The organism is uncultured Psychroserpens sp., from assembly GCF_947500255.1.
Classification (GTDB): domain Bacteria; phylum Bacteroidota; class Bacteroidia; order Flavobacteriales; family Flavobacteriaceae; genus Psychroserpens.
This window is the reverse complement of sequence record NZ_CANMRL010000006.1, coordinates 1-230,686: the sequence shown is the minus strand read 5'-3', so window position 1 is coordinate 230,686 and position 230,686 is coordinate 1. Positions and strand designations below refer to the sequence as shown.

Here is a 230,686-nt window from a genome sequence, read left to right as displayed (position 1 = left end):
AGTTTTAATGATATCTAATGGAAGTACTAATTGATAATCATCACCATAAGTGATTTCAGTCTTTAGTGTATCGGAGTAGTGCTTTTTTTCGAAAAAAGGAAGACGAATTTGAGGTGTGAAATGTTTAGGAATCATAAGCTTTAATTCTCTAAAAACAATTGCTAAAACTAGATCTAAAAGATGTCTCCTCATTTTTTTATGCTTTACAGAGCTTTCAAGTTGAAGTATGAAGTGGTTTTGATCTTTGATAACTGTAGCTGTTACTAAAGGGAATTTGGTTTTTAAAAATTGCTGAAGAATATAAACCCCTTGTTCAATACTAGACGTATTTAATGAGATTTCTAAAACTAGCCCTAGAGCTCCTAAATTGAGATAAGACCCAAAATTTAAACCAAAATAATCACTATTGGTAACTTCAATGGCCTTATTAAAAACGGATAAATACGTTTTTGCTTCAATCATTTCATTTGGATCACAAAGATCAATGTTGTGTTTAGGTAGGATATCTATCAATGTATTGCTATCTAAATTATGATATTCGGCATACTCTAATAAACTGGCTAAGTAAGGTGCAAAAATTCTCATATTGTAAAGTTAAAAAAATGGCGTAAAATATCAATACAAGCTTATTTCCTTGTTATAATTTTGGATAAAATAAATTGATACAATGAATACATTACAAAAGTCATTAACCGCTAACGCAGTATTTTCTTCAACCTGTGGTATTATATCCATACTATTTAAAAATGATTTAGAACGTTTGTTTGGTATAGCGTCAAATAACACATTTCTAATTTTAGGAATTCTACTTCTCATATTTGCCTTAACACTTGTGATAGAAGTAAAGAAACAAAGGGCGCTTTCGGTTTTATGGATTATTATTCAAGATTTACTATGGGTAATTGGTAGTGTGATGTTATTACTATTTAACCCTTTTGATATTACTACAGAAGGACATGTAATTATTGCTATAGTTGCGTTTGTAGTTTTACAGTTAGCGTTTGTTCAAGTAAGAGGGTTAGCTAGAATTGACGAAGAACACACACGAGGATTAAAAGTCATTAGGTTTAGTAGAACAGTAAAAGGGACTAGGCAACATGTGTGGGACATTATTTCAGATGTAGGTAATTACCATCAAGTGGCTCCAAATATTGATAATTCAAAAATTATTTCAGGAGATAAAAAAGGGATGGTTCGATCTTGCTCACATGGTAAGGATAGTTGGACCGAAACATGCACACTGTGGGAAGATGAAAGGCAATATTCTTTTGAGGTCAACACCAAGGCTCCAGATTATCCATATCCTTTAAAATTTCTAAAAGGAACTTGGATTGTAAATGAACTAACGTCTAGTGAGTCTGAAATTGTTATGACTTTTGAGTTTGAATATAAAAAAACATTACAAAATAGTCTTGTACATCCTTTAATGAAATACAAATTCACAAAAGTATGCAAAGAACTTTTAGATAATTGGCAACATATGATTGAGAAATAGCATGTGTTCATAAACGCAGGATTGGCCACTTATAACACTTCGTCGTAGTTAAATGTTAAAGAAGGTTTAGTGGCTTTTTCTGTGATTAGAACTACCCTAAAGCACGCTTAGTCACATAAACTCTCCAGCCAATAATAGCTAATTGGAGTTTTGTGGCTTTGCTTAGATCTAACTGTTGTTTGGAGTAACTAGGTAAGAGTAATTTGTTGAGTTTGGCAAGTCCCTTAAAGAAATTCTGCTTCATATACTTAGGTTTAGAAGATTAAACCGGTAAGTAAATTTAAGAGATTTGTAATTGTTGCCAAAGAACTTCTTTTTATTTTTTAAAAATGATGTAAAACCTATTCTAGACTAAGTTTTACAATCATGGGTTGGATTTAGTTAACCGAAAAAAGAATATCGATTAATAGTTTTGCAAGTGTCATCATAATGTTTTGGTTTTAAGGTTAATATTTATGTCATTTTCTTGATTGAGTTTTCAATATATAATTTTGGAAATCTTGTTTCCAAATGTTTATAGTAAAATCTATGAAATTGAATATAAAAATATAACTAAAAAGATGATTTTAATTTCAATAATCATGTGACTCTCTTGAGTAAAGTTTCAAATTGTTATTTAAAAGTGTTGTTTTAGTTGTTTTTTGTAATAATTCAAGGGGTGTTTTGATGCTTTTTTTTGAAACCAAGGGGGTTTTCATTATAAAAATGCCCAAAAACGGGTGTTTCATCTTTTTTAGTTTTTAATTTTTGAGATTTAAGCAATATCAAATGGGCTGAAAAAAAGCTGTCTTTTTCATAAATTTTATTATTTATTAAGATGATAATGGAGAATAGCTTCGATAGATGATTACATTTGTAAAAAACATACAATGAAAACACCGCTATTATATTTCATTTCCATATGTTTTATGCAACTCACATTTTCACAAGTCGTTATTAACGAATTAGATTGTGACACTCCTGGAGTTGATAATATGGAATTTCTAGAACTTTTAAGTGATACACCAAACTTTGCATTAGACGGCTATGTTGTTGTCTTCTTTAATGGTTCTAGCTCAGGAATGAATTCCAGCTACTTTACCATTGATCTTGATGGCTATGAGACCGATATTAATGGATTATTACTAATTGGTAGTAACTCTGTAAGTCCAGTCCCTCAATTGCTCATTTCAGAAAATGTATTTCAAAATGGTGCTGATGCTGTTGCTATTTATCAGGCAGATGATACTGACTTTCCCGAACAAACAGTTGCAACCATTGATAATTTGGTTGATGTATTAATCTATGGAACAGCAGATGCTGATGATGCAGATATGATTGCAATTTTTAATCAGGATCCTAGATTTGCTAGTATTCAACAAATTAATGAAGGGCCTGGAAATAATACAAATTCAATTCAACGATTTGTTGATATGGGCAATAATGTTTCTTATACAGCGACAACGCCCACACCAAGACAACTTAATGATGGAAGCGGTGTAGTACTCAATGGTGTTAGTATTAGTGTCGCTCAAACTCAATACAATGAAGATGATAGTTTCGATATTACATTTACTACTGAAACACCAGTTACTGAAGCCTTAAACTTTAATATCCTTCTTGATAATTTGGGTTTTAATACCTCTGATTTTACTGGAAATACTATGATTTCAATTCCTGTAAGTCAAAGTATGGCATCCACAACAATTACTTTAGTTGATGATATGGATGATGAAGGTGATGAAGTGACACGTATTCGATTTGAGAGTTTGCCTGCAGAGTATTTAGAGCTTAATAGTAATCTAGAAATTCGTATAGTAGACAACGATTTTACTATGGCTAATTTTGGAACACCTTTAAATCCTACCTTCGGAAATGTAACAAGCACACAACCTACTGGTTATTACAATTCACTAGATGGGTTGGCAGATACTGATTTACGTCAGGCTTTACAAGACATTATAGCTGATCCAAATGTGGTGAGAGCTCAGACCTATGCTGATGTGCTAGATATATTGGTAAATGCCGATCAAAATCCGCTAAATAGTAATCAAGTCTGGTTATTGTATACAGAGCAAGGTCGCGCTAAGTTAGACTTACAAACAGGATCTGATAATAACGGAAAATGGAATCGAGAACATACGTATCCACGTTCTAGAGGCGGTTTTTTTGATATTGAAGAAGATGAAATTGCTGATGGGATTGATGTGTTTTGGACTACCAAAGCTGATTCCCTACGTCATGGAAATTCGGATGCACATGCACTTCGTGCTGCTGATGGACCAGAAAATAGCGCAAGAGGAAATCAACATTATGGCCAATATACTGGACCAGTAGCAACCCAAGGAAGCTTCTACGGAGATGTTGCTAGAAGTGTTTTGTATATGGAAATTAGATATAATGGCTTGCAAGTAGTTAATGGTTTCCCAGAAAACGGACCAGGGGAATTAGGTGATCTCGCAACACTATTGGATTGGCATAGAAATGATCCTCCAGATGATTTTGAAATGAATCGTAATAATATTGTTTATAATTGGCAATTTAACCGAAATCCGTTTATTGATCAACCCGATCTAGTAGAGTATATTTGGGGAACTAACGTAGGTGATACATGGGATCAACAATTAAGTGTGTCAGAGTTAGATGAAAATGCAATTAAAATTTTTCCTAACCCAAGTAAAGGGACTATTTCAATTAAAGGATTAGAAAATGAAGCAGTGTTAAGTGTATTTTCAATAGAAGGAAGGCAAATTAAAACAGTAGTACTTAACGAAGATCGCTTATTGAATCTTAATTTAGCAAGTGGTATATATGTACTTCAAATAGCCTCAAAAAATAAAACAACGACTAAAAAACTCATTATAGAATAAAAAAAAGCCCAAACTTTAGTTTGGGCTTTTTTTTTAATTACCTATGGCTCTTATAAATAAACTTTCCCCCTGAGATTTCCCCATGACAATATCAGGAATAGCTTGATCTTTTTCTTTCCAACTCGATGTTGATTTACTACCTTTCTTGTCGTTAAGTGTAATTTTTATACTGGTTATTTCGCCAGCTTTATTACGTCGAACTTTAGAGAATTTTGCATCTATACCATGCTTTTTTAATTCATTTTTCTGTTGTTTTAAAAAGGCGTCAGAAGAGTTTTTGGAGATAATGAATTCTGCTGTGCTATAATCATCTCCTATAACATATGCATATGACCCTTTGGTTTCAACAACTATAGGACTTATATGTCCTTTTACAACAGTTCCAGTTCTATATCCAGTAACTACTTTAGGCGATTTCGTATTGATAACTACAACACCATTCTTTCCTTCTTCTCCATAGACCTTAACAGCTCTTTTGTCTTTTATAACATCAATACTATTAATAACATTAGGGTCGATATCACTTATTTTTCCAGAAGTAATAGCTTTCCCATCAACAATAATAAGTGGTTGTTCGCCATCAGATTGGATAAATTCGTAAGTACCAATAGTATTACTTTTACCAACTTCTCTTACTACAAATTTATTTGCTCCTCCTTTTTTGGTCATTACCACAACCCCATTCTTAGCTTTGCCACCATAAGATTGCACAGCTGTTGTACCTTTTAATACATTTATGGATTGGATTTGTTCAGAATCGACATCTTCAAAGTCAGCTTTCTCTACAACCTTACCATCTATAATAAATAGTGGGTCATCTGATTCAGAAATAAAAATATTACGCTTTCCATTTTCCGAAGCATTAATCCTTATTTTTTTTCCATTTTCTTTAACCCAAAAATTTTGTCCTGCTTTTTGTTCTATAATTATTGGTTCGTCTCCACTAGAGGTTTTGATTCTTACTTTAGAAGTCTTTTTTTGTCCATCCTCATCATCACTTTCAAAAACATATACATTACTACTACCAGTCGATTGTGTTTTTACTTCTCCGTCTTTGGTTTCATAAACAAATACATTTTGCCCTTTGTCTAAAGAGCCAATATTAAATGAATCTTTAGTGCTTTTAAAACGGAATGCTTTAATCCCATCATCACCATTGATGTTGTAATTAGAAGAACGTTCTGCACTTTTAAAATCGGTTTTAATACTAGTGATTTGACCGTCTTTATTTCGTTTGAGATTAGAGTAAGTGAACGTAATACCTTTGTCTTCTAATCGTTCTTTAAGCTTTTTTAATTGTTCGTCGGTCGTGTCTTTAGTGATGACTATCTCTATATCACCAGTTTGAGGAATGAGATATTCGGCTTCAGTTTTTTCTTCTGAAGGCACTTCAATATATATAGTTTCTGTATTGAAACTCATCATAAAAAGAGCTAATAAAGGAAGTACCAGACAGAACTTAAGTTGGTTAATTTTGTTTGATTTTGATTTGTGTAACATAACAATTCGTTTTTTAATTAATGATGTGTAAAAATTATTTGTAAATGCTAGTTGATGGTTTTTCACGCTAGCTTTTAATAAAACTGTTTGATAGCTTATATCGCATTCGGATATGTATTGTGCTTTTTGGTCGGCTATAAATTCTAAATTTTGCTGTAATGCTTTCTTATAGAGCCAAATAATTGGATTAAACCAAAATAGAATGCATGAGATTTGAGCAACAATAGTATCTATAGAGTGTAACTCTTTAGTGTGTACTTTTTCATGATTGATCACATGTGCTAGCTCATCGTCTTTGAATAGGCTAGGATTATACACGATGCGATTAAAAAATGAAAACGGAGCAACTTGAGCTTTCGTTTCTAGAAGTTTGTATGAGCTCGAGAATCGTATCTGACTAGTTTTTAGAATTTTTCGGAGCGATAAAAATTCGATAGCTAATTTTCCGAAGAAAAATAAAATACCGATAAGATAGGTCCAAATAATCAATTGTGTGTAATCAAATGGTTCAGTTTCTATTGCAACATTGTTAACCGCTACGGGAATAGTCGTATCTGTGGCGAAGGTAAAACCTGAAAGATTCGTCGCTGTGTACTCGACGTAATTAGGAATAACAACAAGTGGAATACAACTTGCAAATACCAATCCTGATAATAAAAACCAACGATTAGCTTGGAAAAAAGTTTCCCGTTGCAAAAACAATTGATAGCATAAATAGAATATTAATAGTACAGCAGATGCTTTAAGTAAATAGTCCATAATTATTTCTTTTTTTCTATTAAAGCGATAATCTCTTTAAGTTCATCAACACTTATTTTTTCTTCCTTAGCAAAAAATGACACAACGTTCTTATACGAATTGTTAAAGTAATTCTCAATAGCTGTATTCATAAACCGTTCTTTATAGGCTTCTTTACTTACAATAGGGAAGTATTGATGTGTTTTACCATAAGCATTATAACTTACATAGCCTTTTTCTTCCAAGTTTCTAATAATGGTAGATAAGGTATTGTAATGTGGTTTATCTTCGTTTATCTCTGCAAGTACATCTTTAACAAAGCCTTTTTCAAGCTTCCATAAGATGTGCATAATCTCTTCTTCTTTGTTTGTAAGTTTTTGCACGATTACTGATTTTTTGATTGCTCTACAAACCTATAACTATTTTTATAGTTATACAACTATTTATTTAGTTATTTAACTAAAATTTAAGTTTTATTTACATTGAATTAGCATGAATTAAAGTAATTGACACTCTATAAATTATGCTATCTTCGCAAAAATTTAAATTGAATGAGCTTAGTCTGGATAATTCTAGGATTGATGTTATTGGTAATAGGAGGTGAGTTTTTAGTGCGCTCATCTGTCGCATTGTCATTTAAATTGAGTATTTCAAAAATGGTTATTGGAATGACAGTGGTGAGTTTTGCAACATCAGCTCCAGAGTTATTGGTGAGTTTAAATGCGGCATTAAATGAGTCTCCAGCAATCGCTATAAATAATGTTATTGGTTCTAATATTGCTAACATTGGTCTCGTTCTAGGAATTACAGCTCTTGTGAGTTCTATAGCTGTAGACAAGTCATTTTATAAGCTTAACTGGCCAGTTATGATGATGTTTTCAATAGCATTATATTATTTTTTGAGTAATGACAATCAGTTATCTCCAATTGAAGGTGGTACACTATTTATAGCATTAATTATTTTTTTAATTGTACTTATACGATCTGCAAAAAAAGATACCTCTACCGAAGCTATTGATGAGAACTTAGCTATAGTTTCAAACTTTAAAATTGCGATGTGGTTGCTTATTGGAGCAGCTGCTCTCTATTTTGGATCTGAATGGTTGGTAGATGGAGCAAAAGATCTAGCGAGAGCTTTAGAAGTTAGTGAAGCCGTAATTGCGGCAACTGTTATAGCAATTGGTACGAGTGTTCCAGAGTTAGCGGCATCTGTTATTGCTGCTGTAAAAAAAGAAAAAGCGTTGTCCTTAGGAAATTTAATCGGTTCAAACATCTTTAATATTGGTTCTGTGCTTGGCTTAACTTCTATTGTGAAAACAATTCCAGTGACAGATGTCTCTATTTTAGAGCATGATATTTTTTGGATGCTCGCTTTCGCTGCAGTATTGATTTTATTAATTTTTATTCCGAAGCGATTTCAAATATCAAGATATAAAGGTTTGCTATTGGTGGCGGCATATGGTACATTTATCTTTTTGGCTTTTAAATCTCAAGCATAAAAAAAACGCCTTCTCAATAAAAGAAGACGCTTTTATGAACAAAATAGTTATTAATCTAGCTGATATTAGCAGATTTTACAGTTTTAATAATACGACCAGCAATTTTATAAGGATCACCGTTTGATGCAGGACGACGATCTTCTAACCAACCTTTCCAGCCTTTTTCAACAGTAATAATAGGAATACGTATAGAAGCTCCTCGATCTGAAATTCCATATGAAAAATCAGATACATGGGCAGTTTCATGTAAGCCTGTTAAACGCTCATCATTAAAGGCACCATAAACATCCATGTGCTCATCTGTAACTGGTCTGAAAGCTTCACAGATTTTTCTGTAAGTGTCCTCACTACCACAAGTTCTTAAAGTTGTATTGGAGAAATTAGCATGCATTCCTGAACCATTCCAATCACCTTTAATTGGTTTTGGATGATATTCAATGTAGTAACCATACTTTTCAGTTAAACGATCCAATAAATAGCGGGCTACCCAAATTTCATCACCAGCTTTCTTTGCGCCTTTAGCAAATAATTGAAATTCCCATTGGCCTGGAGCTACCTCTTGGTTAATACCTTCGAAGTTCAATCCAGCAGCAATACATAGGTCTGCATGTTCTTCAACAAAATCTCTTCCCCAAGTATAACGACCACCAACTGAGCAGTAGTACTTTCCTTGTGGTCCTGGGAATCCACCTCTTGGAAAACCTAAAGGTAGATCAGTTTTAGTATCCATTAAGAAGTATTCTTGCTCAAAACCAAACCAGAAATCATTGTCATTGTCATCAATTGTGGCTCTAGCATTTGAAGGATGAGGTGTACCATCAGAGTTTAATACTTCAGACATTACCAAATAACCATTCTTTCGTGTTGGATCAGGGTAAATAGCAACAGGTTTTAAAAGACAATCAGAAGATCCGCCTTCTGCTTGTTCGGTTGATGATCCATCAAAAGACCATACAGAACAGTCTTCTAGTTTTCCGCTAAAGTCATCTTCTACTTTAGTCTTACTTCTCATGTTTTGTGTTGGTTCATGTCCGTCTAACCAAATGTATTCTAATTTCGATTTGCTCATGCTGTTTTAATTTTTTAAAAATTGAAAGCACAAATATTATAATTTTTATGTTTTGGTCAAAAAAAAGAGGGGTATTTTAGATAAAATGTTATTAACAATTGTTTATACCCTATTTTTTTAGGGGTTAATCGTGTATTTTTTTAAATATTGATTATTTTTGCCCTGTTAAATTTGATAAACAATATATTTTATGTCTACTCTAAGATTTCATGCGTTAAAAGAAGTATTTAACCATCGACCTATTCATATTGAAGAAAACACAAGACGTTCTGAAATCTTTGGAGCTAATGTTTTTAATGAGTCAACAATGCGACAGTACTTGACTAAAGAAGCATTTGAAAGTGTAATGGATGCTATTAGCGATGGCTCTAAAATAGATAGAACTGTAGCCGATCACATTTCAACAGGTATGAAAGAGTGGGCTATCTCAAAAGGCGCTACACATTACACACATTGGTTTCAACCATTGACAGGAGCAACTGCAGAAAAACATGATGCTTTTTTCGAAACAATTGGTAACGGGCTTTCAATAGAAAAGTTTGGAGGAGGTCAACTCGTTCAGCAAGAACCAGATGCGTCAAGTTTTCCAAATGGAGGTATAAGAAATACTTTTGAAGCTCGAGGTTATACAGCTTGGGATCCGACGTCTCCAGCATTTATTTATGGAACTACATTATGTATACCAACTGTTTTTGTAGCGTATACAGGAGAAGCTTTAGATTATAAAACGCCTTTGTTGCGTGCACTTCAAGCTGTAGATTCAGCAGCAGTAGCCGTTTGTAAATATTTTGATAAAAACGTAAAGAAGGTAAATGCATCACTTGGTTGGGAACAAGAATACTTTTTAATAGATAGTGGTTTGGCAATGTCCAGACCAGATATTGTATTAACTGGTCGTACACTTTTAGGACATTCTCCTGCTAAAGGACAACAGTTGGATGATCATTATTTTGGTACTATACCTAATAGAGCCATGGCTTACATGCGTGATTTGGAGACCGAATGTATGTTGTTAGGAATTCCTGTAAAGACCAGGCATAATGAGGTTGCACCTAACCAGTTCGAATTGGCGCCAATCTATGATGAAGCTAATTTGGCTGTCGATCACAATTCATTATTAATGGATGTGATGGATAAAGTTGCGGAGCGTCACAATTTTAAAGTGTTATTCCATGAGAAACCTTTTGCAGGTGTTAATGGTTCTGGGAAGCATAATAATTGGAGTTTGGGAACAAACACAGGTGTTAACTTATTGAGCCCAGGAAAAACACCAATGAGTAATTTACAATTCCTTACATTTTTTGTAAATACGATTAAAGCCGTACATGATAATGAAGAATTATTGAGAGCAGCTATTGCCTCGGCAAGTAATGATCATCGCTTAGGTGCTAATGAAGCGCCACCTGCTATTATTTCGGTGTTTATTGGAGCGCAATTAACAAAAGTGCTTGATGAGTTGGAAAATGTAACTAATGGAAAGTTGTCGCCTCAAGAAAAAACAGACCTTAAATTAAATGTGGTTGGTAAAATTCCGGATGTATTACTAGATAATACAGACCGAAATAGAACATCACCTTTTGCATTTACAGGAAACAAATTTGAGTTTAGAGCTGTAGGATCTACTGCAAATTGTGCAAACCCTATGACCATTTTAAACACCATTGTGGCGAAGCAATTAATTGATTTTAAGGATGAGGTGGAGCAATTGATTTCTAAAAGTAACATGAAGAAGGATGATGCTATTTTTAATGTATTAAGAGAATACATAAAGATGTCAAAACCTATTCTTTTTGAAGGAAATGGCTATGGCGAAGCTTGGGAGAAAGAGGCTAAAAAGCGCGGGTTAAGTAATAACAAAACAACACCAGAAGCATTGAAAGCTAAAGTATCTCAAAAAGCAATTCGTCTTTTTGATGATTTAGGCGTTATGAATAAGATTGAGAGTGAAGCGAGATATGAGATTGAAATGGAAGAGTATGTGTTGCGAATTCAGATTGAAGGACGTGTGCTAGGTGATATTGCACGAAATCATGTTGTACCAACCGCAGTTCGTTATCAAAACATTTTAATAGATAATGTCAAAGGACTTAAAGAAATATATGGTAGCTCTTTCAAGACATTGGCTAAGGAACAACTTAATCTCATCGAAGAGATCTCAAGTCATATTGAAGGCATTAATTCTAATGTTACTAAAATGACGGAAGAGCGAAAAAAAGCTAATGCTATTGAGAATTTAGAAAAAAAGGCAGACGCCTATTGTTTTAATGTTAAGCCTCTTTTTGACGATATTAGATACCACTGTGATAAATTAGAATTATTAGTAGACGACGAACTTTGGCCTTTAACTAAGTACAGAGAGTTATTATTTACTAAATAAACTACACATCTAAAAGCCTCATTTATTGAGGCTTCTATGTTTCTGTAAGGGTTAATAAGTGTCATAATCTACGTAGTTTTACGTAGATGTTCTTTCTAATTAATGTATTTCAACGCATAATTTTATCAAATAGTCGAAAATATGGTTAAAGCAAGCACAACACTGACATAATTAGTTAAGTTTGTAATGCTATTAATCAATTTTTTGTAAAATGAAAAAGTTACTACTAAGCGTAGCAGCTCTCATGTTTGCTACCTTGTTGTTTTCTCAAGACGATTCTAAGGACGTAAAAGATGGCCTTACTCAGGACAACGTTGTTAAAACCGAAACGAGATTTCAAGCAGAATCGTAAATGATTTCTGATGCTTACAAAAATTAGTTGGCATTGCTTTCATTGCCAGTTAAAAAGACAAATGAATTTTTTTAAATCCATTTGTCTTTTTTTTATGCCTTGTAGTTAATTTTTGAAAAAATGTAACTCATTGATAATTAATTTTTTATATTGCCAGCCGCATTGCCAAATCTTTTGAACCTAAAATGACTTTGTTATTGGTTTCGTTTAACCAAAACAAAATTTGATGATAGCACAACAAATTCGTTTCAATTTGCTAGCAATGGCAATCTGTCTAATTGGTTTTCAAGGCTTTACTCAAGAGCAAATCGAAACACCAAAAGTACCTAAGACTAAGTTTTATGACCTAAGAGGAACTAATGCCTTTGATGTGGCTTTAGGAACTTCAGTTATCAATGGGGATTTTATAGATCCAATGTTTGAGATCTATAGTCATTTTGGCTACAAAAGACATTTGACCCCACACTTAGCAATAGATTTTGGATATCATAAGTTCAATTTAGCATATATAGACCTTTTTAATGAAGGTTTTATGTCTTTTGATCTAAATATGGAACTATTGTTAATACCACATGAGCGATTCTCTCCTTTTATTTTTGGAGGAGCTGGATACAATGCTTCAAATCATTTCAAACAAACAGCTCCAAAAGTACAAGGAGGTATCGGTTTAGAATGTATTGTATCAAATCAATTTGCACTCAAATTATATACTGATTATAATTATGTTTCGAGTGATACACTCGATGGTCTAGAAGCTGGAGCATCAGATGATACGTACTTTAGAATAGCTTTTGGTCTCAACTTCTATTTTGGTGGCGACCAAAAGAAAGCAAAAATCCTTAAAGATTATTCTACCGAAATTGAAGCTAATTCAATAACTGATGATAAAAATAGACCTAAATTGTAATTAACAATTCTTATTTTTGTGGCTCAAAATAAACCCATGAGCCAAGATATCAGCAAACGTTATGCGCAAAGAGGAGTGTCTGCTTCCAAAGAAGATGTGCACAATGCTATAAAAAACATAGATAAAGGTATATTTCCTAAAGCATTTTGTAAAATCGTTCCAGACTATTTAACTAATGATGATGATTACTGCTTGATTATGCATGCTGATGGTGCTGGTACAAAGAGTTCATTAGCCTATATGTATTGGAAAGAGACAGGAGATCTTTCGGTTTGGAAAGGTATAGCCCAAGATGCCCTTATCATGAATATTGACGATTTGCTATGTGTTGGGGCAACAGATAATATTATGTTGTCTTCTACCATTGGCCGTAATAAAAACTTGATTCCTGGAGCTGTTATTTCTGCTATAATTAATGGTACAGAAGAACTTATTGAAGATCTAAAATCATTTGGAGTTACGATTCACTCTACAGGAGGTGAAACTGCCGATGTTGGAGATTTAGTACGAACTATAATTGTTGATTCAACTGTTACTGCTCGTATGAAGCGTAGTGCTGTAATTGACAATGCCAATATTAAAGCAGGAGATGTGATTGTTGGGCTCGAGAGTTTTGGTCAGGCAACTTATGAGAAAGAGTATAATGGTGGGATGGGAAGTAATGGATTAACATCTGCACGTCACGACGTGTTTAATAAGTACTTAGCAGAAAAATATCCAGAGAGTTTTGATGCATCTGTACCCGAAGATCTTGTCTACTCTGGGCAAACAAAACTAACTGATAATGTTGAAAATTCTCCAATAGATGCAGGTAAATTAGTGCTGTCACCTACACGTACCTATGCGCCAATTATAAAAGCAATTCTATCTCAGTTCTCTTCGGAAACCCTACATGGTATGGTACATTGTTCAGGTGGTGCTCAAACTAAAATTCTACATTTTATAGATAATTTGCATATTGTAAAAGATAATATGTTTGATATTCCGCCGCTATTTAAATTGATTCAGGAGCAATCAAAAACAGATTGGAAAGAGATGTATCAGGTATTTAATTGTGGACATCGAATGGAATTATATGTCTCTCCAGATATTGCAGATGCAATCATCGAGATTTCAAAATCATTTAATGTCAATGCCCAAATTATTGGGCGTGTTGAGGCTTCCGAAGAAAAAAAGCTTACGATTAAAAGTAAATATGGTGTTTTCGAGTACTAGATAAAACCTTTAATTAAAAGTAGAAAGGACGTCGTTAACAAACCATCAAACAAGAATATAACGGTAAAAAATTTCATATTAGAAACACCTCTAATTCTATAAAAACGCAAACGTTGTCTCACCTTTCTGTCGCTAATTAAAAACCAAAGTACAAAGACTAAAAAGAGTTTTGTTGATAACGCCAAAATAAGCTCAGGGTTGATAATTGTTATTCCCAGAGTGACAATAAATGACCATAAAGCCATTGATTTGTAGTAGTTTAGTATGGATTTCACTTGCTTTCGCATGTAGATATAACGTTAAAACTTATCAGATTATTTTTCATTATAGTAACAAGTTTTTCACTATGGTGAATCCATAAATTATCGTATTTTTGAATCACAATTTTAGAAGATAAATGTTAGAGAAATTACAAATAGTCAAGCAGCGTTTTGATGAGGTGAGTGATTTAATCATTCAACCAGATATAATAACAGATCAAAAGCGTTATGTACAGCTTAACAAAGAATATAAAGATTTGCGCATACTTATGGATAAGCGTGAATTGTATATAGAACTGACGAATAATTTAAATGAAGCTGAAGAAATAATTGCTGATGGCAGCGACGCTGAAATGGTAGAAATGGCCAAAATGCAATATGATGAAGCTAAGGAAGGTATCCCAAAACTTGAAGAAGATATTCGTTTCTTACTAATTCCTAAAGATCCTGATGATGCTAAAAATGTAGTTGTCGAAGTAAGAGCAGGAACTGGAGGAGATGAAGCTAGTATTTTTGCAGGAGATTTATACAGGATGTATACTAAATATTGTGAAGGTAAGGGGTGGAATGTAAGCGTTGTGGACTTAAATGAAGGAACAGCAGGAGGCTTTAAAGAAATTATTTTTGAAGTTTCTGGAGATGATGTTTATGGTACTATGAAGTTTGAAGCTGGTGTTCATCGAGTGCAGCGTGTGCCACAAACGGAAACTCAAGGACGTGTGCATACAAGTGCCGCTACTGTAATGGTGTTACCTGAAGCTGAAGAGTTTGATGTCGAACTCGATATGACAGAAGTAAGGATTGAACGAACAACATCGACGGGTCCAGGAGGGCAATCGGTAAATACAACCTATTCAGCTATAAAACTTCATCATGAACCTACCGGAATGATTGTAAGTTGTCAAGATCAGAAATCATCACACAAAAATTTAGAAAAAGCTCTAAAAGTATTACGTTCACGACTATACGAAATGGAACTAGCTAAAAAACAAGCAGCAGATTCTGAAAAACGTAAGAGTATGGTGAGTTCTGGAGACAGAAGCGCTAAGATTAGAACTTATAATTATCCGCAAGGACGTGTTACAGATCATAGAATTGGATTAACATTATATGATTTGCAGAATATTATAAATGGTGATATTCAAAAATTGATAGACGAATTAATGCTAGCCGAAAACACTGAGAAGTTAAAAGCTAGTGATGAACATATATAAATGTAGAGCCTCTTTTTTGGAGGCTTTTTTAATATGACAACACAACAACTTACAGCACAAATTAAAAAAAAGAACTCCTTTCTTTGTATTGGATTGGATGTCGATTTAGATAAAATTCCTAAGCATTTATTAAGTGAAGAAGACCCAATTTTTGCATTTAATAAAGCAATCATAGATGCGACACATCACTTGTGCGTAGCATATAAACCCAACACAGCATTTTATGAAGCTTATGGGTTAAAAGGTTGGAAAGCACTAGAGAAAACAATTCTATATCTCAATGAAAAACACCCTGAATTGTTCACTGTTGCCGATGCGAAACGCGGTGATATTGGTAATACCAGTACAATGTATGCCAAAGCCTTTTTTGATGACCTAGCATTTGATAGTGTGACCGTAGCACCTTATATGGGAAAGGATTCTGTAGAACCATTTTTAGTATTTGATAATAAACATACCATTCTTTTGGCATTAACATCTAATCAAGGCGCTTTTGATTTTCAAACAAAAACTGTTGATGGTCAGGAATTGTATAAACAAGTTCTTGAAACCTCTAAAACTTGGAAAAACGCTCAAAACCTCATGTATGTAGTTGGCGCCACTAAAGCAGAATATTTAAGAGATATAAGACAAATTATTCCAGATAGCTTTTTGTTGGTTCCAGGAGTTGGTGCTCAGGGTGGTAATTTACAAGATGTTTGTAAATATGGGATGAACGATTCAGTAGGTTTGTTGATTAATTCATCACGCGGAATTATCTATGCCTCACAAGGTGATGATTTTGCTCAAGCTGCTGCTCAAAAAGCTGAAGACTTGCAACAACAAATGAAAGCGATTTTGTCGTAAGTTATCTTACGAAGCACATCAGGTATTAAATATGACTTATAAAGACCAACTAAACAGATTATTGGATTTTGATGATACACCAAAGCGAATCATCTCGTTGGTGCCATCTCAAACAGAACTGTTGGTCGATCTTGGTTTAGAATCATTAATTGTGGGCATAACAAAATTTTGCGTACATCCTCAAAACTTGAGGCAAAAGAAAACAATTGTTGGTGGCACAAAACAAGTCAATTTGGATAAAATTAAAGATCTAAATCCAGATGTTATTCTTTGTAATAAAGAAGAAAATACTAAGGAGATGATTTTAGAATTAGAACATATCGCACCTGTTCATATTAGCGATATTTTTAATTTAGAAGATGCTCTAGAGCTCATCAATATGTATGGTGATTTGTTTTCTACAGAAGAAAAAGCAATCGAAATAATTCAAAATATTAAGGCTGCTAGATATGATTTTTCAGAATATATTACAGATGAATCTAAGCTTAAGGTTGCCTATTTTATCTGGAAAAGCCCATGGATGGTAGCGGCTAAAAACACATTTATAGATACCATGCTCAAATTAAATAATTTTCAAAATTATTTTGAGCATTTAGAGCGTTATCCTGAGGTTGAACTTAATGAGATGAATAAAAACATTGATGTTATAATGTTATCAAGCGAACCTTATCCTTTTAAGGAAGATCACGTCAAACAACTCGAATTTGAATTTCCAAAGGCAAAAATTGTATTAGTTGATGGTGAATATTTTTCTTGGTATGGATCTAGGCTAAAACATGCTTTTGCATATTTTAAAACGCTGCATCAAGACCTTTAGCTTCGATTTTTTTTAAACTGAGAATACGCTGTTTTAGCTTTTGAGCTTCATATAATAAAATGTCACTTAAGCTCATATCTGTTTGTTCAACATTGTATGCCTCTTCTATAACACGTGTGTACTTATCCTCTAGCTCTTTAATGCTAAAAACTTTACGTATTGAGGGACGTCTTTTTCCAACTTTGCAAAAATGTGAATTCATAATAACTTGCTTTTATACCTTATATACGGTTAAAAAACTAAGTTTAGTTGAAAGAGGTACGTAAAAAAACGTGAAATTAATTCTGCTGAGCCAACATGAGATCTCTATTTAAATATTTAAGCTTGTTGATCTTATGAAGTAGCTTGATTGCTTTATATTCTGAAATATCACTTAAAGCAGAATCCGTTTGCCTAAAATTATAAGCTTGCTCAATAAGCGTTTTATAGCGAGCTAATAATAGGTTGTGATTGTCGATGATTCGTTTTGTGTATTTCATCACAGAAATTATTTGTAATTAAATTTAGATAAAATATTGTAATTCAGCACTATAATTTTTGAAAATGTTGATAAAAAAATCGACCTAAAGGAATAGACCGATTTTTTTTACTAACTTTTTCGAAGTAAAAATGAAAAAGACTTACTAACTATGACAAATATGAGATGTATTTTCCTTTTTAATGTTATGTTAATATTAGCTTTATATTAATTATGAATAAATACATCTATAGTAAATATTAGAAAATGAAGCATACGTTACTTTTAATTACACTTGTTTTTTCTTCCTTGAGTTTTGCGCAGAATACTAACTGTAATTGCTGTACTGAAAATCATAAAGCCTTTGATTTTTGGGTAGGTGAGTGGACGGTTACAAATCCAGATGGAACTGCTGCTGGTGAGAATTCTATCCAAAAGATTCAGGACGGCTGTATTTTATTAGAAAAATGGACTAGCGCTAAAGGCGGTTACACAGGCACAAGTCAAAATTTCTATAACCTAAAAACCAAACAATGGGAACAACTTTGGATTGATAATCGCGGTGCTCATTTAAAGCTTAAAGGCAACAGAAAAGGAAACCAAATGATTATGCGAACCGATGATGAAACCAATACAGATGGAAAATCATTTTATCATCGTATTACATGGACATCAAATGCCGATGGATCTGTTAGACAATTGTGGGAAACGATAACTGAAGGCAAAGACACTACAATTGCTTTCGATGGACTTTACAAAAAGAAAAGTAACTAGTAAAACGTTTAGTCTTGAAGCGCAAATACTTTCTTTAATAAGTCTGTAGTTCTTGACGATACTTTATTTCGTATTTCTTTTTCTTCAACAGCAATCATGGTATAAACACCTTTTAACGCTTCACCAGTAACATAATCTGTAAGGTCAGGATTTACATTGTTTGTAAAAGGAATCGCATTGTATTTATTGATGAGGTTTTCCCAAATCTGATCTGCACCAACTTTAGAAAATGAATTTTGTATCACAGGTTTAAACTTATTGTAAAGTGCTGTTTGCGTTTTTGAAGTCAAATATTGAGTAGCTGCGTCATCGTTACCTAGCAAAATACTTTTTGCGTCGTTGAAAGTAATGTCTTTAACAGCATTAATAAATATAGGAGTTGCCTCACTAACAGCATCTTCAGCAGCTCTATTTAATACTTTTAAGCCTTCATCAGCTAAATTCCCTAAACCAATATCACGTAATCCTTTGTCGACTTTTTGTAATTCTTCAGGGAGTAAGATCTTTACTAACTCATTCTTGAAAAAACCATCTTTTTGAGTAAGCTTATTTACTTGTTTGTCTATTCCTAGGTCAAGAGCTTGGCGAAGTCCTGATGCAATATCGGCATTGCTTAAAACACCTCCACCTTGAGGAAGATTATTAACAACATCTTGTAATTCTGCACAGGCAGTCAAGTTGAAAACTAAAACAAAAGCTAAAAATTTACGAATCATGATTTTGGGATTTTATATATTTAACAAATATAGATATTTTACTAATGAAGGTCATTCAATTTTTGTGCCTAATACTGATAGTTCTTTTTTTTAATTGTAATGAGACAAAAAAAGATGAAGTTAGTATAAAAAGTTTTAAGCAATATATAACAGTTTTGGGTATTGCTCAAGATGCAGGTTTTCCACAGATTAATTGTGAGAAGTCATGTTGTTTGTCCTTTTATAAAGGTGAAGAATCCAAAAAATTAGTATCGTGTTTAGGTTTGGTAGATATAGAGTCTAATCAAAAATGGTTATTTGATGCTACTCCAGATATGTCTGAGCAAATTCAAAATTTGAAATCTAAACATTTAGATAACAATAAAGTTATTGATGGTGTTTTTTTAACACACGCTCATATTGGTCACTATACAGGGTTGATGTATTTAGGATTTGAAGCTTTAGGGGGAGATTATATTCCAGTGTATGTGATGCCAAGAATGAAACACTACCTTGAAACAAATGGACCTTGGAGTCAGTTGGTGAGTTTTAGAAATATTCAATTAGAAGAACTCCAAAGAGACTCTATCATGAGGATTAGCACTGCATTAAAGGTTACGCCTATACAAGTGCCTCATAGAGATGAGTTTTCAGAAACCGTTGGATATAAGATAGAAGGACAAAATAAATCAGCATTATTTATTCCTGATATTGATAAATGGCATATTTGGGAAAAAGATATTGTGCAGGAGGTGAAACAAGTAGATTACGCCTTTCTTGATGCTTCATTCTTTAGAGATGGAGAATTAAAGCGAGATATGAGTAAAATACCACATCCTTTTACTACTGAAACCACTACGTTATTTGAAAATGAATCAATGGCAACAAAAAATAAAATCTATTTCATACATTTTAATCATACCAATCCAACCATAAGGGATGCACATCCGCTAAAAGATAGTATTCAAAATTTAGGTTTTAATTTTGCCAAAGAAGGTCATGTATTTGATTTGTAATTGAGAAAATCAGAATTAATTACTTTAAAATACTATTTTAGCACAATAGTTGTTAATATAAAGGGAGTTATAAAAACAAATGAAATGAATTGTAAAAAAATTCTTGTACTCTTACTCTGTATTAGCTTTCCGCTTATTGGCAGTAGTCAAGTTCGTTTTTCTGAAACGATACAAGCTTCTAAATCTGCTAATGATACTAAAGCATCGCTTTTCTTTATTGATTTTTGGGCAACTTGGTGCGGACCATGTGTCTATGCATCTGAATACTTAGGTGTTTTGCAAAAGCAATATCCTGATCGCTTTTATGTGGTCTCTTTGTCTGAAGAAAATCCTGAAGTTGTCAAGAGATTTCTTAAAAAACACCCAACAGATTTGGCTGTTTCAATTGATTATAAAGGCGAAACATTTAAAGCAAACAATACTAGGGCACTTCCATACGGACTTCTTTTAAACGCTAAAGGAACTGTATTATGGAAAGGAAGTCCTACCGATTTTAAACAAGCAGACCTTGAGCGCTATTTAAGGCAGCATACCAAACAAAGCGATATTAGTAATGTATTTAAAGTGCAAAAAATAAAGGCCGAAACATTCAAAGCCGATTACAAGCCTAAATCAGATTTTGAAATGAAACCGCTCAAGAATCAAACCTATGAAACACTTGTTAGTAATGTTAAAGGGAATTATATTCATTACAAAGGCGATTTAAAAAGCATTATTGCTAGAGAACAAAAACTTCTCATTAATCAAGTATTAATAAGCTCAGAACTAAATAAAACATATGAGGTCTATATAAAAAAAGGAACTAATGCAACCTTCCAGATTTTAGACGAACTCAAATTAGATCTATTTCATACTGAAACAAAAGGGGATGTATTAATGTTAGACATATCCAATATCCGTTATTGGGATACACAGCAAATTGATTGGGGAAAGAACACTGCCCAATACCTAATTGATGACACACAAATTCAAGCAGATAATGTTACCTTTAATGATGTTATGTATCAGTTAGCTTCTGTTTTAAATTTACCTGTTGTTATTAAAAAAGGTGAAGCAGATGAGGTGAAGCATGATTGGCAAATCCACCATAGATTCTATAATCTCATGGAAACAGATTTACAAGACACCTATGGTATTAAAGTGAGTAAAGAAAAAGGCAGCTTTAAAGTTTATAGTATAAGAAAAAAGACACCTTGAAAGGTGTCTTTTTTTATAATCTAATTTAGAAGTACTATTAGTTGTTTAATACTCTAAACTCTGTACGTCTGTTTCTTCTGTGTTCTGTATCTGAACAATCAACACCATTAGAACAACGGTTTGTTAATCTAGACTCTCCGTATCCTTTAGCAGATAAACGACTTCTAGAAATGCCTTTAGATACTAAGTAGTTTACAACAGAATTAGCACGTTGCTGTGATAAAGACATGTTGTAATCATCATTACCTCTAGCATCTGTATGCGCCATAATCTCAATACTTACAGGCTTATCATTTAGGATAGGTAATAACGTTTCATCAATCGTTCTTTTAGATGCAGCAGTTAAACGAGCGCTAGCAGTTTCATAAAAAATAGGAATAACTGTTGGGTTCAATAATTCACATTCAACTTCTTCCCAAGTAGTAATACCACCTTTTTGATCAAGAATAGTTCTTGTTACAGTTTCAGTTCTAGCAGGAATAGTATTGCTTCTTGTGCTAGCAGGAACATCTACAACTTGACGTGTTATTGTTTTGTACTCTGCTGGAATTTCAATTTTATCCATACGTGCAGGAGTTTTGATAACACGCTTTTTATAAGAAGTCATCTGTTCAGAAACAGGCACAGCATTTGTACTAGCATCTGTTGCTAAAGTTGTAAACGGAACATCTCTATTAGTTGCTGGGTATTCAACAAAACAAGCAGCAACACAGTCGTCTTTGTTTACAGAAGGACAGTCTTCAAGAATCTTATATTCCCAACCTGAAGTTGCAGGATATGTTTGAAAAGATCTAGAATCTCTACCAAATGTAGCAGGAACGACTTTTAAATCTGTACGTCCTTCTTTTTTTACATAAGATACATCTACAGTTTCATAAGTTGCTGGAGTATATACATATTTCTCACTAGCTTCTTTAACCAATACTGTTTCTTCTACAGTTTTATATGTTGCAGGTACAATTTCTAAAGTTGTATATGCAGGATATACTTGTAAGGTTTCTGTAACTTCTTTAAATGTATCTTTAGTGATACACTTTACATAGCATTTTCCAGGTTCTGGATTTGTCGGTAGCCCTTGAGCTTGAACGTAACCTACACTTGCCATGAAGCATAGGAATAAAAATAATTTTTGTTTCATAAAATTAAAAATTAGTTAATGGTTATAGATAATTGTTTATACCTTCACTCGTTGTGAGGCAATAATTAGACACATAACTTTTTAAAGCGTCACTTTATAGTGATTTTTATCAAAAGTAGATTTTCTTAAAATTTTGATTATAATTTAATTCAGAAGAGTAAGGAATGTAAATTTAATAAAAAATTAACATAATATTAAAAAATATCATATTTTTTTAATATAAAAAATCCTACAAAAATTTTATTAATAAAACCATAAAGCCCTGTTTTCTCTTTTATTAAAGAATTCTAAATAATTGAATGCTTCTTTTGAAAATTCCGTAAATTTGTGTCTTTAAAACATCATAATATTACGAATGAAGCAAGTCGCACCATATCACCCAAAGTATAAAGTAAGAATTGTAACTGCAGCCTCCCTTTTTGATGGTCATGATGCATCTATCAACATCATGCGTCGAATTATTCAAGCCACAGGTGTTGAGGTTATTCATCTCGGCCATGACAGAAGTGTTGAAGAAGTTGTCAATACAGCCATTCAAGAAGATGTAAATGCTATCTGTTTGACATCATATCAAGGTGGTCATAACGAATATTTTAAATACATGTATGACTTGCTAAATGAAAAAGGAGCTGGACATATTAAAATCTTCGGCGGCGGCGGCGGTGTTATTCTACCATCAGAGATTAAGGAACTTATGGACTATGGGATTTCTAGAATTTATTCTCCTGATGATGGTCGTGAAATGGGATTGCAAGGTATGATTAATGATTTAGTCGAAAAATCAGATTTTGCAATTGGTGATGCGTTAAATGGAGAGTTAGATAATCTTCCGAAGAAAAACCCTAAAGCAATCGCTCGTGTGATTTCTTCCGCAGAAAATTTTCCTGATATAGCTAAAGAGACCTTAGATAAAATACATACTAAAAATAAAAATTCAAAAACACCTGTTCTTGGAATTACTGGTACTGGTGGTGCTGGTAAATCGAGTTTGGTGGATGAATTGGTGAGACGTTTTCTAATAGATTTTCCAGAAAAAACAATCGGAATTGTTTCAGTTGACCCTTCAAAACGAAAAACAGGAGGCGCTTTATTAGGAGATAGGATTCGTATGAATGCTATTAACTCACCTCGAGTGTATATGCGCAGTTTGGCAACACGTCAATCTAATTTAGCCTTATCAAAGTATGTCAATGAAGCAGTAGAAGTATTAAAAGCTGCAGAATATGACTTGATCATTTTAGAAACGTCAGGAATTGGGCAATCTGATACCGAAATTATAGAGCACAGTGATGTGTCATTGTATGTTATGACTCCAGAATTTGGAGCAGCTACACAGCTTGAAAAAATCGATATGCTTGATTTTGCAGACTTGGTAGCGATTAACAAATTTGACAAACGTGGTTCGTTAGATGCTTTAAGAGATGTGAAAAAACAATACATGCGTAACAATAATCTTTGGGATACACCACAAGAGGAGTTGCCAGTATTTGGAACTATAGCTTCACAATTTAACGATCCTGGAATGAATACACTCTACAAAGCCATTATGGATAAGATTGTAGAGAAAACAGATACAGATTTAAAATCGACATTTCATATTTCAAATGAAATGAGCGAAAAGATCTTTGTGATTCCGCCATCTAGAACGCGCTACCTCTCTGAAATTGCTGAAAATAATCGTGCGTATGACAAAACCGCAAACGATCAGGTTGAAGTAGCTCAAAAACTTTATGGTATTTATAAAACTATAGAATCTGTGAGTGATAAAACACCACAATTAGATAAAGCTGGAATTGATTCAGGGTCTGTGACTTCAGATGAAAATAAAGATTTCATCAAATTATTGGTTGGAGAATTTGATCGCGTAAAACTAAACTTAGATCCTTACAATTGGGAAGTGATTACAGGTTGGGATGAGAAAGTAAATAAGTATAAAAATCCGATATATTCATTCAAAGTTCGCGATAAAGAAATAAAAATTGAAACACATACAGAGTCTTTATCACACACCCAGATTCCGAAAGTAGCTTTACCTAAATATCAAGCTTGGGGAGATATTTTACGCTGGACCTTACAAGAAAATGTGCCAGGAGAGTTTCCTTATACTTCGGGATTGTATCCGTTTAAGAGAACAGGTGAAGATCCTGCACGTATGTTTGCTGGTGAAGGTGGTCCTGAGCGAACTAACCGTCGTTTTCATTATGTGAGTATGGGGTTACCAGCTAAGCGTTTATCTACTGCATTTGATAGTGTGACGCTTTACGGAAATGATCCAGATCACAGACCAGATATCTACGGAAAAATTGGAAATGCCGGTGTGTCGATTTGCTGTTTAGATGATGCTAAAAAATTGTATTCAGGATTTAATTTGGCAGATGTGATGACGTCGGTAAGTATGACTATTAATGGTCCTGCACCAATGTTATTGGGCTTTTTTATGAATGCAGCAATTGATCAGCAATGTGAAATCTATATAAAAGAGAACAATCTTGAAAAAGACGTTGAAGCTAAAATAGCTAAAATCTATAAAGACAAAGAGCGTCCAACATATAATGGTGAACTTCCAGAAGGAAATAATGGTTTAGGGTTAATGCTTTTAGGTGTTACAGGAGATCAAGTGTTGTCAACTGATGTTTACCAAAATATCAAAGCGCAAACCATTGCGCAAGTAAGAGGAACAGTTCAAGCTGATATTTTAAAAGAAGATCAGGCTCAGAATACCTGTATTTTCTCTACAGAATTTGCATTGCGCTTAATGGGTGATGTTCAAGAGTATTTTATTGAAAATAATGTACGTAACTTCTATTCGGTTTCAATTTCAGGATATCATATCGCAGAAGCAGGTGCTAATCCAATTTCTCAGTTAGCATTTACACTAGCTAACGGATTTACTTATGTGGAGTATTACTTATCAAGAGGAATGGATATTAATAAGTTTGGACCAAATCTTTCATTCTTTTTCTCCAACGGAATCGATCCTGAATATGCCGTAATTGGTCGCGTTGCTAGAAAAATCTGGTCTAAAGCCATGAAGGATAAGTATGGTGCAAATGCTAGAGCACAAATGCTGAAATATCATATTCAAACTTCAGGACGTAGTTTGCATGCTCAGGAAATTGATTTTAATGATATTCGTACAACACTTCAAGCGTTATATGCTATATATGACAATTGTAATTCATTACATACGAACGCCTATGATGAAGCTATTACAACACCTACAGAAGAATCTGTACGTCGAGCGATGGCCATTCAGTTAATAATTAATAAAGAATTAGGACTAGCCAAAAATGAGAACCCTATTCAAGGGTCATTTATTATAGAAGAATTGACAGACTTGGTTGAAGAGGCTGTCTTACTAGAGTTTGATCGAATCACAGAACGAGGTGGTGTGCTTGGTGCTATGGAAACGATGTATCAGCGAAGTAAAATTCAAGAAGAGAGTTTGTACTATGAAACATTAAAGCATAATGGTAAGTTCCCTATTATTGGTGTGAATACGTTCTTGAGCTCTAAGGGATCGCCAACTGTTATTCCTGCGGAGGTTATTAGAGCGACAGAGGAAGAAAAACAATTTCAGATCAAAACGTTGGAGAACCTTCATAAGGCTAATGACACGAAAACCTTATTAAAAGATTTACAACATAAGGCCATTAACAATGAAAATATCTTTGAAGCACTAATGGATGTTTGTAAAGTGTGCTCCTTAGGAGAGATTACTTCTGCCTTATTTGAGGTAGGCGGACAGTATAGGAGAAATATGTAAAATATATATAACTTACGTTTATCAAATACAATAAAATCCCTTTTCATCGAGGGATTTTTCTATATTTAATATTTCAAACCAAAGAGTAATGCTTTCAACTATAGAATATACGGTTACCTCTATTGTATGTATTATTACTGCAATTATTATTCAGCGTATCTTTATAAAAGAACATAAACGTGGTACAAGTAAGGCTGCTATCAATGGAATTAAATGGTTTGGACTAGCTATTTTTGTTTGGGGTATAGGTGCAGTGCTTAATATCGTTTTTACTCATATATTAGGCTGGTCATCAAGTCATAAATTGATCATTTATGTAGGTGTTGTCATTTCATTGGCCAATTCATTATTCATCTTATTGTCATTACCTTCCATAGAGCATAATGATACAAGAGGAATCATAGTAAGGCTAATTGAACGCTTTTCCACCAAAGAATTCATTGGTTTATATTCTGGAGTATTAGGAATGATTGCGTTTGTATTTATTGCTACATCATATAATAATGAAGACATAAGTAACAATTTCATTTGGCTTATCGATATTCCAATCTCAATTTTTGTTGCATTATCCTTATTGTATGAACTCAATAAGGCATTTAAAAGTCGGCAGATGAAGTTTATGTATCTGCCAACATTTGCATTATTTGTACTTATCATTATTGCTGTATCACATAGAATTATTCCTCAAGATCAAGTCATTCAAGTTATCGATCAGCAATTTTGGAGTGTTGTAGGAAGTATCACGGCTATTTCTTTTAAATTTCTTTTTATTTTATTGTTTTCAATTTTGTTGTACAGTTGGAAGTTTCTTTCTGAAAAAGAACAACAACAATCAATGGTAAAGCAATTGTCAGAAGACAAAACAAATCTAGAGCACAAATTAGAGCAGATGACCTTAGCCAATGAAAGTCATCTAGATACCATTAAGACGATGAAAGGAGAACTAGTTGGTCTTCGTGAATTACATAATATAGAACTTTCTGATCGACAAAAAGAAGTTTTAGCCAACCTAGCACTATTAGGTCAACAAAAATCTTATACCGAAATTGCCGAGGCGATGCATATTAGTGTTGACGGATTTCAAACACATATTCATCAAATAAAAAAAATGCTTAATATAAAAGGTAATGAAGGCAAGGAACAATTAATCGCTTATGCGAAAGAGCATAATCTACTTAAATACGCAACGGTAAAACCTAATGCTTAAGTACGTGGTTAACTAGTTCAAGCTAAAAATTTCAACACTACGTAACCTTTCGGTTTTTGAAGTTTCAGTGCAATTTGCCAAAAACTTCATTCATGATACTTCTACTTCAAAATCAATCATTAGACGAGCAAATCAATGAAAAATTTAGCGCAGCAACACAATGGTTTGTTGATGCTATTTTTGCTGAAATTCCAATTACTGAAACGGTCGGTATTCCCTGGGTGTTGATTGTCTTAATTTTTGGAGCGGGATATTTTACGTTCTATTATAGATTTATCAATATTAGGGCGTTTTTGACAGCTATTAAAGTTGTTAGAGGAACTTATGACGACCTAGAAGAATCTGGTACTGTGTCAGTATCAGATGTCGTATCATCAGTTGATGGCGATAATCCCGATACTATACGAGTAGAAGGTCATGGTGATGGAGAGGTAAGCCACTTTCAAGCATTAACTGCTGCAGTTTCAGCTACGGTAGGTTTAGGAAATATTGCAGGCGTGGCTATTGCTTTATCAATTGGTGGAGCAGGAGCTACTTTTTGGATGGTCCTAGTGGGATTGTTGGGTATGTCTTCAAAATTTGTAGAGTGTACACTTGGTGTAAAATACAGAGAAGTAGATGCTAATGGTACTGTATATGGTGGTCCCATGTATTATTTAAAGAAAGGATTATCTGAAAAAGGACTAGCCAAACTCGGGAAAGTTTTGGCAGTCGCTTTCGCCATTATGTGCATTGGTGGCTCTTTTGGTGGAGGAAATATGTTCCAAGTGAATCAAGCATTTAAACTCTTCGAATATGTTACAGGAGGCGACTCTAGTTTTTTATCTGGTCATGGTTGGGTTTTCGGATTGATAATGGCAATCTTTGTTGGTATCGTTATTATTGGAGGAATAAAGAAAATTGCTAAGGTTACTGATAAGGTTGTTCCAGTAATGGTGGTCGTTTATTTACTGGCTGTTTTAATAATTTTGGGCCTAAATTTCTCTAAAATTCCAGATGCTTTTGCTGCAATTTGGGATGGAGCTTTTAGTCCGAAGGGTGTTGGAGGCGGATTTGTAGGTGTGCTTATTCAAGGGTTTAAGCGAGCAGCTTTTAGTAATGAAGCAGGAATTGGAAGTAGTTCTATTGCTCATAGTGCTGTAAAAACAAAGCATCCAGCTAGTGAAGGATTAGTAGCCTTACTAGAGCCATTCATAGATACAGTTTTGGTGTGTACAATGACTGCTTTAGTTTTAATTATTACAGGTCAAGTAGATACTAGTACAGAAATTAGTTTTGAGCAAGGTGTTATTTTAACAGCAACAGCTTTAGAAAGTGGTATATCATGGTTTCCTTATGTGCTTACCGTCGCTGTAATATTGTTTGCTTTCTCTTCAATGATATCATGGTCTTATTATGGCTATCAATCTTGGAGTTTTCTCTTCGGAAGAGGAAAGAAAACAGAATATACCTATAAATTACTTTTTTGTGTATTTACAGTTATAGGAGCAGCGGCAACATTAACAGCAGTTGTAGACTTTAGTGATGCTATGGTGTTTTCAATGCTAGTACCTAATATGATTGGCCTATTTTTACTTCGAAAGAAAGTGGCTCATGAATTATCAAAATATCAATTACTAATTAAGAAGACCTTAAAGCGAAAAGTTTAAAGCGTCATCATCCATGAACGTTGCAAGCGCTTGAATTTTTTGAGCTCACTTTGAAGAATAGGTAAGAAATCTTTTCCATTACTATTACAGTGCTGTAGACGAGTACAGTTGAGATGTAAACGATGAGTTAAGCGTTCTATAGAATCTAGATGTTTATGTTTTTTGTCTGAAAAACGCTCAGCCTGAGCCTTTTCTATTTCTGGTGCTAAAGATTCAGATTGTTGGATAATATCTCCAGAAAAATAAATATCTGCATCTTCTGAACCGTCAGGTCTTAAATATGATAAATCTTGGTTGATATATGTAGAAATACTTCTTGATAGTACAAGAATATCCATAGCCTTTTGATATATAGGCAGTTCTGATAGGTTCGATGGTAGGTTATAATTCATTTTTTCAATAGCAATGGTAACAAAATTAGTGACAAGTAACGACATGTCACTTTACTATTTAAAGTAAAAACGTATATTTGATTTAATTATTAACGTATATTTTAAAATTACTTTAAATGTATATTGACTCTTTAAATTGGAACATTTTAAAATGTCTACAACTCAGTGCAAGACAATCTAATGCCGAAATTGGTCGTCAGGTTGGTATTAGTTCTCCAGCTGTTTCAGAACGTATAAAGAAAATGGAAGATGCTGGTATTATTGAAAGCTATAATGCTTTAGTATCTCCTTTTGAAGTTGGATATCAACTTAAAGCTTTAATTACTTTAAGAGCATTTATGGGCATGCTTAAACCTTTTTTGGAAAAAGTGAAAACTTATGATGAAGTGATTAATTGTTATCGAATTACTGGCAATGAAAATATAGTAATGGAGGTGGTTTTAAAAAATCAAAAACATCTAGAGTCTTTTATTGATCAATTGATTGTTTATGGTGAAACCAAAACACAGATTGTATTATCTCATGTTATTAAGCATAATGAGGTTAAACCTTTAAAATAAGACTATTCTTCAATTATTAGATGCGGTACGTTGTCTAGTTTCCAATCAATAACCAAACCTCCTGCCAGACTTTTAGCTATATCCTTTCCATAGAGATATTCACATAGGTATAGTGCTGCTTCAAATGATTTTGCACCACCTGCTGAGGTAATGTATTTTCCGTCGTGAACAAATAGCACTTCTTTTCTTATATCTAATTGTGGAAAACGCTTTCTCATCGTATCAATGTCACTTGGAAATGTTGTCGATACGACATCGTTTAATAGTCCAGCTTGTGCTAAAACAAAAGCACCATCACAATGTGAGGTGATAAATTGCGCCTCTTTATCAATACGTTTGACAAAATCAATCATGACTTGGTCATCTAGATCTGTATCTAAATGGTGTTCAGCACTTGGTACAACAAGAATATCAATTTTTGGTAGTTTATCTTCGGTATAATTAAAATCTGGTAAGATGCGCATACCTTCAAAAGTGACAATTGGTTCATCAGTTTTAGCCACAGTAAATACATTCATAGCTTTGATACTATCTCTAAATATAGTATGCTGAAAAATGTCAAAAGGCGCAGTTAATTCTGTATTATATACACCATCCATAATTAAAAAAGCAACATTATAACGGTTAGCTTCTAATTTAGGATAGGCTTGTTCTTCGTATTGAACGTCTTTTAATACGACATTGGTTTTTACTTCTTTTTTATTTTCAGAAGTATTGCAACTCGTAAAAAATGATAGTATTAGGATGTAATATAAATATTTCATTATAAGTGTTTTAATTAATACGCCAGGGCGGATTTTTTCTATTGCTACCTGCTTTAAATAGTATGATATGATTGTTATCCAAATCATATAAATGGGCTTCACGCCATAACCAATCTTTATCTTCAGGTTCTGAAGTAAATATAATCCCTTTTTGCTGAAGTTCCTTTACTAATTTATCGAGATTATCATCTTCAAAATAAATTGTAATACCCTTACCACTGGGTAATGTGTTTACTTTATGGATGGAAAATGTCGCATTGCCATCTGTACATTCAAAGCGCACATAGCGAGGCAAGGCATCAACAATGAGTTTAAGCCCCAAAGTTTGATAAAACACTGAGGCTTTTTTGACATCTATTGATGGTATTGTAATTTGGTTTAAATTCATACGTTGAGTTTTTTAGTTTTCAATCTATTGTTGAGTGTAAACAAAATCAAAGCACATACAAAGGCAATGGCAGTTATGATATACCAAGTGCTATCGTATCCCAATTTGCCTGTCATCTGTAATCCAGCATTATGTCCGAAGATATGAGCGATAGAAAATGACATAGAATATAAAGCCATATATTCTCCTTGATTTCCTTTTTTAGCTCTTTCTACAGCAAAAGCATTTGAGAAAGGAAAGGCTACCATCTCACCAAATGTCATTAACAGCATTCCAACTACCAAAACACCAGTCCAACTTGTTAGATTTAAAACGAGTAGACTTAAACCAGTTAAAACGGCTCCGGCAAACATAAGACCCAACTTCGTGTGTCTAGAATCTTCTAACCACTTAATCAATGGCATTTCAAAGATGAATATGATGAATCCATTGAGACCTAAAAGTAATCCAATTTCTAATTCACTTAGGATATGTACATCTTTATAATAGATCGTAATGGTAGAAAAATATTGTAAGAACACAATTCCAAACAAAGCCATGGCGATTAAGAATACTAAAAATGCTTTATCGTTGTATGCCGAATCAGGATTATCATTTTCAATGGTATCTAATACTTTTGCCTTTTTTGGGTTTAATACTTTAATCATAACAAAAGTTGCTACAATACAAGTGATACCATCTACCCAGAACAAGCCACTATAGCTCAGACCAGTAATAATTAAGCCGCCAATAGCTGGTCCAGCTGAAAATCCCAGATTTATAGCTAGACGAATTAATGTCAATGACCGTATTTTATTCTCAGGTTTACTGTAGGCATTGAGTGCAACAAACATTGCAGGTCTAAATGTATCTGCTACTAACATTACTAAGAATATTCCAATACATATTGATGTAAATGTGTTGAGGAATTGCATAGCAATAAACAAGACACCTGTTGATAGAAGGCTTCGTACCATAACTTTATAATAACCAATTTGGTCTGTTAATTTACCACCAAGCCATGAGCCAGCTACAGAACCTAAACCATAGGCGCTCATAATCCATCCAACATCACCAACGGTAAAGTGTAAATCTTCTTTTAGGTATAATGACAAAAACGGAATAACCATCGTACCAGCTCTATTAATCAAAGTAATTAATGCTAGCCACCATATCTCAATGGAGAGACCTTTAAATGTGTTGAGGTAATTGTTGAATAAAGTTTTCATTTTGATTGTTGTATAAAAGTAAAAAGTCCGACGATATCGTCGGACTTTTTATGATTGATTGGTTATATAATTATATTATCATAGCATATAGGAAGTCCGACTCTTTAGAAAAGAGGTCTGTCTTTTTGTATATGTTACGACGCAGTTTTGCATTATTCTCGATTATTGTTCCCCAAAACTATGAAAAATTTGTTTATGTTGTATTTTTGAAATGAAAAATATAATTATGAGATATTATTTATTGGGTATTCTAGTTGTCATCTCGGCATTGAGTTGTGCACAGGATAAAAGACCTATTGCAGGCGAAACTGAATTTCAGAAAGAGATAAACGCAGAATATAAAGATGCCACGACTTCACCATTAAAAGAAAAGGACAGGAAGAACTTTAGGAGTTTAGATTTTTTTAAGTTTGATTCTACGTTTGTTGTAAAGGCAAGCTTAAAACGAACTCCAAATTCAAAATGGTTTAAAATGCCAACGACCACGAGTCGAGTTTCAGATGAACGTGTATATGGTATTTTGTCTTTTGAGTTAAACGGCAAACAATATAACTTAAATGTATATCAAGGAAAAGATCTTATGAAAGAAGCAGAATATGAAGATTATCTATTCCTACCGTTTTTAGACAATACTAATGGTGAGGATAGTTATGGTGGCGGACGCTATATTGATTTAAGAATTCCTGAAGGGAATGAGATAACGATTGATTTTAACTCGGCTTATAATCCGTATTGTGCTTATAATGAAAAATATTCTTGTCCGATTGTTCCTCGAGAAAATTATTTAGACCTAGAAGTTAAAGCAGGAGTAAAGGTGTTTAAAAAGTATTAGAACAGTAAGTCTGTTGCCATATAGCCTAACCACACGCAGAAAAAACCTATAAATATACTTGAGAGGACATAGGTGAGAAAAAGTTGAGTTTGTCCGGCTTTAAGTAGCGATATACTTTCATGTGCAAATGCGGAATAGGTTGTAAATCCACCACAAAAGCCTGCTACCAAAAATACAAATAGGTCATTTGCTATTTTACCTTTAACGAGCATATAGCCAAAAACGATTCCTATAATAAAACTACCTATAAGGTTAACAATAAAAGTCGCCCAAGGAAAATGGAAACTGTCAAATGTAAATTGTTTTCCAATCAAAAACCGAATTGCACTACCAATGCCACCACCAAGAAAGACTAATAAAAGTTGTTTCATTTGTTATTCAACTTCTAAGTAAACCTCGGTAATCCATTCGGCAGGATTAGGAGTCGTCATTGGATCTGTTAAATAGGATTCAATAGCCATACCATTTTCAGGTTGTACCAAATTGTTTTTGGCAATATAAGCCATAGCTTTTTCCCAAGTTTCTTTAAGGTTTTCATAGTCACCTGTAAGTACAGTTTTTAACGCTTTAAAAGGCTCTATCTGACCTGTGAGTACATCAGGATCATTGGTCATGATCTTAGATGTTGTTGGAATACAACATGAAAACATTACCGTATTATTTTCTTCATCCCATGTATGATAAATCACAAACGGCTTTCCAGCCATAGTAATGTTGTTTAACATGGCATAGCCACCTATTTTAGGCATCATTTCCTGCATTTTATCTTTAAAATCTTCCATTTTGCAAGAGGTAGTGTTGTACAAGTAAAAACCACCACTATGTTGAGTGATACCATCCACATTAACACTGTATTTTTTCATATCTACAACCAGAATACTATCTAATTTCTCTAGACTTCTTTCGTAATTTGGACCAATTTGTTTTTCCATTCCACCCATAAGCGCTGAAAAAGCTTTAAAACCAAATGGTAGGTCTTTTCCAGAAATAGACCAAGTGACCTCTGTTGTACCATCCTTGTTGTCTTTTAAATCCCATCTTACATCAGATTTAGGAAAATCGGCAAATTGCATTTCTTGAATAATCGTTTCATTGGTTTTTGCATCAATAGTTTTCATGGTACCTACACCATCTTTATCTTCCCATTGATACGAACCATCAATGCCTTTAGTTTGTTCAGGTAAAGTAATGATCATATCAGGATCTGCTTCAGCCCAAGACGACCATGCTTCCCAGTTTTTGTAGTCGATAACATTATTGTATACAACACTTGTAGGTGCATTGATTGTTTTTGTTCGTGTGACCTCAAAAGAGTTAGGTTGAACGGCAATGTAAATCGATATACCTATAAAAAAGATAACCAATAAAAACAGTACATATTTAAGTGCTTTCATTTTTTGATTTTTGATTAGAAGTTAATTAGGTACTCAAAGATAATCAATTTTAGGAGATGTTATTAAATGTTTACATTTGCGAAACAACAATTAAATATTTAGCAATGAAATTAAAATTTATCCTAGTATTCTTTATTACAGCAGGTATGTTGTTTTCTTGTGGAGACGATAAAAAAGCTGATGGTACAGATGTTAATAAGGTAACAAAAAGCGAAGCGTTTAGCTTTAATGTAGAACAATTTGCAGACATTAAAATTTTACGATATCAAATTCCTGGTTGGGAGAACTTGTCGTTAAAAGAACAAAAATTAGTGTATTATTTAACACAAGCGGGTTTATCTGGTCGTGACATTATGTGGGATCAAAACTATAGACATAATCTAAAAATTAGAAATGCATTAGAAAATGTATACGCTAACTATAAAGGTGATAAAACGTCTAACGATTGGAAAGCTTTTGAGATCTATTTGAAACGAGTTTGGTTCTCTAACGGAATACATCACCATTATTCAAACGATAAACTGAAGCCTGAATTTTCTTCAGACTATTTAAAAGGACTTCTTACGGATACCAATACAAAACTAGAAGGCGAAGCCTTTGATGTTATTTTTAATGATAATGATGCTAAGAAAGTTAATCTAACTAAAGATGTTGATAATGTATTATTATCGGCAGTTAATTTCTACGGGCCTGATGTAACTACTGCAGACGTAGAAAGCTTTTATAAAGCTAAGACGTCTCCAAATCCAGAGCAACCTTTATCGTTTGGTCTAAATTCACAATTAGTGAAAGAAAACGGTGTTTTAAAAGAACGCGTTTATAAGTCTGGTGGATTATATGGCTCTGCTATTGATGAAATTATCAAATGGCTAGAATTAGCTCAAGGTGTAGCAGAAAACAAAGCGCAAGGAGATGCCATAGGGATTTTAATTAACTATTACAAAACAGGTGATTTACAAACTTGGGATGATTATAATGTGGCTTGGACTGCTGCAACAGATGGTAATATAGATTACATTAACAGTTTTATTGAAGTTTATAATGATCCTGCAGGATATAGAGGATCGTATGAGACGATTGTCCAGATTAAAGATTTTGATATGTCTCAAAAAATGGCTGTGCTCTCTGAAAATGCGCAATGGTTTGAAGACAATTCACCTTTAATGGATGAGCATAAAAAAGATACTGTTGTTGGTGTGACGTATAAAGTAGTTACTGTGGCAGGTGAAGCTGGAGATGCATCGCCAAGTACACCTATTGGTGTGAATTTACCAAACGCTAATTGGATTAGAAAAGAAGTAGGAAGTAAGTCGGTGTCTTTAGGTAATATCATTAATGCATATAATAATGCTGGGAGTACAGGTCGTTTAAAAGAGTTTGTTCATGATGATGAAGAGTATGAATTAGAAAAGAAATATGGACAATTAGGCGATAAATTACATACAGCACTTCACGAAGTTATAGGTCATGCTTCAGGGCAATTAAATCCTGGTGTTGGAGAAACCAAAGAGACACTTAAAAAATATGCATCCACTTTAGAAGAAGGGCGTGCAGATTTAGTAGGATTATACTATTTATACAATCCGAAATTGCAAGAATTAGGATTAGTTGACGATTGGAAATCGGTTGGAAAGGCAGCTTACGATGGTTACATCAGAAACGGATTAATGACACAATTAATACGCTTGAAATTAGGAGACGATGTTGAAGAAGCTCATATGGTTAACAGACAATGGGTGTCTGCTTGGGCATTCGAAAAAGGAAAAGCTGACAATGTGATCGAGAAAGTAACTAGAGATGGAAAAACGTATTTCAATATCAATGACTATGAGAAGTTACATGAGTTATTTGGTCAATTGCTAAGAGAAACACAGCGTATCAAGTCTGAAGGCGACTATGAAGCTGTAGAAGCTTTAGTTGAAGGTTACGGTGTTAAGGTGGATCAAACGATACATGCTGAGGTTTTAGAACGTAATAAGCAATTTACGTCTGCACCTTATAGCGGATTTGTAAATCCAGTATTAGTTGCCGAAACTGATGATAATGGCGAGATTACAGCAATCAAAGTAACACAACCAGATACGTTTGATGGACAGATGTTAAACTATAGTAAGATTTATGGTTTCCTTCCAGAGGAAAACTAGATGATATATAGCATATAATGTAAAAAGGATGTAGTAACTGACATCCTTTTTTTGTTGATAAATAATTGTGTTCTCCCTATTGTTTTTATCAACTTATTTAAAGTCTATAATTTGATATTATCGAAGATGAAAGATTGAATTTTATCCTTATTTTCTGTGTATAATTCTAACCACTTGTCTAAATCTTTTTTTCTTGAATTCACCTCAGTGACCTTTATTTGAACAGAGGTCACAATTTTCATGTTAGGCAAAATTTGTTTTTTATCTGTTATTGTATTCTGGGAACCATTGGCACTTATTTTAGAAATATTGTAAGGTTCTGTTTTAAAAGCTCTTAATTCTCCATATGAGTCATAATAATTAAAAAGAACTTCTACAATAAGGTTGATTTCTTTTTTGTTATTTTTAATTTTTGCACCAGAATAATTTAGTTCCGCTTTGGCTAAACTTAAAAGATTAATTGTTTGGTCTGATTGAGCATTATTTGCTGCTGTTTTTTCGATTTTAAAAGATAACTCAATAGCTTTAATAGGGTTTATTGGGGCGTTGTTGTTATCTTTAAAGTCAAATATGTATTGCTGGAAATAGATTAGATCTTGATTATTAAAGTCAGATTTTAATCTAGGACTACCATGGTCGTATTCAATAAAGGAGTGAAATCCAGCTTGCTCATAAATGAATTTTTTTGGATTGTAGAATAACTTTGAAATATTGTCTCTTACTAAAGGGAATAAAAGATTATTGAATAGAAATGTTGTAAATGCGTCCTTATTATTGTCATCCTCATTATCTACAAATTGGATGATACTTGTACTCTCGTTTTTTTTTATGCTTTTTACTTTGTTATTCTCTAAAGAATAAAATGTACTTTGACTATGAGAATTAAAGAATAATAGTAAGGAGGTGATTGTTAAGAATAATAATTGTTTTTTCATGATTTAGAATATTTATTGATTAAAGTTTGAGTTTTCAGATTGCCGAAAATTAGCTACTGTAAATGATGAATTGTTCAAAACAGAAGTGTTGTTGCTTGTACAACTTCCATTAGCTTCACCCATCGGATGATTATTGTATTTAATATTAGGGTTTGACCAAAAAGGAATGCGCGTATTACCACATTTATTATAAGACATTATGGTCCTCCACTTATTACCAGAGCCACAATAGGCATAGCCATGACTATAGGGATATGGAGTTGAATTATTATCTGCTGCACAATTATGTCTACAGCCCATTAAATGACCAATCTCATGAGCTAAAGAATAGTAACCTAATGCACAGCTACGTTTAACGACTCCATAGGCGTTAGACTGAAACGAAGGTGTTATAGAACTTTGGATGGCATAAACAATTCCGCAACTATCTAAATCTTCAACAAAAAGCATTACTATATCAGCCTTTACCTGATCTCTTAAATTTTTGACATTAGAATTGTTTTTGAGGAGGTCTACTTCTTTTTCGGCTATTCCTGTTTCATCTTTTGTTAATTCATGAGTTCCGACTAGCCTTATTTTATGTGAGACATTACTATTAGTGTAAGATAAATTTGTAACAACTACAGTGTTCTTTATAAAGCTTTCAATTTGGTCCTTTCCTCCGGCAGCTTGTTTTGCTTTGGAAGAATAACAAATTAGTATATCAATGGTATTCCCATCATCATTAAATGATTGATCATTTAAATCTTGATTGATGGTGTCATTATCGAAAATTAACAATGGTTCTGATTCATCGATAAATTGAGTTTGGTCGATTTTTAATAATAAATAGTTATCCCCATTATTTTTTATTTGATATTGCTCATTGTCATAAAAAAACCAACCAGAGTAAGTTTCATTTACTTTATAAATTGTAAAAATTGAGTTTTGTTGTGATAAATTTCCTTTCCAAAATTTTTCCGTCTCAGACGTTTCTTTTATAGACTCTATGTTAAGCGTTATTAATTGGTTGAATAAAAAAGCATTAAGCTCTTCTGACGTATCTAATAATTCTTCATTAAAATTTACAATCTCTATAGAACTCGCATTATCTAAATCAGATGCGTTTATTTTATAATTATCATTTTCTAAAGTAGTATCAAGTAAAATGTCATTTTTGTTTTTCCATTGTGAATCATTATCTGATTGTTGTTTTACAAATACATGATTACTGCTTTTTCTAGAAAATAGAATAAGGCTATCAACGTTGTCATTTTCAGCATCTTTACCGTAATGTTTTGCCTCCTCTTTACATGCTGAAAGAAATAATAGTAGTACTAGAGCACAATAGTTTTTCTTTTTCATAATGGATATTAATTGATTAGATTCAAATCTAAGTATCCATCTTAAGTCAAAACATACCCAATAACGGGTAAATCTAGAATTTGTATTTCTTTTCTATAGCATAGCGCATCAATTCACCTTTGCCTTGAAGTCCTAGGATGCGCGCCATATTTTTGCGATGTGTATCTACGGTATGCACGCCTATAAAAAGCTCATCAGCAATTTCTCGTGAGGTTTTACCTAAAGCGATCAATTCTAAAATTTCTATTTGACGTTTGGTGAGTACACCTTTAGTTTTTGTCTTGTTTTCCGAAGCCAATGCATTGGTATTGATATTGGCATCAAAATAGGTCTCGCCTTTAGCAACTGTTCGTATGGCTTTTAAAACTTCATTTAGTGAAGAGTTTTTCAAAATATAACCTGTCGCGCCAGCATCTAGCATTTGTTTGATAGCATCAATTTGATCAAACATGGTAAAGGACAATACTTTAATTTCTGGGTTTGATTTTTTTATGCGTTTGGTTGCTGCAATACCATCAAGTTTAGGCATACGTATATCTGTCAGCACAACATTAGGGCGTTTCTTTTCTACAACCTCCAAAAGCGCTTCACCATCATTAGCAGTGCCGACAATAGAAATATCGTCCTCATACTCCAACAGCAGTTTTATGCCATCAATAAGGGATTGGTGATCTTCGGCTATGGCTAATCGTATCATAATGGAATGTCAATAATTATAGTAGTGCCTTTGTTTTGTTCAGATTCTATAGTCATCGAGCCGTCTAAATGCGCAACGCGTTTATCAATGCTACTAATGCCCATGCCTTTCTTGGTTTTTGTCACCTGACTTGGATTAAAACCTTTGCCATTGTCCTCAACCATAATATTTAAGCTATCATCATGATTGGTAATATGTATAGTAGCTTCAGTGGCATTAGCATGTTTAATGATGTTGGTAACGAGCTCTTGTATGATTCTAAAAATGGTTAGCTCCAAACTGTTTTCCAGTCGATTTTCTAATCCGTGATCAATCACATCAATTGTAATCTTGTTAGCTGTTGAAATTTTTTCAGCCATTTCACTAATCGCTTTTAGTAAGCCTTGTTTGGCAATCACACCTGAGTTTTTAGCATGAGCGACGGTTCTTACTTTTTCATAGGCTTCGTCTATGAGTTCATTGGTTTTAGCATAAAGTTCAGGTGTTTGCTTGTCTTTAAGCGCATTGAAGTGGAGTTTAACTGTAGCCATGAGTCCGCCCAGATCATCATGCAAATCATTAGCTATACGTTGGCGCTCTTTTTCTTGACCTTCGATCATGGCGTCAATAGCTGTGAGTTCTTGTTCTTTTAAAACGGTGGTTAGTTTTTGAGTTTCGAGTTCTTTCTCTTGCTCGGCTAGTTTTTGTTTGCGTTTGGTGTTTTTGTATAGGAGCAAGGCGATGATACTACCTAAGGCTAATGTACCACCTAGACCTATAGCAATATTTTCGTTTTGCTTTCTTTTGGATTCGCTCTTTAAATTGTTTGCTTTTAATTGGAAATTCTCCTTTTCTTTTTTTTCTGTTTTATATTGAATTTGATACTCAGAAATTTTTATTTGGTGTTCGTTAGTCTTTAAGCTGTCTAAAAATTGTTCTTTTTTGAGAAGTATTTCTGAGGATTTTTTGAATTGATTTGTTTTAAAATATACATCATATAACAATTGGTAAGCACTTCGTTTGATTTGATTATTAGTTGTATGAAGATTGTTTTCAAGTAAATCTATGGTTTCATTATACCTGTTTAGATCGTGTAATAATTTTGCTCTATTAATATTTATTTCGGAATTCTTCTCTTTATATTTATAATAGTTTTTTGACGAGTAAATAGATTCTGCTAAGTCATAGTAATAAAATGAACTGTCAATTTTTATATTGAAATTCCAATAGTACGCTCCTAAAAGTTGATAGGCTTCAGCTCTATTGTAGTCACTCGAACTGTTGTTTGCATATTTATTCAAAATTAAATAATCCGATAGTTTTGGTTTTTCTGACTTGTTGCCTGAATAGTATTTTTGCATTTTACTTCCTAGAGCATAAAATTCAACTTTATATTCTTCAAAAGAGTCATAGCTGTAATCTTTATGAATTTCGTTGTAAAAATCTAATTTCTCGTTGAGCAGATAAAACTTAAATAGGTACTTTTTTATTTTTTTTAGAGCCTCACAAGCAAAAATATTATTGTCGTATTTTTCGGCAAGATTTAAAGCTTTTTTGAAATTTTTGAAAGCAAGAGAATCTGATGATATAGACTTTTTTAAGATATATTCTCCTTTATTTAGGTAATGGAGAAATTTATAATAGTAGCTTATTTCCGGATGCAATTCAGGATTGTATTTTGACAATATATTAGGATTGTATTCATTATCTTTAAATGCAGCTATTTGCCAGTCAATGTAATATTTTAAAGTATCTTCGACATTAACTGATGATTCTATTTTTTCTAAGTTATGTCGTTTGAAATTTATAAGAAATTTCTCAACTTGACCTATTTTGTTATCATGTTGGGAAAATCCCATATTGACTGTCAAAAATAACATTATGGAGATAATTTTGTAATATCTCATATAACTACTTAGAAATAAATTATTGATTTACAGATTACAGGATGGCAACAATAATCAATAGAAACTTCGTCAATAGTAAACTTATTTTTCGTCCCGCTATAACTGATGGTCATATCGATAATTTTTTGTCTTTTCACAATTATTGGATTAGGAAGAGTTACATTGGCGTTATTTGGTGTAGCTCCTGGAGCGGAACTGTCCTTAATTATTTTTGCACTTATTTTTAGACCGTCTTTACCATCACTGCTTATGGTTGGAGTACCGTCAAATTTGTAATTTTTTATAATAGCACCACTAGCACCTGTCGGAATAACTTCTAGTTTTAAGGCAGTTACTTTGCAATTATCTTTATCTACTACTTCAGAGGTAAAAGTTCCTGTAATCAAAAATGGATTTCTAATGCTACCTTCTATGTGTAAATGTTGTGGTATGTTATTTGTCTTTTTTCCTAAAAAAACGGGAAGCTTTATTTCACTAAAGGGTTTAAGGTATTCATCTAAACCTTTTTCAATTTTTTTTGTAATTTGTATCTGCTCATCTTTGGATAGTTTTTCGCAATCTTCACATTTTTCACAATCTTCACCACAGGCAAAGAGAAAAAATGAAAAGATGGATAAACACAAAGCTTTTAAAAAATTTGTTTTCATAACGGTTGGATTAATTAGTTAACAATACAAAGATGAGAAGCAGGAACACATCAAAACATACCCAATACAGGGTATCTTGCTAAAAATTATAGGGAGAGAATGTAATTGAGTCTATAAAGTACTAAAATATAAGGAAATAGCCAAAGAATTTTCGTACAAAGAGCGTCACTGTGTTTAAACAAACACAAATTTAATGGCCGCAATCATCAAAATAAATGCAATAAAAGCAATGAGCACCCAAACGCTTCCTTTGTAGTATTTTCTGTGAAGCTTTACATCTTTTCGGTACGCTGCAAATATGATAATAGCAAACACTGCTGCAAATAAAATTCCGAAAATCAATTGACCATTACTAAACATATAGCTATTTTTATGGCTAAATTAATACAATTAAAATGAAAGATAAAATAGAAGCTGTTAAAGCATTTCATACCGCCTTTAAAATTGGTCATAGAGAAACTCCCAAAGCCGATTTAGGGATTGATAAAAACATGTTGCGTTATAAGTTGATGCGTGAAGAAAATGAGGAATATCTCGAAGCCGCTAATGCTAATGACCTTGTTGAAGTAGCCGATGCACTTGGCGATATGTTGTATATTTTATGCGGAACTATTATAGAACACGGACTCCAACATAAAATAGAAGAAGTGTTTGACGAAATTCAACGTAGTAATATGAGTAAGCTGGGTGAGAATGGTGAGCCTATTTATAGAGAAGATGGAAAAGTACTAAAAGGACCAAACTATTTCAAACCACATATAAAGACCATTTTAGAGTCATAAAAAAAAAGAGCCAATCGGCTCTTTTTTTTATGCTTATTATTTAACTGGATATCTCCAGTTGTGTTTATCTTCAGATAAATTATGCTGTATGTGCAACATCTTTTGTTTTAATTGTGCCGCGTAACCATTTTGACCAAGATCGGCAATTTCATGAACTTTATCTCTATATTCAAAAGCAGAGATTTCACTGATCACAGCAGCCGTTCCTGCACCAAATATTTCCTTTAAAGTACCATTTTCTGAGGCTTCAACAATTTCATGAACTTTAATAGGTCTTACTTCTACATCAATACCATTGTCTTGCGCTAACTGGATCACACTTTTTCTAGTCACACCATCTAAAATTCGATCACTAGTAGGTGCAGTTATGAGAGTATCATTAATTCTAAAAAACACATTCATCGTACCTGCTTCTTCCAATAGCGTATGTGTATTAGAATCGGTCCAGATAATTTGCTGATATCCTTTTTCCTGAGCTAATTGCGTCGGATAGAATTGTGCCGCATAGTTTCCGGCTGCTTTCGCATAACCAACACCACCATCGGCAGATCGACTAAAATGCTCAGCAATTAAAACTCTTACTTTTCCTTTATAATAAGGAGATACTGGAGAACAAATAATCATAAAACGATAGCTTTGTGATGGCGCAGCAGCAATAACAGGCTCTATCGCAATAGCAAATGGTCTAACATATAATGAGTTACCAACACCAGATTGTATCCAATCTTTATCAAGATTCACAAGAGTTTCCAATCCTTCAAAGAAAAATTCTCTTGGGAATTCTGGCATGGCCAAACGTGCACATGATTTATTGATACGCTCGAAGTTCTCTTCAGGTCTAAATAAAAACACATCACCATGTTCATCTTTATAGGCTTTCATTCCTTCAAAAACCGCTTGTCCATAATGAAATACACGAGCAGAGGGTTCCATAGGCATTGGTCCATAAGGAACAATCTTAGGTTGCTGCCATTCACCATCGACAAAATCACACATAAACATGTGATCTGTAAAGGTTTTTCCGAAGGCTAGATTTTCAAAATTAACGTCTTTCAGTTTTGAAGATGCTGCTTTCTCTACGTGTAAATTACTAGTATGTATATTTGACATTTTTGGTTGTTTTATGTTTTGCAAAAATAGACATTTATCACGGGTTAAAAAACATAATATTTTCACAAAATATTCGTATATTTAATGCCTTAAAATCTAACATAAATCACAATAAAAATGAAACATATTTTATCACTAGTATTAATCCTTTCAGTATTAGTATCATGTAAAGAAGAAGCAAAAAAAACTGAAGATGTTGCAGAAGTAAAAACTGAAACTCAAGACATCGCTTATGCGTCTTTTGGAAAAGAAATTTCAGCATCTGATGCACTTTCAGCAGATCGAATGGCTGTACATTATGCAAAGATGACAGTAGGTGATACAGTTGATGCAAAAATGACGGCTAAGGTTGATGAAGTGTGCCAAGCTAAAGGATGCTGGATGAAACTAGACTTGCCAGATGGAGAGCAGGTTATGGTTAAATTTAAAGATTACGGTTTTTTTATGCCGAAAGATATTTCAGGAAAAGAAGTTATTATTAATGGTAAAGCATTTGTAAATGAAGTTCCTGTTGATGAGCAACGTCACTATGCCGAAGATGGAGGTGCTACTCCAGAGGAAATCGCTAAGATCACAGAGCCTAAAAAAACATTGTCATTTTTAGCTGATGGTGTCCTGCTAAAAGAAGAGTAATGAAAGCTTATTTTTCGTGTGTCTTTGTACTCTTATTGCTTAGCTGTAATTCGAAGGAAAAGGTTGAAAAGAAAGTGGTCATTACTGATGGCACAAAAACGTATGATGTTTATCAGGCTTCGGAAATGTCAACGCTCATGAAAGGTATGTATGCATACAACATGCAGCTTAAAACAGATATCGAAGCAGGAAATGAAGTGTCTGATGAGTTTCCTGAGGAATTCTTAAGAATACATTCGGCTCAGCTGTCTGAGACTAAGCTTCGTAACGAAACCTTTCAACATTTTTCCGGTAAATTTATTGATGCACAACGCGAGGTTTTTATAGATAGTTCATTGCTATCAGTTAAAGATCGCTACAATAATTCAATTAATATGTGTTTATCGTGTCATAAAACCGAATGTACTGGTCCTATACCTAAGATTCAGAAATTACTGATTAAATAAAATAGTTTGCAACGCAAAATAATTACTACAGCAGATGGCTCTACAACCATTCAAATAGAAGATTGGAATGAGCAATACCATTCTGTTCATGGTGCCATACAAGAAGCAAATCATGTCTATATAGAACAAGGTTTGCTTTTTTTCTATTCGGAAAATGAACCTGTGTCAACTAAGGATATCTCCATTTTAGAAATTGGCTTTGGGACTGGTCTTAATGCATTATTAACTTTTTTGAAAGGTAAAGAATTGAACCAGCATATTAATTATGTTGGAGTTGAGGGGTATCCGATAAGTTCAGAAGAATTGAAGCAGCTCAATTATGTTTCAGAATTGCGTATAGATGACAATAACTTCAATGCGCTCCACCAGTGTTCTTGGGAAAGTGAATATCAAATTTCAGAATTATTTAAGCTCACTAAACAGCAAAAAATGTTTAAAGATATTTCCGAGGAGAATGCCTATGATATTATCTATTTTGATGCCTTTGGTGCTCGTGTACAACCCGAACTTTGGACAGAATCTATATTCAAAATCATGTATAAAGCTCTAAAACCAAATGGTGTTTTGACGACCTATGCTTCTATAGGTCATGTACGTCGTACTATGCAATCTTTAGGTTTTGAAGTAGAACGACTTCAAGGGCCACCAGGTAAACGACACATGATTCGAGCAGTAAAACGTTAAACCCTTATTAAAACGCTCTAGCTTGGGTTGTGATTTCAGTAAATTTGTAGTGCTATGCTAAAGATATTAATTACAGGTGCTACAGGTTTAATTGGTCAAGAAATTGTCAAAGTATGTCATGACCAGAATTTTGATGTACACTATTTGACCACATCAAAAAAGAAACTTAGTACTCAAGAGAATTATAAAGGGTTTTATTGGAATCCTAGTAACAATGAAATTGATGAACGTTGCTTTGAAGGCGTAGAAGCTATCATTAATTTAGTTGGTGCTACGATTTCAAAACGTTGGACTGATAGCTACAAAAAAGAAATCATCTCAAGCAGAACTCAAACGGCACGATTACTTAAAGCGACTATTGAGACACATGATTTTCCTATTAAACAAATAGTGTCTGCAAGTGCGATTGGGATTTACCCAGATTCTTTAATCAATTATTACGAAGAAGATGAAAAGGAAAAGTCGAGCTCATTTTTAGGCGAAGTCGTAGACCAGTGGGAAGACGCAGTTGACGAGTTTTCAACCTTAAATATCAAAGTGGCTAAGATCAGAATAGGTTTAGTACTCTCTAAAAAAGGAGGAGCCTTACCAGAAATTGCAAAGCCAGTTCGTTTTGGAGCTGGAGCGGCTTTTGGTAATGGCGAGCAATGGCAGTCATGGATTCATTTAGAGGATTTGGCGCGATTATTTGTATTTGCTGTAACTAATAATTTGGAAGGCGTCTACAATGGTGTTTCACCAAACCCTGTGTCAAACACAGAATTAACAAAAGCCGTTGCTAAGGTTCTGCATAAACCCTTAGTGTTACCAAATATTCCAAAATTTGCTATGAAATTGGTCTTAGGCGAAATGCATACATTATTATTTGAAAGTCAGCGTGTAAGTGCGTCTAAAATTGAAGATGCTGGTTTTTTATTTGAGTATCACCATCTTGAGCCTGCACTGTTGGAAATTTTTAGTTGAGCTGTAAAATCCGAAAATTTTCAGATCTACATTCGGATTTTAAAGAAGTGAGTTGTTTTATATATAAAATTCATACGTAGCTTTACGTATATTTTTACGAATTCTTATATTTATAAAAAATCCAACACGTGAACCAAACAATACTCTTTTCACTACTTAGAAATTGCTTAAATTTTGTAGTTCTATTACTATCAATAACCCTTACTGCTCAGCAGTTTGAAGAAACTCAAGTAATTTCTGGCTTAGGAAGTCTAGCCAATAACAATGGTGTAGCCGTTGCCGATTATGATAATGATCTCGATCTTGATATCTATGTCGTAACCTTGACAAAAGATATTTTGGGTGACGATACTACGATAAGCAAACTATTTAGAAATAATAATGACGGCACATTTACTGATGTGACTGGTCAAGCTGGTTTGAGCAATTTACTATCCTTAGATGAAGATGTTGAGGAGTTTTTTGGTCTAAAGGGATTTAAACATGGTGCCTCATGGGGTGATTATAATAATGATGGATATCCTGATTTATTGTTAACGCATTCTGAACGATTACAACTAATCATTAATCAAGAGGGAGATTTTACCGACGTGACTGAAGGCGCAGGGCTTGAGGCGATTAGCGAGTGCAGACATACTGGAGCAACTTGGTTTGATTATGATAACGATGGCTTTTTAGACATTTATGTAAACGATTGGGATGCTTGTGGTACGAATTCTTTATATCGTAATAATGGAAACGGAACATTTACTAATGTGACTGTCGCAACAAATATGGAAGATAATGGAGTGTATGCTAGCTATACTGCAGTGCCTTTTGATATTGATAAAGATGGCTGGATGGACTTATATGTCACCAACGATTTTAATGAGCCTAATAGTTTGTTCATGAATCAAAACGGAACATCGTTTGTTGAAGATGCTGAAAGTTATGGTGTAAATAACATGATTGATGACATGGGTGTTACATTTGGAGATTTTAACCTCGATGGCGCATTTGATATTTTTATTACTGGAATAGATGAAAACACCTTATTAGAAAATGACGGTTCAAATAATTTCACAGATGTTACTGCTGCTAATAATATTACAGGTACTGGTTGGGCTTGGGGAACTCGTTTTGCAGACTTTGACTTAGATGGTGACGAAGACCTTGTTATTGTTAATGGCTATGAGTTCGAAGATCGTACAACAGAAGTTAATGTATATTATATGAACTTAGCATCAGAAGGTATTTCTGGTTTTGAAGATGCTTCTGATAATGTCAACTTTAATGCTGCTACTGTTAGCGTCGAAGCTGTTGATTTTGATTATGATAACGATGGTGATCTGGATATATATGTAACCAATGCTGACCAACAGTCTATACTATATGAGAATAAACTGTTGAATTTTGATGAAGAAAACACCTTACATTGGTTTAAGGTTATGCTGCAAGGAACGGTTTCTAATCGTGATGCTATAGGAACAACACTAAAGCTTACGACAAGTTCAGGTATTTATAGTAGATATTATACTGGAGTTGGTTTTTTATCTCAGAGCTTGCAAGCGGTTCATTTTGGTTTAGCTGAAGAAACTGAGATTTTGGAACTTGAAATTAAATGGCCTTCTGGTCTCGAGGAAACTTTTCAAAATCTTAATGCCGATACAACAGTTCGAGTAATCGAAGGAGAAGGTTTAACAGTGTTAGATATCCAACCAAGCCAAAAAATTTATGGATGTACAGATCCATTTTCTTGTAACTATAACCCAGATGCCACACTAGATGACGGAACATGTGTGTATTTGAGTGCGAATACAATTTCAGGAAATACAACATCAGGTTATTTGTCTGAAGAGCAATATACGTATCCAATTGCTCCAGGGTCAACAGCTAATTGGACTATTGTGGGTGGTGAAATTATTGATGGACAAAATACAGATACAGTTACTGTAAAATGGCATTTAAATGAAACAGGAATGCTGAGTGTACGAGAGAATGATGGAAATTGCTCAAGTGAACAACAACAAATTGTCGTGACCTTAAATGCTAACAATCTTCCTGAAGATGTATCTATTGCACGATTATGGAATGAAGTGTTATTGGAAGCTATTAGAAATGATTTTGCTCGACCAACGATTCATGCGCGTAATTTATTTCACTCCAGTGTTGCCATGTATGATATTTGGGCTATTTACGATGAAGAAGCGCGACCTTATCTTATAGGTAACACGGTTAATAATTTTACTACTGAATTACTTGAATTCACACCGTTAGAATCTATAGAAGAATCACAAAAAAAAGCGATTAGTTATGCTATGTACCGCTTATTAACATACCGATTTCAAAATGCTCCAAATCCTTCCGAATTACAAAATCTGTTTGATCGTATTATGGAACAGTTGGGTTATGAAACGACCTTTACTGTGTCGACACTTTACCAATTTGGTAATGCTGCCGCTTTAGGGAATTATGTTGCTGAGACCATTATAAATTATGGAAATGGTGACGGTTCTAGAGAATTAAACTTTTTTAATAATCAATATTATTTTTCTATAAATCAACCATTAGCTCCAAATGTTCCAACAACTGAGTTGATGTTTGATCCAAATAGATGGCAACCTTTAAGTTTGAACACGTTTATAGATCAAAGCGGAAATCTTATTGAAGGGTCTACTGTGGAGTTTTTAAGTCCCGAATGGGGAAATGTATATCCATTTGCTATGTCTGAAGAAGATAGTAATGTATATGAGCGTGAAGGTGATTCATATAAAGTCTATAATGATCCAAGTGATCCACCTTACTTAAATTTAACAACAACAGGACCTAGTAGTAATGCTTATAAATTAGGTTTTTCAATGGTGTCAATTTGGGGTTCACATCTTGATCCTAATGATGGTGTCCTTTGGGATATTTCTCCTGGGGCTATTGGGAATACTGATATTTCCACGTTTCCAACCAACTATGCTGATTATCCCGATTTCTATAATATTGTTGAAGGAGGCGACATTGGAGAAGGTCATTCGATAAACCCAATTACTGGACAACCCTATGAACCACAACTAGTTCCAAGAGGTGATTATGCTAGAGTATTAGCCGAATTTTGGGCCGATGGTCCTGATTCTGAAACGCCTCCAGGACATTGGTTTACCATTTTAAATTATGTGAATGAACATCCTCTTCTAGAGAAAAAATTTGAAGGCGAAGGCGAAGTGTTAGATGATTTAGAATGGGACGTTAAAGCGTATTTTATTTTAGGAGGCGCCATGCACGACTCAGCAATTTCTGCATGGAGCATCAAGGGTTGGTATGATTATGTGAGACCAATTTCTGCGCTTCGAAATATGGCATTACTAGGACAAAGTTCAGATCAATCTCAAGATAATTATAATATTGCTGGAATTCCATTACGCCAAGGTTATGTTGAAGTGGTTGGACCTAGCGATCCATTGCGAGGTGAAGATAATGAGCATGTTGGTAAAATAAAACTATACTCATGGAAGGGACCAGATTTTATAGATGACGAAGCTACAGATATTGCCGGTGTTGATTGGATTCTTGCAGAAAACTGGTGGCCATATCAACGACCAACATTTGTAACACCACCCTTTGCAGGTTATGTGTCTGGGCATTCTACGTATTCTAGAGCAGCTTCTGAAGTATTGACTAAGATTACTGGAAGCCCATTTTTCCCTGGAGGTTTAGGAGAGTTTACTGCAAAACAAAATGACTTTTTAGTATTTGAACAAGGACCTTCAGTAGATATAAAACTACAATGGGCAACCTATAGAGATGCATCAGACCAAACTAGTTTATCTAGAATTTGGGGAGGCATTCATCCACCAGCCGATGATATTCCTGGTCGATTGATTGGTGAAAAAGTGGGTAATGATGCTTTCGATTTTGCAGTACCATACTTTAGTAGTGATGTTATTATTAATGAGCCTCAGGCAGAACAAATTATATACCCTAATCCAGTGACCTCAAGTGAGTTTTTTATTACTAATACGTCGTTGAATGATGTGATTAGTATATTTGATATAAGAGGGCGACAGGTTAATATTCTTAAAACTGAGTTTAATGAATTTGGCAGTGTTACCAGATTAGTAATTCCTGAAGGAACATCGGCTGGATTGTATTTTCTTAATATAAACGAGGTGTCTAAAATGCTGATTATTAAGGAGTAAGAAATTCATGCAAAACACTCTTAAATCGTACATTCCTGAACAGGCGATTCCTAAAATTATTGACCTTTTAGATCATGATAACCTCACAGTTAAAATAAAACGTGAACGTAAAACAAGGCATGGTGATTACAAACGTTTGCCAAACGGAAAGCATCAAATTACTGTAAACTCAAATCTGAATACGTATCGATTTTTAATCACATTAATTCATGAAATTGCGCATTTTGAAGCGTATAATAATTTTGGTAGATTAATTAAGCCTCACGGAAAGGAATGGAAACATACATTTCAACATTTAATGTTACCTTTTTTAAACCCTAAAATTTTTCCTTCAGAATTGTTGCCTTTATTAGCTAAACATTTTAAAAATCCTAAAGCAAGTAGCGATACAGATGAAAAGCTAGCCTTTGCATTAAAACAATTTGATGAACCTAACGATAAAACTTATATTTTTGAAGTACCTTTTGGGAATACTTTTAAATTGTACAATGGAAGAGTATTTAAAAAAGGACATAAGCGTGTAAAACGTTTTGAATGTATTGAGATTAAGACAGGTAGAGTGTATTTGTTTAATCCCAATGCTGAGGTTGAATTATTAAATGATGTCAATGAATAAAAATTATTATGCCATATTAATGGCTGGAGGAGTAGGATCGCGATTTTGGCCTGTAAGTACACAGGGTTTTCCAAAGCAATTTCACGATATGTTAGGGACAGGGGATACCTTGATACAAAAAACCTTTAATAGGCTTTCAAAATTAATTCCGAAAGAAAATATATTTATCCTCACAAATGAGCGATATAATGATTTGGTGTTCGAACAGTTGCCAGGAGTTACTAAGCGACAAGTGGTTTTAGAACCTGCAATGCGAAATACAGCACCTTGTATTTTATATGCTGCATTAAAAATTCAAAAAGAAAATGAGAATGCACTTATGATAGTTGCACCAAGTGACCATTGGATTGAAGACGAGCAAGCTTTTACTCAAAATGTACAAGAAGCCTTTGATTTCTGTTCACAAAATAATGCATTGATGACTTTAGGTATAGAGCCAACATTCCCAAATACAGGTTATGGTTATATCGAATATGATAAAGGATCTGAAGGCAACATTAAAAAAGTAGATCAGTTTAGAGAAAAACCTGATTACGAAACTGCTAAAGAGTTTATTGCACAAGGCAACTTTCTTTGGAATGCAGGAATCTTTATGTGGAGTGTTAAAAGTGTCGTGGAAGCATTTAAAAATAATCAACCTGCACTGTATAGTCTTTTCGAATCTGGATATGACGTCTATAATACCGATTTTGAAGATGATTTTGTAAGAGATAATTATGGTAAAGCCGAAAATATTTCGGTCGATTATGCCATTATGGAACATTCTAAAAATGTGTTTGTTATACCAGCAACTTTTGATTGGAACGATCTAGGAACTTGGGGAAGCTTATATGATAAATTAGATAAGGATACGAGTAAGAATGCTGTAGTTAATGCAAAAACATTAACAGAAGATGCTTCAGGCAATATGATTCGTACGAAAGCAGATAAGGTTGTTGTGGTTGACGGATTGAAAGATTATATCATCGTTGATAAAGACGAAGTTTTGCTTATCTTTCCTAAAACTAAAGAACAAGATATTAAAAAAGTACTTCAAAAGGTGAAAGATACATTTGGAGAGCATTACGGATAATTATGAGTGACGAAAATAAATTTAATTTTTCCGAAGAGGAATCTAAAATCAATAAGGAGCAAGCCGTAGAAGAATCAAAAGAAGCGGTTAGAAAAGATGCCGAAGGTCTTTGGCAAAGTATTAAACGGTTTTTAAATGAGTTATTAGATTTTAGAGACGATACCGATAGAGACACAACTATTGAAGCCATCAAAAATGATATTCCTTTTAAAGGAGCAACGGCATGGATTTTAGTGTGTTCTATAGTAGTTGCTTCAGTTGGTCTTAATGCAGATTCAACAGCTGTGGTTATCGGAGCGATGTTAATTTCTCCGCTTATGGGACCTATTCTAGGCGTTGGATTTTCCATTGCGGTAAACGATATTGATACTTTAAAAAAATCTCTTATAAACTTGGCAACCATGATTGTGTTGAGTTTACTAACAGCGTATTTGTTTTTTAAGTTTTTTCCAACAGCAGACATTATGACCAATGAGTTATCTGGTCGTACAAAACCTGATGTAAGAGATGTGCTAATAGCCTTTTTTGGTGGAGCAGCCTTAATTATTGCGCGAACCAAAAAAGGAACAATTGCTTCAGTAATCTTTGGTGTTGCTATTGCTACTGCTTTAATGCCACCTTTGTGTACTGCAGGTTATGGCCTAGCACATGATTGGGGGATTTTTGTTGGAGCAATGTATTTGTTTACTATTAATACCATATTTATTGCTTTGGCAACATTTATTGTATTGAAAGTGCTGCGTTTTCCAATGCTCAAATATGCCAATTCTAAAAAGCGTAAACGTATTGCACAATTAGCGTCTTTAGTAGCAGTATTAGTTATGGCACCAGCCATTTGGACTTTTGTCAATTTTATAAGACAAACTGGTTTTGAGAGTGATTACAAAAAGTTTTTAAAAGAAGAAATTACATCTAATAATGAACTTTGGTTGCAAAACCAAGATAGGATGCCTGTTTGGGAAGACAAGGAAATCACGCTCTATTTCAATGGTGAAGTTTCTGATCAAATAATTAGAAACTTGGAAAATAAAATAAAGAACTATGATAAAATAAAAGACTTTAAATTAATCATAGAAGGTAATGAGAATAGAAGTTTTGATAAAATTGTAGATGCCTATGATAGAGCTATTGATGAGCTTGATGAAAAGAAAATTATTATTAAAGGTCTTAATGAGAAAATCAAGAGTTTAGAAGAGAGTGTCACCAATTTGAATAAACAGATTGAATCAAAGAATACACAAAAAGCTATTTCATTTACAGATTTAACTCGCGATGCAAAAGTACGTTTCAATGATTTAGAATATTTTGGTTATTCTGAAATGTTAGAATCCAAAGATTTCATCAATATTGATACGGTTACTATGGCAAATGTAAGATGGAAAGTGTCACTGACCGATAGTTTGGTGGTCGTTCAAGAAAAAGCATTGCAAGAATGGTTGCAAAAAGAATTAAAAGCAGATACAGTTGTGATTAGAAGAAATTAACTTATTCATTTTCGTCTAGATACATGCGACGAACTTTTTTAAATAAGTTGGATGAGTATACAAAATCTGTAACAACTTCATTATCGGTTTTAAAAATGGTTTCTTTTGAGCCTTCCCAAGCTTTTAGCCCATCTTTTAAGAATACGATTTTTTCACCTATCTCCATTACAGAGTTCATATCATGAGAGTTAATTACTGTTGTGATATTATATTCATCGGTAATTTCTTGAATCAGGTTATCAATCACTATAGCGGTTTTTGGATCGAGACCTGAGTTGGGTTCATCACAAAACAAATACATTGGGTTATTCACAATAGCTCTAGCGATTGCAACACGTTTTTGCATTCCACCAGAAGCTTCACTAGGCATTTTATGATGTGCGCCTTCAAGATTCACACGTTTAAGCACGAAGTCTGCGCGATCTTCCATTTCGCTTTTACTTTGTTTGGTAAACATACGTAACGGAAACATGACATTCTCTTGAATGGTCATCGAATCAAAAAGAGCACTCCCTTGAAATACCATTCCCATTTTGGCTCTGAGGTCACGTCTTTCATCATCTGAAAGGTCAGCGTATATTTTTCCGTCGTACACAATGCTTCCTTGCTCAGGCGAAAATAAACCTAATAAACATTTTAAAAACACTGTTTTTCCAGAACCACTTTGTCCAATAACTAGACTCGTTTTTCCTTTTTCAAAAGTAGCAGATATACCTTTTAAAATGTGAGCATCTCCAAATGATTTGTGTATGTCTTTAACTTCTATCATTAGCTAAGGAGTAATTGAGTTAGTATATAATTTAATAGAATGATCACAACACTAGTCCAAACAAAAGACGTAGTACTTGCTTTACCAACTTCAAGTGCTCCACCTTTCATATAATAACCATAAAAAGACGGAATGGTTGCTAATATAAAAGCAAAAACAAACGTTTTAATAAAGGCGTAGATGATATGGAAGGGAATAAAATCTGTTTGTATACCTTGTACAAAATCTTCTAATGTACCAAAGCCACCATAAACAGCAGCTGTCATTCCTCCTAAAACACCCAAAAACATTGCAATAGAGATTACAAAAGGATATAGCATCAAAGCAATAAACTTAGGAAACACTAAGTAATTTAAAGAGTTTATTCCCATTACTTCAAGCGCATCGATTTGCTCAGTAACTCTCATGGTTCCTATACTCGAGGTAATAAAAGAACCTACTTTACCTGCCATGATTATGGATATAAATGTAGGTGCAAATTCAAGAATTACAGATTGTCTAGTAGCAAACCCTACCAAATACTTCGGAATTAAAGGGTTGCTAATATTGAGAGCAGTTTGGATGGTTACAACACCTCCAACAAAGAAAGAGATAAAGGCTACAATTCCTAGAGAGCCAATAATCAAATCGTCAATGTCTTTTAAGATAAGTGTACGCATTACCGACCATTTAGTTGGTTTGCGAAACATTTCAGCAATCATTAAAAAATAAGCACCAATATTATGAAGGTATTGCATAGTGAAATTTGTTACCGCTAAAGTAAAAAATTACGCAGACTTATTTAACCTTAAGTTTAAAAGATGATGAACTAAAATCTGTATTTTTGCAGCTCAAAACTCTAATAGCATGATAAAACGTATTTTTTTATTAGGTCTTGTTCTTGTTTTTACTGCCTCATGTGCAGGTCAAAAACAAACAGAAGTTGCCTATAAAGAAAAAAGAGAAATTCAAAATAACGTCAATAGTTATGATGATGTTAAGCCAAAATTAGTGGTGGGCTTGGTAGTAGATCAAATGCGCTATGATTATCTAACACGCTTTTATAATAAATTTAGTGAAGGCGGATTTAAGCGTATGATCAACGAAGGGTTTAGTTGTAAGAATAACCATTTTAATTATGTGCCTACATATACAGGGCCTGGTCATGCATCGGTTTACACAGGTACAACGCCTAAGTATCATGGTGTTATTGCCAATTATTGGTATGATAAAGAGGAGAAAAAAATGGTATACTGTGCTGGTGATGATAGTGTTGAATCTGTTGGTACAAAACACAATGCTGGTAAAATGTCACCATACAGAATGCAGACTACAACATTTGCTGATGAAAATAGATTATTTAGTCAGATGCAAGGGAAGACCATTGGTATATCCTTAAAAGACCGAGGTGCTATTTTACCAGCTGGTCATACTGCAAATGCGGCCTATTGGTTTCACGGGCAAGATGAAGGTGCTTGGATCTCTAGTACATTTTATATGAAAACTTTACCAAAATGGGTAACCGATTTTAATACTTCGGATGTAGCAGAATCATATTTTAAAGAGTGGAATACACTATATGATATTTCAACTTATACCGAAAGTGGAAGTGATTATAACACATTTGAAGGCGGATTTAAAGGAAAAGACAGAGCCACATTTCCATATGATTTAGCAGAACTGAAAGATCAAAATAAAGGATTCGATCTATTAAAAGCAACACCATATGGTAATAGTTTAACCACAGATTTTGCAATGGCAGCTATAGAAGGTGAACAACTAGGAAAAGATGATATCACAGATGTTCTAGCTGTTAGTTTTTCAAGTACAGATTACGTAGGTCATAACTTCGGAGTGAATTCAAAAGAAATAGAAGATACCTATATTAGATTAGATAAAGATCTAGAGCGTTTATTTACTTACTTAGATGCTCAAGTTGGAGTAGGAGAATACACTGTATTTTTAACAGCCGATCATGGTGCAGTGGATGTACCTTCATATTTGAGTTCTGTTCGCATTCCCGCAGGTTATGTTAATAACAACGACAGGAAAGAGAAATTTGCTACATTTTTAATGGAGACTTATGATACAAAAGATATTTTGGAAGATATTAGTAACAACCAAATCTTCTTAGATAGAGCTAAGATCAAACAAATGGGATTGGATTTAAATGATGTGCAACAAGCTATTGTTAATGAACAAATAAGCTATAATCATATTGCTAAAGCCTATACAGCTAGTACGATGAGTTCTACCAATTTCACTACTGGTATTGAATCTTTACTTCAAAATGGATTTAACCAAAAACGATCAGGTGATGTTGTCCTAGTAAATGATGCTGCTTTTATTTCTTATGGAAAAACAGGCTCTACTCATGGTAGTGGGTTAAACTACGATACGCATGTGCCTTTATTATTCTTCGGAAAAGGGATACGACAAGGACAAACCTTGAAAAAAACAGAAATTTCAGATATTGCTCCAACAATATCGGCACTTTTAGGAATTAGCTTCCCAAATGGGGCCACAGGGAAACCTTTAGAATTTGTGATGAAATAAAAAAGTAAAGCTGCCTTAAATAGGCAGCTTTACCAAAAGAATTATTCCTGATAATTAATTAACTCCACCAGTACAAACTTTTTCTTTTACCCAACATCCACTATCAAGTACAGAACCTGGAGTAGGACATGGTGTTACATGTGTTTGAACATAATGACAGCATTGATCACCCATTACATTATCACAAACATGAGTGAATGGTGTACCACCAAAAATAGCTTTCTGTTGTGCTTTGTTTAAAGCTTTTCCTAGATTTAATAAATTTTTCATAATTAAAATATTTAAAATTAAATTAACCTTGGTCATTTAAAGACACCCAAGGGTTGTGTCTATTCCTCGCGAGAGAATATTTTAATTGTTGAATACATTTTTTAATTGATAAAAAAAACGTTCAATCAATCTTAAATCTTCAGTAATGATTTTAGCTGAGCCGCGCATTTCATATCGAAACGGAATCTCTTTATCATAAGATGTGATGAGTTTGGATGGCAGGGATACAGTAATTAAATAAAAGCCATCTTCGTCAGCCAAAAGTGAAATAGATTTTATTTGACCTTTGATGTCACCATACTCAGCTTCGGGATAATTTTCAAGTTTAATTTGTACCGTCTGTCCTATTTTTATTTTTCCAGAGTTCTGCGCTGGTGTTTTTAGTTTTGCTATATAGGATGAATTTTGCTCTGGAATAATTGTAAATAATAATTCGCCTTGATTAACAGTTTGATGTTTTGTCCAGAGTTCAGAGAATGCTACTTTTCCATTAATATCAGATGTAATTGTATAGGTCTTTTCCCAATCTATAAGTGCTCTTTTTAGTTGATTAAAGGATTGAATTACATTTTTAAGTAGACTTATTTCTTCTTTAGTTTTTTTGATTGACGTACTAACTTCATTGGTGTTGGCATTTGCAATGGCTTCTTTTATTTGAGATATGGAAGCATCCATATTAGCAAAATTACGTTCGGCTTGAAGATATTTTAACTCTTCAGACTCTAAAGTTTGTCTAGAAATAACTCCATTTTCAAAAAGACGTTGTTGTCGTTCTAAATATTTTTTCTGATACACTAGCTCAGTTTCGTTTGTACGCTTTTGAGATTGAAGAGTTCTTAATCTTGTGTATAATTGACCTTTTGAAAATTGATTTCCATTTTGCTCATTTGCAAAAGGTTTGAGTTTTTGGTTCAATTGATATAAAATGTAATTATTTTCAAATAAAGCATATTCAGAATCTATGTCTCCTAAAAATAGAATGGGTAATTCGTCTATAGGATATTTGAAGTTTTTGTTATTGGGTTTTATAGTGTCAATAACAGATTTAAGTAGTTGTATATGCTCAAAGTTTGCTGTATTTTCAATAACTGCTATTGTATTGTTTTCTTTTAAAGTTTCATTATCACTAATAAGTATAGAGTCTATTTTACCTGTGATTTGAGCATATTTTTTTTGAGGAGGTAGTTTTGTTGTTATTTGTGCTTCAGATGCAATAATATCAGGGTATTTAATAAACCATGACAGCATTAAGAACATTATAATGAATACTAATATTAGCAAATTACCATATCTAATCATCCAATTGGGAACTCCTTCTAAGAGTTCTTGAATATGTTCACTTCTGAGTTCAATATATTTCTCGTTCTCTTTCATTTTTTAGTATGCTATTTACCTAATTCAAGTTGATTTTTTACCAAGTTGTAATAGTAAGCTCTATTTTTTATTAGTTGGTTATGATTTCCTATTTCAACAATCTTACCTTGATCTAGAACTACAATTTGATGTGCATTTTTTACTGTGCTTAGGCGATGTGCTATGACAACAGCTGTTTTATCTTTGAAAAAAGTATTTAATTTTCCCATAATTACTTTTTCATTATTGGCATCTAATGCAGAAGTTGCTTCATCAAAGAATAGAAATTTTGGGTTTTTATATACGGCTCTAGCAATAAGTAATCGCTGTTTTTGACCTGTACTTAATCCAGTACCTTCGCTTCCAATTTTTGTATTATAACTTAAAGGCAATTGGTCTATATAATCAGAAATATTGGCAACATCCATTGCATGTTTTAAGTGGTCAACATCAATATAGTCTTCTCCCACTGCTATATTATTTGCGATCGTATCATTGAATATGTAACCTTCTTGCATGACTACACCACAATTAGCTCTCCAAGTGCGCTGAGAGATATTGTTTAGGTTAAAGTTTCCAAGAGTTATATCGCCTTTATCAATTTCATAAAAACGGAGTAGTAATTTCATTAAGGTGGTTTTGCCACTACCACTAGCACCAACAATAGCGGTTGTTTTATTAGCTGGGATTGTTACCGATAAATCTTTTATAACGGGTTCTAATCCCCCTGTATATCTAAATGAAATATTGTTAAGTTGTAAATCTACCCGATTAGGTATTGTCGTTAATTTATTGTCCTCTGGTTTTTCTTCATCTTCCATATTATGGATTTCTCCCAAACGCTCAATAGATATTTTAGCATCTTGTACTTCTCGCATAAAGTTGATGAGTTGTACAATTGGTCCATTGAGTTGGCCAACCATGTAACTTATTGCCATCATCATTCCTAAGGTGATCTCACCTTCAACAACCAAGGTTGCAGATAGAATAGTAATGAACATATTTTTTAACTCATTAATCAAACTGGAACCAACACTTTGTGTTTGTTCTAGCGCCAAATTTTTTGAAGCAATTTTGAATAGTTTGGCCTGTACATATTCCCAATTCCAACGCATTCGTCGTTCTGCATTATGCAGTTTAATTTCCTGCATCCCGCTAATGAGCTCTATCACTTTGCTTTGCTCATTACTCACTTGTGCAAACCTCTTGTAATCCAATTCTTTACGTTTTTTAAAAAAGAATAAGACCCAACCAATATATAGAAGACTTCCAAGAATAAATACACCAAATATTTGTAGGCTATAGTAGGCGAGTACAAAACTAAAAATGATCAAATTAAAAAAAGAGAATATTATGGTTAACGATGACGTTGTTAGGATGCGTTCTATACGTTTATGGTCATTGATACGTTGTAATAAATCTCCGGTCATTCTTACATCAAAGTAGGAAATAGGAAGCTTCATTAATTTGATAAAGAAATCTGATATGAGTGAGATATTGATTCGTGTGCTCAAATGCAATAAAATCCAACTTCTAATAATCTCTAGAGATGCTTTGCCAAGAAATAGTGCTAATTGTGCAAAAAGAATGAGGTAAATGAAGTTAAGATCTTGATTTTGGATTCCTATATCGACTATACTTTGCGTTAAAAAGGGCAATACCAGTTGTAATAGACTACCAGCGATTAATCCAATAATTAATTGAACTACAAATTTTTTATACTTTAATAAATATTTGAAGATAAAACTGAAGCCAAATTTCTCATCGTTATCAAATTCAGATTGATAAAATTTTGGAGTAGGATCTATCATCAAGGCAATACCTTCTTCAGTATGCTCATCTGCATTTTCTCCAATCCAATATTTAATGAACTCTTTTGTAGTATAAGTTATTAATCCGTGAGCTGGGTCAGAAATATATATAGTGTCATTCTTTATTTTATAAAGAACAACATAGTGAATTTTATTCCAGTGAATAATACAAGGTAAAGGAGCCTCTTTGAGTTTTACAAAAGCTAGTTTAATACCTAGGGTTCGAAAGCCAATTGATTCAGCTGCATCACTTATACCTAGCAAGCTACTGCCTTGACGTGTTGTTTCGCTTATGCGTCTTAGCTCTTGTGTGTTAATTGTTTTGCCATAATATTTGGCAACAATTTTTATACATGTTGGACCACAATCTTTGGCTTCTGTTTGTTGATATGTAGGAAATCGACTTTTCAATTATGATTATTTTATTTAAACTTTTTAAGACTATATTAGCGATGAATATTTATGATGCTACATGTGTTGTGTCTATTCTTCGCGAGAGAATAAAGTGTTCATTCAAAGCCCTTTTTAGGGCTTTGTTGTTATGTTTTTAGTGTCTCACGAAAGGAATGTTGTAGCTATCTGATTCAAACTGTTCTGCTAAATCATCTATAAAGTAAATAAGGTCTTTTCGATCATAAATTTTAGGATAAGATTGTCCGTTTATTAGAATTTCTGGTGTAAAGTTGATGTTGTTGTTGCTGCACCAAGAATCTTCTTTTTGCAAAACAGTTAAATATTTTTCTGGATGAAAACAGTTTTGCCATTTTTTTAACCACTGTTCACCAGAATAATCTCCATAGATATCGTTCATGGCATTTAAGCAATTTTCTGGCCCATCTGTTTGATATAGTTCTAAAAGTCTAGTGCTCACTTTAACAGCAGGACTATCTGCATTTTTTGTATCGATATTAAATCTGATAGTAAGTGTGATTGCATCTAAATAGCGATTTAAAATTTGAGTTACTAAGTCATGAACAGTACGACAATGACCACACATTGGATTGGTAATTATAGTAATATTAAAATGACTATTTCTGTTGCCGTAGACGATTTCTTTTGTGTTATCTATATGAGTATTAATAATTTTAGATTTGTTAAGTTGATTACTAAATAACTCAAAGTTTCTTTTGAACTTGAAGTATTTTAATTTTGTTTGATTGAGTGTTTTATTTGCTTTTTGAGCTTCGGAAATTATAAACCATAAAGTTCCTATGCTTGTAAAAGAAAGCGCAGAAATAAGAATACTGGTAAATTTATAATTTGGATTGAAATCTAAAAGAGAAAGACCAACTTGAAACCACATTAATCCTACGATAGATAAGCAAAGAAAGCACCATTTTTTTATGACTGCATATTGGTAATATATAGAATAGATAGTTATTGGTAATGCGGCAACAGTAATGAGTTTTGGAATAAAAATAGTGTTATTACTTATTGCTAGGAGAAAAGTTGTTAAACTCAATCCTGAAAAAAAGATAAAGCTCAAATCGGTTAATTTGAAACCTTTGAAAATCGTTGCGCCTTTAGATGATAATACAGCATCACAGCTCTTTTTTTCGGTAGGATTAGAACAAAAAGCGTTACCCAACATTGTACTTTCACCTTGTTCTTGCTTTATAATGGTCGTCGTTATGTAGATACCAAAAACAGAGGTAAGGAAAAACACTAAATTTAACCATCCTAGATTTGAATTTATTAATATAAAGCCAAAAAGGAGAAACGTACAAATAGAAAGAGTTTTAACAATAGCTGATTTTGAATTAGAGGTATTACTTCGATTAGATTCATTTTCATCAACAGCTAATACTATACCTGTAAACTGATCTAAAAAATCATATTGATCCATCGTTTTCTGATTTTTTGGACCAAATACAATGCGGTAATTATTTTTTGATTTGGTAACGACAACAAATTGTTTTTGCTGTTCAATGTCAACTTGAGCTAAGAACGTATCTGGTAATTGATTTAATGTTTCAATAGTTTTAGGCACATCTAAAGCTATGTTTTCAATATTGAAATGATCTAAAACTCCAGTTATTGCATGTAAGCTTGGATACGTTGGATGACTTTGAATTTGAAAATTCAACTCATTGAAATCAATGTTAAGATTATTCTCTTTTAGTAATTGTTGTACTTGGTAACTTAATGCGTCTTTCACAGTAGTAAGGTATTGTATTTACCTACTGTTCCAAAGACATTTAATATGTTACCCTAATTAGTTGTGCTTTTTTTTCTTCGGAAGAATAAAGTGATGATTATCAATGAAATAATAGCAAAAATAAAATAGTACATAGTATCTAAACCATTATTAAATTCGATGTCGCCAGCATCACCAATTAGAATAAACGAAGACCAATAGTATGGTGAAGCTTGACTTAAAGAATTATTCTCTAGGTACTTCAATTTTGCATTATGAAGTGCTAAAGATTTATTTTGACCCTCTTTTAAGTTTTCATAAAATGAATTTAGCAATTGGGTAGATGCCTTATCGTTAACCTCCCAAAGTGTTGGTAGCACGCTATGCGATCCTGTATTAAAGAAACCACGAGATAAACTCATAACACCTTCACCTTTATATAACTCACCTAAAGAAGTGTTACAAGCACTTAATACAACTAAGTCTGGAGTATTATTTAAATGATAAAGATCATTTAAATCTACTTTTGAGTCATAAAAAGAAATCCATGGGCTGATACTATCATTAGCATTAGCATGAGAGGCAATATGTATGATTTTAGAATTATGATTTTTATTTAAAAAAGTTTCTTTTAATGCATTTTTTCTAAGATATAGCTTAGAAGAAATTATGCGATCAATAGATTTTAATTCTTCCTCAGAATAGGAAAGAGTTGAAAGGTTAGATGTAAATTCAACTGGAGCAAAACCTGTGAGGTTGTATTTGTTTGCTCTGTTAATTTTATCATTTTCACTCAAAAATGTGAGCGAATACGCATAGTTTATTTCATTTTGAAATATAAGATAACTGTTTTTATCTGTTGAGGTAAGAAGTGATTCAAAAGGAATATTTTGTAAATAATAATCAGGAACAATAGTTAGTTTTTTATCAATTATAAATGGATGAATTTCCTTAGGGAATAATGTGGAATAAATGGTATGTGAGACCGTTTTAAATGAATCAATGGCTTCTTGATTATCGAATGGTGTTTCTATTAAACTTCTATACGTAACAGCTAAATCTTTTAATACATCAAAATCTTCAATTTTGAATAGTTTAGTGTCGGTTTTCGATATTAGTAAGCCATAACCTTCTTCATCATCTAGAATGTATTCTAGATATGCATTATTGTCGTCTATATATTCCGATTTGAATACTTCTAAATTTATAACATTGGCTGCTTTATGAGTTTTGAAATAAAATTTGGTTTCCGAATCAAGAGAATTTATAAACTCATTATAGTCATTTTTAGTTAATAGTAAAAGACTTTGAACAGAATCTGTTTTTTTAGAAACTGAAAGCTCTTCTAGCTTAGCAATTTCATTTTTAAAAGCCATTTCTTGATTGATTATTTTTTTAGAAATATTAGAGTTATTTCTCGACACCTTTAACATTACATCTTCTAATAATAAAAAGGACTTATTTTTTTCAATAAAATAGAAGGCTCTTTCATAATCTTTTGATAAATAGCTAGCTTTTACAGCAGACATATAAATTTCAGTAGCCGTTTTTCTCCAAAATAATTTTGACTTATATTCTTGACTTTCTAACCTGGCTTGTTCTACCAAATAATGTGCTAACTCTAAAGTTTTTAAAGCTTCTTTTAGATAGTCAGTCTTACTAGATTCTTTTTTAGCTAATTTTAACCAAACATTTGCCTTATCGCTAAGTCCAGCAATCAACTGAAATTTCATTTTCGAATTTGACAAATCTTGTTTAGTTGGAAGATCTTTAATGTTAGACGTGTCTAAGTCAACTAATTTAGAGATAGCTGTTTGAGCATTTGTCAGAGCTTTACTATAATTTTCAAAAAATAGATAATGAATACTAAGGTTTCTATGAATCATAACTTCAGTGGCGGTATCCAAATAATAACTCAAAGCTTTATTAAAATAAAACTCAGCATCTTCACTTTCAGACTTTAAATATAGAACACCAATATCATTGTAAGTTTTTCCTAATAGATAATCATTTTCTAATTCCATTGCTATAGATAAAGCTTTATCTAAATTGATTTTTCCATTAGAAAAATCATAATCAAACCTATCTATATAAATATTACCTAATTGATTATATAATGTATGTATATATTTTTTACTTACATCGTTGGAAGATTCTTCGTCTGTATTGGTAATATTTACAAATTCTGTTGCACTGGATAATACATCTACACCATACTTTAAGCTATTAGGTGTATTTATTCGTTTACATGCTTGACCTATCCCTATAGCACTTCTTACGTAATAATCATTAAAGTTTAGTCGTTTAGCGATAGTTTTACTGAGTTCGTAATGATCTTTAGAATTATGATATTGCCCTATTGTAAAATAAATTTCAGCCATTTGAAATGCTCCTTGAATTGCATATTTATCTGGAGTTTCATATTGAAGTAGTCTATTGTATGTTTTTAGAGCATTTTCTAAATCATATGTTTTTCTTTCATAAAACCCAAGACTGTATAAGTTTCTTCTGTATAATGTAGCTTTAGCGTAATTTACAGAATCCATTTGATGTAAATTCTTTTTATTGAGCTCAATAGCTTTTGGGAGATTACCTTGTTTTCGATACCATTTTGCTAATTCGTATGTTTCTAAAAATAACAGGTCTAAATTCTCATTTTTTTTATGAGCATTAAGTAGAGAGTCAAACTTTTGTTCTTTTTCAAGTTTGTCAACTTTACTTGAAGAGATATCTTTAAAAGTTTGCGAAATATCCTGTGAAAAAATTCTAATGGATGAGATTAGAAATAATCCGATTAATATTGAGTTTTTCAATTTGTGGTAATAATTATTAGGTTAATAAAAGGCAAAAGGGTAGCTTTTACACTACCCTTTGAATTTTTAATCTATAATTTCGGTTGAAAAGCAATAAGCATAATCTACACTAATGTCTGGATCATCTGGATCAATAACTGTATTATCTGGGTCTGGTGGTGGAGGGTCTTTTTTCTTACCGTTAACATCAGTGACACCAGCTCCAGTTGAGTTACTAGTACTTCCTCCTTCAGAATTACCTGTATGGTCGTGTCCTGGTATAACACCGTCTTGGTGCCCTATACTAGATATATAAGCATTAAACTCATGTACATCTACTACCCATCGTTCAATATTTCCACAATCTGGGTTTGACGCATATTCAACTGAAAAAATTGTAAAATTGTTCATCATTTCATTTCTGTAATGAATATTAAATGGACCAATAAAACTACCTACATAATTTGCCTCTAACAAGGTCATATCTAAATACATTGTATAGGTGTGAGTGCCAAAAGGAATTTCATTTAATACAATCAAGTTTGGGTTGTTCAAAGGAATTGGATCAGATGTCCGTTCTTGATTTGAGTTTTCGTTTTGAGATTTTTTTGAATAGGTTTCTGTCTTTAACTTTTCTTCAAGAACTGATTCTTCATAATCTGTTTGAAGTTGGTCAACAGAACAACTCATCGATAGCATTAAAGCTAAAACGGTGAGTAATTTAAATGTGTTTGTTTTCATAATATTTGTTGTTTTCCCCATCTGTTCATAAATATATATATTTGTTACCCATTAAAAAATAAAAATATTCAGGCGACAATAAAAACAGATGAAAGACCCTCATTATTTCTTAAATGGACTCGTTAATAATAATGAGCGTATTGTTAGAGAAATTTATAAAAATTCGTTTCGTCAAGTCTTGAGTTTTATTTCAAACAATAAGGGTCAACGTACTGACGCAGATGACATTTTTCAAAAAGCTTTAATGCAAATCATGGTTCGCGCAAAAACCAGACCCTTTTCTATAAATTCGTCTTTTGAAGCTTTTTTATTTGTGTCTTGTAAAAACCTATGGCGTAGAGAATTAAATAAAAAGAAAAGAGAGGTAACAAATGATCAGGTTATTGAACATATAACTGAAGAACGAGACTTAGCCATAAGTGTTCTTGAACAAGAGCGTTGGGAATTTTTTCAAGAAAAGCTTAAATTGATCTCTGATAATTGTCAGCTAGTATTAAAACAAGTTTTTAGTAAAATGTCTTATAAAGATATAGCTGAACGACTTGGATATAGTTCTGAGAATGTTGTAAGGCAAAGGGTTTTTAAATGTAAAGCCAAGCTAGTAGAATTAATTAAATCTGATATGAAGTATCTACAGCTAAAAGAAATATGAGTCTAACTGAGAATCAAATACAGCAAATTGAAGACTATCTTAAGGGCAAGCTTTCTAAAGAAGAATTGCAAGTTTTTGAGAAAGAGTTAGAGACTAATTCTGAATTACAAGAATATCTAGACATTGCCAAACAAATGGAGGTCGTTTATGATGATGTCAACTGGTTATTTGCTCAAAATAAAGATTCTGAAGATCTAAAAACTATGGAGGATTATCTCAATAGTGAAGAAGGGCAACAAACGAAATTTTTTTTTGAAAAAATGAAAGCTTCTAATTCTCCAGTAAGACGTTTGAAGAAGTCATATACTTATATTGCAATTGCAGCGTCTTTATTACTACTTCTAGCTATTCCTTTTGTCTTAAGTTCAAATTTAAGTCACGATGAATTGTATACTAACTATTCAGATTACTCTAATTTACCTTCGTTTGTTACTAGAAATAATACGACAGAAGATAGATTAACTGAAGCTGAAAAACTATTTAAAAATAAAGAGTACAAAGAAGCGTTAGTTATCTTTCAATCGCAAATAGATACTGCTTCCAATAAAGGAATAGTATATATGTATCAAGGCTTATCCCAGATTGAATTAAAACAATATGAACAAGCCAAACAAACTTTTGATGCACTTATTAATAGTGATTTAGTTGACGCTCCAAAGGGACATTGGTATAAAGCGTTATTGTATTTAAAACAAGACAATATAAAAGAGGCTAAGTTGATATTAAACACTATTGTGACTAATTTTTACTACAATCATACTAAGGCCAAAGACTTACTAAACGAGTTGTAAATGAATAAAAAAAAGGTCTATTCAATTATAGCAGTTTTAATAATTGTTGGTATTTATAGCTACGAACACTTTTTAAAAGAAGAAGCCTCTGCCGAAATAATTAAGCAAGGTCAAACAGTTAAAACTGATACCAACGAATACTTTTTACCAACAAGCACCACAGGACAAATTGTACATCATGATGGTTATTCTTTATCATACAGTGAACCTCATGAACAAGCCGAATGGGTAGCTTACGAACTAAAAAAATCACATTTATCTAATACCAATTTTAAACGCCCTTATTTTGAAATTGATAAGACTGTAAAAACTGGTGCAGCTCATTGGCGAAATTATAAGAAATCTGGTTACGATCGCGGACATTTATGTCCTGCAGGAGATAGAAAGTACAGTAAGGTAGCACATGATGAGACGTTTCTAACTAGTAATATTAGTCCGCAAGAGCATAGTTTCAATTCAGGAATATGGAATACGCTTGAGCAAAAAGTACGTTATTGGGCAGGTAAATATGACGGTGTATTTGTAGTTACTGGAGGTGTTTTAAATGGGAATATGAAAACGATAGGAGAAGAGGAAGTGAGTGTACCCAACCAATTTTACAAAGTGCTAATCGATAATAATACTGGGAATACGAAGATTATTGCATTTTTGATGCCTCATAAAAACTCTAATGAACCGCTTTATAAGTTTGTAGTATCTGTAGATGAAGTAGAAGAGCTTACCGGAATTGATTTCTTTCCTGAATTGGATGATGCTACTGAAAATAAGCTAGAAGCATCAAGTAGTTATAAAGATTGGAGTTTTAATTGACTATTTACCTTGGATTTTGTGCATAAGAGGTTCGGAATTTCATCCTAATAAAATATAATATTTTTATAATCAAAGTGTTAGATGCCTAACATTTTGATATGCTTTTATAATTTAATTTGGTCTGATTAATTAAAATCCAATAAGATTATGAATGCAAACCAACAATTCATTCATTCAAAAAAGAAGTCTATATTTCTTAAAAGGATAGGCATTTTATTTTGTTTGATGTTTTTTATTTGTGCCAATATTGAAGCACAAGAATCTCGTTTTTTTTATGTAAATGGAGGTAATATAGTTACCTATGATGACACAACTATTTGCGTAGATGATGAACCCGATCCTATAAATGTGAACGTATATGGAGCCTTTGGGTTTCATAAGAAATGGATTATTACCGATAGTGATAATAATATTTTAGCTTTACCTCAAGCTCCCCCTTTTAATCTTAATGATGCAGGTCCGGGTCTCTGTAAAATATGGCACATTTCGTATCTTTTTGTTATAAATTTAGATGTGGGAATTAACTTAAATCAGTTGTTTGGTTGGTATGATTTATCAAACCCAATAGAAGTATATCGTAACCAACCAGAAGGTGGTGTGCTTGAAGGCGGCCCATTTGAGTTTTGCGTAGGCGATGGTATTGCAGATAATATAGATGAAGGAGCGATTACCTTATCTGGTAATTCAGGAGGCAATTCACAATGGGTTATCACTGATAGTGAGGGTAATATTCTAGGTTTACCACCAAGTCCATATGTAGTTGATTTTGATGGCGCAGGCGATGGCACATGTCTAGTATGGCATTTAAGTTTTGAAGATGGACTAGAAGGTGCAGTGGTAGGCAATAATGCAAGTGAGTTAAAAGGTTGTTATAGTCTGTCAAATCCAATAGAAGTATATCGCAACCAACCAGAAGGTGGTGTGCTTGAAGGCGGCCCATTTGAGTTTTGTGTAGGCGATGGTGTAGCAGATAATATAGAAGAAGGAGCTATTAGCTTGTCAGGCAACTCAGGAGGTAACTCACAATGGGTTATCACTGATAGCGAAGGTAATATTCTAGGTTTACCACCAAGTCCATATGTAGTTGATTTTGATGGCGCAGGCGATGGTATATGTTTAGTATGGCATTTAAGTTTTGAAGATGGACTAGAAGGTGCAGAGGTAGGTAATAATGCCAATGAATTACAAGGCTGTTACAGTCTGTCAAATCCAATAGAAGTATATCGCAACCAACCAGAAGGTGGTGTGCTTGAAGGCGGCCCATTTGAGTTTTGTGTAGGCGATGGTGTTGCAGATAATATAGAAGAAGGAGCTATTAACTTGTCAGGCAACTCAGGAGGTAACTCACAATGGGTTATTACTGATAGCGAAGGTAATATTCTAGGTTTACCACCAAGTCCATATGTAGTTGATTTTGATGGCGCAGGCGATGGTACATGTTTAGTATGGCATTTAAGTTTTGAAGATGGATTAGAAGGCGCAGTGGTAGGCAATAACGCCAATGAATTACAAGGCTGTTACAGTCTGTCAAATCCAATAGAAGTCTATCGCAATCAACCAGAAGGTGGTGTACTTGAAGGCGGCCCATTTGAATTTACAGTGGGTGATGGTGTTGCAGATAATATAGATGAAGGAGCTATTAGTTTATCTGGTAATTCAGGAGGTAACTCACAATGGGTTATTACTGATAGCGAAGGTAATATTCTAGGTTTACCACCAAGTCCATATGTAGTTGATTTTGATGGCGCAGGCGATGGTATATGTTTAGTATGGCATTTAAGTTTTGAAGATGGACTAGTAGGCGCAGTGGTAGGTAATAATGCCAATGAATTACAAGGCTGTTATAGTTTGTCAAATCCTTTAGAAGTTATAAGAAAAGAAATAGATGTTTGTAGCGTTGAGGGAGGCAAATTAGCAGGCGGCCCATTTGAGTTTTGCGTAGGTGATGGTGTTGCAGATAATATAGAAGAAGGAGCTATTAGCTTATCAGAAAATTCAGGAGGCAATTCACAATGGGTTATTACTGATAGTGAGGGTAATATTCTAGGTTTACCGCCAAGTCCATATGTAGTTGATTTTGATGGCGCAGGCGATGGCACATGTTTAGTATGGCATTTAAGTTTTGAAGATGGACTAGTAGGTGCAGAGGTAGGCAATAACGCCAATGAATTAAAAGGTTGTTACAGCTTATCAAACCCAATAGAAGTATATCGTAACCAACCAGAAGGAGGTGTGCTTGAAGGCGGCCCATTTGAGTTTTGTGTAGGTGATGGTATTGCAGATAATATAGATGAAGGGGCGATTAGCTTATCAGGTAATTCAGGAGGCAATTCACAATGGGTTATTACTGATAGTGAGGGTAATATTCTAGGTTTACCGCCAAGTCCATATGTAGTTGATTTTGATGGCGCAGGCGATGGTACATGTTTAGTATGGCATTTAAGTTTTGAAGATGGACTAGAAGGTGCAGTGGTAGGCAATAATGCAAGTGAGTTAAAAGGCTGTTACAGTCTGTCAAATCCAATAGAAGTCTATCGTAACCAACCAGAAGGTGGTGTACTTGAAGGTGGCCCATTTGAATTTACTGTGGGCGATGGTGTTGCAGATAATATAGAAGAAGGGGCGATTACCTTATCTGGTAATTCAGGAGGTAACTCACAATGGGTTATCACTGATAGCGAAGGTAATATTCTAGGTTTACCACCAAGTCCATATGTAGTTGATTTTGATGGCGCAGGCGATGGTACATGTTTAGTATGGCATTTAAGTTTTGAAGATGGATTAGTAGGCGCAGTGGTAGGTAATAATGCCAATGAATTACAAGGCTGTTATAGTTTGTCAAATCCTTTAGAAGTTATAAGAAAAGAAATAGATGTTTGTAATGTTGAGGGAGGCAAATTGTCTTCTAAAAATTACTTTGTATTCTGTGTGGGAGATGATGAGCCAGATTATGTTGATGGTATAGAATTGGTAAGTAATTCAGGAGAAAACTCACAATGGGTAATAACAGATTTACAAGGAGAAATCTTAGGATTACCAGAATCACCTGAAGATGTAGATTTTAATGGTGCTGGAGAAGGTATTTGTTTAATTTGGCATTTGAGCTATAGTGATAGTTTTGCAGGTGCTGATATAGGTAATAATGCGTTCACTGATTTAGAGGGTTGTTATAATCTATCTAATCCATTACCTGTATTTAGATTTCCTGCAGATGGATTTTTATGCGAATTATTTTCCTATACTTTTAATAGAAATTCTGTAGAAATTAAAATGTATCCAAATCCAGCTTCAACTAAAATTAATTTAGATTTATCTAATATTTCAGAAGATGTTAATGTTAAGATATTTAGCTATTCAAGTATTGAAGTATTTAATAGAGATATTCAAATTGATGTTTTGCGAAATAAGGAGTTAAATATAGATGTAAGTAAATTTAATAGTGGATTCTACTTGGTAAGTATTACTGATACCAAGGGTAGCGTAAAAGCTGTTAAAAGATTAATTATTGAATAACTTATATAGGTTTAAAAAAAGAGGTTGTTTGCGCAACCTCTTTTTTATTTTAACATACCTTTCCAACGTAATTGTCTAATAAACTGCCCTTGTTCTTTGGTTACTAGTTGTTCTAAATTGTTTCGTTTTCCTCTAAAATATCCTGAGATATAGTTTCTAAAAAGGATAAAACTTTTCTTCTTATAAGCTAACTTTAGTGCAGAGATTAATGTGATTATAAATCCATAACGCATTTTATACATGGCTTCTCCCTGAAGATATTTAGATCCTTTGTTATAGCTTATACCAGTTGGTTTGAGATGCTTAACGTGCAAAGAATCATCTGTCAATAATTCCCAATTGTAATATTTAGCTAGGAGTTCATCAACCGTGTCCCAACCCATAGACGGCTTAAGTTTACCAATATCTAGGAAACATTGCTTTCTATATGCTTTAAGCGCTCCGCGAATATGATCTTTTCGTGTTAGATTTTCTAGAATCCATTCATTTTTTTTCTTTATATAACAGAAGCCAGCTGCCATTCCTAAAGTTTCTTTTTGATTGAAATGTACTGCTAATTGCTCCAAATAATTCTCAGGGAAAATAAGATCGGCATCAAACTTACAAATCACGTCATATTGTTCATCTAGTGTGTTATAACCTTTGTAAAAAGCATTAATGATCTTAGAACCTGGTAAATGCTCATCTGTAGAAACCGTATTGATTAGAGATATATTAGAATGTACTTCAGCATAAGCTTCGATAATTTGTTGTGTGCGATCTGTAGAATTGTCATTAACAACTACAATACGTTTTGCAGAAAGTGTTTGAGAAGTTAGAGATTCTAAAGTTTGAGCTATAGAATCTTCTTCATTATGAGCTGGAATGACAATATAGAAGTCCATTATTTTATTCGTTCGGCATATACAATATAATATCTTGGTGTAAACCAACGTAATAATGGACGTATTCCAATCTTTTTTGTTGGATTTGTCCATTTTTCAGTAGCAATAATCTTCCAACCTGTTTTTTCTAGTAACCAATCAAATTGCCAATCTTCAAACTCGTGGTAATGTCGATCTCGCATATCTGTTTTACTTCTATATGCTGAAGCAAACCATAATTTTAGCGGAATACTAGCTACCAGTTTGTCTGCTTTGATTGATCTTAAAACAGTGAAAGGAGAGAGGAGGTGCTCAAAAATTTCAAAAGCGGTAACGACATTTGCTTTTGAATTTTCTATTTCCGAAGTGTCTAAGTCTAAATCTATTCCTGAAGTATTTTCAACAGAAAAACCGTTTAATTTTAAAATTTCAGACAATGGATTTTCAACACCTAGATCTAAAATAGATTCGGAATTGTCAATATGACTTTTTAAAAACTCAACTGTATGTTTAAACCGCTTGTTGGGAAACGTTTTTTCGTACATTATTAATATTTGTAAACAATAGCATTAATGTGCATTCCTGCACCAACGCTAGCAAATATAATAACATCACCTTTATTAAGGGATTGATTTTTAATTTTATTGTTACGAATTAAATCAAAAAGTGTAGGTACTGTAGCAACAGAGCTATTACCAAGCTTATGAATACTCATTGGCATCACACCTTCTGGTGCTTGTGTTTTGTATAACCTATAAAAGCGTTTGATAATGGCTTCATCCATTTTTTCATTGGCTTGATGTATCAATATCTTTTTAACATCTTTTATATCTACACCACTTTGGTCAAGACAAGATTTCATGGCATTAGGAACATTATTCAATGCAAATTCATAGATTTTACGACCATGCATTTTAATATATCTTGTATCACGACATAGGTCTTGATTGTTAGAATTTCCGAAGTACAAATAATAGGCTTCATCGTAGGTGTATGACGCTGTCTCATGTGCTAAAATTCCACCTTCTTCGTCATCAGAGGCTTCTACAATTGTAGCTCCAGCTCCATCACTGTAAATCATTGAATCCCTATCGTGTTTATCTACAACACGTGATAGTGTTTCACTACCGATAACGAGACATTTTTTAGCCATACCAGCTTTAATAAACGCTTGTGCCTGAATTACGCCTTCTACCCAACCTGGGCAACCAAAAAGAATATCATAAGCAACACATTTTGGGTTTTTAATCCGTAAGCTGTGTTTTACTCTGGAAGCTAAACAAGGTAAAATATCAGATTGAACTGTATTTGATTTTACGTCACCAAAGTTGTGAGCGCAAATGATATAATCTAATTCTTCTGCGTCAATATTTGCATCTTCTATGGCTTTTTGTGCCGCCAAGAATCCTAAATCTGATGAGGTGAGTTGCGGATCGGCATAACGACGTTCAACAATACCAGTAATAGCTTTGAACTTGTCTACAATGATTTCATTTGGATGATCGATATGACTTCCATCGATATTTAAAAATTTATGTTGATGAAAATCTTCATTCTTTTCTACTTCATTTGGGATGTAACTTCCACTTCCTGTTATTTTTATTGACATACGTTGTAATTTTTAAACATAACGATTTACTAATGTAGTTAATTCTAAATGTCTTAGGACAATGTTAGTTAAATAAGTTAAGATTTTTATCAAATTCTTAAAAAATCGAGTGTTAATTGCCTATAATTAAAAAAAGCGCACCTTTTTTTGGCACGCTTTTAAATTAAAATTAAGTTTTGACTAGACTTCCATATATTCTTCAATAGGAGCACAAGTACAAATTAAATTTCGGTCTCCGTAAGCATCATCAACACGACGTACACTTGGCCAAAACTTATTATCTCTAACATAGTCTAAAGGAAATGCAGCTTGTTGACGTGTATATGGTAAAAGCCACTCATCACTGGTGATCATATCCATGGTGTGAGGTGCATTCTTTAATACATTATTATCATTTTCTTTTGTAATGTTATCAATTTCATGTTTGATTGAAATCATTGCATCACAGAAGCGATCCATTTCTTGTTTACTTTCGCTTTCAGTAGGTTCTATCATCATTGTGCCAGCTACAGGAAAAGATACTGTTGGCGCATGAAAACCATAATCCATCAAACGCTTAGCAATATCAACCACTTCGATACCATGTGCTTTAAACGGTCGACAATCGATAATCATTTCATGTGCTGCGCGTCCACGTTCTCCAGAATATAAGGTTTCATAAGCACCTTCAAGACGCTTTTTAATGTAGTTGGCATTTAGAATAGCCATTTCTGTTGATCTTTTTAATCCAGAAGCCCCTAACATTTTAATGTAACCATATGAGATGAGACATGCTAAAGATGATCCAAAAGGAGCACTCGAAATTGCAGTAATCGCTTTTTCTCCTCCTGTTTTTATTAATGGATTTCCAGGAAGGAATGGTACCAACTGTTTTGCTACGCATATTGGCCCAACACCTGGTCCGCCACCTCCGTGAGGAATGGCAAACGTTTTATGTAAATTAAGATGACAAACATCGGCACCTATGTTTCCAGGATTGGTTAATCCTACTTGCGCATTCATATTTGCACCATCCATATAAACTTGACCACCATTATCATGAATAATTTGTGTGATTTCTTTTATTGCAGATTCATACACGCCGTGTGTTGAAGGGTAAGTTACCATTAATGCAGATAGATTGTCTTTATGTAACTCTGCTTTCTCACGTAAATCTTCGACATCAATATTTCCTTCCTCAGTAGATTTTGTGACAACAACTTTCATTCCAGCCATAACTGCACTTGCAGGATTTGTTCCGTGAGCAGATGATGGAATAATACAAATATTTCTATGGTGATCACCACGAGATTCATGGTAAGCTTTAATCACCATAAGTCCGGCAAACTCTCCTTGAGCTCCAGAGTTTGGTTGAAGAGATGTACCTGCAAAACCTGTAATTTCGGTCAATTGGTCTTCAAGTTCTTTTAGAACTGTATGATAACCACTAGCTTGTTCTACTGGAACAAATGGGTGGATTTTACCCCATTTAAACCAACTTAAGGGTAGCATTTCTGAGGCAGCGTTAAGTTTCATTGTACATGAACCCAATGAAATCATAGAGTGATTTAATGCTAAATCTTTACGTTCTAAAGATTTAATATAACGCATCAATTCAGTTTCAGAATGATGCGTATTAAAAACAGGTTCCTGTAAAAATTCTGTTTGACGTTTTAGAGCGTCATTAATTTCATTTCCTTCAGTAATACTGCTAATATCGATAGCATCTTTATTGACACTTTTTGCAAACACAGAAACGATAGCATTTAATTCGGCTAAGGTTGTTGGTTCATTTATAGATAATACAACTTCATCGTCGTTAGGATAGTAGAAGTTAATATGATTGCTTTCTGCTTCAGCCTTGATCTTTTTAGCATCTGCTTTTAGATGTAATGTATCAAAAAAGTTAGTGTTGATTTGTTCAAAACCTAATGCTTTTAAAGTATTGGATAGGGTTACCGCTTTGTTATGAATATCGTTAGCGATGAATTCTAATCCTTTCGGCCCATGATATACGGTGTACATTCCTGCCATAACTGCTAGTAAAACCTGAGCAGTACAAATATTTGATGTGGCTTTAGCACGTTTTATATGTTGTTCACGAGTTTGAAGCGCCATACGTAGGGCTCTGTTACCATTAGCATCTTTAGTTACACCAATGATACGACCAGGAATATCACGTTTATATGCTTCTTTTGTTGCAAAGTAGGCAGCATGAGGACCACCATAGCCCATTGGAATTCCGAAACGTTGTGTGGTACCAACCACAACATCTGCACCAAATTTTCCAGGAGCTTCTAATTTAATCAAACTCATAATGTCTGCAGCAACAGCGACCTTAATTCGTGCTGCATTTGCATTTTTAATGAATGACTTAATATCTGTTACTTGTCCGTGTTTTCCTGGGTATTGTAAAATAGCACCAAAGAAATCTTCGGAAAAATCAAACGTATCTTCGTTGCCTATTACTAATTCAATTTCGATAGGATTTGCTCTTGTTTGCAACAACGAAAGTGTTTGAGGTAGTATGTTTTCAGAAACAAAAAACTTATTGACACCAGCTTTTTTCTGATCGCGTTCACGAACAGCAAATAATAAGCTCATCGCTTCGGCTGCTGCAGTGCTTTCATCTAAAAGAGATGCATTAGCGATTTCCATGCCAGTAAGGTCTGTAACCATGGTTTGGAAATTTAATAACGCTTCTAAACGACCTTGAGCAATTTCAGCTTGATAAGGCGTATAAGCAGTATACCAGCCTGGGTTTTCTAAAATATTTCTCTGAATTACGGCAGGTAAAATTGTTGGGTGATACCCTAAACCTATATATGTTTTGAATACTTTATTCTTCTTTGAAAGTTCGTAGATATGCAATAAATACTCTTGTTCGCTCATTGGAGCATCAAGATCTAAATCTGACTTTAAACGAATACCATCAGGAATAGTTTCATAGATCAATTGTTCTGTAGAATCTACACCAATGGTTTGTAACATTTGCTTTTGATCCTCATCTCTCGGACCAATATGACGTAGTGAAAAATCTGTTGTATTCATTAATGACGTTTGAGTTGTGTTTTTATTTTTGCAAAATTAAGCAAATAATACCCTTTAATTGTTAACGAAAATGAAACTTTTCAACCATTTGAATTGGTTATTAACAGTTTGACTATTTTTGTAGTATGCGTGTTTTGAAAACCATATTGGATTTTTATATTAATAGTAGTATTCATGTGGCTTTAGCAGTATATGCACTGTCGTGGCTAACCTTGATGCAGTTTGATATTACCTATGATGAAAATATACTTTATTTTATATTTTTTTCGACCATTACAGGATATAACTTTATTAAGTATTTTGGACTAGCAAAATTTCATCATCGTAGTCTGGCAGGTTGGTTAAAAGCCATACAAGTTTTTTCATTATTTAGCTTTATAGCATTAGTATATTATGTCTTTAAACTTGAAAAGCAAACATTGGTATATGTAAGTCTATTTGGAGTTATGACATTTTTATATGCTATCCCTTTAGTTCCAAAGAAGATTTTTTTAGATAAACAGCAAAATTTGCGAAGTATAAGCGGGTTAAAAATTTATATTATCGCTTTAGTATGGGCAGGCGTGACAGTTTTTTTACCACTACTAAACAATGAATACCCTATATCATATGATGTGATTTTAACTGCCATACAGCGTTTTTTGTTTGTAATAGCCTTGATGTTGCCTTTTGAAATTCGAGATCTAGTATATGATAGCTTAAAACTGTCTACAATACCACAACGTATAGGAATTTTAATGACAAAATTACTAGGGTCTGTATTGTTAGTTTTATTTTTTATTCTAGAATTTTTTAAAGATGAAATGAATGAAGACTTACTTTTAATTCATATCATAATTACCATTGTTACTTTAGTGATGGTACTCTTTGCTAGAGAAAATCAGAATAAATATTATAGTGCATTTTGGGTAGAGAGTTTACCCATCTGGTGGTTAGTGTTACTATTGATGCTTCGCTAATTCCTTTTCAAAAGCAGATTTAAGGCCCTCTTTTGAGGATGCATCTAAGGTTACTGGCTTCTTTGTAACCAGCTTTGTTAATTTAGTATTGTTTTTTGTGTATTTTCGACACGCTTTACAATACAGTAAATGTATATTTAATTTTATTTTTTCCCACAATGTAGCCTCTTTGTATTGTGTTTTATCACATACATGATTAGCTTCTTCACAAGGGATTATAATTTTGTTACTCATAATTTAAAACCAATTTTTTTCTAGGCAAGCAGCCATGGCTGTTCTAGCTCTATGGATGATTACCCATAGGTTAGACGCAGTAATATCTAATTCATTACAAATGGCTTCAGTTTCATAATTTAAAATCGTTTTCATCTCGAAAACTTGAGCTTGTTTTTCAGGTAATTTTCCTAAACAGTTATCAATAGCTAGACCTAACTCTGTGTTTTCGATCGTATCTTCGGCTGTTTTATCAAAAGGATCTGCAACGCGTTCTTCTAACCAATCACCTTCACTTTCATCACCACTGTAGCTCATTCTAACTTCAGCTTTACCTTTATTAGAATTAATTTTACGGTAGTAATCAATAATCTTTCGTTTCAAAATAGAAATGAGCCAAGTTCTCTCACTTGCTTCTCCTTTAAAATTCTTCATAGATTTTAAACCAGCTACAAAGGTATCTTGCACTAAATCTTTTGCAATCTCTCTATCATTTACACGTGTGATGGTGTAATTAAAGAGATAATCGGAATATAGATTTATCCACTGATTTGGATCTATAACGTGTTTTGGCATTTCTTCTTCTGAAAATTTGTTCCAAAAATAATGTAAAAAAATGATTTTATCTAAAGTTTTAGCGATGTATGGTTTTTTTGTTTTTTACGCTAACATCAGAACCTTCTGCAAGAATCACAGAAGTTGGTTTGACCTGATCAATAAATTTAAAAGATGCACCATAATTAGACTCAAAATTCACATCAATTTTAAAGTTGGTCACCTTTAGTTGACGCCATGATGGATGTACTACTTCATATTCATAAGTTGTATTACCATATTTAGTGTAACCAAAATAGTGTTCTGTTATGAATTGTTCTTCCGAGCCATCTATAATATCTGTATACTCTTTTTCAGTTTCTACCAAAATAGATTGCCAATTGTTCTTGAGTTTCCATTGGTATTCAAATTGTTTACAATTGTTATCCTCTATCCATCGGTGTTTCATTTTATGAGTTTCATAATGTTCATGATAGATAGAATTTGCAACCCAAGTAATTAGTGGTTTTGGAACAATTTCTTTAATAAATACCACGCCTCTTTTATCATTGTGTTTAACATAAAATCGTAGGTTTACCTCTTCAAAGTTTACATGACCAGGAAGTTTTATTCCTAAAACTTTTGTATTCATGAACATAAACCCAACGACGCTAACATAACATTTACCATTAAAAAAGTCTAATTCGGTTCCTTTAGGTACATAGGGAAGTAATACACTAGGGTCAATCTCGTAGTTAATAAGTACTAGGTTTTTCCAATACGCGTTTAAGAAAGTCATAACTATTAGTTTAAAAGGTCATCAAGTGCAATTTCTATATCTGAATGTATGAATTTAAATCCGTTATCTAATAATCGTTTGGGCACTACATTTCTACTTTTTAATACTAATTCTGGTTCTGTACCAATAAGTTTTGCTCCAAATCTAATAAGCCATTCTGGATGAGAGATACCAACTGGTATACGCATAACTTTTCTAAAGCCTTTCATAAGTGTTTTATTGGTTGTTGGTTTAGGAACAGATAGATTAAATTGCCCTTCAAGCTTTTTGTTTTCAATTAAGAACTCTATAGCTCTAGCAAAATCCAGTTCATGAATCCAACTTACTTTCTGATTTCCAGAGGCCTGTTTTCCACCTAGACCAAATCGCACTAAGTACTTTAAAGGTCTAATAGCTCCTCCTTTTTCCCCCATTACGATAGACGTACGTAAAGCGATCTTTCTAGTTTTAGGATTAGTGATTTCGTAGAAAGTTTGTTCCCAAGATTTTGCAATATTCATTGAAAAATCATTACCAATATCTCCATTTTGTTCTGTCATCTCCTTCTCAAGTGAATGCTCATATATGGTTGCTGTAGAGGAGTTTAACCAAACTTCAGGTGGTTGATCACATAAATTGATGGCTAAACCCAGAGCATGAGTAGAATCCATTCGAGAATCATAAATTAGTTTTTTGTTAACCTCATTATACCTGCAATCAACTGACTTTCCTGTAAGGTTTATCAGTATATCTGTTTGTTCTAAAATAGTAGTCCATTGATCTAGATCTTTAGCATTCCAATAGATATCATTATCCCGTTTTGGATCTCGAGTTAATATATAGACTTCGTTTCCTTTTTTTGAGAAGTAGCGTTCTAGGATTTGCCCTAGAAACCCGCTACCTCCTGCTATGGTTATTGTTTTCATTGTTTCTGAATTAAATAGGTTATTGCTTTAGTCCAGCATCATAAATAGGTGTTTTTGTCACTGTTTTATGACCTTGTCTAGACTTACGTCGTCCTCTAAAAAAGAAGAATAGATTAATAAACAACATCACACCTAAATAGATAGAGAAGCCACCAATTTTCCGACTTAAAATTTCTATGAGTGTTTGATAGCTCATCCCTTTGGTGCTGTAGTATGTGATTTTCAGAATTAATAAAGCCCAACCAATATTGATAAGATAAAATCCTATCTCAAAAAGTTTGTTGGTCGCTAAAGCAATGTCTTCTTTGCCTTTAAAGATGTCTAGCATAAAGTATTTACCATTTTTAAATAACATTTTTGATACATAAATAGTAAGTACGATGACTATTGGTAAATAGATAAGATACCCGATAATGATTTTTGAATTGTCCATGATTTATTGTTTTAAGGTTTTTGATTTTACGAGATAATTGAGCCAGAGCACGTTGTTATAATGTAATAGAGCAAGGCCTATGATAATAATACCGAGATGCTCGCTTAATGTATTGAGCATTTGTGGTACGGAAGTGATTGTTTCCCAATATGCTAGTGTAATAACCGCATAGCCAAGATTAACTAGATAGTAACCAATGAGCAGCAGGTTATTAATAGATTTTACTAGTGATGTATTTTGCTGAAATAGGTATAATAAGAACACTTCACCATGTGTATAAAACATCCAACCTACTTTTACCATAATCACTGCAATGATTGGTAGATAAATACAATATGTAAGGATGTTGTAGTTCATGATTTTTATATTAAACTTTCAGAAAATATTGAAAGTGTGTTTTAAATTTTTTTGCTGTGTATAATGTAACTTAAATGAATTAAGAGATATGGCGGGATAATTAATACCCAACTAAGTCTAGCAATAGTTCCATCCCAAAGTAAAAAGAAGACACCTACAAGAATAAAATAGAGATAGATCAACTTATCTTTAGGACAAACGATTAGAAATAGAATAGCTGCTATAACCTGTAAGAAGCCAGTGACTATAAGTCCGTAAGCGCCAAAGATTAAGAAACATAGTGCTATGATATTGGTGATTTTCGATATTTTGAGTACAGTTTTCATAATTCACATATTTATTAAACTTTCAGAAAAAATTGAAAGAATGTTTTAAATTTTTTTTATTTAATGAGTTTTAGTAACGACTTAGTAATCCAGTTTTGTTTTTGACTAACCAATTTGTTAATCATATCATCTGCTGTTTCAGTTAGGTCATGTAAGGCTTTGGTTTGTTTAATGAGTTCTTTTGTTTTTTCGGTGCCATCATCTTTAATGGAGGAAACCTCTTTTAATACTTTAATTACAGGTTGAATTTCCCTACGACTACGCTCTTTTGCTATGGTTCGCGCGAGTTCTTGAACATCTTTTTCTGTAGTGAAATATTCTTTGCGTTCTCCTGGAATGATCTCTTTGGTCACAATACCCCAATCCATTAGCTGTCGTAAATTCATACTAGTGTTTCCGCGAGAAATTTTAAGGTCTTCCATAATGTCTTCCATAGACAAAGGTTTTGTTGAAATAAACAATAAGGCTTGAATTTGGGCCATCGCTTTATTAATTCCCCAAAGTGATCCTAGGCTTCCCCAAGTACTTACAAATTTTATTTTAGCGTCTTCGTAATTCATTAGTATTGTTTTACAGGACAAATATATAAAACATTTTAAACTTTCAAAAATAATTGAAAGTTTATTTTTAATTTATTTTTTTATTACATTTAGATTACTAACTACTCTTACTATGAAAGGAACATTACTCTCTTTATTCTTTTGCTTAATTACTGCCTTTGGCTTCTCTCAAATTGAACTGCAACCAAATCCTAGTAATATTAACTCAGGAACATTTACTTTTAAATATGGTGAATTAGGAGATTATTCCATTTTTGATCCACTGGGTAATCCTAACTTATACCTCTATACAGGTTTACAAACTGATGCTGATCCTATAACTTGGGATTATAACGATGGTGAGTTTACATTAGCTAATCTTGGGCAAATGATTCCGTTAACTTATGATAATGGATTGGGATATTATGTGGCAACGTTCAACCCTAAAACACGCCAATATATAGAAGAAATTTCTCAAAATCTTGTAACCGTACCCAATGGAACTCAAGTTAATGATTGGTATTTTTTAATAACGACCAATGATCTGTCACGACAATCTATCGATTTAAAAGGTACAGATTATGGTTTCAATGCGTCTACTTTATCGGTCAACGACTTTTCAGTAGGAGATGATGTTGTGGTCCTAAATGGCAGCCTTAAGTTTTCAAAGCAAGGCACCTATAAAATTAAAGTTTATGATATTCTAGGTAAACTTATTCGGGATGAAAATCTTGTGATTACCAATAGCTTAACACACGATTTAAAGTTAGAAAAGCATGGGATTTATATTGTAAAGATAACTTCTGGACAAACCACTAAAACAGTAAAACTAATACGACATTAATTACCTTATCTGTAAATGAATATGGTCATCATGACGTACAGCTTGACACCCATGAAAGCGTATGTTTGAATACTGACTTAAACCTAAGTCACTCTTGAGATAAGGTTCAATAAATAGTTTTTGTGATTTTGGGTGTTCAAGCAACTTTTGTATTAAAATAGCTGTTTTGTTTTTATCGAGTTCTAAATTATTAATGGTTCCAAATGTGAGGTACTTCGGAAAATTATATTGCCAATAGCCTTGATCTCTACATTTAGTTGAGTAGGTTCCGTTCTCTTTTACATAAACACCATAACCAGAAACAGAAGGCTTTTTGTTAGTGGGTTTCCCATCATTATCTAAATACTGAAATGAAATATCAATTTTTTTTCCATCATTATGACTTAAATGTGGGAGTAAAGGGAATCCATCAAAAAATGGAAAGTTAGCATCTAAATAGGTTATAACCATCGGATGGTATTTCAAATCTTCAGCTGCATGTTCTATAAGTTGTTTTAACTCAGGATCAACATAATTTCTGAAGAGTAGAGGATATATATAGTTTTTAGGTTTTAAATGACTAGAAATTATAGGAAGTTGTTCTCTGCCAAAATACTTGGCTATAGGCGGAACAATCAAAAGATTAAAAGCCAAATATATTACTGGAAATACGTAACGCTTCTTCTTTTTATATCGAATAGCAGTGATGCTGGATAAAATCCATATGATACCGCCAACTTGTGTGACAATAGTAAGACATACAACAACGATAATATGGGCAAGCCCTTTTATAAGTGACATTTATATCTAACGAGAAACAAGTACTATTATTTGGCAATCAATCCAGCACGTTTTAGTAAAGCGTCTGGTTGTGGTTCCTTTCCTCTAAAACGTTTGTATAATATCATTGGATCTTCAATACCACCTTGAGAAAGGACATGGTCTTTAAATTTTTTAGCGACCTCTTTATTGAATACACCTTCTTCTAAGAAATATTCAAACGCATCTGCATCCAAAACTTCTGCCCATTTATAACTGTAATAGCCAGAACTATAACCACCTTGAAAGATATGAGAAAAAGCAGTGCTCATACAATTTTCTGCAACGTCAGGATAGAGTTTAGTATGCTCAAAAGCTTGTTTTTCGTGGTTCTTTACCGACGTTATTGATGAAGGATCTTGGCCATGCCAAGACATATCCAATAAACCAAAGCTAATCTGTCTTAAGGTTTGCATACCTTCATGAAATGTAGCTGATGCCTTGATCTTTTCAATAAGTTCCATAGGAATCATTTCGCCTGTGTTATAGTGTGTGGCAAACAACTCTAAGGCTTCCTTCTCATAACACCAATTTTCTAAGACTTGACTAGGCAACTCTACAAAATCCCAAAACACACTTGTACCTGATAAACTAGGATAGGTAGTATTGGCTAACATACCGTGTAAAGCATGGCCAAATTCATGAAATAAGGTTGTGACTTCATTGAATGTTAAAAGTGAAGGCTTACTTTTAGTAGGTTTTGTGAAATTACAAACGATGGAAATATGAGGTCTATCATTTACATCATGTTTAATGTACTGAGGTTTATAAACCGTCATCCATGCACCATTGCGTTTTCCTGCCCTTGGGAAGAAATCGGCATAAAAAATAGAGACCAAATTTCCTTTGGTATCAGTTACTTTATAGGTTAAAACATCATCATGGTATTTATCTATATTATTAATCTCCTCAAATTTTAAATCGTATAAACGTTCTGCAATAGTAAACGCTCCATCAATAACATTTTCGAGTTTGAAATAAGGTTTCAACTGTTCATCATCTAAGCTGAATAATTTTTGTTTTAACTTTTCAGAATAATAAGACCCATCCCATTTTTGAAGTTGATCTATACCGTCTAAATCTTTGGCAAATTCTTGTAAGTTATTGAATTCGCGTATAGCAGCTGGTTTTGCTTTATCTAAAAGTTCATTTAAGAATGTTTCAACAGTCTCTGGTGTTTTTGCCATTCGTTCTTCTAAAACAAAATGTGCATGTGTTTGATACCCTAAAAGATTTGCTCGTTCATGGCGAAGTCTTACAATTTGTAGTACATTATCTTGATTGTCTAAATCATTTCCTTTAAAAGCTTTTGCTCCAGCTGAAATTGCTAATTTTTTACGTAGTTCACGATTATCAGCATAGGTCATGAACGGAATGTAGCTCGGGTAATCTAATGTGATTAACCAACCTTTTTTACCTTTTGACTCTGCCAATTGTTGAGCGGCCTCTTTAGCGCCATCAGGTAATCCAGAAAGATCAGCTTCGTTAGTGAGGTGCATTTCGAAGTTATTGGTTTCGGCTAAGACATTCTCGCCAAATTTGAGTTTGAGTTTACTCAATTCTTTATCAATGGCTCTGAGTCGTGTTTTTTTATCTTCGGAAAGATTCGCACCATTTCGAGAAAAGCTTTTATATTTCTTATCTAACAACGTCTGTTCTTCAACAGTTAAATCTAATGAAGCCTTTTGTTTATAAATAGTTTTTACACGCTTAAATAAATCTTCGTTTAGGGTAATGTCATTACCAAATTCTGAAAGGAGGGGAGAGACCTCTTGTGCAATTTTTTGGATCTGGTCGTTGGTTTCGGCACTGTTGAGATTAAAAAACAGACTAGATAATCGATCTAATTCTTCTCCTGAAAAATCCAAAGCTGCAATAGTGTTTTCGAAGTTTGGAGCTTCGATATTTGCAGTAATGGCATCAATTTCTGCACGTGCCTTTTCTATTGCTTTTAAAAATGCAGGTAAATAATCTTCATTTTTAATTTTTGAAAAAGGGGCTGTATGGTATGGTGTGTTGAAGGTCGAATTTAAAATACTCATTGTCTCTTAGTTGTATGCGTTGTAATCAATTAATGTTGTGCCTTTATCGTCTAATAAGCTTAAGTTACCATTAGAAAGTTTATAGGTCCATCCAAAAGGTTCATTCTCAATTTTGTAGTTCTGGTATGTATCGGTTGTTTCTATAGGAATTAGTTTTTGAAGTCGATGTTTACGCTTTAGGTATAACGAATTATCAGACATTTTTACAAACTCAAAAAAGCCTTTCTCCACAATGTTATTCATACGTTCGATATTCCATTTGCCAACCACGTCTTTAACTTCCAGCTGTGCTAATTTTTTTTGTTCTTCTTGAATTTCAAAAAGTGTTTCGCTTACAGTAGTATTGTAACTTTTATTATTTAATTTTTCCAATAATGCGTTGTACTTGTTATCTTGTCGAAATAGCGAAAAATCATAAAAAGTTATAGATATACCTTCTAATTGATAGGCTGGAAATTTACCTCCAAAAGACTCTATGACTCCTCCTGTTTTTTTACATTTTTGGATAATTGGCCAAAATGCGAGATTAGCATCTCCAATATAATTATGGGTAAAATTCAAAATAGGAACGACATTATCTGGAGTATACACGTCATCACCGTGAATTTCAAACATTAGAGCAGTTCTTATCATATTTGTTATTGAGATCGAATCGCCCTGTAAATGGCCTTTAGTCTCTTTTAAATAGGTAATTTGATCTAAGTCATGGAGTTCTTTCCAGTAATTTTTTAGCTCTTGCTCGGTTTTCAATGCTGAAATTTCAGTAGTATATTGATCTAATAGTTCGTTTTTAGAACAATTGAAAATCAAACATAGGCCAAGCAATACAAGTGTTTTCTTCATTTAAAATAGAGTCATTTATTTTATTATATCATTAACTAATCGTTAAGAGCGATATATCAAATTAATTATTACTTTTGCACTATTATTAAAACTTATTTTTTGTAAGATTTAGTAAGAATTGATTAATAGCTCTAAAACCTCGTGTAAAAGCGAGGTTTTTTTATGTTAAGCTTATTATAGGTTCTTTGAAGATTCTATAACTTTAGTCTTTAAGCTTTCCTTGTAATTTATTATTGTAGTTAATACCTTTCCATTAGACGACCCTATAATTTGAGCAGCTAAAATACCAGCATTTTTTGCACCATTTAAGGCTACTGTAGCAACAGGAACACCAACTGGCATTTGAAGTATTGACAACACCGAATCCCATCCATCAATAGAATTACTACTTTTTACAGGAACACCAATTACTGGTAATGGTGATAATGATGCAACCATTCCTGGTAGATGTGCAGCACCACCAGCTCCAGCAATTATTACACTTATTCCTCTAGTGTGGGCCGTCTTGCTAAAATCGAATAATTTTTCAGGTGTTCGATGTGCAGATACAATATCGACTTCAACGTCAATATGAAATTCTTTTAAGATGTCTATTGCATCTTGCATGACAGGAAGGTCACTTTTACTTCCCATAATTACAGCTACTTTACTCATAATTATTTACTTATAACTTTTATCGTTTGCTTTACAGTTTCGGCTATACGCCTAGCTTCATTTATGTCTTTGTTAACAATAGTCACATGTCCCATTTTACGAAAGGGTCGTGTTTGTTTTTTTCCGTAAATATGCGGTGTAACTCCATCGAGCTCCATAATATCAGTAATATTCTCATAAACTACACTTCCAGTATGTCCTTCAGCTCCAACCAAATTAACCATGATACCACCAACTTTACTCTCTGTTTTTCCTAAAGGGAGATTTAAAATTGCTCTTATGTGTTGTTCAAATTGAGAGGTATAGCTGGCTTCAATCGTTTGGTGTCCAGAATTATGTGGTCTAGGCGCAACCTCATTTACAAGAATGTCATCGGTTTCAGTTTGAAACATTTCAACAGCTAATAAACCAACATGATCAAATGCTTTTGACACCTTCATGGCAACATCTATTGCTTTATTTGCAACAGCCTCATCAATTCTTGCAGGACAGATTACATACTCTACTTGGTTTGCTTCTGGGTGGAATTCCATCTCAACTACTGGGTAGGATTTAATGGCTCCATTTTTGTTTCTAGCCACAATCACTGCCAATTCATTTTTGAATGGAATTAAATCTTCAATAATACATTCACCATGAGGAAGGTCTTTCAAGTCTGATAATTGCCGTACTATTTTAACACCATTGCCATCGTAACCAAATTGTGCTGCTTTCCATACAAAAGGAAAATCAAGAACTTCATTCTCAAGTGCGTCTTCAACTTCAGAAAGGTAAGCGAATCTAGTAAAATCTGATGTTGGTATATCATGGTCTCGATAAAACAACTTTTGAGTGGCTTTATTTTGAATCGTTCTCAACGTTTTAGATGATGGATAAACACTAACGCCTTCTTTTTCTAATACTTCAAGAGCATCAACGTTCACGTTTTCAATCTCAAAAGTGAGCAGGTCTACTTGCTTTCCGAAGTTATAAACCGCATCAAAATCCATTAAATTGCCTAAAGTAAATTGATTACACGCTAGTTTACAAGGCGCCTCATCGCTTGCGTCCATAACATGTGTGGTAATGTCAAATTTACGTGTTGAATACAACATCATTTTGCCTAATTGACCACCACCAAGAATACCGAGTTTGAAATCTGAAGAAAAATAATTCATATGTGTTTCCTCTAAAAGGAAAATCTAAAAGTTAAACCTATCGCTTTTGTTTCACAAAAATACATTATAAAATAGAAAGGATTAACAAAAATGGAATTCAAAAATCGGTAATCGACAATCTATTGATTATCTTTGCTTTTTTAAAATCAAAATCTAGTGATTAAACTACACGATTTATACTTCAAACCTTTTATTTCTGAACAGGAAGTTGATGCTATTGTTCAAAATATGGTAGATGACATTGCTAAGGATATGCAAGACGATATACCTGTATTTGTTGGGATTTTAAATGGGTCATTTATGTTTGTGAGTGACTTTGTGAAAAAGTATCCAAAACCTTGTGAAGTCACATTTATTAAACTAGCGTCATATGAAGGCTTAAAATCTACCGAAGATATTCATCGCCTAATTGGTTTAACTCAAGATTTATCAGGACGAAAAGTAGTCATCTTAGAAGATATTATCGATTCTGGAAAGACGCTTGAAGAAGTTCATCGTATTTTTCTAAATGAAGGTGTAGCCGAACTTAAGATCGCCACACTTTTTTACAAACCTGAAGCCTACAAAAAAGATTATAAACTACATTATGTTGGTAAAGAAATCCCAGACAAATTTATTGTTGGTTATGGATTAGATTACGACGGTCTTGGCCGTGATATACCAGCTATATATCAATTAAAAACAACACAACACATGACTAACTTAGTGCTATTTGGACCTCCAGGCGCAGGAAAAGGAACACAAGCTAACTTTTTAAAAGAAACGTATAATCTCATACATATTTCAACAGGAGATGTGTTTAGATTCAATATAAAAAATGAAACAGCCTTAGGGATGTTAGCTAAGTCTTATATGGATAAAGGTGAACTGGTTCCAGATCAAGTGACTATAGATATGCTAAATGCCGAGGTTGAGAAAAATGCTGATGCCAATGGATTCATATTTGACGGGTTTCCAAGAACGAATGCACAAGCCGAAGCACTAGATAAACTCATGAATAGTAAAGACTCTCAAATTAATGCTATGATTGCCTTAGAGGTTGATGATGAGGTATTGGTTGAACGTTTGTTAGAACGTGGAAAAACTAGTGGACGAAAAGATGATGCCGATGAGTCTATTATTAGAAACCGTATTACAGAGTATTACAACAAAACGGCAATATTAAAAGACTATTACACTGCTCAAGATAAGTACTTTGGTGTTGATGGTGTTGGCAGTATTAGCGAAATTACAGAGCGATTAAATACTGTAATTGATAAACTTTAATTTTTTAATCGGTAAACGATTTTACATAATATAAGACTATGACTGAGGGTAACTTCGTTGACTATGTTAAAGTGCACGTCTCTTCTGGAAAAGGAGGGCAAGGTTCTGCACACTTACATCGAGAAAAATTTATAGAGAAAGGCGGTCCAGATGGAGGTGATGGTGGTCGTGGTGGTCATATCATTGTTCGTGGAAATTCTAATCTATGGACATTATTACACTTAAAATTTAAGCGCCATGCTCGTGCTGGTCATGGCGGACATGGAAGTAAGAGTAGAAGTACAGGTGCCGATGGAGAGGACGTTTATCTAGATGTACCCTTAGGAACCGTAATCAAAGATACTGAAACTGATGAAGTATTATTTGAAATTACAGAAGATCAAGAAGAACAAATCGTTGCTAGAGGCGGAAAAGGAGGCCTAGGAAACTGGCACTTTAAAAACTCACGTAATCAAACACCACGTTACGCGCAACCTGGTCAGCCTCTTGAAGAAAGGGACATCACCATAGAACTAAAAATCTTAGCAGATGTTGGTTTGGTCGGATTTCCAAATGCCGGAAAATCAACGTTATTATCTGTTATTACTGCTGCTAAACCTAAAATTGCAGATTACGAGTTTACCACGTTAAAACCTAACTTAGGTATTGTGGAGTATCGCGACTTTCAAACCTTTGTCATGGCAGATATTCCCGGAATTATAGAAGGTGCAGCTGAAGGTAAAGGCCTTGGTCATTACTTTTTACGTCATATAGAGCGTAATTCAATCCTACTATTTTTAATTCCTGCCGACGCCGATGATATTAGAAAGCAATACGATATTCTATTAGATGAACTCAAGCGTTACAATCCTGAAATGTTGGATAAAGAACGTATGATTGCTATTTCAAAAAGCGATATGCTAGACGCCGAACTTAAAGCTGAGCTTAAGGCAGAATTAGATAAAACATTGCCAATCGATTACCTGTTTATTTCATCTGTAGCACAACAAGGCATCACACAATTAAAGGATAAGCTCTGGAAAATTCTTAACGATTAATAGTTGGGCGTTGCCCTTTTTCGTAATACTACAAAGGGCCAGGCTCTCATCAGTCGCTTCCCGATACCTATCGAGAGAGCTCCAACAATGACTCCATCCTTAACGCAGCGTATAAAGTTAAAGTTGTCAATACCAATCATTTTTTGATTATCTTTAAAATAAAAAGCAATGAAATATCTCTCCATTATATTGATGTTAGTATTGGTAACATCGTGCAGTACTATTAGAGTTAATTATGACTACGAAAAAACAACTGATTTTTCGGCTTATAAAACCTATAACTATTTTACAGATATAAAAAGTGGAATGAGCGAATTGGATACCAAACGCTTATTTAGAGCTCTTGATCAAGCCATGCAGAGTAGAGGGTATACCTTATCTGAAAATCCAGATTTCCTAATTGATATCGGTAGTAGTGAGTTCCAACAACAACGAAATAATAATGTTGGTGTCGGTGTAGGAGGTACAGGTCGTAATGTAGGTGGTGGTATTTCTATAGGTTTACCACTTGGACAAACTCAAATGGCTAGGGAAATTGTGTTTGAGTTTGTAGATGAAACTAAAAAAGGACTCTTTTGGCAGGCAGTTTCTGAGTCTAATTATAAACCAAATGCCTCACCTGAAAAACGCGAAGCACAGTTCAAAGCACTTGTAGAAAAAGTGCTGGAAGGATTTCCTCCAAAAGCTAACTAGCTTGATATCAGCGTTAAGTTCCTGTTAATGGCAATAATTTTGATTATGGATTGTTTTATTTTTAAATAAACTTAAAACAACAACCATGAAAACAAAATCACTATTATTTATATGTCTTATTGCAAGTATGTCTCTTTTTGCACAGAGACGTTCAGTTATAGAAGTACCAAAAGGCTATTCTAATGACATAGGTCAAATGGTATCAATGTTAGATAACTTAAAAGCACGTGTCGAACGAAATGTCATTAATTTAGACCAAGAAGGTACCGACTTCCTTTTGGATGATAAGGCTAATAGTCCTGGCGCTATAATTTATCACCTAGCAGCAACAGAAGCATATTACCAAGTTTATACGTTTGAAAATAGAGGCTTTAATGCCGAAGAACGGGAAAAATGGAATACCGCTTTAAACTTAGGCGATAAGGCAAGGCAAGAATTTAAAGATAAGCCTATATCTTATTATTTAGAGATTTATGATAAAGTAAGAGCTAAGACAAAAGAGTTGCTAAAAACAAAAGATGATGAGTGGTTTAAGAAAAAAAACGGAACCATGAGTAATCATTGGGCTTGGTTTCATGTTATGGAGCATCAAGCCAATCATATGGGACAATTAGCACTCATTGCAAAACGTATTTAATAAAAAAGAGGCTTATATAAGCCTCTTTTTTATTAAAGATTATCAACCTTAGTTGAGTAATGCTTTGTATTTGTCTTTATAACCTATTAATACAGCTATATTTAGCACTAATAGAGCCAATGCGCCTCCAATTCCTCCAGGATCTAATACGGCATGAAATAACACGGCATTTACAGATACACTCATTAAAATAAGTGCTAGAAGTGCTCCAAATTTATTAAAGATTAATGCCAATCCTGCAACCACTTCAACTATAGCAACAAGAAGTAATGTTTTAGAACTAGCTAGAGCTCCAAAATATGCTCCAGCATCACCTGATAATTCAGGCATAGGTAAGAAACCATCTGGTACTAGTTTATTGGCTCCGAAGACCAATACGAATAGTCCGAGCAATATTCTCAAGACCAAAAATACTTTTGAATTCATAATGTTAGTTATTTGTTAGAGTATCTAATATAGTGAATTTGGTCGATACTTTTTAGAATACCTAACAACTATTCACTGTCTACACTAACCCTAACACCTTCACTATGACTACTAAATTCAGGAGCATACATACTTTGAATGGTCGTAATACCATTGCTCATATGTCCTGCATTATTAACTCTTAGATCATACTCAAAAACGTAAATCCCTTTCGGTAAATAATCAAAAAAGAAATTAGTTGACGCATCTTTCGTGCTTTCATAATACCCTAATCCGTCTTGATATTTGTATTGCGATAATACATTTACTGGCTCAAATCCTGCAGCACGCATATCTTTCATATGAACAAACTCCATAGCACGATCACTACGTAACTCAATGCGAACTCTCACCAAATCACCAACTTTTAAGTCGGTGTCAGGCGTAATTTCGGTAATTTCCTCACCAGTATCAGTATTGGTCTTTTTAAATAGTTTTTTCTTTAATTTTAGAGGTGTTTCGGCAGAAGTAATCTTATCTAGATCTTCAAAATATTGCCAGTACAATCCTCCCCAAGCGATACCATCTCCTTTCTTAGTAAGCTTAACGGTTCCCATGTTTGATGTAATATCGGATGAAGACCAAGAGGTTTTGTAATAGCCAGTACCAGCTTCAACTTTCACATCTTCTAATGTTGAAGGCTCTATTGTTTTTCCACCAATAACCACATCTACCATTTCAGTAACACTAAGCCAATCACTACCTTGAAGCAATAAAGCATAGATAGCATCTGTCGTCGCTTTTGTCGTTTGCCAACGATTAGTTTGCTTATTCTTTAATAACCAGATCTTTAAATTATCTACGATAGTTATATCATTTTCAATTTCAGAAAACACCTCAATCATCAATGATTGTGTTTCTATAGGTGCTTGATACCAATACCATGAGCTCGTATTTGCTTTCCAGTACATTCCTAATTCTTCCGAAGTAATACTAGTTTCACGAAGTGATTTTAAGATTTTTCTAGAAGTTGCTTTATCGTCCATTCGATCAACTACTAATGCCATTAAACCTTTGGCATATAGCGAACGACTTAGCCAATACTTTTGTATTTGTGACTGGTAGTAATCAACAATAGATTGTACTTCATTAGATACTTTATATTCTGGATAAAAACTACGCATATACAAGTAATGTAATTGTGTATAGCTTAAATGATCTTTTGACAGATCTATATCTGGATTATATTTTTTTAGGTTTTTATATTCCTGAACAAATTCGGCATCTAAGTAGGCAATGGCATTAGTGATCATTTTTGATTCTGTATCAGTAGTTACACCTAACTTGTTAAGATGTCCAAAACCTGTGATGATGTGTTGTGTGATATAACGGCTTGGTCGTCCTCCATTAAACCAAGGCCAAGCACCATTATTCATTTGACCATTTTTAAGTTTACGTCGGGCAGACTGTAACTCATTATTCATTTTGTTTAAATCGAATAATAAAGCTATGCGCTTTTTTTGCTCGGCTTCACTTTGTGCATCACGCAGCCATGGTGTTTCTTGAATGAGAATAGATTTCAGTTCTTGGTTCTTCTCAAGATTACTCAATAAAGCATCTGTATTTCGCCACTGATTGAAAACGTCTTGAATTCTTGGATTACTGTTCGCAATATGACTCGCCAATGCATTAGCATAATAACGACTAAAGGTTTGCTCATTACAGTCGTAAGGATACTCCATTAAGTATGGTAAGGCTTGTACAGCATACCATGCTGGATTAGAAGTAATCTCAAAAGTAAGTTTGTGATTCTTAAGTGTTGTTGAGGTCGTTGTCTTTAGTTTATCTAAAGTAAATGTTTTTGTTTCATTGCTCTTAATCCACATAGGCAATGTTTCTGTAACTAACATTCGGTTACTTAATACAGGTAATGCATTTTGTTCACCATCGCTAAAATCATCAGCTTTTGCAATAATCTTATATTGAACAGCACTAACATCGTATGGAATGTCGAGATTCCATGATACATTTGTATTTCCTTTTGCTGAAACCGTAAAACCAAGTTCATTATATGCGTTTGATAATTTTTGATCTATAGACTCGCCAGTGAGAGCATCAAACAATTGTAATACCGCAATACCTTTTAATTCTTTATCTGTTAGATTTGCAATTTTTGTACTAACTCTAATTTGATCACCTTCACGTAAAAAACGAGGAGCGTTTGGAATGACCATCAATTCTTTTTGGGTGACAGTTTCCAATGTTGACGTAGTGCTTTCTAATGATTTTGTATGTGCCAATAACTGCAATTTCCATTTGGTTAAGGCTTCTGGTGTGGTAAAACTAAAACTGACATTACCTTCTTTATCGGTTTCTAAATGTGGAAAGAAAAAGGCCGTCTCTTGAAGATTTTTACGAATTTTTACATCGCCAAAATCTTGTTCTTTTTCTTGCTCAACGCTACCATTTTTTGGAGCCCATTCACCTTTATCTATGCCTCGTTCTTTTTCTTCTGGTGCTCCTCCTACATAATTAAAATCGTTGTATTCGTCGTCAAGGTAACCACTAACAGTATCGTATCTTATGCTAGCTTCGGCTAGAACTTCACTATCTTCTAAGGCAAGCACTCCTGCCAAGAATTTTTTGTTTCGTCTTAAATAGTTTCCACGTCCAAAACTCAAACCAAAAAGGTTTAAACGATCATACTGTTGTATAGGATAGCTGCTATAATTATTTTTTAACTGTCTTATGGTGAATCCGTTGGCAGAAAAGCTTTGTCCTGCATTTACTCTAAAGCGTGAGTAATATGTTGGTTGCTGTGTAGGATTAAAGCTCCAACTATGCGGCAAAAATTGGTCTAACGACGAATCATACATACTCGCGAGTAACTCTGCAGTAACCTGTTCGCCTTTAGGTCCTTTAATCTTAAAACGCCAAGTTTCATCAGTTCCTGGTTGCAACTTATCTCTAAACGTCATGGTTTCAATCTCCAAATCGGTTTTAGGATATGGAACCAAGATATTAAGTCGTCCTGTTTTAACACTGTTTTGGTAGACATAACTATAATGAATCACAAAACCACCTAAGTCATTTTCAGAAATTGGAATTGAAATGGATGCCTTATTGTTGCTTAAGCTTACAATTTGCTTGGTTAATATTTTTTCGTCTTTTTCAACTTCAACTGTAACAAACAATTGTTTAGCGGCAGAACCTAATGTCACTTCTACCGTTTCATAAGTTTTGTAACTTGGTTTGTTCGAAGTGATACTAAATAGCTCATTATCTGCTAAGGTTTTATCATCATCACTATACAAGGTGACCTGTGTTTCATCCTTCACGTTTTGATTAAATCTATCTTTACTTTCTAGAATAATATGGTACTTACCCGATTCCCATCGTTTAATTTTACCAAGATCTATCGCTTTAGATATATTGGTGTCGAATGCTTTAGAAAATACGAGTTCGCCTTTGTCCCAATTTTTGCTATCATCTTCATTGTTATAAGCATCATAAGGGAATAAATCTTTAAATGCCGCTTCAGTGAATACTTGGTAATCTGGAGCCTCCCAAGGTCGCTCTCTTAATACTTGCTGAGGTGCAATTAATTTATAGATCTTGATCATACCAGTCGCTGGTACAAATTCGCCGTTTAGATTTCGTGTGTCAATGGTAATTTTGTGATCTTTTTTTGCTTTGTCTAATCGATTGTCAACTTTTATTGAAGCTGTTAATGCATGATAACCAACATTTACAACAGTTGTCGTACTTCGGTTTTCACCATTAAGGTCTGTAACATCAGCGATGACTTCATATCTAAATGTTGGTAAAGAAGATGTATCAACACTTTCATCAGGAATGGCTTTGAATTTTATTTCAAAATCTCCCGAAGCGTCAGTCATAGTTTCTCCATGAGTGATTTCTTGAGGTTCACTATTAAAATAAGGCCTGTACCAATAATACCATGATGGGTATTGTACTTGTCTATGAACGCGATATACAACTTTTGCATCTGTAATATTGCTGCCAGCATAGGCCAAAGCATTTCCATTTACAGTAATGGTATCATTAACTTTATAAGTTTCAGAAACTGGTTTGAATGTTGCTTCAAACTTCGGACGTTTATATTCTTCTACTGAAATAGAGTGGTAGATATTTAAATCATGACTACCAGCTACTCTTAAATAATAATTTCCAGTTAACCCAGAATTTGGAATTACAAACTCACCAGATACAGAACCATAGTCATTAGTTACCAAGTCTAAATTGGAAACCTCTTCATTGTTTGTATTATAAAGTGTTGCTGTAACCTTTTTATTGGAGACGATTTCAGATTTGTCATTTTTGTTTGAGATTACAATACCTTTAAAATATAAGGTTTGGCCAGGTCTGTAAATACTTCTATCAGAAAACAGAAAACCTGTATGTCGTGTTTTATTGTTTCTGTTATTTCTATAATTATTATATCTGTAGATATTTAGATACTCAAAATGTGCCGTGTCCTTATTTTTACTAACTTCAATTTTGATTTGGTTACGATTAAACTTCCCTTTTTTAATCAAAAACTCTCCATTGTCATCCGTTGTATAAGATTCACGTTTATAATTACCTTGATAATTTTTTACAAAAGAAAACTTAACATTAGCATCAGAAATAGGCTGTCCATTTGATCTGTTAACTATTTGATAAATTACATCTTGATCGCTTTCCTTTTCTAAGTAGGCAAGATTTGTGACTTGAAACACCTTAAAAGCATAAGTATTACTGTCGTTTTTCACTTTAGCAAAAATGACATATCGACCATTATTCAGTTTAGGAATAGCAATTTCTGTGCGATGAGGTTGGTAATCATGCTCATCTTTTAGTGTTGAAGTCCAGTTTTTTAATGGTTTTAACTTGTTCAGTAGTTTGAGTTCCTCTTGTTCATTACCTCTGTAAGCTCTAAGTGTGCTTATTTGGTAATTATCGACCTTAGAAATACTAAATTCAATCTCACCGAGATTTTTGTAATTTATTAATGCACGAAAGTCTGAGTTTATAGGTACATTGTTTTCGGTAATAATCTGTAGTGATTGCGTTAAAATTTGAGTTTTAAGTGTACGGCATTTTTCAGCACCTTTACTCTTAGGATAATTTTTAATCGCACTGTCGCAAAGATCCATAGCTTCTTTCAGTTTCCATCTATGGTCTTCATCCGTTTTAGCTTGGTATTGAGAACCTTGTCGCGAATATTGTTTAGCAATTTCAAAATCATACAATGCAGCAAACTCCATTTTACTGGAATGCCAGCGCTTGCTTTCTTTTAAAAATGTTTCTAAAATTAATTCTTCTTTATTGTCAATAGTTGCATTCTGGTATATGTAGTTCAAACGTGCAATATCTGCATCAACCATGGCATTTGGAGTAGCGTCTTTCGAATGAAACTTAATCAGGTTTTGATAAATCTTAAGCGCTTGTAACCGTAACGAACTCGAATCTTTGGATTCTAACTTAAGAGATTTAAACGTGTAAGCATCCCCTAAAAATTTCGGATTATCAATTTCAAATTTATAAGCAGGTTTCGTGATGTTGTTCTCATCAGTTTTGTAAAAGTCTAATGCATTATGACTTAACACATCGTATAGTGTTGGCCTATAAATTCTTGAGTCCTTCTCGTTGGTTATAATTGCTTCAAAATCTTTTAAATTGGTTTGCTGAAGTATGAGTCCATTTTGTAACGATTGTTCATAATTTAAATGAATTTCATTGAAAAGTGTTTGCAGATCCCAAGTTCTAAAATCGATGTCATCTACTTTTTCGCTGGTTTTAGTGCGATCGTAAAATATCCATCTATTTTGATTGAAATATTGCCAATATAAGGTTGCCAAAATGTTTTGAAGCACATTTTTACTCGGTGATTCACTTTTATCAATAAGTGTTTTAAACTCATTGACAATGCTTAACTGTGCATCTTCTTCGAGGGTTAATGCGTATTTACTTCGGAAAAGTAAAGCCTTAATCTCTTGAGGAGTATTATTGGTTGCTTTAGCTTTTTCTTCAATAGATTTAACAACTTCCAATGCAGATTTTGGTAAACCTTCATTTTCGAGAGTATTAACTTCTTTCCAAAGTTTGGAATAATCTTCTGGTGTTTGAGCATTTGAGAAATTGGCAAAGCAAAGTATCATTAATAGACTTATAAATGGTTTCATTTGTTTATTTTATTTTGGTACAAACTAAAGTTTAAAAACTTACTGTAAAACAACAAATTAGGTATTACCTCGTTTGGATGAGTGAAGTTATGAATTTTAGCCGTAAACGCACTATATTTACAATTTGAAAATCAAAAACAATACCATTTATAATTTTGAAAACTAATGGTACGAGTTTTGCGTAAGTAGTCATATGAAATACATATATATTTTTCTATTAGTTCCGTTTTTAAGTATAGCGCAACCCTCTACTTTAAAAGAGGCTAGAACACTGCTTGATGATAAAAAATTTGTGAAAGCCGAACAGATTCTTTCAGAATATGTTAAGACAAATCAAAACGACAAAGAAGGGTTAGAACTTTTAGGTGATGCCTTAGGTCACCAAAAAAAGTGGGATAAAGCAGCAACACGATATAAGAAACTAACCAGATTAGAACCAAAAAACGCGAATTTTCATTATAAGTATGGTGGTGCATTAGGAATGAAAGCTCTTAGTGTTAGTAAGTTAAAAGCTCTTGGTATTATTGGTGATGTTAAAGGCGCTTTTTTAAAAGCTGCCGAATTAGATCCAACTCACATAGATACACGATGGGCATTAGTGGAACTCTATATGCAACTCCCAGGAATTATTGGTGGAAGTAAAAGTAAATCGTTTAAGTATGCTAACGAGCTTCAAGTACTTTCTAAAGTAGATGGCTATTTGGCCAAAGGTTATATATATGAGTATGACGACGAACCAGAGCAAGCAGAAAAGTATTATAAAATGGCTATAAATGAAGGCGGTTCATTAACATGTTATGATAAACTCACTAAGCTTTATGAAAAAGAAAAATTACCTGAAAAGGCGATTTCTAATTTGGAAGCTTCAGGAAAAAAACATCAGCGTAATGCAATGCATTATCAAATAGGAAAAGTGTGTGCAGAATATAATGTACAACTAGAAAAAGGCGAGAAATGCTTGTTGACCTATATCGAGAATTATTCGGCTAAGGATGGTGTCCCTAAAGCTTGGGCTTATTATAGATTAGCTCAAATAAATAAGAATAAAAAGAACAAGAAAGAGGCTCTGAAATGGATCGATAAAGCTATTGCCAGCTTACCAAAGATCAAAGTTTTCAAAACGGAGAAATCTAAAATTCAAAAACTATAAATAAGACTATAGCTTTCTAGCTATAGTCTTATTAGATATACAACTTAAGCTCTTGTACAAACAAAAGCCGTATCGTTATAGGCTGCAATAAGATCAGAATTGTTAGCTACTTTTAGTTTTGGTCCAACATAGTATCCGCTTAATTCAACTTCCCAAGGTGCACTTCCACCAGCTTCAAAACTGTGAAATGTATTGGTTAAAATTGGTTTAGCGTTGTAGTTGGTTACAATACCGTCGGCACTAGTGGCTTTAACTAAAAGAATTGAATTAGGTTCTGAATCGTTCATTGTGAATGAAATTTGCATAATAAATTTGATTTGGGTTAATAATGGGTCAATATTACGATGTTGAAAAATCTCTGATTAGCGTAGAAATACCTGAATATTTTTACGCGAATAAATACTATCTTTACTTTTTTAAATTTTATGAACGTACATTTTATTGCTATTGGTGGTAGTGCCATGCACAATCTTGCATTAGCTTTACACAATAAAGGTTATCAAGTCACAGGAAGTGATGATACTATTTTCGAACCTTCAAAATCACGATTGGAAGCTAAAGGGTTATTACCAGAATATTTTGGATGGTTCCCCGAAAAAATTACCTCCAGCTTAGATGCTATTGTTTTAGGTATGCATGCCAAGGCAGACAACCCTGAACTTTTAAAAGCCCAAGAGCTCAATTTAAAAATATATAGTTACCCTGAATTTTTATACGAACAGTCCAAACACAAAACACGAGTTGTTATTGGAGGAAGTCATGGTAAAACGACTATTACCTCAATGATTTTACATGTTATGCATTATCATGATAGAGATGTGGATTATATGGTTGGAGCGCAATTAGAGGGTTTTGATGTGATGGTAAAACTTACCGAAGGCAATGATTTTATTGTGCTTGAAGGTGATGAGTATTTAAGTTCTCCAATAGATAGACGACCTAAATTCCACTTGTACCAACCTAATATTGCATTACTGAGCGGAATTGCCTGGGATCATATTAATGTATTTCCTACATATGAAAACTATGTTGAGCAATTCTCTATTTTTATTGATAGTATTGTTCAAGGCGGAAGCATCAATTATAATGAAGAAGATGCTGAGGTAAAGCGTGTGGTTGAAGCTAGTGAAAATACAATACGGAAATTAGCCTACAACACACCAGAGTATCGTGTTGAAAACGGACAAACATTACTCGCAACTCCTGAAGGAGATTTACCAATAGAAGTATTTGGAAAGCACAATCTCAATAATCTTGCTGGAGCCAAATGGATTTGTCAACATATGGGAATTGACGAGGACGATTTTTATGAAGCTATAGCTACATTTAAAGGTGCTAGTAAACGCTTAGAGAAAATTGCCGAAAGTTCTAAAAGTGTTGCTTATAAAGATTTTGCACACTCGCCAAGTAAAGTTGAAGCTACAACTAAAGCGGTAAAAGAACAGTACAACGATAGAACTTTAGTTGCTTGTCTGGAACTACATACCTATAGTAGTTTAAATGCTGAATTTTTAAAAGAGTATAAGGGTGCTTTGGATGCCGCAGATGTAGCAGTTGTATTTTACTCACCGCATGCTGTTGAAATTAAAAAATTAGATGAAGTCACTCATGAACAAATAGCTAACGCTTTTGAACGTGATGATTTGATTATTTACACCAATCCAGACGATTTTAAATCCTACCTCTTTTCTCAAGGTTTTGAGAATAAAGCATTGTTATTGATGAGTTCTGGTAATTATGGCGGACTAGATTTTGATGAGGTTAAAGGGCTTATTGCATAAAGTTAAACTAAAAAAGCCTCCATTTTGGAGGCTTTTTTAGTTTGTTTCTAACTGCGTCTAGTTAACAGTAAGATCAATCTCTCTAATAGTTGAGGCGTTATCTTCGTTAACATTAAATATATCTGTTCTAACAAGAACTTCATCGATATAAATATTTAAAACGGCAGTGTAATCTGTCCAACTCGACCCTTCAGGAGTGACATTGTAAACTCCATTTTCAAGGAAAGTCAATTGAAAATAAGTACCACTTTCTATTTCAACTTGCGCATATGTTAAGCTAAATGGTAAATTTTCAACTTCATCAGTTTGCGTATCGTTATTAATAGTGGTTGTTATTATAGCTGCTGTATTTCTTGTTGTTGTTACTTCAAATCTGATATTTGAAATTATTGGTCCATCTGGATCTGCTCCAGAGTCGCTATCATCAGGAAGACACGAATAGTTGATACTGCATATCAATACTACTAGTAATAAAATCTTTTTCATTTTGTTCAATTTTTATTTAAGATGGGACGAAGGTCGCTATTTTTTTTGATTACTCAAAGCTAACAAGCCAAAGAGTGGACCAATGGCTAAAACCATATATATGAATAACGAATTTGTAGATTCAATTAGTATATTAAACAGTAGAATGCTAACAACGGTTATAGAAAAGCCAATACAGTTAACAATTGTCAATGCGGTACCTTTAATTTCTGCTGAAGCATTCTGCGCCACAAGTGTTGAGAATAACGGTGAGTCGGTAATTACTACTATTCCCCAAAAGATAAGAAAGCCAACAAAGACGATTTCAGAATTAATAGTAAATATAAACGGACAAATGATACAGCATATACAAGACAATAATAATGCTAAAAATGCAATTTTTTTGGTTCCATACCCTTGAGAAAGGTAACCACCAATGACACATCCTAAACCACCAATTCCTATAATTATAAATGACAATAGTGGGATATTTAAATTGATATGAGGATACAGGTCATTATACGTTTTTAGTAAAATGGGAACAAATGCCCAAAAGGTATATAATTCCCACATATGCCCAAAATAGCCAAATGCAGCTGCTCGAAATTTAGTGTTTTTAAAAACTTTGGAAAACGCAGATAGGTCCAGATGTTTAGCAGACACTCTGTATGGACCATTGGGTACGAACAGGAACACAAGTAATCCACCTAAAATGGCAATAATTGAAGTGAATAGTAACACAGATCTCCACATATTAGGCTCTAGAAGACCTTTTAGAAGGTGAGGAAAAGCAGTGCCAAGCACTAAGGCTCCAACTAGAAATCCTAATGAAATCCCTAATCCCTTTTCAAAATAATCTGCTGCGATTTTCATTCCAACAGGATATATACCCGCTAAGAAGAAACCTGTCAAAAATCGAAGCGAAAGGAGACTATATAAGTTATGCTCATCCCAAATGATAATGCTATTAAACAAAGCTCCAAACAAAGCGCAAACAAAAAATACTTTTGAAGGCGAAAAGCGATCTGCTATCGTAAGAACAGCAAATACTAATGTGCCAACTATAAAACCAAATTGAATCACTGATGTTAAATGGCCAATAGCTGAGTTACTAAGACCAAATGTATTGACAAGATCATTCATAACACCATTACTTGCAAACCATAGTGAGGTACAGCAAAATTGTGCAATAATTATAATGAAAAGAATACTATTTTTACGAGTCATTTACACCAAAGATCTTAGTCACTAATTTGAAACCGTAATTCTGTTTTCGATTTTTCTAAAATATGTATGCATATGTTATCTTTTTGTCAGAAAACAATAAGTGTCCAAAGTAAATAGATTAAAATTATAGATCTGGCTGTCCAACTCAATGTTCTAATCCAATTCGTTCTAATAACTTTAGTTATCAATTTCGATGAGCCTTCATTCATTAGTTTTAAATGAATTGGAACCTGAAAAATCATAGTGCTTAACCAAATCATAGCTAGCAACACTATATTTAGTATATATAGATTTTTTGGATAGTTATATATCAGAATAAGTCCAGTAATGAGTTCAATCGTCATCACTGGGACTGTAATTATGCCAGTAATTGCATTTTTTCTTTCATACTTTGGAAACACATCGGTATCGATTGCTCTAAAAAGCGGATAATGAACAATTTGTACAAACCAACACAAACCAGTCATGAATACTGTTGTGAAGATATGAATTAGGAATATAGTTTTCATTAAAAAACGGTATCTAAAAACTGTTTGATGCTATCTTGATTTGCTCGTATCAATTCTTCACGAGCAAATTTTGTATCACTTGGTTTTTTATCCTGTGAGAGTTTAAACTTTCCTTCCCAACCGGTTATGGTAACTTCAAACATTTTAATGTAATCAAGGTTGCGATCTAATCTAGGATTATCAGGTTCTAGAATATATTTATGATCTGGCGCCTCTAAAAACTCAGTCATCGTAATTAACGACTGTTTTAAAGCTGCTTTGCTCTCTATAGCTTCCACAGTTCCTTTGAGATGCACTTTTATATAATTCCAAGTTGGTAATTGTGTAGTTCCATAGACACTTGGTGAGATGTAACATTCTGGTCCAGAAAACAATAAGGTCACAGCATTACCCTCTTTTAATAAATTGACTTGAGGATTATAAATATCAATATGTCCAATAAGCTTTCCGTTTTCAAAGATTAAAGGCAAATGTGTAATCAATGGTTGATTGTTTTCAACTGAAATCACAGTGGCTAGAGGATAGGTTTTTATAACCTCGATCATATGATCTTTATTATTATCCTGATGATGTTTTGGAGGGTAGTTCAATTGTTTACTCTTTTAGTTTATACACCAAACTGTTTTAAATGATGGTCTAAGTGTTTGTATTGCATTTGTCCCCATTGGTCGGCTGTGAAATACCCAAATGCAGGATGAGGATTCCATTCTGATTTATCACGCTGAGTATGTAGTTCATTTATAAGCTCTACAAGTGTTGCTTTTTCTGCATTAAAGTTTTTATCTTCTTTAGTTTTTAAGAATTTTGCGGTTGGTAAACCTTTACGCCATGGTTTATCATTGTATAAAGATTTTTTAAAAAACAATTTAACAAACCAACTAGGTTTCATTCCATAATCATTTTTTTCAAGGATGATATTTAAAGGGCCTTGACAATGCCAAGCCATTTGTCCAACATTCATTTCTCCCCATTTTGCTTGCGCTTGGTCATCTAGTTGTTCAATTCTGTTAATGATTTCAGTGTGTGCTTCTGTTGTGAATATAGATTTCATAAGCATGTAGTATTTTTTCTATATAATGCATTATATTTACATCTAGAAAGTTACAATATATCTTTATAAGATGACTAAAAAAACGACTTCATTTTCAATAAAAAATTGGTCACAAGATGATCAACCAAGAGAAAAACTTCGTAACAAAGGGAAGTCTGTATTGAGTGATGCCGAATTACTAGCCATTTTAATTGGCTCTGGAAATAAAGATGAGAGTGCTGTTAGCCTTAGTAAACGCATATTGTCCAGTGCAAATCATAATTTAAATACACTCGGAAAACTGAATTTAAAGCAATTAATGGCCTTTAAAGGTATTGGTGAGGCCAAAGCTATTTCAATTGTTGCAGCACTAGAGTTAGCTCGCCGTAGGATAGGAACCGAAATCATTGAAAAAAAGAAGATCAAGTCCAGTGCTTCTGTCTTTGATCTTATGCAGCCTATTGTTGGTGAGTTACCTCATGAAGAGTTTTGGATTATCTATCTCAATAACTCTAATAAGATTATCCAAAAACAGCAACTAAGTAAGGGAGGAATTACTGGGACTTTAGTAGATGTACGCCTCGTTCTGAAGACGGCTTTAGAAGTTGGAGCAGTAGCTTTGTTATTAGTTCATAATCACCCGTCGGGAAGTTTAAAACCAAGCGAAGCTGACAAAAAATTAACTCAAAAATTAAAAAATGCAGCACAAAGTTTAGATATAAAAGTTCTAGATCATCTCATTATCACAGAAAAAGCATATTTTAGTTTCGCAGATGAAACCCTTTTGTAAAAACTAGATATATTTTTGCTACTCGTTTATACACATAAAATAACACCTCGACTTCGATATGCGTTCAAGCACTTATGTACGAGAGTTTTGGGGATTCCTGTGTCATTCACTACAACCATAGAGGAGTTTATTGCTCATGATAGCTTAAAGATGTCCTATACACGACAGCCTTTGAGTCATGAGATTTTTATAAGAAACCATGAGTTGTTATTTGAACAAGGTTTATCAGATATTGATATCAATGTTCAAGATTGGGACGACACCAAATGCTTTTTTGCTACAGGAGAAAAAAGTGCGCTACCATTTGATATTTTTGCAGCATCCTTTTATCTATTGAGTCGTTATGAAGAATATTTGCCGCATGTTAAAGATGATTATGGCCGATTCACAGCGACCGAAAGCCTAGCGTATAAACATGGTTTTTTGCAACAACCTGTAGTTGATATGTGGGCCTACAAATTAAAAACTTTACTTGAGCAAAAATTTGATGGTTTTACTTTTCCGAAGAAAACATATTCTATTCAACCAGTTATAGATGTGCCAATGGCCTATTACTTCAAACAAAAAGGTTTGATGCGAACAGTTGGAGGTGCGCTAAACGATTTATACCGATTCAAATTAAGACGACTTTACCAACGTTTTATGGTGTTATTTGGTTTTAAACGTGACCCATATGACACCTTCAAATGGATTATAAATAAACAAAAACAGTACGATTTTAAGTTTATTGTGTTTTTCTTAATTGGTGATTATTCAACCTATGACAAAAATATCAGTATCAATAAAAAGAAATTTGTGTCACTCATTAAATCTATTGCAGACTATTGTAAAGTAGGATTGAAGGCTTCTTATTTTTCTTTAGATGATATTTCTATTTTGAAAAAGGAAAAGAAGAAAATGGAATTTGTCACTAATTATGAGTTGGAAGCTACGAGAAACTCATTTTCCAAGATTAATTTACCGACATCATATCGTAACCTTATTGAATTAGAGATTAAGAATGATTTCACTATGGGCTATCTTAATCATTTAGGGTTTAGAGCGGGAACATGTACACCATTTTTATTTTATGATCTTGATTACGAAATGCCAACACCATTGCTTATCAATTCATTCCACTGCTTAGATCATGCACTATTAAAGCATCAATCACAATTGGATAAAGCACAAGAATTACAGCGATTGATAGACGCCGTAAAACAAGTGAATGGTACATTCACTCCTGTATTTCATAATTATTGTTTTGGAAGTGATATCAGATGGAAAGGCTTTAGAAAATTATTTACTCAAATATTAAAATCTAGACATGAAAATTAAGGGAATTAAACATATATTTTTTGATTTAGATCATACACTTTGGGATTTTGATAAGAATTCTGCATTGACATTCGAGAAAATTTTTGAGATACATCAGCTTGACCTAGACACCAAAGACTTCTTAGACCTTTATGAACCTATAAATCTTAATTATTGGAAATTATATAGAGAAGAAAAAATAGATAAATCGAGTTTGAGATATAGACGTTTAAAAGATGCATTTGATGCTGTTCGTTTCGATGTTTCAGATCAGATCATTAACCAATTATCTGAGGACTACATTACCTATCTCACCACATTTAATCATCTCTTTGATGGTACTGTAGATATTTTAGAGCACTTACAGAGTGATTACCATTTGCATATCATTACAAACGGATTTGAGGAAGCACAACAGCGAAAAATGGATAATGCCAATATATCTCAGTATTTTAAGACCATAACCAATTCTGAAAGAGCAGGTGTTAAAAAACCAAATCCCATCATTTTTAATCATGCGCTAGATCTCGCCGAAGCCAAACCTAACGAAAGCTTAATGATTGGTGATAACTATGAAGCAGATATTTTAGGAGCCATGGATGTTGGTTTGGATGTAATTTTATTTAATTATCACGACTATAATGCTGAAGATCATATTAAACAGGTAAAACGACTTGAGGATCTAAAAAAGTATTTATGATATACTTATTTGATGATATTGTCGTTTTAGTACTAAGCCTAAGCCTTTATGAAACGATCAAGATTAGTCGTATTATTTGTCATAACCGTTGGTGTTCTCTTTAGTTCATCATGTGTAAATGATGTCGATTTTGATCAGGCGGAAAATATTTTGCCTACACCAGTTTTCGAAGCAAGTTTAATTTTTTCAAATTTAGAAGCTACTAATTTTATTGATGAAAACACACAGCAGGAAGTTCTCGTTTTAACAGATACAACACGACTTGAATATATTAATTCCGATTTTTTTGTCGATCAATTAGCAAAGACAAACTTAACCTTTCAATTCACAAATAGTTTAGACAGAAACTTTAATGTCGATTTTATTTTTGTTAATGATAATGATGAACAACGTTATTTGGCTCAAGTAGAAGTACTACCAGGTCTTCCAGATACTCCTGTTTTTGTAGAGTCAAACTTTTTAATTGAAGAGCCAGAGTTAAGTACATTCGAAGAGGCGACAAAACTAATTTATCGCATTACATTACCACCAAATACAAACCCAATAGATATATCTGTTTTAGGACAACTAAAATTAGAATCTAAAGCCACCTTTTATTTCGAATTATAAATGAATGCGTCTAAAAATCACATACATAGCAGTATTAATCTCTGTTTTTGGTATGAGCCAAAATAAAGAACTCTTGTATGATTTTAATGATCTGCCGCAAACATTACATCAAAATCCGGGCGCTTTAGTAGCGTTTGATAAACATTTTGGAATTCCGCTGTTATCACAGTTTCATCTTAATGTTGGTAGTTCGGGTGTTTCAGCCTATGATATTTTTAAAGATGATGGCATTGATATCAACACAAAAATTAGAAATGCTATTTTTTCATTATCAAATCGAGATTATTTTACGTTTAATCAACAGTTAGAGATTATTAATGGAGGCTGGCGTAAAGATGAGACCACTTATTTTTCATATGGGATGTATGAAGAAGCTGATGTTATATTCTATTTTCCTAAAGAATTAGCTGTCTTGCTTTGGGATGGGAATGCAGATTATATCGGACAATCATTTTCACTAGGTGATGTAAACCTTAAAGGAGAGGTTATATCTGTGCTTCACTTCGGAATCAATAAACAACTCAATAAGAAACTTACTATAGGTGCTAGAGCAAAATTGTATTCTAGCATTGCTAATGTGAACAGTAGAAATAATTCGGGAACCTTTACAACTCGAGAAAGTACAACAGGCGATAATGTCTATGAACACGTATTTCAATCACTAGATGGAAAGGTGCAAACCTCTGGTCTCGCCTCACTTTTAGGAGATGATAATTCAGATTTTAGTGAAGATATTAAAACACTTAGAAAACGTGTGCTTTTTGGTGGTAATTTAGGTTTGGGCTTTGATGTGGGATTTACTTATCAGCCTAAAGAACAGCATGTCATTACTGGTAGTTTATTAGATGTTGGAGCTATTTTTCATAGTAAAGATGTAGAAACCTATCATCTTAATGGTAGTTATACAACTGAAGGTTTAGAGCTTGTATTTCCGCCTTTGTTAAATGAAGATGGGACTACACCTTATTGGCAAAACTTAGAAGACGAGTTCGACGAAAGTATTCAAATTGATACACTCAAAAGTAATTATGTAAGTTGGCGTTCTACAAAATTTAATGCGTCGTATCGTTATAATTTTGGGAAAAAGAATGATGAAGACTGTGATTGCTATGCAGGTCGTAAACCCTATCAAAATGGTATTGGTTTACAATTGTTTTCAATATTTAGACCAAGACAACCTCAGTTTGCTGTTACGGCATTTTATTACAGACGATTATTCGATTTTTTACGATTAAAATTCACCTACACTGTTGATGATTTTTCTTATCATAATATAGGTTTAGGTGCCTCCATGCATATTGGAAGCTTTAATATGTATCTTATGGGAAATAATTTATCCGAATTGCAAAATATTTCTAGAGCACAAAGTGTATCTTTACAATTCGGAATTAACCTAATTTTTGATTCAAATGAATAGATTACTTTTTCTAATTGCTTTTAGCTTTTTATTTCAATTTAATAGTAACGCTCAGGAAGCGATAAATAATTATAAATATATCATTATTGATAATCAGTATGATTTTCAAAAATCTGAAGATCAATACCAATTAAATTCATTAACTAAATTCTTATTTAATAAATATGGATATGAAGCGTATTTGCAAAATGATGAATTCCCCACTGACCTTGGTGCTAATAATTGTTTAGGACTTAAAGCTGTTTTAAAAGATGTAAAAGGTGGGTTTCTAGTCACCAAAGTTCAAATTGATTTAGTCGATTGTAAAAATAATGTAATTGCATCTTCTGTTATTGGACGTACAAAGATCAAAGAGTACAAAAAGGCATATAATAGAGCATTAAGAGATGCATTTGCGACATATCAAAACTTCGATTATAAGTACAATGGTAATGCAGGAAAAGAAACAAGTATGACAAGTCAACCTGTTGTTGAGGTTAAGGAAACCGAGAAAGTACCTGAAGAAGCGATTGATGTTCGTAAAAAAGAAGAAGCGAAAGAGGTTGTGAAAGACACTGTTGAACCTGAAGTAGAAACGGTAGAAGAGCAAGCAGTAGTAACGCCTAGTGCTGCTAATAAAAAGGAAATACTATATGCTCAACCAATTGATAACGGATTTCAAATTGTAGATACCGAACCAAAAAAGGTGATGATATTATTGTATTCTGGATCACCTGATATGTATATCGTTCAAGGAAAAGATGCTGTAGTATACAGAAGTAATGGAGCTTGGGTCTATGCCGAAAATAATGGAGAAGGTCTGAAGGTCAAGAAAATAAACCTTAAGTTCTAATAGCCGTACTTATCTTTCCATCGCAATTTTAAAAATTCACGCTGCGCTTTTTCTCGTGCATTATTTCCTGGGTTGTAAAGTGTAGTATTCTTTATGTCTTCAGGCAGAAATTCATGTGTTGCAAAGTTGTTCTCATACTTATGAGCATATTGGTAGTTGTCTCCATAGCCTAATTCTTTCATTAATTTTGTAGGCGCATTTCTTATAGATAGTGGTACAGATAAGTCTCCCGTTTCTTTAACCAATTGTTGTGCTTTGCCAATGGCTTCGTATGACGCATTGCTTTTTGGAGAAGTAGCAAGATAAGTAGTACACTGACTTAGTATAATTCGAGATTCTGGATACCCAATAACAGATACAGCCTGAAATGCATTATTAGCAATAACTAAAGCTGTAGGATTAGCATTGCCTATATCTTCACTGGCCAGAATTAATAAACGACGCGCTATGAATTTTACATCTTCACCACCTTCTATCATTCGTGCCAACCAATATACAGCTGCATTAGGGTCGCTACCTCGTATAGATTTTATGAATGCCGAAATAATATCGTAATGCTGATCTCCAGTTTTATCATAACGAACCGTGTTGCTTTGTACGCGTTTAGAAACAATATCGTTGGTAATAACAATCGTCTCGTTTTCATCAAATGAGGTGACAATAAGTTCAAAGATGTTTAAAAGCTTTCTCGCATCACCACCAGATAGTCTAATTAAAGCTTCGGTTTCTTTGAGTTTTATTTTGCGATTAGATAATAATTGATCCTCTTTAATTGCACGATGTAACAAGGCTTCAAGGTCGCTTTTTTCAAAGGAGTTTAAAATATAAACCTGGCAACGCGATAGGAGCGCAGGAATCACTTCAAAACTTGGGTTTTCAGTCGTTGCACCAATAAGCGTGACCCATCCTTTTTCAACAGCTTGTAATAAAGAATCTTGCTGAGATTTACTAAATCGATGAATTTCATCAATGAATAAAATAGGATTTTTAGTTGTAAATAAACCTCCACTTTGTTTTGCTTTATCTATAACCTCTCTGATATCTTTAACACCAGAATTTATGGCACTTAGTGTATAGAAAGGACGTTTAGATTCATTAGCTATAATATTTGCCAATGTTGTTTTTCCAGTGCCTGGTGGTCCCCAAAAAATCATTGAGGCAATTACGCCTTGATTTAATTGTTGGGTCAAAACGCCAGTTTTGCCAACCAAATGCGACTGACTTAAATAATCGTCAAGCTTTTGTGGCCGTAATCGTTCTGCAAGAGGTTCATTCATACTGTAAAATTACAAAAAACGAATGTGACAATATTTCATAGTTTTAATAAATGGATAGCAATTTGCTATTAAAGTTTTAAATTAGACCATACATGAGCAATAATCAACAACATTTTAAGTATTCTACTGGAGTAATTGCCTATCCTATATTTTTTGTGCTTTCTATTTGGATTGTGTTTTGGTTACAAGTACGCTTTTTTCCATCGATAAAGCGCTTAGGTGTATATCCATTAGAGTTGGAAGGCCTAACAGGGATTTTTACGAGTCCGTTCATTCATTCAGATATAGAACACTTATATCACAATAGTATTCCGTTGTTTATTCTATCTGTTGCCTTATTTTATTTCTATCGAAAAATTTCGTGGAAAGTGCTGTTTTTTGGAATCCTGCTTTCTGGACTTTTTACTTGGATTATAGGTAGACCAGCAAATCATATTGGAGCGAGTGGATTGGTTTACGTCTTAGTGAGTTTTATTTTCTTTAAAGGTATATTTGCCAAACATTTTAGATTAGTAGCTCTATCCTTAATTATTGTTTTTCTCTACGGAAGTATGATCTGGTATGCATTTCCTGTTAAAGACGGTATGTCATGGGAAGGGCATCTTGGTGGTCTCATTACTGGTTTTATTTTTGCTATTATTTTTAGAAAAGCCATAGCAAAGCCTGAACGTTATGTTTGGCAGCAACCAGATTATAATGAAGATGATGATCCGTTTTTAAAACACTTTGATGAAAATGGGAACTTTATTGAAAACCTAGAGCCTGAGATCGAGGAAGAACCACTTTCCGAAGCAGATAAAGGCCCAACTATTAATTATACATACAAAGAGAATAAAGATTAGAGACGTTGTCTAACAGCTTCATATAGAAACGCACCGCAAGCCACAGATACATTCAACGATTCTATCTCACCCAATAGCGGAAGTTTTGCTTTTTCATCTGAAACTTTCAAAACAGACGGATTTATACCCTTTCCTTCTGAACCCATAATAATAGCGCAAGGTTCTTTAAAAGAAACATCATAGATGGTATTGTCTGTTTTCTCGGTGGCTGCAATAACTTTGATTCCACTGGCTTGCATATAAAAAACAGCATCTTTAATATGATCTACTTTGCAAATAGGCATTTTAAAAAGAGCACCAGCACTTGTTTTAATGGCATCACCATTTACTGGAGCACCGCCTTTTTTTTGGATGATAATACCTGAAACCCCTGTACACTCGGCTGTACGTACTATAGCACCAAAGTTTCGTACATCACTTAGTTGATCTAGTAACAAAAATAATGGTGTTTTACCAGACTCAATAACATTCATTACAAGGTCTTCAATATCATAAAATGAAATAGGAGCAATTTGAGCAACCACGCCTTGATGGTTCTTTTTTGATAGACGGTTGAGTTTTTCAACAGGTACATAAGAACTGTTTAAACGCTCTTTCTTTAAAAGCTGTTCAAGCTCAGAAAACAATTCGCCACGTAAGCCTTTTTGTAAAAATATCTTATCAATATTCTCACCAGCCTTTATCGCTTCAATGACAGCACGTATACCAAAAATGGTAGTTTCTTTTTCCATGGCGCAAAGGTATAAAAAAACCATTCTAAAAATAGAATGGTTACAATGTATTGTCTTTAGTAATTATTGCTTTATTATTTTTTTACTGATACTGGCATTACCAGAATATAATTGAACGAAATAAACTCCAGAATCAAAGTGAGATAGATCTAAAGAATTTGTTTGCTTTACTTCATGTACTTTTTTACCTAAAACAGAATACAATTCAATTTTATCAATGTTGCTTGTTGATGTTACGGTGATATAATCTGAAGTTGGATTAGGGTGTACTGAAATTTCGGAAATTTCAAAATCATCGATGCTTAAATTAAAGCATGCTGTAAGGTCTGGGTTTTGTTCTAAAGGAGCGCCAGGGGTAAGGTCTCTACCAAAAAAAGCAGGATAGTCTGGAGCATATTTTAGAGCTCTAAAAACTAGTCCGTTTACTGGTGGCTCTTCACCTTGAACATAAGTTGTTCCGTCTGCATTACTAATTGGGTTTTGGTATTCCCATACGATATTATCACTAGCGTCAATTTCAAAGAATTCACCTGTTCGTCCTTCACAAATCATTGTATTGCCATTTGGTAAACGTTGTGCACTGCTCACGATAGCAGAATAGAAATCTGAATCCTCCAAAGGATCAGCAGGAAGATCTGCATAGGTATAATCTGCTGCTAATGGTCCATAAGCTGTTCCGGGAGTGTAACTATAGTCACCAGTATTAGAAACAGGTGGGTCTATAATTAACACCTCTGAGAAGTTTGGTGCTCGACCATTACCGTTATTAAACAAAATAATTTTTCCTGCATCTGTCAAACCATCTTCTATATAGTGAGGGTAATGCTGTCCGTATAAAATTCGGTCAGCTTCTGTTCCTTGACCATATGCTTGCGGATTTCCCCAGCGGTATAAAAAATCACCCCCTTTGCCTGAATTTCCACCTGAACTTGTTGCGGCTTCAGCAGTTGTGGTCGAGTGATCAATAACTAATACTTCACTGAGATTTCTTGAACTAATTACTATTTGGTCAAAGTTCTCATAGTATTGTATCGAATTAAAATGTAGCCAGTTTTCTGCTCCAGTACCGCCATTTAAGAAGTTAATATCCATCTTACCTGGATTATCAGCAATACTACCAAAGTTAGCTTTTGTATTATCGAAATCTTGTATTAAATGATCTTTGATATTCCACTCCCAAACAACATTGGCCTGGTTAGTGCCAACAGGTTCTACTTCAAAGATTTCTTCCATGTAAAGACGTGGATCTGTCAATAAGGCTGGGTTTCTTCCTTCATCTATGGCTTCAGTATCGGTAATTGTTTTTACAGCAAGAATTAATACGTTTCCATTTGGCATAGGAAAGATATCATGGTGCTGTCTAAATGTATTAGAACTATAAACATACGACCATATCAAATCACCGTCCCAGTTAAATAGTTCTACAATTCCTCCTTGTCCGCCTAGTGAGATATCACTAGAGCCATCTACTAATCTACCTGCTCTGAGTAGATTTCCGTTAGGAAGTAAATACACGGCATTTCCAGGTAAATATGCACTTGTCCATTCGTTTATAACTTCACCACAATTGTTTAATACATAAGACTTGGTATTTACCGTAAAAAGTGTAAAAGCTTCAAATGCATCTTCAGTAATAAAGGTAGTTCCAAGAGTGTTTTGAGCTGAAGAATTAAAATATATGAGAAGCGTAAGAGAGACGAGTAGTTTTCTTATCATAGCAATTTTTTGATAAATTATTAGTGCAACTTTTTTTGTAAACCTAACATATTAATGCCAAAAATAATTAAGATAGTTCATATTTAACAAAAAAAGCCACCTAATTTTAGGTGGCTTTTGATTATTCATATGTCATGCAATCAATTACTTGTTTTTTAATGCTTTCTTTTCTTTGAGTGACATTCTATGGTCTGCAAATCTACCTTGAGCAATTTGTGTGTTATTACTGTCGGTGATTGTGTAGGTGTTTCCTGTTTTTTCAACAGTAAATGACGTAATAGCATTACCATTACCGTCGTTAAGTCCACCATCATTTAATGGAAATAAAGAGGACAGGTCAACAGACTCTACAAATACACCAGCCTTCATAAAATCGAGAGAGGCAGGTACATTGCTATTGTCTGAAGATGAGTTACCATTGGCAGTCCAAAAACTAGCATCAATAATATAAGTACCATCAGCATCTGAACCTAAAATGGTAAGTTCTTCGGGACAGTCGTTATAGCTTGTTTGTATGTAAGCACCTCCGAAGATAAGTTCAAGATCTAAATCTAGTCCATTGTCAATATCACAAGGATCTGCACTACTTTCTAAATAGTCACCAGCCCAATTTAGTCTTGCAACTAAATCATTTCCTACGAAATCGTTAATGGTTACACTAATATCTTCAGATATGGTAGCAGCCATTAGAGATGTAGACGTCAATCTTAGATTAACTGTTTTTGTATTCTCAGGAATAAAATCTTGAATCGTTTCAATATTTAATTCAATTGATTCAGTAAAAGGAGGGAAGGATGCTACGTATCCTGTACCACCAAGATATCCATACTCAAACCAACCAGACTCAAACCAAGTTGGGTAAGGTACTTCAACGTCTTCAAATTGTATTCTATCATAAAAACCATTACCAGTTGTAGCATCACCATCTGTTGGATTAGCAGTTACTACTGGATTGCCTTCATCATCTAGAATGTCGACTCTAATGTCTATTTTTTCTGAAACAGCGAATTCAACATCAATATTGAACACAGCTGTTTCGCCTTCAGTTACTGTAACCGAATTACTCATTACTGTTAACTCAGGTTTTCCTCTTCTTGGAATAGAATCGTCATCTTCACATGAAAAGGTAACAAGACCTAACAGGAAAACGAAAACTAAAGAATAACTTATTTTTTTATGTATATTTTTCATGTTTTTCTAGTATTAAAGTGGTGTGTAAACTGAAACTCCATTTTCGCCATAACCTTCGCAAAACCATGAGATGGTTACTACTCCAGTATCAGGATCTACGGCATTAACGCCTCCATCCAGAGGAATGACTAATCCCCAAGGGTCATTTTGATTTACCCAAGATATCTCACCACAATTTTCTGTGAATTCTACATCAAAGCTAGTTGGGCCAGTTCCATATGCAGCTGCATACGGTCCAGAACTATATAACCCACTTGACATATCAAATACTCTGTAAAGACCATCACCTAGGGCTTCAATTTCAATATCTGTAGTTTGAGGATTATAATCTGGTAAGAAATCATGGTATCCATATGTTGTTGTCACACTATACATTCCACCAATATCTGAAAAACAAATACCATTAATAGTAATTGTCAATGTTCTAAAGGAAGCTGCAACTTCACCATTACTAGCAGAAGTTATATTTAAAACAAGTGTCTTTGGATTATCTACATCTATAACATCAGAGTAAAAATTGATATCCAATTTCGCAAAGTCTCTGTCTTCCTCAATGGTAACAGATTGCGATCCACTTACAAAGTCATAATCTGTTCCAGCAACTGCTGTTGAACTTTGATCCACTTCGAAGTTAACCGTTATACTAGGTGTGCTAGCAAATTCTTCTCCACCAAATAAAACAATATTCTCACTATACAAGTTCACCTGTCCATCTGTTAAAAAAGCAGGAGCTGCCGAACTGTTATTAAAGCCAACCACAAAAGGTGTATTAGCTAGGTCTGCTTCTAACTGTTGTTGATCGTCGTCTACACTACAAGAGACTACCAACTGAGCAGCTAGAATTGTCAAAACAATAAATTTAATTTTTTTCATAATCTTTTTTTTTAGTTAACGTCCCAAAATACAGGTGTATCAAAAGCTGTATCTACCGTTTGATTGTAAACACTAACATTTGCTGAATTTCCTGTATATTCTGAGGTTGGATATAATAATCGTAATGGTCTATTAGGTCTGTTTGTAATATCTGGAAGTGGCATGTTACTTGGGAAACCAGTTCTTGTGAATTCTATCCAAGTTTCAATACCATTGGTTCCACCTAAATCAATCCATTTTTGAGTAATAATAGCTTCAAGTTTATCTGCGCTGCCATCCCAACCAATTCCGTTGATATTATTAGCATCGTTTAAATAACTTCCAATAGAAGCACCAAGTCTATCAAATGAAGACTGAATAGCACTTTCGAAAAGACCTTTAGCGTTTCCAGAATTTAATACACCTCTAAATACAGCCTCAGACTGAAGGAATAGTGATTCGGAAGCTGTCATAATATAACCATCTTGTTGTGGCGATATTAATAATCCAGGTCCAATTCTAGACGGTTGATCTTCTCCACCTTGAGTATTTCCTTGGATTGTTGCTTGACCACCTCTTGGAGCGTAAAGTCTTTGAAGTCTGGCATCTGAAACACCAGTTGTTGTTCCGTCTAAAAACTCAACCAAAAAGGTAGTTGGTCCTGCTCTTAAGTTAGAGAAAGTTTGGTTAGAAGCATTTCCAAATTGTCCAGGATCGTAACCAAACGTTTCAGCAAATGGATTCATACGATCTTCCTCATCTGAATATCCTGGATTGATTGTCACATTTTCTCCTGCACCTAAGAAGTTGGCATTATTTAGAGCTGCAAGCTCACCATTTACAATAGACTGTAAATCTGGTGTTCCTTGAGCAGCATCATACATACGTAATAACATTCTCAGTTTTACAGTATTTCCAAATTTTATCCACATGTCCATGTTTCCTCCCATGATAACATCATTAGAACCCATTCCAATTGCAGTACTTGTGTCTGTATTTTGGATTTGAGCAATGGCATCGTTTATATCGGCAATCAAAGCAACATAAACATCTGTTTGATTATCATATTCTGGGAATAATAAATCACCACGTTGATGAATATCTGTAAAAGGAATGTCACCATAAAGGTCTACTAAATACTGAAAATAGAATGCTCTATAAATCTTAGAGGCACCTTTGAAGTAATCATAATTATCTGCATACTCATTCTCAATAATTTGAGTTAAGTTTCCAGTTCTTGCCATTAAGTTATCCCATATACCACTATAAAAATCTGTAGTTAATTGATATTGGAACTCTACAAAGTAAGGAGCTTGCACCTGCTGTGCATTACCTGACCATGTGGCTATCATAGTATTTCCTAATCCGTTCATAGTTGTCATTAACGTCTCTGCAGGTACAGTCAATGCTCCTGGAAGAATTACTTCAGGAGGTAATTGATCAATGACAACTCCGTTAGGATCTTCATTCACTAGCACATCGTTACAAGAAAATGTAAGAAATAATAGTGCCAATGACATTATCGTATATTTTATTTTATTTATGTTTTTCATTTTCTTAAAAGTTAAGTTTTACGTTCATTGAATAAAATTTAGTTGGAGGCGTTTGACCATATCCACCTATTCCAGAACCTATTTCAGGATCATTATATCGTCTGTTCTCTTTTGGTAAAACAATCAATAAATTTCTTCCACTAACACCAACTGATAAACCTTGAATAAATGTGTTTTCAAGTGCTTTGCTCGGTAAGGTATAGCTTAGGGCAACTTCTCTAAGTTTAAATGCTGTTGCATCTAAAACAAAGTTCTCATCTACACCTGTGAAATCTCCACTTTGAACAAACGATTGGTATTGTGCATAAGCAGATGGTCCTCCGTAAGATGGTCCTGTTAACACATCTGTGTTAGTTGTTCCAGAACCTTGAACTGTTGAATTTGGGAAAATGAAATACCCTCTTCCGTTTTCAGCAGTAATGAAACTACGGCCTTGACCAGTAAGGTTATTGTAGATATTTGAATAGAATACATGTCCTGTTCTAAAATCGGCAACGGCACTTAATCTAAATCCTTTATAAGTGATGTCTGTTCCGAAATTTAAAATATAATCAGGAGTAGTTCTTCCTAGAACTTTCAACCCAGAAGCTGTTCTAGGTGATCCATCAGGATTTAAAACCACTCGACCTTGATCATCTCTTTCATAAGCTGTACCTTGAATCAAAGGATATTCTTGACCTTGAATGGCGTAAATACCAGGAGCACCACTACCTAATTGGTCTGAATCCTCAGTAATCTTAGTAGCGATTGTGCGCTGAGAGGCATAACCAAAGTTTAGATTCCATCTTAGGTCATCTGTTTTAATAGGAGTAAGACCTAAATCTACTTCGTAAGCATTAGTTTCGGTTTCACCTACGTTGATACCAGCGCTAAAAACACTAGTTGATGAAGATACCGAAGCACTTAGTATTTGATTGTCGTTCGTATAGAACGAATAACTACCATCTAGAGTAATTCTTGGAATACCACCACGCTTTAAAAGTTCTAGATTAAGATTTGCTTCGAAAGTACTAATGAATTCAGGCTCAATAGCATTATCAAAAGTAGAAGAAGGGATTATAAACGAGTTTACACCACCTGGGAAAGGGAATGCGGCTGGTCTAAATCCTGTATCAAATAAATCATGTGATCCTAAAGCCGAAATATTTGCAGTTTTTACATAACCTCCAGATACTTTTACTTTATGTAAAAAGTCTGTTTTAATTTCTGGAAATGCTTTTGTTGGAATGAAAGACGCACCAGCAGAATAGTAGAAGAAGCCAATGTCTCCAATATCTCTTCCTGGAGACTGCAATCTAGAATCCCATTCTTGTCGTCCTGTTAAGTTTAAAAATAAATAATCTTTATAACTTAAATCAACATTTGCAAAAATGGCTTGTTGTCTTCTTTTCGAACTGAAATCTGTAACAGTAATACCGCTTGAGATATTTTCTACAGTATACAAACCTGGAAGCGTTAAAATGTCTCCAGCTGTAGTTTGAGAGAAACCTCTGCTTTCAGTTGAGTTAAAACCAACTAGTGATTTTAATCCAATATCTTCTGTTAAATCGTAATTGAAGTTTGCAATTAAGTCGGTATATAATGTTCTTGAATTATTACTGTTCACACTTAAAGATGATTGAATATCTCTACCATCTCCTGTAATCGTAAATTCGGAAACATAATCATTAACATAGGTAAAACCTTTACCGCTATTAGTCACAACATTACTCCTTAATACTGCACTGATATTATCATTGAATTGGTAAGATAATTCTGCGGATAAATCAGATCTTGTATTTTCTGAAATAGATCGTTGGTTATTCTTTACCCAGTAAGGACTATCGCCAAAAGCAGTCCAGTGATCACTGTTACTTCCAGAATCAAAGTCTAAAATATTAACGTCACTTGGTAACTGAGCAAGTTGTCCATAAACACCATTTGAAACCGATTGGTCTTCACTAGTAAATCTCACATTAGCCGACATTGAGAATTTTCCAAACGTTTTACCAGCACTAAGTGCTAAAAAGTCTTTTGTATACTCATCATCAGGAATGATACCGTCAGTTTTTCTTCTGTTTGCAGTTAATGAATAAAATCCATCACTGTTTCCTCCAGATAATGTAATTGTGTTTTGTAAGGCAACACCAGTATCAAAAAAGTCTTTCATATTGTCTTTTCTGAATTCGTAAGTACCATATCTAAAATCTGAAACGGTTGGATAAGGTAATCCCACAGGTTGAAGAGAGCCATCGTATTCTGGTCCCCATGACCCTTGGTCAAAGGCATCGATTTCGCCCCAATACCCTTTACCATATCTGTCTTGTAATTGCGGTAAAAAAGCAATTTCTTCTAGAGTAAGCGTTGACGTGTAGCTTATGTTTAATTTCCCTGTGTCTCTTGCTCCTTTTTTAGTGGTTACAATAATAACTCCGTTACCACCTCTAGATCCATAAAGCGCAGCTCCATTTGGACCTTTAATGATGTTTATGGATTCTATAATTTCAGGATCCAAATCTGATAAAATGGTCGCCGAGGAAATAACATTGTCGATCACAATCAAAGCAGAGTTTGATCCAGATAAAGAACGTGTTCCTCTTAGTCTAATTGTTGTAGATGGATTAACACCTGTGTTAGTCGTGTTAATCTGTAAACCAGAAACTTTACCTGCAAGAGATTGCACAGCATCAGGGTTGTTAGCAGATGTGATCTCTTCAGCTTTTAAATTTTCATAAGCTGTTGTGATTTCATCAGGCTTTCTTTTGATACCTACTGCAGTAACAATAACTTCGTCTAAAGATTCAGCATCCTCTAACATGGTAACATTAATTACATTAGATTCTCCAACAGTAATTTCTTGAGTTTTTAAACCTACATACGAAAAAACCAAAACATCGCCTACATTGGCATTTACATTGTAATTTCCGTCAAAATCTGTTTGAGTTCCGGTTGTAGTTCCCTTAATTAAGATATTAACTCCGGGAATTGGTAAACCGGTATTGTCTGAGACAGTTCCGGAAATGGTTTTTTCTTGTGCCAACGTAAGTTGCACAGCTAACAGCAATAAAAGTGTTAGCACTTTACTAAGTGTTATTTTCATATTGTTGATTGATTTAAATTGGTCTAGTCCAAATTTCACAATAAAAAGCTTACAAAACAATGATTAAGTGAGAAAATTTTGAATTTTATTACTAAATATTGAAAATCAGAATGTGGTTGTTAAACTTAAATGAATTTTGGAGTCAGATAATTTAAATTTTCTGTCTTCAGTTTTTCCACTGGTGTAGTTAAATCGAAATAACCCTGCTTTGGTCAATAGTCCAAATCCAAAACCAAATCCGAATAGCTTTTCTTTTTGATCAGATATTTGGTTTTCAAAATAGGCGGCATCTATCACAGAGTGCACATAAATGGTGTTATTGAGTTTGTATCTGTATTCAGTATTGAGAACGGCATATAAATTGGCAATGAGGCTATTTTCTTCAAATCCGCGAATTGAATTGATGCCTCCAAAACGAGGAAGTTCATTTTCTAAATAAGTGTCTGAAACTAAATAGTTAGCGTTAAGCCTTCCGTAGAAACTATTTTTATCATTGAGATTAAAAATTTTATATGTATTGATGTAAAAATTAGATTGCTTTTCGTCTAATGTTTCATAAGACCGATTTCCAAAACTAGAAGACAGATCAAATAAGAAGTTCACAGGAAATAAGCGATCATAATTTTGTCGTTTTATGTAGGTATAGTTTATTAGGTATTTATTAGAGTCGTAATCTGTAATTAAAGCTGTTGGTACGTCTAAGAGATCAGTAGATTTGACCGAATGTATTCCAGCCGAAATAACATGCCTGCTATTGATTTGATAATTAATTTTGGCTGTTTGACTCACCGTTACAAAAGAGGAGTCACGTTTAAAAATGTTTAAGTTCAAATCTAAGCCAATAGGAGAACTAAATATATATGGAGTGACCAATTTCAAATCAAAGGTTTGTTGATCATTCTCATCACTCTTGTACAAGAGTTTTAATGACTCTCCATAATTAAGGTTATTGATGAGGTTTAAATCCAAATAACCATCAAACTCAATCTTATTGGTTGACTCATTTGTACCAAAACCTAAAAAACCATCAAAGGTATTGCTGCGTGCCTTTTCTATATACATATATAATATGGTAGAATCTTTAGTAAACAAAACCTCGGGATCTCTAATTTGATTAGCAAACACCAAGTCATTCAAAGCAGCTGTTTGTTCTTTTATTTTAGCAAGGTTGAAAACTTCTTCTGTTTTTATTTTTAAATAGCGGTTGATGTAAGACTTTGGAAATTTTTCATATCCTTTTATAATAATCTTGTCTGTTGTTCTTGATTTTGGTTCTGAAACCGATAGAGATCCTGTTAGTGTTTTGTCGTCTAACCTTTGAATGTTCTTAACAATTAGCGTGCTAAATGGATTGCCACGATTGGCTATTTCAGAATTGATAAATTGTAGAGTGTTTTCAACATTAGCTATAGGTATAATTAAGCGGTTCTTTTGATCTAAAAAATCTGTAAGTTTTAAAATAGAGACATCTACCAATCCATTGTGTTCAATAATAATGTGGTCATATTTATTCTTTAAACTGAAAGAGGCGAGGTAAGTAGTATCATTCTGCTTTTTCAAATAAAGTAATTCATTTTCTATATATCCAATTTGAGTTATTTTTTTTTGAAGGGTAGTAATTTCTTTTTCTAAAGACTCATAGTCATTGAAGGTTTTTTTATAACCAATAGAATCGATAGTCTTAGTTTCTTTTTCAGTGGCTCCTATAGAAGTTAAATATAGATTTTGGGCAGACGATTCTGTAGACCATACTATAGATAGGAGAAGTAAAAAAGGACTAATTTTTTTGAGCATCAATAGAATTATTGTTCAAATCTAACGGAAATTAATCAGTAAAAATATGTACTTGTAAAAATAAATTAAGAAACTTTCTAAAATTAATCGTTATGGGTTTGAATTATTCATATTTATTTCTACCTTTGCAGCCCTCTAAGGAGAGGGTTTAATAAAAATTTATATAGTAATATATGCCAACAATTTCACAATTAGTACGAAAAGGAAGAGCCAAAATAACTAAGAAGAGTAAATCGGCTGCTCTAGATTCGTGTCCACAAAGACGTGGTGTATGTACTCGTGTTTACACGACGACACCTAAAAAACCAAACTCAGCAATGCGTAAGGTAGCAAGGGTTCGTTTAACAAACGGAAACGAGGTTAATGCATACATCGGTGGAGAAGGACACAACTTACAAGAGCACTCGATAGTATTAGTTAGAGGTGGAAGGGTAAAAGATTTGCCAGGAGTTAGATATCACATCGTTCGTGGTGCCTTAGACACAGCAGGTGTTGCAGGTAGAACACAACGTAGATCTAAGTATGGTGCAAAACGCCCTAAGAAGTAATTTAAAACTTTAAGAAGAAGACATGAGAAAAAGAGCAGCAAAAAAGAGACCGCTTTTACCAGATCCAAGATTTAACGATCAGTTAGTAACTCGTTTCGTTAATATGATGATGTGGGATGGAAAGAAGTCTATCGCTTTTAAAGTATTCTATGATGCAATTGATATTGTAGAGTCAAAGAAAACTGACGACGAGAAAACGGCGTTAGAAATTTGGAAAGATGCATTATCTAACGTTATGCCTCACGTAGAAGTACGTAGCCGTAGAGTTGGTGGAGCAACATTCCAAATTCCAATGCAAATTCGTCCAGATCGTAAAGTTTCAACTGCAATGAAGTGGTTGATTGGATACGCAAGAAAAAGAAATGAAAAATCTATGCCTCAAAAATTAGCAGCTGAAATCTTAGCAGCAGCTAAAGAAGAAGGAGCAGCTGTTAAAAAGAGAGTTGATACTCATAAAATGGCAGAAGCAAATAAGGCATTCTCTCACTTTAGATTTTAATTAACGACATGGCAAGAGATTTAAAATTTACAAGAAATATAGGTATTGCTGCACACATTGATGCAGGAAAAACTACAACTACAGAACGTATTCTTTATTATACAGGTGTTTCTCACAAAATTGGTGAAGTACATGATGGTGCTGCAACAATGGATTGGATGGAACAAGAGCAAGAAAGAGGTATTACAATTACTTCTGCTGCTACAACTTGTACTTGGAATTTCCCAATGGAGAATGGGCAACCTACTCCAGACACAAAAGGATACCACTTCAATATTATTGATACTCCTGGTCACGTTGATTTTACGGTAGAAGTAAACCGCTCATTACGTGTATTAGATGGTTTAGTATTCTTATTTAGTGCAGTTGATGGTGTTGAACCACAATCTGAGACTAACTGGAGATTAGCAGACAACTATAAAGTTCCAAGAATAGGTTTCGTTAACAAAATGGACCGTCAAGGATCTAATTTCCTTGCTGTTTGTCAGCAGGTAAAAGATATGTTGAAATCTAACGCTGTGCCAATTGTATTAAACATTGGTGATGAAGCTGATTTTAAAGGTATCATTGATTTAGTAAAAAACAGAGCTATCGTATGGCATGATGAAACTCAAGGGGCAACTTTTGATGTGATCGACATTCCAGAAGAAATGAAAGAAGAAGCTCGTAAGTATCGTGCGCTTTTAATAGAAGAAGTTGCAACTTACGATGAGAACTTACTTGAGAAATTCATGGAAGATGAAGACTCTATTACAGAAGAAGAAGTGCATGCTGCACTTAGAGCTGCTGTAATGGATATGGCTATCATCCCGATGATTTGTGGTTCTGCATTTAAAAATAAAGGTGTACAGTTCTTATTAGATGCTGTATGTCGTTACTTACCTTCTCCAACAGATAAAGAAGGTATCGTAGGTACAGATCCTAATTCAGGAGAAGAGATCTTACGTAAACCAGATGTAAAAGAGCCGTTTTCAGCTTTAGCATTTAAGATTGCTACAGATCCTTATGTAGGTCGTTTAGCATTCTTTAGAGCATATTCGGGTCGTTTAGATGCTGGATCGTATATCTTGAATAACCGTTCAGGTAAAAAAGAACGTATCTCTCGTATCTATCAAATGCACTCTAACAAGCAAAACGCTATCGATTTTATCGAAGCAGGAGATATTGGAGCTGCAGTAGGATTTAAAGATATTAAGACTGGTGATACTATGTCTGATGAGAAAAATCCTATCGTTTTAGAATCTATGGACTTCCCAGATCCAGTAATTGGTATAGCTGTGGAGCCTAAGACTAAAGCAGATGTTGATAAATTAGGTATGGCTTTAGCTAAATTATCTGAAGAAGATCCAACATTTACAGCGAGAACAGACGAAGCTTCAGGACAGACTATTATTTCTGGAATGGGTGAGCTTCACTTAGATATTATTGTAGACCGTTTGAAGCGTGAGTTTAAGGTTGAAGTAAACCAAGGACAACCTCAAGTAGAATACAAAGAAGCTATTACGCAACGTGCAGAGCACAGAGAAGTTTATAAGAAACAATCTGGTGGACGTGGTAAATTTGCTGATATCGTATTTACACTTGAGCCTGCTGAAGAAGGAAAAACAGGATTGGAATTTGTTTCTGAAATTAAAGGTGGTAACGTTCCTAAAGAATTTATCCCTTCAGTTGAAAAAGGATTCAAAATGGCTATGGTTAATGGACCGCTAGCAGGTTATGAAGTTGATGCTATGAAAGTGACGTTAACAGATGGTTCTTACCATGATGTCGATTCAGATCAATTATCATTCGAATTAGCAGCTAAACTTGGATTTAAGAATTCAGCAAAAGCAGCTAAAGCAGTAATCATGGAGCCAATTATGAAACTTGAAGTTATTACTCCTGAAGAGAATATGGGTGATATCGTAGGTGACTTAAACCGTCGTCGAGGTCAAGTAAGTGATATGGGAGACAGAGCAGGTGCAAAAACTGTGAAAGCTACTGTTCCATTATCTGAAATGTTCGGTTATGTGACAACATTAAGAACATTATCTTCAGGTCGTGCAACGTCAACAATGGAATTTTCACACTATGCTGAAACTCCTAAAAATATTTCAGATGAAGTAATCGCAGCAGCAAAAGGTGTAGAAGCTTAAAACTAAAAGAAAATGAGTCAAAAAATTAGAATAAAATTAAAGTCTTACGATCACAATTTAGTTGATAAGTCTGCTGATAAGATTGTAAAAACAGTAAAAAGTACTGGTGCTGTTGTAACTGGACCAATTCCATTACCAACACACAAAAAGATTTTCACTGTATTACGTTCACCACACGTAAACAAGAAGTCTAGAGAACAATTTCAATTAAGCTCTTACAAGCGCTTATTAGATATTTACTCTTCATCTTCTAAAACAATTGATGCCTTAATGAAGCTTGAATTACCAAGTGGAGTTGAAGTAGAGATTAAAGTGTAATGACGATAATTCTGCTATAGCAGAAAAGAACATGTCCGGAGCTGCGTGCGAAGGAAAAACGGTAAAAATACAATTCAAGGTCGAATGTATTTTCGGCCTTGAATTTTAATAAATAAGTAATAATAAATAAATTAATAATTATGTCTGGGTTAATAGGAAGAAAAATCGGTATGACCAGCATTTTCGATGAAAATGGAAAGAATATTCCATGTACAGTAATCGAAGCTGGACCATGTATCGTTACCCAAGTCAGAACCGAAGAGGTAGACGGGTACAATGCCCTTCAACTTGGTTTCGATGACAAGACAGAGAAAAGTGCTACAAAAGCTGAAATTGGTCATGCCAAGAAAGCTGGTACTTCTGTTAAAGTAAAAGTCGCGGAATTTCAAGGATTTGAAGGAGATTACAAATTAGGAGACGCAATAACAGTAGAGCACTTTATCGAAGGTGAATATGTTGATATTGCTGGAACTTCAAAAGGTAAAGGTTTCCAAGGTGTTGTAAAGCGTCATGGATTTGCTGGAGTTGGTCAAGCAACGCATGGTCAACATAACCGTTTAAGAGCTCCTGGTTCTATTGGTGCTGCTTCATATCCTGCGAGAGTATTCAAAGGAATGAAAATGGCCGGAAGAATGGGTGGCGAAAGAGTGAATGTTGAAAATTTAAGAGTATACAAAGTAGTTCCAGAAAAGAATCTACTTGTAGTTAAAGGATGTGTTCCAGGACACAAAAACTCTTATGTAATTATTCAAAAGTAATGAAAGTAGCAGTTTTAGATATAAACGGAAAAGACACAGGTAGAAAGGTAGACCTTTCTAAAGAGGTGTTTGCTATTGAGCCTAATAATCATGCAGTATACTTAGATGTTAAGCAATATCTTGCTAACCAACGTCAAGGAACTCATAAGGCTAAAGAAAGAGCAGAAATTGCAGGAAGTACACGTAAGATTAAAAAACAAAAAGGTACTGGTACAGCGAGAGCAGGTAGTATCAAGTCTGGTGTATTTAAAGGTGGTGGACGTATGTTCGGACCAAGACCTAGAAATTACAGTTTTAAACTGAATAAAAACCTGAAGCGTTTAGCACGTAAATCAGCGTTAACAATGAAAGCTAATGATAAAGATATCGTTGTTTTGGAAGACTTCAATTTTGATGCACCAAAGACGAAAAACTTTACAGCAGTATTGAAAGCGCTAGACATACAAGACAAAAAATCTTTGTTTGTGTTGGGTGCGTCAAATAATAATGTATATTTGTCATCACGAAATTTTAAAGGCTCTGAAGTTGTAATGAACTCAGAATTAAGTACTTATAAAATTTTAAATGCAAATAAATTAGTTCTTTTAGAGAGTTCTTTAGAAGGAATTGAATCGAATTTAAGTAAATAAGAAGACAATGAGTATCTTAATTAAACCTATCATCACTGAAAAAGCGACAACTAATAGTGAGTTGAATAACTGCTTTACGTTTCAAGTGAACACCAAGGCGAACAAGGTAGAAATCAAAAAAGCAGTAGAAGCTGCTTATGGTGTCTCTGTTGAAAAAGTTCGTACTATAAATGTCCGTCCAGATCGTAGTACCCGTTATACAAAAACAGGTATTCAACATGGTAAAACAAATGCTGTTAAAAAAGCAATTGTACAACTGGCGGAAGGTGAAGTAATTGATTTATACACTAACATGTAATTAGACAACAATGTCAGTAAGAAAATTAAAACCAATCACATCAGCTCAGCGTTTTAGAGTAGTAAATGGATTTGACGCCATAACTACTGATAAGCCGGAAAAGAGTTTACTCGTTCCGAACAAAAGATCTGGTGGTAGAAACAGTCAAGGAAAAATGACCATGCGCCAAATAGGTGGAGGTCATAAGAGAAAGTATCGTATTATCGATTTTAAACGTGACAAAACCGGAGTTCCTGGTGAAGTTAAGTCTATCGAATACGATCCAAACAGAACAGCGTTTATCGCATTATTGAATTATCAAGATGGTGAAAAACGTTACATCATTGCTCAAAATGGTTTACAAGTTGGGCAAAATGTAGTGTCTGGTAAAGAAGCAATAGCACCAGAAATTGGTAATGCTATGCCATTAAGTCAAATCCCATTAGGTACAATTATTTCTTGTATTGAGTTACGTCCTGGACAAGGAGCTGTAATGGCAAGAAGTGCTGGAGCGTTTGCTCAATTAATGGCAAGAGATGGTAAGTTTGCGACAGTAAAATTACCTTCAGGTGAGACTAGAATGATTCTTTCAGAATGTATGGCTACAATTGGAGTAATTTCTAACTCTGATCATCAATTAACAGTATCTGGTAAAGCAGGTAGATCAAGATGGTTAGGTAGAAGACCAAGAGTAAGACCAGTAGTAATGAATCCAGTTGATCATCCAATGGGTGGTGGTGAAGGTAAATCTTCAGGAGGACACCCTAGATCAAGAAATGGTATTCCAGCTAAAGGTTATAGAACACGTTCTAAGACGAAAGCGAGTAATAAGTATATTGTAGAACGTAGAAAGAAATAATTGAAATAATATGGCACGTTCATTAAAAAAAGGACCTTACATCCACTATAAATTGGCTAAAAAAGTTGAAGCAAATGTAGCCGCTAACAAGAAGACAGTAATCAAAACGTGGTCTAGAGCCTCTATGATTTCTCCAGATTTTGTTGGACAAACAATTGCAGTTCACAATGGTCGTCAATTCGTACCAGTTTACGTAACTGAAAATATGGTAGGTCATAAATTAGGAGAATTTTCACCAACACGATCGTTTAGAGGTCATGCAGGTGCAAAAAATAAAGGAAAAAAATAGTAAGCTATGGGAAGTCGTAAAAAACAAATGGCAGACGCTATTAAGGAAGGCAGAAAAAACGTTGCATTTGCAAAGTTGAATAACTGCCCAACTTCACCAAGAAAAATGCGTTTAGTTGCAGACTTGGTAAGAGGAAAAGAAGCAGAGAAGGCATTACAAATCTTGAGATTTAGCCAAAAAGAAGCATCTCGTCGCTTAGAAAAATTGTTGTTATCAGCAATATCTAACTGGCAAGCTAAAAACGAAGATGCTGATATGGAAGAAGCAGATTTGTTTGTACAAGAGATTAGAGTAGATGGAGGATCTATGTTAAAGAGATTACGTCCAGCACCTCAAGGTCGTGCTCACAGAATTAGAAAAAGATCAAATCACGTAACTGTTGTGATTGGAGCTAAAAATAACACACAAGCTTAAATAGAGATATGGGACAAAAGACAAATCCAATCGGAAATCGTTTAGGAATTATCAGAGGATGGGAATCTAACTGGTATGGTGGAAATGATTATGGTGATAAACTTGCTGAAGACGATAAAATCAGAAAGTATATCCATGCTCGTTTATCAAAAGCTAGTGTATCTAGAGTTATCATTGAGCGTACGCTTAAACTTGTAACCGTTACTATCACTACTGCTAGACCTGGTATTATTATCGGAAAAGGTGGTCAAGAGGTAGACAAGTTAAAAGAAGAGCTTAAGAAAATTACTGGAAAAGAAGTTCAGTTAAACATCTTTGAAATTAAAAGACCTGAACTTGACGCTTATTTAGTAGCATCTAGTGTTGCTCGTCAAATTGAGAATCGTATTTCTTACAGACGTGCAATTAAAATGGCAATTGCTGCTGCTATGCGTATGAATGCAGAAGGAATAAAAATTCAAATTAGTGGTCGTTTGAATGGTGCTGAAATGGCACGTTCTGAACACTATAAAGAAGGACGTATTCCTTTATCTACATTTAGAGCCGATATTGACTATGCTTTAGTTGAAGCACATACTACTTATGGTAGATTAGGTGTTAAAGTATGGATCATGAAAGGTGAAGTGTACGGAAAAAGAGAACTTTCTCCATTAGTTGGCTTGTCTAAGAAGCAAGGTGGCAAGTCTGGAGGACGCGGTGGGAACAATAAATCTCGTCGTAGAAAGTAATTTTTAAAGAAAAGTAATAATATGTTACAACCGAAAAGAACAAAATTTCGTAAGGTCCAAAAAGGACGTATGAAAGGAAATACCGGAAGAGGTCATACACTTTCTAATGGTATGTTTGGAATAAAATCTTTAGATGCTAATTTCTTGACATCTCGTCAAATTGAAGCTGCGCGTATTGCTGCAACTCGTTACATGAAGAGAGAAGGACAATTATGGATTAAAGTGTTTCCAGATAAACCAATTACCAAAAAACCATTAGAAGTACGTATGGGTAAAGGTAAAGGTGCTGTAGAATACTGGGTAGCTGTAGTAAAACCAGGAAGAATTATCTTCGAAGTTGGTGGAGTACCAATGGAAGTTGCTAAAGAAGCCTTACGTTTAGCTGCACAAAAATTACCAGTTAAAACTAAGTTTTTAATCGCTAGAGATTACGAAGCATAATTTATTTGATATTATGAAACAATCAGAAATTAAAGAATTATCAGTAGCTGAGTTACAAGAGAAACTTGGTGAAACTAAAAAGAGTTATGCAGACCTTAAAATGGCACATGCAATCTCTCCATTAGATAACCCAATTCAGTTACGTAACGTTAGACGTTCAGTAGCAAGAATTGCAACAGAATTAACTAAAAGAGAAATACAATAATTGTATTCTGGCTGAAAGATGGAAAAAAGAAATTTAAGAAAAGAGCGTATAGGAGTTGTTACTAGTAACAAAATGCAGAAATCAATTGTGGTTTCTGAAGTTAAAAAAGTGAAACACCCTATGTACGGAAAGTTCGTTTTGAAAACAAAAAAATATGTTGCTCACGACGAAACAAACGATTGTAACATTGGAGATACTGTAAAGATCATGGAAACACGACCTATGAGTAAATCTAAATGTTGGAGATTAGTAGAAATAATTGAAAGAGCGAAGTAATTATGGTACAACAAGAATCAAGATTAAAAGTAGCTGATAACACTGGAGCTAAGGAAGTATTAACTATCCGTGTTCTAGGTGGTACAAAAAGAAGATACGCTTCTATTGGAGATAAAATTGTTGTCTCAGTAAAAGATGCTACTCCTAATGGAAACATTAAAAAAGGAGCAGTATCAACAGCAGTAGTTGTTCGTACTAAAAAAGAAGTGAGACGTCCAGATGGATCTTATATTAGATTTGATGATAACGCTTGTGTACTTTTAAATCCAACAGGAGAAATGAGAGGAACACGTGTTTTTGGACCAGTAGCTAGAGAACTTCGTGATAGACAATTCATGAAAATTGTTTCATTAGCACCAGAAGTGCTTTAATGACTAATAAAATGACAAAGTTTAAAATTAAATCAGGAGATACTGTAAAAGTAATAGCTGGAGACCATAAAGGTACAGAAGGTAATGTGCTTAAAGTATTAAAGGATAAAAACAAAGCCATCGTAGAAGGCGTGAACATGGTTAAGAAACATACAAAACCAAGTGCACAAAACCCTCAAGGTGGAATTGTAGAGAAAGAAGCACCAATCCATATGTCTAACTTATCATTGTTAACTTCAAAAGGAGAAACAACTAGAGTAGGTTATAAAATGGAAGGTGACAAGAAAGTAAGATTTTCAACAAAATCAAATGAAGTAATATAGTTATGGCTTATATTCCAAGATTAAAACAAGAGTACAAGGACAAAGTAGTTTCTGCTCTTACAGAAGAATTCGGATATAAAAACGTAATGCAAGTTCCTAAACTTGAAAAGATTGTAATATCTAAAGGAGTTGGAGCTGCCGTTGCCGATAAAAAATTAATTGATCATGCTATTGATGAGTTAACAATGATATCTGGTCAAAAAGCTGTTGCTACACTATCTAAAAAAGATGTTGCATCTTTTAAATTACGTAAGGGAATGCCAATTGGTGTGAGAGTTACGTTAAGAGGAGAGCAAATGTATGAGTTTTTAGATCGTTTAGTAACTTCGGCGTTACCACGAGTTAGAGATTTCAACGGTATCAAAGCTACAGGTTTTGATGGTAGAGGAAATTATAACTTAGGTGTTGTTGAACAAATAATCTTCCCAGAAATCAACATTGACAAAATCAACAAGATCTCTGGTATGGATATTACTTTCGTAACATCTGCAGACACAGATAAAGAAGCAAAATCGTTATTAACTGAAATGGGATTACCTTTTCAAAAGAACTAAGATATGGCTAAAGAATCAATGAAAGCCCGTGAGGTAAAAAGAGCAAAAACAGTAGCTAAATATGCTGAGAAACGTAAAGCTTTAAAAGAAGCTGGAGATTACGAAGCATTACAAAAGTTACCTAAAAATGCTTCACCTATTAGAATGCACAACAGATGTAAACTAACAGGAAGACCAAAAGGGTACATGAGAACTTTCGGTATTTCACGTGTAACATTTCGTGAAATGGCAAACCAAGGTTTGATTCCAGGTGTTAAAAAAGCATCTTGGTAGACCAAATCGTTTTATTGCGATTACAGACAAGAATTATAAATTGGTTTTAGGTTCGGCATGAGGTCGAAAACCACTACCGCAAATTAATACAAATGAATACAGATCCAATTGCTGATTACTTAACAAGAATCAGAAATGCAGTGAAAGCAAACCACAGAGTGGTTGAAATTCCTGCGTCAAACTTAAAGAAAGAGATGACTAAAATATTATTCGATCAAGGATATATTTTAAGTTACAAATTTGATGACTCTTCTGTACAAGGAACAATTAAAATTGCCCTTAAGTACAACAAGGAAACTAAAGAGTCGGTTATCAAAAAAATTCAGAGAATCAGTACACCAGGTTTACGTCAGTATGCTGGCGCAAATGAAATGCCTAGAATCCTTAACGGTTTAGGTATTGCTATCGTTTCTACATCTAAAGGTGTAATTACAGGTAAGCAAGCGCAACGTGAAAACGTTGGTGGTGAATTATTGTGTTACGTTTACTAATTTAAAGCAGAAAGAACAATGTCAAGAATAGGAAATAACCCAGTAGCAATTCCGGAAGGAGTTACAGTTGAAGTTAAAGACAACGTAATTACTGTAAAAGGTAAATTAGGAGAATTAACACAACCATATGATGCTGTTGAAGTGAAAGTTGAAGACGGAAACGTACTTGTAAGACGTTCAGCAGATAATAAAGAACAAAAATCTAAACACGGTTTATACCGATCTTTAGTAAGCAACATGATTGAAGGTGTTTCTAAAGGATGGACTAAAGAATTAGAACTAGTTGGTGTAGGTTATAGAGCATCTAACCAAGGTCAAAAATTAGACTTGGCTTTAGGATTCTCTCACAACATTGTATTAAATGTTGCATCAGAAGTGAAAATTGAGACCATTTCAGAAAAAGGTAAAAACCCAATAGTTAAATTAACATCTCACGATAAACAATTAGTTGGACAAGTAGCTGCGAAGATTCGTGGTTTTAGAAAACCAGAACCTTACAAAGGAAAAGGTGTTAAGTTTGTTGGTGAAGAATTAAGAAGAAAAGCAGGTAAATCAGCTTAAAAAATTAGTTATGGCATTAACAAAGAACGAAAGAAGACTAAGAATAAAAAGCAGAATACGTAAGGTAGTTTCTGGTACAGAAGCAAGACCACGTTTAGCTGTTTATAGAAGTAATAAAGAAATTTATGCTCAAGTTGTAGATGATGTTACAGGTAAAACTTTAGCAGCTGCATCTTCAAGAGATAAAGCAATTGCTTCTGAGAAAGGAACAAAATCAGAAATAGCTGCCTTAGTAGGTAAAGCTGTAGCTGAGAAAGCAATAAAAGCAGGTATCAATACTATTTCTTTTGATAGAGGTGGATACCAATATCACGGAAGAGTAAAATCATTAGCTGAAGGCGCAAGAGAAGGCGGACTTAAATTCTAAGACACTATGTATCAAAAATATAAAAACGCAGAATTAGTAAAACCAAGTGGAATTGATCTTAAAGATCGTTTAGTTGGTGTGCAAAGAGTTACTAAAGTAACAAAAGGTGGTAGAGCTTTCGGTTTTTCAGCGATCGTAGTGGTTGGTGATGAAGCTGGAGTTGTAGGTCACGGTTTAGGAAAATCTAAAGATGTTGCAACTGCAATTGCTAAAGCAGTTGAAGATGCGAAGAAAAACTTAGTTAGAATTCCTATTATCAAAGGAACCTTACCTCACGAACAAAAAGGTAAATATGGTGGAGCAAGAGTAAATATTATTCCTGCTGCTCCTGGTACAGGAGTAATTGCTGGTGGAGCTGTAAGAACAGTTTTAGAAGCAGTTGGAGTACACGATGTATTATCTAAATCTCAAGGATCTTCTAACCCTCATAATGTAGTTAAAGCAACTTTTGATGCTTTATTACAATTAAGAGATGCAAGAACAATTGCTAAGGATAGAGGAGTTTCTCTTGAAAAAGTATTTAACGGTTAATCAATAGGACGATGGCAAAGATTAAAGTAACAAAAGTAAAAAGTGCAATCAATCGTACACAAAATCAAAAGAGAATTTTAGAATCTCTTGGATTAAATAAAATTGGTCAAACCAAAGTACATGATGCGTCTCCAAGTATTCTTGGAATGGTAAATAAAGTTTCACATTTAGTTTCTGTTGAAGAGACGAAATAACAATATAAGATGAACTTAAGTAATTTAAAACCAGCAGAAGGTTCTACAAAGAATCAAGGTAAAAGAGTAGGTCGTGGACAAGGTTCTGGAAAAGGTGGTACTGCAACACGTGGTCACAAAGGAGCAAAGTCTCGTTCTGGTTACTCTAAGAAATTAGGTTTCGAAGGTGGTCAAATGCCACTTCAAAGACGAGTTCCTAAATTTGGATTTACAAATATTAACCGTGTAGAATATCAAGGTGTAAACTTAGATACATTACAAGAGTTAGTAGATAACAAGAAAATAAAAGATGCAGTTGATTTTCAAACTCTAGTTGAACTAGGTTTGGCGGGAAAGAATGAATTAGTTAAAATTCTTGGTCGTGGTGAATTAAAATCAAAATTAACAGTAACTGCTCATAAATTTACTGCTTCAGCAAAAGCTGCAATTGAAGCTGCAGGCGGAGAAGCGGTAACTTTATAAGAACACTTTAGTATGAAAATTATAGATACATTAAAAAATGTTTGGAAAATAACTGAGTTAAAAGACAGAATCATTTTGACACTTGGTCTGCTTTTAGTTTACCGTTTCGGTGCTCAAGTTGTTTTACCAGGTATTGATGCAAGTCAACTTGGAGGTTTACAAGACGGAGCAGATGGTGGGATATTAGGAATTCTTAATATGTTTACTGGTGGTGCCTTTGCAAATGCTTCAGTTTTTGCTCTTGGTATTATGCCTTACATTTCGGCTTCTATTGTTGTTCAGTTAATGGGAATTGCTATTCCTTATTTGCAAAAACTTCAAAAAGAAGGCGCTAGTGGACAAAAGAAGATTACACAAATCACACGTTGGCTAACAATTATCATTTGCTTATTCCAAGCACCTGGTTACTTAGCAAGTTTACAACCTGCATTTGGTATTCCTTCAACAGCATTTTTATTAGGTACTGGTCCAACATTCTATATATCTTCAGTTATCATATTAGTAACTGGGTGTATATTTGCTATGTGGTTAGGAGAAAAGATTACAGATAAAGGTATTGGTAATGGTATATCATTATTAATTATGGTAGGTATTATTGCTACTTTACCTCAATCGTTCTTACAAAATGCATCAGCTAGATTAGATGGTGGTGGAAATGGTGGTTTAATGATGATCTTGATCGAATTAGTAGTTTGGTTTGTAATCATTTTAGCATCTATAATGTTAGTTATGGCAGTACGTAAAATTGCTGTTCAATATGCTAGAAGAACTGCTTCTGGAGGATACGAGAAAAACGTATTTGGTAACAGACAGTTTTTACCATTAAAGTTAAATGCATCAGGAGTAATGCCAATTATCTTTGCTCAGGCAATTATGTTTGTACCAAGTTTAATTGGAAAATCTTTTGGTTCATCTAGTGAAGTTGGTCAATGGATGCAAGCACAGTTTAACGATCCTTTCGGATTGTGGTATAATGTTGTGTTCGCATTACTAATTATCATCTTTACGTATTTCTATACTGCGATTACTGTTCCAACAAACAAAATGGCAGATGATTTAAAAAGAAGTGGTGGTTTTATTCCAGGAATTCGTCCAGGAACAGAAACATCAGAGTATTTAGATAAAATAATGTCACAAATCACATTACCTGGATCTATATTCTTAGCATTAATCGCTGTGTTCCCAGCAGTTATTGTAAAGCTTATGAATGTTCAAGGTGGATGGGCATTATTCTTTGGTGGCACATCGCTACTAATTATGGTTGGAGTTGCAATAGATACAATGCAGCAAGTCAATTCATACTTGTTAAATAAACATTATGATGGCTTGATGAAGACAGGTAAAAACAGAAAAGCAGTAGCTTAAATGTAATACTAATTTAGAGGATAATCTTCGGAAATTTTTTAGGCAAGGTATTTGCTAATCCAAGATTAAATACTAAAACATATAATATGGCAAAACAAGCAGCAATAGAACAAGACGGATCAATCATCGAAGCATTATCAAATGCGATGTTCCGAGTTGAACTAGAAAATGGTCACATAGTGACTGCACACATTTCAGGTAAGATGCGTATGCATTATATTAAGTTGTTACCTGGAGACAAAGTAAAATTAGAAATGAGTCCTTACGATTTAACAAAGGCTCGAATAACTTATAGATACTAAAACCATGAAGGTAAGAGCATCCATTAAAAAAAGAAGCGCAGACTGTAAATTAGTCCGCAGAAAAGGTAGACTTTACGTCATTAACAAAAAGAATCCTAGATTCAAACAAAGACAAGGGTAATTATGGCAAGAATTGCAGGTGTAGACATACCAAAACAGAAAAGAGGAGTAATCTCTTTAACTTATATCTACGGAGTAGGTAGAAGTAGAGCACAAGAAATTTTAGCAACAGCTAAAGTAGACGAAAGCATCAAAGTACAAGATTGGACAGATGAGCAAATTGGAGCAATCCGTGACGCTGTAGGATCTTATACTATTGAAGGTGAATTACGTTCTGAAACACAATTAAACATTAAGCGATTAATGGATATTGGATGTTACAGAGGTATTCGTCATAGAGCTGGACTTCCATTAAGAGGTCAGAGAACTAAAAACAACTCTAGAACAAGAAAAGGTAGAAGAAAAACTGTTGCTAACAAGAAAAAAGCAACTAAATAATAATAGACATTAGTCATTAGTTTTAACCGTTAGAGGAATCTGTCTGAAATAGCAATGTTTAGGATTCTAAAAACTAGAAAAAACTAACAACTAGAAACTGAAAAATATGGCAAAGTCAAGTACTAAAAAACGTAAAGTAATAGTAGACGCTGTTGGAGAAGCACACGTAGCTGCCTCTTTTAACAACATTATCATCTCTTTAACAAACAAAAAAGGTGATGTGATTTCATGGTCATCAGCTGGTAAAATGGGATTCAGAGGTTCTAAAAAGAACACGCCTTACGCTGCTCAATTAGCTGCAGAAGATGCTGCTGGAGTTGCAAAAGAAGCTGGACTAAAGAAAGTGAAAGTTTACGTGAAAGGTCCTGGAAATGGTAGAGAATCTGCTATTCGTTCAATCCACAATGCAGGTATAGAAGTAACAGAAATTATCGATGTTACACCATTACCACACAATGGATGTAGACCTCCAAAAAGAAGAAGAGTTTAATTTATTGCTCTATAGAATTAATATCAACTATTTTAATGGTTGATATTAATTTTTTATGCGTAAATTTGCAAACTGAAAAATAACAATTAACAAGTATCAACGAGAGATCAACGGTTGTCGAAGGATAAGATTAAGACCTTAATTCACAAACACTCTCAAAACAAATTTAAAAATGGCAAGATATACTGGTCCTAAAACTAAAATAGCCCGAAAATTCGGTGAAGCTATCTTTGGAGATGATAAAGCTTTTGAAAAAAGAAACTATCCTCCAGGTCAACACGGAGCTAACAAGCGTCGTGGAAAAAAATCTGAATATGCTATCCAGTTAATGGAAAAGCAAAAAGCTAAATATACTTATGGTATATTAGAAAAGCAATTCAGAAACATGTTCAAAAAAGCAACAGCTGCTCAAGGTATTACAGGTGAAGTTTTACTTCAACTATGTGAGTCTCGTTTAGACAACGTTGCTTTCAGAATGGGATTGTCTCCATCTAGAAGTGGAGCTAGACAATTAGTCTCTCATAGACATATCACTGTAAACGGAGGTATCGTAAACATTCCTTCTTACCAATTAAAAGCAGGAGATGTAGTTGCTGTTAGAGAAAAATCTAAATCATTAGAGTCTATTCAAAATTCATTAGCTAACTCTAGTAGTGTATATGAGTGGATTACATGGAATAACGATAAAAAGGAAGGAACTTATGTTTCTATTCCAGAACGTATTCAAATTCCAGAAAATATCAACGAACAATACATCGTCGAATTATATTCTAAATAATAAATTAATCATATTGGTATTTGGCCAAAGGATTTATTAGTGGTCTTCAAACTTATAAATCGCGCAACTAAATAACAATTAAAACGAAGACAATAATATGGCAATTTTAAACTTCCAGAAGCCCGACAAAGTAATCATGATTGATTCAACTGAGTTTGAAGGTAAATTTGAATTTAGACCTTTAGAACCAGGTTACGGATTAACAGTAGGTAATGCTCTAAGACGAGTATTATTATCATCTTTAGAAGGTTTCGCAATCACATCGGTGAGAATTGAAGGTGTAGATCACGAGTTCTCAACAATTGCTGGTGTAGTTGAAGACGTTACTGAAATGATTTTGAACTTAAAGCAAGTTAACTTTAAGCGTCAAATAGATGAAGTTGATAACGAATCTGTTTCAATTTCTATCTCTGGACAAAATCAAATTACAGCTGGAGATTTCCAAAAGTTCATCTCAGGATTTCAAGTATTAAACAAAGACTTAGTGATTTGTAACTTAGATCCAAAGGTGAATATCAATATGGAAATCACGATTGAAAAAGGTCGAGGTTATGTTCCTGCTGAAGAAAATAAAAAGGCTTCTGCGCCAATTGGAACAATCTTTACAGATTCGATTTATACGCCAATAAAAAATGTTAAGTATAGCATTGAAAACTTCCGTGTTGAACAAAAAACCGATTACGAAAAATTAGTTTTTGAAATCATCACAGACGGTTCAATCGCTCCTAAAGATGCTTTGACTGAAGCAGCTAAAATATTAATTCACCACTTCATGCTATTCTCTGATGAGCGTATCACTCTTGAAGCTGATGAAATTGCACAAACTGAAACTTATGATGAAGAATCACTTCACATGAGACAACTATTGAAAACTAAATTAGTTGATATGGATCTTTCTGTACGTGCACTTAACTGTTTAAAAGCAGCAGAAGTAGATACATTAGGAGACTTAGTATCATTCAATAAAAATGACTTAATGAAGTTCCGTAACTTTGGTAAGAAATCTTTAACTGAGCTTGAAGAGCTTGTAAATGTTAAAGGTCTTAACTTCGGAATGGACTTAGCAAAATACAAATTAGATAAAGATTAATACGTCATATTTTGCTCCTCAAAGAGAGTTGAAGCAAGATGATGATTAAAACAAAATGTCATGAGACACGGAAAAAAATTCAACCATTTAGGAAGACAGACTGCTCATAGAAAAGCAATGTTAGCTAATATGGCATGTTCGTTAATCGAACACAAACGTATCAACACTACTGTTGCTAAAGCAAAAGCTTTAAAACAATTTGTTGAGCCTATGATCACAAAATCAAAGGAAGATACAACACATAACAGGCGTATCGTAATGTCTAGGTTAAGACAAAAGGATGCAGTTACTGAATTATTCAGAGATGTTGCAGTAAAAGTTGGAGATCGTCCAGGTGGTTATACAAGAATCATCAAATTAGGAAACAGACTTGGTGATAACGCTGATATGGCAATGATCGAGTTAGTAGATTATAACGATATCTACAACGCTGGTAAAAAAGAGAAGAAGACTACTAGAAGAAGTAGAAGAGGTGGATCTAAGCCAGCAACTCCTCCAGTTGAAACGAAAGCAACTAACGAAGAAGAATAAATGTTAATAAGCATTTAATATATAAAGGATAATCTATTTTAGATTATCCTTTTTTTTGTGCAATTTTGTAAAACTTTTCTATAAAAATGATATATCAAAAACGTAAAAAAGCCTTAATCTTACTCGCAGACGGAACAATTTTTCACGGAAAATCAATTGGCAAAGAAGGTACTGCCTTTGGTGAAGTTTGTTTCAATACAGGAACAACAGGATACCAAGAGATTTTTACTGACCCTTCATACTATGGGCAGTTAATGGTAACTACCAATGCGCACATTGGGAATTATGGAACCAAATCTGATGAAGTAGAATCTGATTCGATTAAAATTTCTGGGTTAATCTGTAAAAATTTCAGCTTTGAATATTCTCGTCCAGCTGGAGACAAATCACTTGAAGAATTTTTAAATGACAATAACCTACTTGCTATTTCTGATGTAGATACTCGAGCGTTAGTGAGTCATATTAGAGATCATGGTGCAATGAACGCCGTTATATCTACTGAAGTAGATAACGTTGACGAACTTAAAAAACAATTAGCTAAAGTGCCAAGTATGGAAGGCTTAGAGTTAGCCTCTCAGGTATCTACCAAAGAACCTTATTATTATGGTGATGAAAAAGCCACTTATAAAATAGCTGCTTTAGATATCGGAATTAAAAAGAATATCCTTCGCAATTTGGCTAAGCGAGATGCCTATATTAAAGTGTTTCCATATAATTCTAAATTTGAAGATCTAGAAGCATTTCAACCAGATGGCTATTTTTTATCTAATGGTCCAGGAGATCCAGAGCCTTTAGTAGAAGCACAAACTGTCGCTAAAGAAATTATTAAAAGAGACTTGCCATTATTTGGGATTTGTTTAGGCCACCAAGTTATAGCATTAGCTAATGGTATTTCGACATATAAGATGCATAATGGGCATCGCGGAATTAACCACCCTGTAAAGAACTTAGTGACAACAAAAGGTGAGATCACTTCTCAAAATCACGGATTTGCTATTAATAGAGAAGAAACAGAAAATCATCCAGATGTAGAAATCACACATGTACATTTAAATGATCATACGGTTGCAGGAATGAAAATGAAGAATAAAAACTGTTTTTCGGTGCAATACCATCCAGAAGCAAGTCCAGGACCAAACGATTCAACCTATTTATTTGATGAGTTTATTCAAAATATCAAAAATAATTAATGATGAAATGTCAAGGAAATGAAAGTTTCTTTGACATTTTTCTTTTACGAAAACATTATAGTTGAGATATAATGTAAAACTGCGTTCTGCAGATACCTTTTAGACTAACTATTTTGTAAATTTGAAACTTAAATTAGAAATAACTTAAATACAATATAATGAGCATTATAATTAATATTCATGCAAGACAAATTTTAGATTCTAGAGGAAATCCAACAATTGAAGTCGATGTCACTACAGAAAATGGAATGATTGGAAGAGCTGCAGTACCTTCTGGAGCTTCAACTGGCGAACACGAAGCTGTAGAGCTAAGAGATGGAGGAAGCGCTTATATGGGAAAAGGTGTGACAAAAGCAGTCAACAATGTAAATTCTATAATCGCTCAAGAACTTCTTGGAGAGTCAGTATTTAATCAAAATAGATTAGACAAATTAATGATAGATTTAGATGGGACAGCTAACAAATCTAAATTAGGAGCTAATGCTATTTTAGGTGTGTCGTTAGCAGCTGCGAAAGCGGCAGCTGGTGAATTGGGAATGCCATTATATAGATATGTTGGAGGTGTGTCTGCCAATACTTTGCCAGTGCCAATGATGAATATTATTAATGGTGGTTCTCATAGTGATGCGCCAATCGCGTTTCAGGAGTTTATGGTAATGCCAGTTAAGGCAAAAAACTTTACACATGCAATGCAAATGGGAACTGAAATCTTTCATCACCTTAAAAAAGTATTACACGATAGAGGGTTAAGTACTGCTGTAGGAGATGAAGGAGGATTTGCACCAAATTTAGAAGGCGGAACAGAAGACGCTTTAGAAACCATTGCAAAAGCTGTAGCGAATGCTGGTTATAAATTGGGAGATGATGTGATGATCGCTTTAGATTGTGCTGCTGCTGAATTCTATAAAGATGGAACATATGATTACACCATCTTTGAAGGTGATTCTGGACAAGTTCGTACAAGTAAAGAGCAAGCAGATTATTTAGCAGAATTGGCGTCTAAATATCCTATTATTTCTATTGAAGATGGTATGGATGAAAATGATTGGGAAGGTTGGAAATACCTTACCGAACAAATTGGTGATAAAGTACAATTAGTAGGTGACGATTTATTCGTAACCAATGTAGAACGTTTATCTCGTGGTATCGAAAACGGAATCGCTAATTCTATCTTAATTAAAGTGAATCAAATCGGAACACTTACCGAGACGATTTCAGCCGTAAATATGGCACACAACGCTGGTTATACATCTGTAATGTCACATCGTTCAGGAGAAACTGAAGATAATACTATTGCAGATTTAGCTGTGGCCTTAAATACAGGTCAAATTAAAACAGGTTCTGCATCTCGTAGTGATCGTATGGCAAAATACAATCAGTTATTACGTATCGAAGAAGAATTAGAAGACGTTGCTTACTTTCCGCAAATGAATGCATTTAAAGTGAAATAATACAGTTTATGAAATCATATCAAAGCCTATTCGTTAGTTCGAATAGGTTTTTTACTTTTAAAATGTATATAATAACCCGTTGGTTAATTCGAACTGGGTCTTTGGAATATTTGAACTCACAGGAACAGCATCGTAGAAATAATTGAAATTAGTCTTAAAGGCCAAATCCTTAAAGATTTTAAAAAGTAATGAGGTATTGCTAGAAATGCGATAATCACTAAAGGCATCAATTTTTGGCTGATAATAACTTGTACTTATAATACTTATCGTTTCAGTTGGATACATACTAAACGATAAATAAGCACTTCCTCTCACATCGTTTTGCTCGCGATCTGTAATAACATTATCGGCTTTTTCATATTCGTACATAATCAATGTTCCTAAGTAAAACATGTAATTTTCTTTCTCACTAAGCTTAAATCGAGGCCCAGTTCCTAATAATCCTCTAAAATCAATTTGAGAAATCGCATCATATTGGGCTTGTGCAAAAGCTTCCCATTTGATGCGTTCAGAAACTTTTCGATTGTATCTCAAATGTTGAGTGCCACGATTTACTAACGAATTGCCCTCTACTTTCTGAAAGTTTAAATCGTTTACAAATAACCAAAGATTTGTCTTATCGTTATACTGAATATGAGCTTTGTTCGCAATTCTAAAAATATCATTGGTATTCTTAATGAGCGAGACATCCAAACTAACAGATCCTGTCCATTTTGCCGAATCGGTTGCTTTTCGCAAGGTTTCGATATTAACCACTTGAGAAAAAGATGTCATGGATATGAATAAAAAGAAAATCTTAATGTATCGCATAGCTATTGGTTGGGAGGACAAAATTAATAATTACGAACTGTAATTCAAGCTTTATTTTAATTTTGGTGTAATGATAATATCGTAAAAACGACTGCTTTTTTAGTATCGATTTTATGAATATCAAAATTGTTAAAAGCATTGTAATAAGACTTCATAAATCCTTAGATATTTCGTAAATTCGTAAACTCGATTTCGATAAACATTCAAAATAAAATATTCAAGATATATGTCAGATAAAGCTACACTAGAAATTAATGGACAAAAACATGAGTTTCCGTTAGTTACAGGTACAGAAAATGAAGTAGCCATTAATATCAAAACACTTAGAGGTGTTACTGGTGGTGTGACTACAATTGATCCAGGGTATAAAAATACAGGGTCTTGTGAAAGCGCCATAACATTTTTAGATGGTGAGAAAGGAATTTTAAGATATAGAGGGTATTCTATCGAAGAATTAGCAGAAAAAGCTGATTTCCTTGAAGTCGCTTATCTTTTAATTTTTGGAGAATTACCAAACTCAGAAAAATTAGAACAATTTCATTCAGATATCAAAAAACATGCTGTTGTTGATGATGATGTCAAAAAAATATTAGACGCCTTTCCAAAGGCTGCGCATCCAATGGGTGTGTTAGCATCTTTAACTAGTGCTCTTACAGCATTTAATCCTACTTCAGTTAATGTTGATTCTGAAGAGGAAATGTACAATGCTATTGTAAGGATCTTAGGTAAGTTCCCGATTTTAGTAGCTTGGACGATGCGTAAAAAGCATGGTATGCCTCTAGATTATGGAAGTTCATCGCTTGGATACGTTGAGAACATTCTTCAAATGATGTTTAAACGCCCAGATGAAGATTATGTTCAAAATCCTATTTTGGTAAATGCTTTAGATAAGTTATTAATTCTACATGCCGATCATGAGCAAAATTGCTCAACATCTACAGTAAGAATTGTAGGTTCATCTCACGCAGGATTATTTGCATCCTTGTCATCTGGTATTTCAGCGCTTTGGGGACCATTACATGGAGGAGCCAATCAAGCAGTTTTAGAAATGTTGGAAGGTATTAAAGAAGATGGAGGTGATACTAAGAAATATATGGCTAAGGCAAAAGATAAAAATGATCCTTTCCGTTTAATGGGATTCGGACACCGTGTATACAAAAACTTTGATCCTAGAGCCAAGATTATTAAAGTTGCAGCCGATGAAGTATTGGCTGATTTAGGTGTTGAAGATCCAATTTTAGATATTGCCAAAGGTCTAGAAAAAGAAGCTTTAGAAGATTCATACTTTGTAGACCGAAAATTATATCCAAATGTAGATTTTTACTCTGGTATTATTTATCGTGCTATGGGTATTCCAACTGAAATGTTTACTGTAATGTTCGCCTTAGGACGCTTACCAGGATGGATTTCACAATGGAGAGAAATGCGTTTGCGTAAAGAGCCAATTGGTCGTCCAAGACAAATCTATATTGGAGAAACGCACAGACCATTTAAAGATATTAATAATAGATAGGGATTAGTACATGCCCAATAAAAGCTTCATAAATTAATATGAAGCTTTTTTTATATTTGTAATTTATGATAAAACCTAATATAAAAAACGAAACTGCTCGTTTGAGAGCTGTTGTTTTAGGGACTGCCGAAAGTGTTGGTCCTGTACCAACTTTAGAAGAAGCCTACGATCCAAAATCTATTGAACACATCAAGGCAGGGACTTATCCTGTTGAAAAGGATATGGTCAAGGAAATGGAAGCCGTTGCTCAGGTGTTTGAAAAATATGACGTTGTTGTATACAGGCCAAAAGTGATTAAGGATTACAATCAAATTTTCTCTAGAGATATTGCTTTTGTCATAGAAAATAAATTTATAAGAGCTAATATTTTACCTGATCGTGATCGTGAGATTGAAGCTATCGAACATGTTTGGAGCCAAATTCCTGAAGAACAACGTATAACTTTACCAGAAGAATGTCATGTAGAAGGCGGTGATGTTATGCCTTGGAATGACTATATTTTTATTGGAACCTATTCTGGTGATGATTATCCAGATTTTATCACAGCACGTACCAATATGGATGCCGTAATTGCCATTCAAGAGTTATTTCCAAATAAAACAGTTAAGGCATTTGAATTACGAAAATCTAATACAGATCCTAAGGAAAATGCTTTGCATTTGGATTGTTGTTTTCAGCCTATAGGGAAAGACAAAGCCATACTTCACAAAAACGGATTTCTAATAGAAAGTGAATACCAATGGTTGTTAGATTTCTTCGGAAAAGAGAACGTCTTCGAAATCACTAAAGACGAGATGTACAATATGAACAGCAATGTATTTTCTATTGCTGAAGATGTGATTATTTCTGAACGTAACTTTACGAGATTAAATACTTGGCTTCGTGAACAAGGATTTACAGTTGAAGAAGTCCCTTATGCCGAAATTGCTAAACAAGAAGGTTTATTGCGTTGTAGCACCTTGCCTTTGGTTAGGGATTAAAGATTGTTTCTTGTTTTTCTGTATACATGTTATTGGTTTCAACTTTTTAATATAGTATTAGTATAGGTTCCTGCAAAAACTCCAAGGAATTCGGCAATTCTGGTAACATCTATTTTATGATTATCTAAAGATTTAATCAATCGCTTAATTCTTGAATTAAAACTCTTGAATTCGTTGATTAAGAATTCTTGGTTATCAAGTAAAATGGGTTCGACGTCACCCCTAAATTTAGTTGGAAAACTTGCATATAAGTGATTTCTTCCTTCAGTGATTACCGGAAAAACAGATACCTCAGGCGTGAAAATTTGAATTTGCCCAGCGGCCAATAAAGGTAAGTCATTTGTATACTTACCTTTATTAATAACACCATTAACACAAGCCCCTTTTTTTAATGCTTGTTTAGCAAAAGCTTTGTCAAATGGAAGCCTCATATTTATAAATTGATCTAAAAGTTTATAAGGACTAGTATCTGGGTGAATTAAGTTTGAGCTTAATGATTTCATTGCTTTTTCAATATTATCAGAATCAAGAAGTACTATACATTGATCTTTGTGTTGTACAACAAACCAAACAGTACTGTATATATGACTTTTATTTTCCAATGATATCTTTAATCTCGTGTACAGGTTACTAGTAACCATATGAGAACCTTTGACTACTTTTCTGATTTTTTGAAAGAGCCAACTGTAACTTGTTTCAAAAATGGTTTTAATTATTTCTGATACACCTTCAATATCAATACTCATTGATTCAGGAGTGATAAGAGTAAATTGTTTATACTTACCTATGCCATCAATTTTTATCGTTCTTGTTTTTGGATTGTTGATTTTTCTGTCAAAAGCATATAATTTTACATAGGCTACAATAATTGAATCTGGACTGTCCCACGGTTCTTGTACTCTAATAGAATATGCAACACTGCCTAGTAATATCTTTTTATCTAGACGATCTTCGACAGATCTAGAATTTGGTATAAGTTGATTTGTAAACCCATGTAGAATGTCTTCTATGAGAAGAAACGTTTTTTTTTCAATAGCTTCAGCCACAGCTGAAATATCGATAGTTACCATTTTATCAAATGCCGCGTCATATTCATCATTGATTAATTTTTTAAGAGAACCTTTATTTATCATAAATTATACGTTTTGATATTGATGAATGTGTATATGAAAATAAGAATATAAAATTAGTCGCTTTTAATTTAATACATATCTTCATTTCATGCTATCTAGCCTTAGAAATTAATAACTCTTTTTAAGATAACAAGTTTTAAAAATACATTGAAAATTAACAGCATGTATGGGTGTATTTACGGGTTTTGAATATAATTCTCCACACATTAATGTCTTAGTACATTTATTTTTTGATGCTTATTCTGCTTTCAATTTCGAAATAATTTTACTCACTTGTGTCGTTTCAAATTTCTGAATAAGCTTGAGAAAAAATCGAATAACTCGTGACTTAGGTGTTTTAATATATTCACTAAGCTTAAAAACAACTTGATCTATATTGGTTTTGGTGCTTTCAGTATGATCTTCTCCTAATGACCATAGTAGATTTGCTGAATTCCAAGATTGCTCCCGAGCTTTGCGCATACTAAAGTCAATAATTTGTTCATCCTTGTTTTTTCCCAACCAATCTAGAATAAATAGTAAAGGAGAAACTCGACTTAGTCTGTCTTGTAACTCATTGGTTATTTGAAACAGAATATCGTTCACTTTATTAAAGTCGTTTTCTATATTCTTAATGTCTTGATTAAACATCGTAGATGCTGTTGCTATGGCAAGATCTAGATTGATATGGGCATTCATTCCTAACATAATATGTTGTAAAATGGTTAAGGATTCATCTGCATGATCAAAAGCAAAGGCCCATGACATGCTTATTGCTTGTTCATTTTTATAGGCTTTATAAGCATCTAAATATAAATTGGCAAATGCTACATCTAAGATCTCTAAACGTTCATTATTCTCAAAATTACCTAAGGCAATTTCAGATGCGATCTCAGCAGTAGTACGTCGATAGATGTATGCAAATAAGCCTACACGACTGTTAGTTAGGATACTGTCATTAATGATCATATCTAGCTCTTCAAGAACATGCTGTATAGTAGTTGGACGAGGCATATTATAATTGCTTTACAGAGTATTCGTGTATTATTCTATAACAAATGTCTACGTAAGGGTTAATTTTATGATTCAGAAGCCGTACTCATCGCCATGTACTCTGGATCATCACCAAACATTGCCTCTCCTTTAATCAACCACGCAAAACCAAAACTTTCAACTGCTACAGTTTCCATCCAAAAGGTGAGTTGGTTGTTATCATAAAAGTCTCTAGGAATAACATTGATCCCATCTAACCCTAAGACAATTACTAGCAGCGCAAAAATGATTAAAACGCCAGAACAACGAAAAATTCTATTTCTTATGCGTTTTTTTCGTCCGCGTTTTTCTTTAGGTTTGTTCGAAATTGTAAAGATAAACAGCGACATGTAAGCTAGTAAGGCTATAAAGATACCTGCAGAAACTAAATGAAAGGTTTCTCTAAAACCAGCACTAGCATTCCCTTTAATAAAGGTTACAGAGTACTCTCTTAAGGTGTCACAACAGACCTCACTTAAATTTCCCGTAGGAAAGAACACCACAAAAAGGGCAAATATGCCTGCGAATGTTGAGATATAAAAATCCTTGGGTTCTTTACCACTGTAGACAATTAAGAAAATAGCGATGACACTTAGAATTACTGTAAATACGGTTCCAGCTCTTGTATAGTAATAGTGACTTATAGACTCTATAGGCCTAGCGAGATCAAAAAATAAAAATGTAATGATGATGAGTATAAATGGCAGAGCCATACCTAATACGCCAATGAGTTTACGTAGCGTTTTACTTTTTTGTAACCAAATATCATCTTCTTTGCTGTAATCAAGATTAAACATGGCGTTAACCTTTTTTGTAAGCTGATTTTGCATAATTCTCCCTTTTTAACAATACCATTTTTAGATATTTATAAATGATTATAAACGAAGATACGTTTTTTGTAAATGCAAAATCTACGTAGTTCTACGTAGATTTTGATTGTATTATATTGTAATTTACAAGTAAGCTATTCTAAAAACTGTTTAATTGTTTTGCAACCATTGGTCAAAAGCATCTAAAGCATCTGTATTTGAGTCTAACCATGTTTGAGAGTTTTTATTTACAGATTGCATTACATAATAACAGTAAGCAGGCATATGGTCACTTTTGGCTAATTTATAGAAGAAGTTTACATAAACATCCCAATAGATACCTTTACTCTTTTTATCTTTTAATTCACCCAAAATAGTAAAAAAGGAATCTGTATTTTCAATAAACAATTCATCTTCAGATTTACCTTCATTTTCTTCTAAGCTTTTAGAAGCTTCAAGCATGGATATCATAAGTTCGGCGGCGCTAAATTCGTCATCTTCGTCTGGTAATGAAAGCGAAATATTTATGGTGTTGGGTTTTTCATCATCTTTATTTACATTGCTACTCATCATCGTTTGAATTAAACCGGCAGCTTGTTGAGATCTAGCAGTAGCAGGCTCTAGAAGTAGAAAATAGTGTAAATTTAATAGGCTTTGAGCTCTTTTGTTTTTATCATAATTAAGATACCCTAACATTAAATGACTACTTGCATGACTTTGATCTTGAGTGATGCCTTGTGTTATAACCTCTTCGGCTTCATCAAAATCTTTTAATTTATAATAATTTAAAGCAAGATTGTAATAGAGAAGACCTTCAGTTTTAAATTTTTTAATACCTTTTTTGAATAGCTTTATTGATTCTTTTATTTTTCCTAGGTTATCTAAAGATGAGCCTTTTGTAATATAGGCTGCTTTAACATGCTCTTTATCATTATCAATAACAACATCACTATGCTTTATTGCGTTTTTAAAATCTTTGTTATAAAAATAACTGAGTGATAATTCATAGTTCACTAATGAAGACTTAGAGTCTATTTTTAACGCTTCTTTATAGGTCGCTATAGCTTTATCATAGTCTCCAGCATCATGATAAGTTATACCTTGTTTGACTAAATCGTTGATGTCATCTTGACTAAAACTGAAATTGAAACATAAAAGGCAGAGAAGTAGCGTGATGATTTTCATTAGTATAAGTGTTTGTTATTTTTAAAGATGCGAAAACTTTAAGCAGTAACAAAAAAGAAATTTAAGAAATGGTAACTTATAATTAATTATATAGAGACTTTACTCTTTTAAAAATCCGTTCCAACGCTTCATATAAGAGATGAAGTCCTTACCAAGGCCTTCACGTTCCAAATAACTTTTTGAAACAGGTAATGAGGTGGGCACGAAGTTAGAATTATTAATCACTTGCATAGGAAAGTCATGGTGTAAAATAGCAGAACGACCAATAGACACAAAGTCTACATTGGCATCTAAGACCTTATGTACATCTTGAGCTGAATTAATTTTACCAGCAACGGTCCATTTCACAGTTTTAAAATCAATTTCGGTAAAATGCTCTAGTAATGATTTGTTTTGATACATATCGTCTTCGGGATACTTAAACACATCCCAAAGTGATATATCAAGGAAGTCGATGTTGTGCAGGTCAACCAATTGCTGCGTGATAGTTTTTATATCTTGGAGCTGCATTCCAAAACGTTCTGGAGATAAGCGTACTCCTAACAAGAATTTTAATCCACATGCTTTTCTAATGCCGTCCACAATTTCAAATAATAATCGCGCTCGATTTTCTAAAGGTCCACCATATTCATCATTGCGTTTATTGATTTTGCTACTCAAAAACTGGGTTAGAATGTAACCATGAGCACCATGAACTTCAACGCCATCATAACCTGCTTTTTGAGCGCGAACAGCTGCAGCAATAAAATCATCTCGCAATTGATAAACTTCATCTAAAGATAAGGCACGAGCATTATGTTTTTCACTATCCGAAGGACACACCGATTTTTCTTTAATCACCTCATAAGGCGAACGCATACCAGCATGATGTAATTGAATAACTGCTAAGCTGTCATAGGCTTTAATCCCATTAACTAACCTTTGGTGGCCTTCGATATGCACATCGGAGAATATACCTAGTTGTCCAGGAAAACCTTTGCCTATTTTTTGAACATGAGAAGCACAAGTCATGGTGAGTCCAAACCCGCCTTTGGCTCGCATTGTCAGCCAATGATATTCGTCATCAGATAAGATGCCATCCTCATGACTTTGGGTATTTGTCATTGGCGCTAGCATGAATCGATTTTTCATTTCGAGACCACAATTAAATCCAACAGGAGTATGAGGTTTATTTTTCATGCCTTAGATATGACTTTAATCGATTACTACGGTTTTCACAAAACGTTTATTATTGATTTTAAACACGGCTAAATATTGTGCAGAGGCCATACTATCTATAGCTACAGTTTGTGTTTGCTTTGTGAGCCGATTTTTATAGACATCTTTACCAGACATATCAACAAGTTTAAAATCTATAGCACGATGTACAGGGTTTTTAAATTCAATTTTGAAGTAGTTCTTAGATGGGTTAGGAGAGACAGTCACTAAATTGTCAAAATCATTCTGCTCTTCTATACTTAATGATTCAAAAGCCATAGCAAACTCCATTACTGTTCCCAAAGCACCTTTTGTTACTTCGTAAGCATAATAGGGATCCATATTAGCTAAGTTATCATTAGCAGTATGGTTTACTGGAGATATATTTTTTTCATAGATACCTGTAATAATTTCTCCATTATTCTCAAAAGGGATGTAATCTGAAGCGTAGGCATTTGATATTTCAGTTTCTAAATTAGAGTATAACTCCATGCAGATAGCCAAGCTATTGGTTGCTGTATTAGAAGCAGCATTATTAGATGGTGGATTTGCTTCATCTCGTTCACATACAATAGTGTCATTATTCATACCATTAACACCTCCAACTTCATCAATGTTGAAGACGAGTTTAATATCTAAATCTTGAGGAATCACAGTATTATTGACATAATAGTTACTGCCAATTAAGCCATCTTCTTCTCCAGAAAAATGAATAAACTTGATTGAATACTCAGTATCAACATCTTTAAGAAGTCGTGCTAATTCGAGTAGTAAAACAGTACCAGTTCCATTATCGTTTGTACCTGGGCCATTAATGGTATCGTAATGTGCATCGATAATCAAGTAAGTATTTGGATATACTGTCCCAGTTTTTGTTACTATAATATTGTTACTGGTACCAGCTGCATACGTAAATGATTGTAACTCTACATCAGTATAACCATAACTTTGATAACGGGCTGTGATCCAATTTTGAGTGTTAGTGAGTGCAGTAGATCCAACAGTTTTGATACCAAAATTTTCGAAGGCTGTTAAATCGTTTAAGATGTTAGTTTCTGAAACATCTGAGACCACATCAGCATAATATTGATTAAATGTTTGTGCATGGTTTAGGTGACATGCGAAAGCAATTAGTAGTAGGGTTAAGGTTAATTTTTTCATTAGTATTTGGGGTTTAGTAGTTAGGCTATTTTCGGTATAGGAAGTAGTTATTTACAAGGTCTATATAAATACGTTTTGCTTCATCCTCACTAACGTCTTGTACTTGGAATAACGCATTTGTTTTAAAGGCATTAATAATGGGTTTACTACTGCTTGGCCTACCGTAATCATTACTGGCCTTTTTATAGTAAGCATATAGGCGCAATAAAAAATCTGCAGGAAAAGGTTCAGTATGCGCATTAATACGTTCTACTGCTTCTCTAAACGCTATGTCTAATTCTTCTGAGGTCATACTTTTTCAGCAATAACACTTTCGCCTCCTCTTACCTTTTGGTTAAGTTCAACTTTTATATCAGCATCCAATGGCAAAAATAAATCTACGCGAGATCCAAATTTAATAAATCCAGAATCAGATCCTTGAACAGCTTTATCCTCTACCTTTGCATAATTAACGATACGTTTTGCGAGAGCTCCAGCGATTTGTCTATAGAGGACCTTTCCAAAGTTATCGTTTTCAACTACAACAGTTGTTCGTTCATTTTCCTCACTAGCTTTAGGATGCCAAGCCACAAGGTATTTACCAGGATGATACTTACTGTAGGTTACATTTCCACCAATGGGATAACGTGTTACGTGCACATTTAGTGGTGACATAAATACTGATACTTGGATACGTTTATCATTGAAGACTTCTTTCTCAAAAACTTCTTCAATAACAACAACTTTCCCATCAACAGGAGATACAGCTGTATGGTTTTCTTTTTTTGTGTGTCGCTTAGGGTTTCTAAAAAATTGTAATATCAATACCAATACAACCAATAGCCCAATCATAAGGACTAATCGTAACCATTGGATATCTATGAATTTATCAATAGCTAAAATTGATATAATAACTACAACAAGTGTAATAAATATGATCTTATAACCTTCTTTATGAAACATAAGTGACAAGTCTTAAAAATAAAAATATAAACGGAGCAGCAAAAATAATACTGTCTAAGCGATCAAGTAAACCACCATGGCCAGGCATTATGACTCCGCTGTCTTTAACATCGGCTTGACGTTTAAATTTGGATTCTATTAAATCACCAAGCGTTCCAAAAACACTTATAATAATACTTAATATCAGCCAATTTGTAAAGCTTAACGTATCTGTAAAGTTAGCAATAAAATAGCTAGCAATACATGAAAAAAAGAGTCCGCCTAAAAAACCTTCAACGGTTTTTTTTGGTGAAATTCGAGGAAACAATTTTTGTTTTCCAAAGTTTTTCCCAACGAGATATGCAAATGTATCATTCACCCAAACTAATATAAATGAGCCTAATAGGAGTAGTGGGGTAAAGGTTTGATTGAAATTAGCTATACATAGTAAAAATACAAAACCGCTTGATAGGTAGAATGTAGTTATGATAAAACGCTTAGAGCTAAATAATGGAATTGTTTTTTCAGAAAACAGATCCTTAATTAGTATTAATTGTACAAATATGGTTATCACTAATAGAATTTGTGCTGCCTCATCAATACCTTTAGCAGAATCTACAATAATCTTCCAATAGGCAAAACCAAAATATAAAACCGAAAAAACAACGTAAGGAAAAAAGCTTTGTAACTGAATCAGTTTTTTGAATTCAGCCATACAGATTAGTCCAAATACGTAAAAGAGGGCAATTAAAGCATTTTGCCAATATAAGGAAGCAATAAGAAGAGACACATATAGTAGTCCTGAGAGTGCTCTTGTACCAATTTCTTTCATTTATAAGTCTTCTAGGAGCAACAAATATAAGTTTTTTGAGCTGCTTCCGTAAGTCAAAAAGTCTTTATCTTCGACTGTTTTAAAATGTTTGATTGTGGTGATATTTGTTGGGATTTTTTCTCTATTCTTACCTTTAATTCCTCTTAAGCCTTCTCCTATATTTTGAACAAACTGGCTAGTTGTGGCGTATATGACAAAATTATCTGGTAATTCTTTTAACTTCTTTTCTGCAATTTGGTTTGAAGAGATAAGTAGAGACCCATCATCAGAGATAAGGTATTCACAGGTAGAAAAAAAGAAGGTGCTTTCTGAAATACGTTTTGTGGTATTAAACTTGAAATCTTTAAAGAGTTCATTGAGACGTTCATCAAATAATAATACTTTACCGTCTCCCCAATTATTTTCCTTTAAAATAGAATGTAAGCTATCTTGAACTTCTTGCATATTTTCGCAATAGAGGAATTTTCCGCCATTAGCTTTGAAGTTTATTGTGAATTGTTCATCTACGGGCAGCTTTATTTCGGGCATGTACTTGCCTCTCTCTTCGCTTTTTATGTTGTCTTCAGGAGTGTTTTTTAAACCGAAGATTTTACGAAATAGACTCATGTATAGGAATTGCTATTAACCTAATAGAATTAATGTATTCATCAAATATAAAAAAACTTAAATTAATGGGAGTCAATTTAAGTTTTTTATAAGATTATTTAAGGATTGGAACTTTATTCCTCTTCTTCAGAATTTGCCTTTAATTTTCGCTCCTCTATTTCTTTATGAAACGGACGTTCGCCAAATATTTTCTCGAGATTATCTTTAAAAATAACTTCTTTTTCAAGCAAAACTTCTGCGAGTTCTGTAAGCTTATCTTTATGCTGTTCTAATAAATTAATTGCACGTTGATATTGCTCTTCAACAATATCAGAAATTTCTTTATCGATTAACTCTGCTGTTTGCTCACTATAAGGTTTGGTAAAACCAGTTTCTTGACCTGAGGAATCGTAATAGGTTAAATTTCCAATTTTATTACTTAGACCATAAACGGTTACCATAGCTCGCGCTTGTTTTGTTACTTTTTCAAGATCACTTAATGCACCAGTAGAAATTTCGTTAAAAATCACTTTTTCAGCAGCTCTACCACCAAGTGCAGCACACATTTCATCTAACATTTGCTTTGGTCTAACAATTAGACGCTCTTCTGGCAAATACCAAGCAGCACCCAACGATTGTCCTCGAGGAACGATGGTTACCTTTACTAGAGGAGCTGCATGTTCCAACATCCAACTCACAGTTGCATGTCCAGCTTCATGAAAAGCAATTGCTTTTTTCTCTTCTTTGGTAACAATTTTATTTTTCTTTTCAAGACCTCCTACAATTCTGTCAACTGCATCTAAAAAATCTTGTTTATCAACAGCCTTTTTACCATTACGAGCAGCAATCAAAGCGGCTTCATTACATACGTTCGCAATATCTGCACCAGAAAAACCTGGAGTTTGTTTAGCTAGAAAATCAATATCTAATTTTTCAGCTTGTTTAAGAGGTCTCAGGTGTACCTCAAAAATTTCTTTACGCTCTCTCACATCTGGAAGATCTACAAAAATCTGTCTATCAAAACGTCCAGCGCGCATTAATGCTTTATCAAGTACATCGGCTCTGTTAGTAGCCGCCAATACAATAACATTAGTATTGGTTCCAAAACCGTCCATTTCAGTTAGAAGTTGATTCAATGTGTTTTCACGTTCATCATTAGAGCCTGAGAAATTACTTTTTCCACGAGCTCTACCAATAGCATCAATTTCATCAATGAAAATGATAGCAGGCGATTTTTCTTTAGCTTGTTTAAATAAATCTCTCACACGAGAAGCACCTACACCAACAAACATTTCAACAAAATCAGAACCTGATAAAGAAAAGAAAGGAACTTTAGCTTCTCCAGCCACAGCCTTAGCTAGCAAGGTTTTTCCTGTTCCTGGTTGTCCAACTAACAATGCACCTTTTGGTATTTTACCTCCAAGAGATGTGTATTTTTCAGGGTTTTTCAGAAAGTCAACAATTTCTTGCACTTCTTCTTTAGCACCTTCTAAACCTGCAACGTCTTTAAATGAAGTTTTTACATCTGTCTTTTCATCAAAGAGTTTAGCTTTCGACTTTCCTATGTTGAAAATTTGCCCGCCTGCACCACCACCAGAACCTCCAGACATACGTCTCATGATAAAGATCCATACACCTATGATTAAAATAAATGGTAGGAGAGAGAATATAATATTACCAAATGTATTTTCTTCGGAATCATAATCGATAGGGACAAAAATATCGTTGTCTGCTTCATTAATAGCATCAATCTTTTTTTGAAATATTTCTAAATGACCAAATTCAAATACATAGTTAGGTTGTGCTGTAACTGAAGGCAATATATTATTGGGTTTAGCTTTTTTATGAACTTCTTTATTTAAAGCTTCTTTAGTCAAATACACACGAGCTTCACGATCATTTATAATGAGAAGCTTCTCAACATCACCATCTTCCATGTAAGAAAAATATTCTGATGGATTGATATCTTTACTTGTAGAACCGCCAAATCCACCGGAAAACAATTGAATTGCTAGAATTCCAGCAATGACGAATCCGTAGATCCAATATGGGCTGAACTTAGGTTTTTTATTTAAATTTTTATTGTCTTTTGCCATCTATAATTACCACAATCGTGGTTTTTTATTTAATATTCTTTAGTAACTTGTTTCGATTTGAGTTGTTATTGCGTCTCCCCAAAGACTTTCGATATCATAGTATTCTCTAATATGTTTTTGGAAAACGTGAACAACAATATTAACATAATCCATTAATACCCATTCTGCATTATCGCTTCCTTCTACATGCCATGGATTATCTTTATGCTCTTTACTTACCTTTTTTTGTATAGAATTTACAATTGCGTTTACTTGTGTATTAGAAGTACCTTCACAAATAATAAAGTAGTCACATACTGTATTTTCAATTTCTCTTAAATCTAAAATCGTAATTTCTTTTCCTTTTACATCTTCAATGCCAGCAATAACAGTACTTATAAGTTGATCTGGATTCGTATTTTTTTTCGCCATTAAATTGATTTAATTTTGTACAAAGTTATTATTTTTTTACTTCTTATAAACAGATATTCATCATAAGAAAATTATAATTTTTTTGAGCACATTACTATGCGTATAATCAAACTTAATGCCATCGACTCTACCAATACTTTTTTAAGACAGCTAAGTAATGCAGAAGTTTTAGAAGATTATACAGTGGTGGTAGCAGAATCTCAAACTAATGGTCGTGGACAAATGGGTACGACTTGGCACTCTCAACCGTCAAAAAACCTTATGGCTAGTATGTTTATTGATGTTTCCTTTTTATCAGTAGAAGATAGCTTTTATATTAGTATGGCTATTTCTTTAGCTATATCAAACGCGTTAAAAAACTTTCAAATTAAACATGTAAAAGTAAAGTGGCCTAACGACATTTTGGCAGACCAAAAAAAGATATCTGGCGTTTTAATCGAAAATGTCATAAAAAATAATAAGCTAAATGCTACCATTATTGGTTTTGGTCTTAATGTAAATCAGACCAATTTTGAGAATTTACCACAAGCAACATCTATGCAAATGGTATCTGGAGTATTTTATGATTTGGATCAAGTGTTACAAGCTGTTATAAAGCATTTAAAGATTATCATAGAGATGCTTAAAAGGCAACAATTTGAGAAGGTAAAAGCACTCTATGAGTCCGAATTGTTTAGAAAAAATAAACCTTCAACATTTGAAAATGTCGAAGGTGAAATGTTTCCTGGTTTTATAAAAGGTGTTTCAAATACTGGTTACCTTCAAGTACTACTTGAAGATAATATTTTAAAGGAATTTGACCTTAAAGAAGTAAGACTGTTATACTAGACCTGAGCAGGCATATTACCAGCTAATGTTTCGATGAATTTACTTATTGGCCCTTTGATCATCATAGCCATCATTGCATTGAATTCGCCTTCAAAAACTAATTCCACTTCACTAGAAGTTGTATCTATTTCAGTAATCAATCCTGTAAGCGAAAAGTCCAGTTTTCCACCAGCTGCACCTAAAACTATTTTGTTTGGAGCAATGGCTTCTTTCTTTTTCAATACAATTTCAGGCATTCCTTTAAGAGCAAATAAAAATTTATCGTCTTCCAAAACCTCAAACTTACTTATGTTTTCGGGCATTAATTTTTCAAAGTTTTTTACATCAGATAAAAAATCAAATGTCTCTTGAGCCGACTTATTTATAGTAGTTTTTGGTGATTCTAATTTCATATGTTTATTGTATTTATTTATAACTCTTTACCAGTAATCAAATAGCGTTCCATTCACTAGGATTGTCATTCCAATGTGCCAAAACTTCTTGTTCTTTGCTATTTATATACATGGTTTCAAGTGCTTGTTCTAAAAGATTTTCATAGTTACTCAATGTATAAAGCTCAACTTCTGCTGCTTCAAAATTTTTCTTAGCGACTTCAAATCCGTAAGAAAAAATCGCAACCATTCCTTTTACTTTTATGCCAGCTTCTTCTAGAGCTTTTACAGCATTAAGGCTACTTTTTCCAGTACTAATTAAATCTTCAACGACAACAACATTTTGTCCAGATTCAATAAAACCTTCAATTTGATTTTGTCGTCCATGAGATTTTGCTTCTGGTCTTACATAAACAAAAGGAAGACCTAAATATTCAGCAACTAAAATCCCAATTCCTATAGCACCAGTAGCTACACCAGCAATAACGTCTACTTTACCATAATGGGCTTCGATGTGCTTAGCCATGGTTTCTCGTATGTAGTTCCTTATAGGAGGAAATGATAGTACAATTCTATTATCACAATATATTGGTGATTTCCAGCCAGAGGCCCAAGTAAAAGGTTCATTGGGTTGCAGTTTTATTGCATTTATTTGTAATAAAACTTCGGCAGTCTGTTTAGCGGTTTCTTTATCAAAAATCATGTTGCAAAACTACACAATTTTAATAATAGTAGATTTTAAAATTCTAAATAAAATTAACCTTAAAATTAGCACATGTATATTTAAAAATGATATTTTTACTTTTTGGAAAACTCACAAAACTAAAGCATGTATCAAGTTTTTGTTAATGACAAGCCAATTATTTTAACCACTAAAGTTGAAGAAGAAAATGGTTTTAAAAATTATCTTCTATCTAAGGTGAATATTGGTAAAGTAATCAAAGAACTTAACTCTACATCTCTAAAAGAGGTAAGACTTATTGGAGACATTGAATCTAAACTTTTAAAAAAATTCTTAAAACTTTTACCTAATGTTATAGCAGGAGGAGGGAAGGTTTACAATGAGAGCGGACACATTTTGTTTATTTATCGAAATGATAAATGGGATTTACCCAAAGGTAAAACCGAAGGTAAAGAAACCATCGAAACTACTGCAATTAGAGAAGTTGAAGAAGAAACAGGAGTCAAAGGATTAAAAATCACAAAATCACTTCCAACAACCTATCATATTTTTAAACGAAACGGAAAGCATAAGATTAAAATCACCTATTGGTTTGAGATGAAAACCTCTTTCAACGGAAAACTATATCCTCAAGAAAAGGAAGGCATCACTAAAGTAAATTGGTTAAGCCAAGATGAGAGCATTGAAGCTTTAAAAAATAGCTATGCCAATATTAGGTTGTTGTTGTAAATATATTTTATTCTAAACGATAAACAGGATACTGTAAGTGTGCTTTCTCATAATACGCACTTTGTTTATGGATCCAGTCCAATTGGGCATACCAGTTATTTGAAAAATCTTCGTCGTAGGTTTTTTTGAGATTGAAATCTATCTTTAGTTTTGGATGTCTGGTTAGTAACTCTTGGGCTTTGTCTTCCCATACATAAGGAGAAAAACCTTCCTTTTGTTGTAAAATGGTATCGAAGAAGTTCCAGCTAAAAAACGAGTCAACTCCTTGAGGTTCTAAGGTTTCTATAAGGTATCTGAAACCGTGTTGATTGGTATTTATTAAGTAATCACCTTTTAAGAATTTCACCTGTTCTTCCTGTGCTTCAAGTTCAATGTTATAATGTGGATAGTGACCTTCATAAGCTTGTTTTCTTGTGTCATAATTTTTAATCTTGTAAGATGTAACTTTTAATATTGTATCACGTTCAAATTGATGCATGACAATATTATTTAGTTCTAAGCGATTGATAACATTCCACCAACCTTGTGGGATGACATAGGATTTAGGAATGTCAACTTCTAAAGTCGGTTTCATATAATTTCTGTAGGTTACATTTTTTGTGAATGGCAGAGTTCTATCATATTTTAGACGTTGAGCTCCTGTAACTTCACTTTCAATCATTTTACCTTCATAACCTTTAAATTGTAATGTTGAAGATTGAGTTGTATCTATAGTCCATTGTAATGGGTATGTTTTTTTTGCCAAGAGTTCACTCAATGCATTTCTACGTAACTCGGTAATGGTTTCACCTTCAGCCTCGGTAATCTCTATTATACTTTTCATGAGTTCATAGGTACCTTCAACACGCTGTTTGTAAGGTTTTAGCATATGTGTTTCTACCATCATTCCCAAAGTGTTCCACAAAGTAGTGTAACCTGTTGAGTATCTTGGCGAGTCCATGAACTGAGTAAAGCCTTTTTCTGGTGTTCTATTAAAAACATTAACATACGGAGTAATATCCCAATCTTTTTGTGCTAGCTTTTCTTCAAGTTGTGGCATCATTTGAGTATGAAGGAAAGTTCCGAGTTGACCTCCTAATTTGTTATGTTGTGTAAATAAATGTGTTAGTGTGTATTGATAATCTGCACCATTACTTACATGATTATCGATAAATACATCTGGTTGTACTAAATTAAAAATTACCGAAAAGGCTTTTGCATTTTTAGTGTCAGCTTTAATAAAGTCTCTATTGAGATCGAAATTACGAGCATTTCCTCTAAATCCATAGGATTCAGGACCATTTTGATTTGTTCTTGTTGTAGAATTTCGGTTTAAACTTCCGCCGACATTATAAATTGGAATCGTTACCAATACTGTTTCTGTAGGCATATCAATGATGCCTTTTACAATATCTCGATACAGCATCATTGTTGCATCAATACCATCAGACTCACCAGGATGAATTCCATTATTTATTAAAATAATACGTTTGTTCTCTTTGATTTTAGTGTGATCAAATTCAGCGTCAGAATTAAGAGTGACTATATGAAGGGGCTTACCCGAATCTGTTTTTCCTATTGCTGTGATATCAATTTCATCATAAGTTTCTGCTAAACTTTTATAGAATGAAATGGTTTCTTCATACGTAGCAGTTTGTAGACCTTTGGACGTTTCAAAAACTGTAGCAAAATCGTTGCTCTGATTATTCTTTTCGGAAGAACAAGACATTAGAATTAGAAGAAGTGGTATTATTTTTTTCATGCTAAAGTTTTAAAATGAAAGATGATTGTTAATATGTTGTTTATTTCTTTATCAACGATACGTAAAAACAGTTCAAAGTTAATCTAAATTTGATTATCCCTCTAAACTAATAGCCAATGAAAGTTTTTATTTTACCCTTTGGAAAGATTTCAGTTATAGAACCTAATATTGCTGAAGTCATTATCAACGAAGGTGTACTTATTGATGAGTCGATAGTCAATATTTACCGCAAAGTATTACAATCACATTTCGAAAAACCGATTTCTCTTTTAATTAATAAAGAAAATGCGTATTCTTATACGTTTGACGCTCAAGTTGCTATGGGTGAATTAAGCGATCTAATAGCCTTTAGAGCTGTAGTGGTTTATAGTCTTAGTGCAGAAATGGCAACTCAAATAGTTATGGATGTCAACAAACATAACAATTGGGAAATTAAAATTTTCAGGGAGCGACAGGCAGCAATAGATTGGTTAAAAATCAATCAAAATAATAAAAGTGCAATGTAGAATTCTACATTAAAATTATTTAATTTTACGGCACTTTAATTTTTAGAAATGTCACAAACTACTAATACAATTTTAATGATTCGCCCTGTGAATTTTAGGATGAATGAGGAAACTGCCGTAAATAATTATTTTCAAGAGGAATTAAATTTAAAGAATACGGAAATAAATCTAAAAGCTCAAGATGAGTTTGACGCTTTTGTGCAAAAATTAAGGGCTGTTGGCGTTACAGTAATTGTTGAAGAAGACATTAAATCTCAAGACACACCAGATTCCATTTTTCCTAATAACTGGATTAGTTTTCATAAAAATGGTGATGTGGGTTTATTCCCAATGTATGCCGAAAATAGACGAAGAGAACGACGCGAAGATGTATTAATTCGTTTAGAAAATGAAGGGTTTAGAATTGAGAATATCATAGATTATACAAGTGCAGAAGAAGAAGGTGTTTTTCTAGAGGGTACTGGAAGTTTACTTCTTGATCGTGTAAACTCTAAAGCATATTGTGCATTATCTGCTCGAGCAGATGAAGAATTGTTTATTGAGTTTTGTGAAGATTTTGAGTATACTCCAGTTGTATTTACGGCCAATCAAACTGTTGATGGCAAGCGATTACCTATTTATCACACTAATGTTATGATGTGCCTAGCTGAAAAATTTTCAGTGATTTGTTTAGACAGTATTGATGATAAAAAAGAACGAAAAAATGTGATTAAACACCTCAAAGCAGATGGTAAATCAATCATAGATATTACCGAGGAGCAAATGCATCAGTTTGCTGGGAATATGTTACAGGTAAAAGGTCATAATGACCAGCGTTATTTAGTGATGAGTAAGGCCGCTCATGATAGCTTAACTCAAAAACAAATTGACGATATAGAAAAATTCTGTCCAATTTTATCCAGCTCTTTGGAGACCATTGAAACCTGTGGAGGCGGAAGCGCACGCTGTATGATGGCAGAAGTATTTTTACCTAAAGTTTAATCATCGAGTTTGATGAAGATGTAACCACCTTTTTCTGCACCCCAAATGTGTTCACCTTTATCGTCAAAACCTCTATCCCAAGAGATGATTTTGTCTTCCATGATTTCTACCTCACTAGTAGCATAAGACGCACCATAGAGTGTACTTTCACATGTTTTTTCTCCAGTTTCACCTTTGTATAAATTGGCCTCTAAGCGTTGTAATAAAACTTCACAACCTTCTTTTTTTGTGACCTTATCCATAGTGAGTGTATCAAATGACTTAGGTGTTTTCCATTTTCCGACCCACAACGAATCATTTTCAATGGTATAAATAGCAGAGCTATACACACTATCATTTAATTGTGTCACTTCATAAATACGTTGTCTATATGGTTTGCCTTGTGTTGAATTGAGTGCTTGTTCTACATATAGAAAGTTTCCTTTGTCTTCCCATATTGGATACATGTGAAGAGAGATATTATAGTAGGTAGAATCAACTTGAGATTGTACTTCAGAATTATATGAGCCTTGCATCAATGAAAATAATTCAGGCAAGTGATTTGGTTTGGTTTCTTCTTGTGTGTTTTGTTTGTCATCCTTACAGCTAAACACTAAGCTTACTGCAAAAAGGATAAGTAAATATCGCTTCATGATTGATTTGTTTTTTTGGGAAGATACCAAAAAATAATTACTCTGCTGGTTTGACTTTTGGAAGTTCTACATAGAATTTTGTGCCAACATTAAGTGTGCTTTCTACCCAAATTCTACCATTATTGAGTTCTACTAATTCTTTACAAATGGTTAAGCCCAATCCAGTTCCTTTTTCGTTACTAGTCCCTCGAGTGCTAAACGTACCATTTTGAAATAATTTGTCAACATTTTCTCTAGAGATTCCAACACCAGTATCTTCAACACAAATCAAGCTCTTTCCATTATGATCACTATTTGATACTGTAATCACATCGCCAACTCGTGTGAATTTCACGGCATTTGTGATAAGATTTTGGATTACAATCTCAATCATGCTTTTATCAGCATAAATGAAATCTCTATGGGATTCGTCTATAAGAACGATACGTTTTTGTTCGACTTTATGTTCAACCAAAGCCATTTTGTTTTGAAACACTTCCTGAATATTAAATAACTCAGGTTTTGGCTCTAGATTTTGCATTTGAGATTTAGACCAGTTCAGTAAGTTGTAAAGTAACTGTGATGCGCTATCGGCATTTTCACTAAGCTCTGGCACTAAATCATAAAATTCTTCACGAGATATCCCATCTTCCTTGAGGAGATCGATAAACCCTTTTATTGATGAAATAGAATCTTTTAAATCGTGGGATACAATAGAAAAAAGTCGGTCTTTGACATTATTTACTTCTTCAAGATGATTTGTTTTTTTTGATAACTCTTCATTCTGAAGTTTAATTTGTGTATTCTTTTCGCGAAGTTCTCTATTAAACTTTAGCGTATTTTTTCGTTTTAGATAAATCAACAAGAGAATGGTTGAGACAATTAAAAATGCTGCACCTAATATATATGAAATTGCCTTTAGTCGTTTTTCTAAAATGGCATCCTTTTCTTTTTGCTCCTGTTTTGCTATAGTATCAAAGTCGTCTTGATTCTCAATAAGAGGTTTAACCTCAATGGGCTTAGTAATGATTGGAATTTTAGGTTGATTTTCTTTATCTAGTTCACTTTTTAAAGTGAAATATTTCCCTTGCCAGAAAAAAGCATTTTGAAACTTACCATTAATAGAATCTAATTCTTTGTGCAATCTATAGTTTTTTAGAAGCTCAGGTTTATTATTAATTTTTGTTGCAATAGAGTAGGCTTCATCTATTTGGGTTTGTGCAGTTCTGTAATTATTTTGCTCAATGTTCAATTCTCCTACAGCATTCAATGCTCTTAAAATCCCATCTTCATTGTTATTTTTTCTATTAAAATTCAATCCTTCAACTAGATATTCAGCGGCTTTGTCGTAATCTTTAAATTGAAGATACTCTGCGCCAATTCGAGGCAAAATTTCCCCTTTAAGTTTCTTGTCAGTTATTGGATTTAAAAGTTTTAAAACTTTTTCGTAATATTCTATGGCTTTTCTGTGCTCTTTTCTTTCAGAATATAACAAAGCAATATTTCGCGTAGAGGTTTTAATTCCTATGCTGTCTCTTAGTTGTTCTCTTACATTTAGCGCCTTAATATTAAATTCAAGTGATTTGTCTACTTGCTTCGTATTGTAGTATGCTTCAGCTAAGTTGTTATAAGCCGAACTCAGTTCGTTCCTCAGGTTTCTTGATTCAAAGGTTTGGATAGCTGATAACGAATTTTCTAGACCTACTGTATAATTACCTCGTTTTATTTCTATTAAGCCAATACTGTTATTAACTTTAGCTATACCTAGTGTATCTCCTAATTGTATATAGTAGCGTTTAGAACGGTTATAACCATCTATAGCATTGTAATAATCGTCTCTTTGAGCATATATTAATGCTTTATAGTAATTGACATCAGCTATGCCTTTAGTGTGATTTAGAAATTTTGATAAACGTTCTGTATTATCAATATAGGTAAGTGCTTTTTTGTAGCTTTTTGCTTGGTAAAGGGCTTTTATTAAACGTAAAGAAGTATCAACTTTGGATGAATCTTGCTTTTGAAAAGATAAGTGTACAGTCAAACTGTCGATCTCGTTTGTTTGTGAAAAACAAAAGAACGAAGAACATAAAACAGCTAATGTAATTAACTGCTTCATCGTTTAGCTAGAGTTATAATTGCAAAATTATTTTTACACAAAACCTCCTTTAGGGTTGGATAGTTTGGGTGCTTAAATAATAGTGTCAATCTCAACAAAGATTGATTATTAAGTTTCATCAACGTTTGGGACTTTGATTAATAGCAATATCAAAAATGAATAAAAAGGTTCTGAAACCCTAATTTTTAGGTTTTAATGCCTATAAATTAGTTAAAGTGAATTATGAAAATTATAAAAACATCGACGAATAGATTAACGGCAAAAAACATAGAAAAACGACACTTTTATCGATGAAATGCAAGATTGTGAAATACATTGATTAATATGCTTATTATCAGAATTTTACGTGATTTCAGCTTATTTGTTTTTTTAGCTAGAATTTTCTGTGCATTAAATGACATAAAGTTTAATGATTACAAGGATTTATTCTCAAATCAAGAAAAGAGCTCTGTCTTCTGTAATTTTTAATAAAAAAACTATCTTTGCTGACTTATTAAATAAACATAAAATGAATCTTCAAGAGACCTTATCAAACACTGTAAAACAGGCTGTAAAATCTGTTTTCAATGCAGAATTAGAATCGGTAGAATTTCAGGCAACTCGTAAAGAGTTTGCAGGAGATATTACTGTAGTTGTGTTTCCTATGTTGAGGATCGTTAAAGGAAACCCTGTTCAAATTGGAGAACAAATTGGACAATACTTGGTTGAGAATGTTAAAGAAGTAAAAGCATTTAACGTGGTTAAAGGGTTTTTGAATATTGAAATAAGCGATGCGTATTACATGGCTTTTTTCAATGAGATTAAAGAGAATATGTCTTATGGTTTTGCAGAGCCAAATTCTAAGGATAAGGCGGTAATGGTAGAGTATTCTTCACCTAATACGAATAAGCCTTTGCATTTAGGTCATATTAGAAATGTAATCTTGGGCTATAGTGTTGCTGAAATTCTAAAAGCGTCAGGGAAGAAAGTTTATAAAACTCAAATCATTAATGATAGAGGGATTCATATTTGTAAAAGTATGTTGGCATGGAAGCGTTTTGGAAATGGAGAAACTCCAGAATCATCGGGTTTAAAAGGTGATAAGTTAGTTGGAAATTACTACGTTAAGTTTGATCAAGAATATAAGAAAGAGATTAAAACATTAATTTCTGAAGGACAAACAGAAGAAGAAGCTAAGAAAAATGCACCAATGCTTATAGAGGCTCAAGAGATGCTTCGTAAGTGGGAATCTGGAGATGAAGAGGTTGTAGCCCTATGGACTATGATGAATGGTTGGGTTTATGACGGTTTTGATATTACCTATAAAAATATAGGTGTCGATTTTGATACCTTATATTATGAAAGTCAAACCTATCTATTAGGAAAAGAGTTTATTGCTGAAGGTTTAAAAACAGGTGTTTTTTTAAAAAAAGAAGACGGCTCTGTATGGTGTGATCTTACCGAAGAAGGCCTTGACGAAAAGATTGTATTGCGTAGTGACGGAACAGCAGTCTATATGACCCAAGATATCGGAACGGCAATCCAACGTGTTAAAGATTTCCCAGATATTGGAGGTATGGTTTATACTGTTGGAAATGAACAGGAATATCACTTTCAAGTCTTATTCTTGATTATTAAAAAACTTGGTTTTGATTGGGCCGAAAACTTATACCATTTGAGCTATGGGATGGTTGACCTTCCTTCAGGAAAAATGAAGAGTAGAGAAGGTACTGTTGTTGATGCCGATGACCTTGTTATTGAAATGGCACAAACCGCTGGTGAAATATCTGAAGAACTGGGAAAACTCGATGGCTATTCTGAAGAAGAAAAACAGGAATTGTATAAAACGATTGGTTTAGGTGCTTTAAAATATTTCATTTTAAAAGTTGATCCTAGAAAACGTATTTTATTTGATCCAAAAGAATCTATTGATTTTCAAGGAAATACGGGGCCATTCATACAATATACATATGCCAGAATACAATCTATTTTGAGAAAAGCACAATCTACAAGTCATACAGTAGATGTTACAGAATTAGAATTGCATACTAAGGAGAAAGAATTACTTAAACACTTAGAATTATTTCCAGAGGTAGTTCAGAATGCGGCAGACCATTATAGTCCTGCGCTTATTGCAAACTATACTTACGACTTGGTTAAAGAGTTCAATTCATTCTATCAAAATGTATCCATTTTAGGTGCAGATACCGATACAGAAAAAGTATTTAGAGTACAGTTGTCAAATGCTGTAGCAAATGTGATTAAAAATGCATTTGGTTTGCTTGGTATTGATGTTCCAGAACGTATGTAATTATTTTATAGAAAATAAAAAAAAGCTCAAGATTCAATCTTGAGCTTTTTTTATGGATTTTTATATTAAGATTTAAAGTTCAACTAAGTTGTTATTTACAAAGAAAATTGAGTTGACAAAAAAGAGTTTTCCGTTTTCCCAAAAGCTTCTAAACATCACATTGTCTACCATATAAATAATGCTCCCACTCCCCATACGTTGTTCACCAAATATCAACGAATTGTCAAGTTTTTTCAAAGCATCTTTACCAGCATAACCAGATACATTTTTTGGGTTCTTTCCGAGGTAAGCCACATTATAACCATTGTCTAATAAACTATATGATGAACTCCCTAATTTTAGAGTAAAATAGTTATCGTCATACCCAAAGGCCATAGGATGTGTTGTATCTACATCTGTTTTAAAAATAGCTCCAGTAATAAGATTTTTGGTATAGTCACGCTCTCTGTCGGCATATTTTATGCGTTTAGCATTTTCTTTATCTTCTTCAGAGACTGTATCTTCAGGCTTATTTCTTTTTAAACCAAATCCTTCTTTGTCGGCAAAGCTATTTAAAGCACCATCAATAGCGATTAGTTTTCCTCCAGAACGCATCCATGTTTTCAATTTGTCAATTAGATTATCATTTAACAAGCCTCCATAATAACCATTTGGCATAATCAAGACATTGAATTTTGATAAATTAACGCGACTTAAATCATCTGTATTAATAGACGTTACTGGGTACTGTAGTTGTTGTTCAAAAAAGTGCCATAGTTCTCCATAACTTAATGATGACGTATAATCTCCAGATAGCATTGCAATTTTTGGTGGATTTACCAATTTGATATCTGGAGATCCAAAATCTGGCCCAGATGTTGAAAATCCAGAGGAAATGGCATCAAAAGTTCGTCTATGCGAAAAGGCAATTGCGGCAAATCGATCGTCGAAATCATCTACTTTTTTATTATCACCTCTTACAATAATTAGCGAACCTCTATCATAGGTTTTTCCTTGAGTGGTAAAAGGTTTTTCAGTAAAACGCACTCTAATACCACTTTTTAATAATTCTGCTAAGAACTGAGCATCTTGTATGTTACCCCATTCTACAACATAACCAGTAGCTCCAGAGTTTTTTAAAGAGTTAGGAATTATCTCTCTGGTACGATTGTTTGCAGGTTGCACTAAACTCCTACTAGCAACAGCATTTAAACCATAAGCATAGGGAACACTCCATGCAGTAATATCATAAGTTAAAGAGTCACTTAATTTAGTGTTAGGTTCAAATAAAACCTTGACCATTTTCCCTTTGGGTTGATTCGTACTTACTACTAAATCCTTAGCAGTGGTATTCATTTGTTCTTGTTTTGCCGTTGTATAATTATAGCCACTCACTTTTCCGTCTTTAGCAAAACCGTAATCTATTTCATGCTTATCCAGTAACGCAGTTAAACTATTGATTTTATCAGTATCACCTTGTAATACATAACTTTTGTATTTAAGGTTTTTATTGTCAAAGAATTTAGCAAACTCTGTATTTAATTTTTCGGCATTTTTAGAAGAAATTTCAACAGTAGATAAGCCAGTTACTGTATGATGTGTTAATCGGTCAATTAAGGTTAGAACATCCCCTTCATCATTCAATATCCCTAATCCAGCGCGACCATGACCTCCTTGTTCGTAGGTCATGCCAATAGCTCCCATATAGGTTGGGTAAGTATCACCATAACTTGGATATAGTAAATCAAAACGTTCTCTTGTAAAATACAACCAACCTTCAGCATCAAAGTACTTAGAATGATTTTTTCCTATTTGAGTTTGAAAATCGCGTTGCCAATCGCTAATTACCTCATGAAAAGGCTCAGCTGCAGGTGCAAAATAATAAGGTTCATTAATACCTTGTTCATGGAAATCAACATGAATATGTGGCATCCATTTATTGTATGCTTTTAGTCGTGAAGCCGATTCAACTTGTGTAGCCCAAGCCCAATCTCTATTAAGGTCAAAGAGATAATGGTTTGGTCGTCCGCCGGGCCACGGCTCTTGATGCTCACTAGCTTCTTGGTCTATGTCATAAGGCGCACTAGCAGTTTCATTATACCAATTCACATAACGATCTCTACCATCAGGGTTAATACATGGATCTATAATAACGACTGTGTTTTTTAGATAGTCTTGTTTTTCAGTAAGTAATTTATAAATGGTACTCATCGAAGCTTCTGTACTAGAGGCTTCGTTTCCATGTACATTATAACTCAACCATACAATAGCAACGTTAGTTGATGCAGCTGTACCTTCTAATATACCTGCATTTTTAAGATTATTCTCTCTAATGTTCTCTAGGTTTTTGAGGTTGTCTTCTGAAGACACAAATGCCAACATTAATGGTCGTCTTTCATTGGTTTCACCATATTTTTCTAGTTTGACCTGAAGTGGTTTTTGTGTTTCTACATGTTTAAAATAATCGATTACTTGATGATGTCGTGAAAATTGTGTTCCTAAATCGTAACCTAAAAACTGTGAAGGCGACTGAAGTGTTTGTGCAGTTGCAGATATCGATACTACAAATGCAACTAATAGAGAGAGTGATCTATTCATGAAATATAAACTAATTTGATTGTGATAATGAGTAAAGATATGAAGTGCCATTGAATTAACTAAAATTTAGGACTTAAAAAAAGTGAAGAAGCTTATCTTTACGCGAGAATTGAACCATAACTATGCCAACAGATTGTATTCCGTTTAGAGAGACGAACTATTTTTCTTCATTAATTTGTGATTATTTAGATGAAAAATCCCAGTTAAAGTCGTTTTATAATCGTTTTCCAAAACTTGAAAACTTTAAAGATCAAATTGCCGAGAAGCAAGAATCCTTTAATTCTGAAACAAGAACGATTTTAGTTCAATCTCTTAAAAAGCAGTATGGTTCTGTTACTATTTCTGAAGCTACATTGCAACATATTGAGGCATTAAGCGATAGAAATACGTTTACGATTACTACAGGTCATCAGCTTAACTTGTTTACGGGACCGCTTTATTTTTTCTATAAAATTGTCTCTACAATTAATTTGTGTAAGGAATTGAAAGCAGCATATCCTGAGCAACATTTTGTTCCCATCTATTGGATGGCTACTGAAGACCATGATTTTGAGGAGATTAATTATTTCAATTTTAGAGGGCAAAAAGTACATTGGAATCGTGAAGCCTCTGGAGCTGTTGGAGAATTACAATTGGACGGATTAGATCAGGTGTTTGAAGTATTTGCTAGTCAGTTAAATTCAACAACTAATGCTCAAGAACTCAAAGAATTATTTCAAAACGCTTACCTAGAACATCAAAATTTAACCGATGCAATGCGTTATTTGGTAAATACATTATTTGGTTCATACGGATTGGTAATTGTTGATGGAAATGATAGAGACTTAAAGCGTTTGTTTGTTCCTTATATAAAGCGAGAATTGGTAGATCAAACATCATTTGAAATGGTGTCTCAAGCCAATGAGAAATTAAATGATCTAGATGGAAATTATAAGATTCAAGTAAATCCTCGACCCATCAATTTATTTTATATCAACAAAGGCGTTAGGGAACGTATTATTGAGACAGAAGATCGATATCAAGTTCTCAATACTGATATTAATTGGAGTAAGGATGAACTGTTAGAACACCTTGATGACTCACCAGAGCGCTTTAGTCCGAATGTTATTTTACGTCCGTTATATCAAGAAGTTATTTTGCCTAACCTTTGTTATATAGGTGGAGGAGGTGAGTTGGCATATTGGTTACAACTCAGATCCAATTTTGAAAAGTACGATATTGCGTTTCCGATGTTATTACTTCGTAATTCGGTGTTATTATTTACAGATAAACAAAAAGATAAACTGGAAAAGTTGAATATTTCGGTTAAAGATTTATTCTTAACACAGCATGATCTAAAAACAAAAGTCACAGAACAAATTTCGGAGGTTGATATCAATTTTTCATCTCAAAAAGCATATTTAAAACAACAGTTTGAAGAGTTGTATAAGCTTTCAGAACAAACCGATAAATCGTTTAAAGGAGCCGTTGCAGCACAAGAGAGAAAACAAATTAAAGGATTGGAACATCTTGAGAAGCGTTTGTTAAAGGCACAAAAGCGAAAAATGAGCGATCATTTAAATCGTATCACTGAGATTCAAGATATCCTATTTCCTAGCCAAAGTTTACAAGAACGCAACATGAATTTCTCTGAGTTTTATTTGGATCATGGCTCAAGTTTGATTCAAAAATTAATACAAGAGTTAAAACCTTTAAAAGGGGAGTTTTTAGTGTTAACAATTTAGTGTAAAATTTGTTGGTTTCTAGTTTTAATTTTAGTTGCAATTATTACTTTTGCACATGCAACACAACAAAGTCCTAATTTTAGATTTCGGTTCGCAATACACACAGCTTATTGCGCGTCGCGTTAGAGAGTTAAATATCTACTGCGAAATTCATCCATTTAATAAAATTCCTGCAGATTCTGAGAGCTTTAAAGCTGTTATTTTATCTGGTAGCCCAAATTCTGTAAGAGGCGAAGATGTACTTCATCCCGACTTGTCTCAAATACGAGGCAAAAAGCCTTTACTTGCAGTTTGCTATGGTGCCCAATATCTTGCTCATTTTTCTGGAGGAGAAGTCGCTCCTTCTAATACTAGAGAATATGGCCGAGCTAATTTGGATTTTGTAAAAGAAGATGAAGATTTTTTTACTGGTATTTCTAAAGGAAGTCAGGTTTGGATGAGCCATAGTGATACGATAAAGGTATTACCAACAAACGCTGTTCTATTAGCAAGTACGCATGATGTAGAAAACGCAGCGTTTAAAATAGAAGGTGAAACAACTTATGCCATTCAGTTTCACCCTGAGGTTTATCATACTACAGATGGAAAACAATTATTGGAAAATTTTCTTGTACATATTGGCCAGGTAGATCAAGACTGGACACCAGATTCGTTTGTTGAGGAAACAGTAGATGCGCTCAAAGCAAAGTTAGGAAATGATAAAGTGGTATTAGGTTTATCTGGAGGTGTTGATTCGTCTGTAGCTGCCATATTATTACATAAAGCCATTGGGAAGAACCTTTATTGTGTTTTTGTAAATAATGGATTACTTCGAAAAAATGAGTTTGAAAGTGTATTAGAACAATATGAAGGAATGGGGCTTAATGTTAAAGGGGTAGACGCTTCGGCACGCTTTTTGGATGCCTTGGAAGATATAAGCGATCCTGAGCTAAAAAGAAAGGCTATAGGTCGTGTGTTCATTGAGGTTTTTGATGATGAAGCACATCTTATTAAAGATGTGAAATGGCTTGCTCAAGGTACAATATATCCAGATGTTATAGAAAGTGTTTCGGCAACTGGAGGACCAAGCGCAACAATAAAGAGTCATCACAATGTTGGAGGTTTACCAGATTTCATGAAGTTAAAGGTTGTAGAGCCGCTAAAAGCTTTATTTAAAGATGAGGTTAGACGTGTTGGAGCATCAATGGGAATGGACAAATCAATTTTAGGTCGCCACCCATTTCCTGGTCCTGGACTGGCAATTCGTATTTTGGGTAGTCTAACTAGAGAAAATGTTCGTATATTACAAGAGGTAGATGCTGTTTTTATTGACAATCTGAAATCATGGAATTTGTACGATAAAGTATGGCAAGCAGGAGCAATCCTCTTACCAGTAAATAGTGTTGGAGTCATGGGAGATGAACGTACCTACGAGAAGTGTGTAGCTTTACGAGCAGTTGAAAGTACTGATGGTATGACTGCAGATTGGGTAAATCTACCTTATGAGTTTTTGCAAAAGACCTCAAATGAAATTATTAATAAAGTTAAAGGTGTAAACAGAGTGGTTTATGATATTAGTTCAAAGCCACCAGCAACAATTGAATGGGAATAAATACGTTTAATATATGCACCATATAAATAGATTATAAATGAAAAAACTAGTTCTAATCATTCTTGTTTTGCTATGTAGCATATCTGCTTTTGCACAAGACTATAAAACGCACAAGGTTAAACAAGGTGAAACTATTGAAGGTATTGCTAAGCTATACTTGGTAACTCCTTTTGATATTTATGCACTTAATCCTGATGCAAAAAATAAGATTGGACCAAATACTGTTTTGATCATTCCAACATCAAGAGTAAAAAATGATCCTATCCAAGAACCTGTTAAAGAAATTACTGGTTTTAAAAAGCATAAAGTTAAGCGTAAACAGACATTATATAGCATATCAAAAGATTACAATGTGCCTATTGAAGAGATCAAGAAGTACAATACCTATTTATATTCTGAAAATTTACGAAAAGGTGACAGGATAAAAATTCCGAAGTACAAAACTATAGTTAGTCAAGTATCTCTTAATAATACAATTAAAAAATATAAAGTATTACCTAAAGAAGGTAAGTGGCGCGTCGCTTATAAATTTGGTATTACTGTTCCTGAGTTAGAAGCTTTAAATCCGAATTTAGGAGAGGTATTACAGCCTGGTCAAGAAGTTAATGTTCCTAATATTAGTAACAATGAAGAGAAACCTGTAGAAGAAAATTATAACTACTACACGGTTTTAAAAAGTGAAGGATACATGGCACTTAATAGAAAGTTAGGTGTTACTCAAGAGGAATTGGAAACATTAAATCCTGAGTTGAAAGAAGGTGGACTCAAACTTGGTATGGTATTACGAGTGCCACAAAATGCTAAAACTGAGCTAGTGGTTAAGGATTTAGAAAATACTAATTTGTCTAATAATCTCACAAATCTTAGTCAAAAACGAATTGCATTAATGTTGCCGTATAGAATGCATAGAGTAGATGTAGATTCTGTTCAAGAGGCAAAAAAGGCAATTAGAAAAGATGCTTTACTATCGGTATCTCTTGATTTTCATGCTGGTGCTTTAATGGCTATAGATTCAGCCAAACGTTTAGGTATTTCGACTTACCTTAAGGTGTTTGATACTAGAAACCAACCGTCAGAAGTTTCGAATATTTTAGATGCTAATGATTTTTCTGAATATGATGCAGTTATTGGTCCGCTATTACCAAAAAATTTAGATCGAGTTGCTTCAGAGTTGAAACGAGATAATGTTCCTGTATTATCGCCTTTAACCATGCCAGAGAAGTTATATGATAACGTGTTTCAAACGATTCCATCTAGTGATTTGTTAGAAGAAACGATTATTAATTTTGTGAAATCGGACTCTTTACCAAAAAATATTGTGGTAATTTCAGATTCAAAACATAAAAGAATTAGTGATAAACTTAAAGCTGAGTTTCCTTCTGCAAAACAAATTTTTTCGAGGAAAAATAAGAAAGGGGAAGAAGCTTTCTTTATCTATCAAACCGATATCGCTAATGTATTCGCTAATGGGAAGAATGTAGTTTTTCTTGAGACCGATAATGAAGGCTTTGCATCTAATGTGATCAGTATGATTAATGGAATGAGTTCTGTTGGAAAGGAGATTATATTGATGACGACCGATAAAAATAATGCATTTGAAGGACGAGAGATTTCGAACTATCACTTGTCTAATTTGAAATTTCATTATCCATCACCAAATAAAACAACAGATATTTCGTCTTCTAGAAATGATTTTGTTAGAGCCTACAGAAGACAATATAATGTAAGTCCAAACAGATATGCTGTTAGAGGTTTTGATCTCACGTTAGATTTATTGTTACGATTGGCTAGTGGAGAAGACCTATATAAAGCCTCATCTAGTGAAATTGAAACGGAATATGTTGAGAATAAGTTTAGATATTCTAAAAAACTATTTGGAGGCTATTACAATGAAGCTGTTTATATTGTAAAATATGATAATTTAACGATTGTAGAAGCAAAATTATGACATCTAAAGTCACTTATTTAGGCGATTTAAGAACCGAAAGCACTCATCTTAAATCTGATAATTCATTCATAACAGATGCTCCTACAGACAATAATGGTAAAGGAGAAGCGTTTTCACCTACAGATACTGTTGCTACAGGATTAGCAAGTTGCATGATAACCGTTATGGGTATAAAAGCTAGAGATTTAGGTATTGATATGGCAGGTACTAATGCTCATGTTACCAAAATAATGGCTGCTGAGCCTAGACGTATTTCTAAAATTGAGGTTGTTTTAGACTTCCCATTTGAAGCTGATAAAAAGGCACGAACAATTTTAGAACGCACGGCAAACACCTGTCCTGTACATTACAGTTTGCATCCTGATATCGTAAAGGATATCACGTTTAACTGGAAATAATGTTGATTAGATTTTTAATTATTTGTTTATGTTTTCTTAGTCTACCTTCAAATGATGAGGTTACGATTACATGGAGTGAATCAAAAAAACTAACTTGGGCAGATTTTAGAGGCCCTGTTGGTACTGATACAGATGCAGTTGCAGTAACAGCTTCAGGAATTACGTTTTCATTTTCGGTTAAGCAAAATAGTAATGGCGAGTTATTGAGTTTTAAAGCTGAGGTAGAAGCACATTTTTATCCTGAAAAATCTTGGTACATTAAAGCAAAAGGCGACGATCATATTTTAGCACATGAACAATTGCATTTTGATATTACAGAATTACATGTTAGAAAACTACGCTACGATATCTCAAAACTTAATATGTCGCAGCATATCAAAGAAGAGCTGAGACGTGTACATGTAAAGGCTAATGAAGATCTTGCTGCAATGCAGAATACTTACGATACGCAAAGTCAAAACTCCATAAACAAAGAGCAGCAAGCCATTTGGTCTCAGTTTGTAAAGGATGAACTTAAAAAGTTTGAAGACTTCAAGTCTAAATAGAATGCTTCAACCAGATAAAAATTTCCTCATTAAATTAGCTCATACTAAAATGCCTTTTGGTAAATATGAAGGACGCTACCTTATCGATTTACCAGAGTATTATATCGTATGGTACCATAACAAAGGATTTCCTAAGGGTAAACTTGGCGATATGCTTACACAAGTATATGAGTTAAAGCTTAATGGCTTAGAATATTTGATTAGAGACATACAAAAGCGCTATCCCAGATAATCTTTATATATAATTTTTGGATAAGGCATTCAATACGTTAATCGCTTTATTCTCGTCCTTTTTATCTACAAAAATATGATCATGATAATAGCCTGCAATAACATTACAACTTATTTCATGCTTTGCTAATTCATTTGAAAATACTGCTGTTAAACCAATGGCGTCCAATGATGAGTGAATCATTAGTGTGATCCAAGATGCAATAAAGTCGTAGTTAAGGTTCAAAGCATCTGCCTTTCTTTGTTCAATTACTATAGTTATCCCTTCACGTTCTTTAAATTCACATAATGTATCTGCTCTACTAATGTTACTAAAATCTTTAATAGTACAAAATACAAAGTTACCTTGATTAAGTTTTGGTGTCATTCCTTTTATAAGTTGTCTTAGGTTGGTTTCTCCTGTCATAAGCTTAGTGTGTATTTAAGTCTAATGTCATTTCTAACTGACTTAAGAAATGTTTTAATCCAATAGCATGTAAAAAAGCGTTTGTTGATGTAGAATGTTCGTCTACATTAATTATGGATAATGTATTTCCAAATCTTTCAATGATGTAGTTAATTAGTGCTGTTCCTACTTTTTGTCTTCGGAAATCTTTACTTACTGAAATTTGCTGAAGCCGTTTACTACTGGCATTATAAACCAAGTATCCAACAAGTGTATCATCAATAAAGGCACCAATAAGATGGTTATTTTCTTTTAATTTTTCCAAAACATGAGACGCATTTTGCCAAGTAGGGGTAATGTCCCAAAATGATTGCATGAGCTCCCAATTGTATTCCGATAGTTCTTTTATTACTAGAGTATTTGAACATTTTGAGCTATTCAAATATCCTTTATAACAATGAAGTGTCCTTTTTTTCTTGAAACGAGCTCTCTTATAGGATTTAATAGCTTGGATGTTATTTGAGATGACTTCTAAAACAACCTTGTCAATATGTTGTTGTGTCAATATAGGATTAATAAATTCATACATTTTGGTGGTTAAGCCATGACCACGTTTAGTTGGAATAACACCAGTGCCTCCATTATATATTATTTTTTTCTTGTTTATTGTTTGAATACCATGTAGTATAAAACCAACAAGTTGGTCATTGTCAAATACACCAACCGATATGTTTAAATCTATATGGTCTGCATATAATTTTGATTGTAATTGCTCTAATGTTAAATGAAACGGAATGAAATAATCTGAAAACGATAAGTTAAATGCCTCTACTAATTGTTCATTAGATATACCGTTCAGGGTTTTTATTTTCATGAGATTACTGTCGTTAAATTATTATTGGCTGAGTATACTCATATAGGCTTGCCAAACACCAACGTGAGTTTTGTATTGCTTAGCCATGACTCGATTAATTTGAGCGAGATGAGCTAAATCATGTACCACCCAAGCCGATAAAAGCTCTTGTAAGGTGACATCGCCCAATTCTGGATGGGTTCCTTTCTTGATTAAATCAGTATTAGTTAACTCAAAAGATTTTAGTATGTTAAGATTCTTTTCTCTTAGTATTTTAAATTCTGCTATTAATTCTGAAATAGGTGTGTTTTGATCTTCGTCAAATTGGGCAAAACGATCAAAAGGTTCAAATCGTTTGTTTTCAGATGTACTTAAGATAATCTTGGTTCTAACAATCCAATCTGTCTTTTCGCCATAAATATAATGACCAACAATATCGTAAGGACTCCAGGTATTCTCACCTTCATTAGATTTAAGCCATTGCTCAGGCAATCCATTAAGCATTACACTTAAAATTTCTGGTGTTCTTTCCAGAATATCGATAGACTCTTCAAGATTAAAAGGGATCATAATTATTTAATAGCGTATTTAATATAATTTGAACAGCCAATTTTGACTCGAACTAAGTTAATAAAAGAAAAGGAACTAAGTTGAAATGCGTTAATTCATATCGTATTTGCAATTGTCACACAATTCAAAACCAGCAGAATCTACTGTATGTATGGTTTCAACAGCATCTTGCATTACGCATTCGTTATGATCACAATGACTAAGGCCTAGGTTGTGACCAATTTCATGAACCGCTATTTTTTGAATACGACTTTCAAAAATTTTAGGTTTTTTATGTTTTAATCTGAAAGTTGAAATCACACAACTTTTACCTGGTCTGTAGCCAAGTCCAAAAATTCCCCAATCTGAATATTTAGATTCCGGTGTTTTTATTGAGCCATCAGGATTTTTTTTTGTTGTTGAGATATCTTTTGAGGTAATACCTAAAACGTAATCAATAGAATCAGGACGAATTTTTAATAAGTCTATAAGAAGTGAATCTGCTCTGTATCTCGGACTTTTAATTTGTACAAAGGCAGATTTTGGAAGTTCTTTTTTTTCTAAAATAATAATGTCAGCATTATACGATGTCTTTAAAATCTCTGAAATCGAATGAATAACTTTTTGATCGATATCACCATAAGGTTGGATGCCTATTCGCTTAACGCCTGATGAACAAGAGCAACAAAGCATGCACACAAAAAAATAGAGTATGAATTTATTCATTTTCTAGTTTTTCTAATTTTTCCTTGGCATAAGAACTCTTATTTAAAGATAGCGATTTTTTAAAATTTTCTATGGCTTTTTCTTTATTACCAATGACCACATATAAATCTCCAATAGTATCATAAACATATGAGTGTTCAGGGTAATTAGTGACATTATATTTAAAAAATTGTTCGGCTTTTTCAAATTGTTTCAGTTCCATGCACTTATACCCTAAGTTTGAAATATAGTATAGGTCTGGTTTAATGTCTCTACCAAATTCCTTTGACAGTCTTGTATAATATGCCTTTACTTTACCTAGAATATCATAATTAGGATCCGTTAGGTCTTTGTTGTCTATTTTTATTTGATAGAAATTAAAAATATAGCGTAAGGCGTCATACTCTGCGATTAGTGGAACAGAACCATGAGTGTCGTCTTTGTAGTATATTCCTTTAAAAGATAAATTGTTTAGAGAATCATTCTCTAGTATCGATTTTAGTTCTAAAATTGCTCTTATGTGTCTAGTGCTTTTGGTTGTGTCTTTTCGTACGTTTACAATATCCATACCTTTATTCATGGTATTTGCTATACCTAAAAAAAGAGATTTATTCTTGTATTTTTTATCGAATTTTATAGTCTTGATTTTATCTAATAGGTTATTGTTATTCCACCACATTGACGGATCAATGGCAACATAAGAATTAAATAATTCGGGTTTGTGTACTAACGTATTCATAACGGTTAAACCTCCTAATGAATGACCAATAAACATACGATATGATTCTGTTGCGTAATTTGAATCTATATAAGGAATTAACTCGTTTTCAATAAATGAAATAAATTGATCTCCTCCACCAGTTTCTTCAATCATACGACTGTTTGAATAAGAAGATTTTGAACTTGATTTTGTAGGTGATAAATCTCTCATCCTATTTGTATTTGGAATTCCAACTACAATCATTTTTGGGCAAACAGTATTTCCATTCACAGTACTTAATTGCCTTATCATTCCTACTACAGAGTAAAAATGTGCATCGCCATCTAGGAGATAAACAACAGGATACTTTTTGTTTTTAAAAATGCTCTTGGTATAATCCTCAGGAACATGAATCCATAGTTGTCTTTGTTCATTTAATATTTTGGAGGTTATGGTATCAATTTTTCCAATATTGATTGCGTTGCTATTCTGTCCGTTCACATAGTAAAGACAAAAGGATAACACATATAATAAGAATGTTTTCTTCATTTTATATGTTCTAATTAACTTTTCAGGATGTATATCATCCACCATAACCTAACATGTCATCAATAGTATTAGCCGTTACCGAATGATAGTTAGCTCTCGCTTTTTTATAGATAGCTAAAGCTTCGTCCACTTTGTCATTTCGCTTGTAAGCTTTGTATAAAGTCGAAACATACCAACGTCGCCCTACACGTATCAAAAAGTCTTCGATATGCCGATCTACATTCTTACCATGATAATCATGATTAATGGTTTGCTCGTACCAAACCATAGCGACATGGGAGTTACTTGTATTAGTGAGATTAAAAGCTTCATCAAAACGTTTTAAATCGTCTATTGTGATTGTTTCAGGGAAATTTCTAATAAAATGTACCCATTCTTGAGTCGTCCATGCTGTTGTTTTTGATACATCTACTGATTGTTTGTCGATAAATGAACTTAATGTATTTTCAACATTTTTAAATTTATTGGATACAATTATCGCTTGATTATCTGGTATTCCTGGTTGATAAACCCATTCATCTACATTAAATTTGATACCATTTGGTTCTAGTAAATTCGAATTGAGATAATCTACAAAACCTTCAGTAGTTACAGTAGAAAAGGCATTGACCTTGAAGTAGTTTTTGAGAAAAGCATCAAATTTTTCCCGTCCTACTTTTTCTTCAAGTGTTCTTAAAAAGAGATAGCCTTTGTCGTAGGCAATACTATTCATGCCATCGTCTGGATTTTTGTTAGTGAGATCCAATTTTAGTTTAGTCATATCAGGTTCGTCTTTAAATCCTTCAACTTCTTCTTCAAGATCTTGTCTGCCAATAAGCGCGATCATATTAGCACGATCTTTTCCGTAGAGAGCTTCCATGATTCTAATTTCAAAATAAACAGTAAACCCTTCATTGAGCCAGAAATCATTCCATGTGGCATTGGTTACTAAATTTCCAGACCATGAATGCGCTAACTCATGTGCAATTAAAGAAGTTAAGCTCTTATCTCCAGCAATAACGGTTGGCGTGGCAAATGTAAGTCGTGGATTTTCCATTCCACCAAACGGAAAACTTGGAGGAAGTACGATTACATCAAACTGATCCCAGTCATAATCGCCATACAAGTTCTCGGCAGCAACGACCATTTTTTCCATATCTGAAAATTCAGATTGTGCCTTATCCACCAAAGATTTTTCTGCGTAAACACCAGTTCTATGACTTACTGCTTTATACTCTAAATCACCAACGGCTAGAGCAATTAAATAAGGCGAAATGGGTTGTTTCATTTTAAAAGAATAGGAACCATCAGCAGTTTTTTGCTTTGGGTTTTCGGCACTCATCACTGCTATAAGGTGTTTAGGGACATGAACAGTCGCATCATAAGTGATTCTAATTTGCGGACTATCCTGAATGGGAATCCATGTGCGTGTTAAAATGGCTTGGCCTTGTGTAAATAAAAACGGATTTTTTTTGTCTGTAGTTTGTTGCGGATTTAGCCACTGTAAGGCTTCTGTTTTATCTGTGGTTTTGTAATGTACCGAAATGTGTTTGGTGTCGTTTTTTATCACAATACTTAATGGCTGTCCTAATTGCTCATCAAAGTTACCAAGAGTAAATGGAGTGTCTTTTCCATCGGCTTCCACACGTACAATGTCTAAAAATTTTGAGTCTAAAATAATTTCAGACGCATTATTGTTTTCAATAGTGTAAGTAGCTGTACCATTAATGGTTTTAGTATCAAAATCGACATCTATATTAAGGTCTAAATGTTTGATTACAGATGTGTTAGGTTGCGCGTATGAATGAGATTCTTTAACGTAATTCATAGTTTTGTTGTCTTCCTTTTTATCTGTTTCACAACTTAAGATTAATGTAGTTAGAGCGAAAAGTAGTACTTGTTTTTTCATAATTATTTATCTGAATAGATTTGTCCTCGATGCGGCTTTAGGGCATCTCTAATAGGCTTCATTTCATCGTCGGTTACAACCATAAATGCAATGTAGTGCATTTCTGAAAGTTGTTCAAAACCTGTGATGTCGAGATTTGTTTTTTGAATAACGATATATTCTTTGAGATGTTTTACATGGTGTTCGGCAATTTTCAAGGCATCTGGCCCTCGAAAATCCCAAATAAGTTTTAGTTTACGCATCGGCAACAGATATTCCTTCTTCAGCAAAATTTTTGAAATCCTGCATGTATTTAAGGCTTTGTTTTTTAAACATACTTGGCATTAAAAACAGCATAAATCTCATAACCAAATTTAGTGGTAAAAACTCAGTTTTGGAAGTCCATTTTGTAAAACCATCATTAGTTTTTTCAAAATAATTCTTTTGAACATTATGCACGCTTTTAGTCGTGTAATTGGCATGGAACTCATAAGGGAATTTACGTTTGGTAATAGTTTCGATAAGTTCCATTTTACGCCTGCCAAATTTGTAGTTGAGTTTCATTTTAGCACCTAATTCACCTGGAGTTCCAGAAATGTGCTCTGCAGATACGAGTCCGCGTTGCCAATGTTTCATGTTTTCAACATTATCCATTTTTTTTATAAACTCATCCAAAGGTACATTTACCTTTATTTCTGTAGTATATTTCATTTTGAATATAGAGGGATTATTCAGTCATAAATGTAATTAGTTTTTTGTAGAGTTATTGTTAAATAATGTTCAATAACCATAATTTTGGATGAGTGGTTAATTTTTATCCATTCAAAAATTAACAACCCATAGTTTTCTACACTAAATTTGATTCTTGTTCGTTTGAAAATTGTAGCTTGTTTTATAGGCTAATTATATTATTTTTGCTGAAATTAGCTCATAAGATTTAAATGAGATATAAGACTAAAATCTTAATATAAGTTTAGGACAATGGGTGCATTGCAGCCGTTAAAAAAAAGAATGTACATGAAATTATTTGTCACTTCATTATTACTTTGTTTTAGCTTGGGTTTACAAGCTCAGGTAAAAGATAAAGATGTATTGTTTACAGTTGAAGGAGAGCCAGTTATGGCCTCGGAATTTATTAGAGTTTATAATAAAAATCTTGATTTGGTTAAAGACGAAAGTCAGAAAGATATTGATGCTTATCTAGAACTTTTTGTCAATTACCAACTAAAGGTAAAAGAAGCCCGACGTTTAGAACTTGATAAAGATCCTAACTATTTGAGAGAGTTCAATAACTATAAAAAGCAACTCACTAAAAACTTCATGGCCGATAATAAAGTTACAGATGCTTTGGTTGAGGAGGCTTATCACCGAACAACAAATGATGTTAAGGTGTCTCATATATTGGTACGATTGGACGAAACTGAAACTGATACAACCGCAGTATATAATCAACTTTTAGAATTACGTGAACGCGTGGCAAAAGAGGGCTATGCAACAGTTCAAAAAGCAGTACATAATGGTAAAACCATTTTTGCTGAAGACTTAGGTTACTTTGGAGGTTTTAAGATGGTATATCCTTTCGAAACTGTTGCGTTTAATACGCCTAAAGGTGAAATATCTATGCCTTTTAGAACTCGTTTTGGTTATCATATTCTTAAAGTTTTTGATAAGCGAAAATCATTAGGGGAAGTCACTGTAGCTCATATTATGATCTCCAATAAGCAGAAAGATAGTACTGTAGTTCCTGAAACGAGAATCAATCAAATCTATAAGAAGATTCAACAAGGGGAAAAATTCGAATCTCTGGCTAAGCAATTTTCAAATGATAAAAGTTCTGCTAAAAAAGGTGGTGCATTGGCACCATTTACTGGAGGGCAATTAAGCTCTAAAGAATTTGAAGATGTTGCATTTTCTCTAGAAAATCAAGGCGATATTTCAGCACCTTTCAAAACAGCTTATGGCTGGCATATTATGAAGTTAATTCGTAAAAAAGGAATTCAACCGTTTGAAGAGGTAAAAGTACAGCTTCAAAATAAAGTAAAGCGAGATTCTAGATCTAAATTGATCAATTCTGCCTTGGTGAAAAAACTGGCAACTAAATATAAGGTAGAAGAAAATAAAGAGGGCTTAACCTATTTTGAGAGTATCATAACCGATGCTTATTTTAAACAAGCATGGAAAACACCTGAAGGGTTTGATGCAGATAAAACTTTAATCAAGATTGGAGATGTTTCAGTATCTAACAAAGCATTTTCAGACCATTTAATGAGTAATCAGCGAAAGTATAATAATAGGAGAGCAAATCCTAAAGCACTTATTGAAACAGAGTATAATGCCTTTTATGAAGCACAAGTATTGAAATATCACGAAGATAACTTAGAATTTGAAAATGAAGATTTTGCTTTTGTTTTAAAAGAATATAGAGATGGGTTATTACTGTTCGACTTAATGGAAAAAGAAGTCTGGAACAGAGCAGCTAAAGATTCGGTTGGTTTGAAAGCATTCTTTGAAAAAAATAGAGCTAATTATACTTGGAAAGATAGAGTTGATGCCGTAATCTTATCTTCAGCTTCTGAAAGAAAAATAGATCAGTTGAGAGACGCTCTTTTAAATGGAGCAGATATTGATGAGATGTATTCTAAATTGATTACTGAAAGGTCTTCTACATTAATAACTACTCAAGATGTTTTTGAAGAAGGACATGCATCTTTACCTAAAGATTTTGAATTTAATAAAGGAACTTCGAAAATTTATAACCATAATGACTCATATCATGTTATTTATGTCAAGGAAGTCTTCCCATCAGGACATAAAACACTTGATGAAGCTCGAGGCAAAGTGGTGAGCGATTATCAAGCCTATATTGAAGATGATTGGGTAGATACATTGAGTAAACGTTTTAAAGTAAAACTTAATGATTCGGTTTTGAAACGTGTAAAAAAACAAATTTTAAAAAAGTAATTTGAAGAAAAAAATTGCCCTTATACTGTCAGCTTTAGCTTTTGTATCATGTGATTTTTTTAAAGAAACAGATGATAGAGTTCCTGTGGCTAGAGTTGGCGAAAGTTATCTTTATAAGGAGGATGTTGAAGGTTTAGTAGTTGAAGGTACGCCTAAGGAAGATAGCACACAAATTGTGAATGGCTTTATAACGCGATGGGCAACACAACAATTACTGTTAGATGGCGCAGAGCGTAATCTGCCTGAAGAAAAGCAAACGGACTTTGATAAACTGGTTGATCAATACAAAAATGATTTGTATACTAAAGCGTATTTGGAAGCATTAGTTATAAAGAGTATAGATACCATTGTTGATGAAGCACAAGCTAAACAAGTATATGAATCAAACCAAGAGGCTTTCAAACTCAATGAGGAATTAGTAAAGTTTCGTTATATAACGATTCCTCAGAATGCCATTAATGAAGATGAAATTGAAGAACGCTTTAAACGATTTGATGCACAGGATAAAAGATATTTAGATTCGATCTCTGTTCAATTTAAAAGTTACTCACTTAATGACTCCATGTGGATTAAAGCCTCTCAAATCACTGAAAAAATTAGTGTTCTAAATTCTGAAAACAAAAAAGAACTGTTAAAAAAATCTAATTTTGTACAACTCAAAGATTCATTAGACCTATATTTGATGCAAATTAAAGACGTGTTATCTCAAAATGATCTAGCGCCTTTAGAGTATGTAAAACCTACCATTAAACAGATTGTAATTAACAAAAGAAAATTAGAGTTGATTAAACAACTTGAAAAAGATATTACCAAAGATGCAATTAAAAACAAACAATTTGAAGTCTACAATTAAATCGGTTATCACAACAGCGATGGTATGTGTGTTTGCTGTAAATTTATCTACAGCTCAGGAAATAATTCCAGACGAGGTAGACAATTCTAAAAAGAAAATGGATTCAACGCAAACCTCTGCACGAAAAAAGGTTGATGGTGTTGCAGCCGTTGTTGGTGATTTTGTTGTCCTAGATTCTGATATTGATAAAGAATACATTCAACTACAAGCTAGAGGTGTATCTATAGCCGAAATTACGAGATGTCAACTTTTCGGAAAACTTTTAGAGGATAAGTTATATGCACACCATGCTATTCAAGATAGTATTACAGTAAATGAATTAGAGATTCGCTCTAATATCGAGCAACAAATTAATGCGTTTTTAGAATCCAAAGGAGGATCGATGGCAGAGTTGTTATCATTCTATAATAAAGACAGCGAGGAAAGCTTACGTGAAGAAATGTTTGAAATTAATAAGAATGCTAAGCTGGCTGGTGATATGCAAAGAAAGATAATTGCAGATGTAGAAGTCACTCCTGAGGAAGTTAGAGAGTATTTTAATAGTATTCCTAAAGAAGAACGCCCTGTATTTGGTACCGAGCTTAAAGTAGCACAAATCGTAGTGACGCCTGAAATAAGTGAAGAAGCAAAGCAAGCGGCTATTGACAAGTTAAAAGAATTCAAAGCTGATGTTATTGAAAATGGAGCAAGTTTTACGACTAAGGCAGTATTTTACTCTGATGATAAAGCTGCAAGAGGTAAGGGAGGTGCATATACATTAAACAGAAAACGTCCGCAAATGGTAAAAGAGTTTCGCGATGTAGCATTCTCACTTCAGGAAGGAGAGATTTCTGAGCCTTTTGAAAGTGATTTTGGTTATCATATTATTTTGTTAGAAAAAATTAGAGGACAAGAATATGATGTGAGACATATTTTAATTCGACCAGAAATTACTGAATCTTCAGTATTGGCAGCAAAAGAAAAAATCACTAAAGTACGAGAGCGTATTCAATCTGGAGATTTGACCTTTGCTGATGCTGCTCTTGAGTTTAGCGATGAGGAAGAAACTAAATACGAAGGCGGTCAACTTATAAATCCGTATACTCAAGATTCTAGTATGGAATTAACAAAAATGGATCCAGAGCTTTATGGTCAAATTCAAGACTTAAAAGACAATGAAATTAGTTTGGTATTGCAAGATCAAGATAGAATTAATCCAATAAAATTCAAAATATTAACGGTTACTGATAGAATAGATGAACACGAAGCAGATTTTGCACGTGATTATCTGAAAATTAAAAGTTTAGCCTTACAAGAGAAACAATATAAAGAAATTCAGAAATGGCAAGAAGAGAAGATCTATGATACGTATGTGAAGATTTCTGACGATTATAAAAGTTGTGAGTTTAATAGTAACTGGTTAAAAACTGAAAAAAAATAATATGTCTGACGTCGCTGCAATTGAACAGTTTGTAAAAAAATATAATGCCCTAAAAACCGAAGTAGCCAAAGTCATTGTTGGTCAAGATGATGTTGTTAATCAGATATTGATTTCCATATTTTCTGGTGGACACTCACTATTAATTGGTGTTCCAGGTTTGGCAAAGACCTTGATGGTAAATACCATAGCACAAGCGTTAGGGTTAGATTTTAAACGTATTCAATTTACTCCAGATTTAATGCCTAGTGATATACTAGGAAGTGAGATTTTAGACGAAAACAGACATTTTAAATTTATTAAAGGGCCAATTTTTGCCAATATTATTCTGGCCGATGAGATTAACCGTACGCCTCCAAAAACTCAGGCAGCCTTATTAGAAGCAATGCAGGAGCGAGCTGTAACTGTCTCAGGACATCACTATAAACTAAGTTTGCCTTATTTCGTTTTAGCAACCCAAAACCCTATTGAGCAAGAAGGAACGTATCCGTTACCAGAAGCACAATTAGATCGTTTTATGTTTGCAATCAATTTAGAATACCCATCATTCAAAGAAGAAGTAGAAGTAGTGAAATCGACCACAACAGATCAACAAGCTACAGTTAATGCATTGTTTACGGCTCAAGAGATTATCGATTTTCAAAATGTGATTCGTCGCATTCCTGTTGCCGATAATGTGATAGAGTATGCTGTAGGTATGGTCGCAAAAACAAGACCAAATGGATCTGATGCTTCAGATTTAGTTTCGGAATTTGTCGATTGGGGAGCTGGACCTAGAGCGTCGCAAAATTTAGTGTTAGCTGCAAAAACTCACGCTGCAATTAACGGGAAGTTTTCTCCAGACATTGAAAATATACAAGCCGTTGCTTCAGGGATTCTACGTCATAGAATTATCAAAAATTATAAAGCTGAAGCTGAAGGTATTACTGATGATCAAATCATCAAAAGTCTATTTTAATTAGTTTAACAGACGTTTAATATCTTCCTTTAATAAAGCAACTTCCTCATCTAAGAGAATATTATAAAACCCTCTTATATGCTGTTCTTTGTCTATTAAAGCGACATAACTTGAGTGATAAAAATCGGTTCCGTCTTCGTTAGGTTTAAAGTTCGTCTTTAATGTGTTAGCAATACCCTGTAATTGTTCTTCAGAACTAGCTCTTAGTATTTGCCATTGCCTAGAATTTATATTGTGAATTTTAGAGTAGTACTGCAATTGTTCTAGGGTGTCTTTAATGTAATCAATAGATATTGAATATTGCATGAATTCCTTTTCTTTAGAAAAAGTATCTGCGATTTCCAATTGTTTTATACGCATAGGCGGGCAAATAGAAGGACAACTTGTAAAGAAAAAATTCATTGTATGTACTTTACCTTCAGTAGAAGAAGAAGTGATGATGTCACCATCTTGATTGATAAATTTATAATCATCGACCTTGTAGAGTTTCTTTTTTCCGTCGATATAATTATAGCTTAAAATGGGTAATTCTGCAGGCTCATTTTTTGTTTTACAAGCAAAAAGCAGTAGAATCGTGAGACTGAAAATTTTAGATTTCACAAGGCTAGAATTTGAGTTCACTTATCTTATCTTGCATTTCACCATCATAATAAAAGATAGCCATGCTTGCCATCATTTCTTGATCTTTATCTGTGGTGTTGTCAATTTCCAATAGCATTTCATATACATGATTCTCGTACATCCAAACACCTTTCTGACTAGAAAAAGATGGTGTGCGTTTTAAACCAATTTTATCCTTAAAATTTTCACTCTTACAATCATAAATGATCGCGCCAGTGGTTTTATCTCTCAATACAAACCTATTGGCAAAAGGGTGCAAGTGCGAAGTGATTTGATGTAATCTTATACTGTCTTTAATGTTAAGTTGAGCTGAGGTATCGTAGGTGTAATTGTGTTTTCCAGGCTTAATAATCCAATGTCCTGATAAAGGATTCCCTTTGGTGTCTATATAAGTGTGATTTTTAGTCTCTACTGGAATGCAGGCATTTGGTAATTCTTCTGTTGGTCCTTTAAAAGGATTGTCTGGATCAAATGGAAACATCATAAATACTGTTTTTGGTTGCAGCGGAATGAGAGGTTTCTGACTATGTTTTGCGAATCCAATTTCAATTTTATGTTTGATGTTAAACGTGGAGTCTGTAATATTATGATTAAGAGCCTGTGCATTGATAAACAAACGTTCATTAGAAAATACAGGAAAACCAAATCCTTCGGGTAATTCAAAATCCTCCACACCATTACTTATAGATGTGATTCTTGGATATTGAGAATTGATACGGTTAGTCATGTTCCAACGATTATAATGCTCTGCATCACGATACTCAAAATTGGTATGACATACAAAATCGTTAGACATTTTGCGCTTCTCATCAGAAGATACAGCATTGGTTTTAAATGAGGTGAGGAACAATAATTCTTCTTTGGTGTCATCGATAACCACATACTGATCAGACTTAGGGCCTTCCATCGATTTGTAAATATTACTAATAACAAAAGTAGGTGAGGTATATACCACTTTAGTGTCACTTAGATCTTTTTTCCATTCTGAATCTACTAAATTTAGCGTGTAGTAAATTTTGGATTTGATCAACTCTTGATGTCGCGTCTTTAAAGATTTAAAATAAATAAATCCAGCACCAAGAATCAAAACCAGAAAAATTAGTATAAATTTAAACGTTCTGCGCATATTCAAATGTAATGAAAAACCCTCATGATAAAAAAAATGATGAGATACGTATGAAAATAGATTACGAGAAGCGAATTTTTGGTTTAGATATCATGAGAGCCATAGCTATACTTTTGGTGGTTTGTTCTCATTCTGCTTGGATTTTTCCTCAAACAAAAAACGTGTTCACAGATTTGATGAGTGTAGCTGGCTTAGTTGGAGTTGAAGTGTTTTTTGTGCTTAGTGGTTTTTTAATTGGACGATTAATTTACAAATTATTCACATCACCATCTTTTGATTTTAGAGATGTAACTTATTTCTGGATTCGACGCTGGTTTAGAACATTGCCTAATTATTATTTAATTCTCTTGTTTAATGTGCTTTTAGCTATTTATCTTGGAACGGTATTACCTGAGAATTTATGGCAATACGTTTTCTTTATCCAGAATTTTGCATGGGAAATGCCTTTGTTTTTTGGTGAATCGTGGAGCTTGCCTATAGAAGAGTTTGCCTATATACTTGGGCCATTGTTATTATATCTGGTGTTGTTTTTAAACTTGAAGATTAGTAAATCTAAACTGTTTTTAATCATAACCAGTTGCATTGTGTTGATATTCTTTTTAACTAAAATAGGATACTATTTTAATCACCTACAAACTAACATGATCTTTTGGAATGTAAACCTTAAAGCTGTAACCATTTACAGAATTGATGCTATTTATTATGGTGTTTTGGCAGCATATGTCGCTATTACTAAGGAAGACTTTTGGTTAAGATATAAGTATTTGTTTTTTGTTATTGGTGCTTTAGTTTTTCTAGGACTTAATTTTATTGTGCCTGCAAAGCAACTGTTTATTGAAAGCTATCCATTTTTCTGGAATGTCTTGTATTTGCCTATAAATAGTTTGGCAATTGTCTTTACGTTACCAGTATTATCGCAAATTAAATCTGCGCCAAAATTCATACTGGTGCCTGTGACTGTTATTAGTTTGATCTCATATTCAATGTATTTAATTCATTATTCGGTGGTGATGCAGCTACTTAAACATTTTTTTCCAACAGAAGGATTATCTACAAACATGCTATTCATCTATTTGATTGCTTATTTTGTAATTACAACTATTGGTTCCTATCTTTTGTATGTGATTTTTGAAAAACCAATGACTAATCTTCGAGACCATAAGAAAATTAAGAACCATTTTAAATAAGCTTGAATTGTTAATTTAATAATTTTCATGTGTTTTATTTGTTAATTTTTCATTTTAATCATTAAAAAATCATTATTTATTGATTTATTTTCAATGTTTTTAGCATTTCGTTACATATTTTTAAATTTCCTTTAAAATTTGTATTTTTGCAGGACTTAAAAAATGATAATTAACCTTTAAATAATACATATGGCTTTTGATATTGACATGATTAAAAAGGTTTATGCAAATATGTCTGAGCGTGTAGACGCTGCTCGTGATATTGTTGGTAAACCATTAACGCTTTCTGAAAAAATATTATACTCTCATCTTTGGGATGGAAATCCAACCAAGGCTTTTGCTAGAGGGAAAGATTATGTAGATTTTGCACCAGATAGAGTGGCATGTCAAGATGCAACAGCACAAATGGCATTGTTGCAGTTTATGCAAGCTGGTAAGCAAAAGGTTGCTGTACCAACTACAGTACACTGTGATCACTTAATCCAAGCAAAAGTAGGTGCAACCACAGATTTACAACATGCAATTAATACCAGTAATGAGGTGTTTAATTTCTTAGAGTCTGTATCTAATAAGTATGGTATTGGTTTCTGGAAACCTGGAGCTGGTATTATCCATCAAGTAGTTCTAGAAAATTATGCATTTCCAGGCGGAATGATGATTGGTACTGATTCTCATACAGTAAACGCTGGAGGACTAGGCATGGTGGCTATTGGAGTTGGAGGAGCAGATGCAGTTGATGTTATGGCTGGTATGGCTTGGGAATTAAAATTTCCGAAGTTAATAGGTGTGAGATTAACAGGAAAACTTTCTGGATGGACAGCACCAAAAGATGTGATTTTAAAAGTAGCTGATATACTTACTGTAAAAGGAGGTACTGGTGCTATTGTAGAATATTTTGGTCCTGGCGCTACGTCAATGTCATGTACAGGAAAAGGAACTATTTGTAATATGGGAGCCGAAATTGGAGCGACGACATCTACATTTGGTTATGATGAATCTATGGAACGTTATTTACGTGCTACAGATCGACCAGATGTTGCCGATGCAGCAAATGAAATTAAAGAGTACTTAACAGCAGATGCTGAAGTATACGCGAATCCTGAGCAGTATTTTGATCAAGTAATCGATATTAATTTATCAGAATTAGGACCATTATTAAATGGACCATTTACTCCAGATTTATCAACGGCTGTTGGGTCTACAATGACAGAAAAAGCTAAAGCTAATGATTGGCCATTAAAGGTAGAATGGGGATTGATAGGTTCTTGTACTAACTCATCTTATGAAGATTTATCACGTGCCTCTTCTGTAGCACAACAAGCCTTAGATAAAGGTCTTAAAACTAAAGCCGAATTTGGTATCAATCCAGGTTCTGAAATGGTAAGGTATACTACAGAAAGAGATGGTATATTGGAGATCTTTGAAAAATTAGATGCTAAGATATTCACTAATGCTTGCGGACCATGTATTGGACAGTGGGCACGCTATGAAGATCCTAAAAATGCACCTAAGAATAGTATTGTACATTCCTTTAACAGAAATTTCGCAAAGCGTGCCGATGGAAATCCAAATACACATGCCTTTGTAGCTTCACCTGAATTAACTGCAGCTATAGCTATTGCAGGACGTTTAGATTTTAATCCGTTAACGGATAAATTAATCAATGAAAATGGTGAAGAAGTTATGTTAGACGAGCCAACAGGATGGGAGTTGCCTCCAAAAGGTTTTGATGTTGATGATAATGGCTACTTAGAACCAATGGCAGACGGAAGTGGCGTTGAAGTTAAGGTTGCTTCAGATTCTGAGAGATTACAATTATTGACTCCATTTGTGCCATTAGGAGATGCTATAACTGATGCCAAGCTTTTAATTAAAGCCTTTGGAAAATGTACTACTGATCATATATCTATGGCTGGACCTTGGTTGCGTTTTAGAGGGCATTTAGATAATATAGCCAATAACACTTTAATTGGAGCTGTTAATGCTTTTGGTAAGAAAACCAATTTTGTTAAAAACCAATTAACAGGAGAATATGGTGGTGTACCTGATACAGCTAGAGCTTATAAAGCAGCAGGAATAAAATCTATTGTAATAGGTGACCATAACTATGGAGAAGGATCTTCACGTGAGCACGCAGCTATGCAGCCTCGTCACTTGGGTGTTGCCGCTGTAATAGTGAAGTCATTTGCGCGTATTCATGAAACAAATCTTAAAAAGCAAGGAATGCTTGGATTGACATTTGCGAATGAAAATGACTACGATTTGATACAAGAGGATGATACATTTAATTTCTTAGACTTAAATGAGTTTGCCTCACATAAACAATTAACTATTGAAGTTGTTCATGCCGATGGAAGCAAAGACACAATTAAAGTTAACCATACTTATAATCAGTCGCAAATTGATTGGTACAATGAAGGTTCTGCTTTAAATTTAATCAAGAAAGAAAACGCTGCATAACAGTAGTTTTAAAAATTATACCATAAAGCTCTTGAGAAATCAGGAGCTTTTTTTATAAACTAGTGTAAGGAACTTGAAATTTTAACGACTGCAATAAAAATCTAACAAAAAAACACTCCCAAATGCAGTCAATGTGGTTCTTTGACGATGTTAACCTGTTTAAGGTCCTTTGTCCTCATAAGTTTAAGGCTTATAAGAAAGGTCATGAATTTGATGCTTACAAGAAAAAGGATTACATCTATTTTGAAGATGACTCGGCTAATAAAGTATATCTCATAGAAAAAGGGAAAGTCAAAATTGGGTATTACACTGAAAATGGCGACGAGGTCGTTAAAGCTATTCTTTCTAGAGGAGAGCTATTTGGTGAAAAGGCAATTCTAGGTGATAACAAGCGTGATGAATTTGCCCAGTCTATAGATAATGCAACATCTATTTGTCCAATTGGAGTGTCGACCATGCATGATCTTATGCGAGATAATCAAAGCTTTAGCTTTAAGGTCTATAAATTTATTGGCTTCAAATTCAAAAAATTAGAACGCCGACTTCAATTACTTTTATTTAAGGATACAAAAACACGCTTGGTTGAATTCTTAGATGAATTGTGTATAGATTATGGTTATGATTGTCCAAAAACTGGTGATCATGTTATCAGGCATCCGTATACACAAAAAGATATTGCTTCTCTAATAGGAACATCAAGACCAACCTTAAATATTCTTCTGAATGAACTTAAAGAAGAAAACTATATTAATTTCAACAGAAAAGAAATTAGAATTTTAAAACATTCAGCTTAATTATTTAAATTTTTTTCACTTGTGTTAGCTAGCTAACATTTTATGAGAATCACTAGTTATAATTTTGAAGTATAAATTTTAAAATTATAAGCAATGATTAAAAAAATGTTTTTTGCAGTTTTGGCCTTATCTTTTGTAGCCACTTCATGCAGTAGTGACGATGATAATAATGGTCCTACAAATTCAGATTTAACTCTTAATCTTAGTGGACTAGAATCCCTAGGAAGTGATTTTGTTTACGAAGGATGGATTATTGTAGATGGCGCTCCAGTTTCTACTGGAACATTTACAAGTATTACTTTTCCGCAGACATTTTCAGTAAATACAGCGCAATTAAATAGCGCAACAGCATTTGTGCTTTCTATAGAGCCTGCTGTAGATCCAGATCCAGCGCCAGCTGATACAAAAGTACTACGTGGTGAGTTTACAGGGAATTCGGCAACAGTTAATACTGGTCTAATTGGAGATTTTAGTTCGGCATCAGGGATGTTCTTTTTAAGAACTCCAACAGATGAAACAGGAACAAATAATATGAATGATGAGTACGGTGTATGGTTTGGAACACCAGGTATGCCACCAACACCAAACTTTAACTTACCAGTTTTACCAGCTGGTTGGGCATATGAAGGTTGGGTTGTAGGAGATTCAGGGCCTTTGTCTACTGGAACTTTTACAGAATTTGATGCTGCTGATGATTCAGCTCCTTTTAGTGGAACAGCTCAATCTGGACCCCCTGTACCAGGAGAAGATTTCTTTATGAATGCACCTGCAGGCGAAACATTTCCTTTAGATATTAGAGGACGTACTGTAGTCATTTCTGTAGAGCCAGTTCCAGATGATTCTCCAGCACCATTTGCTATCAAGCCTTTAGTTGGTACAGCTGGAAATGAAACTGCTCCTGCTACTCACAGTTTTGGACAAAACTTGTCTTCTTTACCTACAGGTTCAGTAACAAGAAACTAATTCAGGGATTAGTACTAGACAAAATTTAAAGTTTTGTTGTTAGATTTGAAGCGCATTGCCGACTATGGTAGTGCGTTTCTTTTATCATTATTATGGCTAGATCAAAAAAATCAAAACTATACAATCTTATTTTTATTGTGATTATTGCGTTGTTGTTGATTCCGCAAACCCGACAACCTATACAAGTATTCATTAATAAAGGTATCGCACTTTTTGTAAAGCCTTCTGTAATCAAAAGTTCTGAAAGGAAAGTGCTATCTAGTTACGATTGGACATTAAAAAACATGTCTAACAATACTTATGATTTTAAATCAGCTGAAGGAAAAGTCATTGTGATAAATTTTTGGGCAACTTGGTGTCCGCCTTGTATTGCCGAAATGCCGAGTCTCGAAAAATTATATCAACATTACAAATCAAATGATGATGTCGTATTTCTGTTTGTATCTAATGAAGATAAAGAAAAGCTCTATGAGTTTACTATTCACAATAATTATAGTTTTGAGGTGTATCAATCGCTAACTAAGTATCCAAAAGATTTTAATGTGAGTTCAATTCCTAGAACATTTATCATCAATAGGAAAGGAGAAATCGTTATTGACAAATCTGGTGCTGCAGACTGGAATAGTGAACGTGTCATCAATACTATTGATGAACAACTCAAAGTGTTTTAAAAAAAGCTTTGATAAATGACCAAGAAAAGAGAGAGGTCATAATACTTATTTCTTCTAAAAAAGTAGATTCTTCATCTAAAAATCGAAACATGGTTTGTACAGAGTTTTTAGAGTAAAATTGTTTGAACAACCATTCACCTTTTTGATTTTCGTCCTTTAAAACTTTTAAAAATACCTTATCGTAAAACTTATATTTCTTTTTGAAAAGACCTTTTGAAGGTAGCTTGTTATCTTTTAAATTACTGATAATTTGAGCTACTTTTTTTTCAGTATGCTTAAAAGAATACCCTGTTGATCCTTTAACCCATCCACCACCAGTTCCTATTTTTGTTACTTTGCTAGTGTTGTATGTTTCAAAAGCGAAATTGGTCATTGGAATTTGACCCATTTCAGTTTCTAATAGGTTATAGTGATCAATATTGAGATACTCTTTAATGTAGTTTTTAATATAATGATCATAAGTGGTTTCAGCTACGACATTTTCAGTAAAATATGTAAACTCTACAAGGGCTTCTGTTTTTGAAAACGGCAACACATAGGTAAATGTCGTTTGTTTACCATCCTTTAAACGATAATCCATCATCGTAACCTTTTCATCATCAAATACTTCTGTTTCAGTTTTAATCACCCAACCTTTAAAATGTTGAATGAGTGAAATGCACTGTTTTGATCTCTCATAAAAATCCTTTGGGATTCTACTGTCAAACACATGCGATGCAGAATAGACATTTAGATTTGTAGATACTATCACATTATCTTCTTCTACAACAGAAGTTACTGTATCTTGTATAAAATGGATGTTTTGCTGCTGTTTTAGTATTGTCTTGGCTTGCGTGTAGAAATCGATTGCGCGAATGCTTTTGTAGGCATATGGATTGAGATTGAGTTCAACATTTGTTTTTGAAGTGACTACAGACGCTTTAGACCATGATTTATGTACAAGATCATCCCATTGTGATGGTGCTGTTTCCCAAAAACTCCATGTTTTATCGTTTGTGTCTTTTTTTGAAGGATCTATAAGAGCAACTTGCTTATCTTTAAAATAAGTATCAGAAACCATTTTTAAAGCCAGTTGGAAACCAGCTAAACCATTTCCTATAATGATATAATCGAAATGGGAATTATCTGTCATAAACGATATGGTGTGCTATTTCTTAAAGTATTTGAAAGGAACAAACAACATTCCGAAGCATTCGCCATCACTTTTTCCGAGATGTTTATGATGAATTTTATGCGCTCGTCTAACGCCTCTAGCATACCAGTTATTGGCATTTCTAAATAGTTTAAAACGTTGATGAATGAAAATATCATGTACTAAAAAGTAGGTTGCTCCATAAGCCATAATTCCTAAACCTATTGGTAAACAATACCAAACACCTTCATAGCTCCAAAGGTAAAAACATGTCATACTTACCACAGCATAAAATATAAAGAAGGCATCATTACGTTCAAACCAGCTTTTATGATCTTTATGATGGTGATCTTTGTGTAAACTCCATAAAAAGCCGTGCATGACGTATTTGTGCGTGAACCAGGCCATAAATTCCATAGTGCAAAACACACCTAAAAAAATAAGAATCCAATATACTGTTTGCATACAATTACATTAAATTTAGTTGATATTTGACATAGCTTCTCGTAAGCAGCTCGAACTTTTTATAATTGGGCACTCTTATACGTGTAGATTTAATTTCTAGCGCTGGTGTCTTTTTTAATTTTTTGAGTAGTTGACTATAATAGCGATACGCCATAAAAACTCCAAATTTTGCTTCAATAGGTAATTTTTTAATGCCTTGTAAGCCTTTTGCAAAATCACTTTGAATATCATCAATAATAGCCTGTTTTGAGGCTTCATCTAAATGATTGAGATCTGTGTTTGGAAAATAGGTTCTACTTAAGTCTTCAAAATCGGCTTTCAAATCTCTTAAGAAGTTTACTTTTTGGAATGCAGATCCTAAACTCATAGCCGAATCTTTTAAGGTATCATATTTTTTTTGATCCCCTTTTACAAAAACTTTTAAACACATCAAGCCAACAACATCTGCAGAGCCGTAAATGTATTCTTTATACTCAGCATCGGTGAGGTAGTTTTGTTTGTGCAAGTCTAAACGCATACTTTTCATGAAAGCATCTACTAGACTTTTATCAATATCATATTTATGATATGTCTCTTGAAAAGAATTTAGAATTGGGTTAAGACTTATTTTATGCTTAAGTGCTAATTCTAGATCTTTTGAAAAATTCTCAAACAATAATTCTTTATCGTAATCATGAAAGGTATCTACAATTTCATCGGCAAATCTTACAAACCCGTAAATATTGTAAATATCTTGACGAATAGAGTTAGATAACATTTTTGTTGCTAAAGAAAATGAAGTACTGTACGATTTGGTAACAGTTTTACTACATTGGTTTGAAACGGTATCAAAAATAGCTTTCATAATTAGTTACTGTGGTGTTTTTTAATGAGTTCTGCGACTAATTTACCTGAAATTAGCGAAGGCGGAACTCCTGGTCCGGGAACCGTTAATTGTCCTGTGAAATATAGGTTGTTTACCTTTTTACTTTTCAATTTGGGTCTTAAAAATGCAGTCTGTAAAAGCGTATTTGCCATTCCGTAGGCATTTCCTTTGTACGAATTATAGTCTTTTATAAAATCGTTGACACAATAGGACTCTTTAAATATAATATTTTTTTCGACGCTTTGAGAAGTCAAATCTTCAAAACGTGTAATTATTTTTTTGAAATAAGCTTCCCTTAACTCGTCTGTATCTTCTAAGCCAGGAGCTAAAGGCACTAAGAAAATTCCTGCTTCTTTCCCTTCAGGAGCTGCATTATCATCGGTTATTGAAGGAAAACTCGCATAAAACAATGGGTTTTCTGGCCATTTCGGTGCATCGTAAATTGCTTTTGCATGAACATCAAAGTCGACATCAAAAAATAATGTATGATGATTTACGTTTTTTAGTTTTTTATCAAATCCAACATAAAATAATAGGGAAGAAGGCGCAAAGGTTTTTTTCTTCCAAAAAGTTTCAGAGTATTGAACATATTTTGAATCTAAAAGCGTTTCAGTATGATGATAGTCTGCACCACTTAAAATGATATCGCTAGTATAATTAGTTCCATTAGATACTATTGCAGTTGCTTTACCATTATCTACGACAATTTTATCAATTGAATTTTCAGTTTTTATAGTAACACCAAGGCTTTTGGCTAGTGTTTCCATAGCTAGAATGACCTTATACATACCACCTTTAGGATGAAATGTTCCTATACCAAAATCGGCATAGTTCATAAAGCTATAAAACGAAGGTGTATTATCTGGTTTGGCTCCCAAAAACAGAACCGGAAACTCAAGAATCATTGCTAGTCTATCATTCTTAAATTCTTTTCTAACATCCTTTTTGATTGTGCTAAAAAACTGTCCGATTTTTTTCATAGTCACTGGAGTGACTAATTCAAATGGTGATACACCAGGTCTATAGACTAAATCTTTTATAGCAACCTCATAGTTGTTTTGTGCATTATCAATAAACTTCATGAGTTTTTTTGAACTGCCTTTTTCTTCTCTTTCAAAAGCAGCACAAATTTTCTCTATAGTATCTTCAATAGTGATGTAATCTTCTTTTCCGAAGTAAACACTATAAGCAGGATTTAATTTGTCTAGAGTGTAATAGTTTTCGGGTGTTGTATTGAAATCTGCAAAAAAGCGTTCAAAAACATCAGGCATCCAGTACCAAGTAGGACCAATATCGAAGGTAAATCCATCTCTATGGAGTTGTCTTGCGCGACCACCAATGGTTTTGTTTTTCTCAAATATGGTGACCTTGTAACCATCTCGAGCTAAATAGCACGAAGCAGCTAGAGCCGAAAAACCAGAACCTATAATAGAGATGTGTTTGTTCATTGTTCAACAAATTTAAACAAAAGTTAAACAAAATTAACTTTAACGATAAAATTTTATAATTTTTTAACTAATTCCTCAATAGTATTGAAAGGTGTAATTTGCTTTGGAAGCTTATTTAAGTCTAATTCTTCTAGCATTCTTCCAATAATCCAAAGTTTGATTGATTTTTCGATTAATAAATTATCTGAAAAATCTTTGAGATATTCATCAATATACTCTTTTTCGGGCTTTACTGTAAAATAGGATACAAATGTAATGTCGTCATAATAGCTTAGTAAATCCTTTAAGCTATTAAGAGGAACACTTTGACCTAAGAAAATAGCTTGATGGCCTCTTGCAATGATCTCATGATTAATAATCATAAGCCCTAATTCATGAACTTCATTATCTGGAAGATACAATACAAAGACTTTATTAGTATCTATTTGATTTTTGGACTGAAGTTTCTCAGTATTAATTAAGATTTTTTGTCTAATTAATGACGTTAAAAAATGTTCATGTGCAGGTGTTATGGTATCAGTTTGCCATAACATGCCTATTTCAGAAAGCAAGGGTATAAAGTCTTGATAAAACATTTCGATAAAGGTCTTTTCTTTTAGCAGACCTTCGTAGGTATCGTAAAATAGTTTTTGATCAAAGTTCAACATTGACAGTTTGAATGTATCAATGGAGTGGTTATTGGTTTGATCACTTTGAGCAACCTCCTTAACTAATTTAGTAATTTCATCGTTCTCTAATGAAGCAATTTTAGAAATCTTGTAATCATTGTTATTGAGATAGCTAATGTTAAGTAGCTTTTGCAAATTGCCTAGACTATAATATCTAATATTTGTATCAGTTCTTTCAGGCTGAAGCAGATTGTATCGCTTTTCCCAGATTCTAATAGTATGTGCCTTAATACCAGTTAGGTTTTCTAGGTCTTTGATACTAAATGTGCTCTTAACGTTGTTCATTTTTAGTTTAAAAAGGTTAAACAAAAATAAACTTTTTTTGGAAGAACACTAAACTTTAAGGTTTTTTTAATAGTATAACTATTAACAATTGGCGTTAATAAGTGGAGAAAAAGAGATAGAAATAAAGTGCGCACGAGAAGATTCGAACTTCCACGACCTAAGCGGTCACTGGCCCCTCAAGCCAGCGCGTCTACCAATTCCGCCACGTGCGCATTCTTCAGTAAAGATAAAAAAAAAGTTAAGCGACTGCTTAACTAATTTCTTGTGACTTGGCTGGAGGAACAAGGTTTTAGCTAAACGGCTTAATACCAATTTTTTATGTTGATTTTTGGGTCGTATTTGGGGCGTTTGAGTGCTAAATAGCTGTTTCAAAACCGCCAAATTATAACCGCGGCAAATCTATAAAAAAGGTAATAGAAAACATAATTAAGTGCTAGTTTTATACTATTTAGTGCAAAGTTTGTAATAGAATGTTGAGACTTAATTCGTTGGGGCGTAATAATGCTTTGTAATCAAATCGATTAAAGATATCTCAGATAAGGATTAGGAGGCGAGAACTAGTAACTAATTATACACTTTCTTATATGTTGTTAGATTTTAGTTTTAAAGAATAAGATCGATCATCAATCATCATTTCTTTAATCGTTATATCCTGATTTGGAAAATGTTTATTTAATAACTTATTAATCTCGATTTTGTTTTCATCAGAAAACTTATAGCCCAAATAAATACTTTTTAAACAATTTGGGTCAAATAGATGCCTTCCATTTCTAGGGGAAATAATTCGGACTTCTTTTTCATATTTCCAGTCATTGGATTTTGTGAAAAGCACTTTTCTTATTTCTTCAGAAAGATTCATAAGAGAAGATGAAACCTTAATTGTTGGAAATTCATTTGAATAGTTGATTTGATCAATAGCGGTCATATTTACTGAATCATTCATATAGTAAATAGATTCATCTAATAGTTTATTTTCGAATTCTAAAACTACCCCAGTATGTTTATTCGCATAATGTGACCACATTAGTAAATTGTCTCTTGTATTAGTAAAACAACATACTCCAAAATTACTCAAATGACTAACAAATGGAGTTAAGAAGAGCTCTATGAACTTTTTAGAATCTTTTCTATACATGAATAAAACTTTATTGAAATCATTAATTATTTCATTAGAAGGATTAACAGCATGTTTTTTGTATAATTCAAAAAATTCTAAAATATCAGTATCATCTAAATTTTCATCAACCTGAAGTTTAAATTCAAATGGATCATTAAATGTATTGGGATTAGAAAACCATAAATATCCATTCTGTAGAGAGTTCTTGAAATTTTCATCAAAATCAAAGTATTTATAGAGAAGAGAACTCATTTTTGGTTAGTATTATTTGACACAACGAATTTGTGTATGGATAGTTGTTTTGGCTAGATCTAAGTTAACAAAAGAAAACGAAACGGAGAGAAATCCGTAGGATTTTCCGAGTACTTACAGAACTAACATTAACTATACACGTTGTTAGCTACTGGACTATCTGTACCAACCATCTTTGAAACAGCAATTGCCATAAGTTTGACTTATAGTCTCATGTCCATAATCGTCAACGATTTTGTTGATCCTAACTAAATCTTCTTTATTTAGCAAATCTCCTTTTTCATAAACAAATTGACCACAACCATAACAAACGAAAACCTCTTCTTTGAATACTCTATTTTGATTATCTTCAATACTTTTTTTACGTATTTTTTCTTTCTCCTCTTCTTCTGTTAAAACTTCTATATCATTTACTTCTTTAGTATATAAATCAACACATTCATCAATATATCTCCTAAATGCTAAAGCATCCATATTGTTATGTCTTCCATCATAAGTTGAAGAAGCTCTGTTATAAGGTGAGCTTTTACAGAAAAAAACAAAATTTCCTTTAAACCATCGTACTACGTGCCTAGAGAACTTATTTATAGGATATGAATCACGATAAAAATTTTTATTTTCTAAGATATTGAAAGGAAAATATCTTCCAGGCATTAATTCGCTAATTTCCTCATATTCTGATGTACTGTCCTCTGACTTGTCAGCATAATCATTTGCTTCTATATAAGCAGGTTTAAGTTTATCTATCTCTAAACGGAAATAGTTCCATTCTGGTGATTTGGAAAATGATTCGTAATAAAGAGTTTTTGGTTTAATTATTTCAATTATACCACTAAAATTAAGTTCAATACAACCTTTTTCATTTGCTTGTTTTACATGATATAAGTCTAGACCACCACCATTTGGAAAAAAAGCATGATTCAGATTTTTATACATACAAATCAAATTCAAAACTAGAATAATATCTGAGATCTTCTCCCAGGAACAGCTTTTTGGAATTGAATTTGTGAATAATGTCTTTTGAAGAGAAATCCATTGATGTAAACTTTTGTCAATAGTATTATCTTCTAACATTAACCATTCTTCTAGCAAAATAATTAGTTCAAAACAATCTGGTCTTTCTTCAGGGTCATTATCTGTGCATATCGTTAGTATATTCTCGATAGGCAAGAGATATTCCTCAGGATAGTATTTACTTATAGATAAAATCGAGTTTGAACTATATTGACCATCAAAACCTTTATTCTCCTCTGATATTAAAATCCAAAGTGTTTTGGCAATTGAATAAACATCTGCTTTTAAACCATCAGAAGAAGATGCTATTCTTCTCATTTCTGGTGCCATAGTCCATTTTGGTCCAACATTTTCATTCCGAGGTGTTATATTCTTTTTTTTAGGATAGTGAACCAAACCAAAATCTGCTATTACTGGTTGATTGTCAATGACTAAAATATTTGCTGGTTTTAAATCGCGATGAGATATTCCTAATTCATGAAGATTCTTAAGTGTTTTAATGATTTTTAGAAAAACCTTTATTTTTCCTTTTAAAGTCATAGACTTTAGCCAACTTGTTAGAGGTTGAGCTATAGGCATTATGTAATAAGGAATATCAGACTCCAAATTTTCTGGAAGAAACTTGTCTAATAATGGCATAATTCCTTTTACTTCAGAATGCCTTTCTAAGATTAAGATTTCGTCTATAAAACGACTATAATCTTTTTCTTTAATTTTTTTTAAAAATTTTATAGCAACAATTTCTTTTTTATCATTTGTTGCTTCCCATACTTCACCATTTCCACCACGACCCAACTTTTTTGTAAGTTGCCAATCATTAAACTTTTGATTTTTTTTTAATCTTTTTTGCATGTAAAAGGATAGGTTTTTGGTCTTGCAACTAACGTATTTGTTAAAGGTTAATCGCGTTTAGCAACTAAGATAGCAAATGGGGACGGATCTGAGGAAAATTCGTATTATTTATTGTGCTACTACCTATTCATGTGAGGATAGGCGATTAGATAGATCTTCAAGCATACCAATTAATTTTAAGAGAAATCCATAATCACATTCTAAGACTTCATTTTCTAATCTTTCATGACTATATCTCCATTTTACAAATAGATTTGAGTGATTATTTAACATATCTTCAAACCAATTTAGAAACATCTCATATGGTTTGTCTTTTGTGTCTACGTATCTATATTTACTCTTAATGAAATAGGATTTTTGTATTTGATCTTTGGTATCTGGATCTAGTAGATCAAATAATTGGTATAAATGGTGCGTCCTACCAAAATTAACACCTTTTAATTGCAAAACATTCTTTAAATACAATTCTAATGAAAATGATAAGTTAACTACAACTGGTGTCATTAACATTTCATAAGAATGCTTATCAATTTCTCTTTCTTCAAGACACCTTAATCCAGCTTTTTTAAACGATATGGCATTGTTTAATAATGGATTATTCATTTTTTGTGTTTACTATTTACTTGCTGACAATGGATAAAAAAAATTAATGAAAATCACAGAACTGCGGTTGACAACACCAATGACTAGCATTTACAGGAGTAAAATGAGGTAAAAACTCATACAAGGGAGTTACTAAAAAAATAAGTGATAGAGAAACTACAACTATTTTTAGCCTCAGTGACGTTTTTCCCTCGTTAATGCTTTCAATTGTTTTAGAATTGTTTTTCATACTCAAAGATAAAGATAAAAAGGGTATATTTTGATGAAACTCCCCATAGAAAAAAGTTGGGTAGTTTCTGGGTAGTTTGAGAAAAAATAAAAAAATTAACTAATTGAAAATCAATTGTTTAGATGAAATACAATTTGAAAATTGTGACTCCGATGGGGTCAAAAAAAATCCTAACTATCTGATAGTCAGGATTTTAAATCAAATTTTTTCGTGACTTGGCTGGGGCTCGAACCCAGGACCCTCTCCTTAAAAGGGAGATGCTCTACCAACTGAGCTACCAAGTCAATAAGTTTCTCTAAACGAGGGTGCAAATATAAAACGATTAATTAATATTCCAAACCTATTTTTAGATAATTTTTCGTTTTTTTGTGATTGCATATCTTATGTTTTTAATTATCAATTTATAACGAGAAAATGACTTTGTTTTTAGTTGGATATATGGGTTCTGGAAAATCAGTAATTGGCAAGAAATTGGCTGAAGTTTTAAACTATGCCTATTTAGATTTTGACGAATTTATCGAAGAAAATGAAAAAGCGACCATTGCGACTATTTTTGAAACCAAAGGCGAAATATATTTTAGAAAAGCCGAAGCCAAGTATCTTGATAATGTTATTGGTTTAGAACATACCATTATATCACTTGGTGGAGGAACACCTTGCTATGGTAATAATATGGAAAAGCTTTTACATTCAAACAATACGCAATCCATCTACTTAAAAGCTATAATACCAACATTGTCTGCACGTTTGTATAAGGAAAGAGTAAAGCGACCATTGATTTCTCATATAGAATCTATTGCAGAGCTTAATGAGTTTATTGGTAAACATTTATTTGAGCGAGCTCCTTTTTATGAGCAAGCACACTTGAGTATAAAAACCGATAACAAATCTGTTGATGAGGTTGTTGAAGAGCTTGTAGCACAATTATTTTAAATAGGCTTCGTATACTTTTCCTGATAAAATAATCTCAACGTGCTCATGAAGCGATGTAGACAAAGAAATCCCTTTAAAATCTGCCTTTACAGGGTACTTTTTGTGATTTCGATTAACCAAAACAGCGGTTTTGAATTGTTTTAATGGAACATCCAAAAAGTGTTTTACACCATAAATTAAAGTACTGCCAGAATTTAATACGTCATCAATTAATACAATAGATTTATTAATGTATTCTTCTTGATTCAATGATGTTTTTATTTCAGAAAGTGGGTTTTTCTTGTCAATCTTAACTTTGCAAAGTATTGGTTTTAAATCTGAAATCTTTTCAAGACTTTGCTTTAGTTTTTTTGCAAGTATGTAGCCGTTGTTTTCAATTCCAGCTAAAATAATTTCGTTTTCATACACATTACTTTCATAAATTTGATATGCAATACGTTTGATTTTATGCTGAATTTCTTGATGATTCAAGATAATGTTTTTAGTAAGACTCATACTTAGGAATTATTTCTTCAAAGATAAAAAACAGTTTTATTAGTGAGCGTATTAAATTTAGATATCTTCTTCGGGTGTATCATAAAAATCATCAATATCCCTTCGGTCTTTTTTAGTAGGTCTTCCAACTCCTTTTTTTCGGTAATAATCCTTAGAATATTTTAGCATGTCTTTGGCTTCAAATGCTTCTTTTGGTGTGACATCAGTTCTATATATATCTACAAGTTTTGCACCAACACGACTTTCAGGTAAATCATTAACGATAATTTGATAGTTAATTTGGTCTTTTCTAAATTCAATTTTATCAGTAGGATAGACCTCTCTGCTAGGTTTAACAACTAGTCCGTTTACCTTCACATGCCCTTTTTTACAAGCATTTGTTGCTATACTTCTTGTTTTGCAATATCTAATGCACCATAAGTATTTATCGACTCGCATATTAAAACTGTGAAATTGACGTTAATTGTATTGCGCAAAAATATTATATTATTGTATCTTGCGTGATAAAAATAAGCAATATTGAACGATTCAAATTTATTTGAATTAAAGAAAAATTTAATCATGATAAAATTAAAAAATGTAGTAGCAGTTGTTACGCTTTCGGTGCTGTCTTTTTTCGCCTGCAAGCCTGATGACCCAGAGGTGAGTCTTATACCAGAAAGAGATAGAACAGAGCAGCAAGTTGTGGATAATGACTCTTTAATTGGTTACTTCCAAACTCATTATTACAACTCATCTGTTTTTGAAACTCCTGGAGATCATACTATAGACGAAATCGTAATTACAGAATTGCCTCAAGATGATAATGGTAATTATTTACCATTACCAGATCCAGATGAAAATACGTTATTGATAGATGCAGTAGATACATTTACCAGAACCTTTGAGGAGACAGAGTACGAATTCTATATTCTTAATTTAAACCAAGGAGATGGGGAATACAGTCCTAATTTTACAGATAATATTAGGTTAATTTATTCTGGAAATCTAATGGATGAAGTTGTATTTGATAGCTCCGTAAATCCTAATCTTCCTTTTGATTTAACAGGTTTAATTGAAGGTTGGAGAAATGTTATTCCTAGATTTAATACGGCATCAGACTTTATCATTAATGAAGATGGTACTGTTGATTATTCAGGTTATGGATTGGGCGTAATGTTTATACCTTCTGGTTTAGCATATTATGCAGCTCCTCCTTTTGGGGTTCCAGTGTATTCTAATTTAATATTTAAGTTTGAATTATATGCAGCTGAAGCTAATGACCATGACAATGATGGTGTATTATCTCACCTCGAAGATTTAAATGGAAACGAGAGTGTTAATGATGATGATACAGATGATGATAGTGTACCTAACTTTTTTGATCCAGATGATGATGGTGATGGCGTGTTAACTATTAATGAAGACATCGATAATGATGGAGATCCTACTAATGATGATACAGATGGAGATGGTATTCCAAATTATTTAGATGAGGACTCTACAGAGAGCAATCAAGATTCTTAAAATAAAAATAAGTATAATAAAAAAAGACGCTGATTAGGCGTCTTTTTTGTGTTTAATTTTTCTTATTACAAAGCTATAGATAAGCTTAAAATCAATTGATCAGGTCTTGTATCTATTCTACTTACAACACCTTCGCCTAAGTTATTACCAATAAAATTTGCTTCATTATCATTAAAACCTCTTTCATAACGAAGATCAATTCCTATTTTATTTAGGTTTAGTCCAATACCAAAGTTTAGTCCTATTGAAAAATCGTCATCTACATTATCAATATCGATACCATCAAATTCGGTATCTAAAATATATTGTAATGATGGTCCGCCAAAAACACTAACAGGTCCAATAACTTTTAATCCAACCAAGAGCGGAGCATCGATCTTTTTCATGTCAAAAGAGTCATCTTGATAATCACTCTTTGTACTAGTATACATTAACTCTGGTCTAAAATAGAGTTTGTTACCTAACTTTCCGAAGACACCAATATGATAGCCTATGTTACGATCTGGATTTTGGGCGTTGTCACCAATAGATTCAAAATAATCACCATTGGCATTATAGTTCAATCCACCTTTGATACCAAATGAACTTCCTGTTTGTGCACTAGCACTAAAACAAAACAACGTTAATAAAAACGTATAAATAATTAGGTTTTTACTCACGTCACTTTTATTGATAAAGTACCCGTGAAACTTTTTTAAAATTTTCATAATATTCGTTTTTTGTGATTTTGATGTATAGTATCAAAAACGTTGCCAAACGAATATTATTACTTTCTTTTTAACACAGTTTCAGTTGCTTTTACAATCGCATTGGCGTTTAAACCATACTTTTCCATAAGTTGAGCTGGTGTTCCAGATTCTCCAAAAGTATCATTAGTTGCTACAAATTCTTGCGGTGTAGGTTGGTGTTGAGCTAATACTCTTGCAACACTTTCTCCTAAACCACCTAAATAGTTATGTTCTTCGGCAGTAACAACGCATCCTGTTTTTGAAACAGAATCTAAGATGGCTTTATCATCTAAAGGTTTAATCGTATGGATATTGATAACTTCGGCTGAAATACCTTGGTCATTTAACGTTTTTGCAGCTTCAAGAGCTTCCCAAACTAAATGTCCAGTAGCAACAATGGTAACATCATTCCCTTCGGTAAGTTGAACCGCTTTACCAATTTCAAAGTTTTGATCTTCAGGTGTGAAGTTAGCCACTTTCGGTCTACCAAAACGTAAATAAACAGGTCCATGATGTTTAGCAATAGCTATAGTAGCTGCTTTTGTTTGGTTGTAATCACAGGTATTGATAACCGTCATACCTGGTAGCATTTTCATTAAACCAATATCTTCAAGAATTTGATGTGTTGCACCATCTTCTCCAAGTGTGAGGCCTGCATGCGATGCACAAATTTTTACATTTTTATCAGAATAGGCAACACTTTGTCTAATTTGATCATAAACACGACCTGTTGAAAAGTTAGCAAAAGTTCCTGTAAATGGAATTTTACCACCAATGGTCATACCTGCAGCTAATCCAATCATATTGGCTTCGGCAATACCGACTTGGAAAAAGCGCTCTGGATGATTGGCTTTAAATTCATCCATTTTTAGAGAACCAATTAAGTCGGCACAAAGTGCAACGACATTTTCATTAGTTTTTCCTAATTCTGTTAATCCAGCTCCAAAACCTGAGCGTGTATCTTTGTTTCCTGTGTTTGTGTATGTTTTCATTCTTTGATTTTGAAACTGTAATTAATAGTTATTTCTTTTTTTGTTGAGTCGACTGTATATGCTTCTATTAAGGTTTTTTCATCACTGCCAACTTTCATAAGTAATCCATCAGGAATATTAAATCCTAATAATTTAGCATTATCGTCAGCGGCAAACATGATTTCAAAAAACTTTTTGAATAATAGATTATTATTAATTTTTATACGTTCATCCAAAGCAACAGATATTGTTTCCGAATTTTTATGAGATGGATATACATCATAAAGAGTTGCTTCTCTGTTAGCTATAGTAATGGTTTCTTCTGTTTTTTCTGAAATCAATTCAAACTCTTCACCATCATCATTTGGTATAGGACCAGGAATGATAGCTGATAATTCTACATTCATGAAAAATTCATTTTCACCTGATTCAAAGCACATTAGTAGCATAGCGTTTTTTGAATCATAGATGATAGCTAAATCTGAATTTTCTAATAGTTCAGGTTTTTTTCTAAACATAGATTTACCTAAATCTTTAGCCAAAGCTTTACTGTTGGTCCAGATATACTTGCCGTTTTTTTCAAATCCAACAGTGATAGTATCTGTAGTCCCTTTACGTTTATTTTGAGATAGGTATTTAACAGTATAGTCAATAGTAATAGTTTTCTCTTGAGCATAAGAAAACAGTAGAAAAAATAAAGCGAGAACTGTTAGCGTCTTTTTCATACTAATAATCTCCTAAGGTTTCTGTGTTTTGAGATAGACCTATTGCTAATTGTTCATCATTAGGTGCTTTACCATGCCAAGCATGTGTATGCATCATAAAATCTACACCATTACCCATAACCGTTTTTAATAGGACACAAACAGGTTTGCCTTTACCTGTTAAAGACTTGGCTTCGGCCATTCCTTTTAAAATCGCATCGATGTCATTACCATTCTCGATATCAACAACAGTCCAGCCAAAAGCTTCAAACTTCGCTCTCACACTTCCCATAGGTAAGACATCATCAGTAGCACCATCAATTTGTTGCCCATTTAAATCAATAGTAGAAATAATATTATCTACATTATTAGCTGCGGCATACATGATACCTTCCCAGTTTTGTCCTTCCTGTAATTCGCCATCACCATGTAAACTGTAAACAAGATGGTTATCATTATTAAGTTTTTTAGTTTCTGCTGCGCCTAAAGCAACACTAAACCCTTGTCCGAGCGATCCAGAAGCTACTCTAACTCCAGGTAAACCTTCATGAGTTGTTGGGTGTCCTTGTAATCTAGAGTCGATTAATCTAAAGGTGTTTAATTCGTCTACTGGAAAATAACCAGATCTAGCTAAAACGCTATAAAAAACAGGTGAAATATGACCATTAGATAAAAAGAAAAGATCTTCACCAATTCCATCCATATCGAAACTATCGTTTCTCTCCATGATTTCTTGGTAAAGGCTTACGAAAAATTCGGCGCAACCTAATGATCCTCCTGGGTGGCCAGAGTTTACTTTGTGAACCATTCGTAAAATATCTCTACGAACTTGAGTTGTTAAGTCTTGTAATTGTTGTGTATTTGGCATATAAATAGTGTGAGTAATTTCAGGCTCAAAAATAAAGTTTTCATAAGGCTAATCAAAAATAGAATGGAGTCACTTATTAACGATTTTAGTCAGTTGCTAACAATTTAAATAAGATTCAAAATTTTGGATATCGATTTTGAGTTTAATCGGTAAATAATTTTATTAAATGTTTAAGACCTTAATACAGCGATATAATTATCTTTGCCCACTGATGACCATTTTTTATGAAATTTGAATTAAAAGCAAACGATTCTCAAAGTAAGGCCAGAGCTGGAGTGGTAACTACAGATCACGGGCAAATAGAGACACCTATATTTATGCCTGTTGGGACTGTTGCATCTGTTAAGGGTGTACACCAACGTGAGCTAAAAAATGATATCAACCCTGATATTATTTTAGGAAACACCTATCATTTGTATTTAAGACCGCAAACACCAATTTTAGAAAAAGCTGGTGGGTTACATAAATTTATGAATTGGGATAGAAATATTTTGACCGATTCTGGTGGTTATCAGGTGTATTCTTTATCAGCCAATCGAAAGATCAAGGAAGAAGGTGTGAAGTTTAAATCGCATATTGATGGGAGTTATCATGTGTTTACTCCTGAAAATGTTATGGAAATACAGCGCACTATAGGTGCCGATATTATCATGGCTTTTGATGAATGTACACCTTATCCATGTGATTATAATTATGCCAAACGATCAATGCATATGACACATCGTTGGTTAGAACGCTGTTTAACCCATTTAGATAAAACGCCGTTTAAGTATGATTATGAACAAACTTTCTTTCCTATAGTTCAAGGAAGTACATATAAAGATTTGCGTCAACAATCTGCAGAATATATTGCTAATGCTGGTGCTCAAGGGAATGCAATTGGAGGTTTGTCTGTTGGTGAACCAGCTGAAGAAATGTATGCCATGACAGATGTTGTATGTGAGATTCTTCCGTGGGACAAACCACGATATTTAATGGGTGTTGGAACACCTATAAATATATTAGAGAATATAGCATTAGGTGTTGATATGTTTGATTGTGTCATGCCAACCCGAAATGCAAGGAATGGAATGTTGTTTACAGCTCATGGAACCATTAATATCAAAAATCTAAAATGGGCTGACGATTTTTCTCCTATAGATGAGATGGGAATTACCTTTGTAGATACCGAATATACCAAAGCTTATCTTAGACACCTTTTTACTGTAAATGAATTATTAGGCAAACAAATTGCGACTATTCATAATCTCGGATTTTATTTATGGTTGGTAAGAGAAGCTAGAAAACATATCTTAGCAGGAGACTTTAGAACTTGGAAAGATAAAATGGTAAAACAAATGGATAACCGCTTATAGTTTTGAAAATATTAGATTGGTACATATTAAGGCGCTACTTGTTTACATTTTTAATGATGTTACTGTTGTTCATTCCTATTGGAATTACAGTAAATCTTGCTGAAAAGATTGGAAAAATATTAGAACGTGAGGTGCCATTTGCAGCTGTAGCTCAATATTACCTTGACTTTACAATATATTTTGCTAATTTATTATTTCCCATATTTTTGTTTTTATCTGTTATTTGGTTTACATCTAAACTGGCCAATAATACAGAAATTGTTGCCTTTTTAAGCTCAGGTGTATCCTTTTGGCGGTTTTTAAGACCTTATATGATAGGTGCAACTATTATAGCAGGATTTGCCTTGTTAATGGGGTTATACTTGGCACCAAAAGCAAGTAAAGGTTTTAATCAGTTTAAATATAAGTATCTAAAAAGCAATAAAAATGTTGTTCAAACAACCAATATCTATAAACAGATTAATGATAATGATTTTATCTATGTAAGTAGCTTTAATCCAGTCACAGGAATAGGGACTAATTTTTTTCTTGAGCATTTTGAAGGCAATAGATTAGCTTATAAAATAACAGCCAACTCTATCAAGGATAATGATAGTTTGTATCGTCTGTTAGGATATTCGAAACGTATCTTTGGAGAGCACAAAGATATTATTCAGTCTGCAAGTCGAAAGGATACCATTCTTCCATTTAATGTCGATGACCTTACACCTGAGGAGTATATTGCCGAAACGAAATCTTATGGTGAACTGTTAGATTTTATTGAAAAGGAAGAGAAAAGTGGTTCTTCAAATATTGGACGTTACTTGGTCGTGAAATACAAAAAATGGAGTTTGCCTGTAGCTGTATATATTCTAACGATTATTGCAGTTTCGGTATCTTCTATAAAACGTAGAGGAGGTATGGGCGTTAACCTTGCATTTGGTATTACCATTGCGATGATTTATGTCTTTTTCGATAAGGTTTTTGGTGTTATGGCCGAGCAATCAAGTTTTTCTCCTTTATTGGCAGTCTGGTTTCCTAATATCGTTTTTGGTATCTTAGCTGCTTATCTGCTGTATAATGCCAAACGCTAAACTCAAAAACTATTTTCATCTACATTTTTTAGTCTTTATAGCTGGATTTACAGCTATTTTAGGTGAGTTAATATCTATTGGTTCAACTGCATTGGTGTGGTATCGAATGTTAATTGCTGGCATTTTAATGTTTCTCTACATTAAAATAATTCGGTTAAAAATCAAGATAGACACCAAAACTAAATTTAAGTTTTTTGCTGCCGGAATTATCATCGCATTACATTGGATCACATTTTTTGAGGCCATCAATCAATCTAATGTTTCAATCACTTTGGCCATGTTCTCGACAGGTGCTTTTTTTGCTTCATTTATTGAACCAATGATTTATAAACGTAAAATTATTTGGTATGAAATCCTCTTCGGAATGGTCGTCATATTAGGTGTTTTTTTAATTACTCAAAGTGAGATAAAATATCTTAATGGGATAGTATTGGGTATTTCTTCAGCTTTTTTCTCAACACTTTTTGCTGTAATAAACGGACGATTTATTGAAGAACATACGGCAACAGTAATCTCATTTTATGAGTTTATTAGTGGTGTTGTCTTTTTATCATTGTTTATTTTAATTTTTCAAGGCGGATTTAATGAAGCCTTTTTCAGTTTAAAAACATCAGATTGGATCTACATTTTTATTCTAGCATCAGTTTGTACAGCTTATGCTTTTATTGGTTCTGTCAAGGTGATGAAATATATAAGTCCGTATACAGTTGTGCTTACCTATAATCTAGAACCCTTGTATGGTATAGCATTAGCCTTATTGTTGTTTCCTGAAACTGAAACTATGAGTACTCAGTTTTACTATGGCGCAATTTTGATTTTGCTAACAGTTTTGGCAGATGGGTTTCTTAAAAATAGAAAGAGTAATAAAAAGCACAATACCTTGACAAATAAACCCAATTAAAGTTTTTATATTTGCACAGACTAACTAAAAGATTAACTAAGAACTAAATCAAAATTTCAATGGAATATTTAGATTTTGAACTACCCATAAAAGAACTTCAGGACCAACTTGAAAAATGCCAATTAATAGGTGAGGAGAGTGATGTAGACGTGACTCAAACTTGCAAAAAGATTGAAAAGAAGTTACTTGAAACTAAGAAAGAAATTTACAAAAACTTAACAGCTTGGCAACGAGTACAACTGTCAAGACATCCTGATAGACCTTATACTCTAGATCATATTAAAGCATTATGTGGTGATACTTTTTTAGAATTACATGGTGATCGCAATGTTAAAGATGACAAAGCGATGATTGGTGGTTTGGGTAAAATTGGAGACCAAACGTATATGTTTATTGGTCAACAAAAAGGGTTTAATACCAAAACAAGACAGTATAGAAATTTTGGGATGTCAAATCCTGAAGGATATCGTAAAGCATTACGCTTAATGAAATCTGCCGAAAAATTTGGTATTCCTGTAGTAACATTGGTTGATACTCCAGGTGCTTATCCAGGTCTAGAAGCAGAAGAACGCGGACAAGGAGAAGCTATTGCTAGAAACATTTTAGAAATGACACGCCTTAAAGTGCCAATCATTACTATTATAATTGGTGAAGGTGCTTCAGGTGGTGCGTTAGGAATAGGTGTTGGAGATAAGGTATTAATGTTAGAAAACACATGGTACTCTGTAATATCTCCAGAATCTTGCTCTTCTATTTTATGGAGAAGTTGGGAATATAAAGAGCAAGCAGCTGATGCACTAAAATTAACTGCTCCAGATATGAAGAAACTCAAATTGGTAGATAATATAATTAAAGAACCTTTAGGAGGAGCTCATGCAGATAGAACTGCAACTTTTAAAGCAGTAAAGGAAGCCATAGAAAAAAATTACGAGGAACTTAAAAACTTATCACCAAAAGATTTAGTAAATCAACGTATGGATAAATACTTGGCGATGGGAGTTTTTAAAGGTTAAACCTTATAGAATAACGGATTAAAAAAACTGAAACATTTCGTTTCGGTTTTTTTTAGCGCTATTAACAATATAATCAAGTTATTAACAGTTAAAATGTTGAAGACCTGTTAAGATTGAAAATTTCGTATCTTCAGTTTTAGGGCACATTTGTTTTACATTCGCAGTTATGAAGCAACCTAACCAAATAAAAGGCTATCAAGTCGATAAAAGTACTCTAATTAGTTTAGAGAAAGGCAAGATACCTCCTCAAGCCATTGATTTAGAGGAAGTTGTACTTGGCGCAATGATGATTGATAAGAAAGGTGTCGATGAGGTCATTGATATTCTAAGCCCGGAAGCATTTTACAAAGAAGCCCATAAACATATCTTCGAAGCTATTTTCAAATTATTTGAAAATAGCGAACCTGTCGATTTATTAACCGTTTCTACGCAACTTAAAAAAGATGCGAAATTAGACATGGTTGGTGGTGATTTTTACTTAATTTCTTTAACTCAGCGTGTGTCTTCTTCGGCGCATATCGAATTTCATGCACGTATCATTCTTCAAAAATATATTCAACGTAGTTTGATTAAAATCTCTAACGAAATTATTGAGGAGGCTTATGACGAAACCAAAGATGTTTTTGATTTGTTAGATACTGCCGAAGCAAAATTGTACGAGGTAACCCAAGGTAATGTCAAAAAATCTACCGAAACAGCTCAAAGTTTGGTGATTCAGGCTAAGAAAAAAATTGAAGAAATTTCTAATAAAGAAGGACTAAGTGGTATCCCAACAGGATTTACCAAATTAGATAAACTAACTTCGGGATGGCAACCAAGTGATTTAATTATTGTAGCTGCACGTCCAGGTATGGGTAAAACGGCCTTAACCTTAACCATGGCGCGTAATATTGCTGTTAATACAAATATCCCAGTGGCATTCTTCTCTTTGGAGATGTCGTCTGTACAGTTAATAACACGTTTAATTTCTTCGGAAACAGGTTTGTCTTCGGAAAAGTTGAGAACAGGAAAATTAGAGAAGCACGAGTGGGAACAGTTAAATGTGAAGGTAAAAACCTTAGAGAAAGCACCTTTGTTCATTGATGATACACCATCACTTTCTATTTTTGATTTGAGAGCAAAAGCACGTCGTTTGGCCTCTCAATATGGAATTAAAATGATCATGATTGATTATTTACAATTGATGACTGCTGGTGGTAGTCAAAAAGGAGGGAATCGTGAGCAAGAAATTTCAATGATCTCCCGTAACTTGAAAGCACTAGCAAAAGAGTTGAATGTACCAGTAATTGCCTTGTCTCAGTTATCACGTGCTGTTGAAACACGTGGTGGAAGTAAGCGTCCGTTGTTATCCGATTTACGTGAATCTGGTGCGATTGAGCAGGATGCAGATATTGTAAGTTTTATTTACAGACCAGAATATTATAAGATTGAAGAGTGGGACGATGAAGAGCGCTCACCAACTGAAGGTCAAGGTGAATTTATTGTGGCAAAACACAGAAATGGTGGTTTAGAAAATATTAGACTGAAGTTTATCGGTCACTTAGGTAAGTTTGATAACTTAGATGATTTTGATACACCGTTTGGAGAGTTCCATTCCAAGATGAATGCAGCTGCAAATGATGATACTTTTAAGCCAGATAACTTTCCTTCGGCTTCGGATGCCTTTGGCGCTCCAGAAGGCGATGATGATAATGATGTGCCATTTTAAGATTTTTTAGGATATTATAACAACTTAATGTCTTAAATTTGTTTTTGCTATTAAAAGACATTGCCTCATGCTAGAAGAAAGACGAACTACAAATATCCTACTATTATTTATTGTTGTTCCATTAGTATTTTATTTACTTAAGATCCTATCGTTTATTTTTATTCCATTGATCTCATCAATGTTTATTGCTTTGCTGTTTTTACCATTGATGCGATGGTTTGGAAGACGCAATGTCCCTAGATTGGTAAGTATTATTGTTGTCGTGGCACTTATTGGTATTGGTGTATTTATAGGTGTAGAACTGGTACAACTCTCGAGTAAACAAATCTTATCAAACGACACAGGTTTCTTTGCAAAAGCTCAAGTGAAGATCAATGATCTTATGTTGTATATGCAAGATAAGGTTGGTCTAGAATACAATAGAGATGATAAATTTTTAGCACAGTTTTTCCAAAAGGAAAGCATTGGTTCTACATTTGATTTTGTAAGAAAGTTTTTGACCAATATTTTAATGATTACCTTCTTTACGATCCTATGGTTGTCAGAGTCTATCAATATGCATAAGGTGTTGAATAATACCATTTTAAAGCGAAAGCATACATCGATAAAGGCTTTTATGAAAATTGAAAAGGATTTGATTACGTTTATAAAAGTTAAGTTTTTAGTGAGTTTGTTCACCGGAATCTTTACAGGTTTAGCCTGTGTGTTCTTTGATGTGAGTTTTCCAATTTTTTGGGGACTCTTTGCCTTCTTAATTAATTTTGTACAAATGGTAGGTTCGTTTATTTCGGTGATATTGCTATCTATTTTTGCCTTTGTAGAGTTAGACCCAACGAGCACTCTATTTTTCTTTATCCTATCTATCACAGGAGTACAAGTTTTGTTTGGAGCTATTTTAGAGCCTATTTTTATGGGGAAATCGTTTTCTATAAATGTGATAACGGTCTTGATTATGTTAATGCTTTGGGGCTTTATTTGGGGTATACCTGGATTAATAATGGCCATTCCAATTACAGTATTCATTAAAATTATTTTAGAACAGTTTCCAAACACTAAAGTGATTGCGTCTCTGTTGTCTGGTCCAGAGCGAACCATTCCTCCGCTTAAGAAGTAGATACTCTTGTGTGATTATTGGTGCATTTCAGCTAATAAATCCCTAAAACTATATTAAAGGCTATCGCTTAGGAATAATTTTTGATTATATTTCAAAGGTTAAATTGAAAAAATTTAGATGAAAAAGACAGTTGTTGTATTAGTTCTATTATTAATTTCGATGTCGTCATATGCGTCGTACATTTTAATTCCTATGGATGCTGAAGGTCAGCAAAACCATTTGAAAGCCTATGGTGTGACGTATTGGACTTTAGAAAAGCAGTTAAAAGTCAAGTGGCTGTTAAACTATAAAGGCGGTTCTTTCCTATTACCAGATTCAGAAGAGATTCAACGTGAATGTCAAATTAGAGGCGTGAGTTTTGAGGTCATATCAAATTCTAAAGCTGAAGAAATCTTGAACATGATTGCTAGTCCGTCACAAAATATGGAAGCAGTTGTTTTAGAAAAAGCGCCAAAAATTGCAGTGTATACTCCAAAAGGATTGCAACCATGGGATGATGCCGTAACTATGGTATTGACTTATGCTGAAATTCCATATGAAACAGTTTATGATGAAGATGTATTGAATGATGCTTTACTACTATACGATTGGTTGCATTTACATCATGAAGATTTCACAGGACAATATGGTAAATTCTATCGTGCCTATCGTTCAGCGTCTTGGTACATCCAAGAAAAGAAAGAAGCCGAAGAACTAGCAACCAAATTGGGATATGCTAAAGTTTCAGAAGAAAAATTAGCTGTAGCCAAAAAAATTAGAGATTATGTTATTGGTGGAGGCTTTATGTTTGCTATGTGTAGCGCAACTGATAGTTTTGATATAGCACTATCTGCTGATGGAGTTGATATATGTGAACCAATGTTTGATGGTGACGGAAGTGATCCTGGGTATCAAAACAAAATCGATTATAATAAGACCTTTGCGTTTAAAGATTTTTTATTAGAACGAAGCCCTAATGTTTATGAGTTTTCATCAATAGATATGACTAGAAAGCGTCGCATTCCAATGACAACAGATTATTTTTCACTAATGGAATTTTCTGCAAAGTGGGATCCAATCCCTTCTATGCTCTGTCAAAACCATACGGCTTTGGTTAAAGGGTTTATGGGGCAAACAACATCGTTCACTCGTGAGGAAATAAAATCTAATGTGTTGGTGATGGGTGAGAATAAAACCAATGGAGAAGCGAAGTATATTCATGGTATCAAAGGCAAAGGTTTCTTTACATTTTATGGAGGCCATGATCCAGAAGATTACACACACAAAGTTGGTGATCCAAAAACCGAATTAGACTTACATCCAACATCACCAGGATATAGATTAATACTTAATAATGTATTATTCCCTGCTGCTAAAAAGAAGAAGCAGAAAACCTGATTAATCTTTATTAAAAGTTTTGTAATTTTAGTTGCATCTAACTTAAATTGTATGGCATCTAAAAAGAAAATTCTTAAAAAAATACAAATCGTTATCACTAATCATTTCGATTCCCCAGAAGATGCTTTTAATTTTTTTGATAAAAGCGGAAACGGAACCTTATCAAAAAAAGAAATCGTTGCTCTTCTTAAACAAGCAGAGATAAGCGGATTTATTAGAGGGATTGTATCCTCAAAACTCATTGAAGGTTACGATAAAGATGGAGATGGTCAAGTTAATTGGAAAGAGTTTAAGTATGCCGTTGATGAAATTTCAAAAGAGTAAATAGCAAAATTATATTGATTTGAAGTATAATCTTTTTAAGTTTTTAAAACTTCTTGTTTTTACGGTCTTCTTTTGGAGCTTTGCGTCTACCTTATTTATTGTGATTCGCTTTTTTGCTTATGGTGAAGAGCAAGGAGCTACTTATGTCAATCCAAAAAATATAATTCCTATTACCGAGTGGCTAGATTTTGGATTAATCCTCGGTATTATTATAGGTGTCTTTTATGCGATTGTAGAATTTTCATTTGAAAAGTATATTTCTCAAAAGCTTAATCTTGCAGTATCTATTGGTCTAAAGTTAATTATCTATCTCACTATACTTATTATCTCATTAAGTTTTATCACCTTAATTGCTGAAGATAGGATGGATATAGACTTAAATAATGAACAGGGCTGGTGGCGAACCGATCCTTTGTTTTGGTTATCTACAGCATATTTTTTACTCACTTCTTTGGTCTTTTCCTTTATAAGAATAGCAAATGATAAACTGGGTTCTGGTGTTTTTATTAAGATGCTTTTAGGTAAGTACAGAAAACCTCAGGAAGAAAAACGGATTTTAATGTTTTTAGATTTAAAAGATTCTACAGCTATTGCTGAAAAACTAGGCCATAAACATTATAGTCAGTTTATTCAAGATTGTTTTTTTGATCTCAATACAATATTACGCAGGTATGATGCCGAAGTATATCAATATGTTGGTGATGAAGCCGTGATTAGTTGGAGATATAAAAAAGGAGTTAAAAATAATAATTGTATTGACTTGTTTTATGCGTTTCAAAATGCATTACTAAAGCGCTCTAAGTATTATCAAAAGTCCTATGGTTTAAATCCGTTGTTTAAAGCTGGACTTCATGGCGGACAATTAATGGTTGCTGAAGTTGGCACGATAAAAAAAGAAATCGCATACCATGGTGACGTTATTAATACAACTTCTAGAATTCAGAGTGAATGCAATACGTATAATGAGAACCTGTTAATATCTAATGGGTTATTAGATACTATAGATCTTAAATCAAAATATAAGTCTCGAACTTTAGGAGAAATTCAGCTCAAAGGAAAACAAGAGATTATTGAAATATCTGCAATCCAAGTAGTATAAAAAAATCCGATTCTTAAATGAATCGGATTTTTTATTTAATGAGACCCTACGTGACAACCACATGCGCCTCTAGTGAAACTTTGTGTCTCTTCATGCCAAGGAAATGCTTGGTTATATTTTGAATTTTCCCAATAGAATTTTGTGCGTTCTTTAGGTTCATTTCCAATTTCATTCATTGTTTCAGTATCATACATACGTCCGTTAATCATCGTATAAATTATACTTTCAGAATTTCTAATATCCTCTAATGGGTTTTTATCCATAACAATAAGATCGGCTAGTTTTCCTTTTTTTAGAGAACCGATATCATTACTCATTCCTATATAATCTGCGCCATTAATAGTAGCAGCTTTTAAAGCTTCATGGTTAGTCATTCCACCTTGTTGTAGTAACCATAATTCCCAATGTGCACCCAAACCTTGTAATTGGCCATGCGCGCCAAGATTTACTTTCACACCTGCATCGCTCAATGCTTTACATGTTTTAGATACTAATATATGTCCGTTATCATATTCTTCATCAGGAATCATAATACGATGCCTTGAACGAGAATCAATAATTCCTCGAGGCGTATACTTTAATAGTTTTTCGTTTTCCCAAACATTTGTATTTTGATACCAGAACATTTCACCATTCATACCTCCATAATTAACAATAAGTGTAGGAGTATAACCCACATTACTATTTCCCCAGAGTTCTAAAACGTCTTTATAAACAGGAGCAACAGGAATATTGTGTTCAACACCAGTATGGCCATCCATAACCATAGTAATATTATGATAGAATGTCGATCCGCCTTCAGGTACTACAAAAATTCCCTCTTCGCGAGCGGCTTGTAAAACCTGTTGTCGTTGTTCACGTCTTGGTTGATTATAGCTCTTTACCGATAAAGCTCCAAAAGCTTTTGTTCTTCGAATTGATGAACGCGCATCTTCAAGATTATTAATTATAGCTTTAAAATCACCATCGGCTCCGTAAAGAATAAATCCAGTAGAGTAGAGACGAGGGCCAACAAGTGTTCCGTTTTTTTGTAATTCGGAAAGTGCAAAGACGGTCTCAGAATTTGCTGAAGGGTCATGAGCAGTGGTAACACCATAAGCTAAATTAGCATAAAATTGCCAGTGCTTTTGTGTGGTTAATCCATAACGGAAACCTCCAATATGAGCATGAGCGTCAACCATTCCTGGCATGATTGTTTTTCCGGTAACATCATACACCTTTGCATTAGATGGAACCGAAACTTCTGATGTGCTGCCAATCGCTTCAATGACATTATTGTTAATGATTATTGTACCATTTTCAATCACTTCATCACCTTCCATGGTAATAATTCGCGCACCAGTGAGTGCAATTTTCCCTTGAGGTTTATCGGTTTTGACTTCCAAATTAATTTTAATACCTGTTTCAACAAGCTTTGTGTCTTTAGACGCTTCTGCTGAATAGTACATGTTTCCTAAAGTCCAACGGATAGTTTTACTGTCTTTAGACCAATGTAAATTAATACCAGCATCTTTTGATAATTTCGTAACGGGAACAAATTTTGTTTTGTCGGTAAGATCTAATGTTTGTCCTGCTTTAGGCATAGGAGCCATATACACTTTATGAAGGTGTACGAAAGCAATCCAATTTCCGTCAGGACTTGGTACCAATCTATTTCCATGTTTAGATTTTACATGAATGCGCTCATCGAAACCATTAAGGTCTACACTTTTTAATTCTTTAGTCAACGCTCCAAAAAAGAGTCCACCTTTCTGGTAAATAATTCTAGTATCCGCTTTGTTGAACATTGGATAATCACCTTCCTTAGTTACCAATTTAGGGTTAGAGCCATTAGCATTCATTACATATATTCCTGTCTTTTTAGAAAATGTTCTTCCTTGTTCATTGTTACCACCTTCCTTGCGATATACGATATGTTTGCCATTATGAGAATAGGATGGATTTCTATAAATACCTTTTTCTGAAGATAATTTAGTAGAAACTCCACCAGTGCTTGCAACTGAATGTATAGCGCCTAAATTTTCATCATTCCATGTTACATAGCTAATCGTATTTCCGTCTGGAGAAAATGTTGGTTCGAATTCAAAATCGGTTCCAGAGGTTAAGCGTTTTGCTTTTCCGTTAGGTAATTTTTGAATGTACAAATAGCCTAAAGCATTAAACACAATTGATTTCCCATCTGGTGATGTCACTGCATGACGAATGACTTTGGCATCAAATGTATTTGGAGCCACTTCATTTTCGACTTCAATGGCCTTAGCAATTTTAATTGTTGCATCAACTTGAAAAGGAATATCAGTAACATTTAAACTACTAATATTTATCTTTTTAATTTTTCCACCAGACCATATAATTATATCGTCATTGTTAGGCATCCAGTTAAAGTTCGTATATACTCCAAAAATGGCCCAAGCTTCTTGTTGATCTTTATTAAGTTGATCGTAGATTGGCCATTCTTCACCAGTATCTAAGTCATGAATATATAGAACCGATTTTGTGCGCACACGTTTTACAAAAGCTAGTTTTTTCCCATCTCTAGAAATCTGAGGACGAGCAGCGCCACCAGGTCCACCGGTTACTCTAGTAGTCTTGCCAGTTTCCATATCGTAACGATTGATCACATAGATCTGACTATTTGGATCTTTATTATATTGAAAGAAACCACCAGGATACACATCTTCACTATAATACAGATATTTTCCGTCAGGAGAAAGCGTAGGTTCATTAACGTCTTGTTGTGCATTTTTCTTTTTTGTGAGTTGTATACCACTGCCTCCAGTTTTATGATACATCCACATTTCACCAGCACCAAGTGATCGACTAGAAGTGAAGTGCTTTCTTGCAATTAGATAGTTTCCATCGGGAGTCCAAATCGCATTGTTAAGTAATCTGAAACTTTCTTTTGTAATTTGCTTAGCGTTAGATCCATCACTATCCATAACCCAAATATTATCACCTCCACCTGCATCACTGGTAAATGATATATGCTTACCGTCAGGACTAAAGCGTGGTTGTATCTCAAAGGCTAAACCTTCTCTTAGAATCTTTGCTTTTCCACCGTTGATATCTATCTTGTAGATGTCGCCAAGCATATCAAAAACTATAGACTTCCCATCTGGACTTACATCAAGGTTCATCCATGTTCCTTCATTAGTAGATAGTTTTAATTCCTTAAAATCCCAATTGCCTTCAGGGTTAGAAACGTCCCACGGTTTTGGTTTGTCTTTGTCTTGAGCAAATAGGTTAAAAGTAATAAGTAGAATGAGGGTTGTAATGAGTTGAATGCGTTTCATTTTATTATTGATTAGTTGACTTGTAAGTTAACTATAAAAAATGAAAGTTTATGCTAAAATTAAGTATTGAAACTGCTCAAATCTAAAAAGGCATGGTATAAAAAAACCGACTCATTTCTGAATCGGTTTTATAAGCGAATTGTTGTTATTATTTAGGCGAACGCCTTACTTTACTTTGTTTACTATTGCTTCAAAAGCTTCTGGGTTATTCATTGCTAAATCTGCAAGAACTTTACGGTTCAATTCGATATTATTAGCTTTAAGTTTTCCCATAAACTTAGAATAGCTCATTCCATGTTGTCTAGCTCCTGCGTTAATACGCATAATCCAAAGTGAACGGAATGTTCTTTTTTTGTTTCTACGGTCTCTATACGAATATTGCATCGCTTTGTCAACCGCATTTTTTGCTACTGTCCAAACGTTTTTACGTCTTCCGAAGTAACCTTTTGCTTGCTTAAGAACCTTTTTTCTTCTGGCTCTTTTCGCTACTGAATTTACTGATCTTGGCATTTCTTAAATTGTTTTTTTGTAGTAGGCGGTCAATTAATGACACTTGCTAAATAATTTTGCCTAACTCCAGGGTTTATAATTTGTTTTAACCGATTAAAACAGTGTTACTTTAAACGTAACATTGTTTTAATATTGTTCTCATCTGCTTTGTGTACCAAAGTGTCATGAGTTAAAGCTAGCTTACGCTTTTTAGATTTTTTTGTCAAAATATGACTCTTAAAAGCATGCTTTCTTTTAATCTTACCAGTGCCAGTTAGTTTAAAACGTTTCTTAGCACTTGATTTAGTTTTCATTTTAGGCATTGTCTCCTAGTTTTATTTACGTTTCGCTTATTATCTTTATGCTGTTCCGAAGCGTCGGTGTTCAGCATTTAGTTATTCTATTTTGGTTTTTTTGGCGCAATGAACATGGTCATACGCTTTCCTTCTAATCTAGGCATTTGCTCAACTTTACCTAATTCTTCTAGGTCTTGTGCTAATCTTAATAATAAGATTTGACCTTGCTCTTTAAATATAATTGAACGCCCTTTAAAAAACACAAAGGCTTTAAGTTTTGCTCCATCTTTCAAAAACTTCTCGGCATGTTTCTTTTTAAATTCGTAATCATGATCATCAGTTTGTGGACCAAATCGAATTTCTTTGATAGTTACCTTCGAAGCTTTTGCTTTTAAAGCTTTTTCACGTTTCTTCTGTTCGTAAAGAAACTTCTTATAATCCATTACTTTACACACAGGAGGATCGGCCTTTGGTGAAATCTCAACAAGATCTAACCCTTGCTCATCTGCAATGGCTAATGCTTCTTTAATTGAGTAAATTCCAACATCTACATTATCACCAACAAGTCTTACCTTCTCGGCTCTAATTTTAGAGTTGATTTTGTGCTGATCTTCTTTTACGACTCGCTTAGAGTTGTGTCTTCTACGTATTGCTATGGCTTATATATTTTAATTAAACTTATTTATTTAAATGTTTTTAATGTTTTATTGATTTCATTGTCAACTATTTCTGAAAACTCTTCTACACTAATCATGCCTAAATCTTCACCACCATGTTGTCTTACTGAAATCTTGTTTTCTTTCTCTTCATTCTCACCAATTATGATCATGAATGGTATTTTATTCATTTCCGCTTCACGGATTTTCTTACCAATCGTCTCATTTCTATTATCTGCGAGGGCGCGAATTTCGTGATTTTCTAGCAAATTTAAAACTTTTTCTGAGTATTTTTCATATTTCTCACTTAATGATAGTACAATTACTTGTTCTGGCATTAACCAAAGTGGGAAATTTCCACCAGTGTGTTCTAATAGTATAGCTATAAAACGCTCCATACTTCCAAAAGGAGCACGATGTATCATTACAGGTCTATGAAGCTCATTATCACTGCCTTTATAAGTTAAGTCAAAACGCTCTGGTAAGTTGTAATCTACTTGAATAGTTCCTAATTGCCAGTTTCTACCTAATGCATCTTTTACCATAAAGTCTAATTTAGGTCCATAAAATGCAGCTTCTCCTGTTTCTACGACATAATCCAATCCTTTATCAATAGCAGCATTCAATATTGCGTCTTCCGCCTTTTTCCAGTTTTCATCACTACCAATATATTTATCTGGATTATCAGGATCTCTAAGAGATACTTGAGCTTTAAAATTCTCAAATCCTAGAGAACCAAAAACATATAATACTAAGTCTATAACTTCTTTAAACTCTGTATCCAATTGATCTGGTGTGCAAAAAATATGCGCATCATCTTGGGTGAAACCTCGTACTCTGGTTAATCCATGTAATTCTCCACTTTGCTCATATCTATATACGGTTCCAAATTCTGCATAGCGCTTTGGGAGTTCTTTGTATGAAAATGGTCTGGTATTATAAATTTCACAATGATGCGGACAGTTCATTGGTTTTAATAAAAATTCTTCGCCCTCAGCAGGAGTGTTTATAGGTTGAAAACTATCTTCACCATATTTTGCAAAATGACCAGAAGTTACGTATAATTCTTTTTGACCAATGTGCGGTGTTACAACCATTTCATAACCAGCTTTCTTCTGTGCACTTTTAAGGAAGTTTTCAAGGCGTTCTCTTAATGCTGCTCCTTTTGGTAGCCATAAAGGAAGACCTTGTCCTACTCTTTGAGAAAAGGTGAATAATTCTAATTCTTTTCCTAATTTTCTGTGGTCGCGTTTCTTTGCTTCTTCTAATAGTTGTAAGTACTCTGTTAATTCCTTTTGCTTTGGAAATGAGATACCATACACTCTAGTCAATTGTTTGTTGTTTTCATCACCTCTCCAATAGGCTCCAGCTACTGACATTATTTTCACTGCTTTTATTAAACCAGTATTAGGAATATGCCCTCCTTTACATAAATCTGAAAATGTAGAATGATCGCAAAATGTTATTGTACCATCTTCTAAATTCTCAATCATTTCAACTTTGTATTCATTGTTTTGAGACCTATATAAAGACAGAGCTTCATCTTTAGTAACTGAACGCATTTTGAAATCATGTTTCCCTCGTGCAATTTCTAACATTTTATTCTCAATTGCTTTGAAGTCCTTTTCAGAAATAGAATGATCACCAAAATCTATGTCATAGTAAAAGCCATTACCTTTATCTTCTTGAATAGCTGGCCCGAGTGTTAGTTTAATATTTGGATATAATTCTTCTAAAGCTTGAGCCATAACATGTGAGGTAGAATGCCAGAAGCTTTCTTTTCCTTTGCGATCTCTCCAAGTATACAATATTAATGACCCGTCATTATATAATGGAGTAGAGGTTTCTATTGTTTCGTCATTGAAGCTTGCAGAAATTACATTTCTTGCGAACCCTTCACTAATACTTTTGGCAACATCCATTGGAGTTGTTCCTTGTTCAAAATTTTTAATAGTACCATCTGGTAAAGTAATATCTATCATAATACAGGCTGTAATTAAGTTGGCAAAGATAGTATCTTAAAAATTCAGATACAATATATTATGTAATACATAATCGTATTTCCATATTATTTTAAAGTGAAGATGCTTTTTAGAAAAAAAATATAAGATAACCACTTCATATTAAGGCGTTCATGAGGGTTAAGAAAAAGATTTTAAAAAAAGATTAAAAAAGGTTTGGTGTAATAAAAAT

227 protein-coding genes and 2 tRNA genes (1 of these 229 cut by a window edge) are annotated in these 230,686 nt (G+C 33.6%); 115 read left to right on the top strand and 114 right to left on the bottom strand.

What is annotated here, in order from left to right; genetic code table 11:
- A protein-coding gene (locus Q0783_RS16195; RefSeq protein ID WP_298896860.1) for an AraC family transcriptional regulator ligand-binding domain-containing protein crosses the window boundary here: on the bottom strand, nucleotides 1-585 show its 5' portion. Its footprint begins 372 nt before the window's first position; 585 of the gene's 957 nt are visible here — the first part of the coding sequence; it begins with the start codon at nucleotides 583-585; its stop codon lies off the left edge, out of view.
- 82 nt (nucleotides 586-667) lie between these two features.
- Here Q0783_RS16195 and Q0783_RS16190 point away from each other — a divergent pair, with 82 nt between their 5' ends.
- On the top strand, nucleotides 668-1,495 hold the full coding sequence (locus Q0783_RS16190) for an SRPBCC family protein (protein ID WP_298896858.1): 828 nt from the start codon (nucleotides 668-670) through the stop codon (nucleotides 1,493-1,495).
- A 91-nt stretch (nucleotides 1,496-1,586) separates the two neighbouring features.
- On the opposite strand, the gene Q0783_RS16185 is transcribed toward Q0783_RS16190, so the two are convergent.
- On the bottom strand, nucleotides 1,587-1,739 hold the full coding sequence (locus Q0783_RS16185) for an SsrA-binding protein (RefSeq protein ID WP_230936733.1): 153 nt from the start codon (nucleotides 1,737-1,739) through the stop codon (nucleotides 1,587-1,589).
- A 625-nt stretch (nucleotides 1,740-2,364) separates the two neighbouring features.
- On the opposite strand from Q0783_RS16185, the gene Q0783_RS16180 reads away from it, so the two are divergent.
- Nucleotides 2,365-4,344, top strand: coding sequence for an endonuclease (locus Q0783_RS16180; protein WP_298896856.1), 1,980 nt, complete (start codon nucleotides 2,365-2,367; stop codon nucleotides 4,342-4,344).
- A 33-nt stretch (nucleotides 4,345-4,377) separates the two neighbouring features.
- Here the strand turns inward: Q0783_RS16180 and Q0783_RS16175 are convergent, their stop codons facing one another.
- Nucleotides 4,378-6,603 (bottom strand): M56 family metallopeptidase, encoded by a 2,226-nt coding sequence (locus Q0783_RS16175; RefSeq protein ID WP_298896854.1) that lies wholly within the window; start codon nucleotides 6,601-6,603, stop codon nucleotides 4,378-4,380.
- 2 nt (nucleotides 6,604-6,605) lie between these two features.
- Nucleotides 6,606-6,965: a BlaI/MecI/CopY family transcriptional regulator gene (locus Q0783_RS16170; protein WP_298896851.1), complete on the bottom strand. Its 360-nt coding sequence runs from the start codon at nucleotides 6,963-6,965 to the stop codon at nucleotides 6,606-6,608.
- Nucleotides 6,966-7,133: 168 nt separating this feature from the next.
- On the opposite strand from Q0783_RS16170, the gene Q0783_RS16165 reads away from it, so the two are divergent.
- Nucleotides 7,134-8,081 carry a calcium/sodium antiporter gene (locus Q0783_RS16165; protein WP_298896848.1) on the top strand — a complete coding sequence of 316 codons (948 nt, stop codon included), beginning with the start codon at nucleotides 7,134-7,136 and terminating at the stop codon, nucleotides 8,079-8,081.
- 55 nt (nucleotides 8,082-8,136) lie between these two features.
- Here Q0783_RS16165 and Q0783_RS16160 read toward each other — a convergent pair whose 3' ends face one another.
- Nucleotides 8,137-9,150 (bottom strand): glutamine synthetase beta-grasp domain-containing protein, encoded by a 1,014-nt coding sequence (locus Q0783_RS16160; RefSeq protein WP_298760422.1) that lies wholly within the window; start codon nucleotides 9,148-9,150, stop codon nucleotides 8,137-8,139.
- A 190-nt stretch (nucleotides 9,151-9,340) separates the two neighbouring features.
- On the opposite strand from Q0783_RS16160, the gene Q0783_RS16155 reads away from it, so the two are divergent.
- The 4 genes from Q0783_RS16155 to Q0783_RS16140 all read left to right on the top strand — a co-directional run bounded on the left by Q0783_RS16155 (nucleotide 9,341) and on the right by Q0783_RS16140 (nucleotide 14,001).
- Complete coding sequence (locus Q0783_RS16155; protein WP_298896845.1) at nucleotides 9,341-11,527, top strand: glutamine synthetase III; 2,187 nt, start codon at nucleotides 9,341-9,343, stop codon at nucleotides 11,525-11,527.
- Nucleotides 11,528-11,738: 211 nt separating this feature from the next.
- The gene (locus Q0783_RS16150) at nucleotides 11,739-11,879 is read left to right on the top strand and encodes a hypothetical protein (protein WP_298896843.1); all 141 of its coding nucleotides are present in this window, start codon (nucleotides 11,739-11,741) and stop codon (nucleotides 11,877-11,879) included.
- A gap of 226 nt (nucleotides 11,880-12,105) precedes the next feature.
- Nucleotides 12,106-12,786, top strand: a complete 681-nt coding sequence (locus tag Q0783_RS16145) for a Curli production assembly/transport component CsgG (RefSeq protein ID WP_298896842.1) — start codon at nucleotides 12,106-12,108, stop codon at nucleotides 12,784-12,786.
- A 36-nt stretch (nucleotides 12,787-12,822) separates the two neighbouring features.
- Nucleotides 12,823-14,001, top strand: coding sequence for an AIR synthase related protein (locus tag Q0783_RS16140; protein ID WP_298896840.1), 1,179 nt, complete (start codon nucleotides 12,823-12,825; stop codon nucleotides 13,999-14,001).
- Here Q0783_RS16140 and Q0783_RS16135 read toward each other — a convergent pair.
- A complete protein-coding gene (locus Q0783_RS16135) occupies nucleotides 13,998-14,288 on the bottom strand; it encodes a hypothetical protein (protein WP_230936743.1) in 291 nt (96 codons plus the stop codon). The genes Q0783_RS16140 and Q0783_RS16135 overlap by 4 nt on opposite strands.
- Before the next feature lie 110 nt (nucleotides 14,289-14,398).
- Here Q0783_RS16135 and prfA point away from each other — a divergent pair, with 110 nt between their 5' ends.
- From prfA to Q0783_RS16120, 3 genes are read left to right on the top strand one after another with little or no spacing between them, the layout of a single operon-like run.
- Entirely contained in the window at nucleotides 14,399-15,475 is a 1,077-nt protein-coding gene (prfA, locus tag Q0783_RS16130) for a peptide chain release factor 1 (RefSeq protein WP_298896838.1), read from the top strand.
- Nucleotides 15,476-15,508: 33 nt separating this feature from the next.
- On the top strand, nucleotides 15,509-16,321 hold the full coding sequence (gene pyrF / locus Q0783_RS16125) for an orotidine-5'-phosphate decarboxylase (protein ID WP_298896836.1): 813 nt from the start codon (nucleotides 15,509-15,511) through the stop codon (nucleotides 16,319-16,321).
- 31 nt (nucleotides 16,322-16,352) lie between these two features.
- Entirely contained in the window at nucleotides 16,353-17,138 is a 786-nt protein-coding gene (locus Q0783_RS16120) for an ABC transporter substrate-binding protein (protein ID WP_298896834.1), read from the top strand.
- Here Q0783_RS16120 and Q0783_RS16115 read toward each other — a convergent pair.
- On the bottom strand, nucleotides 17,113-17,340 hold the full coding sequence (locus Q0783_RS16115; RefSeq protein ID WP_298896832.1) for a Lacal_2735 family protein: 228 nt from the start codon (nucleotides 17,338-17,340) through the stop codon (nucleotides 17,113-17,115). The two genes, Q0783_RS16120 and Q0783_RS16115, sit on opposite strands and share 26 nt — an antisense overlap.
- Nucleotides 17,341-17,416: 76 nt before the next feature.
- Nucleotides 17,417-17,617 carry a Lacal_2735 family protein gene (locus Q0783_RS16110; protein ID WP_230936748.1) on the bottom strand — a complete coding sequence of 67 codons (201 nt, stop codon included), beginning with the start codon at nucleotides 17,615-17,617 and terminating at the stop codon, nucleotides 17,417-17,419.
- A gap of 245 nt (nucleotides 17,618-17,862) precedes the next feature.
- Between Q0783_RS16110 and Q0783_RS16105 the strand changes: the two genes are divergently transcribed.
- Entirely contained in the window at nucleotides 17,863-18,369 is a 507-nt protein-coding gene (locus Q0783_RS16105) for a hypothetical protein (RefSeq protein ID WP_230936749.1), read from the top strand.
- Nucleotides 18,370-18,377: 8 nt separating this feature from the next.
- Here Q0783_RS16105 and Q0783_RS16100 read toward each other — a convergent pair whose 3' ends face one another.
- A complete protein-coding gene (locus tag Q0783_RS16100; RefSeq protein WP_298760406.1) occupies nucleotides 18,378-19,085 on the bottom strand; it encodes a DUF4197 domain-containing protein in 708 nt (235 codons plus the stop codon).
- A 155-nt stretch (nucleotides 19,086-19,240) separates the two neighbouring features.
- On the opposite strand from Q0783_RS16100, the gene Q0783_RS16095 reads away from it, so the two are divergent.
- Nucleotides 19,241-20,080 carry an MBL fold metallo-hydrolase gene (locus tag Q0783_RS16095; protein WP_298896829.1) on the top strand — a complete coding sequence of 280 codons (840 nt, stop codon included), beginning with the start codon at nucleotides 19,241-19,243 and terminating at the stop codon, nucleotides 20,078-20,080.
- An 84-nt stretch (nucleotides 20,081-20,164) separates the two neighbouring features.
- Entirely contained in the window at nucleotides 20,165-21,277 is a 1,113-nt protein-coding gene (locus tag Q0783_RS16090; RefSeq protein WP_298896827.1) for a TlpA disulfide reductase family protein, read from the top strand.
- A 37-nt stretch (nucleotides 21,278-21,314) separates the two neighbouring features.
- Here the strand turns inward: Q0783_RS16090 and Q0783_RS16085 are convergent, their stop codons facing one another.
- Complete coding sequence (locus Q0783_RS16085; RefSeq protein ID WP_298896826.1) at nucleotides 21,315-22,415, bottom strand: OmpA family protein; 1,101 nt, start codon at nucleotides 22,413-22,415, stop codon at nucleotides 21,315-21,317.
- 355 nt (nucleotides 22,416-22,770) lie between these two features.
- On the opposite strand from Q0783_RS16085, the gene Q0783_RS16080 reads away from it, so the two are divergent.
- The 3 genes from Q0783_RS16080 to Q0783_RS16070 all read left to right on the top strand — a co-directional run bounded on the left by Q0783_RS16080 (nucleotide 22,771) and on the right by Q0783_RS16070 (nucleotide 29,037).
- Entirely contained in the window at nucleotides 22,771-26,181 is a 3,411-nt protein-coding gene (locus tag Q0783_RS16080) for a methylmalonyl-CoA mutase family protein (RefSeq protein ID WP_298896824.1), read from the top strand.
- Between the two features lie 88 nt (nucleotides 26,182-26,269).
- Nucleotides 26,270-27,388, top strand: coding sequence for a response regulator transcription factor (locus tag Q0783_RS16075; protein WP_298896822.1), 1,119 nt, complete (start codon nucleotides 26,270-26,272; stop codon nucleotides 27,386-27,388).
- A gap of 92 nt (nucleotides 27,389-27,480) precedes the next feature.
- Nucleotides 27,481-29,037, top strand: coding sequence for an alanine/glycine:cation symporter family protein (locus Q0783_RS16070; protein ID WP_298896820.1), 1,557 nt, complete (start codon nucleotides 27,481-27,483; stop codon nucleotides 29,035-29,037).
- Here Q0783_RS16070 and Q0783_RS16065 read toward each other — a convergent pair.
- Entirely contained in the window at nucleotides 29,034-29,474 is a 441-nt protein-coding gene (locus Q0783_RS16065; RefSeq protein ID WP_298899733.1) for a hypothetical protein, read from the bottom strand. The genes Q0783_RS16070 and Q0783_RS16065 overlap by 4 nt on opposite strands.
- A 71-nt stretch (nucleotides 29,475-29,545) precedes the next feature.
- Here Q0783_RS16065 and Q0783_RS16060 point away from each other — a divergent pair, with 71 nt between their 5' ends.
- Nucleotides 29,546-29,989, top strand: a complete 444-nt coding sequence (locus Q0783_RS16060; RefSeq protein ID WP_230936758.1) for an Lrp/AsnC family transcriptional regulator — start codon at nucleotides 29,546-29,548, stop codon at nucleotides 29,987-29,989.
- A gap of 2 nt (nucleotides 29,990-29,991) precedes the next feature.
- Here Q0783_RS16060 and Q0783_RS16055 read toward each other — a convergent pair whose 3' ends face one another.
- Genes Q0783_RS16055 through Q0783_RS16045 form a run of 3 tightly spaced genes read right to left on the bottom strand, consistent with a single transcriptional unit; the run spans nucleotide 29,992 to nucleotide 32,349 of the window.
- A complete protein-coding gene (locus tag Q0783_RS16055) occupies nucleotides 29,992-30,753 on the bottom strand; it encodes a DJ-1/PfpI family protein (RefSeq protein ID WP_298896818.1) in 762 nt (253 codons plus the stop codon).
- Between the two features lie 10 nt (nucleotides 30,754-30,763).
- A complete protein-coding gene (locus tag Q0783_RS16050; RefSeq protein ID WP_298896816.1) occupies nucleotides 30,764-31,141 on the bottom strand; it encodes a VOC family protein in 378 nt (125 codons plus the stop codon).
- Nucleotides 31,138-32,349 carry an MFS transporter gene (locus tag Q0783_RS16045; RefSeq protein ID WP_298896814.1) on the bottom strand — a complete coding sequence of 404 codons (1,212 nt, stop codon included), beginning with the start codon at nucleotides 32,347-32,349 and terminating at the stop codon, nucleotides 31,138-31,140. The genes Q0783_RS16050 and Q0783_RS16045 overlap by 4 nt, the downstream gene beginning before the upstream one ends.
- Before the next feature lie 226 nt (nucleotides 32,350-32,575).
- Between Q0783_RS16045 and Q0783_RS16040 the strand changes: the two genes are divergently transcribed.
- Nucleotides 32,576-33,181, top strand: a complete 606-nt coding sequence (locus Q0783_RS16040) for a DUF1684 domain-containing protein (protein ID WP_298896812.1) — start codon at nucleotides 32,576-32,578, stop codon at nucleotides 33,179-33,181.
- Here the strand turns inward: Q0783_RS16040 and crcB are convergent.
- Nucleotides 33,178-33,552 carry a fluoride efflux transporter CrcB gene (gene crcB / locus Q0783_RS16035; RefSeq protein ID WP_298760384.1) on the bottom strand — a complete coding sequence of 125 codons (375 nt, stop codon included), beginning with the start codon at nucleotides 33,550-33,552 and terminating at the stop codon, nucleotides 33,178-33,180. The two genes, Q0783_RS16040 and crcB, sit on opposite strands and share 4 nt — an antisense overlap.
- Nucleotides 33,553-33,555: 3 nt before the next feature.
- Nucleotides 33,556-34,575, bottom strand: coding sequence for a GyrI-like domain-containing protein (locus Q0783_RS16030; RefSeq protein ID WP_298896810.1), 1,020 nt, complete (start codon nucleotides 34,573-34,575; stop codon nucleotides 33,556-33,558).
- 104 nt (nucleotides 34,576-34,679) lie between these two features.
- Between Q0783_RS16030 and Q0783_RS16025 the strand changes: the two genes are divergently transcribed.
- Nucleotides 34,680-36,719: a dihydrofolate reductase gene (locus Q0783_RS16025; protein ID WP_298896808.1), complete on the top strand. Its 2,040-nt coding sequence runs from the start codon at nucleotides 34,680-34,682 to the stop codon at nucleotides 36,717-36,719.
- Nucleotides 36,720-36,823: 104 nt separating this feature from the next.
- On the opposite strand, the gene Q0783_RS16020 is transcribed toward Q0783_RS16025, so the two are convergent.
- The 6 genes from Q0783_RS16020 to Q0783_RS15995 all read right to left on the bottom strand — a co-directional run bounded on the left by Q0783_RS16020 (nucleotide 36,824) and on the right by Q0783_RS15995 (nucleotide 42,588).
- Complete coding sequence (locus Q0783_RS16020; protein WP_298896806.1) at nucleotides 36,824-37,654, bottom strand: hypothetical protein; 831 nt, start codon at nucleotides 37,652-37,654, stop codon at nucleotides 36,824-36,826.
- 12 nt (nucleotides 37,655-37,666) lie between these two features.
- Complete coding sequence (locus Q0783_RS16015) at nucleotides 37,667-38,998, bottom strand: M12 family metallo-peptidase (RefSeq protein WP_298896801.1); 1,332 nt, start codon at nucleotides 38,996-38,998, stop codon at nucleotides 37,667-37,669.
- A 73-nt stretch (nucleotides 38,999-39,071) separates the two neighbouring features.
- Nucleotides 39,072-39,695: a response regulator transcription factor gene (locus Q0783_RS16010; protein ID WP_298896797.1), complete on the bottom strand. Its 624-nt coding sequence runs from the start codon at nucleotides 39,693-39,695 to the stop codon at nucleotides 39,072-39,074.
- Nucleotides 39,692-41,554, bottom strand: coding sequence for an ATP-binding protein (locus Q0783_RS16005; protein ID WP_298896795.1), 1,863 nt, complete (start codon nucleotides 41,552-41,554; stop codon nucleotides 39,692-39,694). The genes Q0783_RS16010 and Q0783_RS16005 overlap by 4 nt, the downstream gene beginning before the upstream one ends.
- Before the next feature lie 35 nt (nucleotides 41,555-41,589).
- Entirely contained in the window at nucleotides 41,590-42,228 is a 639-nt protein-coding gene (locus Q0783_RS16000) for a hypothetical protein (RefSeq protein WP_298896793.1), read from the bottom strand.
- 174 nt (nucleotides 42,229-42,402) lie between these two features.
- Entirely contained in the window at nucleotides 42,403-42,588 is a 186-nt protein-coding gene (locus Q0783_RS15995; protein ID WP_230936772.1) for a hypothetical protein, read from the bottom strand.
- A gap of 35 nt (nucleotides 42,589-42,623) precedes the next feature.
- Here Q0783_RS15995 and Q0783_RS15990 point away from each other — a divergent pair, with 35 nt between their 5' ends.
- On the top strand, nucleotides 42,624-43,010 hold the full coding sequence (locus Q0783_RS15990) for a nucleoside triphosphate pyrophosphohydrolase family protein (protein ID WP_298760377.1): 387 nt from the start codon (nucleotides 42,624-42,626) through the stop codon (nucleotides 43,008-43,010).
- Between the two features lie 36 nt (nucleotides 43,011-43,046).
- Here Q0783_RS15990 and Q0783_RS15985 read toward each other — a convergent pair whose 3' ends face one another.
- Nucleotides 43,047-44,120 carry a branched-chain amino acid aminotransferase gene (locus Q0783_RS15985; protein WP_298760375.1) on the bottom strand — a complete coding sequence of 358 codons (1,074 nt, stop codon included), beginning with the start codon at nucleotides 44,118-44,120 and terminating at the stop codon, nucleotides 43,047-43,049.
- A gap of 117 nt (nucleotides 44,121-44,237) precedes the next feature.
- Between Q0783_RS15985 and Q0783_RS15980 the strand changes: the two genes are divergently transcribed.
- The 8 genes from Q0783_RS15980 (at nucleotide 44,238) to Q0783_RS15945 (ending at nucleotide 54,184) form a co-directional block, all read left to right on the top strand.
- Nucleotides 44,238-44,753 (top strand): DUF4920 domain-containing protein, encoded by a 516-nt coding sequence (locus tag Q0783_RS15980; RefSeq protein ID WP_298896792.1) that lies wholly within the window; start codon nucleotides 44,238-44,240, stop codon nucleotides 44,751-44,753.
- Nucleotides 44,753-45,199 carry a hypothetical protein gene (locus tag Q0783_RS15975; protein ID WP_298896790.1) on the top strand — a complete coding sequence of 149 codons (447 nt, stop codon included), beginning with the start codon at nucleotides 44,753-44,755 and terminating at the stop codon, nucleotides 45,197-45,199. The genes Q0783_RS15980 and Q0783_RS15975 overlap by 1 nt, the downstream gene beginning before the upstream one ends.
- A 6-nt stretch (nucleotides 45,200-45,205) precedes the next feature.
- Nucleotides 45,206-45,883, top strand: coding sequence for a tRNA (5-methylaminomethyl-2-thiouridine)(34)-methyltransferase MnmD (mnmD, locus tag Q0783_RS15970; RefSeq protein WP_298896788.1), 678 nt, complete (start codon nucleotides 45,206-45,208; stop codon nucleotides 45,881-45,883).
- A 54-nt stretch (nucleotides 45,884-45,937) separates the two neighbouring features.
- A complete protein-coding gene (locus tag Q0783_RS15965) occupies nucleotides 45,938-46,846 on the top strand; it encodes a TIGR01777 family oxidoreductase (protein ID WP_298896785.1) in 909 nt (302 codons plus the stop codon).
- 128 nt (nucleotides 46,847-46,974) lie between these two features.
- Nucleotides 46,975-51,012 (top strand): FG-GAP-like repeat-containing protein, encoded by a 4,038-nt coding sequence (locus Q0783_RS15960; RefSeq protein ID WP_298896783.1) that lies wholly within the window; start codon nucleotides 46,975-46,977, stop codon nucleotides 51,010-51,012.
- A gap of 7 nt (nucleotides 51,013-51,019) precedes the next feature.
- Nucleotides 51,020-51,628, top strand: coding sequence for a SprT-like domain-containing protein (locus tag Q0783_RS15955; RefSeq protein WP_298896781.1), 609 nt, complete (start codon nucleotides 51,020-51,022; stop codon nucleotides 51,626-51,628).
- A complete protein-coding gene (locus Q0783_RS15950) occupies nucleotides 51,621-52,700 on the top strand; it encodes a mannose-1-phosphate guanylyltransferase (RefSeq protein WP_298896779.1) in 1,080 nt (359 codons plus the stop codon). The genes Q0783_RS15955 and Q0783_RS15950 overlap by 8 nt, the downstream gene beginning before the upstream one ends.
- A 2-nt stretch (nucleotides 52,701-52,702) precedes the next feature.
- Entirely contained in the window at nucleotides 52,703-54,184 is a 1,482-nt protein-coding gene (locus tag Q0783_RS15945) for a DUF389 domain-containing protein (protein WP_298896777.1), read from the top strand.
- A 1-nt stretch (nucleotide 54,185) separates the two neighbouring features.
- On the opposite strand, the gene Q0783_RS15940 is transcribed toward Q0783_RS15945, so the two are convergent.
- Both Q0783_RS15940 and Q0783_RS15935 read right to left on the bottom strand, forming a co-directional pair.
- Nucleotides 54,186-54,953: an ATP-binding cassette domain-containing protein gene (locus tag Q0783_RS15940; RefSeq protein ID WP_230936783.1), complete on the bottom strand. Its 768-nt coding sequence runs from the start codon at nucleotides 54,951-54,953 to the stop codon at nucleotides 54,186-54,188.
- Complete coding sequence (locus Q0783_RS15935) at nucleotides 54,953-55,690, bottom strand: ABC transporter permease (protein WP_298896775.1); 738 nt, start codon at nucleotides 55,688-55,690, stop codon at nucleotides 54,953-54,955. Before Q0783_RS15935 ends, Q0783_RS15940 begins: the two co-directional genes overlap by 1 nt.
- A gap of 109 nt (nucleotides 55,691-55,799) precedes the next feature.
- Between Q0783_RS15935 and pafA the strand changes: the two genes are divergently transcribed.
- Complete coding sequence (pafA, locus tag Q0783_RS15930) at nucleotides 55,800-57,488, top strand: alkaline phosphatase PafA (protein WP_298896773.1); 1,689 nt, start codon at nucleotides 55,800-55,802, stop codon at nucleotides 57,486-57,488.
- Between the two features lie 54 nt (nucleotides 57,489-57,542).
- On the opposite strand, the gene Q0783_RS15925 is transcribed toward pafA, so the two are convergent.
- From Q0783_RS15925 to Q0783_RS15900, 6 genes are all read right to left on the bottom strand, one after another.
- Nucleotides 57,543-57,758 (bottom strand): hypothetical protein, encoded by a 216-nt coding sequence (locus tag Q0783_RS15925; RefSeq protein WP_230936787.1) that lies wholly within the window; start codon nucleotides 57,756-57,758, stop codon nucleotides 57,543-57,545.
- A gap of 81 nt (nucleotides 57,759-57,839) precedes the next feature.
- A complete protein-coding gene (locus Q0783_RS15920) occupies nucleotides 57,840-59,132 on the bottom strand; it encodes an HlyD family efflux transporter periplasmic adaptor subunit (protein ID WP_298896770.1) in 1,293 nt (430 codons plus the stop codon).
- A gap of 11 nt (nucleotides 59,133-59,143) precedes the next feature.
- Nucleotides 59,144-61,333 carry a peptidase domain-containing ABC transporter gene (locus tag Q0783_RS15915; RefSeq protein WP_298896767.1) on the bottom strand — a complete coding sequence of 730 codons (2,190 nt, stop codon included), beginning with the start codon at nucleotides 61,331-61,333 and terminating at the stop codon, nucleotides 59,144-59,146.
- A 136-nt stretch (nucleotides 61,334-61,469) separates the two neighbouring features.
- Nucleotides 61,470-63,080: a thioredoxin domain-containing protein gene (locus Q0783_RS15910; RefSeq protein ID WP_298896764.1), complete on the bottom strand. Its 1,611-nt coding sequence runs from the start codon at nucleotides 63,078-63,080 to the stop codon at nucleotides 61,470-61,472.
- A 53-nt stretch (nucleotides 63,081-63,133) separates the two neighbouring features.
- On the bottom strand, nucleotides 63,134-65,872 hold the full coding sequence (locus tag Q0783_RS15905) for a CHAT domain-containing tetratricopeptide repeat protein (RefSeq protein ID WP_298896762.1): 2,739 nt from the start codon (nucleotides 65,870-65,872) through the stop codon (nucleotides 63,134-63,136).
- A gap of 66 nt (nucleotides 65,873-65,938) precedes the next feature.
- Entirely contained in the window at nucleotides 65,939-66,592 is a 654-nt protein-coding gene (locus Q0783_RS15900; RefSeq protein ID WP_298896760.1) for a hypothetical protein, read from the bottom strand.
- An 88-nt stretch (nucleotides 66,593-66,680) separates the two neighbouring features.
- Between Q0783_RS15900 and Q0783_RS15895 the strand changes: the two genes are divergently transcribed.
- The 4 genes from Q0783_RS15895 (at nucleotide 66,681) to Q0783_RS15880 (ending at nucleotide 72,358) form a co-directional block, all read left to right on the top strand.
- The gene (locus tag Q0783_RS15895; protein ID WP_298896758.1) at nucleotides 66,681-67,244 is read left to right on the top strand and encodes an RNA polymerase sigma factor; all 564 of its coding nucleotides are present in this window, start codon (nucleotides 66,681-66,683) and stop codon (nucleotides 67,242-67,244) included.
- A complete protein-coding gene (locus Q0783_RS15890; protein ID WP_298896757.1) occupies nucleotides 67,241-68,035 on the top strand; it encodes a tetratricopeptide repeat protein in 795 nt (264 codons plus the stop codon). Before Q0783_RS15895 ends, Q0783_RS15890 begins: the two co-directional genes overlap by 4 nt.
- Nucleotides 68,036-68,845, top strand: coding sequence for a DNA/RNA non-specific endonuclease (locus Q0783_RS15885; protein ID WP_298896756.1), 810 nt, complete (start codon nucleotides 68,036-68,038; stop codon nucleotides 68,843-68,845). It abuts the gene before it with no gap.
- A gap of 225 nt (nucleotides 68,846-69,070) precedes the next feature.
- On the top strand, nucleotides 69,071-72,358 hold the full coding sequence (locus Q0783_RS15880) for a T9SS type A sorting domain-containing protein (RefSeq protein ID WP_298896754.1): 3,288 nt from the start codon (nucleotides 69,071-69,073) through the stop codon (nucleotides 72,356-72,358).
- A 44-nt stretch (nucleotides 72,359-72,402) separates the two neighbouring features.
- Here Q0783_RS15880 and Q0783_RS15875 read toward each other — a convergent pair whose 3' ends face one another.
- From Q0783_RS15875 to gcvP, 4 genes are all read right to left on the bottom strand, one after another.
- Nucleotides 72,403-73,242 carry a glycosyltransferase family 2 protein gene (locus tag Q0783_RS15875; RefSeq protein WP_298896752.1) on the bottom strand — a complete coding sequence of 280 codons (840 nt, stop codon included), beginning with the start codon at nucleotides 73,240-73,242 and terminating at the stop codon, nucleotides 72,403-72,405.
- Entirely contained in the window at nucleotides 73,242-73,766 is a 525-nt protein-coding gene (locus Q0783_RS15870) for a methyltransferase (protein WP_298896750.1), read from the bottom strand. Before Q0783_RS15870 ends, Q0783_RS15875 begins: the two co-directional genes overlap by 1 nt.
- A 2-nt stretch (nucleotides 73,767-73,768) precedes the next feature.
- Complete coding sequence (locus Q0783_RS15865; protein WP_298896723.1) at nucleotides 73,769-74,830, bottom strand: 3-oxoacyl-ACP synthase III family protein; 1,062 nt, start codon at nucleotides 74,828-74,830, stop codon at nucleotides 73,769-73,771.
- Between the two features lie 180 nt (nucleotides 74,831-75,010).
- Entirely contained in the window at nucleotides 75,011-77,860 is a 2,850-nt protein-coding gene (gene gcvP, locus Q0783_RS15860) for an aminomethyl-transferring glycine dehydrogenase (RefSeq protein ID WP_298896721.1), read from the bottom strand.
- Nucleotides 77,861-77,985: 125 nt separating this feature from the next.
- On the opposite strand from gcvP, the gene Q0783_RS15855 reads away from it, so the two are divergent.
- Nucleotides 77,986-78,819, top strand: a complete 834-nt coding sequence (locus Q0783_RS15855) for a hypothetical protein (RefSeq protein ID WP_298896719.1) — start codon at nucleotides 77,986-77,988, stop codon at nucleotides 78,817-78,819.
- Here Q0783_RS15855 and Q0783_RS15850 read toward each other — a convergent pair.
- Genes Q0783_RS15850 through Q0783_RS15815 form a run of 8 tightly spaced genes read right to left on the bottom strand, consistent with a single transcriptional unit; the run spans nucleotide 78,802 to nucleotide 82,946 of the window.
- Nucleotides 78,802-79,053, bottom strand: a complete 252-nt coding sequence (locus Q0783_RS15850) for a glycine dehydrogenase (RefSeq protein ID WP_230936801.1) — start codon at nucleotides 79,051-79,053, stop codon at nucleotides 78,802-78,804. The genes Q0783_RS15855 and Q0783_RS15850 overlap by 18 nt on opposite strands.
- 3 nt (nucleotides 79,054-79,056) lie before the next feature.
- Nucleotides 79,057-79,608, bottom strand: coding sequence for a sigma-70 family RNA polymerase sigma factor (locus Q0783_RS15845; RefSeq protein ID WP_230936802.1), 552 nt, complete (start codon nucleotides 79,606-79,608; stop codon nucleotides 79,057-79,059).
- A gap of 58 nt (nucleotides 79,609-79,666) precedes the next feature.
- Nucleotides 79,667-80,365 (bottom strand): DUF2071 domain-containing protein, encoded by a 699-nt coding sequence (locus Q0783_RS15840; protein WP_298896717.1) that lies wholly within the window; start codon nucleotides 80,363-80,365, stop codon nucleotides 79,667-79,669.
- A 5-nt stretch (nucleotides 80,366-80,370) separates the two neighbouring features.
- Nucleotides 80,371-81,270 (bottom strand): TIGR01777 family oxidoreductase, encoded by a 900-nt coding sequence (locus tag Q0783_RS15835; protein ID WP_298896715.1) that lies wholly within the window; start codon nucleotides 81,268-81,270, stop codon nucleotides 80,371-80,373.
- Between the two features lie 19 nt (nucleotides 81,271-81,289).
- Nucleotides 81,290-81,703, bottom strand: a complete 414-nt coding sequence (locus Q0783_RS15830; RefSeq protein WP_298896713.1) for a hypothetical protein — start codon at nucleotides 81,701-81,703, stop codon at nucleotides 81,290-81,292.
- A gap of 3 nt (nucleotides 81,704-81,706) precedes the next feature.
- A complete protein-coding gene (locus Q0783_RS15825; RefSeq protein WP_230936806.1) occupies nucleotides 81,707-82,060 on the bottom strand; it encodes a hypothetical protein in 354 nt (117 codons plus the stop codon).
- A gap of 41 nt (nucleotides 82,061-82,101) precedes the next feature.
- The gene (locus Q0783_RS15820; protein ID WP_298896711.1) at nucleotides 82,102-82,386 is read right to left on the bottom strand and encodes a hypothetical protein; all 285 of its coding nucleotides are present in this window, start codon (nucleotides 82,384-82,386) and stop codon (nucleotides 82,102-82,104) included.
- A gap of 56 nt (nucleotides 82,387-82,442) precedes the next feature.
- Complete coding sequence (locus Q0783_RS15815; protein WP_298760327.1) at nucleotides 82,443-82,946, bottom strand: MarR family transcriptional regulator; 504 nt, start codon at nucleotides 82,944-82,946, stop codon at nucleotides 82,443-82,445.
- A 112-nt stretch (nucleotides 82,947-83,058) separates the two neighbouring features.
- Here Q0783_RS15815 and Q0783_RS15810 point away from each other — a divergent pair, with 112 nt between their 5' ends.
- On the top strand, nucleotides 83,059-83,769 hold the full coding sequence (locus Q0783_RS15810) for a T9SS type A sorting domain-containing protein (RefSeq protein WP_298896710.1): 711 nt from the start codon (nucleotides 83,059-83,061) through the stop codon (nucleotides 83,767-83,769).
- Here Q0783_RS15810 and Q0783_RS15805 read toward each other — a convergent pair whose 3' ends face one another.
- The 5 genes from Q0783_RS15805 to Q0783_RS15785 all read right to left on the bottom strand — a co-directional run bounded on the left by Q0783_RS15805 (nucleotide 83,770) and on the right by Q0783_RS15785 (nucleotide 89,263).
- On the bottom strand, nucleotides 83,770-84,549 hold the full coding sequence (locus Q0783_RS15805) for a hypothetical protein (protein ID WP_298896708.1): 780 nt from the start codon (nucleotides 84,547-84,549) through the stop codon (nucleotides 83,770-83,772).
- Between the two features lie 26 nt (nucleotides 84,550-84,575).
- Nucleotides 84,576-86,609 carry a M3 family metallopeptidase gene (locus tag Q0783_RS15800; protein WP_298896706.1) on the bottom strand — a complete coding sequence of 678 codons (2,034 nt, stop codon included), beginning with the start codon at nucleotides 86,607-86,609 and terminating at the stop codon, nucleotides 84,576-84,578.
- A 6-nt stretch (nucleotides 86,610-86,615) separates the two neighbouring features.
- The gene (locus Q0783_RS15795) at nucleotides 86,616-87,452 is read right to left on the bottom strand and encodes a hypothetical protein (RefSeq protein WP_298896704.1); all 837 of its coding nucleotides are present in this window, start codon (nucleotides 87,450-87,452) and stop codon (nucleotides 86,616-86,618) included.
- A gap of 174 nt (nucleotides 87,453-87,626) precedes the next feature.
- Complete coding sequence (purE, locus tag Q0783_RS15790) at nucleotides 87,627-88,106, bottom strand: 5-(carboxyamino)imidazole ribonucleotide mutase (RefSeq protein WP_298896702.1); 480 nt, start codon at nucleotides 88,104-88,106, stop codon at nucleotides 87,627-87,629.
- A gap of 2 nt (nucleotides 88,107-88,108) precedes the next feature.
- Nucleotides 88,109-89,263 carry a 5-(carboxyamino)imidazole ribonucleotide synthase gene (locus Q0783_RS15785; protein WP_298896700.1) on the bottom strand — a complete coding sequence of 385 codons (1,155 nt, stop codon included), beginning with the start codon at nucleotides 89,261-89,263 and terminating at the stop codon, nucleotides 88,109-88,111.
- A gap of 156 nt (nucleotides 89,264-89,419) precedes the next feature.
- On the opposite strand from Q0783_RS15785, the gene Q0783_RS15780 reads away from it, so the two are divergent.
- The 4 genes from Q0783_RS15780 (at nucleotide 89,420) to Q0783_RS15765 (ending at nucleotide 92,896) form a co-directional block, all read left to right on the top strand.
- The gene (locus Q0783_RS15780) at nucleotides 89,420-90,529 is read left to right on the top strand and encodes an adenylate kinase (RefSeq protein ID WP_298896698.1); all 1,110 of its coding nucleotides are present in this window, start codon (nucleotides 89,420-89,422) and stop codon (nucleotides 90,527-90,529) included.
- 38 nt (nucleotides 90,530-90,567) lie between these two features.
- Nucleotides 90,568-91,566 (top strand): GTPase ObgE, encoded by a 999-nt coding sequence (obgE, locus tag Q0783_RS15775; protein ID WP_298896696.1) that lies wholly within the window; start codon nucleotides 90,568-90,570, stop codon nucleotides 91,564-91,566.
- Nucleotides 91,567-91,734: 168 nt separating this feature from the next.
- Entirely contained in the window at nucleotides 91,735-92,259 is a 525-nt protein-coding gene (locus Q0783_RS15770) for a DUF4136 domain-containing protein (RefSeq protein ID WP_298760309.1), read from the top strand.
- 85 nt (nucleotides 92,260-92,344) lie between these two features.
- Nucleotides 92,345-92,896: a DUF664 domain-containing protein gene (locus tag Q0783_RS15765; RefSeq protein ID WP_298896694.1), complete on the top strand. Its 552-nt coding sequence runs from the start codon at nucleotides 92,345-92,347 to the stop codon at nucleotides 92,894-92,896.
- A gap of 48 nt (nucleotides 92,897-92,944) precedes the next feature.
- On the opposite strand, the gene Q0783_RS15760 is transcribed toward Q0783_RS15765, so the two are convergent.
- Both Q0783_RS15760 and Q0783_RS15755 read right to left on the bottom strand, forming a co-directional pair.
- Nucleotides 92,945-93,322, bottom strand: coding sequence for a DoxX family membrane protein (locus Q0783_RS15760; RefSeq protein WP_298760305.1), 378 nt, complete (start codon nucleotides 93,320-93,322; stop codon nucleotides 92,945-92,947).
- Nucleotides 93,323-93,390: 68 nt separating this feature from the next.
- On the bottom strand, nucleotides 93,391-99,489 hold the full coding sequence (locus tag Q0783_RS15755) for an MG2 domain-containing protein (protein ID WP_298896692.1): 6,099 nt from the start codon (nucleotides 99,487-99,489) through the stop codon (nucleotides 93,391-93,393).
- A 193-nt stretch (nucleotides 99,490-99,682) separates the two neighbouring features.
- Here Q0783_RS15755 and Q0783_RS15750 point away from each other — a divergent pair, with 193 nt between their 5' ends.
- The gene (locus Q0783_RS15750) at nucleotides 99,683-100,639 is read left to right on the top strand and encodes a tetratricopeptide repeat protein (protein ID WP_298896690.1); all 957 of its coding nucleotides are present in this window, start codon (nucleotides 99,683-99,685) and stop codon (nucleotides 100,637-100,639) included.
- A gap of 44 nt (nucleotides 100,640-100,683) precedes the next feature.
- On the opposite strand, the gene Q0783_RS15745 is transcribed toward Q0783_RS15750, so the two are convergent.
- Nucleotides 100,684-100,926: a hypothetical protein gene (locus Q0783_RS15745; RefSeq protein ID WP_298896688.1), complete on the bottom strand. Its 243-nt coding sequence runs from the start codon at nucleotides 100,924-100,926 to the stop codon at nucleotides 100,684-100,686.
- A gap of 138 nt (nucleotides 100,927-101,064) precedes the next feature.
- Between Q0783_RS15745 and Q0783_RS15740 the strand changes: the two genes are divergently transcribed.
- The gene (locus Q0783_RS15740; protein ID WP_298896685.1) at nucleotides 101,065-102,420 is read left to right on the top strand and encodes a Mur ligase domain-containing protein; all 1,356 of its coding nucleotides are present in this window, start codon (nucleotides 101,065-101,067) and stop codon (nucleotides 102,418-102,420) included.
- Nucleotides 102,421-102,477: 57 nt separating this feature from the next.
- Here Q0783_RS15740 and Q0783_RS15735 read toward each other — a convergent pair whose 3' ends face one another.
- The 5 genes from Q0783_RS15735 to Q0783_RS15715 all read right to left on the bottom strand — a co-directional run bounded on the left by Q0783_RS15735 (nucleotide 102,478) and on the right by Q0783_RS15715 (nucleotide 105,672).
- A complete protein-coding gene (locus tag Q0783_RS15735; RefSeq protein ID WP_298896683.1) occupies nucleotides 102,478-102,906 on the bottom strand; it encodes a hypothetical protein in 429 nt (142 codons plus the stop codon).
- 36 nt (nucleotides 102,907-102,942) lie between these two features.
- Complete coding sequence (locus Q0783_RS15730) at nucleotides 102,943-104,112, bottom strand: MFS transporter (protein ID WP_298896681.1); 1,170 nt, start codon at nucleotides 104,110-104,112, stop codon at nucleotides 102,943-102,945.
- 86 nt (nucleotides 104,113-104,198) lie between these two features.
- Nucleotides 104,199-104,621, bottom strand: a complete 423-nt coding sequence (locus Q0783_RS15725; protein ID WP_298896679.1) for a hypothetical protein — start codon at nucleotides 104,619-104,621, stop codon at nucleotides 104,199-104,201.
- Nucleotides 104,621-105,211 (bottom strand): FMN-binding negative transcriptional regulator, encoded by a 591-nt coding sequence (locus tag Q0783_RS15720; protein ID WP_298896678.1) that lies wholly within the window; start codon nucleotides 105,209-105,211, stop codon nucleotides 104,621-104,623. The genes Q0783_RS15725 and Q0783_RS15720 overlap by 1 nt, the downstream gene beginning before the upstream one ends.
- 17 nt (nucleotides 105,212-105,228) lie before the next feature.
- Nucleotides 105,229-105,672, bottom strand: a complete 444-nt coding sequence (locus tag Q0783_RS15715; RefSeq protein ID WP_298896676.1) for a DUF1569 domain-containing protein — start codon at nucleotides 105,670-105,672, stop codon at nucleotides 105,229-105,231.
- 70 nt (nucleotides 105,673-105,742) lie between these two features.
- Here Q0783_RS15715 and radC point away from each other — a divergent pair, with 70 nt between their 5' ends.
- From radC to Q0783_RS15685, 6 genes are read left to right on the top strand one after another with little or no spacing between them, the layout of a single operon-like run.
- Complete coding sequence (gene radC / locus Q0783_RS15710; RefSeq protein ID WP_298896674.1) at nucleotides 105,743-106,441, top strand: DNA repair protein RadC; 699 nt, start codon at nucleotides 105,743-105,745, stop codon at nucleotides 106,439-106,441.
- A 15-nt stretch (nucleotides 106,442-106,456) separates the two neighbouring features.
- Complete coding sequence (locus Q0783_RS15705; protein ID WP_298896672.1) at nucleotides 106,457-107,758, top strand: polysaccharide deacetylase family protein; 1,302 nt, start codon at nucleotides 106,457-106,459, stop codon at nucleotides 107,756-107,758.
- Entirely contained in the window at nucleotides 107,748-108,437 is a 690-nt protein-coding gene (locus tag Q0783_RS15700; protein ID WP_298896669.1) for a YjjG family noncanonical pyrimidine nucleotidase, read from the top strand. The genes Q0783_RS15705 and Q0783_RS15700 overlap by 11 nt, the downstream gene beginning before the upstream one ends.
- Nucleotides 108,438-108,485: 48 nt before the next feature.
- Entirely contained in the window at nucleotides 108,486-109,046 is a 561-nt protein-coding gene (locus Q0783_RS15695) for a hypothetical protein (RefSeq protein WP_298760282.1), read from the top strand.
- Between the two features lie 4 nt (nucleotides 109,047-109,050).
- Nucleotides 109,051-110,463 (top strand): DUF5723 family protein, encoded by a 1,413-nt coding sequence (locus tag Q0783_RS15690; protein WP_298896667.1) that lies wholly within the window; start codon nucleotides 109,051-109,053, stop codon nucleotides 110,461-110,463.
- Complete coding sequence (locus tag Q0783_RS15685) at nucleotides 110,456-111,295, top strand: hypothetical protein (protein WP_298896664.1); 840 nt, start codon at nucleotides 110,456-110,458, stop codon at nucleotides 111,293-111,295. The genes Q0783_RS15690 and Q0783_RS15685 overlap by 8 nt, the downstream gene beginning before the upstream one ends.
- On the opposite strand, the gene Q0783_RS15680 is transcribed toward Q0783_RS15685, so the two are convergent.
- Nucleotides 111,292-112,572 carry a replication-associated recombination protein A gene (locus Q0783_RS15680; protein ID WP_298896662.1) on the bottom strand — a complete coding sequence of 427 codons (1,281 nt, stop codon included), beginning with the start codon at nucleotides 112,570-112,572 and terminating at the stop codon, nucleotides 111,292-111,294. The two genes, Q0783_RS15685 and Q0783_RS15680, sit on opposite strands and share 4 nt — an antisense overlap.
- 92 nt (nucleotides 112,573-112,664) lie before the next feature.
- Between Q0783_RS15680 and Q0783_RS15675 the strand changes: the two genes are divergently transcribed.
- Complete coding sequence (locus Q0783_RS15675; RefSeq protein WP_298896660.1) at nucleotides 112,665-113,414, top strand: rhomboid family intramembrane serine protease; 750 nt, start codon at nucleotides 112,665-112,667, stop codon at nucleotides 113,412-113,414.
- Here Q0783_RS15675 and rlmB read toward each other — a convergent pair.
- The 7 genes from rlmB to Q0783_RS15640 form a co-directional block, all read right to left on the bottom strand.
- A complete protein-coding gene (gene rlmB, locus Q0783_RS15670; RefSeq protein WP_298760273.1) occupies nucleotides 113,411-114,145 on the bottom strand; it encodes a 23S rRNA (guanosine(2251)-2'-O)-methyltransferase RlmB in 735 nt (244 codons plus the stop codon). The two genes, Q0783_RS15675 and rlmB, sit on opposite strands and share 4 nt — an antisense overlap.
- Before the next feature lie 63 nt (nucleotides 114,146-114,208).
- Complete coding sequence (locus Q0783_RS15665; RefSeq protein WP_298896658.1) at nucleotides 114,209-115,861, bottom strand: aryl-sulfate sulfotransferase; 1,653 nt, start codon at nucleotides 115,859-115,861, stop codon at nucleotides 114,209-114,211.
- 144 nt (nucleotides 115,862-116,005) lie between these two features.
- Nucleotides 116,006-117,052 carry a hypothetical protein gene (locus Q0783_RS15660; protein WP_298896656.1) on the bottom strand — a complete coding sequence of 349 codons (1,047 nt, stop codon included), beginning with the start codon at nucleotides 117,050-117,052 and terminating at the stop codon, nucleotides 116,006-116,008.
- A gap of 12 nt (nucleotides 117,053-117,064) precedes the next feature.
- Complete coding sequence (locus Q0783_RS15655) at nucleotides 117,065-117,925, bottom strand: hypothetical protein (protein WP_298896654.1); 861 nt, start codon at nucleotides 117,923-117,925, stop codon at nucleotides 117,065-117,067.
- Between the two features lie 11 nt (nucleotides 117,926-117,936).
- Nucleotides 117,937-119,457: a SusD/RagB family nutrient-binding outer membrane lipoprotein gene (locus Q0783_RS15650; RefSeq protein WP_298896652.1), complete on the bottom strand. Its 1,521-nt coding sequence runs from the start codon at nucleotides 119,455-119,457 to the stop codon at nucleotides 117,937-117,939.
- A gap of 4 nt (nucleotides 119,458-119,461) precedes the next feature.
- A complete protein-coding gene (locus Q0783_RS15645; RefSeq protein ID WP_298896650.1) occupies nucleotides 119,462-122,536 on the bottom strand; it encodes a SusC/RagA family TonB-linked outer membrane protein in 3,075 nt (1,024 codons plus the stop codon).
- A gap of 105 nt (nucleotides 122,537-122,641) precedes the next feature.
- Complete coding sequence (locus Q0783_RS15640) at nucleotides 122,642-124,330, bottom strand: POTRA domain-containing protein (RefSeq protein ID WP_298896648.1); 1,689 nt, start codon at nucleotides 124,328-124,330, stop codon at nucleotides 122,642-122,644.
- A 173-nt stretch (nucleotides 124,331-124,503) separates the two neighbouring features.
- Between Q0783_RS15640 and rpsL the strand changes: the two genes are divergently transcribed.
- The 34 genes from rpsL (at nucleotide 124,504) to eno (ending at nucleotide 144,528) form a co-directional block, all read left to right on the top strand.
- Nucleotides 124,504-124,878 (top strand): 30S ribosomal protein S12, encoded by a 375-nt coding sequence (gene rpsL, locus Q0783_RS15635; protein ID WP_008269190.1) that lies wholly within the window; start codon nucleotides 124,504-124,506, stop codon nucleotides 124,876-124,878.
- A gap of 22 nt (nucleotides 124,879-124,900) precedes the next feature.
- Nucleotides 124,901-125,377 (top strand): 30S ribosomal protein S7, encoded by a 477-nt coding sequence (rpsG, locus tag Q0783_RS15630; RefSeq protein ID WP_230936844.1) that lies wholly within the window; start codon nucleotides 124,901-124,903, stop codon nucleotides 125,375-125,377.
- Nucleotides 125,378-125,385: 8 nt separating this feature from the next.
- Entirely contained in the window at nucleotides 125,386-127,512 is a 2,127-nt protein-coding gene (gene fusA / locus Q0783_RS15625) for an elongation factor G (protein ID WP_298760258.1), read from the top strand.
- A gap of 12 nt (nucleotides 127,513-127,524) precedes the next feature.
- Nucleotides 127,525-127,830: a 30S ribosomal protein S10 gene (gene rpsJ / locus Q0783_RS15620; RefSeq protein WP_007650482.1), complete on the top strand. Its 306-nt coding sequence runs from the start codon at nucleotides 127,525-127,527 to the stop codon at nucleotides 127,828-127,830.
- Between the two features lie 140 nt (nucleotides 127,831-127,970).
- Complete coding sequence (rplC, locus tag Q0783_RS15615; RefSeq protein WP_230936846.1) at nucleotides 127,971-128,588, top strand: 50S ribosomal protein L3; 618 nt, start codon at nucleotides 127,971-127,973, stop codon at nucleotides 128,586-128,588.
- A complete protein-coding gene (gene rplD, locus Q0783_RS15610) occupies nucleotides 128,588-129,217 on the top strand; it encodes a 50S ribosomal protein L4 (RefSeq protein ID WP_298896646.1) in 630 nt (209 codons plus the stop codon). The genes rplC and rplD overlap by 1 nt, the downstream gene beginning before the upstream one ends.
- A 7-nt stretch (nucleotides 129,218-129,224) precedes the next feature.
- A complete protein-coding gene (gene rplW, locus Q0783_RS15605) occupies nucleotides 129,225-129,515 on the top strand; it encodes a 50S ribosomal protein L23 (protein ID WP_204346315.1) in 291 nt (96 codons plus the stop codon).
- Between the two features lie 10 nt (nucleotides 129,516-129,525).
- Entirely contained in the window at nucleotides 129,526-130,353 is an 828-nt protein-coding gene (rplB, locus tag Q0783_RS15600) for a 50S ribosomal protein L2 (RefSeq protein WP_230936848.1), read from the top strand.
- 10 nt (nucleotides 130,354-130,363) lie between these two features.
- Nucleotides 130,364-130,642 (top strand): 30S ribosomal protein S19, encoded by a 279-nt coding sequence (gene rpsS, locus Q0783_RS15595; protein WP_298760247.1) that lies wholly within the window; start codon nucleotides 130,364-130,366, stop codon nucleotides 130,640-130,642.
- Nucleotides 130,643-130,648: 6 nt separating this feature from the next.
- Entirely contained in the window at nucleotides 130,649-131,056 is a 408-nt protein-coding gene (gene rplV, locus Q0783_RS15590) for a 50S ribosomal protein L22 (RefSeq protein ID WP_230936850.1), read from the top strand.
- 8 nt (nucleotides 131,057-131,064) lie between these two features.
- Entirely contained in the window at nucleotides 131,065-131,784 is a 720-nt protein-coding gene (gene rpsC / locus Q0783_RS15585; RefSeq protein ID WP_230936851.1) for a 30S ribosomal protein S3, read from the top strand.
- A 21-nt stretch (nucleotides 131,785-131,805) separates the two neighbouring features.
- The gene (gene rplP, locus Q0783_RS15580) at nucleotides 131,806-132,225 is read left to right on the top strand and encodes a 50S ribosomal protein L16 (RefSeq protein ID WP_298760244.1); all 420 of its coding nucleotides are present in this window, start codon (nucleotides 131,806-131,808) and stop codon (nucleotides 132,223-132,225) included.
- A 13-nt stretch (nucleotides 132,226-132,238) separates the two neighbouring features.
- Complete coding sequence (rpmC, locus tag Q0783_RS15575) at nucleotides 132,239-132,430, top strand: 50S ribosomal protein L29 (protein ID WP_040278737.1); 192 nt, start codon at nucleotides 132,239-132,241, stop codon at nucleotides 132,428-132,430.
- A gap of 18 nt (nucleotides 132,431-132,448) precedes the next feature.
- A complete protein-coding gene (gene rpsQ / locus Q0783_RS15570) occupies nucleotides 132,449-132,706 on the top strand; it encodes a 30S ribosomal protein S17 (protein WP_053991431.1) in 258 nt (85 codons plus the stop codon).
- A gap of 2 nt (nucleotides 132,707-132,708) precedes the next feature.
- A complete protein-coding gene (gene rplN / locus Q0783_RS15565) occupies nucleotides 132,709-133,077 on the top strand; it encodes a 50S ribosomal protein L14 (RefSeq protein WP_028871112.1) in 369 nt (122 codons plus the stop codon).
- An 11-nt stretch (nucleotides 133,078-133,088) separates the two neighbouring features.
- Nucleotides 133,089-133,400, top strand: a complete 312-nt coding sequence (gene rplX, locus Q0783_RS15560; RefSeq protein ID WP_230936853.1) for a 50S ribosomal protein L24 — start codon at nucleotides 133,089-133,091, stop codon at nucleotides 133,398-133,400.
- A gap of 2 nt (nucleotides 133,401-133,402) precedes the next feature.
- Nucleotides 133,403-133,954, top strand: a complete 552-nt coding sequence (rplE, locus tag Q0783_RS15555; protein ID WP_298896643.1) for a 50S ribosomal protein L5 — start codon at nucleotides 133,403-133,405, stop codon at nucleotides 133,952-133,954.
- A gap of 3 nt (nucleotides 133,955-133,957) precedes the next feature.
- Nucleotides 133,958-134,227 carry a 30S ribosomal protein S14 gene (rpsN, locus tag Q0783_RS15550; protein ID WP_099563531.1) on the top strand — a complete coding sequence of 90 codons (270 nt, stop codon included), beginning with the start codon at nucleotides 133,958-133,960 and terminating at the stop codon, nucleotides 134,225-134,227.
- A 92-nt stretch (nucleotides 134,228-134,319) separates the two neighbouring features.
- Nucleotides 134,320-134,718, top strand: coding sequence for a 30S ribosomal protein S8 (gene rpsH, locus Q0783_RS15545; protein ID WP_230936855.1), 399 nt, complete (start codon nucleotides 134,320-134,322; stop codon nucleotides 134,716-134,718).
- Between the two features lie 18 nt (nucleotides 134,719-134,736).
- Entirely contained in the window at nucleotides 134,737-135,279 is a 543-nt protein-coding gene (gene rplF / locus Q0783_RS15540; RefSeq protein ID WP_298896637.1) for a 50S ribosomal protein L6, read from the top strand.
- 10 nt (nucleotides 135,280-135,289) lie between these two features.
- Entirely contained in the window at nucleotides 135,290-135,646 is a 357-nt protein-coding gene (rplR, locus tag Q0783_RS15535) for a 50S ribosomal protein L18 (protein ID WP_298896635.1), read from the top strand.
- A gap of 6 nt (nucleotides 135,647-135,652) precedes the next feature.
- A complete protein-coding gene (rpsE, locus tag Q0783_RS15530) occupies nucleotides 135,653-136,177 on the top strand; it encodes a 30S ribosomal protein S5 (RefSeq protein ID WP_230936858.1) in 525 nt (174 codons plus the stop codon).
- A gap of 11 nt (nucleotides 136,178-136,188) precedes the next feature.
- Nucleotides 136,189-136,371, top strand: coding sequence for a 50S ribosomal protein L30 (rpmD, locus tag Q0783_RS15525; RefSeq protein ID WP_230936859.1), 183 nt, complete (start codon nucleotides 136,189-136,191; stop codon nucleotides 136,369-136,371).
- Nucleotides 136,372-136,380: 9 nt separating this feature from the next.
- A complete protein-coding gene (rplO, locus tag Q0783_RS15520; protein WP_298760219.1) occupies nucleotides 136,381-136,833 on the top strand; it encodes a 50S ribosomal protein L15 in 453 nt (150 codons plus the stop codon).
- A 12-nt stretch (nucleotides 136,834-136,845) separates the two neighbouring features.
- Nucleotides 136,846-138,198, top strand: a complete 1,353-nt coding sequence (gene secY, locus Q0783_RS15515) for a preprotein translocase subunit SecY (RefSeq protein WP_298896634.1) — start codon at nucleotides 136,846-136,848, stop codon at nucleotides 138,196-138,198.
- An 86-nt stretch (nucleotides 138,199-138,284) separates the two neighbouring features.
- Entirely contained in the window at nucleotides 138,285-138,500 is a 216-nt protein-coding gene (gene infA, locus Q0783_RS15510) for a translation initiation factor IF-1 (protein ID WP_026753784.1), read from the top strand.
- Nucleotides 138,501-138,504: 4 nt separating this feature from the next.
- Complete coding sequence (ykgO, locus tag Q0783_RS15505; protein WP_081990159.1) at nucleotides 138,505-138,621, top strand: type B 50S ribosomal protein L36; 117 nt, start codon at nucleotides 138,505-138,507, stop codon at nucleotides 138,619-138,621.
- A gap of 2 nt (nucleotides 138,622-138,623) precedes the next feature.
- On the top strand, nucleotides 138,624-138,998 hold the full coding sequence (gene rpsM / locus Q0783_RS15500) for a 30S ribosomal protein S13 (RefSeq protein WP_230936862.1): 375 nt from the start codon (nucleotides 138,624-138,626) through the stop codon (nucleotides 138,996-138,998).
- Nucleotides 138,999-139,104: 106 nt separating this feature from the next.
- A complete protein-coding gene (rpsK, locus tag Q0783_RS15495) occupies nucleotides 139,105-139,488 on the top strand; it encodes a 30S ribosomal protein S11 (RefSeq protein ID WP_120202429.1) in 384 nt (127 codons plus the stop codon).
- Between the two features lie 172 nt (nucleotides 139,489-139,660).
- Nucleotides 139,661-140,266, top strand: coding sequence for a 30S ribosomal protein S4 (rpsD, locus tag Q0783_RS15490; protein ID WP_298896630.1), 606 nt, complete (start codon nucleotides 139,661-139,663; stop codon nucleotides 140,264-140,266).
- Nucleotides 140,267-140,363: 97 nt separating this feature from the next.
- Nucleotides 140,364-141,356 (top strand): DNA-directed RNA polymerase subunit alpha, encoded by a 993-nt coding sequence (locus tag Q0783_RS15485; RefSeq protein ID WP_230936864.1) that lies wholly within the window; start codon nucleotides 140,364-140,366, stop codon nucleotides 141,354-141,356.
- A gap of 60 nt (nucleotides 141,357-141,416) precedes the next feature.
- Nucleotides 141,417-141,887 (top strand): 50S ribosomal protein L17, encoded by a 471-nt coding sequence (gene rplQ / locus Q0783_RS15480; protein WP_230936865.1) that lies wholly within the window; start codon nucleotides 141,417-141,419, stop codon nucleotides 141,885-141,887.
- Between the two features lie 86 nt (nucleotides 141,888-141,973).
- Complete coding sequence (gene carA, locus Q0783_RS15475; protein ID WP_298896627.1) at nucleotides 141,974-143,077, top strand: glutamine-hydrolyzing carbamoyl-phosphate synthase small subunit; 1,104 nt, start codon at nucleotides 141,974-141,976, stop codon at nucleotides 143,075-143,077.
- A 158-nt stretch (nucleotides 143,078-143,235) separates the two neighbouring features.
- Nucleotides 143,236-144,528 carry a phosphopyruvate hydratase gene (gene eno / locus Q0783_RS15470; protein WP_298896626.1) on the top strand — a complete coding sequence of 431 codons (1,293 nt, stop codon included), beginning with the start codon at nucleotides 143,236-143,238 and terminating at the stop codon, nucleotides 144,526-144,528.
- Nucleotides 144,529-144,585: 57 nt separating this feature from the next.
- Here the strand turns inward: eno and Q0783_RS15465 are convergent, their stop codons facing one another.
- Nucleotides 144,586-145,338: a DUF481 domain-containing protein gene (locus Q0783_RS15465; RefSeq protein ID WP_298896624.1), complete on the bottom strand. Its 753-nt coding sequence runs from the start codon at nucleotides 145,336-145,338 to the stop codon at nucleotides 144,586-144,588.
- Nucleotides 145,339-145,564: 226 nt separating this feature from the next.
- Between Q0783_RS15465 and Q0783_RS15460 the strand changes: the two genes are divergently transcribed.
- The gene (locus Q0783_RS15460) at nucleotides 145,565-146,851 is read left to right on the top strand and encodes a citrate synthase (RefSeq protein ID WP_298896621.1); all 1,287 of its coding nucleotides are present in this window, start codon (nucleotides 145,565-145,567) and stop codon (nucleotides 146,849-146,851) included.
- Nucleotides 146,852-146,916: 65 nt separating this feature from the next.
- A complete protein-coding gene (locus Q0783_RS15455; RefSeq protein WP_298896619.1) occupies nucleotides 146,917-147,831 on the top strand; it encodes an arginine deiminase family protein in 915 nt (304 codons plus the stop codon).
- 38 nt (nucleotides 147,832-147,869) lie between these two features.
- On the opposite strand, the gene Q0783_RS15450 is transcribed toward Q0783_RS15455, so the two are convergent.
- From Q0783_RS15450 to rsfS, 12 genes are all read right to left on the bottom strand, one after another.
- Nucleotides 147,870-148,964, bottom strand: a complete 1,095-nt coding sequence (locus Q0783_RS15450; RefSeq protein WP_298896617.1) for a hypothetical protein — start codon at nucleotides 148,962-148,964, stop codon at nucleotides 147,870-147,872.
- 237 nt (nucleotides 148,965-149,201) lie between these two features.
- Entirely contained in the window at nucleotides 149,202-149,957 is a 756-nt protein-coding gene (locus Q0783_RS15445) for a DUF5995 family protein (RefSeq protein ID WP_298896615.1), read from the bottom strand.
- Between the two features lie 65 nt (nucleotides 149,958-150,022).
- Nucleotides 150,023-150,805 carry a hypothetical protein gene (locus tag Q0783_RS15440; protein WP_298896613.1) on the bottom strand — a complete coding sequence of 261 codons (783 nt, stop codon included), beginning with the start codon at nucleotides 150,803-150,805 and terminating at the stop codon, nucleotides 150,023-150,025.
- 150 nt (nucleotides 150,806-150,955) lie between these two features.
- Nucleotides 150,956-151,969, bottom strand: a complete 1,014-nt coding sequence (locus tag Q0783_RS15435) for a tetratricopeptide repeat protein (RefSeq protein WP_298896611.1) — start codon at nucleotides 151,967-151,969, stop codon at nucleotides 150,956-150,958.
- A gap of 99 nt (nucleotides 151,970-152,068) precedes the next feature.
- Nucleotides 152,069-153,148, bottom strand: a complete 1,080-nt coding sequence (locus Q0783_RS15430) for an NADH:flavin oxidoreductase (protein ID WP_298896609.1) — start codon at nucleotides 153,146-153,148, stop codon at nucleotides 152,069-152,071.
- 15 nt (nucleotides 153,149-153,163) lie between these two features.
- On the bottom strand, nucleotides 153,164-154,327 hold the full coding sequence (locus tag Q0783_RS15425; protein WP_298896608.1) for a M28 family peptidase: 1,164 nt from the start codon (nucleotides 154,325-154,327) through the stop codon (nucleotides 153,164-153,166).
- A 25-nt stretch (nucleotides 154,328-154,352) separates the two neighbouring features.
- Nucleotides 154,353-154,619 carry an acyl-CoA-binding protein gene (locus tag Q0783_RS15420; protein WP_230936876.1) on the bottom strand — a complete coding sequence of 89 codons (267 nt, stop codon included), beginning with the start codon at nucleotides 154,617-154,619 and terminating at the stop codon, nucleotides 154,353-154,355.
- Nucleotides 154,616-155,269, bottom strand: coding sequence for a phosphatidylserine decarboxylase family protein (locus Q0783_RS15415; RefSeq protein WP_298896606.1), 654 nt, complete (start codon nucleotides 155,267-155,269; stop codon nucleotides 154,616-154,618). Before Q0783_RS15415 ends, Q0783_RS15420 begins: the two co-directional genes overlap by 4 nt.
- Nucleotides 155,259-156,080, bottom strand: a complete 822-nt coding sequence (locus tag Q0783_RS15410; RefSeq protein WP_298896604.1) for a phosphatidate cytidylyltransferase — start codon at nucleotides 156,078-156,080, stop codon at nucleotides 155,259-155,261. The genes Q0783_RS15415 and Q0783_RS15410 overlap by 11 nt, the downstream gene beginning before the upstream one ends.
- Nucleotides 156,081-156,686, bottom strand: coding sequence for an LUD domain-containing protein (locus Q0783_RS15405; protein ID WP_298760173.1), 606 nt, complete (start codon nucleotides 156,684-156,686; stop codon nucleotides 156,081-156,083).
- A gap of 113 nt (nucleotides 156,687-156,799) precedes the next feature.
- Entirely contained in the window at nucleotides 156,800-158,761 is a 1,962-nt protein-coding gene (gene ftsH / locus Q0783_RS15400; RefSeq protein WP_298896602.1) for an ATP-dependent zinc metalloprotease FtsH, read from the bottom strand.
- A gap of 39 nt (nucleotides 158,762-158,800) precedes the next feature.
- The gene (gene rsfS, locus Q0783_RS15395) at nucleotides 158,801-159,172 is read right to left on the bottom strand and encodes a ribosome silencing factor (protein WP_230936881.1); all 372 of its coding nucleotides are present in this window, start codon (nucleotides 159,170-159,172) and stop codon (nucleotides 158,801-158,803) included.
- Nucleotides 159,173-159,268: 96 nt separating this feature from the next.
- On the opposite strand from rsfS, the gene Q0783_RS15390 reads away from it, so the two are divergent.
- The gene (locus Q0783_RS15390) at nucleotides 159,269-160,000 is read left to right on the top strand and encodes a biotin--[acetyl-CoA-carboxylase] ligase (RefSeq protein ID WP_298896600.1); all 732 of its coding nucleotides are present in this window, start codon (nucleotides 159,269-159,271) and stop codon (nucleotides 159,998-160,000) included.
- Here the strand turns inward: Q0783_RS15390 and Q0783_RS15385 are convergent.
- Both Q0783_RS15385 and pyrE read right to left on the bottom strand, forming a co-directional pair.
- Nucleotides 159,997-160,392 (bottom strand): SRPBCC family protein, encoded by a 396-nt coding sequence (locus tag Q0783_RS15385; RefSeq protein WP_298896598.1) that lies wholly within the window; start codon nucleotides 160,390-160,392, stop codon nucleotides 159,997-159,999. The two genes, Q0783_RS15390 and Q0783_RS15385, sit on opposite strands and share 4 nt — an antisense overlap.
- A gap of 37 nt (nucleotides 160,393-160,429) precedes the next feature.
- Nucleotides 160,430-161,074, bottom strand: coding sequence for an orotate phosphoribosyltransferase (gene pyrE, locus Q0783_RS15380; protein ID WP_298896596.1), 645 nt, complete (start codon nucleotides 161,072-161,074; stop codon nucleotides 160,430-160,432).
- Nucleotides 161,075-161,200: 126 nt separating this feature from the next.
- On the opposite strand from pyrE, the gene Q0783_RS15375 reads away from it, so the two are divergent.
- Nucleotides 161,201-161,782 carry an NUDIX domain-containing protein gene (locus tag Q0783_RS15375; RefSeq protein ID WP_298760162.1) on the top strand — a complete coding sequence of 194 codons (582 nt, stop codon included), beginning with the start codon at nucleotides 161,201-161,203 and terminating at the stop codon, nucleotides 161,780-161,782.
- 7 nt (nucleotides 161,783-161,789) lie between these two features.
- On the opposite strand, the gene Q0783_RS15370 is transcribed toward Q0783_RS15375, so the two are convergent.
- Nucleotides 161,790-163,523, bottom strand: coding sequence for a M14 family metallopeptidase (locus tag Q0783_RS15370; RefSeq protein ID WP_298896594.1), 1,734 nt, complete (start codon nucleotides 163,521-163,523; stop codon nucleotides 161,790-161,792).
- Nucleotides 163,524-163,639: 116 nt separating this feature from the next.
- Between Q0783_RS15370 and Q0783_RS15365 the strand changes: the two genes are divergently transcribed.
- Together Q0783_RS15365 and ctlX are read left to right on the top strand one after the other, a co-directional pair.
- A complete protein-coding gene (locus Q0783_RS15365) occupies nucleotides 163,640-164,029 on the top strand; it encodes a hypothetical protein (protein WP_298896592.1) in 390 nt (129 codons plus the stop codon).
- A 48-nt stretch (nucleotides 164,030-164,077) separates the two neighbouring features.
- Complete coding sequence (gene ctlX / locus Q0783_RS15360) at nucleotides 164,078-165,010, top strand: citrulline utilization hydrolase CtlX (RefSeq protein WP_298896590.1); 933 nt, start codon at nucleotides 164,078-164,080, stop codon at nucleotides 165,008-165,010.
- Here the strand turns inward: ctlX and Q0783_RS15355 are convergent.
- Both Q0783_RS15355 and Q0783_RS15350 read right to left on the bottom strand, forming a co-directional pair.
- Nucleotides 165,007-165,642, bottom strand: coding sequence for a chromophore lyase CpcT/CpeT (locus Q0783_RS15355; protein ID WP_298896588.1), 636 nt, complete (start codon nucleotides 165,640-165,642; stop codon nucleotides 165,007-165,009). The genes ctlX and Q0783_RS15355 overlap by 4 nt on opposite strands.
- Before the next feature lie 37 nt (nucleotides 165,643-165,679).
- Nucleotides 165,680-167,737, bottom strand: a complete 2,058-nt coding sequence (locus tag Q0783_RS15350) for a tetratricopeptide repeat-containing sensor histidine kinase (RefSeq protein ID WP_298896586.1) — start codon at nucleotides 167,735-167,737, stop codon at nucleotides 165,680-165,682.
- Nucleotides 167,738-168,245: 508 nt separating this feature from the next.
- On the opposite strand from Q0783_RS15350, the gene argS reads away from it, so the two are divergent.
- Nucleotides 168,246-170,027 (top strand): arginine--tRNA ligase, encoded by a 1,782-nt coding sequence (gene argS, locus Q0783_RS15345; protein ID WP_298896584.1) that lies wholly within the window; start codon nucleotides 168,246-168,248, stop codon nucleotides 170,025-170,027.
- A gap of 72 nt (nucleotides 170,028-170,099) precedes the next feature.
- On the opposite strand, the gene Q0783_RS15340 is transcribed toward argS, so the two are convergent.
- Nucleotides 170,100-172,604 (bottom strand): M14 family metallopeptidase, encoded by a 2,505-nt coding sequence (locus Q0783_RS15340; RefSeq protein WP_298896582.1) that lies wholly within the window; start codon nucleotides 172,602-172,604, stop codon nucleotides 170,100-170,102.
- A gap of 122 nt (nucleotides 172,605-172,726) precedes the next feature.
- Here Q0783_RS15340 and bshC point away from each other — a divergent pair, with 122 nt between their 5' ends.
- From bshC to Q0783_RS15310, 6 genes are read left to right on the top strand one after another with little or no spacing between them, the layout of a single operon-like run.
- Complete coding sequence (gene bshC, locus Q0783_RS15335) at nucleotides 172,727-174,328, top strand: bacillithiol biosynthesis cysteine-adding enzyme BshC (RefSeq protein WP_298896580.1); 1,602 nt, start codon at nucleotides 172,727-172,729, stop codon at nucleotides 174,326-174,328.
- Between the two features lie 55 nt (nucleotides 174,329-174,383).
- Complete coding sequence (guaA, locus tag Q0783_RS15330; protein ID WP_298760146.1) at nucleotides 174,384-175,919, top strand: glutamine-hydrolyzing GMP synthase; 1,536 nt, start codon at nucleotides 174,384-174,386, stop codon at nucleotides 175,917-175,919.
- Nucleotides 175,920-175,956: 37 nt separating this feature from the next.
- Nucleotides 175,957-177,867 (top strand): LysM peptidoglycan-binding domain-containing protein, encoded by a 1,911-nt coding sequence (locus Q0783_RS15325; protein WP_298896578.1) that lies wholly within the window; start codon nucleotides 175,957-175,959, stop codon nucleotides 177,865-177,867.
- Entirely contained in the window at nucleotides 177,864-178,265 is a 402-nt protein-coding gene (locus Q0783_RS15320) for an OsmC family protein (RefSeq protein ID WP_298896576.1), read from the top strand. The genes Q0783_RS15325 and Q0783_RS15320 overlap by 4 nt, the downstream gene beginning before the upstream one ends.
- A complete protein-coding gene (locus Q0783_RS15315; protein WP_298896574.1) occupies nucleotides 178,265-178,810 on the top strand; it encodes a DUF922 domain-containing protein in 546 nt (181 codons plus the stop codon). The genes Q0783_RS15320 and Q0783_RS15315 overlap by 1 nt, the downstream gene beginning before the upstream one ends.
- A gap of 1 nt (nucleotide 178,811) precedes the next feature.
- Complete coding sequence (locus tag Q0783_RS15310; protein WP_230936943.1) at nucleotides 178,812-179,042, top strand: DUF3820 family protein; 231 nt, start codon at nucleotides 178,812-178,814, stop codon at nucleotides 179,040-179,042.
- Nucleotides 179,043-179,045: 3 nt separating this feature from the next.
- On the opposite strand, the gene Q0783_RS15305 is transcribed toward Q0783_RS15310, so the two are convergent.
- From Q0783_RS15305 to Q0783_RS15270, 8 genes are all read right to left on the bottom strand, one after another.
- Nucleotides 179,046-179,447, bottom strand: coding sequence for an ACT domain-containing protein (locus Q0783_RS15305; protein WP_298896571.1), 402 nt, complete (start codon nucleotides 179,445-179,447; stop codon nucleotides 179,046-179,048).
- Nucleotides 179,448-179,451: 4 nt separating this feature from the next.
- Nucleotides 179,452-180,300 carry a GNAT family N-acetyltransferase gene (locus tag Q0783_RS15300; RefSeq protein ID WP_298896570.1) on the bottom strand — a complete coding sequence of 283 codons (849 nt, stop codon included), beginning with the start codon at nucleotides 180,298-180,300 and terminating at the stop codon, nucleotides 179,452-179,454.
- Between the two features lie 21 nt (nucleotides 180,301-180,321).
- On the bottom strand, nucleotides 180,322-180,849 hold the full coding sequence (locus Q0783_RS15295; RefSeq protein ID WP_298896568.1) for a DinB family protein: 528 nt from the start codon (nucleotides 180,847-180,849) through the stop codon (nucleotides 180,322-180,324).
- 90 nt (nucleotides 180,850-180,939) lie between these two features.
- Nucleotides 180,940-181,554, bottom strand: coding sequence for a matrixin family metalloprotease (locus Q0783_RS15290; protein WP_298896566.1), 615 nt, complete (start codon nucleotides 181,552-181,554; stop codon nucleotides 180,940-180,942).
- Entirely contained in the window at nucleotides 181,547-182,782 is a 1,236-nt protein-coding gene (locus Q0783_RS15285; RefSeq protein WP_298896564.1) for an alpha/beta hydrolase-fold protein, read from the bottom strand. Before Q0783_RS15285 ends, Q0783_RS15290 begins: the two co-directional genes overlap by 8 nt.
- A gap of 34 nt (nucleotides 182,783-182,816) precedes the next feature.
- A complete protein-coding gene (locus Q0783_RS15280; protein WP_298896562.1) occupies nucleotides 182,817-184,670 on the bottom strand; it encodes a M1 family metallopeptidase in 1,854 nt (617 codons plus the stop codon).
- 2 nt (nucleotides 184,671-184,672) lie between these two features.
- Nucleotides 184,673-184,912, bottom strand: coding sequence for a hypothetical protein (locus Q0783_RS15275; RefSeq protein WP_230936905.1), 240 nt, complete (start codon nucleotides 184,910-184,912; stop codon nucleotides 184,673-184,675).
- Nucleotides 184,905-185,360, bottom strand: coding sequence for an SRPBCC family protein (locus tag Q0783_RS15270; protein WP_298896560.1), 456 nt, complete (start codon nucleotides 185,358-185,360; stop codon nucleotides 184,905-184,907). The genes Q0783_RS15275 and Q0783_RS15270 overlap by 8 nt, the downstream gene beginning before the upstream one ends.
- A gap of 306 nt (nucleotides 185,361-185,666) precedes the next feature.
- Between Q0783_RS15270 and Q0783_RS15265 the strand changes: the two genes are divergently transcribed.
- The 4 genes from Q0783_RS15265 to Q0783_RS15250 are packed head-to-tail and all read left to right on the top strand — an operon-like array spanning nucleotide 185,667 to nucleotide 190,838.
- A complete protein-coding gene (locus Q0783_RS15265; RefSeq protein WP_298896558.1) occupies nucleotides 185,667-187,610 on the top strand; it encodes a peptidylprolyl isomerase in 1,944 nt (647 codons plus the stop codon).
- 1 nt (nucleotide 187,611) lies between these two features.
- Entirely contained in the window at nucleotides 187,612-188,463 is an 852-nt protein-coding gene (locus Q0783_RS15260) for a peptidyl-prolyl cis-trans isomerase (RefSeq protein WP_298896556.1), read from the top strand.
- Entirely contained in the window at nucleotides 188,447-189,883 is a 1,437-nt protein-coding gene (locus tag Q0783_RS15255; RefSeq protein WP_366915447.1) for a peptidylprolyl isomerase, read from the top strand. Before Q0783_RS15260 ends, Q0783_RS15255 begins: the two co-directional genes overlap by 17 nt.
- A gap of 1 nt (nucleotide 189,884) precedes the next feature.
- Complete coding sequence (locus tag Q0783_RS15250) at nucleotides 189,885-190,838, top strand: MoxR family ATPase (RefSeq protein WP_298760122.1); 954 nt, start codon at nucleotides 189,885-189,887, stop codon at nucleotides 190,836-190,838.
- Here Q0783_RS15250 and Q0783_RS15245 read toward each other — a convergent pair whose 3' ends face one another.
- Together Q0783_RS15245 and Q0783_RS15240 are read right to left on the bottom strand one after the other, a co-directional pair.
- Nucleotides 190,839-191,438, bottom strand: coding sequence for an SCO family protein (locus Q0783_RS15245; protein WP_298896554.1), 600 nt, complete (start codon nucleotides 191,436-191,438; stop codon nucleotides 190,839-190,841).
- Nucleotides 191,439-191,442: 4 nt separating this feature from the next.
- On the bottom strand, nucleotides 191,443-192,585 hold the full coding sequence (locus Q0783_RS15240; protein ID WP_298896552.1) for a hypothetical protein: 1,143 nt from the start codon (nucleotides 192,583-192,585) through the stop codon (nucleotides 191,443-191,445).
- Between the two features lie 11 nt (nucleotides 192,586-192,596).
- On the opposite strand from Q0783_RS15240, the gene Q0783_RS15235 reads away from it, so the two are divergent.
- The 5 genes from Q0783_RS15235 (at nucleotide 192,597) to Q0783_RS15215 (ending at nucleotide 198,660) form a co-directional block, all read left to right on the top strand.
- The gene (locus tag Q0783_RS15235; protein WP_298896550.1) at nucleotides 192,597-193,772 is read left to right on the top strand and encodes an acyltransferase; all 1,176 of its coding nucleotides are present in this window, start codon (nucleotides 192,597-192,599) and stop codon (nucleotides 193,770-193,772) included.
- Nucleotides 193,773-193,961: 189 nt separating this feature from the next.
- Nucleotides 193,962-196,232: an aconitate hydratase gene (locus tag Q0783_RS15230; RefSeq protein ID WP_298896548.1), complete on the top strand. Its 2,271-nt coding sequence runs from the start codon at nucleotides 193,962-193,964 to the stop codon at nucleotides 196,230-196,232.
- 122 nt (nucleotides 196,233-196,354) lie between these two features.
- The gene (locus Q0783_RS15225; protein WP_298760112.1) at nucleotides 196,355-197,026 is read left to right on the top strand and encodes a Crp/Fnr family transcriptional regulator; all 672 of its coding nucleotides are present in this window, start codon (nucleotides 196,355-196,357) and stop codon (nucleotides 197,024-197,026) included.
- A 93-nt stretch (nucleotides 197,027-197,119) separates the two neighbouring features.
- Complete coding sequence (locus Q0783_RS15220) at nucleotides 197,120-197,989, top strand: anti-sigma factor (RefSeq protein ID WP_298896546.1); 870 nt, start codon at nucleotides 197,120-197,122, stop codon at nucleotides 197,987-197,989.
- 92 nt (nucleotides 197,990-198,081) lie between these two features.
- The gene (locus tag Q0783_RS15215) at nucleotides 198,082-198,660 is read left to right on the top strand and encodes a TlpA disulfide reductase family protein (RefSeq protein ID WP_230936916.1); all 579 of its coding nucleotides are present in this window, start codon (nucleotides 198,082-198,084) and stop codon (nucleotides 198,658-198,660) included.
- Here the strand turns inward: Q0783_RS15215 and Q0783_RS15210 are convergent.
- The 10 genes from Q0783_RS15210 to Q0783_RS15165 all read right to left on the bottom strand — a co-directional run bounded on the left by Q0783_RS15210 (nucleotide 198,647) and on the right by Q0783_RS15165 (nucleotide 207,874).
- Nucleotides 198,647-199,792, bottom strand: a complete 1,146-nt coding sequence (locus tag Q0783_RS15210; protein WP_298896543.1) for a lycopene cyclase family protein — start codon at nucleotides 199,790-199,792, stop codon at nucleotides 198,647-198,649. The genes Q0783_RS15215 and Q0783_RS15210 overlap by 14 nt on opposite strands.
- Nucleotides 199,793-199,807: 15 nt before the next feature.
- Nucleotides 199,808-200,257 carry a sterol desaturase family protein gene (locus tag Q0783_RS15205; RefSeq protein ID WP_298760095.1) on the bottom strand — a complete coding sequence of 150 codons (450 nt, stop codon included), beginning with the start codon at nucleotides 200,255-200,257 and terminating at the stop codon, nucleotides 199,808-199,810.
- Nucleotides 200,258-200,261: 4 nt separating this feature from the next.
- Nucleotides 200,262-201,101 carry a phytoene/squalene synthase family protein gene (locus Q0783_RS15200; RefSeq protein WP_230936919.1) on the bottom strand — a complete coding sequence of 280 codons (840 nt, stop codon included), beginning with the start codon at nucleotides 201,099-201,101 and terminating at the stop codon, nucleotides 200,262-200,264.
- A 2-nt stretch (nucleotides 201,102-201,103) separates the two neighbouring features.
- Nucleotides 201,104-202,570 carry an NAD(P)/FAD-dependent oxidoreductase gene (gene crtI / locus Q0783_RS15195; RefSeq protein WP_298896535.1) on the bottom strand — a complete coding sequence of 489 codons (1,467 nt, stop codon included), beginning with the start codon at nucleotides 202,568-202,570 and terminating at the stop codon, nucleotides 201,104-201,106.
- Nucleotides 202,571-202,623: 53 nt separating this feature from the next.
- Complete coding sequence (locus Q0783_RS15190; RefSeq protein WP_298896533.1) at nucleotides 202,624-203,523, bottom strand: MerR family transcriptional regulator; 900 nt, start codon at nucleotides 203,521-203,523, stop codon at nucleotides 202,624-202,626.
- A gap of 127 nt (nucleotides 203,524-203,650) precedes the next feature.
- Nucleotides 203,651-203,735 (bottom strand) — tRNA-Leu (locus tag Q0783_RS15185).
- Between the two features lie 368 nt (nucleotides 203,736-204,103).
- Nucleotides 204,104-204,892: a DUF2971 domain-containing protein gene (locus Q0783_RS15180; protein WP_298896530.1), complete on the bottom strand. Its 789-nt coding sequence runs from the start codon at nucleotides 204,890-204,892 to the stop codon at nucleotides 204,104-204,106.
- A gap of 156 nt (nucleotides 204,893-205,048) precedes the next feature.
- Nucleotides 205,049-206,758 carry a protein kinase gene (locus tag Q0783_RS15175; protein ID WP_298896529.1) on the bottom strand — a complete coding sequence of 570 codons (1,710 nt, stop codon included), beginning with the start codon at nucleotides 206,756-206,758 and terminating at the stop codon, nucleotides 205,049-205,051.
- Between the two features lie 123 nt (nucleotides 206,759-206,881).
- Nucleotides 206,882-207,361 carry a hypothetical protein gene (locus Q0783_RS15170; protein WP_298896527.1) on the bottom strand — a complete coding sequence of 160 codons (480 nt, stop codon included), beginning with the start codon at nucleotides 207,359-207,361 and terminating at the stop codon, nucleotides 206,882-206,884.
- A gap of 440 nt (nucleotides 207,362-207,801) precedes the next feature.
- Nucleotides 207,802-207,874: transfer RNA gene (locus tag Q0783_RS15165), tRNA-Lys, on the bottom strand.
- A 130-nt stretch (nucleotides 207,875-208,004) separates the two neighbouring features.
- Between Q0783_RS15165 and Q0783_RS15160 the strand changes: the two genes are divergently transcribed.
- Nucleotides 208,005-208,523 carry a shikimate kinase gene (locus Q0783_RS15160; RefSeq protein ID WP_298896525.1) on the top strand — a complete coding sequence of 173 codons (519 nt, stop codon included), beginning with the start codon at nucleotides 208,005-208,007 and terminating at the stop codon, nucleotides 208,521-208,523.
- Here Q0783_RS15160 and Q0783_RS15155 read toward each other — a convergent pair.
- Together Q0783_RS15155 and Q0783_RS15150 are read right to left on the bottom strand one after the other, a co-directional pair.
- On the bottom strand, nucleotides 208,515-209,018 hold the full coding sequence (locus tag Q0783_RS15155) for a phosphoribosyltransferase family protein (RefSeq protein WP_298896523.1): 504 nt from the start codon (nucleotides 209,016-209,018) through the stop codon (nucleotides 208,515-208,517). The two genes, Q0783_RS15160 and Q0783_RS15155, sit on opposite strands and share 9 nt — an antisense overlap.
- A gap of 57 nt (nucleotides 209,019-209,075) precedes the next feature.
- The gene (locus Q0783_RS15150; RefSeq protein ID WP_298760082.1) at nucleotides 209,076-209,456 is read right to left on the bottom strand and encodes a S4 domain-containing protein; all 381 of its coding nucleotides are present in this window, start codon (nucleotides 209,454-209,456) and stop codon (nucleotides 209,076-209,078) included.
- 123 nt (nucleotides 209,457-209,579) lie between these two features.
- On the opposite strand from Q0783_RS15150, the gene Q0783_RS15145 reads away from it, so the two are divergent.
- Complete coding sequence (locus tag Q0783_RS15145; protein ID WP_298896521.1) at nucleotides 209,580-210,524, top strand: hypothetical protein; 945 nt, start codon at nucleotides 209,580-209,582, stop codon at nucleotides 210,522-210,524.
- Nucleotides 210,525-210,589: 65 nt separating this feature from the next.
- Here Q0783_RS15145 and Q0783_RS15140 read toward each other — a convergent pair whose 3' ends face one another.
- From Q0783_RS15140 to Q0783_RS15125, 4 genes are read right to left on the bottom strand one after another with little or no spacing between them, the layout of a single operon-like run.
- On the bottom strand, nucleotides 210,590-211,231 hold the full coding sequence (locus Q0783_RS15140; RefSeq protein ID WP_298896519.1) for a porin family protein: 642 nt from the start codon (nucleotides 211,229-211,231) through the stop codon (nucleotides 210,590-210,592).
- A 59-nt stretch (nucleotides 211,232-211,290) separates the two neighbouring features.
- Nucleotides 211,291-212,244, bottom strand: a complete 954-nt coding sequence (locus Q0783_RS15135) for a transketolase C-terminal domain-containing protein (protein ID WP_298896517.1) — start codon at nucleotides 212,242-212,244, stop codon at nucleotides 211,291-211,293.
- Complete coding sequence (locus Q0783_RS15130) at nucleotides 212,241-212,948, bottom strand: hypothetical protein (RefSeq protein ID WP_298760079.1); 708 nt, start codon at nucleotides 212,946-212,948, stop codon at nucleotides 212,241-212,243. The genes Q0783_RS15135 and Q0783_RS15130 overlap by 4 nt, the downstream gene beginning before the upstream one ends.
- A 1-nt stretch (nucleotide 212,949) precedes the next feature.
- Entirely contained in the window at nucleotides 212,950-213,795 is an 846-nt protein-coding gene (locus Q0783_RS15125; protein ID WP_298896515.1) for a transketolase, read from the bottom strand.
- Nucleotides 213,796-214,019: 224 nt separating this feature from the next.
- On the opposite strand from Q0783_RS15125, the gene tgt reads away from it, so the two are divergent.
- The 9 genes from tgt (at nucleotide 214,020) to Q0783_RS15080 (ending at nucleotide 223,759) form a co-directional block, all read left to right on the top strand.
- Entirely contained in the window at nucleotides 214,020-215,150 is a 1,131-nt protein-coding gene (tgt, locus tag Q0783_RS15120) for a tRNA guanosine(34) transglycosylase Tgt (protein WP_298896513.1), read from the top strand.
- 2 nt (nucleotides 215,151-215,152) lie between these two features.
- Nucleotides 215,153-216,223 (top strand): LptF/LptG family permease, encoded by a 1,071-nt coding sequence (locus Q0783_RS15115; RefSeq protein WP_298760076.1) that lies wholly within the window; start codon nucleotides 215,153-215,155, stop codon nucleotides 216,221-216,223.
- Complete coding sequence (locus Q0783_RS15110; RefSeq protein ID WP_298896511.1) at nucleotides 216,210-217,124, top strand: DMT family transporter; 915 nt, start codon at nucleotides 216,210-216,212, stop codon at nucleotides 217,122-217,124. Before Q0783_RS15115 ends, Q0783_RS15110 begins: the two co-directional genes overlap by 14 nt.
- A gap of 59 nt (nucleotides 217,125-217,183) precedes the next feature.
- Nucleotides 217,184-218,137 (top strand): acetyl-CoA carboxylase carboxyltransferase subunit alpha, encoded by a 954-nt coding sequence (locus Q0783_RS15105; RefSeq protein WP_298760074.1) that lies wholly within the window; start codon nucleotides 217,184-217,186, stop codon nucleotides 218,135-218,137.
- 166 nt (nucleotides 218,138-218,303) lie between these two features.
- Nucleotides 218,304-219,845, top strand: coding sequence for a replicative DNA helicase (dnaB, locus tag Q0783_RS15100; RefSeq protein ID WP_230936934.1), 1,542 nt, complete (start codon nucleotides 218,304-218,306; stop codon nucleotides 219,843-219,845).
- Between the two features lie 67 nt (nucleotides 219,846-219,912).
- Entirely contained in the window at nucleotides 219,913-220,959 is a 1,047-nt protein-coding gene (locus Q0783_RS15095; protein ID WP_298760072.1) for an AI-2E family transporter, read from the top strand.
- Nucleotides 220,960-221,076: 117 nt separating this feature from the next.
- Complete coding sequence (locus tag Q0783_RS15090; RefSeq protein ID WP_298760070.1) at nucleotides 221,077-222,336, top strand: asparagine synthetase B; 1,260 nt, start codon at nucleotides 221,077-221,079, stop codon at nucleotides 222,334-222,336.
- A 51-nt stretch (nucleotides 222,337-222,387) separates the two neighbouring features.
- Nucleotides 222,388-222,660, top strand: a complete 273-nt coding sequence (locus tag Q0783_RS15085; RefSeq protein WP_298760068.1) for an EF-hand domain-containing protein — start codon at nucleotides 222,388-222,390, stop codon at nucleotides 222,658-222,660.
- Nucleotides 222,661-222,679: 19 nt separating this feature from the next.
- Nucleotides 222,680-223,759 carry an adenylate/guanylate cyclase domain-containing protein gene (locus Q0783_RS15080; RefSeq protein WP_298896509.1) on the top strand — a complete coding sequence of 360 codons (1,080 nt, stop codon included), beginning with the start codon at nucleotides 222,680-222,682 and terminating at the stop codon, nucleotides 223,757-223,759.
- Between the two features lie 35 nt (nucleotides 223,760-223,794).
- Here the strand turns inward: Q0783_RS15080 and Q0783_RS15075 are convergent, their stop codons facing one another.
- The 5 genes from Q0783_RS15075 to thrS all read right to left on the bottom strand — a co-directional run bounded on the left by Q0783_RS15075 (nucleotide 223,795) and on the right by thrS (nucleotide 230,475).
- A complete protein-coding gene (locus Q0783_RS15075; protein WP_298896507.1) occupies nucleotides 223,795-227,052 on the bottom strand; it encodes an amidohydrolase family protein in 3,258 nt (1,085 codons plus the stop codon).
- Between the two features lie 165 nt (nucleotides 227,053-227,217).
- Nucleotides 227,218-227,562: a 50S ribosomal protein L20 gene (gene rplT / locus Q0783_RS15070; RefSeq protein WP_204347045.1), complete on the bottom strand. Its 345-nt coding sequence runs from the start codon at nucleotides 227,560-227,562 to the stop codon at nucleotides 227,218-227,220.
- 104 nt (nucleotides 227,563-227,666) lie between these two features.
- On the bottom strand, nucleotides 227,667-227,864 hold the full coding sequence (gene rpmI, locus Q0783_RS15065) for a 50S ribosomal protein L35 (protein ID WP_040250651.1): 198 nt from the start codon (nucleotides 227,862-227,864) through the stop codon (nucleotides 227,667-227,669).
- Between the two features lie 77 nt (nucleotides 227,865-227,941).
- The gene (gene infC, locus Q0783_RS15060; RefSeq protein WP_298760531.1) at nucleotides 227,942-228,493 is read right to left on the bottom strand and encodes a translation initiation factor IF-3; all 552 of its coding nucleotides are present in this window, start codon (nucleotides 228,491-228,493) and stop codon (nucleotides 227,942-227,944) included.
- 26 nt (nucleotides 228,494-228,519) lie between these two features.
- Complete coding sequence (thrS, locus tag Q0783_RS15055) at nucleotides 228,520-230,475, bottom strand: threonine--tRNA ligase (protein ID WP_298896505.1); 1,956 nt, start codon at nucleotides 230,473-230,475, stop codon at nucleotides 228,520-228,522.
- Nucleotides 230,476-230,686: the final 211 nt, after the last annotated feature.

Bases quoted from the DNA above. Each gene is read 5' to 3' on its own strand.
- Q0783_RS15640 (WP_298896648.1), bottom strand. From the start codon at position 124,330: ATGCTCAAAAAAATTAGTCCTTTTTTACTTCTCCTATCTATAGTATGG.
- Q0783_RS15765 (WP_298896694.1), top strand. From the start codon at position 92,345: ATGAAAACAAAATCACTATTATTTATATGTCTTATTGCAAGTATGTCT.
- Q0783_RS15920 (WP_298896770.1), bottom strand. From the start codon at position 59,132: ATGAAAGAGAACGAGAAATATATTGAACTCAGAAGTGAACATATTCAA.
- Q0783_RS15830 (WP_298896713.1), bottom strand. From the start codon at position 81,703: ATGGACAATTCAAAAATCATTATCGGGTATCTTATCTATTTACCAATA.
- Q0783_RS15200 (WP_230936919.1), bottom strand. From the start codon at position 201,101: ATGAAAGCTATTTTTGATACCGTTTCAAACCAATGTAGTAAAACTGTT.
- Q0783_RS16050 (WP_298896816.1), bottom strand. From the start codon at position 31,141: ATGAATTTAAACCAAATTACAATACCATCAATAGATGTCAAAAAAGCC.
- rpsE (WP_230936858.1), top strand. From the start codon at position 135,653: ATGTATCAAAAATATAAAAACGCAGAATTAGTAAAACCAAGTGGAATT.
- Q0783_RS15210 (WP_298896543.1), bottom strand. From the start codon at position 199,792: ATGACAGATAATTCCCATTTCGATTATATCATTATAGGAAATGGTTTA.
- Q0783_RS15945 (WP_298896777.1), top strand. From the start codon at position 52,703: ATGAGTGACGAAAATAAATTTAATTTTTCCGAAGAGGAATCTAAAATC.
- rpmI (WP_040250651.1), bottom strand. From the start codon at position 227,864: ATGCCTAAAATGAAAACTAAATCAAGTGCTAAGAAACGTTTTAAACTA.
- Q0783_RS15735 (WP_298896683.1), bottom strand. From the start codon at position 102,906: ATGAAAAAGATTTTATTACTAGTAGTATTGATATGCAGTATCAACTAT.
- Q0783_RS15285 (WP_298896564.1), bottom strand. From the start codon at position 182,782: ATGAAGAAAACATTCTTATTATATGTGTTATCCTTTTGTCTTTACTAT.
- prfA (WP_298896838.1), top strand. From the start codon at position 14,399: ATGTTAGAGAAATTACAAATAGTCAAGCAGCGTTTTGATGAGGTGAGT.
- rplQ (WP_230936865.1), top strand. From the start codon at position 141,417: ATGAGACACGGAAAAAAATTCAACCATTTAGGAAGACAGACTGCTCAT.
- Q0783_RS16140 (WP_298896840.1), top strand. From the start codon at position 12,823: ATGAGCCAAGATATCAGCAAACGTTATGCGCAAAGAGGAGTGTCTGCT.
- Q0783_RS15140 (WP_298896519.1), bottom strand. From the start codon at position 211,231: ATGAAAATTTTAAAAAAGTTTCACGGGTACTTTATCAATAAAAGTGAC.
- Q0783_RS16100 (WP_298760406.1), bottom strand. From the start codon at position 19,085: ATGATTCGTAAATTTTTAGCTTTTGTTTTAGTTTTCAACTTGACTGCC.
- Q0783_RS15170 (WP_298896527.1), bottom strand. From the start codon at position 207,361: ATGAATAATCCATTATTAAACAATGCCATATCGTTTAAAAAAGCTGGA.
- thrS (WP_298896505.1), bottom strand. From the start codon at position 230,475: ATGATAGATATTACTTTACCAGATGGTACTATTAAAAATTTTGAACAA.
- Q0783_RS15420 (WP_230936876.1), bottom strand. From the start codon at position 154,619: ATGACCTCAGAAGAATTAGACATAGCGTTTAGAGAAGCAGTAGAACGT.
- bshC (WP_298896580.1), top strand. From the start codon at position 172,727: ATGCCAACAGATTGTATTCCGTTTAGAGAGACGAACTATTTTTCTTCA.
- fusA (WP_298760258.1), top strand. From the start codon at position 125,386: ATGGCAAGAGATTTAAAATTTACAAGAAATATAGGTATTGCTGCACAC.
- Q0783_RS15880 (WP_298896754.1), top strand. From the start codon at position 69,071: ATGTTTTTTATTTGTGCCAATATTGAAGCACAAGAATCTCGTTTTTTT.
- Q0783_RS15785 (WP_298896700.1), bottom strand. From the start codon at position 89,263: ATGAATTATTTTTCTTCAGATTTCAAACTCGGTATTCTTGGTGGTGGT.
- Q0783_RS15435 (WP_298896611.1), bottom strand. From the start codon at position 151,969: ATGAAAATCATCACGCTACTTCTCTGCCTTTTATGTTTCAATTTCAGT.
- Q0783_RS15290 (WP_298896566.1), bottom strand. From the start codon at position 181,554: ATGAATAAATTCATACTCTATTTTTTTGTGTGCATGCTTTGTTGCTCT.
- Q0783_RS15770 (WP_298760309.1), top strand. From the start codon at position 91,735: ATGAAATATCTCTCCATTATATTGATGTTAGTATTGGTAACATCGTGC.
- Q0783_RS16145 (WP_298896842.1), top strand. From the start codon at position 12,106: ATGATAGCACAACAAATTCGTTTCAATTTGCTAGCAATGGCAATCTGT.
- Q0783_RS15350 (WP_298896586.1), bottom strand. From the start codon at position 167,737: ATGAAGCAGTTAATTACATTAGCTGTTTTATGTTCTTCGTTCTTTTGT.
- Q0783_RS15700 (WP_298896669.1), top strand. From the start codon at position 107,748: ATGAAAATTAAGGGAATTAAACATATATTTTTTGATTTAGATCATACA.
- Q0783_RS15455 (WP_298896619.1), top strand. From the start codon at position 146,917: ATGATAAAACCTAATATAAAAAACGAAACTGCTCGTTTGAGAGCTGTT.
- rplP (WP_298760244.1), top strand. From the start codon at position 131,806: ATGTTACAACCGAAAAGAACAAAATTTCGTAAGGTCCAAAAAGGACGT.
- Q0783_RS15235 (WP_298896550.1), top strand. From the start codon at position 192,597: ATGAAAAACCCTCATGATAAAAAAAATGATGAGATACGTATGAAAATA.
- Q0783_RS15950 (WP_298896779.1), top strand. From the start codon at position 51,621: ATGAATAAAAATTATTATGCCATATTAATGGCTGGAGGAGTAGGATCG.
- rplT (WP_204347045.1), bottom strand. From the start codon at position 227,562: ATGCCAAGATCAGTAAATTCAGTAGCGAAAAGAGCCAGAAGAAAAAAG.
- Q0783_RS15465 (WP_298896624.1), bottom strand. From the start codon at position 145,338: ATGCGATACATTAAGATTTTCTTTTTATTCATATCCATGACATCTTTT.
- Q0783_RS15725 (WP_298896679.1), bottom strand. From the start codon at position 104,621: ATGAAAACTATATTCCTAATTCATATCTTCACAACAGTATTCATGACT.
- pyrF (WP_298896836.1), top strand. From the start codon at position 15,509: ATGACAACACAACAACTTACAGCACAAATTAAAAAAAAGAACTCCTTT.
- guaA (WP_298760146.1), top strand. From the start codon at position 174,384: ATGCAACACAACAAAGTCCTAATTTTAGATTTCGGTTCGCAATACACA.
- Q0783_RS15460 (WP_298896621.1), top strand. From the start codon at position 145,565: ATGTCAGATAAAGCTACACTAGAAATTAATGGACAAAAACATGAGTTT.
- rpsL (WP_008269190.1), top strand. From the start codon at position 124,504: ATGCCAACAATTTCACAATTAGTACGAAAAGGAAGAGCCAAAATAACT.
- Q0783_RS15485 (WP_230936864.1), top strand. From the start codon at position 140,364: ATGGCAATTTTAAACTTCCAGAAGCCCGACAAAGTAATCATGATTGAT.
- Q0783_RS15835 (WP_298896715.1), bottom strand. From the start codon at position 81,270: ATGAAAACAATAACCATAGCAGGAGGTAGCGGGTTTCTAGGGCAAATC.
- rplD (WP_298896646.1), top strand. From the start codon at position 128,588: ATGAAAGTAGCAGTTTTAGATATAAACGGAAAAGACACAGGTAGAAAG.
- Q0783_RS15225 (WP_298760112.1), top strand. From the start codon at position 196,355: ATGCAGTCAATGTGGTTCTTTGACGATGTTAACCTGTTTAAGGTCCTT.
- Q0783_RS15965 (WP_298896785.1), top strand. From the start codon at position 45,938: ATGCTAAAGATATTAATTACAGGTGCTACAGGTTTAATTGGTCAAGAA.
- Q0783_RS15315 (WP_298896574.1), top strand. From the start codon at position 178,265: ATGTTGATTAGATTTTTAATTATTTGTTTATGTTTTCTTAGTCTACCT.
- Q0783_RS15740 (WP_298896685.1), top strand. From the start codon at position 101,065: ATGAACGTACATTTTATTGCTATTGGTGGTAGTGCCATGCACAATCTT.
- Q0783_RS15175 (WP_298896529.1), bottom strand. From the start codon at position 206,758: ATGCAAAAAAGATTAAAAAAAAATCAAAAGTTTAATGATTGGCAACTT.
- Q0783_RS15390 (WP_298896600.1), top strand. From the start codon at position 159,269: ATGCGTATAATCAAACTTAATGCCATCGACTCTACCAATACTTTTTTA.
- Q0783_RS15645 (WP_298896650.1), bottom strand. From the start codon at position 122,536: ATGAAAATAACACTTAGTAAAGTGCTAACACTTTTATTGCTGTTAGCT.
- Q0783_RS15160 (WP_298896525.1), top strand. From the start codon at position 208,005: ATGACTTTGTTTTTAGTTGGATATATGGGTTCTGGAAAATCAGTAATT.
- Q0783_RS15810 (WP_298896710.1), top strand. From the start codon at position 83,059: ATGAAAGGAACATTACTCTCTTTATTCTTTTGCTTAATTACTGCCTTT.
- Q0783_RS15355 (WP_298896588.1), bottom strand. From the start codon at position 165,642: ATGAAGCGATATTTACTTATCCTTTTTGCAGTAAGCTTAGTGTTTAGC.
- Q0783_RS15180 (WP_298896530.1), bottom strand. From the start codon at position 204,892: ATGAGTTCTCTTCTCTATAAATACTTTGATTTTGATGAAAATTTCAAG.
- rpsG (WP_230936844.1), top strand. From the start codon at position 124,901: ATGAGAAAAAGAGCAGCAAAAAAGAGACCGCTTTTACCAGATCCAAGA.
- rplV (WP_230936850.1), top strand. From the start codon at position 130,649: ATGGGAAGTCGTAAAAAACAAATGGCAGACGCTATTAAGGAAGGCAGA.
- Q0783_RS16040 (WP_298896812.1), top strand. From the start codon at position 32,576: ATGAGATATTATTTATTGGGTATTCTAGTTGTCATCTCGGCATTGAGT.
- Q0783_RS15365 (WP_298896592.1), top strand. From the start codon at position 163,640: ATGAAAGTTTTTATTTTACCCTTTGGAAAGATTTCAGTTATAGAACCT.
- Q0783_RS15205 (WP_298760095.1), bottom strand. From the start codon at position 200,257: ATGCAAACAGTATATTGGATTCTTATTTTTTTAGGTGTGTTTTGCACT.
- rpsS (WP_298760247.1), top strand. From the start codon at position 130,364: ATGGCACGTTCATTAAAAAAAGGACCTTACATCCACTATAAATTGGCT.
- Q0783_RS15805 (WP_298896708.1), bottom strand. From the start codon at position 84,549: ATGTCACTTATAAAAGGGCTTGCCCATATTATCGTTGTTGTATGTCTT.
- Q0783_RS16155 (WP_298896845.1), top strand. From the start codon at position 9,341: ATGTCTACTCTAAGATTTCATGCGTTAAAAGAAGTATTTAACCATCGA.
- Q0783_RS16020 (WP_298896806.1), bottom strand. From the start codon at position 37,654: ATGAAAAAACAATTATTATTCTTAACAATCACCTCCTTACTATTATTC.
- Q0783_RS15750 (WP_298896690.1), top strand. From the start codon at position 99,683: ATGAAATACATATATATTTTTCTATTAGTTCCGTTTTTAAGTATAGCG.
- Q0783_RS15885 (WP_298896756.1), top strand. From the start codon at position 68,036: ATGAATAAAAAAAAGGTCTATTCAATTATAGCAGTTTTAATAATTGTT.
- tgt (WP_298896513.1), top strand. From the start codon at position 214,020: ATGAAATTTGAATTAAAAGCAAACGATTCTCAAAGTAAGGCCAGAGCT.
- Q0783_RS15730 (WP_298896681.1), bottom strand. From the start codon at position 104,112: ATGACTCGTAAAAATAGTATTCTTTTCATTATAATTATTGCACAATTT.
- Q0783_RS15825 (WP_230936806.1), bottom strand. From the start codon at position 82,060: ATGAACTACAACATCCTTACATATTGTATTTATCTACCAATCATTGCA.
- Q0783_RS15815 (WP_298760327.1), bottom strand. From the start codon at position 82,946: ATGAATTACGAAGACGCTAAAATAAAATTTGTAAGTACTTGGGGAAGC.
- Q0783_RS15085 (WP_298760068.1), top strand. From the start codon at position 222,388: ATGGCATCTAAAAAGAAAATTCTTAAAAAAATACAAATCGTTATCACT.
- Q0783_RS15655 (WP_298896654.1), bottom strand. From the start codon at position 117,925: ATGAAAAAAATTAAATTTATTGTTTTGACAATTCTAGCTGCTCAGTTG.
- Q0783_RS15135 (WP_298896517.1), bottom strand. From the start codon at position 212,244: ATGAAAACATACACAAACACAGGAAACAAAGATACACGCTCAGGTTTT.
- ctlX (WP_298896590.1), top strand. From the start codon at position 164,078: ATGTCACAAACTACTAATACAATTTTAATGATTCGCCCTGTGAATTTT.
- Q0783_RS15695 (WP_298760282.1), top strand. From the start codon at position 108,486: ATGAAACGATCAAGATTAGTCGTATTATTTGTCATAACCGTTGGTGTT.
- Q0783_RS16105 (WP_230936749.1), top strand. From the start codon at position 17,863: ATGAAGCATACGTTACTTTTAATTACACTTGTTTTTTCTTCCTTGAGT.
- Q0783_RS15990 (WP_298760377.1), top strand. From the start codon at position 42,624: ATGAAAGATAAAATAGAAGCTGTTAAAGCATTTCATACCGCCTTTAAA.
- secY (WP_298896634.1), top strand. From the start codon at position 136,846: ATGAAAATTATAGATACATTAAAAAATGTTTGGAAAATAACTGAGTTA.
- Q0783_RS16175 (WP_298896854.1), bottom strand. From the start codon at position 6,603: ATGGACTATTTACTTAAAGCATCTGCTGTACTATTAATATTCTATTTA.
- eno (WP_298896626.1), top strand. From the start codon at position 143,236: ATGAGCATTATAATTAATATTCATGCAAGACAAATTTTAGATTCTAGA.
- Q0783_RS15875 (WP_298896752.1), bottom strand. From the start codon at position 73,242: ATGGACTTCTATATTGTCATTCCAGCTCATAATGAAGAAGATTCTATA.
- Q0783_RS15310 (WP_230936943.1), top strand. From the start codon at position 178,812: ATGCTTCAACCAGATAAAAATTTCCTCATTAAATTAGCTCATACTAAA.
- rpsQ (WP_053991431.1), top strand. From the start codon at position 132,449: ATGGAAAAAAGAAATTTAAGAAAAGAGCGTATAGGAGTTGTTACTAGT.
- Q0783_RS15745 (WP_298896688.1), bottom strand. From the start codon at position 100,926: ATGAACGATTCAGAACCTAATTCAATTCTTTTAGTTAAAGCCACTAGT.
- Q0783_RS16110 (WP_230936748.1), bottom strand. From the start codon at position 17,617: ATGAAATACACAAAACGAATCATCGACAATCACAACCTATTATTAGCT.
- Q0783_RS15850 (WP_230936801.1), bottom strand. From the start codon at position 79,053: ATGAGTAACAAAATTATAATCCCTTGTGAAGAAGCTAATCATGTATGT.
- Q0783_RS16065 (WP_298899733.1), bottom strand. From the start codon at position 29,474: ATGTCGTTACTTGTCACTAATTTTGTTACCATTGCTATTGAAAAAATG.
- Q0783_RS16000 (WP_298896793.1), bottom strand. From the start codon at position 42,228: ATGAAAACAAATTTTTTAAAAGCTTTGTGTTTATCCATCTTTTCATTT.
- Q0783_RS15840 (WP_298896717.1), bottom strand. From the start codon at position 80,365: ATGACTTTCTTAAACGCGTATTGGAAAAACCTAGTACTTATTAACTAC.
- Q0783_RS15440 (WP_298896613.1), bottom strand. From the start codon at position 150,805: ATGCAAAATCAGCTTACAAAAAAGGTTAACGCCATGTTTAATCTTGAT.
- Q0783_RS15800 (WP_298896706.1), bottom strand. From the start codon at position 86,609: ATGAGTATTTTAAATTCGACCTTCAACACACCATACCATACAGCCCCT.
- Q0783_RS15220 (WP_298896546.1), top strand. From the start codon at position 197,120: ATGATTAAAAAAATGTTTTTTGCAGTTTTGGCCTTATCTTTTGTAGCC.
- Q0783_RS15955 (WP_298896781.1), top strand. From the start codon at position 51,020: ATGCAAAACACTCTTAAATCGTACATTCCTGAACAGGCGATTCCTAAA.
- rpsD (WP_298896630.1), top strand. From the start codon at position 139,661: ATGGCAAGATATACTGGTCCTAAAACTAAAATAGCCCGAAAATTCGGT.
- Q0783_RS15095 (WP_298760072.1), top strand. From the start codon at position 219,913: ATGCTAGAAGAAAGACGAACTACAAATATCCTACTATTATTTATTGTT.
- Q0783_RS15975 (WP_298896790.1), top strand. From the start codon at position 44,753: ATGAAAGCTTATTTTTCGTGTGTCTTTGTACTCTTATTGCTTAGCTGT.
- Q0783_RS15280 (WP_298896562.1), bottom strand. From the start codon at position 184,670: ATGAAAAAACAAGTACTACTTTTCGCTCTAACTACATTAATCTTAAGT.
- ftsH (WP_298896602.1), bottom strand. From the start codon at position 158,761: ATGGCAAAAGACAATAAAAATTTAAATAAAAAACCTAAGTTCAGCCCA.
- Q0783_RS15895 (WP_298896758.1), top strand. From the start codon at position 66,681: ATGAAAGACCCTCATTATTTCTTAAATGGACTCGTTAATAATAATGAG.
- Q0783_RS15415 (WP_298896606.1), bottom strand. From the start codon at position 155,269: ATGTTTCATAAAGAAGGTTATAAGATCATATTTATTACACTTGTTGTA.
- Q0783_RS15935 (WP_298896775.1), bottom strand. From the start codon at position 55,690: ATGCAATACCTTCATAATATTGGTGCTTATTTTTTAATGATTGCTGAA.
- Q0783_RS15240 (WP_298896552.1), bottom strand. From the start codon at position 192,585: ATGCGCAGAACGTTTAAATTTATACTAATTTTTCTGGTTTTGATTCTT.
- rpmC (WP_040278737.1), top strand. From the start codon at position 132,239: ATGAAACAATCAGAAATTAAAGAATTATCAGTAGCTGAGTTACAAGAG.
- rpsJ (WP_007650482.1), top strand. From the start codon at position 127,525: ATGAGTCAAAAAATTAGAATAAAATTAAAGTCTTACGATCACAATTTA.
- Q0783_RS15300 (WP_298896570.1), bottom strand. From the start codon at position 180,300: ATGAAAATAAAAACCCTGAACGGTATATCTAATGAACAATTAGTAGAG.
- Q0783_RS15865 (WP_298896723.1), bottom strand. From the start codon at position 74,830: ATGTCAATAAAAATAACAGGAAGTGGAAGTTACATCCCAAATGAAGTA.
- Q0783_RS15685 (WP_298896664.1), top strand. From the start codon at position 110,456: ATGAATAGATTACTTTTTCTAATTGCTTTTAGCTTTTTATTTCAATTT.
- Q0783_RS15450 (WP_298896617.1), bottom strand. From the start codon at position 148,964: ATGATAAATAAAGGTTCTCTTAAAAAATTAATCAATGATGAATATGAC.
- rplF (WP_298896637.1), top strand. From the start codon at position 134,737: ATGTCAAGAATAGGAAATAACCCAGTAGCAATTCCGGAAGGAGTTACA.
- ykgO (WP_081990159.1), top strand. From the start codon at position 138,505: ATGAAGGTAAGAGCATCCATTAAAAAAAGAAGCGCAGACTGTAAATTA.
- Q0783_RS16070 (WP_298896820.1), top strand. From the start codon at position 27,481: ATGATACTTCTACTTCAAAATCAATCATTAGACGAGCAAATCAATGAA.
- rplC (WP_230936846.1), top strand. From the start codon at position 127,971: ATGTCTGGGTTAATAGGAAGAAAAATCGGTATGACCAGCATTTTCGAT.
- Q0783_RS15370 (WP_298896594.1), bottom strand. From the start codon at position 163,523: ATGAAAAAAATAATACCACTTCTTCTAATTCTAATGTCTTGTTCTTCC.
- Q0783_RS15305 (WP_298896571.1), bottom strand. From the start codon at position 179,447: ATGACAGGAGAAACCAACCTAAGACAACTTATAAAAGGAATGACACCA.
- Q0783_RS15650 (WP_298896652.1), bottom strand. From the start codon at position 119,457: ATGAAAAACATAAATAAAATAAAATATACGATAATGTCATTGGCACTA.
- Q0783_RS15985 (WP_298760375.1), bottom strand. From the start codon at position 44,120: ATGTCAAATATACATACTAGTAATTTACACGTAGAGAAAGCAGCATCT.
- Q0783_RS15690 (WP_298896667.1), top strand. From the start codon at position 109,051: ATGCGTCTAAAAATCACATACATAGCAGTATTAATCTCTGTTTTTGGT.
- rpsN (WP_099563531.1), top strand. From the start codon at position 133,958: ATGGCTAAAGAATCAATGAAAGCCCGTGAGGTAAAAAGAGCAAAAACA.
- Q0783_RS16120 (WP_298896834.1), top strand. From the start codon at position 16,353: ATGACTTATAAAGACCAACTAAACAGATTATTGGATTTTGATGATACA.
- crcB (WP_298760384.1), bottom strand. From the start codon at position 33,552: ATGAAACAACTTTTATTAGTCTTTCTTGGTGGTGGCATTGGTAGTGCA.
- Q0783_RS15995 (WP_230936772.1), bottom strand. From the start codon at position 42,588: ATGTTTAGTAATGGTCAATTGATTTTCGGAATTTTATTTGCAGCAGTG.
- Q0783_RS15265 (WP_298896558.1), top strand. From the start codon at position 185,667: ATGAAATTATTTGTCACTTCATTATTACTTTGTTTTAGCTTGGGTTTA.
- rplR (WP_298896635.1), top strand. From the start codon at position 135,290: ATGGCATTAACAAAGAACGAAAGAAGACTAAGAATAAAAAGCAGAATA.
- purE (WP_298896702.1), bottom strand. From the start codon at position 88,106: ATGAGTAAAGTAGCTGTAATTATGGGAAGTAAAAGTGACCTTCCTGTC.
- Q0783_RS16075 (WP_298896822.1), top strand. From the start codon at position 26,270: ATGCTTTCAACTATAGAATATACGGTTACCTCTATTGTATGTATTATT.
- Q0783_RS15680 (WP_298896662.1), bottom strand. From the start codon at position 112,572: ATGAATGAACCTCTTGCAGAACGATTACGGCCACAAAAGCTTGACGAT.
- rplO (WP_298760219.1), top strand. From the start codon at position 136,381: ATGAACTTAAGTAATTTAAAACCAGCAGAAGGTTCTACAAAGAATCAA.
- Q0783_RS15320 (WP_298896576.1), top strand. From the start codon at position 177,864: ATGACATCTAAAGTCACTTATTTAGGCGATTTAAGAACCGAAAGCACT.
- pafA (WP_298896773.1), top strand. From the start codon at position 55,800: ATGATAAAACGTATTTTTTTATTAGGTCTTGTTCTTGTTTTTACTGCC.
- gcvP (WP_298896721.1), bottom strand. From the start codon at position 77,860: ATGAATACAACAGATTTTTCACTACGTCATATTGGTCCGAGAGATGAG.
- Q0783_RS16055 (WP_298896818.1), bottom strand. From the start codon at position 30,753: ATGAAATATTTATATTACATCCTAATACTATCATTTTTTACGAGTTGC.
- rplB (WP_230936848.1), top strand. From the start codon at position 129,526: ATGTCAGTAAGAAAATTAAAACCAATCACATCAGCTCAGCGTTTTAGA.
- Q0783_RS15150 (WP_298760082.1), bottom strand. From the start codon at position 209,456: ATGCGAGTCGATAAATACTTATGGTGCATTAGATATTGCAAAACAAGA.
- Q0783_RS15795 (WP_298896704.1), bottom strand. From the start codon at position 87,452: ATGAAGAAAACACTTGTATTGCTTGGCCTATGTTTGATTTTCAATTGT.
- rpmD (WP_230936859.1), top strand. From the start codon at position 136,189: ATGGCAAAGATTAAAGTAACAAAAGTAAAAAGTGCAATCAATCGTACA.
- Q0783_RS15295 (WP_298896568.1), bottom strand. From the start codon at position 180,849: ATGATCCCTTTTAATCTTGAAGAGTCTATCGATATTCTGGAAAGAACA.
- Q0783_RS15340 (WP_298896582.1), bottom strand. From the start codon at position 172,604: ATGAATAGATCACTCTCTCTATTAGTTGCATTTGTAGTATCGATATCT.
- Q0783_RS16090 (WP_298896827.1), top strand. From the start codon at position 20,165: ATGAATTGTAAAAAAATTCTTGTACTCTTACTCTGTATTAGCTTTCCG.
- Q0783_RS15130 (WP_298760079.1), bottom strand. From the start codon at position 212,948: ATGAAAAAGACGCTAACAGTTCTCGCTTTATTTTTTCTACTGTTTTCT.
- Q0783_RS15925 (WP_230936787.1), bottom strand. From the start codon at position 57,758: ATGAAAAATTTATTAAATCTAGGAAAAGCTTTAAACAAAGCACAACAG.
- Q0783_RS15105 (WP_298760074.1), top strand. From the start codon at position 217,184: ATGGAATATTTAGATTTTGAACTACCCATAAAAGAACTTCAGGACCAA.
- carA (WP_298896627.1), top strand. From the start codon at position 141,974: ATGATATATCAAAAACGTAAAAAAGCCTTAATCTTACTCGCAGACGGA.
- Q0783_RS15190 (WP_298896533.1), bottom strand. From the start codon at position 203,523: ATGAACAACGTTAAGAGCACATTTAGTATCAAAGACCTAGAAAACCTA.
- Q0783_RS15090 (WP_298760070.1), top strand. From the start codon at position 221,077: ATGAAAAAGACAGTTGTTGTATTAGTTCTATTATTAATTTCGATGTCG.
- Q0783_RS16160 (WP_298760422.1), bottom strand. From the start codon at position 9,150: ATGAGCAAATCGAAATTAGAATACATTTGGTTAGACGGACATGAACCA.
- Q0783_RS15665 (WP_298896658.1), bottom strand. From the start codon at position 115,861: ATGATAAGAAAACTACTCGTCTCTCTTACGCTTCTCATATATTTTAAT.
- Q0783_RS15940 (WP_230936783.1), bottom strand. From the start codon at position 54,953: ATGATAGAAGTTAAAGACATACACAAATCATTTGGAGATGCTCACATT.
- rsfS (WP_230936881.1), bottom strand. From the start codon at position 159,172: ATGGCGAAAAAAAATACGAATCCAGATCAACTTATAAGTACTGTTATT.
- Q0783_RS16060 (WP_230936758.1), top strand. From the start codon at position 29,546: ATGTATATTGACTCTTTAAATTGGAACATTTTAAAATGTCTACAACTC.
- dnaB (WP_230936934.1), top strand. From the start codon at position 218,304: ATGAAGCAACCTAACCAAATAAAAGGCTATCAAGTCGATAAAAGTACT.
- rpsM (WP_230936862.1), top strand. From the start codon at position 138,624: ATGGCAAGAATTGCAGGTGTAGACATACCAAAACAGAAAAGAGGAGTA.
- Q0783_RS16010 (WP_298896797.1), bottom strand. From the start codon at position 39,695: ATGATACGATTAGCCATAGCCGAAGATCACCAATCCCTTATTGATGGC.
- Q0783_RS15430 (WP_298896609.1), bottom strand. From the start codon at position 153,148: ATGAAAAATAAACCTCATACTCCTGTTGGATTTAATTGTGGTCTCGAA.
- Q0783_RS16135 (WP_230936743.1), bottom strand. From the start codon at position 14,288: ATGCGAAAGCAAGTGAAATCCATACTAAACTACTACAAATCAATGGCT.
- Q0783_RS15405 (WP_298760173.1), bottom strand. From the start codon at position 156,686: ATGAGTCTATTTCGTAAAATCTTCGGTTTAAAAAACACTCCTGAAGAC.
- infA (WP_026753784.1), top strand. From the start codon at position 138,285: ATGGCAAAACAAGCAGCAATAGAACAAGACGGATCAATCATCGAAGCA.
- pyrE (WP_298896596.1), bottom strand. From the start codon at position 161,074: ATGATTTTTGATAAAGAAACCGCTAAACAGACTGCCGAAGTTTTATTA.
- Q0783_RS15145 (WP_298896521.1), top strand. From the start codon at position 209,580: ATGATAAAATTAAAAAATGTAGTAGCAGTTGTTACGCTTTCGGTGCTG.
- Q0783_RS15155 (WP_298896523.1), bottom strand. From the start codon at position 209,018: ATGAGTCTTACTAAAAACATTATCTTGAATCATCAAGAAATTCAGCAT.
- Q0783_RS15125 (WP_298896515.1), bottom strand. From the start codon at position 213,795: ATGCCAAATACACAACAATTACAAGACTTAACAACTCAAGTTCGTAGA.
- Q0783_RS15660 (WP_298896656.1), bottom strand. From the start codon at position 117,052: ATGAAAAATATACATAAAAAAATAAGTTATTCTTTAGTTTTCGTTTTC.
- rpsC (WP_230936851.1), top strand. From the start codon at position 131,065: ATGGGACAAAAGACAAATCCAATCGGAAATCGTTTAGGAATTATCAGA.
- Q0783_RS15385 (WP_298896598.1), bottom strand. From the start codon at position 160,392: ATGAAATTAGAATCACCAAAAACTACTATAAATAAGTCGGCTCAAGAG.
- Q0783_RS15325 (WP_298896578.1), top strand. From the start codon at position 175,957: ATGAAAAAACTAGTTCTAATCATTCTTGTTTTGCTATGTAGCATATCT.
- rpsH (WP_230936855.1), top strand. From the start codon at position 134,320: ATGAATACAGATCCAATTGCTGATTACTTAACAAGAATCAGAAATGCA.
- radC (WP_298896674.1), top strand. From the start codon at position 105,743: ATGACTAAAAAAACGACTTCATTTTCAATAAAAAATTGGTCACAAGAT.
- rplW (WP_204346315.1), top strand. From the start codon at position 129,225: ATGAGTATCTTAATTAAACCTATCATCACTGAAAAAGCGACAACTAAT.
- Q0783_RS16165 (WP_298896848.1), top strand. From the start codon at position 7,134: ATGAGCTTAGTCTGGATAATTCTAGGATTGATGTTATTGGTAATAGGA.
- Q0783_RS15760 (WP_298760305.1), bottom strand. From the start codon at position 93,322: ATGAATTCAAAAGTATTTTTGGTCTTGAGAATATTGCTCGGACTATTC.
- Q0783_RS15820 (WP_298896711.1), bottom strand. From the start codon at position 82,386: ATGAAAACTGTACTCAAAATATCGAAAATCACCAATATCATAGCACTA.
- Q0783_RS15270 (WP_298896560.1), bottom strand. From the start codon at position 185,360: ATGAAATATACTACAGAAATAAAGGTAAATGTACCTTTGGATGAGTTT.
- Q0783_RS16030 (WP_298896810.1), bottom strand. From the start codon at position 34,575: ATGAAAGCACTTAAATATGTACTGTTTTTATTGGTTATCTTTTTTATA.
- Q0783_RS15250 (WP_298760122.1), top strand. From the start codon at position 189,885: ATGTCTGACGTCGCTGCAATTGAACAGTTTGTAAAAAAATATAATGCC.
- Q0783_RS15215 (WP_230936916.1), top strand. From the start codon at position 198,082: ATGGCTAGATCAAAAAAATCAAAACTATACAATCTTATTTTTATTGTG.
- argS (WP_298896584.1), top strand. From the start codon at position 168,246: ATGAATCTTCAAGAGACCTTATCAAACACTGTAAAACAGGCTGTAAAA.
- rplN (WP_028871112.1), top strand. From the start codon at position 132,709: ATGGTACAACAAGAATCAAGATTAAAAGTAGCTGATAACACTGGAGCT.
- Q0783_RS15900 (WP_298896760.1), bottom strand. From the start codon at position 66,592: ATGAAAACAAACACATTTAAATTACTCACCGTTTTAGCTTTAATGCTA.
- Q0783_RS15375 (WP_298760162.1), top strand. From the start codon at position 161,201: ATGTATCAAGTTTTTGTTAATGACAAGCCAATTATTTTAACCACTAAA.
- Q0783_RS15110 (WP_298896511.1), top strand. From the start codon at position 216,210: ATGCCAAACGCTAAACTCAAAAACTATTTTCATCTACATTTTTTAGTC.
- Q0783_RS16015 (WP_298896801.1), bottom strand. From the start codon at position 38,998: ATGAAAAAGAAAAACTATTGTGCTCTAGTACTACTATTATTTCTTTCA.
- Q0783_RS15755 (WP_298896692.1), bottom strand. From the start codon at position 99,489: ATGAAACCATTTATAAGTCTATTAATGATACTTTGCTTTGCCAATTTC.
- Q0783_RS16005 (WP_298896795.1), bottom strand. From the start codon at position 41,554: ATGTTATTTTTGACAGTCAATATGGGATTTTCCCAACATGATAACAAA.
- Q0783_RS15445 (WP_298896615.1), bottom strand. From the start codon at position 149,957: ATGCCTCGTCCAACTACTATACAGCATGTTCTTGAAGAGCTAGATATG.
- obgE (WP_298896696.1), top strand. From the start codon at position 90,568: ATGACTGAGGGTAACTTCGTTGACTATGTTAAAGTGCACGTCTCTTCT.
- Q0783_RS16045 (WP_298896814.1), bottom strand. From the start codon at position 32,349: ATGAAAACTTTATTCAACAATTACCTCAACACATTTAAAGGTCTCTCC.
- Q0783_RS15275 (WP_230936905.1), bottom strand. From the start codon at position 184,912: ATGCGTAAACTAAAACTTATTTGGGATTTTCGAGGGCCAGATGCCTTG.
- Q0783_RS16180 (WP_298896856.1), top strand. From the start codon at position 2,365: ATGAAAACACCGCTATTATATTTCATTTCCATATGTTTTATGCAACTC.
- Q0783_RS15715 (WP_298896676.1), bottom strand. From the start codon at position 105,672: ATGAAATCTATATTCACAACAGAAGCACACACTGAAATCATTAACAGA.
- rplE (WP_298896643.1), top strand. From the start codon at position 133,403: ATGGCTTATATTCCAAGATTAAAACAAGAGTACAAGGACAAAGTAGTT.
- crtI (WP_298896535.1), bottom strand. From the start codon at position 202,570: ATGAACAAACACATCTCTATTATAGGTTCTGGTTTTTCGGCTCTAGCT.
- rplX (WP_230936853.1), top strand. From the start codon at position 133,089: ATGACAAAGTTTAAAATTAAATCAGGAGATACTGTAAAAGTAATAGCT.
- Q0783_RS16185 (WP_230936733.1), bottom strand. From the start codon at position 1,739: ATGAAGCAGAATTTCTTTAAGGGACTTGCCAAACTCAACAAATTACTC.
- Q0783_RS15425 (WP_298896608.1), bottom strand. From the start codon at position 154,327: ATGAAAAAATTAACCTTAACCCTACTACTAATTGCTTTCGCATGTCAC.
- Q0783_RS15075 (WP_298896507.1), bottom strand. From the start codon at position 227,052: ATGAAACGCATTCAACTCATTACAACCCTCATTCTACTTATTACTTTT.
- Q0783_RS16080 (WP_298896824.1), top strand. From the start codon at position 22,771: ATGAAGCAAGTCGCACCATATCACCCAAAGTATAAAGTAAGAATTGTA.
- Q0783_RS15410 (WP_298896604.1), bottom strand. From the start codon at position 156,080: ATGAAAGAAATTGGTACAAGAGCACTCTCAGGACTACTATATGTGTCT.
- Q0783_RS15845 (WP_230936802.1), bottom strand. From the start codon at position 79,608: ATGCCAAAACACGTTATAGATCCAAATCAGTGGATAAATCTATATTCC.
- Q0783_RS16150 (WP_298896843.1), top strand. From the start codon at position 11,739: ATGAAAAAGTTACTACTAAGCGTAGCAGCTCTCATGTTTGCTACCTTG.
- rlmB (WP_298760273.1), bottom strand. From the start codon at position 114,145: ATGGAAAAAGAAACTACCATTTTTGGTATACGTGCTGTCATTGAAGCG.
- Q0783_RS15980 (WP_298896792.1), top strand. From the start codon at position 44,238: ATGAAACATATTTTATCACTAGTATTAATCCTTTCAGTATTAGTATCA.
- Q0783_RS16025 (WP_298896808.1), top strand. From the start codon at position 34,680: ATGAAATTAAAATTTATCCTAGTATTCTTTATTACAGCAGGTATGTTG.
- Q0783_RS16085 (WP_298896826.1), bottom strand. From the start codon at position 22,415: ATGAAACAAAAATTATTTTTATTCCTATGCTTCATGGCAAGTGTAGGT.
- Q0783_RS15890 (WP_298896757.1), top strand. From the start codon at position 67,241: ATGAGTCTAACTGAGAATCAAATACAGCAAATTGAAGACTATCTTAAG.
- Q0783_RS16190 (WP_298896858.1), top strand. From the start codon at position 668: ATGAATACATTACAAAAGTCATTAACCGCTAACGCAGTATTTTCTTCA.
- Q0783_RS15230 (WP_298896548.1), top strand. From the start codon at position 193,962: ATGGCTTTTGATATTGACATGATTAAAAAGGTTTATGCAAATATGTCT.
- Q0783_RS15855 (WP_298896719.1), top strand. From the start codon at position 77,986: ATGCGTGTTTTGAAAACCATATTGGATTTTTATATTAATAGTAGTATT.
- Q0783_RS15870 (WP_298896750.1), bottom strand. From the start codon at position 73,766: ATGTACGAAAAAACGTTTCCCAACAAGCGGTTTAAACATACAGTTGAG.
- Q0783_RS15675 (WP_298896660.1), top strand. From the start codon at position 112,665: ATGAGCAATAATCAACAACATTTTAAGTATTCTACTGGAGTAATTGCC.
- Q0783_RS16115 (WP_298896832.1), bottom strand. From the start codon at position 17,340: ATGAATTCACATTTTTGCAAAGTTGGAAAAAGACGTCCCTCAATACGT.
- rpsK (WP_120202429.1), top strand. From the start codon at position 139,105: ATGGCAAAGTCAAGTACTAAAAAACGTAAAGTAATAGTAGACGCTGTT.